Origin of the sequence: Chryseobacterium sp. SORGH_AS_0447 (assembly GCF_030818695.1) — a bacterium.
GTDB lineage: Bacteria > Bacteroidota > Bacteroidia > Flavobacteriales > Weeksellaceae > Chryseobacterium.
In genome coordinates, this window is record NZ_JAUTAR010000001.1 from 1035515 (window position 1) to 1266200 (window position 230686).

At 38.1% G+C, this 230686-nt stretch carries 201 protein-coding genes, 9 tRNA genes, 1 other RNA gene and 1 pseudogene (1 of these 212 only partly in view); 107 read left to right on the forward strand and 105 right to left on the reverse strand.

All coding sequences use genetic code 11. From position 1 onward, the window contains the following. Positions 1-34: 34 nt before the first annotated feature. Entirely contained in the window at positions 35-445 is a 411-nt protein-coding gene (locus tag QE422_RS04880; RefSeq protein ID WP_307455560.1) for a hypothetical protein, read from the reverse strand. Positions 446-951: 506 nt separating this feature from the next. On the opposite strand from QE422_RS04880, the gene QE422_RS04885 reads away from it, so the two are divergent. The 3 genes from QE422_RS04885 to QE422_RS04895 all read left to right on the forward strand — a co-directional run bounded on the left by QE422_RS04885 (position 952) and on the right by QE422_RS04895 (position 3521). Next, positions 952-1341, forward strand: a complete 390-nt coding sequence (locus QE422_RS04885) for a recombinase family protein (protein ID WP_373463434.1) — start codon at positions 952-954, stop codon at positions 1339-1341. Between the two features lie 136 nt (positions 1342-1477). After that, on the forward strand, positions 1478-2047 hold the full coding sequence (locus QE422_RS04890) for a hypothetical protein (RefSeq protein WP_307455561.1): 570 nt from the start codon (positions 1478-1480) through the stop codon (positions 2045-2047). A gap of 1177 nt (positions 2048-3224) precedes the next feature. After that, complete coding sequence (locus QE422_RS04895; RefSeq protein ID WP_307455562.1) at positions 3225-3521, forward strand: hypothetical protein; 297 nt, start codon at positions 3225-3227, stop codon at positions 3519-3521. A gap of 139 nt (positions 3522-3660) precedes the next feature. On the opposite strand, the gene QE422_RS04900 is transcribed toward QE422_RS04895, so the two are convergent. Both QE422_RS04900 and QE422_RS04905 read right to left on the reverse strand, forming a co-directional pair. After that, positions 3661-4692: a DUF4932 domain-containing protein gene (locus QE422_RS04900; RefSeq protein ID WP_307455563.1), complete on the reverse strand. Its 1032-nt coding sequence runs from the start codon at positions 4690-4692 to the stop codon at positions 3661-3663. Positions 4693-5116: 424 nt separating this feature from the next. Beyond that, on the reverse strand, positions 5117-5860 hold the full coding sequence (locus QE422_RS04905) for an SDR family oxidoreductase (RefSeq protein ID WP_307455564.1): 744 nt from the start codon (positions 5858-5860) through the stop codon (positions 5117-5119). 98 nt (positions 5861-5958) lie between these two features. Here QE422_RS04905 and QE422_RS04910 point away from each other — a divergent pair, with 98 nt between their 5' ends. The 7 genes from QE422_RS04910 (at position 5959) to QE422_RS04940 (ending at position 9558) form a co-directional block, all read left to right on the forward strand. Continuing rightward, a complete protein-coding gene (locus tag QE422_RS04910; RefSeq protein WP_149247699.1) occupies positions 5959-6330 on the forward strand; it encodes a helix-turn-helix domain-containing protein in 372 nt (123 codons plus the stop codon). A 219-nt stretch (positions 6331-6549) separates the two neighbouring features. Then, a complete protein-coding gene (locus QE422_RS04915; protein ID WP_307455566.1) occupies positions 6550-6882 on the forward strand; it encodes a hypothetical protein in 333 nt (110 codons plus the stop codon). A 53-nt stretch (positions 6883-6935) separates the two neighbouring features. Next, positions 6936-7628, forward strand: a complete 693-nt coding sequence (locus tag QE422_RS04920) for a YafY family protein (protein ID WP_307462286.1) — start codon at positions 6936-6938, stop codon at positions 7626-7628. 79 nt (positions 7629-7707) lie between these two features. Further along, positions 7708-8100, forward strand: a complete 393-nt coding sequence (locus QE422_RS04925; protein WP_307455569.1) for a RidA family protein — start codon at positions 7708-7710, stop codon at positions 8098-8100. Between the two features lie 175 nt (positions 8101-8275). After that, the gene (locus tag QE422_RS04930; RefSeq protein WP_307455570.1) at positions 8276-8584 is read left to right on the forward strand and encodes an antibiotic biosynthesis monooxygenase; all 309 of its coding nucleotides are present in this window, start codon (positions 8276-8278) and stop codon (positions 8582-8584) included. 364 nt (positions 8585-8948) lie between these two features. Further along, a complete protein-coding gene (locus tag QE422_RS04935) occupies positions 8949-9152 on the forward strand; it encodes a hypothetical protein (protein WP_307455572.1) in 204 nt (67 codons plus the stop codon). Positions 9153-9297: 145 nt separating this feature from the next. Then, entirely contained in the window at positions 9298-9558 is a 261-nt protein-coding gene (locus QE422_RS04940; RefSeq protein WP_307455574.1) for a hypothetical protein, read from the forward strand. 170 nt (positions 9559-9728) lie between these two features. Here the strand turns inward: QE422_RS04940 and QE422_RS04945 are convergent, their stop codons facing one another. The 9 genes from QE422_RS04945 to QE422_RS04985 form a co-directional block, all read right to left on the reverse strand. Beyond that, positions 9729-10403: a DJ-1/PfpI family protein gene (locus tag QE422_RS04945; protein WP_307455575.1), complete on the reverse strand. Its 675-nt coding sequence runs from the start codon at positions 10401-10403 to the stop codon at positions 9729-9731. A gap of 215 nt (positions 10404-10618) precedes the next feature. Further along, on the reverse strand, positions 10619-11461 hold the full coding sequence (locus QE422_RS04950) for a helix-turn-helix domain-containing protein (RefSeq protein ID WP_307455576.1): 843 nt from the start codon (positions 11459-11461) through the stop codon (positions 10619-10621). Between the two features lie 1125 nt (positions 11462-12586). Further along, positions 12587-17719: a DEAD/DEAH box helicase gene (locus QE422_RS04955; protein ID WP_307455577.1), complete on the reverse strand. Its 5133-nt coding sequence runs from the start codon at positions 17717-17719 to the stop codon at positions 12587-12589. Then, a complete protein-coding gene (locus tag QE422_RS04960; RefSeq protein WP_307455578.1) occupies positions 17716-18576 on the reverse strand; it encodes a hypothetical protein in 861 nt (286 codons plus the stop codon). The genes QE422_RS04955 and QE422_RS04960 overlap by 4 nt, the downstream gene beginning before the upstream one ends. Positions 18577-18579: 3 nt before the next feature. Then, entirely contained in the window at positions 18580-20310 is a 1731-nt protein-coding gene (locus QE422_RS04965) for a hypothetical protein (protein ID WP_307455579.1), read from the reverse strand. Continuing rightward, the gene (locus tag QE422_RS04970; RefSeq protein WP_307455581.1) at positions 20294-21838 is read right to left on the reverse strand and encodes a hypothetical protein; all 1545 of its coding nucleotides are present in this window, start codon (positions 21836-21838) and stop codon (positions 20294-20296) included. The genes QE422_RS04965 and QE422_RS04970 overlap by 17 nt, the downstream gene beginning before the upstream one ends. A 283-nt stretch (positions 21839-22121) precedes the next feature. After that, positions 22122-23414: an AbiH family protein gene (locus QE422_RS04975; RefSeq protein WP_307455583.1), complete on the reverse strand. Its 1293-nt coding sequence runs from the start codon at positions 23412-23414 to the stop codon at positions 22122-22124. A gap of 300 nt (positions 23415-23714) precedes the next feature. Then, entirely contained in the window at positions 23715-25556 is a 1842-nt protein-coding gene (locus QE422_RS04980; RefSeq protein WP_307455585.1) for an ATP-binding protein, read from the reverse strand. A gap of 94 nt (positions 25557-25650) precedes the next feature. Continuing rightward, positions 25651-26427, reverse strand: coding sequence for a LexA family transcriptional regulator (locus QE422_RS04985; RefSeq protein ID WP_307455586.1), 777 nt, complete (start codon positions 26425-26427; stop codon positions 25651-25653). A 61-nt stretch (positions 26428-26488) separates the two neighbouring features. Between QE422_RS04985 and dinB (QE422_RS04990) the strand changes: the two genes are divergently transcribed. The 4 genes from dinB (QE422_RS04990) (at position 26489) to QE422_RS05005 (ending at position 32440) form a co-directional block, all read left to right on the forward strand. Beyond that, complete coding sequence (gene dinB, locus QE422_RS04990) at positions 26489-27643, forward strand: DNA polymerase IV (protein WP_307455587.1); 1155 nt, start codon at positions 26489-26491, stop codon at positions 27641-27643. 13 nt (positions 27644-27656) lie between these two features. Continuing rightward, positions 27657-30713: a DNA polymerase III subunit alpha gene (locus tag QE422_RS04995; protein WP_307455589.1), complete on the forward strand. Its 3057-nt coding sequence runs from the start codon at positions 27657-27659 to the stop codon at positions 30711-30713. Between the two features lie 246 nt (positions 30714-30959). Next, positions 30960-31364, forward strand: a complete 405-nt coding sequence (locus QE422_RS05000; RefSeq protein WP_307455590.1) for a hypothetical protein — start codon at positions 30960-30962, stop codon at positions 31362-31364. A gap of 2 nt (positions 31365-31366) precedes the next feature. Continuing rightward, the gene (locus QE422_RS05005; protein ID WP_307455592.1) at positions 31367-32440 is read left to right on the forward strand and encodes an ImmA/IrrE family metallo-endopeptidase; all 1074 of its coding nucleotides are present in this window, start codon (positions 31367-31369) and stop codon (positions 32438-32440) included. Between the two features lie 106 nt (positions 32441-32546). Here the strand turns inward: QE422_RS05005 and QE422_RS05010 are convergent, their stop codons facing one another. From QE422_RS05010 to QE422_RS05025, 4 genes are all read right to left on the reverse strand, one after another. Further along, positions 32547-32855 carry a hypothetical protein gene (locus QE422_RS05010; protein ID WP_307455595.1) on the reverse strand — a complete coding sequence of 103 codons (309 nt, stop codon included), beginning with the start codon at positions 32853-32855 and terminating at the stop codon, positions 32547-32549. Next, positions 32821-33423 (reverse strand): hypothetical protein, encoded by a 603-nt coding sequence (locus QE422_RS05015; protein WP_307455596.1) that lies wholly within the window; start codon positions 33421-33423, stop codon positions 32821-32823. Before QE422_RS05015 ends, QE422_RS05010 begins: the two co-directional genes overlap by 35 nt. A 169-nt stretch (positions 33424-33592) precedes the next feature. Further along, positions 33593-34054, reverse strand: a complete 462-nt coding sequence (locus QE422_RS05020; RefSeq protein ID WP_307455597.1) for a hypothetical protein — start codon at positions 34052-34054, stop codon at positions 33593-33595. A gap of 627 nt (positions 34055-34681) precedes the next feature. Further along, the gene (locus QE422_RS05025) at positions 34682-35293 is read right to left on the reverse strand and encodes a recombinase family protein (RefSeq protein ID WP_307455598.1); all 612 of its coding nucleotides are present in this window, start codon (positions 35291-35293) and stop codon (positions 34682-34684) included. An 852-nt stretch (positions 35294-36145) separates the two neighbouring features. On the opposite strand from QE422_RS05025, the gene QE422_RS05030 reads away from it, so the two are divergent. From QE422_RS05030 to QE422_RS05045, 4 genes are all read left to right on the forward strand, one after another. Further along, on the forward strand, positions 36146-37708 hold the full coding sequence (locus tag QE422_RS05030; protein ID WP_307455600.1) for a hypothetical protein: 1563 nt from the start codon (positions 36146-36148) through the stop codon (positions 37706-37708). Between the two features lie 59 nt (positions 37709-37767). Beyond that, positions 37768-38841 carry a hypothetical protein gene (locus tag QE422_RS05035; RefSeq protein ID WP_307455602.1) on the forward strand — a complete coding sequence of 358 codons (1074 nt, stop codon included), beginning with the start codon at positions 37768-37770 and terminating at the stop codon, positions 38839-38841. Between the two features lie 80 nt (positions 38842-38921). After that, positions 38922-40646 (forward strand): DNA methyltransferase, encoded by a 1725-nt coding sequence (locus tag QE422_RS05040; RefSeq protein WP_307455604.1) that lies wholly within the window; start codon positions 38922-38924, stop codon positions 40644-40646. Positions 40647-40807: 161 nt separating this feature from the next. After that, positions 40808-41074, forward strand: a complete 267-nt coding sequence (locus QE422_RS05045; protein ID WP_307455606.1) for a helix-turn-helix domain-containing protein — start codon at positions 40808-40810, stop codon at positions 41072-41074. A gap of 31 nt (positions 41075-41105) precedes the next feature. Here QE422_RS05045 and QE422_RS05050 read toward each other — a convergent pair whose 3' ends face one another. Then, on the reverse strand, positions 41106-42404 hold the full coding sequence (locus QE422_RS05050) for a phage integrase SAM-like domain-containing protein (RefSeq protein WP_307455607.1): 1299 nt from the start codon (positions 42402-42404) through the stop codon (positions 41106-41108). A 291-nt stretch (positions 42405-42695) separates the two neighbouring features. Then, positions 42696-43097, reverse strand: a transfer-messenger RNA (tmRNA) gene (ssrA, locus tag QE422_RS05055). Between the two features lie 293 nt (positions 43098-43390). Here ssrA and rpsU point away from each other — a divergent pair. The 15 genes from rpsU to QE422_RS05130 all read left to right on the forward strand — a co-directional run bounded on the left by rpsU (position 43391) and on the right by QE422_RS05130 (position 54555). Continuing rightward, positions 43391-43588, forward strand: a complete 198-nt coding sequence (gene rpsU, locus QE422_RS05060) for a 30S ribosomal protein S21 (protein WP_062697349.1) — start codon at positions 43391-43393, stop codon at positions 43586-43588. Between the two features lie 82 nt (positions 43589-43670). Continuing rightward, positions 43671-44558 carry a tyrosine-type recombinase/integrase gene (locus tag QE422_RS05065; protein WP_307455612.1) on the forward strand — a complete coding sequence of 296 codons (888 nt, stop codon included), beginning with the start codon at positions 43671-43673 and terminating at the stop codon, positions 44556-44558. Further along, complete coding sequence (locus tag QE422_RS05070) at positions 44555-44845, forward strand: HPF/RaiA family ribosome-associated protein (protein ID WP_307455614.1); 291 nt, start codon at positions 44555-44557, stop codon at positions 44843-44845. Before QE422_RS05065 ends, QE422_RS05070 begins: the two co-directional genes overlap by 4 nt. 108 nt (positions 44846-44953) lie before the next feature. Further along, positions 44954-45030: transfer RNA gene (locus tag QE422_RS05075), tRNA-Thr, on the forward strand. Positions 45031-45046: 16 nt separating this feature from the next. After that, positions 45047-45127: transfer RNA gene (locus tag QE422_RS05080), tRNA-Tyr, on the forward strand. Between the two features lie 85 nt (positions 45128-45212). After that, positions 45213-45285 (forward strand) — tRNA-Gly (locus tag QE422_RS05085). 96 nt (positions 45286-45381) lie between these two features. Next, positions 45382-45455 (forward strand) — tRNA-Thr (locus tag QE422_RS05090). Positions 45456-45475: 20 nt separating this feature from the next. Then, positions 45476-45556 (forward strand) — tRNA-Tyr (locus tag QE422_RS05095). 85 nt (positions 45557-45641) lie between these two features. Continuing rightward, positions 45642-45714, forward strand: a tRNA-Gly gene (locus QE422_RS05100). Between the two features lie 41 nt (positions 45715-45755). Then, positions 45756-45827: transfer RNA gene (locus QE422_RS05105), tRNA-Thr, on the forward strand. 750 nt (positions 45828-46577) lie between these two features. After that, positions 46578-47258 (forward strand): response regulator transcription factor, encoded by a 681-nt coding sequence (locus QE422_RS05110; RefSeq protein WP_307455615.1) that lies wholly within the window; start codon positions 46578-46580, stop codon positions 47256-47258. A 6-nt stretch (positions 47259-47264) separates the two neighbouring features. Further along, a complete protein-coding gene (locus QE422_RS05115; RefSeq protein ID WP_307455617.1) occupies positions 47265-48629 on the forward strand; it encodes an ATP-binding protein in 1365 nt (454 codons plus the stop codon). A gap of 290 nt (positions 48630-48919) precedes the next feature. Further along, a complete protein-coding gene (locus QE422_RS05120; RefSeq protein ID WP_307455619.1) occupies positions 48920-50161 on the forward strand; it encodes a TolC family protein in 1242 nt (413 codons plus the stop codon). Positions 50162-50168: 7 nt separating this feature from the next. Further along, entirely contained in the window at positions 50169-51254 is a 1086-nt protein-coding gene (locus QE422_RS05125) for an efflux RND transporter periplasmic adaptor subunit (RefSeq protein WP_307455621.1), read from the forward strand. Positions 51255-51456: 202 nt separating this feature from the next. Beyond that, positions 51457-54555 (forward strand): efflux RND transporter permease subunit, encoded by a 3099-nt coding sequence (locus QE422_RS05130; protein ID WP_307455622.1) that lies wholly within the window; start codon positions 51457-51459, stop codon positions 54553-54555. A gap of 349 nt (positions 54556-54904) precedes the next feature. Here QE422_RS05130 and QE422_RS05135 read toward each other — a convergent pair whose 3' ends face one another. After that, positions 54905-56404, reverse strand: a complete 1500-nt coding sequence (locus tag QE422_RS05135) for a DUF4394 domain-containing protein (protein ID WP_307455624.1) — start codon at positions 56402-56404, stop codon at positions 54905-54907. Positions 56405-56936: 532 nt separating this feature from the next. Between QE422_RS05135 and tuf the strand changes: the two genes are divergently transcribed. From tuf to QE422_RS05245, 22 genes are all read left to right on the forward strand, one after another. Beyond that, entirely contained in the window at positions 56937-58142 is a 1206-nt protein-coding gene (tuf, locus tag QE422_RS05140) for an elongation factor Tu (protein WP_149247730.1), read from the forward strand. A gap of 63 nt (positions 58143-58205) precedes the next feature. Then, a tRNA-Trp gene (locus QE422_RS05145) sits at positions 58206-58276 on the forward strand. Between the two features lie 12 nt (positions 58277-58288). Continuing rightward, positions 58289-58495: a preprotein translocase subunit SecE gene (gene secE / locus QE422_RS05150; RefSeq protein ID WP_146944460.1), complete on the forward strand. Its 207-nt coding sequence runs from the start codon at positions 58289-58291 to the stop codon at positions 58493-58495. A gap of 21 nt (positions 58496-58516) precedes the next feature. Next, positions 58517-59059 carry a transcription termination/antitermination protein NusG gene (gene nusG / locus QE422_RS05155; protein WP_047435411.1) on the forward strand — a complete coding sequence of 181 codons (543 nt, stop codon included), beginning with the start codon at positions 58517-58519 and terminating at the stop codon, positions 59057-59059. A gap of 217 nt (positions 59060-59276) precedes the next feature. Continuing rightward, entirely contained in the window at positions 59277-59720 is a 444-nt protein-coding gene (gene rplK, locus QE422_RS05160; protein WP_149247733.1) for a 50S ribosomal protein L11, read from the forward strand. Positions 59721-59731: 11 nt separating this feature from the next. Beyond that, positions 59732-60424, forward strand: a complete 693-nt coding sequence (gene rplA, locus QE422_RS05165; RefSeq protein ID WP_100075647.1) for a 50S ribosomal protein L1 — start codon at positions 59732-59734, stop codon at positions 60422-60424. Between the two features lie 17 nt (positions 60425-60441). Next, on the forward strand, positions 60442-61029 hold the full coding sequence (gene rplJ / locus QE422_RS05170) for a 50S ribosomal protein L10 (RefSeq protein ID WP_307455630.1): 588 nt from the start codon (positions 60442-60444) through the stop codon (positions 61027-61029). A gap of 45 nt (positions 61030-61074) precedes the next feature. After that, the gene (rplL, locus tag QE422_RS05175; RefSeq protein WP_027380919.1) at positions 61075-61443 is read left to right on the forward strand and encodes a 50S ribosomal protein L7/L12; all 369 of its coding nucleotides are present in this window, start codon (positions 61075-61077) and stop codon (positions 61441-61443) included. Between the two features lie 262 nt (positions 61444-61705). Continuing rightward, on the forward strand, positions 61706-62353 hold the full coding sequence (locus tag QE422_RS05180; protein ID WP_307455631.1) for a hypothetical protein: 648 nt from the start codon (positions 61706-61708) through the stop codon (positions 62351-62353). Positions 62354-62468: 115 nt separating this feature from the next. Further along, positions 62469-64493 carry an L-type lectin-domain containing protein gene (locus tag QE422_RS05185; protein WP_307455632.1) on the forward strand — a complete coding sequence of 675 codons (2025 nt, stop codon included), beginning with the start codon at positions 62469-62471 and terminating at the stop codon, positions 64491-64493. 36 nt (positions 64494-64529) lie between these two features. Continuing rightward, entirely contained in the window at positions 64530-65051 is a 522-nt protein-coding gene (locus tag QE422_RS05190) for a hypothetical protein (protein ID WP_307455634.1), read from the forward strand. 287 nt (positions 65052-65338) lie between these two features. Then, positions 65339-65968 (forward strand): hypothetical protein, encoded by a 630-nt coding sequence (locus QE422_RS05195; protein WP_307455635.1) that lies wholly within the window; start codon positions 65339-65341, stop codon positions 65966-65968. Between the two features lie 480 nt (positions 65969-66448). Next, positions 66449-70270: a DNA-directed RNA polymerase subunit beta gene (gene rpoB / locus QE422_RS05200; protein WP_307455637.1), complete on the forward strand. Its 3822-nt coding sequence runs from the start codon at positions 66449-66451 to the stop codon at positions 70268-70270. An 84-nt stretch (positions 70271-70354) separates the two neighbouring features. Then, on the forward strand, positions 70355-74620 hold the full coding sequence (gene rpoC / locus QE422_RS05205; RefSeq protein WP_307455639.1) for a DNA-directed RNA polymerase subunit beta': 4266 nt from the start codon (positions 70355-70357) through the stop codon (positions 74618-74620). A gap of 86 nt (positions 74621-74706) precedes the next feature. Then, positions 74707-75012 carry a DUF3467 domain-containing protein gene (locus tag QE422_RS05210; protein ID WP_027375539.1) on the forward strand — a complete coding sequence of 102 codons (306 nt, stop codon included), beginning with the start codon at positions 74707-74709 and terminating at the stop codon, positions 75010-75012. A 242-nt stretch (positions 75013-75254) separates the two neighbouring features. Further along, positions 75255-75866 carry a Crp/Fnr family transcriptional regulator gene (locus tag QE422_RS05215; protein WP_307455641.1) on the forward strand — a complete coding sequence of 204 codons (612 nt, stop codon included), beginning with the start codon at positions 75255-75257 and terminating at the stop codon, positions 75864-75866. A 122-nt stretch (positions 75867-75988) separates the two neighbouring features. After that, positions 75989-76834 carry a DUF5777 family beta-barrel protein gene (locus QE422_RS05220; RefSeq protein ID WP_307455643.1) on the forward strand — a complete coding sequence of 282 codons (846 nt, stop codon included), beginning with the start codon at positions 75989-75991 and terminating at the stop codon, positions 76832-76834. 2 nt (positions 76835-76836) lie between these two features. Beyond that, complete coding sequence (locus QE422_RS05225; protein ID WP_307455644.1) at positions 76837-77175, forward strand: hypothetical protein; 339 nt, start codon at positions 76837-76839, stop codon at positions 77173-77175. Between the two features lie 10 nt (positions 77176-77185). Beyond that, positions 77186-77731 (forward strand): YceI family protein, encoded by a 546-nt coding sequence (locus QE422_RS05230; protein ID WP_307455646.1) that lies wholly within the window; start codon positions 77186-77188, stop codon positions 77729-77731. After that, entirely contained in the window at positions 77728-78255 is a 528-nt protein-coding gene (locus tag QE422_RS05235) for an ankyrin repeat domain-containing protein (RefSeq protein WP_307455648.1), read from the forward strand. The genes QE422_RS05230 and QE422_RS05235 overlap by 4 nt, the downstream gene beginning before the upstream one ends. Positions 78256-78258: 3 nt before the next feature. Continuing rightward, a complete protein-coding gene (locus tag QE422_RS05240; protein WP_307455649.1) occupies positions 78259-79005 on the forward strand; it encodes a T9SS type A sorting domain-containing protein in 747 nt (248 codons plus the stop codon). Positions 79006-79257: 252 nt separating this feature from the next. After that, entirely contained in the window at positions 79258-80541 is a 1284-nt protein-coding gene (locus QE422_RS05245) for an ectonucleotide pyrophosphatase/phosphodiesterase (protein ID WP_307455651.1), read from the forward strand. A 47-nt stretch (positions 80542-80588) separates the two neighbouring features. On the opposite strand, the gene QE422_RS05250 is transcribed toward QE422_RS05245, so the two are convergent. Next, positions 80589-81467, reverse strand: a complete 879-nt coding sequence (locus QE422_RS05250) for an NAD(P)H-binding protein (RefSeq protein WP_307462288.1) — start codon at positions 81465-81467, stop codon at positions 80589-80591. 106 nt (positions 81468-81573) lie between these two features. Between QE422_RS05250 and QE422_RS05255 the strand changes: the two genes are divergently transcribed. Beyond that, positions 81574-81948 (forward strand): helix-turn-helix domain-containing protein, encoded by a 375-nt coding sequence (locus tag QE422_RS05255; protein ID WP_307455653.1) that lies wholly within the window; start codon positions 81574-81576, stop codon positions 81946-81948. A gap of 175 nt (positions 81949-82123) precedes the next feature. Here the strand turns inward: QE422_RS05255 and QE422_RS05260 are convergent, their stop codons facing one another. Beyond that, positions 82124-83179 (reverse strand): NAD(P)-dependent alcohol dehydrogenase, encoded by a 1056-nt coding sequence (locus QE422_RS05260; protein ID WP_307455655.1) that lies wholly within the window; start codon positions 83177-83179, stop codon positions 82124-82126. 220 nt (positions 83180-83399) lie between these two features. Here QE422_RS05260 and QE422_RS05265 point away from each other — a divergent pair, with 220 nt between their 5' ends. Next, positions 83400-84302 carry an AraC family transcriptional regulator gene (locus QE422_RS05265; protein WP_307455656.1) on the forward strand — a complete coding sequence of 301 codons (903 nt, stop codon included), beginning with the start codon at positions 83400-83402 and terminating at the stop codon, positions 84300-84302. Between the two features lie 586 nt (positions 84303-84888). Then, complete coding sequence (locus QE422_RS05270; RefSeq protein ID WP_307455657.1) at positions 84889-86217, forward strand: carboxylesterase family protein; 1329 nt, start codon at positions 84889-84891, stop codon at positions 86215-86217. A gap of 296 nt (positions 86218-86513) precedes the next feature. Here the strand turns inward: QE422_RS05270 and QE422_RS05275 are convergent, their stop codons facing one another. The 5 genes from QE422_RS05275 to lpxK all read right to left on the reverse strand — a co-directional run bounded on the left by QE422_RS05275 (position 86514) and on the right by lpxK (position 91657). Then, positions 86514-87989, reverse strand: coding sequence for an alpha-amylase (locus QE422_RS05275; RefSeq protein WP_307455659.1), 1476 nt, complete (start codon positions 87987-87989; stop codon positions 86514-86516). Between the two features lie 44 nt (positions 87990-88033). Further along, a complete protein-coding gene (gene dinB, locus QE422_RS05280) occupies positions 88034-89131 on the reverse strand; it encodes a DNA polymerase IV (protein WP_307455661.1) in 1098 nt (365 codons plus the stop codon). A 92-nt stretch (positions 89132-89223) separates the two neighbouring features. Continuing rightward, positions 89224-89739 (reverse strand): thioredoxin family protein, encoded by a 516-nt coding sequence (locus tag QE422_RS05285; protein ID WP_307455663.1) that lies wholly within the window; start codon positions 89737-89739, stop codon positions 89224-89226. Positions 89740-89832: 93 nt separating this feature from the next. Continuing rightward, the gene (locus QE422_RS05290) at positions 89833-90648 is read right to left on the reverse strand and encodes a purine-nucleoside phosphorylase (RefSeq protein ID WP_307455665.1); all 816 of its coding nucleotides are present in this window, start codon (positions 90646-90648) and stop codon (positions 89833-89835) included. Next, the gene (gene lpxK / locus QE422_RS05295) at positions 90632-91657 is read right to left on the reverse strand and encodes a tetraacyldisaccharide 4'-kinase (RefSeq protein ID WP_307455667.1); all 1026 of its coding nucleotides are present in this window, start codon (positions 91655-91657) and stop codon (positions 90632-90634) included. Before lpxK ends, QE422_RS05290 begins: the two co-directional genes overlap by 17 nt. Before the next feature lie 130 nt (positions 91658-91787). Between lpxK and truA the strand changes: the two genes are divergently transcribed. The 3 genes from truA to QE422_RS05310 all read left to right on the forward strand — a co-directional run bounded on the left by truA (position 91788) and on the right by QE422_RS05310 (position 94970). Beyond that, positions 91788-92522 (forward strand): tRNA pseudouridine(38-40) synthase TruA, encoded by a 735-nt coding sequence (gene truA / locus QE422_RS05300; protein ID WP_307455669.1) that lies wholly within the window; start codon positions 91788-91790, stop codon positions 92520-92522. Positions 92523-92624: 102 nt separating this feature from the next. Continuing rightward, positions 92625-92966, forward strand: coding sequence for a hypothetical protein (locus tag QE422_RS05305; RefSeq protein ID WP_307455671.1), 342 nt, complete (start codon positions 92625-92627; stop codon positions 92964-92966). 243 nt (positions 92967-93209) lie between these two features. Next, the gene (locus QE422_RS05310) at positions 93210-94970 is read left to right on the forward strand and encodes an ABC transporter ATP-binding protein (protein ID WP_307455672.1); all 1761 of its coding nucleotides are present in this window, start codon (positions 93210-93212) and stop codon (positions 94968-94970) included. A 51-nt stretch (positions 94971-95021) separates the two neighbouring features. On the opposite strand, the gene QE422_RS05315 is transcribed toward QE422_RS05310, so the two are convergent. Beyond that, positions 95022-95720 carry a CPBP family intramembrane glutamic endopeptidase gene (locus QE422_RS05315; RefSeq protein WP_307455674.1) on the reverse strand — a complete coding sequence of 233 codons (699 nt, stop codon included), beginning with the start codon at positions 95718-95720 and terminating at the stop codon, positions 95022-95024. A gap of 615 nt (positions 95721-96335) precedes the next feature. Between QE422_RS05315 and QE422_RS05320 the strand changes: the two genes are divergently transcribed. Further along, on the forward strand, positions 96336-96548 hold the full coding sequence (locus QE422_RS05320; RefSeq protein WP_072955399.1) for a hypothetical protein: 213 nt from the start codon (positions 96336-96338) through the stop codon (positions 96546-96548). 57 nt (positions 96549-96605) lie between these two features. On the opposite strand, the gene QE422_RS05325 is transcribed toward QE422_RS05320, so the two are convergent. Continuing rightward, positions 96606-97898: an MFS transporter gene (locus tag QE422_RS05325; RefSeq protein WP_307455677.1), complete on the reverse strand. Its 1293-nt coding sequence runs from the start codon at positions 97896-97898 to the stop codon at positions 96606-96608. Positions 97899-97988: 90 nt separating this feature from the next. Then, complete coding sequence (locus tag QE422_RS05330) at positions 97989-98741, reverse strand: DUF3575 domain-containing protein (RefSeq protein WP_307455679.1); 753 nt, start codon at positions 98739-98741, stop codon at positions 97989-97991. 191 nt (positions 98742-98932) lie between these two features. Here QE422_RS05330 and QE422_RS05335 point away from each other — a divergent pair, with 191 nt between their 5' ends. Beyond that, complete coding sequence (locus QE422_RS05335) at positions 98933-101017, forward strand: TonB-dependent receptor domain-containing protein (protein WP_307455680.1); 2085 nt, start codon at positions 98933-98935, stop codon at positions 101015-101017. 94 nt (positions 101018-101111) lie between these two features. On the opposite strand, the gene QE422_RS05340 is transcribed toward QE422_RS05335, so the two are convergent. Together QE422_RS05340 and QE422_RS05345 are read right to left on the reverse strand one after the other, a co-directional pair. Continuing rightward, on the reverse strand, positions 101112-102119 hold the full coding sequence (locus QE422_RS05340; protein ID WP_307455682.1) for a T9SS type A sorting domain-containing protein: 1008 nt from the start codon (positions 102117-102119) through the stop codon (positions 101112-101114). 134 nt (positions 102120-102253) lie between these two features. After that, positions 102254-102694, reverse strand: a complete 441-nt coding sequence (locus tag QE422_RS05345; RefSeq protein ID WP_307455684.1) for a carboxymuconolactone decarboxylase family protein — start codon at positions 102692-102694, stop codon at positions 102254-102256. Between the two features lie 121 nt (positions 102695-102815). Between QE422_RS05345 and QE422_RS05350 the strand changes: the two genes are divergently transcribed. After that, a complete protein-coding gene (locus QE422_RS05350) occupies positions 102816-103268 on the forward strand; it encodes an Lrp/AsnC family transcriptional regulator (RefSeq protein ID WP_307455686.1) in 453 nt (150 codons plus the stop codon). Positions 103269-103302: 34 nt separating this feature from the next. Here QE422_RS05350 and QE422_RS05355 read toward each other — a convergent pair whose 3' ends face one another. The 18 genes from QE422_RS05355 to QE422_RS05440 all read right to left on the reverse strand — a co-directional run bounded on the left by QE422_RS05355 (position 103303) and on the right by QE422_RS05440 (position 116711). Beyond that, positions 103303-103902: a DUF6624 domain-containing protein gene (locus QE422_RS05355; RefSeq protein WP_307455688.1), complete on the reverse strand. Its 600-nt coding sequence runs from the start codon at positions 103900-103902 to the stop codon at positions 103303-103305. 21 nt (positions 103903-103923) lie between these two features. Next, entirely contained in the window at positions 103924-104442 is a 519-nt protein-coding gene (locus tag QE422_RS05360) for a GNAT family N-acetyltransferase (RefSeq protein ID WP_307455690.1), read from the reverse strand. Positions 104443-104646: 204 nt separating this feature from the next. Beyond that, on the reverse strand, positions 104647-105003 hold the full coding sequence (locus QE422_RS05365) for a hypothetical protein (RefSeq protein WP_307455691.1): 357 nt from the start codon (positions 105001-105003) through the stop codon (positions 104647-104649). A gap of 88 nt (positions 105004-105091) precedes the next feature. Then, a complete protein-coding gene (locus QE422_RS05370) occupies positions 105092-106876 on the reverse strand; it encodes a UvrD-helicase domain-containing protein (protein ID WP_307455693.1) in 1785 nt (594 codons plus the stop codon). Between the two features lie 21 nt (positions 106877-106897). Next, on the reverse strand, positions 106898-107503 hold the full coding sequence (locus tag QE422_RS05375) for an SMI1/KNR4 family protein (protein ID WP_307455695.1): 606 nt from the start codon (positions 107501-107503) through the stop codon (positions 106898-106900). A 294-nt stretch (positions 107504-107797) separates the two neighbouring features. Beyond that, positions 107798-108388 (reverse strand): hypothetical protein, encoded by a 591-nt coding sequence (locus QE422_RS05380; RefSeq protein ID WP_307455696.1) that lies wholly within the window; start codon positions 108386-108388, stop codon positions 107798-107800. Positions 108389-108602: 214 nt separating this feature from the next. Then, positions 108603-109034: a hypothetical protein gene (locus QE422_RS05385; protein ID WP_307455698.1), complete on the reverse strand. Its 432-nt coding sequence runs from the start codon at positions 109032-109034 to the stop codon at positions 108603-108605. A 159-nt stretch (positions 109035-109193) separates the two neighbouring features. Continuing rightward, positions 109194-109838, reverse strand: coding sequence for a suppressor of fused domain protein (locus QE422_RS05390; RefSeq protein WP_307455700.1), 645 nt, complete (start codon positions 109836-109838; stop codon positions 109194-109196). 87 nt (positions 109839-109925) lie between these two features. Further along, positions 109926-110168: a hypothetical protein gene (locus tag QE422_RS05395; RefSeq protein WP_307455702.1), complete on the reverse strand. Its 243-nt coding sequence runs from the start codon at positions 110166-110168 to the stop codon at positions 109926-109928. A gap of 315 nt (positions 110169-110483) precedes the next feature. After that, positions 110484-111032: a hypothetical protein gene (locus tag QE422_RS05400; protein WP_307455703.1), complete on the reverse strand. Its 549-nt coding sequence runs from the start codon at positions 111030-111032 to the stop codon at positions 110484-110486. 59 nt (positions 111033-111091) lie between these two features. Next, on the reverse strand, positions 111092-111616 hold the full coding sequence (locus tag QE422_RS05405; protein WP_307455705.1) for a hypothetical protein: 525 nt from the start codon (positions 111614-111616) through the stop codon (positions 111092-111094). Positions 111617-111652: 36 nt separating this feature from the next. Next, positions 111653-112315, reverse strand: a complete 663-nt coding sequence (locus QE422_RS05410) for a hypothetical protein (RefSeq protein ID WP_294308279.1) — start codon at positions 112313-112315, stop codon at positions 111653-111655. Between the two features lie 44 nt (positions 112316-112359). After that, complete coding sequence (locus QE422_RS05415) at positions 112360-113019, reverse strand: DUF2461 domain-containing protein (RefSeq protein ID WP_307455707.1); 660 nt, start codon at positions 113017-113019, stop codon at positions 112360-112362. Positions 113020-113049: 30 nt separating this feature from the next. Further along, on the reverse strand, positions 113050-113508 hold the full coding sequence (locus tag QE422_RS05420; RefSeq protein ID WP_307455709.1) for a hypothetical protein: 459 nt from the start codon (positions 113506-113508) through the stop codon (positions 113050-113052). Positions 113509-113630: 122 nt separating this feature from the next. After that, positions 113631-114353: a hypothetical protein gene (locus QE422_RS05425; protein ID WP_307455711.1), complete on the reverse strand. Its 723-nt coding sequence runs from the start codon at positions 114351-114353 to the stop codon at positions 113631-113633. A gap of 138 nt (positions 114354-114491) precedes the next feature. Continuing rightward, a complete protein-coding gene (locus QE422_RS05430; protein ID WP_307455712.1) occupies positions 114492-114950 on the reverse strand; it encodes a hypothetical protein in 459 nt (152 codons plus the stop codon). Between the two features lie 94 nt (positions 114951-115044). Further along, positions 115045-115980: a kelch repeat-containing protein gene (locus QE422_RS05435; protein ID WP_307455713.1), complete on the reverse strand. Its 936-nt coding sequence runs from the start codon at positions 115978-115980 to the stop codon at positions 115045-115047. Between the two features lie 509 nt (positions 115981-116489). Next, a complete protein-coding gene (locus tag QE422_RS05440) occupies positions 116490-116711 on the reverse strand; it encodes a SymE family type I addiction module toxin (RefSeq protein WP_307455715.1) in 222 nt (73 codons plus the stop codon). A gap of 148 nt (positions 116712-116859) precedes the next feature. On the opposite strand from QE422_RS05440, the gene QE422_RS05445 reads away from it, so the two are divergent. Together QE422_RS05445 and QE422_RS05450 are read left to right on the forward strand one after the other, a co-directional pair. Next, positions 116860-117069: a helix-turn-helix transcriptional regulator gene (locus QE422_RS05445; RefSeq protein ID WP_294197665.1), complete on the forward strand. Its 210-nt coding sequence runs from the start codon at positions 116860-116862 to the stop codon at positions 117067-117069. Further along, entirely contained in the window at positions 117066-117284 is a 219-nt protein-coding gene (locus tag QE422_RS05450) for a helix-turn-helix domain-containing protein (RefSeq protein ID WP_307455717.1), read from the forward strand. Before QE422_RS05445 ends, QE422_RS05450 begins: the two co-directional genes overlap by 4 nt. An 89-nt stretch (positions 117285-117373) precedes the next feature. On the opposite strand, the gene QE422_RS05455 is transcribed toward QE422_RS05450, so the two are convergent. The 10 genes from QE422_RS05455 to QE422_RS05500 form a co-directional block, all read right to left on the reverse strand. Further along, positions 117374-118306 carry a hypothetical protein gene (locus tag QE422_RS05455; protein ID WP_307455719.1) on the reverse strand — a complete coding sequence of 311 codons (933 nt, stop codon included), beginning with the start codon at positions 118304-118306 and terminating at the stop codon, positions 117374-117376. Positions 118307-118416: 110 nt separating this feature from the next. Beyond that, positions 118417-119166: an HNH endonuclease gene (locus tag QE422_RS05460; protein ID WP_307455721.1), complete on the reverse strand. Its 750-nt coding sequence runs from the start codon at positions 119164-119166 to the stop codon at positions 118417-118419. A 176-nt stretch (positions 119167-119342) separates the two neighbouring features. Next, positions 119343-119504 (reverse strand): hypothetical protein, encoded by a 162-nt coding sequence (locus tag QE422_RS05465; RefSeq protein WP_307462407.1) that lies wholly within the window; start codon positions 119502-119504, stop codon positions 119343-119345. Further along, positions 119471-120352, reverse strand: a complete 882-nt coding sequence (locus tag QE422_RS05470; protein ID WP_307455723.1) for an alpha/beta hydrolase — start codon at positions 120350-120352, stop codon at positions 119471-119473. Before QE422_RS05470 ends, QE422_RS05465 begins: the two co-directional genes overlap by 34 nt. A gap of 87 nt (positions 120353-120439) precedes the next feature. Then, on the reverse strand, positions 120440-122065 hold the full coding sequence (gene groL / locus QE422_RS05475; protein ID WP_307455725.1) for a chaperonin GroEL: 1626 nt from the start codon (positions 122063-122065) through the stop codon (positions 120440-120442). Between the two features lie 74 nt (positions 122066-122139). Beyond that, a complete protein-coding gene (locus tag QE422_RS05480; RefSeq protein WP_307455727.1) occupies positions 122140-122496 on the reverse strand; it encodes a four helix bundle protein in 357 nt (118 codons plus the stop codon). Between the two features lie 52 nt (positions 122497-122548). Next, positions 122549-122827, reverse strand: a complete 279-nt coding sequence (gene groES, locus QE422_RS05485; RefSeq protein WP_066755045.1) for a co-chaperone GroES — start codon at positions 122825-122827, stop codon at positions 122549-122551. 149 nt (positions 122828-122976) lie between these two features. Further along, a complete protein-coding gene (locus tag QE422_RS05490; protein WP_307455731.1) occupies positions 122977-123864 on the reverse strand; it encodes a hypothetical protein in 888 nt (295 codons plus the stop codon). A gap of 74 nt (positions 123865-123938) precedes the next feature. Further along, positions 123939-126326, reverse strand: coding sequence for a M1 family metallopeptidase (locus QE422_RS05495; protein WP_307455732.1), 2388 nt, complete (start codon positions 126324-126326; stop codon positions 123939-123941). 68 nt (positions 126327-126394) lie between these two features. Next, positions 126395-126973: a HupE/UreJ family protein gene (locus QE422_RS05500; protein ID WP_307455734.1), complete on the reverse strand. Its 579-nt coding sequence runs from the start codon at positions 126971-126973 to the stop codon at positions 126395-126397. Positions 126974-127040: 67 nt separating this feature from the next. On the opposite strand from QE422_RS05500, the gene QE422_RS05505 reads away from it, so the two are divergent. The 3 genes from QE422_RS05505 to QE422_RS05515 are packed head-to-tail and all read left to right on the forward strand — an operon-like array spanning position 127041 to position 128067. Beyond that, entirely contained in the window at positions 127041-127292 is a 252-nt protein-coding gene (locus QE422_RS05505; RefSeq protein WP_307455736.1) for a hypothetical protein, read from the forward strand. After that, the gene (locus tag QE422_RS05510; RefSeq protein WP_307455738.1) at positions 127268-127570 is read left to right on the forward strand and encodes a type II toxin-antitoxin system RelE/ParE family toxin; all 303 of its coding nucleotides are present in this window, start codon (positions 127268-127270) and stop codon (positions 127568-127570) included. The genes QE422_RS05505 and QE422_RS05510 overlap by 25 nt, the downstream gene beginning before the upstream one ends. Further along, positions 127567-128067 carry a DUF6702 family protein gene (locus QE422_RS05515; protein ID WP_307455740.1) on the forward strand — a complete coding sequence of 167 codons (501 nt, stop codon included), beginning with the start codon at positions 127567-127569 and terminating at the stop codon, positions 128065-128067. The genes QE422_RS05510 and QE422_RS05515 overlap by 4 nt, the downstream gene beginning before the upstream one ends. Here the strand turns inward: QE422_RS05515 and QE422_RS05520 are convergent, their stop codons facing one another. From QE422_RS05520 to radA, 4 genes are read right to left on the reverse strand one after another with little or no spacing between them, the layout of a single operon-like run. After that, positions 128068-128661, reverse strand: coding sequence for an ACP phosphodiesterase (locus QE422_RS05520; protein WP_307455742.1), 594 nt, complete (start codon positions 128659-128661; stop codon positions 128068-128070). After that, positions 128658-129365: a VanW family protein gene (locus tag QE422_RS05525; protein ID WP_307455744.1), complete on the reverse strand. Its 708-nt coding sequence runs from the start codon at positions 129363-129365 to the stop codon at positions 128658-128660. The genes QE422_RS05520 and QE422_RS05525 overlap by 4 nt, the downstream gene beginning before the upstream one ends. Then, positions 129362-130033, reverse strand: coding sequence for a class I SAM-dependent methyltransferase (locus QE422_RS05530; protein WP_307455746.1), 672 nt, complete (start codon positions 130031-130033; stop codon positions 129362-129364). The genes QE422_RS05525 and QE422_RS05530 overlap by 4 nt, the downstream gene beginning before the upstream one ends. A gap of 12 nt (positions 130034-130045) precedes the next feature. Next, complete coding sequence (gene radA / locus QE422_RS05535) at positions 130046-131398, reverse strand: DNA repair protein RadA (protein ID WP_307455749.1); 1353 nt, start codon at positions 131396-131398, stop codon at positions 130046-130048. 535 nt (positions 131399-131933) lie between these two features. Here radA and QE422_RS05540 point away from each other — a divergent pair. After that, positions 131934-132503, forward strand: coding sequence for a YceI family protein (locus tag QE422_RS05540; protein ID WP_307455750.1), 570 nt, complete (start codon positions 131934-131936; stop codon positions 132501-132503). Between the two features lie 93 nt (positions 132504-132596). Here QE422_RS05540 and QE422_RS05545 read toward each other — a convergent pair whose 3' ends face one another. Both QE422_RS05545 and QE422_RS05550 read right to left on the reverse strand, forming a co-directional pair. Then, a complete protein-coding gene (locus QE422_RS05545; protein WP_307455753.1) occupies positions 132597-132875 on the reverse strand; it encodes a hypothetical protein in 279 nt (92 codons plus the stop codon). A 46-nt stretch (positions 132876-132921) separates the two neighbouring features. Further along, positions 132922-133113 (reverse strand): hypothetical protein, encoded by a 192-nt coding sequence (locus QE422_RS05550; RefSeq protein ID WP_307455754.1) that lies wholly within the window; start codon positions 133111-133113, stop codon positions 132922-132924. Between the two features lie 52 nt (positions 133114-133165). Here QE422_RS05550 and QE422_RS05555 point away from each other — a divergent pair, with 52 nt between their 5' ends. Continuing rightward, positions 133166-133297, forward strand: a complete 132-nt coding sequence (locus QE422_RS05555) for a hypothetical protein (protein WP_307455756.1) — start codon at positions 133166-133168, stop codon at positions 133295-133297. Positions 133298-133812: 515 nt separating this feature from the next. Beyond that, positions 133813-135420, forward strand: coding sequence for a CTP synthase (locus tag QE422_RS05560; RefSeq protein ID WP_307455758.1), 1608 nt, complete (start codon positions 133813-133815; stop codon positions 135418-135420). A gap of 57 nt (positions 135421-135477) precedes the next feature. Here QE422_RS05560 and QE422_RS05565 read toward each other — a convergent pair whose 3' ends face one another. Further along, a complete protein-coding gene (locus QE422_RS05565; RefSeq protein WP_307455760.1) occupies positions 135478-136482 on the reverse strand; it encodes a hypothetical protein in 1005 nt (334 codons plus the stop codon). A gap of 282 nt (positions 136483-136764) precedes the next feature. On the opposite strand from QE422_RS05565, the gene yidC reads away from it, so the two are divergent. Further along, positions 136765-138588 carry a membrane protein insertase YidC gene (gene yidC, locus QE422_RS05570; RefSeq protein WP_307455762.1) on the forward strand — a complete coding sequence of 608 codons (1824 nt, stop codon included), beginning with the start codon at positions 136765-136767 and terminating at the stop codon, positions 138586-138588. 77 nt (positions 138589-138665) lie between these two features. Here yidC and QE422_RS05575 read toward each other — a convergent pair whose 3' ends face one another. Next, positions 138666-139250, reverse strand: a complete 585-nt coding sequence (locus QE422_RS05575; protein ID WP_307455764.1) for a ribonuclease HII — start codon at positions 139248-139250, stop codon at positions 138666-138668. Positions 139251-139368: 118 nt separating this feature from the next. On the opposite strand from QE422_RS05575, the gene QE422_RS05580 reads away from it, so the two are divergent. The 3 genes and pseudogenes from QE422_RS05580 (at position 139369) to argS (ending at position 145918) form a co-directional block, all read left to right on the forward strand. After that, a complete protein-coding gene (locus QE422_RS05580) occupies positions 139369-142335 on the forward strand; it encodes a SusC/RagA family TonB-linked outer membrane protein (RefSeq protein ID WP_307455766.1) in 2967 nt (988 codons plus the stop codon). Positions 142336-142346: 11 nt separating this feature from the next. Continuing rightward, on the forward strand, positions 142347-144047 hold the full coding sequence (locus tag QE422_RS05585; protein ID WP_307455767.1) for a SusD/RagB family nutrient-binding outer membrane lipoprotein: 1701 nt from the start codon (positions 142347-142349) through the stop codon (positions 144045-144047). A gap of 109 nt (positions 144048-144156) precedes the next feature. Beyond that, positions 144157-145918 (forward strand): annotated as a pseudogene (gene argS / locus QE422_RS05590) (arginine--tRNA ligase). 49 nt (positions 145919-145967) lie between these two features. Here argS and QE422_RS05595 read toward each other — a convergent pair. The 5 genes from QE422_RS05595 to ccoN form a co-directional block, all read right to left on the reverse strand. Continuing rightward, positions 145968-146903, reverse strand: coding sequence for a YihY/virulence factor BrkB family protein (locus QE422_RS05595; protein WP_307455768.1), 936 nt, complete (start codon positions 146901-146903; stop codon positions 145968-145970). Between the two features lie 16 nt (positions 146904-146919). Further along, the gene (locus QE422_RS05600; RefSeq protein WP_307455770.1) at positions 146920-149247 is read right to left on the reverse strand and encodes an autotransporter assembly complex family protein; all 2328 of its coding nucleotides are present in this window, start codon (positions 149245-149247) and stop codon (positions 146920-146922) included. Beyond that, positions 149247-154283, reverse strand: a complete 5037-nt coding sequence (locus QE422_RS05605) for a translocation/assembly module TamB (RefSeq protein ID WP_307455772.1) — start codon at positions 154281-154283, stop codon at positions 149247-149249. Before QE422_RS05605 ends, QE422_RS05600 begins: the two co-directional genes overlap by 1 nt. 287 nt (positions 154284-154570) lie before the next feature. Next, on the reverse strand, positions 154571-155458 hold the full coding sequence (locus QE422_RS05610) for a cytochrome c (protein WP_307455775.1): 888 nt from the start codon (positions 155456-155458) through the stop codon (positions 154571-154573). A gap of 15 nt (positions 155459-155473) precedes the next feature. Beyond that, positions 155474-157753: a cytochrome-c oxidase, cbb3-type subunit I gene (gene ccoN / locus QE422_RS05615; RefSeq protein WP_307455777.1), complete on the reverse strand. Its 2280-nt coding sequence runs from the start codon at positions 157751-157753 to the stop codon at positions 155474-155476. A 185-nt stretch (positions 157754-157938) separates the two neighbouring features. Here ccoN and QE422_RS05620 point away from each other — a divergent pair, with 185 nt between their 5' ends. Beyond that, entirely contained in the window at positions 157939-158238 is a 300-nt protein-coding gene (locus QE422_RS05620) for a helix-turn-helix domain-containing protein (protein WP_307455779.1), read from the forward strand. An 87-nt stretch (positions 158239-158325) separates the two neighbouring features. Here the strand turns inward: QE422_RS05620 and QE422_RS05625 are convergent. Next, positions 158326-158396, reverse strand: a tRNA-Gln gene (locus QE422_RS05625). Between the two features lie 99 nt (positions 158397-158495). Here QE422_RS05625 and QE422_RS05630 point away from each other — a divergent pair. From QE422_RS05630 to QE422_RS05650, 5 genes are all read left to right on the forward strand, one after another. Continuing rightward, complete coding sequence (locus QE422_RS05630; RefSeq protein ID WP_307455780.1) at positions 158496-159530, forward strand: AMP-binding protein; 1035 nt, start codon at positions 158496-158498, stop codon at positions 159528-159530. A 7-nt stretch (positions 159531-159537) separates the two neighbouring features. Continuing rightward, a complete protein-coding gene (gene arfB / locus QE422_RS05635) occupies positions 159538-159930 on the forward strand; it encodes an alternative ribosome rescue aminoacyl-tRNA hydrolase ArfB (protein WP_307455782.1) in 393 nt (130 codons plus the stop codon). Positions 159931-160080: 150 nt separating this feature from the next. Further along, complete coding sequence (locus QE422_RS05640) at positions 160081-160725, forward strand: hypothetical protein (protein WP_307455784.1); 645 nt, start codon at positions 160081-160083, stop codon at positions 160723-160725. Between the two features lie 27 nt (positions 160726-160752). Continuing rightward, on the forward strand, positions 160753-161727 hold the full coding sequence (locus QE422_RS05645) for a deoxyhypusine synthase family protein (protein ID WP_307455786.1): 975 nt from the start codon (positions 160753-160755) through the stop codon (positions 161725-161727). Positions 161728-161788: 61 nt separating this feature from the next. Continuing rightward, positions 161789-162880, forward strand: coding sequence for an acyltransferase (locus QE422_RS05650; RefSeq protein WP_307455788.1), 1092 nt, complete (start codon positions 161789-161791; stop codon positions 162878-162880). Positions 162881-162884: 4 nt separating this feature from the next. On the opposite strand, the gene QE422_RS05655 is transcribed toward QE422_RS05650, so the two are convergent. Together QE422_RS05655 and QE422_RS05660 are read right to left on the reverse strand one after the other, a co-directional pair. Continuing rightward, entirely contained in the window at positions 162885-163031 is a 147-nt protein-coding gene (locus tag QE422_RS05655; RefSeq protein ID WP_307455790.1) for a hypothetical protein, read from the reverse strand. Positions 163032-163191: 160 nt separating this feature from the next. After that, a complete protein-coding gene (locus QE422_RS05660) occupies positions 163192-163983 on the reverse strand; it encodes a glucose 1-dehydrogenase (protein ID WP_307455792.1) in 792 nt (263 codons plus the stop codon). Positions 163984-164149: 166 nt separating this feature from the next. Between QE422_RS05660 and QE422_RS05665 the strand changes: the two genes are divergently transcribed. Both QE422_RS05665 and QE422_RS05670 read left to right on the forward strand, forming a co-directional pair. After that, positions 164150-164446: an MGMT family protein gene (locus QE422_RS05665; protein ID WP_307455793.1), complete on the forward strand. Its 297-nt coding sequence runs from the start codon at positions 164150-164152 to the stop codon at positions 164444-164446. A gap of 98 nt (positions 164447-164544) precedes the next feature. After that, positions 164545-165342, forward strand: coding sequence for a S9 family peptidase (locus tag QE422_RS05670; RefSeq protein WP_307455797.1), 798 nt, complete (start codon positions 164545-164547; stop codon positions 165340-165342). A 171-nt stretch (positions 165343-165513) separates the two neighbouring features. Here the strand turns inward: QE422_RS05670 and htpG are convergent, their stop codons facing one another. Then, positions 165514-167406 (reverse strand): molecular chaperone HtpG, encoded by a 1893-nt coding sequence (gene htpG, locus QE422_RS05675; RefSeq protein WP_307455799.1) that lies wholly within the window; start codon positions 167404-167406, stop codon positions 165514-165516. A gap of 154 nt (positions 167407-167560) precedes the next feature. On the opposite strand from htpG, the gene QE422_RS05680 reads away from it, so the two are divergent. After that, positions 167561-170452, forward strand: a complete 2892-nt coding sequence (locus tag QE422_RS05680) for a prolyl oligopeptidase family serine peptidase (protein ID WP_307455801.1) — start codon at positions 167561-167563, stop codon at positions 170450-170452. A gap of 71 nt (positions 170453-170523) precedes the next feature. Here QE422_RS05680 and recA read toward each other — a convergent pair whose 3' ends face one another. From recA to QE422_RS05695, 3 genes are all read right to left on the reverse strand, one after another. Next, complete coding sequence (gene recA / locus QE422_RS05685; protein WP_307455803.1) at positions 170524-171531, reverse strand: recombinase RecA; 1008 nt, start codon at positions 171529-171531, stop codon at positions 170524-170526. Positions 171532-172196: 665 nt separating this feature from the next. Then, positions 172197-173393 (reverse strand): oxygenase MpaB family protein, encoded by a 1197-nt coding sequence (locus QE422_RS05690; RefSeq protein ID WP_307455805.1) that lies wholly within the window; start codon positions 173391-173393, stop codon positions 172197-172199. A 301-nt stretch (positions 173394-173694) separates the two neighbouring features. Further along, positions 173695-174468, reverse strand: coding sequence for a response regulator transcription factor (locus QE422_RS05695; RefSeq protein WP_307455807.1), 774 nt, complete (start codon positions 174466-174468; stop codon positions 173695-173697). A gap of 387 nt (positions 174469-174855) precedes the next feature. On the opposite strand from QE422_RS05695, the gene QE422_RS05700 reads away from it, so the two are divergent. Next, positions 174856-175419: a hypothetical protein gene (locus QE422_RS05700; RefSeq protein WP_307455809.1), complete on the forward strand. Its 564-nt coding sequence runs from the start codon at positions 174856-174858 to the stop codon at positions 175417-175419. A 62-nt stretch (positions 175420-175481) separates the two neighbouring features. On the opposite strand, the gene gap is transcribed toward QE422_RS05700, so the two are convergent. The 6 genes from gap to QE422_RS05730 form a co-directional block, all read right to left on the reverse strand. Then, positions 175482-176486: a type I glyceraldehyde-3-phosphate dehydrogenase gene (gene gap / locus QE422_RS05705; RefSeq protein ID WP_307455811.1), complete on the reverse strand. Its 1005-nt coding sequence runs from the start codon at positions 176484-176486 to the stop codon at positions 175482-175484. A 30-nt stretch (positions 176487-176516) separates the two neighbouring features. Then, positions 176517-177503 carry a 6-phosphofructokinase gene (gene pfkA, locus QE422_RS05710; RefSeq protein ID WP_307455813.1) on the reverse strand — a complete coding sequence of 329 codons (987 nt, stop codon included), beginning with the start codon at positions 177501-177503 and terminating at the stop codon, positions 176517-176519. A gap of 196 nt (positions 177504-177699) precedes the next feature. Beyond that, complete coding sequence (locus QE422_RS05715) at positions 177700-178458, reverse strand: TIGR03915 family putative DNA repair protein (protein ID WP_307455815.1); 759 nt, start codon at positions 178456-178458, stop codon at positions 177700-177702. 95 nt (positions 178459-178553) lie between these two features. Continuing rightward, positions 178554-178850 carry a type II toxin-antitoxin system RelE/ParE family toxin gene (locus QE422_RS05720; RefSeq protein ID WP_307455817.1) on the reverse strand — a complete coding sequence of 99 codons (297 nt, stop codon included), beginning with the start codon at positions 178848-178850 and terminating at the stop codon, positions 178554-178556. After that, complete coding sequence (locus QE422_RS05725; RefSeq protein WP_307455819.1) at positions 178850-179083, reverse strand: type II toxin-antitoxin system ParD family antitoxin; 234 nt, start codon at positions 179081-179083, stop codon at positions 178850-178852. The genes QE422_RS05720 and QE422_RS05725 overlap by 1 nt, the downstream gene beginning before the upstream one ends. A gap of 78 nt (positions 179084-179161) precedes the next feature. Continuing rightward, entirely contained in the window at positions 179162-180421 is a 1260-nt protein-coding gene (locus tag QE422_RS05730; RefSeq protein WP_307455820.1) for a putative DNA modification/repair radical SAM protein, read from the reverse strand. Positions 180422-180619: 198 nt separating this feature from the next. Here QE422_RS05730 and QE422_RS05735 point away from each other — a divergent pair, with 198 nt between their 5' ends. From QE422_RS05735 to QE422_RS05745, 3 genes are all read left to right on the forward strand, one after another. Then, the gene (locus QE422_RS05735; protein ID WP_307455822.1) at positions 180620-181948 is read left to right on the forward strand and encodes a hydroxymethylglutaryl-CoA reductase, degradative; all 1329 of its coding nucleotides are present in this window, start codon (positions 180620-180622) and stop codon (positions 181946-181948) included. A 151-nt stretch (positions 181949-182099) separates the two neighbouring features. Further along, entirely contained in the window at positions 182100-183245 is a 1146-nt protein-coding gene (locus tag QE422_RS05740) for a hypothetical protein (RefSeq protein WP_307455824.1), read from the forward strand. A 1-nt stretch (position 183246) separates the two neighbouring features. After that, positions 183247-183633: a DUF423 domain-containing protein gene (locus QE422_RS05745; RefSeq protein ID WP_307455825.1), complete on the forward strand. Its 387-nt coding sequence runs from the start codon at positions 183247-183249 to the stop codon at positions 183631-183633. A gap of 80 nt (positions 183634-183713) precedes the next feature. Here the strand turns inward: QE422_RS05745 and QE422_RS05750 are convergent, their stop codons facing one another. Genes QE422_RS05750 through QE422_RS05760 form a run of 3 tightly spaced genes read right to left on the reverse strand, consistent with a single transcriptional unit; the run spans position 183714 to position 188089 of the window. Further along, positions 183714-185117, reverse strand: coding sequence for a TolC family protein (locus QE422_RS05750; RefSeq protein ID WP_307455828.1), 1404 nt, complete (start codon positions 185115-185117; stop codon positions 183714-183716). Then, positions 185101-186414, reverse strand: coding sequence for an HlyD family secretion protein (locus tag QE422_RS05755; protein ID WP_307455829.1), 1314 nt, complete (start codon positions 186412-186414; stop codon positions 185101-185103). Before QE422_RS05755 ends, QE422_RS05750 begins: the two co-directional genes overlap by 17 nt. Positions 186415-186424: 10 nt before the next feature. Beyond that, complete coding sequence (locus QE422_RS05760; protein WP_307455831.1) at positions 186425-188089, reverse strand: peptidase domain-containing ABC transporter; 1665 nt, start codon at positions 188087-188089, stop codon at positions 186425-186427. 386 nt (positions 188090-188475) lie between these two features. On the opposite strand from QE422_RS05760, the gene sucC reads away from it, so the two are divergent. The 4 genes from sucC (at position 188476) to QE422_RS05780 (ending at position 193082) form a co-directional block, all read left to right on the forward strand. Then, positions 188476-189666 (forward strand): ADP-forming succinate--CoA ligase subunit beta, encoded by a 1191-nt coding sequence (gene sucC, locus QE422_RS05765; protein ID WP_307455834.1) that lies wholly within the window; start codon positions 188476-188478, stop codon positions 189664-189666. 295 nt (positions 189667-189961) lie between these two features. Beyond that, positions 189962-190336, forward strand: coding sequence for a hypothetical protein (locus QE422_RS05770; protein WP_307455836.1), 375 nt, complete (start codon positions 189962-189964; stop codon positions 190334-190336). A 144-nt stretch (positions 190337-190480) separates the two neighbouring features. Beyond that, positions 190481-190858, forward strand: a complete 378-nt coding sequence (locus QE422_RS05775; protein ID WP_307455838.1) for a hypothetical protein — start codon at positions 190481-190483, stop codon at positions 190856-190858. A 19-nt stretch (positions 190859-190877) separates the two neighbouring features. Next, positions 190878-193082 (forward strand): reprolysin-like metallopeptidase, encoded by a 2205-nt coding sequence (locus QE422_RS05780; RefSeq protein ID WP_307455840.1) that lies wholly within the window; start codon positions 190878-190880, stop codon positions 193080-193082. 184 nt (positions 193083-193266) lie between these two features. On the opposite strand, the gene QE422_RS05785 is transcribed toward QE422_RS05780, so the two are convergent. Next, positions 193267-194154 (reverse strand): mechanosensitive ion channel family protein, encoded by an 888-nt coding sequence (locus QE422_RS05785; protein ID WP_307455841.1) that lies wholly within the window; start codon positions 194152-194154, stop codon positions 193267-193269. Positions 194155-194253: 99 nt separating this feature from the next. On the opposite strand from QE422_RS05785, the gene QE422_RS05790 reads away from it, so the two are divergent. Next, the gene (locus tag QE422_RS05790; protein ID WP_307455843.1) at positions 194254-194889 is read left to right on the forward strand and encodes a peroxiredoxin; all 636 of its coding nucleotides are present in this window, start codon (positions 194254-194256) and stop codon (positions 194887-194889) included. A 113-nt stretch (positions 194890-195002) separates the two neighbouring features. On the opposite strand, the gene QE422_RS05795 is transcribed toward QE422_RS05790, so the two are convergent. The 3 genes from QE422_RS05795 to QE422_RS05805 all read right to left on the reverse strand — a co-directional run bounded on the left by QE422_RS05795 (position 195003) and on the right by QE422_RS05805 (position 198623). Beyond that, on the reverse strand, positions 195003-195593 hold the full coding sequence (locus QE422_RS05795) for a hypothetical protein (protein ID WP_294284466.1): 591 nt from the start codon (positions 195591-195593) through the stop codon (positions 195003-195005). 140 nt (positions 195594-195733) lie between these two features. Then, positions 195734-196249, reverse strand: coding sequence for a hypothetical protein (locus tag QE422_RS05800; protein ID WP_307455844.1), 516 nt, complete (start codon positions 196247-196249; stop codon positions 195734-195736). A gap of 88 nt (positions 196250-196337) precedes the next feature. Further along, positions 196338-198623 (reverse strand): TonB-dependent siderophore receptor, encoded by a 2286-nt coding sequence (locus QE422_RS05805; RefSeq protein WP_307455846.1) that lies wholly within the window; start codon positions 198621-198623, stop codon positions 196338-196340. Positions 198624-198798: 175 nt separating this feature from the next. Between QE422_RS05805 and QE422_RS05810 the strand changes: the two genes are divergently transcribed. Further along, a complete protein-coding gene (locus tag QE422_RS05810) occupies positions 198799-199854 on the forward strand; it encodes a Gfo/Idh/MocA family oxidoreductase (RefSeq protein WP_307455848.1) in 1056 nt (351 codons plus the stop codon). Positions 199855-200070: 216 nt separating this feature from the next. Here the strand turns inward: QE422_RS05810 and QE422_RS05815 are convergent, their stop codons facing one another. Beyond that, positions 200071-201969 carry an ABC-F family ATP-binding cassette domain-containing protein gene (locus QE422_RS05815; RefSeq protein ID WP_307455850.1) on the reverse strand — a complete coding sequence of 633 codons (1899 nt, stop codon included), beginning with the start codon at positions 201967-201969 and terminating at the stop codon, positions 200071-200073. Positions 201970-202248: 279 nt separating this feature from the next. Between QE422_RS05815 and QE422_RS05820 the strand changes: the two genes are divergently transcribed. Beyond that, positions 202249-202752: a DUF1761 domain-containing protein gene (locus QE422_RS05820; RefSeq protein WP_307455852.1), complete on the forward strand. Its 504-nt coding sequence runs from the start codon at positions 202249-202251 to the stop codon at positions 202750-202752. Positions 202753-202808: 56 nt separating this feature from the next. After that, positions 202809-203960 carry a GNAT family N-acetyltransferase gene (locus QE422_RS05825; protein WP_307455854.1) on the forward strand — a complete coding sequence of 384 codons (1152 nt, stop codon included), beginning with the start codon at positions 202809-202811 and terminating at the stop codon, positions 203958-203960. Between the two features lie 14 nt (positions 203961-203974). Here QE422_RS05825 and QE422_RS05830 read toward each other — a convergent pair whose 3' ends face one another. Continuing rightward, positions 203975-204838, reverse strand: coding sequence for a glycoside hydrolase family 25 protein (locus QE422_RS05830; RefSeq protein WP_307455856.1), 864 nt, complete (start codon positions 204836-204838; stop codon positions 203975-203977). 66 nt (positions 204839-204904) lie between these two features. Between QE422_RS05830 and QE422_RS05835 the strand changes: the two genes are divergently transcribed. The 5 genes from QE422_RS05835 (at position 204905) to deoC (ending at position 209301) form a co-directional block, all read left to right on the forward strand. Further along, positions 204905-206167 carry an NAD(P)/FAD-dependent oxidoreductase gene (locus QE422_RS05835; protein WP_307455858.1) on the forward strand — a complete coding sequence of 421 codons (1263 nt, stop codon included), beginning with the start codon at positions 204905-204907 and terminating at the stop codon, positions 206165-206167. Further along, the gene (gene trmD / locus QE422_RS05840; protein ID WP_307455860.1) at positions 206164-206835 is read left to right on the forward strand and encodes a tRNA (guanosine(37)-N1)-methyltransferase TrmD; all 672 of its coding nucleotides are present in this window, start codon (positions 206164-206166) and stop codon (positions 206833-206835) included. Before QE422_RS05835 ends, trmD begins: the two co-directional genes overlap by 4 nt. Before the next feature lie 284 nt (positions 206836-207119). Then, a complete protein-coding gene (locus tag QE422_RS05845) occupies positions 207120-208058 on the forward strand; it encodes an endonuclease/exonuclease/phosphatase family protein (protein WP_307455862.1) in 939 nt (312 codons plus the stop codon). 25 nt (positions 208059-208083) lie between these two features. Beyond that, on the forward strand, positions 208084-208554 hold the full coding sequence (locus tag QE422_RS05850) for an Lrp/AsnC ligand binding domain-containing protein (protein WP_146940877.1): 471 nt from the start codon (positions 208084-208086) through the stop codon (positions 208552-208554). Between the two features lie 3 nt (positions 208555-208557). Beyond that, complete coding sequence (deoC, locus tag QE422_RS05855; protein ID WP_307462291.1) at positions 208558-209301, forward strand: deoxyribose-phosphate aldolase; 744 nt, start codon at positions 208558-208560, stop codon at positions 209299-209301. A 42-nt stretch (positions 209302-209343) separates the two neighbouring features. Here deoC and dusB read toward each other — a convergent pair whose 3' ends face one another. Together dusB and QE422_RS05865 are read right to left on the reverse strand one after the other, a co-directional pair. Continuing rightward, entirely contained in the window at positions 209344-210342 is a 999-nt protein-coding gene (gene dusB, locus QE422_RS05860) for a tRNA dihydrouridine synthase DusB (RefSeq protein ID WP_307455865.1), read from the reverse strand. 80 nt (positions 210343-210422) lie between these two features. Continuing rightward, positions 210423-213635: a hypothetical protein gene (locus QE422_RS05865; RefSeq protein WP_307455867.1), complete on the reverse strand. Its 3213-nt coding sequence runs from the start codon at positions 213633-213635 to the stop codon at positions 210423-210425. A gap of 186 nt (positions 213636-213821) precedes the next feature. Here QE422_RS05865 and QE422_RS05870 point away from each other — a divergent pair, with 186 nt between their 5' ends. Both QE422_RS05870 and QE422_RS05875 read left to right on the forward strand, forming a co-directional pair. Further along, positions 213822-214823 carry a T9SS type A sorting domain-containing protein gene (locus QE422_RS05870; protein ID WP_307455869.1) on the forward strand — a complete coding sequence of 334 codons (1002 nt, stop codon included), beginning with the start codon at positions 213822-213824 and terminating at the stop codon, positions 214821-214823. A 154-nt stretch (positions 214824-214977) separates the two neighbouring features. Further along, a complete protein-coding gene (locus QE422_RS05875; protein WP_307455871.1) occupies positions 214978-215835 on the forward strand; it encodes a lamin tail domain-containing protein in 858 nt (285 codons plus the stop codon). Between the two features lie 140 nt (positions 215836-215975). On the opposite strand, the gene QE422_RS05880 is transcribed toward QE422_RS05875, so the two are convergent. The 8 genes from QE422_RS05880 to QE422_RS05915 form a co-directional block, all read right to left on the reverse strand. After that, positions 215976-218792, reverse strand: coding sequence for an aminopeptidase (locus QE422_RS05880; RefSeq protein ID WP_307455873.1), 2817 nt, complete (start codon positions 218790-218792; stop codon positions 215976-215978). A gap of 54 nt (positions 218793-218846) precedes the next feature. After that, a complete protein-coding gene (gene pyrF / locus QE422_RS05885) occupies positions 218847-220226 on the reverse strand; it encodes an orotidine-5'-phosphate decarboxylase (protein WP_307455875.1) in 1380 nt (459 codons plus the stop codon). A 135-nt stretch (positions 220227-220361) separates the two neighbouring features. Then, positions 220362-220709 (reverse strand): YkvA family protein, encoded by a 348-nt coding sequence (locus QE422_RS05890; protein ID WP_307455877.1) that lies wholly within the window; start codon positions 220707-220709, stop codon positions 220362-220364. Between the two features lie 81 nt (positions 220710-220790). Then, complete coding sequence (locus tag QE422_RS05895; protein WP_307455879.1) at positions 220791-221330, reverse strand: TlpA disulfide reductase family protein; 540 nt, start codon at positions 221328-221330, stop codon at positions 220791-220793. Between the two features lie 96 nt (positions 221331-221426). Further along, complete coding sequence (locus QE422_RS05900) at positions 221427-221990, reverse strand: thioredoxin family protein (protein WP_307455881.1); 564 nt, start codon at positions 221988-221990, stop codon at positions 221427-221429. 18 nt (positions 221991-222008) lie between these two features. Further along, complete coding sequence (gene aroC / locus QE422_RS05905; RefSeq protein ID WP_307455882.1) at positions 222009-223079, reverse strand: chorismate synthase; 1071 nt, start codon at positions 223077-223079, stop codon at positions 222009-222011. Positions 223080-223124: 45 nt separating this feature from the next. Beyond that, positions 223125-224765: a hypothetical protein gene (locus QE422_RS05910; protein WP_307455884.1), complete on the reverse strand. Its 1641-nt coding sequence runs from the start codon at positions 224763-224765 to the stop codon at positions 223125-223127. Between the two features lie 54 nt (positions 224766-224819). Then, complete coding sequence (locus QE422_RS05915; protein ID WP_307455886.1) at positions 224820-225362, reverse strand: YMGG-like glycine zipper-containing protein; 543 nt, start codon at positions 225360-225362, stop codon at positions 224820-224822. Positions 225363-225638: 276 nt separating this feature from the next. Between QE422_RS05915 and QE422_RS05920 the strand changes: the two genes are divergently transcribed. Beyond that, entirely contained in the window at positions 225639-226073 is a 435-nt protein-coding gene (locus QE422_RS05920) for a hypothetical protein (RefSeq protein ID WP_307455887.1), read from the forward strand. 600 nt (positions 226074-226673) lie between these two features. Continuing rightward, on the forward strand, positions 226674-226967 hold the full coding sequence (locus tag QE422_RS05925; RefSeq protein WP_307455889.1) for a hypothetical protein: 294 nt from the start codon (positions 226674-226676) through the stop codon (positions 226965-226967). A gap of 152 nt (positions 226968-227119) precedes the next feature. Here the strand turns inward: QE422_RS05925 and QE422_RS05930 are convergent, their stop codons facing one another. Then, positions 227120-227953, reverse strand: a complete 834-nt coding sequence (locus QE422_RS05930; protein WP_307455891.1) for a glycosyltransferase — start codon at positions 227951-227953, stop codon at positions 227120-227122. Positions 227954-228623: 670 nt separating this feature from the next. Here QE422_RS05930 and QE422_RS05935 point away from each other — a divergent pair. After that, positions 228624-230686 carry the 5' portion of a fibronectin type III domain-containing protein gene (locus QE422_RS05935; protein ID WP_307455893.1) on the forward strand. The gene runs 1705 nt beyond the window's last position, so 2063 of the gene's 3768 nt are visible here — the first part of the coding sequence; the start codon lies at positions 228624-228626; the stop codon falls past the right edge of the window.

Genomic DNA, 230686 nt, shown 5'->3' on the forward strand with positions numbered 1-230686 from the left:
AATACAGTGCGGAATAGAATGCTTAATTTTCAGCTTATGATCTGCACATGGCATCCCACGTGGTCCAGAAGTGCGCATTGATGGCTCCCGGTGCCGGGCTGGTGCTGTCTGCAACGATTCCTACCATGGAGGCACAGTTGGAGTTGCATCCGATCTGGTTTTTGCTTCCCTGCTGGGCCGGAATCTCTCTCCATGTTCCTGTAGAACCGCTTAACAGTTCCACTTTGATGTCAAAAATCCCTGAAAGATTTGGTGTCTGAAGCTGTCTGGTAGGATTGTCACTCGAAACCGTATCTTGCCAGTTTTCTTGCGAAAACGTTACCCTCCATTTTCCGATCATTTTAGCGGTGTCATTTTGGGGTGAAAGATATACCCAGAACTGGGCGCCTCCTCCTAATTTTAATTCTCCTGTTGAATTTGCATTGTAGCTTGTGTTTGCTTCCATGATGTCTGTTTTTAGTTGTTTGGTTATGCCAAAGTAACGCAGAAAAAAACATCCGGAACAGCGTGTAAATGACCAATTGTAAGATTAGGTGTTTGTACGGTAATACATCCGATTGATAAGTTGGTAGAAGTTTATGAAGAAAATCAGAAGCTGTATGAGCGGTTGCTGGAAATGTAGAAGGGTGGTGTGATTGAGGAGCTGGTGAGGAAAATATTAGAATTGACTTTTTATAATTGATGGTTGTTTTGTTGGACAGCTTTTATTTTGAGTAGATGGTGGTTTTTATGAGATTTTTAAACTGATCGGATTTAATAACTTTATTTTTTTTCAATATATTTTCTCAAAATGTCATATCGCTAAACAAAGTTTCATAAATTTAAAAAGTATGAGTTTAATGTATAAATTATGAAAATAGGATATGCCTGGGTCTCAACCCAAAACCAAACTTAGATTTACAAATTGCAGCTCTTGAAAAAGCAGGCTGCGAAAAAATTTACCAGGAGAAAATTTCTGGGACAACAAAAAATCGTCCGGAGCTTGATAAGATGATCGAACAATTCCGGAAAGGTGATGAACTTTATGTTTGGCGACTTGACCGATTAGGAAAAAACCTGAAAAATATTATTGATCTGGTTTTAAATTTAAGTGATAAAGGTATTATTATAAAAGGTATAACCGACGAAATAGATACATCTACTGCAAATGGCCGACTCTTCTTAAATCTGATGGCATCGCTTGCTGAATATGAACGGGAATTGATCCGGGAGAGAACCAATGCCGGTTTACAATCTGCCAGGGCAAGAGGTAGATTAGGAGGAAGACCGAAAGGGTATACTCAAGAAACAATTTCAAAACTTTTGCTTTTACGTAATATATACAAGGATGTCACGAAATGACCGGAAGAAATTTATAAGCCGTTTGGATGACAAGGGCGACATTTTACAGGTATGCTATAATCATCCGGATGAAGAAATAAAAAAATGACAGTAAAAAATAATAATTAAATTAGATAAAAATTAATACCCTACATAAATGAATTACGGCATAATTGATAATCTACCAATTGATTACCAGTTTAGTACAAAATCAAAAAAAGAGCTTGAACTTTACGGTGAGTGGTTTTATGAAAATAAAGATAAAAGAATTTATGAGTTATTTAGAGCAGTTAGTTCAACAGTGGGATTTGAAGGTTGGATTTCAGACTTTACATCTAATTCTTTAAAGGAACTTGGAACTTGGTTAAAACAAAACGTGGAAATCGAAAAAATTCCTGATGATGATTATAAGAAAAAAAGAGCCGAAATTCCCGATTATATGGAACTGAAAGATTGGGATCTAACTAATAAAACTAGGTCTTTATTAGTAGATATTGGAATATATTTTGGAGAAGTGTTTATTCATACATACTCTCAATTGAACTGGGAGCAATATTTTTCTACAAGAAAAAAAGACAATGACCAAGGGCATATGGTTATTAAAATGTCAAATAATATTCTTAACCCAATATGGATAACATATATTATTGGATTAGGTCTCGCAGATAATATAAAAGATAGATTTTGTCTGATCAATTCCTTTGAAACTTGGAAAAAGTATATTTAATCCGCATTAAAATTGATGCGGATTCATGAGAACGCAATTAATTAGAATATAAATCAAAATTTATCACTTTGGTCTCCAATGAGATATCATTTCAATATCTACTTCTGTAACAATCACTATTCTTCTGAGTAATAAATCATTATAGCTAAACATTCAAGCAATGATTTTGTAAACATTTAACCATAATAAATTAATTAGCTAGAAGTTCTGGAAGATTGAATCCAAGAATATCCCGGAAAGGTAACCATGATTATGATCAATTCCGGAGTTGCTCAAAAAACTTATTTGCAGAAAATAAAAATTAAAAGCTAGTCTTACAAAACGATTAATAAGTACTATTGTAATTTTGAATAAATTGCTGAATGTTTGATGGATTCCATAAACTTGAAAATTAAATAATGAGAAATAATATTTGTCTGAAAACCTGCTATTTTAGTGCCTTTATAATTGTTTTTTCGGGGATCATTTTTTCTTGTTCGACAGCAAGATTTTCACAGAATAAAATTCCGTATAAGACAGACTCTCTATATGTTGAAATTGAGAAATTAGGACAAGAACTTACTTTAAAGAATAAAGTTCCCGGAGTAGCAGTAGCCGTGATCCGTGATGGAAAAATCGCCTGGATAGTTGTGAATACACGATAGCAAGTATGATACATTTTTTACCATTTATAGTTGGCCTATTATTGTGTTTGAAAATAACTAATTAAGGATAAATTTACATTTACATAAAAAATCCCTAGTAACAATCAGACATTAAATGCTATACTAAAATCTTATTTTAGGATAATTTACAAATTTGAAAGAAAATGACTTTCTGTGATCTTTAGGATTTATTAAAAGATATATATATATGAAAAATATTCGAACGCTAATTTAGCGTCGACATTTTTTCATCATTTGTGTTTTTTAGTCTCTCAATCGAGAGACTTTTATTTTATCTCAGTTTGTTATTTTAATAGATTAGTTTTCCGTTGATGTAAAATTAAAAACCAAAATAAATTTCATAAAACGATTATCTTGTCAAAATTAGCTGTGATTAAAAATAATCAGCTGGCGAGTTTCAGGAGACTGGATCCGTAAATATCCGAAATAATGATAATTACTTATCTTCTACTTTTTAAAAAATTTTTAATGACTACACTATTGATTCTTTATTAAAATCTAAGTAACCAGTTATGATGCAGAAGGATAAATATTTATTAGAATTTATCAAAATAAAAAGTTCAAAATGTGGTGACACGTATATATGCAAAGGAAATTCAATTCCTGGTTCATATATATTAGGTCATTTTTTAACCATTTTATCTGATAGAGAACCACATTACTTGCTAGAGGAAATACAATTAGCAATGAATAATAGGCAATATGAGGAGTATTACTCTCCAGATGGAGCTATACACATCACAATTAAAATAATTCCACCAAATATAGAGATTGATGATTTTAAAATGAAACTCTCAGAAATGAAATAATTACTGGATGAATGGATCTATTTTGTTAAGAGTTAATCTATCAATTATAGATCTCACAAAACGATTGCTTATATATCTCTTAAACGATATTTTTTAAAATTCGATTTTTATCTTAATAAATACTGAACTAACAACTTAATTAATTTAATGTTTCCAGATAATCAATCATTTCGGGATAAAAATCTGATATACTTTTGTATTTGCTTTTGTTTTGACTGTATTTATTGAAAAACAAATTAATTTTTTTAAAGTATTTAAAATGTTTTGACTGATTTTCGACTTCCTTTAATTCTGCTGCTGGACCATATTTTTCACCCATTATTTTCGATACGCAGACCCTGACGATTAATTCGTCAAGTTCATTTTCCCATTCTCTTTCTTTAAGCTGTTCCCCTTGTGCTGTAACTAAAAAAATGTTCTTTATCTTACTCAATCTTTCCTTATATAACGGAATAAAATCACGAAGATATAAATGAGAGACTTCGTGAATTACTACATTAGATAATGGTATGAAGGTTACCTTCGAATCATTAGTCTGAACAATATTTTTATCTTTCAGATAGGCGAGCTTAAATAATTTTTTTCCTCGGAAGCTTTTATCATCAATTGAAATGGCATTATTGCCCAAGTTGTTTAAAATATCTATAAAAATGATGATTTCTCCTTTGGTGGGTTTATTATAATATTTCTCAACATCATCTAACAGGTCGCTTGCAATAATTTTATCTCTAGCAAATTCTATAATTTCGGCGTAATCTGTCTTATGAGCTTTTAAGAATTCATCTACTTTACAATCTCTATAAAAAGCATTAAATTTTTCTAAAAAAATATTAATTTCTGAGCTGCGCAATTGATTATCTGAGTATGGGATTTTTAATTTGAATGGATATTTATCAGATAGATACAAACCTATACTCGAAAGATCATAGCCGTCCCATACTTTAAGATTTCTGTACCAATCTATTGCTTTATGATTTTTACAATCTGCAAAGTACTGATTGAACTGTTTGTAATAAATTGATGGAGTAGGCTTGGTATCTAGAGTATCCATTGTTGCCAAAGTATAGAAAATACTTATTGCTTCAATTCTATGATCAATTTTTACACTAATGTTTTTTTGACCAAACGAATTGATGTGGATCAGTAAAAAGAGGATTAATATCTTTTTCATGGCTATTTCCTGTAATAGATTATATTTTTAATTTATTTTCATCAGATGTTTTTAAATCATAAAATTTTAAAGCAGCTCCTACTATAAGACATTTTAGATAACTCTTTTATTACATAAGGTAGATTATATTTAATAAAAATCTGACAAAACATTAGTTCAGATATTTCTAATAATATCACCTTGTAAAAAACTCACCTTGATAAAAATAATAATCTAATAAGCTCCAGGGGTCTTGGATCGGATATATCCAGGATAGCACATAAAAATGGTTACCGGTTCCGGAGCTCTTAAAGATATATGGCTACAGGCATAAAAATTAAACACGAATCTCACAAAACAATGTTTAAAACAAGTAGGCTGTCTTTTATGAACAGCCTTCTTTTCGATTATAACTTAAATAACTACTTTTCGAGATCTATAAACTCTATTTTTTTGCATAATTAATAAACCCACCATCGACAACGAGTTCTGTCCCCGTAATAAAACTTGCATGGTCTGAAGCTAAAAATAATATTGCTTTTGCGATCTCGTCTGGTTCAGCCAATCTTTGCAATGCGGTTGAAGATGCAAAATGATCAAGTAATTGTTCGGACGCAGCTGATAATACTAATTCTGTAGCGACTGGACCTGGACTGACAATGTTAACACGAATTTTTCTACCTGCTAATTCGTTTGCGGCAACCTGAGCTATCTTATTTATCGCTGCTTTTGAGCCTGAGTATACGCTTGTATTAAGGGTAGCAAGACTTGCTGAACCTGAAGAAGTGAATATAACCGAAGAGCCATCAGCCAAATAGGGCAGCAACTTTTGCAAAGTAAAATAATGGCCTTTAACATTGGTGTTGAATTGCTGATCAAATTCTTCTTCAGTAGTTTCGGTAATTGGTTTAAGTGTTATTATGGCAGAATTTAATAAAAGTACATCTATACTGATGCCCGCTTCTGCGATGGCTTTTTCCAACGAAGCAACACCTGCCAGAGCGGAAGCATCAGCAACAATAGTTTTTAGATGAGGATTGTCAATCCGTTCAGCAGCTGCCTTCAAATTTTTTTCGTTTCTGCCGGTTATCCAGACATTTGCCCCAGCACTAATAAATTTTTTTGCAGTAGCAAATCCGATCCCGGTAGTGCCACCACAAATTACTACATTCTTTTTTGTAAAGTTCATTTTTTGAAATTTAATAGGTCAAAGGTATTTAAATGAAGTTATTTTAAGTTACTTTGTAATTAATAATAATGGTAACAAAAAAATAACTAAGTAATGTTATGATGCAATCAGAAGAAGACCAGGTATATGTACGTAAGCAAATATTGAGATCAATCCAAGACTCCATGTATGTGTTGGAAGGCAAATGGAAAGTTTCAATTATCTCTTCTCTCTGTTGTTTTAATAAAAGACGATTTACTGATATTTCAAATGATATCACAGGAATTTCAAATAGGATGTTAAGTAAGGAACTCAAAGAACTTGAGACGAATAATATAGTAAAGAGAAGTATCCTGGATACGCGACCAGTAACAGTGCAGTATGAGCTTACAGAACATGGCAGAACCCTTCAACCGATCATGAAAAATCTTGCAGAATGGGGATTGCTGCATCGCAATGAAATTATTGGTAATAGGCCAAGCAACCTATAAATATAATAAGATTTGTAGTGTAAATCGTATTAAAACACAGATACTTAAACTTAAAAAAGTAAGTATAGATGAATTAAAGCTAATTAATATATAATAGGAACTAATGGATCTGATCAATTAGTCTCAAAAAACGATAATCACTTATCTTCTACATTATTAAAAATTTTTAATTTTAATGACTATACAATTGATTCTTTATTAAAGTCTAAATAACCAGTTATGATGCAGAAGGATAAATATTTATTAGAATTTATCAAAATAAAAAGTTCAAAATATAGCGACACATATATATGCAAAGGAAATTCAATTCCTGGTTCATATATATTAGGTAATCTTTTTACCACTTTATCTGATAGAGAACCACATTACTTGTTAGAGGAAATACACTTAGCAATGAATAATGGGCAATATGGGGAGTATTACTCTCCAGATGGAGCTATACACATCACAATTAAAATAATTCCACCAAATATAGAGATTGATTATTTTAAAATAAAACTCTCAGAAATGAAACAATTACTACATGAATGGATTTATTTTGTTAAGAGTTAATCTATCAATTATAGATCTCACAAAACGATAATAAAATCAGTAGAATACTTATGGTGAATGATAATGATACCAAGCGTCTTTCAAGACTTACCGCAATCATAACACAGCTTCAGACAACAAGACTTGTTACAGCGACAAATTTAGCTGAAAAGTTTAGCGTAAGTGTAAGAACAATATACCGAGACATCAGAGCATTAGAGCAGGCAGGTGTTCCGATTTTGACGGAAGGTGGCAAAGGTTATTATATGATGGATGGCTATCGATTACCACCTCTCATGTTCACAGAAAAACAAGCAAATGCATTAATTCTTGCTGAACAATTGGTTTTGAAAAATAAAGATCAATCTTTTGTTAATGATTATTGCGATGCAATTGACAAAATAAAGGCAATATTAAAAGAATCTGCAAAAAGCAAGGCTAATTTATTGGGAGATCGAACCCGTTTTGATCAAAATATAAATAGGGAGCGGAGTAGTAATTTTATATCTGAATTACAATATGCGCTGACTAACTTTTTACTCATCAGTATCGACTACGTAAACAAAGATAATTTATCATCAAAACGTACTGTTGAGCCGTTTTCTTTAATCAGTACAACAGAAAACTGGTTACTTATTGCTTGGTGTCGGTCGAGAAAAGAATTTAGATATTTTCGATTAGACAGAATATCAAAAATGGAAGTGCTGGCAGAGAAATTTGAACCTCATAAAATGACTTTACAAGAATATTTTGATAAATTTTATTAGCTCACTTTAACCCCTGACATTAGGCTGTCACAACCCTACTTTATCTTTGCTCCAAGTTAATACGTAATAAATTTTCAAAATGGAAAAAAGAACAATTGACCCTTGGGTATGGGGTAAAAACACGAACTCAGCACAAGCTGTAGAAGTAAAGAATGCAGAAGGAACGCTTTACTGTTCAGGACAGGTTGCATTAGATGAAAATGGTGTTCCCAGTAGTGCGGATATGAGAAGCCAACTTATACAAACTATTGCTAATTTAGAACAACTCATCAGTGAATCTGGTTATGAATGTAAAAATATTGTTAGATTAAATGTGTACACAACCAACACTAATGATTTTTTCAACACTTGTATGGATGTTTATGTGCCATTTCTTATGAAATATGGAATACAACAAGCTACAACTTTACTGGAAGTGAAAGGACTTTTTGCAACTTTGACAGTTGAGCTTGAAGCAACGGTTGTAAAGTAGTTGCTTTAAGTTTAGATTGAGAAAATCATAGAAATCAAATGTCATTCAACTATTTAAAGTTAAGTGACTTTTTTATGAAAGAATAATTTGATTCGACTAAAGTTTGAGACTTAAAATGTGGAATTTATCTTTTAGGAGTAATATTTGTTTTAATAAACCCTAAAACTAAAAAATAATGAAAAGTAAATACTATGTTATTGTACGTTTTGAAATAGAAAGTAAGGATTTCGAAATCCTTTACTCGCTTATTAAAAGCTTTTTTAAAAAAGAAGTAAGTATAACTCCAGGCTTTCTATCTTCTCGTATTCTTAGCAACGAAGATAAATCCAAGATCGTTAACTACGCAATCTGGGAGTCGAAAGAGGCATTTGAAAAGTTTGCTGAAGAAACTGTCTCACAACCCGAAATTTCAAAAAAAATTGCATTGTTTAATCCGAGTAGAGAAACTTTTTTTGAAGTGGATTATTTTAACAATCCATATTAAATAATCACAAACGATTATATTTTAAATTCTTTTTCTGAAAACAAATATCAAATATATTGATTATGTAATGTATATAATTTAATTTTTAAGAGATATAATATTGAAGAAAAAAAATTGTTTAGATTACAGATAATATTTAAGTCTCACAAAACTATTCGATGAAAAATAAAAAGCTACTCTATATAACATCTTTTCTATTCTTAATAGTGTTTCTTTTGTGTTTTATTTTAATACAGATAGAAGTGAGAAATGTATATATTGATATTATTTACTCAGCGGTTATCTTATCAACTATGGTTACTATTGTAGCTTTATTTTTTAATCTAATACTAAATCTAATAGATAAATCTAAAAAAATGATCAAATGCAAGAAAAGCAAATACTTATAGATTATTTATCTCAAATTGGATTTTCAAATGAAAGTGCAACACTTTATGTAAATAGTTTATTAAAGAATCCGGAAGAATCTACAGGGCTTAAAATTGCAGCAATTCTAAATATTATAAAGTTTACTCTAAAGCTAAATACACCTGAACTCAAAACTTTAGAGTTAACGATTATCTTGTAAAAATTAACCGGGATAAAATTAATCAGCTGATTCGCCAGCAAAATAAAATTTAATTTTAGCCGTATAAATGACTTTACGAATATCATATTGTTTTGATTGACGCAATATGTAAATGTGGCAATCACTAGCAATATAATAAGACCATATGCAAATTAGAAAAGACACACCAGTTAAACTAAAAACTTTTTTAGGTACGGTGAAATCTTCAAAGAAAGTTGAAGAACGAGAAAATTATTGGAAATTAATCGGAGAACGAGGAAAAGTTATAGACGATACCGAAATTAATGATGGAAGAGTTCTAGTCTTATTTAGTAAAAATCTCAATGAATTCAAGGTTGAAAATCATAATCCTATCAAAAATTCTTTGTGGATTAAAAAGTCAGATTTGGAATTAGATCATTATTAAATATATGTTGCTGAAATAGAATTTACTGTACATTTATAAGGCATATTTGTCGCTAATTCGAGATCGTCTCACAAAACGATTGCTATTAATAGTAATACAGGCTGAGTAAATCAGCCTGCTTATTTATTCATTAAAAATTCTTGGAGAAAATAGCTATTTCATCTGCTTTATTACTTCTGCAAAAATACCATGTCGCCGTTTCGATTATAGACCATTATTTTAGCGATAAAATCTGCCCGCTCTTTTCCCTGAATCATTTCTATGATCTGAAGCGCAACATCAATTCCGGAAGTGATACCTGATCCGGTAATATATTTTCCATCATTTACGAACCTTACATTCTCTTTTACTTCTATCCCTTTAATCCCCTTCAGAGCAGAAATAGCGGCCGGATGCGTGGTGGCCTGCCTATTGTTGAGAAGACCCACATCAGCTAAGTATAAACTTCCTGTACATATGGATCCTGTCATTTTGGTATTTTTATTCTGAGTAATCATCCATTTATTTAAGGATGAATTGGTAATTGCAAGGTTACGTACAATATCCGGAGCGGCTCCCGGTACAAGCAAAATGTCTGTCTGCGGTGCGTCTTCGATGGAATATTGTGCTTTTATCTGCAAAATCTCTGATTCAGTCTTGATATTTCTGTCCGGTGTAGCAGAGATCAGGAAGATTTCAAAATTTCCACCCATCCGGTTCGCTTTGACGAAAACATCCAGGGGGCCACTGAGATCCTGTGCTTCTACTCCCTCATAGGCCAGGAATCCTACTTTTATTTTTTTCCCTTCTTCGAAATTCAGTTCTGTCTTTCCGGAACCCTGGGCACTGATATGGATTGATATCATCAGAGATGACAATAATAAGACGATTGTTTTAATTTCTAGTAATTTGTTCAGACTTTTTAAAAACATGATAAAGATTTATTAATACTTCCACAAATTTAGAAGCCTGGGCAAAAATTCACATTATACTTTTGCCGCGTTTTATTGTACTTTTAAAGCAGTGAACTTAGAAAAAATAATAAGGAAAGAAGTGATCAGACGTGCTTCAAATTTTATTTTTAAAGCATTTCTATTCGGAATGCCTGCGGTGTTTTACCGGTAAATTTTTTAAAGAATCTGTTAAAATAGCTATCGGTTTCAAAACCCAGCTCCCATGCTACTTCCTTCACAGTAACATCAGACCAGTACAGAAGTCTTTTTGCTTCTATTAACAATCTTTGATCAATCATTTCTTTCGGAGTATTACAGCCTGCCTTTTTTACGGTCTGTGTAAGAACTGCCGGTGTAATATTCAATGCATCGGCATAAAATTTCACCTGATGATTATCTCTATAATGCTTTTTTAAAAGCTTTTGAAAATCTTTAAAAACATCTTTATTCCCGGCATCTTTTAAATCAGAATTTTCAATCAATTTTGCACATTTGATAAGCAGTATATCCAACAGGCATTTAATGACTTCCGGATCCTTATCAGGCATTTTATAGTTTTGAATGATTAACTTTATATACTGGTCAAGATCATCCATATTACCGTCAGAAAGCTTTAAAGAAGTTTGGGTAAAAACAGTTTCCGTATGTAATCTTAATTTTTTATCCTGTCCATATAAAAATTCAGGAGAGAAAGCCATTGAAACGATCTTGCAATCTTTGAGATCGGTATGGATATGTATTTGTTCTACATTTAGGATTAAGATTGCCGGTGCGTGGATAAGATCATAGGTTACATCTACAAAATCAGGAACCTGGCCTTCGTAAAGAAAGCTAAGGCAATAATAATTGTGCCTGTGAGGACTGGTACTAGCTGGACGCGAAGGCTCTTTAAGGTCTTTACAATATAGAAAGAAATGATCCTGACCTTCTTTTGTAAAGTCAATATCGTATTGAGGAATTTTTATATTCATGGAAAATTAATTGGTCATAATACAGTTGTATTTTCTTCAGTGATGGATAGAATATTAATTTCAAATATTCCAAAGTGATTTGCAATTTTAGTATAGTCTCCTAAGTTAAGATAATTTTAATGAGATTTACGATCTGATGTCTGCCTTTCGATTAATAAATATCTGTGATCTATTTGTTTATAACCATAGAAAATAATTTCAGGTAATACCTATATGTTATCGGTTGCCTGATTTAATATATATATATATATATATATATATTATTTTCTGATTTAAGTTTGTTTTATCAATATTCTTACAAAATTTCTCCAAACTTTTACTATTTCTTTAAAATCTGCTGTAGGTATTGTGCCACCTGGTACAATATTAGGGTTTGCATTATATTTATCGACATCATGATAAAATTTAGTATCAGAATAACCTATTCGTATCATTTGTAATCCTTGTGTAGGAATAAAAAATCGTGTGATTGTGGGGTGGCAGCAAGTCTAAGATCAATTGCTGTTAATAGATCGTCACAGCTAGTTATACTTCTAAATTCAAAAAGAATAGCATTTAAAGATGGTCTAATCGAAGATATGAATTTAAATCCGTATTATGAATTTTTTTAATTCCAAAGCTTATTTGATAGTCTGTTATAATACTCATAATTTTTATATAATTTTTGGCCAACATGTTACTATTGCATTATGATAATCTAGATTTGCACCACCATTTCCTTCTCTAATACAACTAACCACCTCTTGATTATCACTCGTAATTCCTTTGTATTTATTAGCTTCCCAATATAAAAAATTATTAGGTAGAAAATAATCTCAAAAATGAATGCTTTTTCTACAATCGAAGTGGCAATTAATTGGCATCTAAAAATAAAAAACCTGTAAATTATCAATTTACAGGTTTTTATGTGGAGTTGGAGGATGTCGAATGATTTCTGATTATCAATTTGTTGTGTTTAAATTTAAACTTTGCTACCACCTTTGCTACCACCAAATAAGTGAAAAAATATTGAAAGACCAGCAAATCTTGAATTCAATTTTTCGTAGTGCCAATCTTGTAGAACACGTATAGTTTAAATTTAAATGATTGATTAAAAAATCATAAAGTTTTTAATGAAAAGTTATTTTAAATATCCATCAAATGAATAGTTTCATTATAGTTAGTTCTCAATAAAGATTCAACATACATTTTACTCCAAAATGGATGTATTATTAAAGTAGATTTTCCTTCAGCTGACTCTATACTGTATAAATTGTTTCTTCTAACCAATCTACTTGAATATTTATTCGCAATTAATTTTCCGAGATAATCATCAAAAAAATGGTGCCAATAATTTTGACTGTAATTAAGGTTTACTAAATTATTATTACTTAATTGAGCTAGATCTAATGCGAATCTCCAATTCAACATAAAATGGTGATTCTGATTATAATATTCTCTTAAACAATCGTAACATGACGTGAAGCAATCATTACTATGTGATTCTTTTAGAAGGCTATTGAAAATATTACCGTCTGGAAGTAGGTTATTTATAAAAACCTTTTGTGATATTTCGGGATCTGATTTTCCATTCAGATAATTTGTATAACCAGCTCCGTTGTCTGCTGTTTCTACAATAAATATTTCATGAGAATTTGTATCAGGAGAAATTCTGTAGCCAAGATTAAATTCGGAATTTTCAATATCTAACTCCTCGCAAATGGATTTTCGAACCAAATATCCCCATGAAAGAAAGATTGCCTTTTGATAAATATCCTTTGGATTTAGATCAAGCTCGGAAGGAATTTCTATAAGTTGTAAAGCTAAAACTCCTGTTTTTTGGGTTGCTAATAAGGCATAGTTATCTTCATTATCAACTTGAGTTTTTATATCCGCTAATAGATCTTTTACAACCCACCTTTGTGTATTTCTGATATTACCCAACTTAAATAGATCTCCATTGTTATCATTTATTTGATGGACAATACCTTCATCAGGAATAATGTTCGAAGAAATTAAAATATTATTTATTGATTCTTTACAATTGAGATTAGAATTTGGATCTAAGCATACTTCACCAGCTCTCGAATTGAATTCAAATCTACCATCAAAATCTTTGAAGGGGACAGTTTCATCTACACAATATCCTTTTGGAGAAATAACTTTTAGATCTTCTAATACATTTTTACATTGAATACACTTACCATTTATTGGTTTCTCAGAATAAATTGTTTTACAATCAATACATCGACTAACTCCAATTCTTATACTATGTGATAAATCATCTTCAACAACCGAATTAAACTTTGTCTTATATGACACTATCCCTACACTTTTTAAGATACGCTTGTCTTTAACAATCTCACTACCTGGTGCAAATTCGGAAATTGATAAACTTAGATTTCTAGAGACTGTATTTTCCGCAGGTAATTTATTTGGCTTTTTTTCATATAGGGATCTAACCTGTGTTGGGAAACCAAACATTGGTAAAATCCCTGCATTTGCTAGTTTTTCACTTAAATCTTCTTGAGGAAAATCGATCTCATTACTACAAATATTATCTATTTTTTCCGGAAGTGTTTTGATAAAGTTTTCATAAATTTCTTTTGAAGTATACGGAATTTTTGACCCCTCTATAAAAAAAGTAATGACTTCTAGAATGCTATTTTCATTTTTCGATATATACTCTGTTATTTTTGTGTTGTTATTCTTCCAATCCCAATCTTTACCGAAATTACCGTGAACATTGCTGGATCTTACATCCAACTCTTTAAACGCACGATGTAAAACTTCTTTATTAATAAATCTCAAAAGGATTTGTTCTCTACTCATCTCTAAATACGGATCTGATGGGGTAGACGAAACCATTCTGTGTGACTCGTTGTAGTGTGTCTGATCATGAGAATTTCCTTTTGCGATTGTCAATGCGATTGAAACAGGACTACCCCGACGCCCAGCTCTTCCTACTCGTTGTTGATAATTGAATCTTTGAGGTGGAACATTTCCCATCATAACTGCGGTTAACGATCCAATATCTACACCAGCTTCCATAGTAGTTGTTACACTTAGTAAATCGATTTCTTCAACTAATTTATTTTCAGATTTTAAAAATCTGCCTTGAAATAGTCTTTGTCGCCGTCTTCCTTCATTTGAGTCAGTTTGTCCAGATAGTTCTTCACAATGAAGTCTCCTGTAATCATAATCAATGTCACTTACTAAATGTAAGTAGTAGTTCCTGTCTAAAATATTTTTTATTTCAAATGATTCAGCTTTAATTAATGTATTATTACAACAGTTAGTACAAACATTTTCAAAATTAATAAGTTGGATGTTATTACAAGTAGTACATCTAAATGTAACTGTAGATTCATTATTTAGGACAAAATTCAAGTTTTGCCCGGTTAAAACAAAATTATCTAATCTATTCAATTTGTTATCCTTTAGTAATTCTAAAAAATCAGATTTAAACGGATTTTTATAACCATTGAATTTTAAACAAGCTCTCGCATATTTCCAAACTTTTTGTGGTAAGGATGTAAAGTTAGAAGAAGTACTTGTTTCAATACGATATGCTTCACCAAGTAATTTAATACAATTGATAATAAACTCATCAGAATACTTTGGATGGGATTTGAATATTGGTTTGACAAAACCTATGTTTAGCGATTCAAAAGATCTTCTGTTTCCAGAGAGCAAACTAATTATAATTTCATCACCTAATGACTTTTTAATGTTTGCGAATAAACTCTTATCTACAAACTCTTTAAAAAAATTCACTGAGAAATCTGCTTCATTGTACCAAGGAATTTCGTTGGAAGTGCGAGTTAACGAATCTTTTGGACCACCAGGATTAACACCTTTTTGAAGTAATTCGTAAGCAAGTTTTTCTACCAAAGTTGCTATTGATGTACCACTTTTTTGCTCAATAGAAATGTCATTTTTAATTTTCTTTTCTTGTTCTATATTAGTTTCGTCATCTAAGTAATCTGAAATCCTGTCGAATATTTTACCGATATTTGAATATTCACGAGAAATTTTACGCAGATTTTTTTTATCATCTTTATCTATTGTGCCATTTAAGTACTCATATAGTAAATCGTAAATTGAAGTGTCATCACCAATTTTTTTAAGTAATAATGATCTGACTAAATCTTTATAATGATCTAACTCTATTCCAGCAGATAATTTTGCGGCAGATTGTCTACTATCTGAAAACAGTACTAATTTCGCATTATCTGGGTTTTTTTTTACTAATCCCCGCATTAAACTATCTGCCATTAATTGATTAATTTTCTGAACACCAGTATAATGTCTGTGAATTGGAGTTAATGAGTTTTCATCAACCTTATCTTGTCTCACATTTGCACCACAACAAACACATGTGTTGGGATATTTTCCTTTATAAGTGGAATCTACCTTAAAAACCAGAGCATTTGAGTCTAATCTAGAGTAATCCCATTCATTCTTATCATAATAGATTTTGCCTAATTTCCAATTCTCAATTTCATTTATATCGTCTTCCTTAATCTTATTATGGACATTATTGTATATAACTCTATTAACAAAATTTTCTTTTTCGATAGATGTATCTTGAAGTAATTTATATTTTTTATCAATTTTAATATCCGTTTTATTCAACCAAGAATTTAAAAATATTTCACCGCATTGGCGACAGTTTAATAATTCGAGTATTGCAGAACCACAAGCACACTTAGATTGAGGTCTCTTATATAATTTTCCAATATTACGATCAAGAAACCTAAATTCACTACTGACTTCTGAACAGTTTGGATTTGAACAAGCCCATAGACCATCAATATTTCTAAAAAATAAGTGTGCTCTAATTGGTTGTAAAGTATTGTTATTTCCATCTTTCAAAATTGTTAATGATTCTAGAATGTTTTCTAAAGCAAATAGGGAATCTTGTAAATTGTCATTAGGAAACAGTTTTTGAGCAATTTTATCGGCTTCTGTTGGTGTTTTCAAAATAAACCGTAACCTCTTTAATAATTTATACTTTTCGAAAATTACATTCAAACTATCAACGTTCAAGTTTTGTAATTCGTGAAAATCTTTTGCAATAATTTCAGGTAAAATCTCTTCATCGAAATCTTTCTTTCCATCTTTAACGATTGTAAATCTGTCATCTACCTCATTTTCTTCTATGCCGAAAAATCCGGAAATAAATTTTTTTACTCTAGGTGTATCCTGCATAGATGCACTCGAACATAAAAACTGTATTTGTTTTGAATTAGGGCTTAATCCTAAACGATTCAACAATAATCTTAATAAATAGGCTACTTCAGTTCCACTAGTTCCCCTATAAGAATGGAGTTCGTCAACTACTAAATGAAACACATTCTCTTCTGATTGTTGTAACCATTTTTTTGTTTCATTAAAGATATTTTCCTCATCTTTTCTCATGAGAATTATATTCAACATACTATAATTAGTTATGAAAATATCTGGTGGGCTGTCTTGAATTGACCATCTATCGCATAACTCAATTTCAGGTTTGTCTCTGTTTGGAATATCAAGTAAGTAATCGGAAGAAATATTTTCATCTTCAGCCATTAATTCCTTTAATGAATTCCATTCCTTATCTAGCTCTTTTAGATTTTTCTTATTTTTTTCAATAGTTTTAGAATTTGTTCGATCTCCAGATGTTGGGGTTGATCCTGTATATCTTGCAAAGGTTATATAATCCTTATCCAAATTACTGTCAAACCATGATATCACTTCTGTAGTAGATAGTGATCGGCGTAATCTTCTCATTTGGTCTTCAGCCAGCGCATTTAGAGGATATAAAATAAGTCCTCTTATTGCATTTGATGAATTGTGGTTCGAATTTTTATTTTTTATTTTTTCCTCTAGGATATCATACAATAGAGGAAACAAAAAACATTCAGTTTTTCCAGATCCTGTTCCTGTTGTAACAATTAGATTTTTCCTATCCACAACAGCAGTTTTCAGTGATTCGTATTGATGAGAATACAACTTACTTTTAATACCATTGTAATTAGGGAAAAGACCTTGTTCAGCAAAATCGGCAAATGTAGCGTCTATTTTGAGTTCGTGACAGATATTCAGAATAGTATCATATTCATTGTATTTGGGAGTAAATTCAATTATTGGATGTTTGGTAATTGTATCGTCAATACTAAACAACAAATTCCTTTCATCTTCTATCTTTTTATTGCTGAAAAACAAGCTTGTATCAATATATTTTTGATAGGCTTCCCTTAAATCCGTCCAAACATTAAATAAATTTTCTCTCATACTAATTCATAATTTAGTTTTAGTCTCTTTATGATGTGCACAAATTGTTTTTTGTGAATTTTAAATTTTCTCTTTTCAGGAAATTTTCCTGTGTTAAGAATATGTATTAATAAAACCGTTTTGAAAAAAAAGTTTGGATAATTAAAATAAGGGTCTAAAATTAATTCGCCATTGTTTTCAACATACTTTAAGTAAACTTTGTTTGAGTTTGATAAAATGATCATTCTGACTTTTTCCTGTTCTTCTAAATTGATTTTGTAATACTTAATTCCCCATTTAAAAATATACTTGTAATAATTATCATTGAAAGGATATATTTTGTACAGAGAGTAACCGTCACTGTAGGTGTTAGATTTACACCATTGGTTTTTTATAAAATCGTATTCTTCTAATGATCTAAAATTATGAGCCTGATCTTCGGACATATTTTCCCAATATGATGTCATCTTTTTTAGGTCCGTAAATCTATTGGTATATAGATTAAAATTAAACTGATGCATCTCAATTCCTTCACTAAATAAAACTAAATTGTCTAGTTTAAAAATAGTTAATCCTAGTCTCTCACTTAGTAAATTTTCTTTATGTTTTAAGATATATGTATCTGGCAAATTGACTCCTAGTCCAATGTTTGTAACTGGATTTATAAATAATGTTGAAGCTGTTAAGGAATACTTATTCTCACCTACAGAATCTATAAGTCCATAATTCAAAAGATTATAAAGTGCATCCATCTTATTCTTATCCTCTGCAAAATCTGTTAAGTTAACCGATAAGATTCTTTTAATGGTATTGTATGATAAGACAGGGTTTCCTGTTTGATTCTGAAATATAAATGTATAGTATAGAACTTCTGTCATCTATCAAAAATAAAATTGTGAGTAATCCTTAACAGCACTTGTAATATCAATTTTTTCAAGATTGATACCATCAGAATTTTGAAAATCTATTTTTGAAATATCTGAAATTATGGGTAAAAATCTCCAATTCTTAAAGCTTGATTTATTAATTGGAAATCCAAAATCATCGATTTCTTCATCAGCCCTTACTAAAATAATATGTAAATTACTCGGGTATGGAATTCCAGTGCCAGGAAATACATTTCTTATTTTGTTTGAGAAATCTAAAATAGGTTTTCCATAACATTCAAAACTTGCAACATTAAAATCTTGTAGTATATAAAAATAATTTATATCAGGGTTTTTTGCAGATTTTTCAACAATTAGATCTAACCCATTTTCTTTCCAATATTTAAATTTCAACCAATCAGGCTCTGCATTTTGTAGTAGAGTTTCAGTTTTTCCTAAATGCGAAATCAGATTCAAAACAAAAATTGTGTTATTTGCGATGATAAATTTATTTTCCTTCAAAAGAAAAAGTGATTCTTGATATTCAAATTGATTTGGAATTTTAACTTTCCATTGATCATTTAAATCCTCATAAAAATCATCTAAATCATTATAAGCTGAAGCCCTCGAATTTGAAAATATCTCAAATGAATATTGATTAACCTGTTTGGAAATCTCAATATTATTTAAACCCGCTAATAGTTTTATATTTAAAATTAAATCCTCTTTTTTTTCTACAATTGACGAAAATTCATCACTCAATTCTTTTAGCTTTTTTTCTTTATCATCAACTAATTTAGTAACCTTTATAATATCTTGTTTTTTTAATTCTAATAAATCATCTTGCTGTTTTAGCTCTTGATTTATATTTTGTAAAGCTAAATTTTTGAAATCTTTTTTATACTCCTCTGTGATATCATTTATTACCTTATTCCATTGATCTTTTTTATTTAGTAGATTTTGAAGTTCTACTAGAGATAATTTGAGACGATCAATATAATTTGAAGCTCTGTTCAATCTAATAGCATCCAAATCTAAAGCTCCCTCATTCTTATCTTGAATTTCCTTACTAATTTTAATTAAGAGATTGAGATCTACTCGATCAATTTGTATTCGGTCTTTTAAAAAATCAACTAGTTGTTGAGTTGTACTACAATCAATTGCTTTAATTTTACTTTTGGGTTCAGTAATTAAATAACAAAATTCTAAATCCGTATCTTCAATCAATTCATCAATATTGTATTCAAATGAATAGGTATGTGTTCCTTTTGTTGGAATTAAACTGTTATTAGCAATTCTGAATGGTCCAAAAATATTCCTCTCGTCACATAGGTAAATTTGTGAAATATTGTATTTTAATAGAACTATTTCTGTAAGGAAATTCCATACTTGCTCCAAATCTATATATTCGTTTGAGATATATTCAGAAGGTATATCAATTACTGGTGTACCAACTTTTTTTACTGTAGAATGTGAAACATAAAAATTTCTTCCTTTATCTACATTAGGATTGATTTTTGGTTGGCTAATCTCAATAAGATCACCAATATCAGGGCTTGGAGTAGATTCATATATTTTATTAGAAAAAATCTTACAATCAGTTTCAATGTATTTAATAATATCTTCTTCCTTATTAATATTTACTCCGTTTCTAATCAAAGAAACTACTTTACAATTCCCACCACTACCATAACCTTTTTCGGACCTATCCAAAGTTATTGCATAAATTTTACTTATTTTTTCCATATGCGCCTTGGTTAATAGCTTTTAAAATAATATTATTTGATTTATTCTTTTTACCTGTATTAGCCTCTATCCAGTTCTTTATTGATAAGTCATCTGTAATTTCTATGTCCCTATTAATTACAAAAAATCCAGACATATCACCAAAATTGTTATCTCTTAGCTCTAGATTTTGTAGACTAAGTTTATTGTCTAAAATCGGTAAAGAGAATTTTATATCTGGTGTATCAATTATTTCAAATGAATAATTACTGAAACCTTTTACTTTTATTAAATAAGATCCTATTTCTAAAGGTTGGTTGTTTATAACCCGATTTGAATTGTGATATAGAGAATATGACTCATTATTTTGAGAAAATATAATTGGTGGTGCAATAACTAAATACTGTCTTTTTCTACTCACTTTAGTACCAACAATTTTTATAGGATAATTATTACCCTCAAATTGTTTTAAAAATTCTGGAACTTCATCCTTAAAATTTAAAAGGTAGGATGTAATATTGAAGTTTTCATCTCCGATTTTAATGCATAAATTATTCTCTTCAAATCTTTTTTTTAAATATTCGTTTTCAGTAATATTTTTCAGTAATATTATATATCGTGATCCCTTAGAAATTTTTTTAACTGATTTGAATTCATTTCTATAAATTTCATCCTCTTGAAAAAAAACAATTTTTTTGTTGTTGAAAACAATATTAATATTATATGTATTTTCAAGTTCTTCATTATAAACATCAAAAACTTCTTTATTCAGTTTTAAAAAGAATACCTGAGAAGAACTGTTTCTTTGTCTTTTTTCTAGCTCACCATCATTTTGAATCCATTGTTGTCCTATGTAATAATCAAAAATTTGCTTGAATTTAATATTTTGTTCCGATTCACTAAGTGATTTCTTATTATTAACACGGTGAAAGTAAAATTCAAATCGAGAAATATTATGATAATATTCTATTAGAAAGTCATCATAATGTATAACATCATATTCTTTAGAAATATATTCATAGAAAGGCTTATATTCTTTTAAGTCTTCATAATTTAACACCGATTGTGATAATGGATACTGAGTATTACGTCCAGTGTGAGTTTTTTTGAGGGGAAGAGCTATTTTTATGTTCTTTTCGTTAAAAAATGAATTTACTCGATTCCATATCACTTCTTGAACATTCATTTTATTGGTAAATTCTTCACTGAAAAATGAATTCAGTTTAATATCTGATTTTATACCAGTTAGTTTTATAAAACGATCACGAAAATTGGCCGCAGTAGTGATATGATCATTTTGCATAATAAATGCTGCGTGACATTGCAGTGCAATAAGACCTAAAAATTTAGGTATTCCTTTACTATTTCTACCCAAAAGATAAGACCAACTTTCACTATTTATTTCTCGAAAACAATTTACCTTAAGATTTTTAGATTGAATAAGAAAATCAATTTCACTTTTTGGGATTGTCAATGAATTGACTTGATTCGGAATTAAATATTCTAGATAATAATTGTAAACCCAATTATTGAATTCAGTGTAATTCATTAATTTATAATTTTTTACATTTAATTGACATAAAAATTAAATATACTATGTGTTTTAAAAAGAAAAAAATGGATAACCGTAATTTTTTTTACCAAAATACAAGTATAGAAAAGATTTTATCTTCATAAAAATCGAAAATGATTGAAAAATGATACGAAAAATTATCAATTGACATAGTTTCTTGTTGAAAACTGCAACTAAATAAATTCAGCACTATTTTAAGATTATTTATTTTCTGATTCTTAATTATATCCGTATGAGATATTATTTATGAATAGAGTATTTAATTAGGAGATGGATCTATTTTATTAAATCTTATATTTTGTGGTAGTGGTATTGAGTTGCTTTTATCCACCACTTTCGATCTCATTAAAGCTTTTTTATTAAAATGTCTAGATATGTTTTGAGATAAATCTTTAAAGTTATCTTGACCATTTTCTTTTTTATGGTAAAATATTTTAATTGATTTGCAGTTATTATGTTCAAAAACTGTATTTAAAAGTGTTCGATCTGATAAACCGCAAGAATGTCCCATAATGAATACTTGATATTCATTACTTTCAATCCAATTTAACAGTTTTTTATAGTTAGAATTATTTAGGTACATAAAAGATTTAATGTTTTCCAAATAATTATTATCATTCGCCTTTTCTAAAATTTTATAGTTATCGTCCATTTCATCTCCAAAACCAAAGTTTATTGAATTATTTTCATCGCCTAGTTTACCATGTATCTGCAATTGTGTTGAAATACCATATCTTAAACTTGGCATATTATTAAGTATTGATAGGTAGGAAAAAATTGTTGGTGTATAATTAAAATTTAAAAATAAATTTTCGTAAAGAATAGATGATTTTTGAGACTTTACACTAAACAGGGAATCGAACTCAATGAGTTTTTTTCTACAATCAGGTGGAAATTCAAAAAAATATGGATTATCTATGTTATCAATTTCATGAAGAGCTTTATATTTATATTCAAACAAATTGACAATTTCAGAATAGTTAGAAGGTTGGTTTTCGAAATCATAAAAATTTTGTACAGCTCCGGTTAAATAAAATTCAAGAAGTTTTCTTATTTCTTCAAATTCATTATTAAGCTTTTTAATATTCCCAATATACTTATACTTACTTTCGCCTTTGAGCATTGAAATTAGAACCTGATAGTATGTATTCTCAATATCTACCCAATTATCAGCATTCTGCACCGTAATTAATTCAAAAAATTGATTTTTATAGTCAAAATATACTTGATAAGTTGTATCATCAGGGTCGTAGGGATTAATTTCAATAATTTGAAAAGATTTACTTCCGTGGAATGTTTCTCTATAAGTATAATTTGCTGTGTTAAATTTATTTTTAACTTGATTACAGAAATCATTATAATCATTGAACTGCATTTTCAATCCTGTGTAAATATCAAACATAGGATTTTCCAATGTAAATAAATTTTTAATCATTGGAATTTTATCTAAATTATGAAAATTTCTCCAAATAAAATTTATAAAGGAACTGTATGAGGTTGGTAGAGAATGAGCTAAATCGAAGCCATTCCCTATAATTATGAGTCTATTCACGGTGAAGTTTTTTCAAAGATAATTTTTTTTCTAAATAAAAACCCGACTTACTAATTCTCAGTCGGGTGTTATTTTGTTTTCAACAAATAAATTTCATGATTTTTGTAACTCACACAATGATTTTTTTATTTTCAGACATATACAAAGCTCGATACTTTCTATTTTATTGATAAAAATTAATGTCACAAAGAATTGATGATTTTTAATCTAGTTGGAGTTAATTATATCAAATCGATTTCGATTTCGATTTCTGAGTTTTAAGTTTAAATTTAAACCTTGTTATCTCAAATAAATTTATATCTACTGTGTTGAAAACTTACTTTTAATAAAGTTAAGAAAAGTACTATTTCTTGCATCTGCATCTCTTACAACTGCATCTATATCCCACATAAAAATACCTATCGGTATTGTGACTTTAGGTCTTAATGAGATGGCAACTTCAGTTTCTTTATAATATAGTTTACCACTTGAATACAATTCTGTAAATGTTCCGGATAGTGCAAGCTCAATTTCATCATTAAATTCAATAATTCCATAGTACCAAATACGTTGCACTTTATTATTGTAGTATTTCATTAAGTTTCTTGCACGAGTTTCTAACTGATTTATGGTTTTTTGGTTCTCATACTGATCAACACCACGTTTTTTCAATTCTACAATTACAACGTCAAAGGGTTTATCTTCATTAGGATTATTTGAGAAAATGAAAGCGAAATCTGGTCGGTCAATATCCCTCAATACCTCTTCACCTTCCACCAGATAAGTTACTAATTCAGACATTTCTCTATCACTTAAAGTGACTTCATAGGTCATATATTTATCGTCCAATAACCAAGAATTATTTTTATAAATATCATTTATTAAATTCTCTTTAAGAAACTTTCCATCTTTACCTTTTGTCGCAATTATTTTATGAAGGTAAGATTCAGAATCTTCTTTAGTGGAATCTCTAAGTTTTTCTATTGTTAATTGTCGAAATAAAATATATTCAGTTAATGCTCTATCTGAAATTTCTAAAGATTTCTTGAACTGTTCATCTGTTAATGAGTGAGCATCCAATAGTTCTTTTTGAGCTTTAAAAAACTCTTCTTGAGCATCTTTTAATATGTCATTTCTTTTTAAATATCCAATATTATCAACATCAAAATATCCATTTAAATGAGGATATCGGTTAACCAAGCTTTCTCGAATGGCGGTATTTGTTTTCTTTACTCTTGGTATTCTTTCCTCGATTAATCTTGTAGCTTCCTTTCTAAATACTTTTTGAATTTCACGTAATTCTACTTTAGTTAAAGTCAAGTTTTGTCTTGAAGCATCTACTTTTCCTGTGAAAAAATCTGAGAGTAGTAGAAATACCATTTTATAACTTGTAGGTATATTTTCTTCGGCAATAATGTCAACTTTGACAGTTCTGTTATCAACTGATATTGCAGATGTAAGTGACGTGTCATTCGGTTCAACTTCTTGAATTGAATAATATAGTTGAAATTTATCGTAAAGATTCAAAGATGAATCAATTTCCACTAAATCCATTTTTGGAATATCATCAGTTGAAAGTATATCGTTATATTCTTTATCACCAATTTTCGTATTAATATTTATGAAAATACTTTTTCCAATTATTTTTAACTGGAAAAGTCTAGAATAAAATTCATCTAAAATTTTTGATTTCAGATTTTTAGGAAGAAGAAAGTCATATGTTGCAACTTTTTGGAGTAAGCAATTTTGCATAAATAAAACTGTTCCGGAATTTGAATTTTCAACATTATTTATTTTAAAATCTTTTTCATCAAAACCTTCTGAGAATGTAAATACTCGTTGTTTATTTTTTTCAAAAATGCTTTGAACTAAAACCTTTTCAAAATAGCATAGATAAACTAATCTTCCTAATCCTTTATGAGAACTTTCTTCAACATCAAATAAATTTGAAAATTTTTTGTAACGCCAATCGTCAAAGCCCAGACCATTATCTGAAATACTAATATTCAACGTTTCAGCCCTGTTGATAGCATCAATAGAAATATTTATATTGATTTCATTTGCTTCTGCATCTAATGCATTACTGATAGCCTCGAAATAAACCATTTCCAAAGATGAACTACCAAAAAACATTTTAACCGCTTGATCTAATTTTACTTTCATGATAAATAATTTCCAATGTAAAAATATAAAAATTTATTACTTAAAATTTTAGAATAAATAAGAGTTCTCAATCTAAAATTGTAATTTGCAAATATTAAAATTTAGAAACTTTATCATCTAATTTTTTAATGTCACTTCTCAATTCTAAAAACATATCCTTCAAATTATAATTTTCGAAATTATCCGGTTCAAAATCCTCTGGAAATATACCTGATGCATACTGCCAAATTTCAACAATTTCTCTCAAAGGAATATCATAAGGGTGATAAAATGAATTGTCAGAAGTCACCGTTACAGATTTTTCATTTCTACTTTTAAATCTTTTATAAGAGATACCATCATTAAGCGTTACAAAAACATAACTCTTGTTTGGTTTCAATTCCTCCATATTTTCAATATACTTTCCAATAATAAAAGAACCGTCTTTAAAAGGAGGCATTGAATCTCCTTTTGCCGGAAATGCCCGGTGTTTTCCATTAGTGAGAAAGGGTAATGAAATCCTTTGTAAACTTTCAATATATTCTGGATCACTATAACCAGACAAATATCCCATAGATGCCTTCTGAGGAACAATTTCAATACTGTTGTTTCCTAATTTATCAACCACAACGGGCAAAACAATCCTATTATCAGGGAGTTTCAAAACATCTTCTAATGGATATTTTCTGATATCGACGGTAAGAAGTAAATCGATACTTACATTGAAATACTTTGAAATTTTGATTAAAACTTCATACGGTGCTTCTGAACGACCGTTTTCATATTTAGAATAACGGTCCCGACTGATGATAAGAATTTCATCGGCAAAACTCTGTTGAGATAATCCTTTCTTACCTCTCAAAAACCTTATGTTATCTGCAAAAATTGACATTGGGACAAATTGTACCGACAAATATAATAATTTTGGGACAAATGGTCTCTAATTTTGTAACGTGAATCGAAGTATTGTACATATGGACATGGATACTTTTTTTGTATCCTGCGAGAGGCTTAACAACTCTCAACTTCACGGTATTCCTCTAATTATCGGAGGTGGAGACCGTGGAGTTGTTGCATCCTGTTCCTATGAAGCAAGGAAATTTGGTGTGCGTTCAGCCATGCCAATAAGGATGGCACTTCGACTATGTCCGGATGCAAAGGTAATTCGTGGTGATTATGAAATGTATTCTAACTTATCCCATACCGTAACAGAAATTATCCAACAGAAAGTTCCAGTGATGGAAAAGGCAAGTATAGATGAATTTTATCTGGATCTGTCAGGAATGGATAAGTTTTTCGGATGTTATCAGTGGACAAAAGAAATTGCATCGGCTGTCACTAAAGAAACCGGACTTCCAATAAGTTTTGCTTTATCGACCAATAAAACAGTTTCAAAGATAGGTACAGGCGAAGCAAAACCGGTTGGAAGATTAGAAATTCAAGAAACGGAAATAAAACCTTTTCTAAATCCATTATCCATTAAGAAGATTCCAATGGTTGGCGATAAAACATTTCAGTTATTGTCAAGGATTGGAATTCGTACTATTCATACATTATCTGAAATGCCGGTACTGGTTCTTCAACAAATGATTGGTGTAAACGGGAAAGAACTTTGGAAGAAGGCGAACGGTATTGATGAAAATCCCGTTGTACCTTATTCCGAAAGAAGATCAATCTCAACAGAGGCCACATTTACTAATGATACAATGGATATTATCGAATTAAAAAGACTCATATCCGGGATGGTCGAAAAATTAGCCTATCAATTAAGACAGGAAAAATGGCTGACTTCAACAGTAACAGTTAAAATACGGTATGCCAATTTCGATACTGAAACTAAACAGTGCAAAGTACCTTATACATCCGCTGATCATACTTTGTCAAGAGTTGCCCTTGAACTTTTCAATAAGGTTTACACTAGAAGAATGAGACTTAGATTGATAGGAATCAGATTTACAGGACTTGTGCATGGTAATCATCAAATGAATTTGTTTGAAGATACCGAAGAGCAAATGAGTTTATATCAAACAATGGATTATCTAAAAAACCGATTCGGAATTGATGCGGTTGGTCGTGCTTCGGGTTTTGATTTGGAAAATAAACGCTAAAAATCTTTCAATTATGTTTTTGAATTGTCATTCCTACCATAGTCTACGTTACGGTACTTTATCAATCGAAGAATTGGTAAAACAGGCAGATGAATTAGAGATCAAACAATTGGTATTAACCGATATTAATACGGTTACCGGAATTTATGATTTCAAGAAAGGATGTGAAGCAGTAGGAATTAAACCTATTGTAGGAATGGAAGTAAGAAAAGATGGTAAACTTCTTTATATAACCATCTCAAAAGAGTTTTCAGGCATCGGTGAAGTGAATAAAATGATCACAGAGTATAATTGTAAAAATAAAGAACTTTCAGAGGTTGCGCCGGAATTTAGAAATGTTTTTGTGATCTATCCTATGAGTAATATTCCACCTATATTGAAGGAAGATGAATTTATAGGTGTACGGATCGATGAATTGAATTTTTTAATCAGACCTGAATATAAAAAACATATTTCTAAAATGGTGGTTCTTCATTCTGTAACTTTCGGGACTGATGAAGAATATGAATTACATAAAATTTTACGGGCAATTGATAATAATACATTACTTTCAAAATTAACAAAGAAAGAAATTTGTAGGCAATCTGAATATTTTATTTCTGAAAAAGAACTTCTTAAAATCTTTGAAAGATATCCTGAGATTATCAGCAATACGAAAAACATTCTTGATGCATGCCGTTTTGAGTTTAATTTTAAACAAGTTAAAAATAAAAAGTTTTATACCAAATCTAAAGAAGAAGATTTGAAACTTCTCAGCCGATTAGCATATTCGGGTCTGGAAAAAAGATATGGATTAAATCATGAGATCGCAAAGAAAAGAATTGAAAAGGAATTAAAAGTAATAGATGAACTTAATTTCTGTTCTTACTTTTTAATTACGTGGGATATCATCTGTTACAGTAATAGTATGGGATTTATGCATGTGGGTAGAGGAAGTGGTGCGAATTCTATTGTAAGTTACTGTTTAGGAATTACTGACATTTGTCCTTTGGAACTGGATCTTTATTTTGAGAGATTTCTCAATCTTAACCGAAAAACACCACCGGATTTTGATATCGATTGGTCTTGGCAGAACAGGGATACAATATTGGAATATATTTTTGATCGATATGGAAGAGATCATGTTGCATTTTGTGGAACTAATGTTGAGTTTAAATACAAATCAATTTTTAGAGAAGTAGGAAAAGTATTCGGTTTGCCCAAGGAAGAATTGGATGACCTGGCTACAAAACCGATGAAAATTCATGACCGAAATTCGGTTGTGCAAATGGTTCAGAAATATGGTAGATTATTAGAAAAGTACCCTAATCAAAGGAGTATGCATTCCTGTGGGATCTTAATCTCCGAAGAACCAATTACCCATTATACAGCACTTGAAATGCCACCGAAAGGATTCCCGATTGTTCAGTTTGATATGAATGTGGCAGAAGATATCGGACTTGAAAAATTTGACATTCTTTCCCAAAGAGGTTTAGGAACTATTAATGATACCGTTAATCTCATTAAAAAAACAAGAGGAATTAAGGTTGATATTCGTGATACAGCATTGTCAAAAGATGAAGTAAAGTGCAATGAGTATTTAGCAATAGGAAGAACGATCGGCTGTTTTTATATTGAATCTCCAGCAATGCGCGGATTGTTAAGACGATTGAAATGTGATAATTACCGTACGCTTGTTGCTGCTTCATCCATTATCAGACCGGGAGTTGCCCAAAGCGGAATGATGAGAGAATACATTTTCAGACACAACAATCCGGATAAATTTGAATATTTCCATTCCGTATTCGAGGAAAATTTAAATGAGACTTACGGGATTATGGTTTACCAAGAGGATGTAATTAAGATTGCACAGTATTTTGGGGGATTATCATTAGCTGATGGTGATATCTTGAGACGGGCAATGAGTGGAAAGGGAAGATCACTAAAAAAACTTCAACAGGTGAAAGATAATTTTTTCAATTCCTGTAAGAGAAAAGGACATTCGGAACAATTAACTACCGAAGCGTTCAGACAGATCGAGTCTTTTGCCGGATATTCTTTCTGTAAAGCCCATTCAGCATCTTATGCTGTAGAAAGTTATCAAAGTCTTTATTTAAAAGTATATTATCCTTTAGAATTTATGGTTTCGGTGATTAATAATCAAGGCGGTTTTTACCGTACCGAAGTTTATATTCATGAGGCGAAAATGTCAGGAGGAAATATTCAGGTTCCATGTGTTAATTTAAGTGACTTTCAAACAACATTAAAAGGAACAGATATCTATTTGGGATTGATGTTATTAGAAGGATTGGAAACAAAAGTAGCACATGATATTGTAAAGGAACGTGAAATTAACGGAGATTATAAATCATTAGAAGACTTTATAAGACGAATTAATATTGGGATTGAAACGATACAGATTCTAATTTTTATTGGAGCATTCCGGTTTACTTGTAAACCAAAAAATGAATTGCTTGTTGAAGCAAGATTACTATTAATAAATTTTAAACCTGAGAATAGAGGGTTAATGTTAATTGAAGAACCTGTTCAGGAATTTAAACTTCCACAACTTAAAAGAGAAAATTTCGAGGATGCATTTGATGAAATTGAGTTAATTGGATTTCCGGTTTCATGTAGTCCTTTTGATTTATTAAAGACCAAATACAGAGGATCAGTATTTGTAAAAGACTTGTTGAAATTTCATAAAAGACAGGTAAAGATGTTAGCATATCTTATTTCCAGAAAACACGTTCCCACTAAAAAAGGAACGATGTATTTTGGGACTTGGATCGATATCAACGGTGATTATTTTGATACCGCACATTTTCCCAATAGTTTAAAGGAATATGATTTTCAGGGAGGTGGTTGTTATTTATTACTCGGGACGGTTGAAGTTGATTTTTACTTTCCTACCATTACTATTCATAAAATGGCAAAGATGCCGATGATCCCCGATCCCCGGTATTCTTATGATAGAGAAAAACAATATGATATTCACCGTCAAATTAAAGAGGATGTGAGTATGACTTTTAGGAAACCGTATCCTCAGGAACATGAAATTGGACTACCAAGGAATAATTACTTTAGATAAAATTGCTCAGGTATGAATATTACTTAAAGTTTTTGATTTATATCTTGATATCTTTTCTACCTATTTTTGTTTAACTAATTGTATCTATCTGAGAATTACGGGAAACCGTATTATCTTATTATTTATTTTTTGTTATTTTGCAAAAATATTACGACGTGTTTTGTCGTCAGCTATAAATATATTTGATTGTTAGATATAATTATCGCTCGAAGTCAATTCATTAGTATTAAAAACTAATACCGTAACATGAAATTGAATTTTAGCAAGAATAAAGATTGCTTAGCTATTGAAAATATAAGTAAAAACTCTACAGATAGAAGTTTTGTGAAAAATTTTAATAAAAGGTATAATGCTAATTTATTGAAACCAACTATTAAAATATGTAAAAAATTAACGTTGGCAGAAAATGCTTATACTTATAATATGGTTTCTTCCGCTGATAACAAAATTGAATTATTATCTGGAGTAAAGAAAAGTGAACCAACTGTTTTAAAACTTAGAGTTCAAGATGGATACAGAAAGTTTTTTCATTTTTTTTGTAAAAATAGTGAGGAGGATTTTTCTTTGAATAAAGATTGGGTGGGACAATTTAATGATGTGTGTAATATTTATATCTACGAGATGAATAATCATGATTACTCAAAAGCTTAAAGATGAATACATTCGAAACCAAAATAGAAATATTTAACCCTATTGATTTGCACAATACAATAGGTGAAGAATTGTTGGAAATGTTCAATGAGAACAAATATTCTTTTGATATTTTAAATTCGTTAAATATCTCAATTGAGAAGCCGAAGGAAGTATTAAAAATTAGTAAAAATAATATAAGTAAAATAGCAAAGTTTACTAATAACGATTTTCTTTATGATTATTTAATTAATTTTCAGGAAGACTATAAAATATCAAAGGATAATTCTGAATCGGAATACAAAACATTAAAAAAAGTTTATTCAAAAGTAAAACATCTCGAGAATTTTATTTGCGATGAGAATTTTGATGGAATGGATAAGTTGGAAGATATTGCATTATTTTTAGAAATTGATGATGAAAAAAATATTTTTCAAGAAGTAAACGATAATATTGCATTATATAAAATCTCTAATTTTCAGCCAGATAATTTAAACTTATATGCATGGCTTAAAAAAGGTGAGAGGGATTTTAGAAAAAATACTTTTCCAAAATATAATAGTCAAGAATTAAAATTGTGGATTACAGGTAACGAATGGAAAAATAATATAAACAATCTTAAATATTTTCTGCAGCTTCCAAAAATTTTATCGGAATTTGGTGTTGCATTGATCTTAACACCGTATCTAAAAAAAACAGTTTTTGGATGTGTTCGTTGGTTTGAAGGTAGACCTGTGATTCAAATATCTGATAAAGGTAAGAATTTAGCTAATCTTTGGTATGTGTTATTTCATGAACTTGGTCATGTAATTAAGCACGAAAATGATGAAATATTTGAAGGTAATGATATAAGCAAAAATCAAGTAACAAAAAAAGAAAAAGAAGCGAATGAATTTGCAAGTTTTCATTTATTTAACGGTGATTCACTGAGAAAATTTATATTTTCTAAAAAAGGACAAACATTAGATGATTCATTTATCGAGAGTACTGCAGAAAAATATAATGTTAATATTTTATTTTCAGCTTTATGGGCACAGAAGGCCCAGATAAAAGGTATAAGTTATTATAAATATATCAAGGAAGCATCTTTTAAATAGTTTACCTATAAGAAATATTAAGAATGTAAAAAAAAATGGGCTGTCTCAAAAAAGAGACAGCCTTTTACTTGTATTAATTTTTTATCAATTATTGGGGATGGAAATTTTATAAGGTTTTAGAACGATAAACTTTAATACATATATATAGGTGGAATACAAAAAGTCCCATTAGCGCAAAACAGATGATTCTACCGGAATCTAATATAGATGTCATTGAGAAAACTTCGTGTTTAATTTCTTTGTGGTTTAAATTTAAATAGCCAACAAGTTTACTACCATATTCTACATAATTGTCAATAATTCCAAAACATAGGATTATACCTAAAATACTTACTAAGATTCCGACAAGTGATAATATTTTCATAAGTTCGTTTTTAATTTTAATATCCTCTGTTATTTTTAAATTCTTTTTCACATTTTAAGGAACAGAATTCTTTCTTTTCGGTAATACATTGAAACTTGATACCTTTATGATAGTCTTTTATGTAATGATAAATTTCCGGTGTATTCCATCCACTTTCCATGATTGTCATTCTAAAACCCAAAACTTCGCCCATAGCCAAATAGGTAGGTTTGAGTAATTTTTCTTGAGAAAAAATATTTCCGCACCATTTACATTTTCCATCTTCATGTCCACAAACCTCAAAAGAGGTAACTTCACTCAGGTCTTTTATGTTTTTAAGATCGTTTACTAACTGTTCAAACGTTTGAAGATATTCCGGATCTTTCTCCAATCTTAAGAGTTCTTCTTGAGTTGGAATATTTGATGTCTCACTATTAGAAGTGGAATTGGTTGAAAAATTATTTTCGAAATTATTATTTTCTTCATCTTTATTTTCTATAAATAAAGCTTTATCATCATCTAATTTTCCAAGATTGGAAAATCTAAAGTTTTGAATATCTTTTCGATCTTCATGGTCATAGATTGTAATGATAGAGAAAGATATGATTAAATAAAAAAATATATTTGAAAATATCGTCACCTTATTATCATCATCTTCAGATTTTCCAATAGAAAAAAGTAAAAGTGATAAAATCTTTAAGATAACTATTATACCCTATAAAAGGTAGTATAAAAGATGTTTTATAAAGGATATCAAAATCGAAGTCTTTTAAATAATTTATGTAGCTCATGGTTTAGTTATTTCTCAATTATTTCTTATAATAATTCAATCTCTTATCTTTTGTACCATCACCATTTTGATCGTAATAATCATAATCTTGAAGAATTAACTCTTTTGAATCAACATGCTTAATATAATAACGCTCACCATCTATATCTAAAATATTAGTAGCGGTCATATATGAATATGGATATGTTTCAACATTTCCTATTTGTTGACATTGTTGAGTGGAAGAATTTAAGACATAATTTGTCAATAGGTATTTACTGTTTGTTGTGAACTCATGTATTGCTTCTATTTCACATTTAGCATGATCGTAAGAATTTAGGGGAGTGTCGGTTTTACCGTTGAGAATTACCGTTTTGTACCGGTGCCATTTACCGACAAATTGTTGTGATTGATTTTTGTTTTCTTCTGTATTTTCAGAATCATTGTTTGAACATGAACCTAATAAGATTACTGTTAATAGAGATAAATAAACTTTTTTCATAGTTAAAGTTTTATTTCCTTTCAGTCCCGAAAAAGAGTTGTTAATTAATAAAGAAAGCGTGAGGACTACTAAACTTATTCTATCAGGTAGGTTCTGGTAAACCGTTAGGGTCAAATAAGTAGCAGACCCCCACGCCATATAGATATGACATGAGAGTTGCTAACATATTCCCCCTAATTAAATGTACCAGATTTACCTGAGGAATGTCGTTAGACAAGCGTTCTATGTGTTCGAAATGTATTCAATAGGATTATTTAATCCTATCAACAGCAAATATAATTAGTCTATCATTAAGGTGAAAATTTATTTATATAAATATTGTAATAGAATCTACAAAACTTAAAATTAAGTAGTTTAAAGTGTACTTTATGTTAAGTTATTAAGACTTTATATGTACTTTTTGGTACATTTAAGGTACATTTTTGCCGTAAATCATAAAAGATTAAAATTTAAACTGGAAGATCAAAATCTTTATCTGGCAACGTGTAACAGTGGTTATTGAATTGTATTATGAAATACAATATTATTTTGCACCGAAAAATACCGTACCTATAAACAAACAAGTGCTAGTTTTTTTGAAAAATTCAAAATTTAAGGGTAAATGGATTGGATTAACCTTACTTACATTTACATCATATCAAGTTTTATAGCAACTTTTTTTACTTTCTGTACTGTTTTTGTTGACATTTCAAGAAGTTTCCCAATCTCTCTCAAAGTTCTTCCTTTTCTCAGATATTCCAATGCCTTCTTATTTTTTGATTTATTGATAAAGATCGCTTCACTTTCATTAGATCCAGTGGGGCGGCCAAATCGCACATTTCGCTGACGGGCGATTAATTTTCCGGCGGCGATCCTTTCCCTGAGGTTATTTAGCTCCTGCTCATATAAACTGGCGATTATAGTGATGATGACTTTCCATATGGGGTTAGTCTCGCCATTAGGTCGGGATTGTAGTCCCATGTTTCTTACCACCACATTAATCCCATGCTCGTGAAAGAACTCGATCGTCTCGAGTACGTTTCTTGTATTACGACCCAGACGGGAAATTTCTTCGACAACTATTTCAGTTATTTGACTCTTACCCGCAAGATCAATTAAGATCCGTCCGTTCTCTCGGTCTCTAAAATTTACTGTGCCTGAAACTTTGTCTAATAATACCAAATCATATTTATCCGTATCTGCTTCAAAACGATTTCCTGTCTGACCTAAAGTAGAAACTCTATTATATTTAACCCTCATTTTTGTTGTAATTTTAATTTCAGATTAAATTTACGGCGAAATTGACGTTCTGCCTACGCTTTTAGCACTATTTAGCGTTTAAAACAGATGTACTTTTTGTTTTAAATTTTATGACCGCAGAAATATGCAAAATAATAATCACATGCTGTTGATCAGGAACGGAGTCTGGTTTTTATAGTTGGAGAGCAAAATAAAATTAGCTCTCAAGGTCCCCAAGTCAATGCAGTAAAGTGAAGAGCAAAATAATCTTTAGCGCAGGTCCTGTAGAGATCTGGAACTGGAATTGCGTCTGGAACGGTCGATCTCCGGATGTTGAATTTACTTTGCTCGTTTGGGCAAAATATTTCTTTTTTCAGGATATATCAAATTACTATAGCCCCCGGGAGCCCGGGGTATCAAATCCCCCCTTGCCTCTGTGGGTGTATAGAACCTTGAAAAACCAAGCTCGAATGTGTACAAGTAGTCTTAGGTTTATTACTTTGAGATTTTTTTAAAACCCATTTTTAAAAATAAAAATTTTCTGGTTTTTGAATCAGAAATTTGTCTTTCCATGATTTAAATTTAAACCGGAAAAAACTTTATTAAAAGATATAGATCCAAAAATAAAATAAAATTTTTTTCATTTTTTTGTCTGGAAAATAGACTTTTAATGATTACGTGATTTTTTCAATCTTGAATTTTCCTCTTGAAGATCATAGATAATTTTGAAAGTTACTTTAAAAGATCACATAGCTAGATTTACGGCTAATTACAACAATAATTTCTATTATATTACTCATTTGGAAAAGTCATAAAAATTCCTTATATTATAATAACCTGAAAAACGGTATAAAAGAATAATTTCCAATACTAATGAGCAAATACCTAGATGTAAGCCTCATTATCCCAAACAATATTAATTACGAAAAAATTTGGGATAAAATTAAAAATAACGCTGACCTAAGTGAAAGGAATAAATCCAAATTAAAAGATTCAATATTACTATTTCTTCACTATCTGTATCCGTCTTCCAAATATATGACTTATACTAAGAATAATGGTTTTCACAAGAAAATAAAGAGTACGGACTTCAATGAAATTACTAGAAATCTTTTTAAAAAAACTGTTACCCTCTTAGAACATTCCGATTATCCGGTAATAGAAAGTAGAACTTATAAAGTTGGAAGGTATTCAAAATCCTACAAACTTAAAAATGATTTTTTCCTATTCTGCAAAGCTGAAAAAATTACGATGAACTCTATAGTTGGAGATAATTATTTAAAAATGATGGAGTCTGTCACCGGTACGGATAAAACTAAATCCAAATTAGAAGATAATTCTCAATTTCAACATTTATTCCCACAATTAAAAAGTGAAATTATCACCATTGATAGTTCTGTTGACCTATATATAGAGCAAATGGAAATTTTTTTAGAATCAAAACTAAAGAAGAAGGAAAATAAAATCTATTATCATAATCTTAAAAAAAGTGTTGAGGATAAAATTCTAGCAATGAAAAGAAGTGTTAATCAAATTAAAAACGGAGAATTTGATCCAACTCTAAATAATAATAATTTAAGACTTTACTCAACTTTAACCTCTTGTAAAAAGGAGATAAGACAATTTCTTAGGATTAATGGAAAAAAAATTAACGAGATAGATATCAGTAATAGTCATTTATACCTATTATCAAATATTCTATATCCATCTTTCTATATTAATAGTAATCAAAATTCCTTAATAAAAATAGATAAAAAAATTTATAAAATAATAAAATCAGAATTCTATAAATCTAAGTACTATTTAAAAGAACAAATTAAAAATAAATTTAAATATAAAAATAAATCATATATACCCTATATGTGCGGCACTTTTCTGAATCAGAAAGATGTTGAACAATTCAACGACCTACCGTTTGATAATAATTTGTATCAGTATTTAAACAACATCCTTTTTAATGGAGAAAAAACAAGGGAGTATATAAAGAGAAACGTAATGAGTTATCTTAACTTAAAAAAGTACCGGGAGAATAATACGTTCATTAGAAAGATGAATGAAATCTTCCCAAACGTAGGTCAGGTTATCGAATTGATTAATGGATTAGATAACTGTAAAGGTTGCCTTGCTATCCTTCTTCAAAGGTTTGAATCAACTCTTTTGTTGGATATTGGAATTAAGAAACTATTGGAAGAAATTCCCAACCTAAACTTTTTCACGATTCACGATTCGATTGCAGTTGAAGAGGAAATGGCAGAAAAGATTAAAAATATACTTTCATCCGCAATATTTAAAACTACCGGAAAACAAATTGGACTATCAATAAAAGAACGTGAAGATCCTTTTAAAACAATTGAAAAGACAGCTTTAGAAATATTGAATAAATCATATAAAAAAGTTATTTCTAAAAGAAGAAAAGAAAAATTTAATAAAAGATAAAGTAGAGAAGGGTTCTTGCGAGAACCTTTTTTTGTTGCTAATTTTCGAAAAAAATAAAGATGGAGGTTTTATTATTCGGATTAGATAACAGTTCCGAAATCCATATCAAAAATGTGATCAATTTATTTAGCCCAATAAAAGGTATTATTAATTTTAAGAGTATTAATGTTGAAAGGGATATAAAGTATAGATTTGAAGATGTTAAACGAATAAATCAGTCTGAAATCATTAGTTTATGCAATGAAGTTAGAGATAAATTCGACATTACTGATTATGTGGTGATGGTTACCAATAAAGGATTGGATATTCCGGTTCACAACTTCCCCAAAGAAAAAGATTGGAATAGTGTCTTTATTCACAAAAATATCGCTGTGAATTGTTCTTCAAGATGGAATTCAATAACCAATGGTAATATTTATTTGGCAGTTGCACATCAGATCGTTGAAAATATTTTTCAAGCAATCTCCCATATGGAACTCAACTCTCAGAAACAGTTGGAAAATGTCCACCAGGAAACTGAAATTTGTATTAATGATTATTGTGCAGATATTCAAGAAACTAAAGGGAAAATTAGATCGGGCTACATATGCCAGAAATGTAAGGACAATGCTATTAGGTTAAATGATTTCAGGTATATTGAGCATATTGAAAATTTACTGACCGAAATAAGTAATAAGCTCCGGTATAATAGTAATCACTCTCCAACAAAAGAACAGATGACTGTTACTTTTGATGATGAGCTGAATATAAAGATCGGAGACAATGTAGTTGATTTTAAAAAAAGTAAGATCTCAAAAGTCAATTATTTTTTCCATCTTATAAATCATGATATTCCGTTAACCGGTAAACTCATGAAGGATGATCGAGTTAAGGAGAAATTTTTAGAATTAGCTTCATTATTAGACCATGATATGACAGATGCTAATTATAATAGCCACTTAAAAAATTTAAGATGCAACCATAACAGATCAAACGATGTCATAGTTGAACATTGCAAGAGTGATGTTCTTGCTTCATTGTTTAAAATTAAATCATCAGTAGAAGAACAAGACCTTTATTCATACAAAATATCATCGTTAAATAACAATATCGACTTACATAAACAATTCCAAAGGTTTAGGTTAGATCAATAATTGCAGCGTCGCAGAATCGGAAAGTGCGTTTCGAATTTCCTCAATTTTGACATATAAATAACAAATAAAAAATCTCAGTTATGAAAAAGTCAGTATTGAATTCTAGCGCGGTGTTACCTTTACTAAATGTTGTAACAAAATTAAAGTTATCTCAACTTGAAATTCCGGAAGAATGGGATGAACTTTTTGAAAGAAAAGAAAAAAAACAATTTATTCAAAATCTTAAAAAACAGATAGAGAAATCCGGTTACTGCAATCCAATTGTTGTTTTTAAATTTGAAGATAAGTATGTTATCGTTGATGGAGTATTGCGATTCTTAGCGGTACAGGATTTAAATTTAAACGAGGTCGATTGTATTATCCTTGATATTTGTCCCAACTCTAGAGATGAAGTTAAAGACTGGATTATTGAATTTAACTTAAAGTCTGTTCCAAGTCTGGAAGAACGCAAAAGACTTCTTTCTCATTATTTAAGAGTTATTGATACCGAATCAGAACTTGATGAAAGTACTTATAATGAAAAGTACAAGTTTATATCTGAACAGTACGGGAGAGGTTGGGGACGTAATAATGTAATTACTTTTAAAAAATCTCTCGTTTTTGAAAAAGAGAATCCTGAAAACAGCCTAAACCTATCCAATAAACTTTTGGAAAACGAAGTATCTTTTGATCGGGTAAAATGTGTCTTGGATATTTTGGATGATGAAAGAAACAACTATGATTTAGAAAAAGAGAAGGAAGCAAAGGTTATTGATGGATTTTTAAATAAAAAATACGATTTAAGAAAAACAGAATCTCTTGTTCGTCAGTATAACCATAAAAAAGAAACTGGAACAACAGATATCAACATTGTTAGAGAGGTTTCATCTGAAAAATATATGATTTTACCGGGAAATTCTCTTGACACAAAATTCCCTAAAGGCACTATTATAAATGGTATTATAACATCAATACCGTATTATAATCAGATTGAATATTCTGAAAAAGATTCCAAGAACAGCGAGTTTGAAATTGGAAGAGAAAAGAAACCAGAATTATTTGTAAGAAACATAGTTGACGTTATGAAAATCGGCGCGGACAACATGACTGAAGACGGCGTTATCATTATTAATCTCCATGACTCATATCAAGATGGTATTTGTTTGGGCGTGGTTCATTTATTAGCCACAGAAATGCAAAAAGCAGGATTTTTTTATATTGACCAAGTAATTTGGCAGAAATCAAATAATAAACCACAAGGAAATAAAACAAAAAGATTTGTTAATGGTTATGAATCTGTCCTTCTCTTTTCAAAATCGAGGAATTACTATTACAACCAATTAAAAATTTATGATCCCTCCAAGTCAGCAACCGTGAAAAAGGGATGTTCTGAACAGGGAAATAAAGGAGCGGATGGTAAATATTCTTTCCATATTTCCAATCAATACAGAACGGTAAGAAATTTTCTTTGTGACAATGATATTGAACAGATTTTAAAGTTAAATATCTCAAAGGAAAGATCACAGCAGAATGGTTTACAGACCGGGTTTTTCGGTTCTTTTCCAACTTTGCTTCCAATTCCATTCCTTCTATCTTTTTTTCCAGAAGACGGGACGGTTTGGGACCCGTTTGGTGGAACAGGAACCACTGGAAGAGCCGCACTTATGTTAAATCGTAAAGTGATTATAAGTGAGCTTTACGACAAAAATATTCCAAAAATCAAGGAGGTTCTTGAAAAAGGTATCTCTGAATTCAATGAAGAAGATTACATTAATTTAAAAAATGATTTTCTCTCTTCTAATGATCATAACGATCTAGCTGCCTAAAAATCTTTAATAGATAAATGGTAATTTCTTTACCATCTCTTACAGTTTAAATTAAATTTTATCACCTTTTGTAATTCACATACATTGTGGACAGGATGATATATGTCTAAAATTAGAAACGGAATTAATTAATAATAGATTATTTTAAAAATAAATAAAATATGAATAATATAATATTACAGCAGATTTCCTCCTCCGAATTGGTGGAAGAAATAAAAGAATCCATTTTAAAAGAATTAAAAGAAATTTTGAAATTGTCAAACAGCAATTCCAATCAAAAGGATGAACTTTTATCTAAAAAAGAAGTTTGTGAATATTTTCATATTCATCAGTCTACTCTCCATCGTTGGGTTAATGATGGTAAGATCAGCTGTCATTATTTGGGGAACAAAGTCTATTTCAAAAGATCAGAACTACCATTACTTTAGTAAAGTGGAACTCAATATCTGAGTTCCATTTTTATTTTTCCATCTCCTCTGATAATTCCATTTTCTTAATTAAAATATCCTTTATCTTCTTAGCCTTATCAATAGATGTATTTTGATCATATAAATCAACCATTGATTGAGATTTATGCCCGGTGTTAATCATCACTCCTTCATCACCCAAAATATGTCTAAAATTTGTTACAAATGACCTTCTACAGATATGTGACGTAACCAATTCCCATTTGCTATATTCACCAACGACTTTCCGTTTGTTAACTAACTTTCCACCAATCATTAATTCTGTGATTTCGGCGGATTTACATACAGTTTTAATATAATCATTAAACCTTTGATCGGAAATTTTACGAGGAAATTGCCCATTTCTTTTCTGTAAAATAGATTTTACTTTTGGAGGTAAAAAGATGGTGATATTTTCTTTAGTTTTCTTTTGTGTAAAACTTAGAAAATCTTCTTCAAATATATCCTTATGATTAAAATTTAAAAGGTCTGAGACTCTCTGACCGGTATAACATCCTATCAACAACCAATCTCTAGCGTTATCCAAGTAATCAGAATCCAAATCAATAGATTCTATTTTCTGTAACTCAGAAAAACTTAAAGTAGGATGTTTATATTCTTTTGGATTTATGTAAAAACTCCAGTTAAATACATCATCGTTAACCTTATATTTTTTCGATTTGGCGAATTTGATAAAAGTTTTGATGATTTTTAACTCCTTTACAATGGTCGTTTCTGAATATCTATTTTTAATACACCATTGAGTAAAAGTATCCCGGAAATTATCATCGATATTTTGAATAGATAATTTTGAATTGATTTTTTCAAGTTTGTTTTTGATTACCCGGAATTTCTTAATTGATGCTAAAGTCAATGGCTTATGTTTACCTAAAGAATGGACACTTTTTTCGGTAATATATTCTTCTATCAATTGAGACATCGAATTTAGTGCAACTATCTTTTTTACAGATTTAATTTTTTCTTTTCCTCCAAAATTTTTATTGATAAAATGTTTAAGTTTTGTACTACTAACATCAAAGTTGTTACTCAATATAAAACAGTATAGTGAGGTCTTAAATTCGCTAAGTTTAAAATTAAATTCATCAATAAAAATATTTTGCTTTTTATCAATTTCATTAGTTGGTTTTTTCTTTTTAAAAGATTCACTGTAAATTTCCTTTTTGGAATCCCACTTTTCAGCTTCAATAGTAAATGGGGTTGAAACCACAATATTTGTTTGTCTATTTGGTCTGTATCGAAGACTAATTTTTACATTTCCGCTGTTTTTTCTTAGATATAATTTTACACTCATAATGTATTGATTTAGGCTAAGATAAGGCGCATAAAGTGGAGATAAAAGGCGGCATTTTAGAAATATTTCACTAGCCACACACATGAAATATTAGATATTTTGTACAATGAAATTGATGAGAAATGATTTCGAAAATTAATTTGGTGGTTACAAAATATGTTGCGACCACTATTGCTACCACAGAAGTGATATTTAAAGATAATCAATGAGTGAAGATGAGAAATTAAAAACCCTCTATATCTTTGATATAAAGGGTTTTTAGTTGTCAAAAGGTTTTATAACCTTCCATTTCGGTGGAGTTGGAGGGATTCGAACCCTCGTCCAAACAAGCAATACATAAGCTTTCTACATGCTTATTCTGCTATTGGTTTTCGACTGGAGGCAGAGAGCAGACACCCAACTTCCAGCTTATCTTCTGAGATTTTCGAACTTTAGCCGAAGCGTCTAAAGCCTTATTCCTGCATTCCTATATCCCAGGATCAAACGCCGCAGAACAGGGCATTTGTGGGACATCTTGCTTCCCTACTGAAATCTTCGGGAAAACGCTTGATCTACTATACTTCGATATTAAGCTGCAAGAGCGAACTCTTCGTTGCCAGTTAAAATTTTGTAGCAAGGGATTATAGAGATCGCGCTACGGTTCTCTGCATGCTTACTTACCCATTGACCTTGCTGTCGAAACCAGTCAACCCCATAAATAAAGTGAAAGCAAAGATACGAAAATTGTTCCAATATTCCTGAAATGGGTATTGCTTTTTTAAATACTCATTATCATGTTTAGGTTGTGATTATAGTCAATATTTAAAATTTTTGAAATATTTTACACTTAAGAGATTATTTATTTCAGCCTCGTAACAGCTGTAGATAAAGAATATCTTTAACTTAATCTTTACCTTAGCCTCTATCTCTCTTAAAGCATTTTTTAATAAAGTTTTGCGGTTTCATAAATAATGTTTATTTTTGCAATCCAAAATGAGATGTAATATATGTTAATAATTCCAGTAAAAGATGGTGAATCCATCGACAGAGCATTAAAAAAATATAAAAGAAAATTTGATAAAACAGGAACTGTGCGTCAGTTAAGAGCTAGACAACAGTTTATCAAGCCTTCTGTAACTTTAAGACAAGCGAGATTAAAGGCTGCTCACAAGCAAAGAAATCTTAGCAAAGAAGAACAGGCTTAAGAAATTTTCTTACCCACATACTAGATTCACTCTTTAAATGATTATATTTGAAGAGTGAATTTTTGTTTTTATATATTTCATAATGCTGGACAAATTCCTGGACTATTTACAGCTGGAGAAACGCTATTCTCCGCACACCATTACAAGTTACCGGAAAGATCTTGAAGATTTTTCCCAGTTCTACCTGAGAACGGAAGCCTCCGAAGATCTTCTCAAAGCCGATAAAAAAATCATTCGCAACTTTATTGTTAATCTCAGTGAAAAGGATATTTCCAAGAGAAGCATCAACCGGAAATTATCCTCGCTCCGCAGCTTTTACCTTTTTCTTTTGAAAATAGGGGAGATCAGCGTCTCACCGGTGGAAAATATTTCGTCATTAAAATTCTACCCTGAAAAGCAGATTCCGATGTCGGAGGAAGAAATGCAAAATCTTAACGACCAGGTTTTTGAGGAAACTCATGAGGTACTCGGCCAATGTGTGATCGAAGTGCTCTACCAGACGGGAATCCGGAAAGCCGAGCTTTGTGGTATGACTTTTGAAAATGTAAATCTAAGCGGAAACGAACTGAAGATTATCGGAAAAGGGAACAAAGAACGATACATCCCGATCTCCGGAGAACTCTCGGATCTGCTCAAAAGGTATACAATAACCAGAAGCCCGCAGGCAGAGTACCAATCATACTTTTTTGTCAACAAGAAGGGCAAAAAACTCACGGAAAAATTTGTGTATCTACTGGTGAATAAGTACCTTAGTCTTGTAACAACAAAAGAAAAAAGAAGTCCCCACATCCTCCGGCACAGCTTTGCAACGCACGTTCTGGACAATGGGGCAGAGATATCCAAAGTAAAAAAGATATTGGGCCATTCCAGCCTTGCCAGCACGCAGGTCTATACGAATGCCAATATCGAACAATTGAAAAAAGTGTTTAATCGGGCTCATCCAAGAGCTTCAAAAAATGACGACTTATGAAGATCACCGTACAATCAATTGGTTTAACTCCACACGAACCACTAGAATCGCACATTGAAAAAAAAGTAAGCAAGCTGGAAACTTTTTATGATAAGATCCAGGATTGCAAAGTAATTTTAAAAGTAGAAAACAACTCGGATAAAGCGAATAAAACGGCCGAGCTTATTCTGGCAGTTCCGGGAGACGATATCGTAGTAAAAAAGACCACCACCTCATTTGAAGAAAGTTTGGATTTATGCGTGGATGCGGCTAAAAAGCTCTTAATCAAGAAAAAAGAAATGGCTTAACGAAAAAAGTTAAAAAAAGTTATTAAAAAATTTGAGAATTCAAAAAAACCGTTCTATATTTGCACTCGCAAAAAGGGAATAGCGTTCTTTTGAATTCTTTTTAATTATGCCTCCATAGCTCAGTTGGCCAGAGCACGTGATTTGTAATCTCGGGGTCGTGGGTTCGAATCCCTCTGGAGGCTCCATTAATATAAAATATCTGGGGAGATTCCAGAGTGGCTAAATGGGACTGACTGTAACTCAGTTGCTTCGGCTTCGTAGGTTCGAATCCTGCTCTCCCCACATTTTATATTAGTAAAAAAGTTGCATGGTTAGAGGATTTTCCTTAAGTTTGCACAGCGTTACCAATAGTTTTGGAAACAAAATTGCGGAAGTAGCTCAGTTGGTAGAGCGTCAGCCTTCCAAGCTGAATGTCGCGGGTTCGACCCCCGTCTTCCGCTCAGAAAATTCACACTTTTCAAAGAGGGTGAATTTTTTTTAACTCCTGAAAGAAATGCCGAGTAGATTTTCTCGCAGTTTCAGTCGGACATTAAAATGCCTTCATAGCTCAGTTGGCCAGAGCACGTGATTTGTAATCTCGGGGTCGTGGGTTCGAATCCCTCTGAAGGCTCATTTTAATATAAAATATCTGGGGAGATTCCAGAGTGGCTAAATGGGACTGACTGTAACTCAGTTGCTTCGGCTTCGTAGGTTCGAATCCTGCTCTCCCCACATTTTATATTAGTAAAAAAGTTGCATGGTTAGAGGATTTTCCTTAAGTTTGCACAGCGTTACCAATAGTTTTGGAAACAAAATTGCGGAAGTAGCTCAGTTGGTAGAGCGTCAGCCTTCCAAGCTGAATGTCGCGGGTTCGACCCCCGTCTTCCGCTCAAAAAAAATCACGCTTTTCTGGTGTGATTTTTTGGTTTAGGCCGACTTAGCTCAGCGGTAGAGTGCTTCCTTGGTAAGGAAGAGGTCACGGGTTCAAGTCCCGTAGTTGGCTCACAGTAAAACACATTGAAAATCAATGTGTTTTTTTGTTTTTAAGCTTGTAAGGGAGATCTTCCGCGATGTTAAATCTGTTTCAATCGTTATAAAATATCCACAAAATCATCTATTTATTCAGACATTGTTCTGATATTTTTTAATAACAATCTTACGGTCATTCAAAACATCTTAACAAGAAGCTTTATCGTACCACTATTTCCAATACAAGTAACCGTCATAGGTTTCAGGAAGCATTGAAATATCAAGTATAAGTTTTACAGCCAATCTGTAATTTTTTCAGGAGCTATTTCCGGCTCTCCGCTCATACTCCTCGCGCCAGTAGGTTCCAATGCGTACCGCCACCAAACCCAATCCTACCCACATCTTTTCCGCCTCGCTGTGGGGTAACCGCTGCGATCCGGGCTAGGGCTGCAGTCTTTACATCAACAAAAACCTTTAAGATTGGTATATGGTCATTCACAGTCATGTTAAAATTGCCAACTACGCGGCAGATTCAAAATGCAAATGTTCATAAGGAATTTCCACTGCTATCATTTGCTGAACATAAACTGAAAGTGTACGAACGTAGTTCAGGATTTGCAACCGAAAAATAAGCGTATGATTACCTAAAAACTTTGCGATCATCACATTAATCAAAATGCCTTTTGGATTTTTATTCTTAAAATTCAATTAAAAGTTGGATCCCGATCTAAACACACTTTACCATCCTGAAAAATTTTGTTACATTCGTATAAAATAATTGTCGATGAATATTCTTTTATTGGAAGACGACTTAATTCTTTCAGCAGAGCTCTGTAAGTTTTTAGAATCAAACCATTTTACCTGCGATAAAATTTATGACGGCGAAACATTTCTGCGCCAGATCAGGAACAATTCTTACGATCTGTACCTCCTGGACATCAATGTTCCGAAGATCAACGGGCTCGATGTCTGCCAGACGATCCGTTCTTTCGATAAAAATACCCCGATCATTATTATCTCCGCTTACGGCGACCTGTCGGATAAAAAAGATGCGTTTACCAGGATGGCCGATGATTACTTGGTGAAGCCTTTCCAGTTTGAGGAATTGCTGTTGCGGATGAATTCTTTATTGCGCAGAAAAACACCTTCTGAAACCAATGACCAGGAATTGATCAGGGTGGATGATTTAATTGTAAACAAAACCGAGCAGAAAGTGTACCGAGGTGGTAATGAGATCAGCCTGACCTTGAAAGAATTCCAGCTGCTGGTTTACCTGGCCGAAGCGCAGGGACGCACCGTTTCCAAACAGCAGATTACCGAACATGTCTGGGAACACAATTTTAATACGAACACCAATACGGTAGAAGTTTACATTAATTTCTTGAGAAAGAAGATCGATAAGGATTTTAAAGTGAAGCTGATCCACACCCGTTCCGGTTTCGGGTATTATTTAAGTCCGTTATAGAAAACCATGTCGTTAAAAAGGAAGATCGCACTCAACCTCAGTATCGCCTTCTCATTGCTTTTCGGTATTGTGATGGTGGTGATCTATATGTCCTTTAATGATTTCCGACGGGATGAATTCAAGGAACGCTTTAGGCAAAGGTTGGAATTTACTTCGCATTTCATTGCCAAATCCAAAGACTTTGAAGAAGAGGCGCCGGTTTTTTTTAATGAAAATTCGGATAATATCCTTTTAAATGAGACCATTCTGATATTCAATTCCCAAAAAGAGCTCATTTACAGTACCATCAAAGACCGGAATGTTACCTGGGACAATGCCCTGCTGAAAGAACTGGATGATAAGAAGGTGATCTATTCCGAAAAAACGGTTCCCGAGATCTATGCTGCCCTCAGAACCATCAACGGAGAAAACTATTACATCCTTACCAGTGCTTACGATACTAACGGAAATTCCAAATTAGCCTATCTGAAATACCTGTTGATCACGGCATACGTAATGAGTGCGCTGCTTATCGGTTTTTTCAGCTATTATTTTATGGGGCAGTTCCTAAAACCGCTGGAAGACCTCAACCAGGAAATTTCTGAAGTCACCGCCCATAAGCTGACCACGCAGATTCCCGTCCGCGATTCCAACGATGAAATTAATGTACTGGCGAAATCCTTCAATACGATGATCGGAAGGCTGGACGATGTATTTCAGTCACAAAAAGATTTTACGGCCAGCGCCTCCCATGAAATCCGCACCCCAATTACCCGGATGGCATTTCAGCTTGAAAATCTTATCAAATTTGGGGATCATGCTCCGGAAACGCTGTCGTCCTTACGGCAGATTCAGCGGGATGTTTACCAGCTTTCGGATCTTACGAACTCACTGCTGCTTTTAACGAAATTCGACAGAGAAAATATCCAGAGCATCTACGAAGAAGTACGGATCGATGAGGTGATCTTCGAATCTTTTGAAGCGGTGGAAAAAAGCTATCCGAAGCTTAAAATGGATTTCCAGATTTCCGAAGATACTTCTGAAGACGCACTTTTAACCATAAAAGGGGTGCAGTCTTTACTGGATATTGTATTCATCAACCTTTTCAAGAATGCCGCCATCTATTCCGACAATATGGAAGTCGATGTCCTGATTACGGAAAACGAGCAGCATTTCCTGGTAGATGTAATTTCCCACGGCAATACCATCCCGGAAGAAGAGCAGGTGAAATTATTCGAAGCTTTCAAAAGGGGAAAAAATTCCCAGAACATCTCCGGTTCAGGACTGGGGCTGAGAATCGTCAAACGAATCTTGGAATATCACGGTGCCGAAATCCGATACACCTCACCGGAAGATCTCCTTAATAAATTTACGGTTATTTTTAATAAATAAGTCACCGGGTTCCCGGAATAACATCCTACACGAAATTTTCTTTATTCTTTGATAGGTTGCTATCGAAGGCATTCTATATTGATATGTTTCCAGATTCTCTTATTTTTTACAAAGTCTTAACGAGCGTTAAGTGATTTAAAATCAATTGGTTTTGAATGCTTTTTGAATGCGATTCATAAAGTTACAAATCTTCAAATAAACTGTGAAAACCAAATTTAATTTTTTTTTAAGGATTCTTTAAGAGCATTTTAATTCCGTAAAGACACCTTTGTATGATAAAAATAACCGACATGAATAAATTCGCAGGGCTGTTGATCGTCATTTCCTCATTCTTGGCGGCACAGCAGAAAATGTCGCTTGTAGAATGCGAAGAGGCATTTCAGAAGAATAATTTACAGCTGCTTGCCGAACAGTACAACATCAATATGGCCGATGCCGATATTCTTCAGGCTAAAATATGGGAACTTCCTCAGCTGAGCGGGCAGATCAACGCTTACAATCCGGAGGGCAGAAAAATCTTTGATGCAGGACATGCCAAGGGCGCACAGGTAACGCAGCTGATCTATATGGGAGGTAAAAAGAAAAATGAAATTGCCTTTGCAAAATCCAATAAAGAACTGGCCCAGCTCCAGTTTTCGCAGCTTCTGGTAGATTTAAGGTCCCAGCTTCGGTCTGCGTATTTTGATCTCTATTACGAACAGCTGAAACTGGAAAATACCGAGAAGCAGCTGGGGTATATGAATGATCTTCTGGCAGCTTACCGTGTGCAGTCCGCCAAAGGCAATGTATCCCTGAAAGACCAGGTACGGTTGCAGAGCATCGTTATCCAGCTGAATAACGACAAAATAGAAATCAATAAAAATATTCTGGGATTTGAACAAACTCTGAAAGTGCTTACAGGAATTGCAGAAGATATCGATCCCCAGCTCTCAGATGCTGAAGCCAAAGATCTTCTTGCTGCCCAGCCTTTCGGCGATGAAACGGAACTGCAGAAAAAAGCGCTGGAGAACAATGCGGATTATCAGTACAACCTGAAACTGATCGACAACAGCAGGCTGTATGCCGAATGGCAGAAATCACTGAACGTTCCGGATCTTAACTTAGGAGCGGGATGGGACCAGAACGGAGGAACCTTCAAAAATGAAATCAATCTGATGGTAGGTATCCCTTTGCCCTTATGGAAATCCAATAAAGGAAACGTGGAAAAAGCCAATTTCGCAATCCAGCAGAACCAGAAAAATGCAGACTTTCAGAAATTAACCCTTGAAACAAAAGTGCAGGCAGCCTACAAAACATGGAAAACGCAGTATGACCAGCTGACAGAAATAAAGCCTGCGGATCTCAACAATATGGAAATGGTCTACAACGGCATGTTGAGCAATTTCAGGAAAGGAAACATCAGCCTCATCGAATTTACGGATTTTATGGACAGCTACCGGGAAACCGCGCTCCAGATCTATGATATGAAAAACCAGATCATACAGTCCGCGGAACAATTGAATCAACTGGTACAAACGAAAATCTTCTATTAATACGCATATGAAAAAATATATAATCCCGTTCATGGTGGCCCTGTCCGTGTTATCCTGCTCTAAAAAGGAAGCAGACCCGAAGCCACAGGCAAAAAAAGGTTTTGAGCTGAGCAATACGATGCTTAAATCAATCGATCTGGCTAAGGTTGAAAAGAAATACATTGAAGACAGCTACAATTTCTACGGAAAGATTTCAGCGGATAAGAATAGCTATATCGATGTTTATCCCCTGGTTGGCGGAAATGTGTTAAGTGTGAACGTCGAGCTTGGAGATCATGTGACGAAAGGGCAGGTACTCGCAACCATCCGGAGTACGGAGCTGGCGGAGGTTCAGAAAGATGTGAGCGATGCCCGGACCGATCTGGTGGTGGCCCAGAACAACCTTCGGGTAGCCAAAGAAATGTACGAAGGAAAGCTTAATACCGAAAGGGATGTGCTGGAAGCCAAAAGCCAGCTTCAGAAAGCCCAGGACCAGATGCAGCGCGCCAGCGCGGTAAGTACCGTTTACAATGTGAAAAAAGGAAATATTTACAGTGTGGTGGCTCCCATCAGCGGGTATATCGTCCAGAAAAACATCAATAAGGACATGCAGCTGAGAAGCGACCGCAGCGATAATATTTTTGATGTGGCCAATACCTCGAATGTTTGGGCCATTATGAATGTGAATGAATCTGACATCGATAAAATCAGCCTTGGCATGAAAGCCCAGGTTTCCACGCTGTCGTACCCGGATAAAGTGTTTGACGGGAAAATTGATAAGATCTTTAAGATTATCGATCCTGAAACCAACGCCATGCAGGCAAGAGTAGTGCTAGACAATCAGAACGGACTGCTGATCCCGGAGAGCAAAGCCACCATCAAAGTAATCAACTCTGAAAATACCATGGCCCTTGCCGTCCCGTCAAAAGCTGTGATTTTTGATGACAACAGAAGTTTCGTGGTGGTTTATAAATCCAGAACGGATGTAAAAGTAAAAGAGATAAAGGTCTTGAAGCAGGTCGACGATATTACCTACGTTTCCGAAGGACTTTCCGAAGGGGAACAGGTGATCACGAACAATCAATTGCTGATTTACCGTTCTCTGAACAGTTAATATTTTAATTAAACTTAAATTAAGATAAACATCACTTATATAAGTAGTTCAGTCCTAATTTCCTTTGCTGAGTGAAACGTGTTATGCTGAGCCGGTCGAAGTACCTTCGATCCTAAAAAAACACATAGTTTGTCAAAGAAATATTTGCACCCTTCGCGTTTAAAACAAATTCAATGACTTTTCCAGGTAAAAAAAATCCATCATGAACAAATTCATTAAAAATATAATTGCTTTCTCGCTTAAAAATAAAGCATTTACCTTTATCTGGGTAGCGATTCTGGCCGTTTCGGGATTCATCAGTTTCAAAAACATGCCCATTGAAGCTTTCCCGGACGTTACCAATACCCAGATCGTCATCATTACCCAATGGAACGGTCGGAGCGCGGAAGAAGTCGAGCGTTTCGTAACCACGCCGATTGAGCTGGCAATGAGCCCGGTACAGAAAAAGACCAGTGTGCGGAGTACCACCATGTTTGGGCTTTCCATTGTGAAAATCCTTTTCGACGATGGGGTAGACGATACGTTTGCCCGAAACCAGGTGAACAATCAGCTTCGGACCGTGAATCTTCCCGATGAGGTGGATCCTGAGGTGCAGCCGCCATACGGGCCGACCGGGGAAATTTTCAGATACACTTTACAAAGCAAAAAGAAAGATTCCCGTGAGCTGCTAACCCTGCAAAACTGGGTAATCGACAGGGCTTTAAGAGGCGTTCCCGGTGTGGCAGACATTAACGTGTTCGGCGGGCAGGACAAAGTTTTTGAATTGAGCATCGATCCGAGAGCTTTGGATAAATACAACCTTACACCGCTTCAGGTCTACGATGCGGTCACGAAGAGCAACCTGAACGTAGGAGGAGACGTCATCGAGAAAAACGGACAGGCGTATGTGGTGCGTGGGATCGGATTGGTAAAATCGGTAGCCGATATCGGAAATATCACGATACAGAATGACAGCGGAAACCCGGTGCTGGTAAAAAATGTGGCGGATGTACACGAAAGCTCGATGCCGAGAGTGGGGCAGGCCGGACTCAACAACCAGGAAGATACCGTAGAGGGAATCGTTGTGATGAGGAAAGGGGAAAATCCCCGTGAAGTGTTGGTTGGCGTGAAAGCTAAAATTAAAGAGCTGAATGAAAAAATCCTTCCGAAAGATGTAAAAATGGTGACGTTCTACGACCGGGACAACCTGATGGATTTCACCACCCATACCGTAATGCACAACCTGATCGAAGGAATCGTGCTGGTAACGGTGATCGTTCTGATCTTTATGGCTGACTGGAGAACAACATTGATTGTTTCCATCATCATTCCTCTATCCCTATTATTTGCCTTTTTATGTTTAAAGATGGCGGGGATGAGTGCCAATCTACTGTCGCTCGGAGCGGTTGATTTCGGGATTATCATCGACGGGGCCGTCGTCATGGTGGAGGGGCTCTTTGTGATGCTCGATCATAAAGCCCACAAATACGGGGATGAAAAATTCAATAAAATGGCCAAAGCCGGCTGGATCAAGCAGACAGGGACCGGCCTTGGAAAAGCGATTTTCTTTTCAAAATTAATTATCATCACCTCGCTGATCCCGATTTTCTCTTTCCAGAAGGTAGAAGGGAAAATGTTCTCGCCCCTGGCCTTTACTTTGGGATTTGCTTTAATGGGCGCTTTGATTTTTACTTTAACCCTGGTGCCGGTGCTTTCCCATATTCTCTTAAATAAGAATGTAAAGGAAAAGAACAATCCTTTTGTGAATTTCTGGGACCGGAGCGTTCTTAAAGGGTTTAATTATACTTTTAAGCATAAAAAATTAAGCCTGATCGTTGCCATTTCATTCCTCGCAGCTACTTTATTCTCGGCAAAATTTCTGGGAACGGAATTTTTACCTCAGCTAAATGAAGGATCATTGTGGATCACCGCGGAAATGCCGATGAGCTCCTCTCTGAAGGAGTCCTTAAAGACCGCAGACCTTTTGAAAAAAGACATCATGAGCTTTCCGGAAGTTACGGATGTACTCGCACAGACCGGAAGGAGCAACGACGGGACCGACCCGAACGGATTCGGATTCGTACAGTTCGCCGTCAACCTGAAACCGAAAGAAGACTGGAAACGGAAGATCACTTATGAAGAGCTGATCGAAGAAATCGATAAAAAGCTCAGGAACTACCAGGGAATTACGTTCAACTATTCCCAGCCTATTTCCGATAACGTGGCCGAAGCAGTAGCCGGTTTCAAGGCAGAGAACGGCATCAAGATTTATGGGGATAGCCTCCAGACCCTTGACCGGCTTGCTGAAGAAGTATTGAAGCAGGTAAAGGACATCAAAGGGGTAAAGGATGCCGGGATTATTAAAAACATCGGACAGCCCGAGGTAAGTGTTGTGCTTGACCGTGATAAGATGGCGGCTTACGGCGTTATGCCTGATGATGCGCAGTCGGTGCTGGAAATGGCCTTCGGTGGGAAAACCGCTTCTGAAATGTTCGACGGGGAGAGAAAATTCCCGATCCGTCTCCGCTATTCCCAGGAATACAGGAAAGACGAAAATGATATTGCAGCACTGATGGTGCCTACGCAGGACGGCGCTAAGATTCCTTTAAAAGAGATCAGCACGATTATAAAAGATAACGGAGCCGCATTTATTTACCGGGATGATATCAAAAGATATATCGGGATTAAATTTTCTATCCGAGACCGCGATCTGGGAAGTACCATCGCTGATGCACAGAAAGCGGTTTCCAAAATTGAACTTCCGGACGGCTACTCTGTCGGTTGGACCGGACAGTTTGAAAACCAGCAGCGGGCTTCCAAAAGACTTACGCAGGTAGTGCCGATCAGTATTCTGGGGATTTTCTTCCTGTTATTTGTCCTGTTTGGAAATATGAAAGACTCTTTACTGGTACTGGCGAATGTACCTTTCGCATTGATCGGGGGAATTATTGCCCTGCATGTGACGGGAATCAACTTTGGAATTTCAGCCGGGGTAGGGATGATTGCCCTGTTGGGAATCTGTATCCAGAACGGAGTGATTCTTATTACGGAATTCCACCAGAATGTCAAGAACGGGTTGAACCTGGATGATGCCATCCTGAGCGGCGTAAAATCAAGAACACGTCCGGTGATCATGACAGCCCTGATGGCGTCGATCGGGTTAATGCCTGCCGCGCTATCTACAGGAATCGGCTCAGAATCGCAGAAGCCTTTGGCTATTGTGATCATCGGAGGGCTAATTACGGCCACCGTTCTTACCTTGCTGATATTCCCGATCATCTTCTGGATTTTCAACAGGACCAGAAAGTCGCAGCAGATTTAGGTTCAACATGGGCGTGCTGTTAAAATGCGGGAAGAGGGAAGCTGGAGGTTTTTCCTTGCCGTATTATTAATATCAAATAGTTAGCTTAATTAAATTTAACTTGAATTTGATAATATTTAATTTGTTTTTAGCTATTTAAAGCAAGTGATCAGGGATTTTAAATACAATTTACACTTAACAGAATTCGAAGAAGATCATTCAGTATTTAAAGATTACTGGTTGTATTTTGGAAAAAAAATTCCAACCTCCAGCTTCCTTCTTCCAGCCAAATTAAAACACATCTCCAAATAAAGAACCGCGGAAAACTCAGTTTTCCGCGGTTCTTGCTATTGAAATAATTATTATGAGTCTAGAATCCTAATCCCACGGCAAATCCTTTTACTGCATTCGGGAAATCTGAAACAGAAGTCGCAGCTCCGGTAGTCGTGTTAATGCTGTAAAGCTTGGTAGTAGAACCTACAGTGGCCATCAGATAAGCTTTTTGGCTCATGCTTCCGATATCGAAGCCATTGCTGCTGGTGATATTGATGCCTAGAGATCCGGTTTCTACCAATACCCCGTTATTCGGAGGATTTTGCTGATAGAGCTTATCGGTATTATGGTCGATCACAAATAGAGTAGTGGAAGTAGCTCCTGCCACATTATTGGTGTATGCTGCTGCCCCGATCATCGGACTTCCCGGATTCAGGGTAAGGTCAACAAACGAAATGGCGCCGGTAACCGGATCCAGACGTAAATTTTGTCCGGTATTGCTCACTACCCGTATTTTATCAACGGTCGGATTAAAATCGAATCCGAAATCCGTACCTGCCAGTACAGTAGTAAATGGAGAGGATCCTACAGCTGTTGCTGCACCGGTTCCGAGATTGATCGTATACATTCTGCTGGTGCTTCCCAGAGCATACAATTGCCCGTTGGCCGGTCTGAAATCGATTCCTAAAATAGTTTCACCGCTCTGAAGCCCTGTTACTGCTTTTGAAACCGGCATCGGATTATTCGGGTTAAAGATCTGAAGGTTGTTCGAGCTGTCTACTGAATACGCCACTGCTTCGGTAGGAATGGCAATATCGATCACCTGCTGCTGAAGCGTTCCGATATTCGTTGCTTTTCCGCTGTTGAGGTCTAATAAATGAAGATTCGTATTCACAGCCAACAGAGCAGTAGCATTGTCGTATTTGATATCAAAAGCAGCCTGCCCAGTGAAAGTGGTTCCCAGGCTTCCTACTTCTACCAGAGCACCATTGTTAGGAGGATCCTGCTTGTACAGTTTCCCGGTAGTTACATCAATATCATACAAAACCGTGCTCGAAGCACCGGATTTGCTATTCGTATAAGCAATTCCCATAATGGAAGGAGTGCTTCCGCCATTGATGCTGATGTCTGTTGCGGCCACCAAACCTGTTTCCGGATTCAGCCTAAGGTTTTGCCCGCTGCTGCTTACCAGACGGATCCGGTCTACCACCGGATTAAAGTCTATAGAAACGGTGCTTCCTGAAATGGCAGGCGTAAAAGCAGTGCTGCTTACCACTCTTGCCGAAGCGTTGGACTGGTTGATGACATACAGTTTGCTGGCACTGGATAAAGCATACAGCTCGCCGGTAGCCGGCCTGAAATCGATGCTCATCAGTTTTTCTCCGGAAGCAACGCCTGAAACGGTGGTTTTGGAAGTAAAACTTTTGGGATTATTGGCATTGAAAGCCACCAATTCGTTATTTGAGGTAATTCCGTATACCAAAAGATCCGGTCCCTGCAGGGCAATTTCGGAAGACATTATGTTTTCTGAATCGTCACACGAAAATAAAATGGCTGTGCCAAAGACTGCCATGCATAAATGTAATAGTTTTCTCATAATATTATTATTTAGTAGTTCGTATTTCTATCTACGATAAAATATAAATAGCGGTTTTGGAGGTCGAAAATTTTTTTGTGTCCGATTTGAGTAAATTCGATACTAATCAATTATTTTCAGTGCATTACGAAAATGAAAAGAATCGGTAGATGTGTAAAAATTAAATAAATTCTTCTTTAAAGGCTGACAAAACATGTGATATTCAGTACGATGATTAGAGAGTTAGAAATAAACTTCAAGTCTCCAGCTGCTGTCTTCCAACTTTTAACCTGATTGCTATTTTGTATGAACATTAATTTATCGTATTCAGAATTAAACAGATAGTTTATAATTTAGGCAAAACGTCGATGAAGGATTTTCACAATTGAGAAAAATGTGTAAATTTGCAATCTCAATACATTGAAATATAAGGTTTGTACTTCATTGGATTTGAATATTGAAACTTTTTTTAAGAAAAAGGTTTTGGTATTTAAAAATTCATTATATTTGCACACCGAAAATTTGAAAAACAATAAATAAATAATTTTAAATCATGGCAAAGGAAACGTTTAATCGTAACAAACCACACTTGAACATTGGTACTATTGGTCACGTTGACCATGGTAAAACTACTCTTACAGCTGCTATTTCTGCTGTATTAGCTAGCAAAGGTCTTGCTGAGAAAAAAGACTTCTCTGCAATTGACTCTGCTCCAGAAGAAAAAGAAAGAGGTATTACTATCAATACTGCTCACATCGAATACGAAACTGAAAAAAGACACTATGCTCACGTTGACTGTCCAGGTCACGCGGATTACGTAAAGAACATGGTAACAGGTGCTGCTCAGATGGACGGAGCTATCGTGGTATGTGCTGCGACTGACGGACCAATGCCTCAAACAAGAGAACACATCCTACTTTGCCGTCAGGTAAACGTACCTAGAATTGTTGTTTTCATGAATAAAGTTGACATGGTGGATGATGCTGAGTTGTTAGAGCTTGTTGAAATGGAGCTTAGAGACTTATTATCTACTTATGAATTCGACGGAGATAACTCTCCAGTAATCCAAGGTTCTGCTCTTGGGGCTCTTACTGCTGCTACAGAAGGTAATTCTGATGACAAGTGGTTCAAGTCTGTAGAAGAATTGATGGATGCTGTTGACGAGTGGATCGAAGAGCCAACAAGAGATACAGATAAGCCATTCTTGATGCCAATTGAAGACGTATTCTCTATTACAGGTAGAGGTACTGTAGCAACTGGTAGAATCGAGGCTGGTATCATCAATACTGGTGATCCTGTAGATATCGTAGGTATGGGTGATGAAAAATTAACTTCTACAATTACAGGGGTTGAGATGTTCAGAAAAATCCTAGACAGAGGTGAAGCTGGTGACAACGTAGGTCTATTGTTGAGAGGTATTGAAAAAACCGACATCAAGAGAGGTATGGTTATCGCTAAGAAAGACTCTGTGAAGCCACACAAAAAATTCAAAGCATCTGTTTATATCCTTTCTAAAGAAGAAGGTGGACGTCACACTCCATTCCACAACAAATACCGTCCTCAGTTCTACGTAAGAACTACTGACGTTACAGGTGAAATCTTCTTACCAGAAGGTGTAGAAATGGTAATGCCTGGTGATAACTTAGAGATCACTGTAGAATTGTTACAACCAATCGCTCTTAACGAGGGTCTTAGATTCGCGATCAGAGAAGGAGGTAGAACAGTTGGTTCAGGTCAGGTAACTGAAATCTTAGACTAATCATCTATTAAACAATACAAAAAAGCTTCCGTAAGGAATTTCTTTACGGAGCTTTTTTAAACTACGGGCATCGTCCAATGGTAGGATACCGGTCTCCAAAACCGTTGATCAGGGTTCGAATCCTTGTGCCCGTGCAAAATACAATTATGAGTTCATTTGTCGATTTTTTAAAAGGTTCTTATAACGAATTCAGACACAAAGTTGAATGGCCAAAATGGTCTGACCTGCAGTCTTCTACGATCGTAGTAACTGTAGCAACGGTGATCCTGGCGTTATTTACTTTCGGGGTTGATGAATTGTTTTCAAAAGCAATCAGCAACATTATAGGAATGCTCATCAACGTGTTCAATTAATTATAAAAGTATTTTCCCAAAATGAGCGAATTGAAATGGTATGTGCTGAAAGCAATCAGCGGACAGGAAAATAAAGTGAAGAACTACATTGAGACGGAAATCAAGCGTTTAGGGTTTGAACAGTACGTTACTCAGGTAGTCATTCCTATGGAAAAGGTTATTCAGATCAGAAACGGTAAAAAAGTTCCTAAAGAAAGACCTTACTATCCTGGATACTTAATGATTGAAGCTGATTTGATGGGAGAAATTCCGCACGTTATCAAAAATATTCCCGGCGTTATTTCTTTCTTAAGTTTAACCAAAGGAGGAGATCCTGTTCCAATGAGAAAATCGGAGGTTAACAGAATGCTTGGAAGAATGGATGAACTTTCAGAATTTGCAAGCGATGTTGAAATCCCTTATATCGTGGGTGAGAACGTTAAAGTAATTGACGGACCATTCAACGGATTTAACGGAACCGTAGAGAAAATTCTTGAAGATAAAAAGAAAATTGAAGTTTCTGTTTTGATCTTCGGTAGAAAGACGCCAATGGAACTTAGCTACATGCAGGTTGAAAAAGTATAATAATTACTTAAAAATATATGATCCCGCTAATTGAGAAATAAGCGGGATTTTTTATTTATGTATTATTTTATAAAAATAAAGCCCATCCATTTGCTATTTCAAAAATAATTCATAATTTTGCAGTCCGAAAAGTAGGATTATTTAAGGTGAGAATGGATAACCTACTGAATAATAATGCTTCCAAACTCATTAATTATTCAAATTTAAAAAACAAACAATGGCTAAAAAAGTCTTTAAAATGGTAAAGCTTCAGGTGAAAGGTGGCGCAGCTAACCCTTCTCCACCAGTAGGTCCAGCATTGGGTTCTGCAGGTGTGAACATCATGGAGTTTTGTAAGCAATTTAACGGAAGAACGCAAGATAAGCCAGGACAAGTTTTACCTGTAGTTATTACAGTATACGAAGACAAATCTTTTGAATTCGTAATTAAAACTCCTCCTGCAGCAATCCAGTTGATGGATGCGGCTAAGATCAAGGGTGGTTCCGGAGAACCGAACAGAAACAAAGTAGGTTCTGTATCTTGGGATCAGGTGAAAAAAATCGCTGAAGATAAAATGGGAGACCTGAACTGCTTTACGATGGATTCAGCTATTTCTATGGTTGCAGGTACTGCAAGATCGATGGGATTAAGAGTAACAGGAACTAAACCAACTAACGCTTAAAACTTAAAGAAATGGCAAAATTGACAAAAAAGCAAAAAGAAGCTTTAAGCAAAGTAGAAAAAGGAAGAATCTATAACCTTGAAGAAGGTTCAGCACTGGTAAAAGAAGTAAACACTGCAAAGTTTGATGCTTCTGTAGACATCGCTGTAAGATTAGGAGTAGATCCAAGAAAAGCAAACCAAATGGTAAGAGGTGTTGTATCTCTTCCTCACGGAACCGGTAAAGATGTTAAAGTTTTGGCTTTGGTAACACCGGATAAAGAAGCAGAAGCTAAAGAAGCGGGTGCTGACTATGTAGGTCTTGATGAATATTTACAAAAAATCAAAGAAGGTTGGACTGATGTTGACGTTATCGTTACCATGCCGGCTGTAATGGGTAAATTAGGACCATTGGGTAGAGTATTAGGACCAAGAGGTTTGATGCCTAACCCTAAATCAGGAACTGTAACGATGGAAATCGGTAAAGCGGTAACTGAAGTAAAAGCAGGTAAAATTGATTTCAAAGTAGACAAATACGGTATTATCCATGCTGGTATCGGTAAAGTATCTTTCGATGCTGCCAAAATCAAGGAAAATGCTCAGGAATTGATTTCTACATTGATCAAAATGAAACCAACTGCTGCTAAAGGTACTTATGTGAAGTCGATTTATTTGTCTTCTACTATGAGTCCGGGTATTGCAATCGATACTAAATCTGTTAACTAATTTTAATCCTTAAGACAATGACAAAAGACCAAAAAGTTGTAGCAATACAAGAGATCAAAGATTTGCTTCAGGATGCAAAAGTAGTTTATGTAGCAGATCTGGAAGGTTTGAACGCTGCTAAATCTTCTGATTTCAGAAGACAGGCTTTCAAGCAAAATATCAAAGTAAAAGTAGTAAAGAATACACTTTTACAAAAAGCAATGGAGCAAATGGAAGGAGTAGATTACTCTGAAATGTTCCAGTCGTTCAAAGGAAACTCAGCATTGATGATTTCTGAAACGGCTAACGCTCCTGCAAAATTAATCCAAGGGTTCAGAAAGAAAGAAGAGAAGCCGGCTTTGAAGTCTGCTTTTGTTCAGGAAACTTTCTATGTTGGTGACAATAACCTAGACATGTTGGCAAACATCAAGTCTAGAGAAGAAATGATCGGTGAAATCATCGGATTACTTCAGTCTCCAATCCAAAGAGTTGTTTCTGCTCTTCAAAACAAGCCTGAGACAGTAGAAGCTAAAGCTGAAGAGGCTGCACCTGCAGCAGAAGAAGCTCCTGCTACTGAAACTCCGGAAACTCCAGCTGCTGAAGGAGAAGCTCCAGCTGCTGAATAATTTACACTCAAAAAATAATCAATAATCAACAAAAACATTACAACAATGTCAGATTTAAAAAATTTAGCTGAAACGCTAGTAAACTTAACAGTAAAAGACGTAAACGAATTAGCTGCTATCCTTAAGGATGAGTACGGAATCGAGCCAGCTGCTGCTGCAGTAGTAATGGCTGGTCCTGGTGCTGGTGAAGCTGCTGAAGAAAAGACTGAATTCGACGTAATTCTTAAGTCTGCAGGTGCTTCTAAATTAGCAATCGTTAAATTAGTAAAAGATTTAACTGGTGCTGGTCTTAAAGAAGCTAAAGATATCGTAGATGGTGCTCCTGCTCCAATCAAAACGGGTATCTCTAAAGACGAAGCTGAAGCTCTTAAGAAGCAATTAGAAGAAGCTGGTGCTGAAGTAGAATTGAAGTAATCATTTACTTTATAAAATACAGAGCCGCTCCACATATGGAGTGGCTTTTTTCATTTACGTGGTTAGACCCACATACTTACGATTGCTGGTAATAAAAAGTATTCTTTATTATCTAATCCTTACGATATTTATAATTCATCCTATATAGAATTATAGATATGATAAAGTTTTGAAAGGTTTATTGTAATTTATTGCAAAGTTAATACTGATTTTTATTGCAAGATTGAAATTAATAATTATATTTGCAAAAAAATTGCACAAATTGGGAAAAAGAATACAAAGTATTTCAGGCACTTGCCCCTATACGATCCTTTCTATAGGATTCGGGAAAGCTGCTTTCTGCATACTATTTCTTCTTCTTAATTTTCTTTATTCCCAGGAAGGGTTAAGTACCGCTCCTACCATCAGCCTCATTGGCGGTGCAAAAATCTATTCTGTCGATTCCGATTTCAACAGCCAGTTTATGGCTCAAAAAAATACAGATTACGAAATCAGCAGTTCAGGAGAAGCATATGTATTCAAATCGAAAGCAGATCCTTCTGTAAAGAAAATTGCTAAAAGAAAAGCAAAGACTTCAGTTCAGAATATTGACCAGGCAAGCCTAAAGAGAATAAAAAAGAATATATCGGATTTCGAGCAGCGAAAGAAATTATTTGCTTTCCGTAATATTCATGGTACTCCTTTTTCCCGGGAACTGCCATACTCTTCTGATTCCAGCCGAAACTATATTGTTCCTTCTACCGATTCTAACGATTTTTCAAAAGCATATATAATTTATTACAGTTTTTTGATTAGGTTGGTATTGGAACATTGCTACATTTGGAATTATCATTATTTTAATAACCGGTCTTTGGATTGCTATTTCTCCAAAACCTTTTCTGTGAGGCCTCCGCCATTATTTTTAGTCTAAATACAAATTCTTATAAAAATTTATTAAATGCTTTCCTTTTGGAAGGCATGCCTACATAATTAATTACTTTATGACTAAAAAATCCCATTTAACACAAATAAAAAAGACAGCATTATTGCTGGTATCACTTGCAAGCTGTTTAGGCTTTGCACAATCCTGTCCTACCACAGCAGAAGGAAAACCCATATTCAGCAATAATTTCGGCACGGGAACCAGCAACAGCAATACCACTACTACGGATCCGTATGTAATTGGGCATACTTATCAAGCAGTTAGTCCTCAGGATGGATATTACAGTGTAACTACCTCTTCCGCACAAACTGTAGGATATACGCAAACCGATCTTACAGGGGGTAAGGATGCGGGTTATAACAACATTGCAGACGGATCTACGACCGGAAGATATCTGGCGATCAATATTAATTCCGGTGCAACAGTGAATTCGGTTATTTACCGTGTCAATAATTTAAATGTAGTATCTGGACAGCTTTACCGGTTCAGGATTGATATGGCCGGATTATGTAACGGTTGCCAGGACGTTCCTAATTTGCAGCTGAGTATTAAAGATAACAATGATAACATCTTGGCTACTGCCAACTCAGGGAATTTGGGCGTAGCGAATGACGATGTCTGGAGAAGGCTTAATCTTTCCTTTACCCCTTCTACTTCTGTTGTTAAACTCGAAATTGTTAATTTACAGCAAAATGGTAATAGTGGAAACGATGTTGGGATCGATAATATTGTTTTTACCCCTGTGGAATGTGATTCAGACGGCGACGGAATTGCCAATTCCCTAGATCTTGATGACGATAACGACGGAATTGAAGATTGTATCGAAAAAGGACTGGATTCCAATTCAACGGTAAGCACCATTTTCAAGCTGAATGGAAATGCTGCACAGATAAGCAGCAAGGAGGTTCGTTTAACGCCGGCATTAACTAACCAGGCAGGTCAGATGTGGTCTTATGGAAAAGTGGATTTCAGTAAGAGTTTTGTTCTGAGCTATGAGGCCAATTTCGGCAGTAGTGATGGAGGAGCTGACGGAATTGCCACCGTATTCCATAATTCTCCGGTAGGAGTAAATGCTGTTGGAGCTGCAGGCGGAGGTATCGGAGCATTGGGAATACAAAACGGGATTGTGCTTGAAGTAGATACTTATGATAACGGGACTGCTGTAGGAGATATTCCTAACGATCATGGCCAGATTTGGGCTTCGGCCAGCCAAAGCGGGGCTAACCTTTTGACAACAGCCGTTGATCTGGGAAATGTAGAGGATAACGTGTGGAGAGCGGTACAGATTACATGGGATTTCCCAACCAAGAAATTATCATATACCATTGGCGGAATTCTGGCCGGAACTTACACGTTTCCGCCATCCAATCCTATTGTCAACTATTTCGGCGGAGCCAGTAGGGTTTATTTCGGATATACCGCTTCTACGGGAGCAGCTGTTAACGAGCAGAGTGTAAGGTATGCCGACTTCTGTTCTCAGCTTCCGTTGGAACTGGATACTGATGGAGATGGCATTCCAAACGAACTGGATTTGGATTCCGATAACGACGGATGCCTGGATGCGATCGAAGGGGATGAGAATGTAGCTTTAAACCAGCTGGTGTTTGCCGGCGGAAATGTGACGTCAGGAACGGGATCCACGGCGCCGAACAAAAATCTTTGTGCTTCTTCTTCATGTGTTAATGCTTCCGGCGTACCGAATCTGGTAAATTCTGGAGGGGCTGCTGACATTGGTGGTGATGAAGGACAGGGCATCGGGACTTCGCAGAACAATGCCGTGCAGCCTCCGGGATGTACTGCCTGTTATAAGCCTTCCATAACATCCGGAACCACATTGAATACCAATGTAGGGATTTCCGCATTAGGCAGAGCAGGAGTAAATGCAGACAACTGGCCAATGGTAAGAAAAGGTGCCTGGACCGCGCTTGAATCCAAAACAAAAGGATTGGTGATCAACAGAGTGGCATTTAATAATGCAGGCAATCCGGTAGGGATCTCTTCGTCTAACTTTGTAGAAGGAATGATGGTTTATGATACAACCAACAACTGCCTTAAAGTATATACGACTAAAGATAACGGTACTACCTACGGATGGTACTGTATGGAAAACCAAACCTGCCCTGATTAATTTTAAGTTACAACATCTAAAATTAAATTTTATAAAATGAAAAAAGCAATCAATATATTTTCTTTACTTCTATTTACCTCGGGTTTTTCTCAGGTAGCCATCGGTAAAAGTTCGGTAAGCAACGCGTCGGTTTCTCTGGAATTCGGCAGCGGAAACAAAGGGATTATTTTACCTTGGGTCACCTCTGCCGCTTCGGTAACCGGAGCAGTAGACGGAACATTGGTGTATGACATTGCCGATAAAAAAGTAAAATACCGTAAATCCGGTTCCTGGATTGATTTGTCGGTAAATACCAGTGGGATCGTAGATACGGTACTTCAGGCTTCTCAAACGGAGCTTTCCGGTGCGAAAGTAGTAATCGGTACAGGAGGATCTTCTGATACCACCCCGGGAATTCTTGTGTTAAAAGATACGGATAAAGCGATGATCCTTCCGAAAGTAGCCAGCCCTCACCTGAACATTATCAACCCTGCAGCGGGAATGATGGTGTATGATACGGATAAACATCAGCTTGCTGTCTTTAACGGAGCAGTGTGGTCCTTCTGGAAACCCTTGTAAGATCAGGAGAATTTTTCAGTAATTGTGTTAGCTTCATTTTGAAAAAGAAAATGTAAAAACAGATCTGGAAAAAATGCGGATGCTGAAAGTTTCTGCAAAATGACAATAATTGACATCAGACTAAAGTGAAGGAAAAATCCGGAGCTTTAGTCTTTTTTGTGTAAATTCATCGGATTAATTTAACTTTTACCTTAATTTGCAGTTCTAAAGCTAGGGATAGGTCGGTTACTGAGCCAAACAAATATAACATTACATACAGCAGATATATGAAAAAATTCCGCTTAGTCTTGATACTTTTTATTTCGGTAATGTATTACGGGCAGGACAGTTTGAAAATAACCAACTGCGGCAAACAGCTGAAATCGTTTTATCTCGGTATGGATGTCCTGCACAAATGGCAGGCCGGACAGCATATTAACTGGCAGACCGGTGAACCGGATGATCCTGATGCGGTCTCCGGAATAAGAACCCACTGCAGTGCATTTGTGGCAGCCGCCTGCGAGCGCCGGGGAATTTACCTGTTAAGACCTCCTGAACACAGACAGGAATTGCTTGCCAATGCACAGGTCAGATGGCTGAACTCAGATCAGGCGAAAGATTTCGGATGGCATCCTATAACAAAGAATATTTTATCTGAAGCCCAGAGAATGTCGGATGAAGGATATATAGTCGTTGTTTGTGCACAAAATCCAGACCCGCATAAACCCGGACATATCGCTTTGGTGATGCCGGCAGCGCTTTCTTCATCACAGCTTCAGCAAAACGGGCCTTTGCTCATTCAGTCTTCTACCAAAAACAGTGTAGATGCTTTATTTCGAAACGCTTTTCACCGCCATATTGCAGACTGGAATTTCGCAACGGATGAGGTATTCTTTTATTATAACGATAAATTATCGTGTTCCGCAGATAATAAATAATTAATGGCCTGCATTATAATTTTAATGCTCTTATCCATTCGCGTTAGAAATAGAAATTAAATTGGCAGCCATTCCACATGAATTAAGAACTAACCTTTGAATTTAAAGAAATTGTTGAGAATAAGACATTTATATTTGTAAAAGTGAAAAGTTTTTTCTATCTTTGCAGTCTCTTTTGGCGCGAATAATTGTATACATATCTATAAAATATTGAATATCACCTCTTTCATGATTGTGAAGGAGATTTCTTGCATTATAGATACAGTGGCGGTTCTGCCTCAAAAGTAATAAAAATATTTTGCATTACGCTGTGAAAAGATATACCAGTGTTGCAGTTAGAAAAAAATAAAGTACAACGTAAAATGTCAAGGTCTTTCGTGAGCGCCAAAACACTTTACCTTACAGTTTTAGCTTGTTTCTTGTTCTTTTCTGATATTTTTTAATGAATCAAAATATTTTTTAACCTTTCTTAAAAGTTTTATGAGTAAAACAACACCTACAACTAGGGGAAATCAGAGAGTAAATTTCTCTTCAGCGAAAGGAAAAATCATTACGCCGGACTTCCTGGATATCCAGATCGAGTCTTTTGCAGAGTTTTTCCAGCTTGATACGCTTCCTGAAGACAGAAGAGACGAAGGCCTATACAAGACCTTCCAGGAAAATTTCCCGATTACGGATTCCAGAAACCAATTTGTATTGGAATTCCTGGATTATCTGGTAGATTCTCCACGTTATTCAATCGATGAGTGTGTGGAAAGAGGATTAACGTATTCCGTGCCTCTTAAAGCGAGACTTAAATTGTATTGTACAGACCCTGAGCACGAGGATTTCCAGACCGTGGTTCAGGATGTATATTTAGGGCCGGTTCCTTACATGACGCCTAGCGGATCTTTCATCATCAACGGTGCTGAAAGGGTTATCGTTACACAGTTGCACCGTTCACCTGGTGTATTCTTCGGACAGACCTACCACGCAAACGGAACCAAACTTTACTATTCAAGAATCATTCCTTTCAAAGGATCTTGGATGGAATTTACAACCGATATCAACAGCGTAATGTACGCGTATATCGACCGTAAGAAAAAATTACCATTAACCACTTTATTAAGAGCGATCGGTTACGAGTCTGATAAGGACATCCTTCAGATCTTCGACCTTGCGGAGGAAGTGAAAGTTTCTAAAGCTGCCCTTAAAAAAGTAGAAGGAAGAACATTGGCTGCGAGAGTTTTGAACACCTGGTTCGAAGACTTCGTAGATGAGGATACAGGTGAAGTAGTTTCTATCGAAAGAAACGAGATCATCCTGGATAGAGAAACTATTCTTGAAAAAGAGCATTTGGATCTGATCCTTGATGCTGGAGTGAAATCTATTTTGATTCACAAAGAAAATAGCAACGAGTTCTCTATTATTCAGAATACATTACAGAAAGACCCTACCAACTCTGAAAAAGAAGCGGTAGAATACATCTATCGTCAGTTAAGAAATGCAGATCCGCCAGATGAGGAAACGGCAAGAGGAATCATTGAAAAATTATTCTTCTCCGAGCAAAGATATTCATTAGGTGAAGTAGGACGTTACAGACTAAACAAAAAGTTAAGCCTAAATATTCCTACAACGACTGAAGTTCTTACCAAAGAAGATATCATCGCGATCGTAAGACACTTGATCGAGCTGGTAAACTCAAAAACGGATGTTGATGATATCGACCACTTATCAAACAGAAGAATTAAAACCGTTGGTGAGCAGTTGGCAGGACAATTCGGCGTAGGTCTTTCAAGAATTGCAAGAACCATCAAGGAGAGAATGAACGTTAGAGATAACGAAATCTTTACTCCGCTTGATCTTGTAAATGCTAAGACGTTAACGTCGGTGATCAATTCATTCTTTGGTACCAACCAGCTTTCTCAGTTCATGGACCAGACCAACCCATTATCAGAGATTACTCACAAGAGAAGATTATCTGCACTAGGGCCTGGAGGTCTATCAAGAGAAAGAGCAGGTTTCGAGGTTCGAGACGTTCACCATACCCACTACGGAAGAATTTGTCCGATTGAAACTCCGGAAGGACCAAACATCGGTTTGATCTCTTCATTAGGGATTTATGCTAAAATCAACAGACTTGGTTTCATTGAAACCCCATATAGAAAAGTAGAAAACGGTAAAATCAAGCTTTCGGCAGATCCAATCTACTTAAATGCTGAAGATGAAGAATCTAAAGTAATTGCTCAGGCCAACGTTGAATTGAGCGATAGCGGTGAATTCGAAACCGACAGGATTATTGCAAGATTGGATGGTGACTATCCGGTAGTAGAACCTAACCAGGTTGACCTTATCGACGTAGCGCCAAACCAGATTTCCGGTATTTCCGCTTCATTAATTCCATTCCTGGAGCATGATGATGCGAACCGTGCATTGATGGGATCCAACATGATGCGTCAGGCCGTTCCTCTATTGAAGCCACAGGCTCCGATCGTTGGTACAGGGCTTGAGCAGCAGGTTGCAAGAGATTCAAGAATTTTGATTAACGCTGAAGGTACCGGTACAGTAGAGTATGTGGATGCTGACAGAATCGTGATTAAATACGAAAGAAGCGAAGACGAAGATTTGGTACAATTCGAGTCTGCTACAAAAACATATAACTTAACCAAGTTCAGAAAAACCAACCAGAGTACAACCATTACCCTAAGACCAAACGTAAGAGTTGGGGATGTAGTGGAAAAAGGACAGGTACTTTGCGACGGGTATGCTACCGAAAAAGGAGAATTGGCTCTTGGTAGAAACCTTGTAGTTGCGTTCATGCCTTGGAAAGGGTATAACTTCGAGGATGCGATTGTAATCAATGAAAAAGTAGTTCGTGAAGACTGGTTTACTTCGATCCACGTAGATGAATATTCTCTTGAAGTTCGTGATACCAAATTGGGTATGGAAGAGCTTACGGCAGATATTCCGAACGTTTCAGAAGAAGCTACCAAAGATCTTGACGAGAACGGGATGATCAGAATCGGTGCTGAAGTGAAGCCTGGAGATATCATGATCGGTAAAATCACTCCAAAAGGTGAATCTGATCCGACTCCGGAAGAAAAACTTCTTAGAGCGATCTTCGGTGATAAAGCCGGTGACGTGAAAGATGCTTCATTGAAAGCAGACTCTTCATTAAGAGGAGTTGTGATCGATAAGAAATTGTTCTCCAGAAACATCAAAGACAAAAAGAAAAGAACAGAAGAAAAACTTAAGCTTGAGGAAATTGAAAACACTTACAAAGCTAAGTTTGATGAGTTGAGAAACACTTTAATTGAAAAATTAAATACACTCGTAAGCGGTAAAACTTCTCAGGGGGTTAAAAATGACCTTGATGAAGAGATCATCGGTAAAGGGGTGAAGTTCACTCACAAATTATTGACTTCTGTTGAAGACTATGTAAACGTTAGCGGTTCAGACTGGACGGTTGACGCTGATAAAAATGAATTGATCAAGCAGTTGATCCACAACTACAAAATCAAGTACAACGATATCCAGGGGGTTAAAAACCGTGAGAAATTTGCAATTTCCATCGGAGACGAACTACCGGCAGGAATCATGAAGCTTGCTAAAGTTTACATCGCTAAGAAACGTAAACTGAACGTAGGGGATAAAATGGCAGGACGTCACGGTAACAAAGGGATCGTTTCGAGAATCGTTCGTGAAGAAGATATGCCGTTCCTTGAAGATGGAACACCGGTAGATATCGTATTGAACCCGCTTGGGGTACCTTCCCGTATGAACATCGGTCAGATCTATGAAACCGTTCTTGGATGGGCTGGTCAGAAATTAGGATTGAAATTTGCCACGCCGATCTTCGACGGAGCAAGCCTTGATCAGATTACTGAATATACTGAAAAAGCAGGTCTTCCTAAATTCGGTCATACCTATCTTTATGACGGTGGTACCGGAGAAAGATTTACACAGGCAGCTACAGTAGGGGTAATCTACATGCTGAAACTGGGTCACATGGTTGATGACAAAATGCACGCACGTTCTATCGGTCCTTATTCATTAATTACGCAGCAGCCGTTAGGAGGTAAAGCGCAATTCGGAGGTCAGAGATTCGGAGAGATGGAGGTTTGGGCTCTTGAAGCATTCGGAGCATCCAATATCCTGAGAGAGATCCTGACTGTGAAGTCGGATGACGTGATTGGTAGAGCAAAAACTTACGAAGCCATTGCAAAAGGTGAATCGATGCCTGAACCGGGTATTCCTGAATCATTCAACGTATTGCTTCATGAGTTACAGGGTCTTGGATTAGACGTAAGACTAGAGGAATAATTTTAAATTTTAAATTATCAATGCCGGATGGAAACATTCGGAAATTAATCTAAAATCTAAAATCTAAAATTTAAAATCTAACAAATGTCAAATAAAAATAAATCAAGTAGATTTAATAAAATAACCATCGGTTTAGCTTCTCCGGAATCGATTCTTCAGGAATCGAGAGGGGAGGTTCTTAAGCCGGAAACCATTAACTACAGAACGCACAAGCCTGAAAGAGACGGGTTGTTCTGTGAAAAAATCTTCGGTCCTGTAAAGGATTACGAATGTGCTTGTGGTAAATACAAGAGAATTCGTTACAAAGGGATCGTTTGTGACCGTTGTGGAGTAGAAGTTACGGAGAAAAAAGTACGTAGAGAAAGAATCGGACATATCAACCTGGTAGTTCCAATCGCTCACATCTGGTATTTCCGTTCTTTACCGAACAAAATCGGTTACCTTTTAGGAATTCCTTCCAAAAAATTGGATATGATCATCTACTACGAAAGATATGTGGTGATCCAACAGGGTATTGCTAAAAAACTGGACGGTTCCGATTTCGAAAATATGGAGTTCCTGACAGAAGAAGAGTACCTGGATATCATGGAAACTCTTCCGATCGAGAACCAATATCTTGATGATTCCGATCCGAACAAATTCATCGCCAAAATGGGTGCTGAAGCGGTTGAGGAATTATTAAAAAGAATCGATCTTGATGCTTTATCTTTCGACCTGAGACACAAAGCTCACAACGAAGGTTCAAAACAGAGAAGAACCGAAGCACTTAAAAGATTGAACGTTGTAGAAGCATTGAGAGGTGCCAATACAAGAATGATCAATAAGCCTGAGTGGATGATCATGCGTGTGCTTCCAGTTATCCCGCCGGAATTGAGACCATTGGTTCCGTTGGATGGTGGACGTTTCGCAACTTCCGATTTGAATGACCTTTACAGAAGGGTGATCATCAGAAACAACCGTTTGAAAAGACTATTGGAGATCAAAGCTCCGGAAGTAATCTTGAGAAACGAGAAGCGTATGCTTCAGGAATCTGTAGATTCCCTATTCGATAACACAAGAAAATCTTCTGCGGTAAAATCTGAATCCAACAGACCATTGAAATCCCTTTCCGATTCATTGAAAGGTAAGCAGGGTCGTTTCCGTCAGAACCTATTGGGGAAAAGGGTAGATTACTCGGCGCGTTCGGTAATTGTTGTAGGTCCTAACTTACAGCTTCACGAGTGTGGTATCCCTAAAGATATGGCAGCGGAACTTTACAAACCGTTCATCATCAGAAAACTGATTGAAAGAGGAATTGTAAAAACCGTAAAGTCAGCAAAAAGAATCATCGACAGGAAAGAACCTGTAGTATATGATATCCTTGAAAACGTGATGAAAGGTCACCCGGTTCTTCTGAACAGGGCACCTACGCTTCACAGACTGGGGATCCAGGCATTCCAGCCTAAAATGATCGAAGGGAAAGCAATCCAACTTCACCCGTTAGTAACAACGGCCTTCAACGCGGATTTCGATGGTGACCAGATGGCGGTACACTTACCGTTAGGCCCTGAAGCAATTCTTGAAGCGCAGTTACTGATGTTGGGTTCTCAGAATATCTTGAACCCGGCTAACGGTTCTCCGATCACCGTACCTTCTCAGGACATGGTTCTTGGTCTTTATTTCATGACTAAAGAATTGAGCTCTACCGAAGAGATGAAAGTGAAAGGGGAGGGTCTTGCCTTCTATTCTCCTGAAGAAGCGGAAATCGCTTATGCGGAAGGAAGAGTATCTTTAAATGCTAAAGTAAGATGTAGACTTCCGGTTAAAGAAAACGGAGAGATCGTAACCAGACTGATCGAAACTTCTGTAGGTAGAATCTTATTTAACCAGATTGTACCGAAGCAGGTAGGATATATCAATGAGCTTTTAACGAAGAAATCATTGAGAAACGTTATCGGTAAGATCCTTGCAGATACGGATTTCCCTACAACTGTGAAGTTCCTTGATGCGATGAAGGACTTAGGATATTCAAACGCATTCAAAGGAGGTCTATCTTTCTCATTAGGAGACATCGTGGTTCCTGTTGAGAAAAAGCAGATGATTGCTCAATCTATTGAAACAGTAGACGAAATCAGAGCCAACTATAACATGGGTCTTATTACCGATACTGAACGTTATAACCAGGTAATCGACGTTTGGACGAACACCAACGCAGGATTAACGGAGATGATCATGAGCAGAATGAAAACCGACCAAGGTGGTTTCAACTCTGTATACATGATGCTTGATTCCGGGGCGAGGGGTTCCAAAGAACAGATCCGTCAGTTATCCGGGATGAGAGGTTTGATGGCCAAGCCGCAGAAAGCCGGTTCTACCGGAGCGGAGATCATCGAAAACCCGATCCTTGCAAACTTTAAGGAAGGTCTTTCGATCTTGGAATACTTTATCTCTACCCACGGTGCCCGTAAAGGTCTTGCGGATACCGCTCTTAAGACAGCCGATGCCGGTTACTTAACGAGAAGATTGGTAGACGTTGCACAGGACGTTATCGTTACAGAGGACGACTGTGGAACTTTAAGAGGTACAGAAGTTACCGCGCTTAAGAAAAATGACGAGATCGTTGAAAGAATCTCCGAAAGAATCTTAGGTAGGGTATCACTACACAATATTTATGATCCTGAAAGCGATGAATTAATCATCAATGCCGATGAAGTGATCAACGAAGTATTTGCCAGAAGAATTGAAGAAGCTGGACTGGAAGCGGTAGAAGTACGTTCGCCGTTAACTTGTGAAGCGAAGAAAGGAATCTGTGCAAAATGCTACGGTAGAAACCTGGCTACAGGTAAAACCATCCACATGGGTGAAGCAGTAGGGGTAATTGCAGCACAGTCCATTGGGGAACCGGGTACTCAGCTTACGTTGAGAACCTTCCACCAAGGGGGTACTGCAGGAAACGTTTCCGAAAATCCATCTATCGTGGCAAGAAGAGACGGTATCGTTGAAATGGACGAGATCAGAACCATTACTTCTGAAGACGAAAACGGTAACACGGCTGAGGTTGTGGTTTCCCGTTCTACGGAATTCAGATTGGTGGCGGATAACGAATCCAGAACACCATTAATGGTTGCCAACGTACCTTACGGATCTATATTAGCTGTGAAACCGGGTGATAAAGTGAAGAAAGGGGATGTGATCTGTAAGTGGGATGCCTACAACGCGGTAATCATTGCTGAAACTTCAGGTAAAGTAGAATACGAGGATATCATCCAGGGGGTTTCATTCCAGTTGGAAATCGACGAAGCTACAGGTTTCGAAGAAAAAGTAATCTCCGAATCCAGAAATAAGAAAGCCGTACCTACCTTGAAGGTGGTAGACTCTAAAGGGGTTGAGCAGAAAGCATACAACTTACCGGTAGGAGCCCACTTAATGGTAAACGATGGTGAAAAGATCAAGGCTGGTAAAGTCTTAATCAAGATCCCGAGAAAATCTGCAAAAGCAGGGGATATCACCGGAGGTCTTCCGAGAGTTACCGAATTATTCGAAGCAAGAAACCCATCCAACCCAGCGGTGGTTACAGAAATCGACGGGGTAGTTTCTTACGGAAAAATCAAGAGAGGTAACAGAGAACTTATCGTTGAGGCTAAGACCGGTGAAAGAAAAATTTATTTAGTTAAATTATCCAACCAGATCTTGGTACAGGAGAATGACTTCGTGAGAGCAGGTTCGCCACTTTCCGACGGTTCTATTACTCCGGACGATATCTTAAGAATCAAAGGCCCAACAGCGGTTCAGGAATATTTAGTAAATGAAATTCAGGAAGTTTACCGTCTTCAGGGGGTAAAAATCGACGATAAGCACTTCGAAATCATCGTAAGACAGATGATGACGAAAGTATCAATCGTAGATGGAGGGGATACCCAATTCCTTGAAGGAGCTCTTGAGCACAAATATGACTTCTTGGAAGAAAACAACAGAGTATTCGGTCTTAAAGTAGTTGTAGATGCAGGAGATTCTAAAGTATTCCTGCCGGGTCAGATGATTACGGCGAGAGAACTGAGAGATGAAAACTCCAAGCTGAAACGTGAAGATCAGGCTTTGGTTCAGGTGAGAGAAGCTTTACCGGCTACAGCAACACCTGTATTGCAGGGTATCACAAGAGCAGCTCTTCAGACCAAATCTTTCATGTCTGCCGCATCGTTCCAGGAAACTACAAAAGTACTGAACGAAGCTGCCGTAGCAGGGAAAGTAGATGATCTGAACGGTCTTAAGGAAAATGTAATTGTAGGACACAGAATTCCTGCAGGTACAGGTCTTAAAGAATATCAGAATGTGATCGTAGGTTCTAAAAAAGAATTCGAAGATCTTAACTAAAATTAATGATTCGGAAATTTGAGGTTTGGATTTATTTTTATATTTTCACAACCTCAAAATTTCGAATTAAAAAATATTTATAACAAATGGACAACAATCAAAATCCACAAGACGGAAACATCAACATCGAATTAAACGAAATGGTAGCGGCGGGTATCTATGCTAACTTAGCTTTGGTAAACCACTCTCCATCTGAATTCGTAGTAGATTTCATCCAGTTAATGCCAGGTGTACAACAAGCTAAAGTAAGATCAAGAGTTATTCTTGCTCCACTTCACGCTAAGAGAGTACTTTCTGCTCTTCAGCAAAACATTGCGAACTATGAGCAGCAATTCGGAGAAATCAAAGAAGTTGAGCCTTTCGTATTAGGAGGAAACAACGTACAAGCTTAAGATTTATTCTTACATAAAATAAGATGCCCTGGTGAAAGCCGGGGCATTTTTTATTAAGGCTTACACTGTTTTTATTAAAATATCCTTATTAATAAAATCGGAAAATCTATTTAAACTTATTATAAAATAACTCAAATAGATAAAAAAATAGGATACAAACTTTACAATTTTATATCTTTGCCGTTAGATAGGGTACAAAGGATATGGTAAATAATCAATTTATTCTCAATAAATTCGGCTTTATGGGTGAAGATTTCTTAAATGAACTTGATCGGCATGCCGTGATGACTCAGGTAAAGGCCAAGACCGAGATTGTAAGGGAAGGGCAGAAGAATAAATTTGTTCCGTTTCTTATCAGCGGATCCATCCGGGTTTTCACTTTAAATGATGGCCGGGAACTTATTTACTATTACATCCGCAGAAATGATAGCTGTATGATGACGTTTTCATCCATTTTCACTGATTATACAAGCCGGGTCTATGCCGTTGCCGAAGAAGATTCCGAGATGATGCTGGTACCGGTTTCGGTTATTCACGAATGGCTGATCCGTTTCCCGGAAATCAATAAAGTGTTTTATCACGAATACGACAAACGCTTTTCCGATGTCATGAGCATGGTAAATGATGCCGTATTCCACAGACTGGATAAAAGGGTTTTAAACTACATCCGGCAGCAGGTTTCAATAACCGGGAACAATCCAATACGGCTCACCCACCGGGAAATTGCAGGAAACTTAGGGACTTCACGTGAAGTCATCAGCCGAGTGATGAAAAAAATGGAAAACGAAGGCGAGCTTGTGCAGACCAAAGAAGGAATAAAAATCCCTGTAAATGAAAATGTTAGACAGGACTAATTGTCTCTTTTAAATAATATTAACATTCTTATTGATAAAAACAATCTGGTCGGTGACTTTTATCACACGATTTTAACCCTCTAAGTTTCTAAGTTTGTCATACTAATTTTTTAATAATGTGTATGACAAAAACTCTCTTATTTTTGTCGATGTTCATCACAGGTTTCGCCTTTGCACAGGACGATCTGCTGAAAGATATTGACACCATCCAAGCCAAAACTCCCGACACCGAACAGCCCGCATTCAAGGCACTCCAGATCGTAACCGGACAGTCTACCAAACTGCCTGCAAAGAATGAATGGTATATTGTGGTAGCCCACCGTTTCGGAGATGTAAGCAAAGGATTCAAGGACTTTTTCGGATTGGATGATGCCTCTACAAAGCTGGGGGTTATTTATGGGATTACCGACGGTATTTCAGTAAGCCTTTCCAGGGAAACAAATCTTAAAACTTTTGAAGGCGCCGTAAAATACAAGCTGATAAAGCAAAGCGAGAATTTTCCGGTAGATATTGCAGGATACAATGTAATGGCAGTAAATACGGACCTGAGCAAAGACAATTATCCGCACCTCCAGTTTGGCGACAGGCTGTCTTATCTTACCCAAGCCTTGATCTCACGTAGATTCAGTGATAAATTCTCTTTACAGCTTACACCGTCATACGTTCATAAAAACCTGTATGAGCCTCTGATTGAAGATAAAAACCAGTTTCTGACAGGATTGGGCGGCCGCTACAAAATCTCGAAAAGAATTTCAATCAATGCCGAGTATTTTGTGAATTTCGACAATCACAGCTTCTACAAAAATCCGCTTTCCCTGGGGATGGATATAGAAACCGGAGGACACGTGTTTCAGCTTTTATTCACCAATTCCCAGCTTAATTCCGATATCGGTTATCTTACCAATGCCGCCGGAAAATGGGAAAAGGGCCAGATTTTCTTCGGGTTTAATCTTTACAGAGTATTTTAAGTATGAAAAAGTTAATATCTACCCTTGCCATAGCGGTTTTAATCACAGCGTGTGAAAGCAGAACCTACGAAGAAATCTCGGATAATACACCCATTACCCAGGTGGTAACCTACAACAAAGATGTAAAAGCCATCATTGATGCCAATTGTGTAAGCTGCCATTCGCCGGGACCGCAGGCCCTTACCAATTACACCCAGGTGAAAAGCAACATCAACAGTATCATCGACAGGATAAGCCGTGCCAACGGAGATCCGCTGAAAATGCCGCAGGGCGGAAGTCTTTCTCCTGCACAAATAAACATCATCAACAAATGGAAAGCCGACGGGCTTCTCGAAAATTAAATCCATTCCTATGAAAAAGCTCATTTTACTTATAGCCGCCGTGCTTTTTGCTAACGTTACGTTTGCACAGAAATATGTGGCGAAGACAGGAAAAGTAACGTTCGAAGCATCGGTACCTTTATTTGAAGATGTTTTCGCACAGGATGATTACAATGTAGCGGTAATCAATGCGGATACCGGTGAGTTTGCTTCGGTTTCCAACGTTAAGAATTTCCATTTCAAAACAAAATTAATGGAAGAGCATTTCAACGAAAGCTATGCGGAAACGGCAAAATTCCCCAAGACAACCTTCAAAGGAAAAATTGTCAATTTCGACAAATCCAAACTTTCTTCATCACCACAGAAATATACGGTCCAGGGAACGCTGAATTTTCACGGTGTAGACAAAGCATACAATTCAACGGCATCTATTTATGCCAAAGACGGAAAGATTTACATGTCCGGAGGATTTGTAGTACGGCCGGCAGATCATAAGGTGACCATCCCGAAAATGGTGACTAAAAAAATTGCCGAAAGCGTAAATGTTCAGTATAACTATATCCTTTCAAAACAATGAAAAAGATCATTTTACTCTTAGGCATATTTCTGAACATCGCCCTGTTATCCGCTCAGGAAAAAGCAAAATCGATCTATGATATTGCAAGAAGCGGGACGGTAGCAGAAGTAAAAGAACTGATGAAACAAAACCCTGACATCATCAACCAGACCAATGAGGGCGGATTTTCACCGCTTATCCTTGCCTGTTACAGAGGAAATGTTGAGGTTGCTAAATTTTTGATGGACCATGTAAAGGATATCAATTACAAAAGCCAGGAGGGCACAGCCTTATCCGGGCTTTCTGTGAAATACAACAGAGAGCTGGCAGAATATCTCCTCAGCAAAAACGCAAACCCCAATATCGCAGATGCTTCCGGATCCACTCCTTTATTCTGGGCAGTGAAATTCGGCAATAAAGAAATGACGGAACTGCTGCTGAAACACAAAGCCGATAAAACCCTCAAGGACGCTCAGGGAATGACGCCTTTTGAATACGCATTACAAACAAACAATAAAGAAATTATTAATCTGCTTAAAAATTAACGAATGAAAAAACTTTTACTTACTTTATCATTGGCTGCTGCTTCCTCATTCAGCGCGCAGTATTCCTCAGGGGTTGTAAATCTACCCACTGCTGGAATGACGGTGAAATTGGACACCAATGCCACAACGGTTACCATTACCTTAACCGGTGACAGCAATTCAATGCTGGGTATCGGTTTCGGAAGTTCCGGAATGGCGTCGGGATCAGACGGATTTATTTATAATTCCTCTGCAAACAGGGATTATACATTTGCCGGATATACCACTCCTTCGGCTGATGCATCCCAGGACTGGACTCAGACTTCAAATACCGTTTCGGGAAGTACCAGAACGGTTGTGGCAACACGTTCACTTAACGGAGGGTCCGGAGATTTCCCGATTCCGAATTCACCGGGAAATATCAATATTTTCTATGCCAGAACTGGCGGTGGGCAGGCTATCGCCTATCACAGTGGAGGCTTGAGAGGTTACGCAACGCTTACTATGGGAGCTGTCCTGGCAACAGGCGAAGTTACTGCTGAAAGCAAAAAAGTGGTGCTTTATCCAAATCCTGCCAAAGAAACATTTACCTTTAAAAATGTGGATAAAATTAAAAGTGTAGCTATTTATGAGTCTACAGGAAGGAAAGTGAGGTCCGTAAAAACAGATGGAAAAGAGGTAAATATCTCCGAATTGAAATCAGGAAATTATTACCTGGAAATTACCTTAAAAGACGGCTCGACCGTTTTTGAACAATTGATTAAAGAATAAAACGAAGGCCACTGCAAAGTGGCTTTTTTATTTACAGCTGGTAAGAAAAAGCATCAGTATTAAAATTTTGAACTGAGCAGAAAGCTTAATTAATTGGAATTGGATATAATGAATATTGTTCTGCCACAACCATTCCTGCGAAAGATATCTTCTGACTATAATAGCAGCCAGTTTCCCAGCTTTAATGTTTTTTTAACCTGCTAAACTTTCCTGTCAGAAATACGAAAAGTAACTTTGCAGAAAATTTAAACAATGAAGCGAGGATTATCATTTATGATGCTGATTTTTTCACTGGCAGCTTTTGCACAGAAAGCGGATGTCGACACGGCTCAGGTTATTGTTTCGAATCGTTTTAATAGTGTTGAAGTACAAAATAAGCCATATGTCATCATGATTTCTACCGACGGTTTCCGGTATGACTATGCTAAAAAATATCATGCTGAAAACCTTTTGAAATATTCCGGAGAAGGGGTTCAGGCAAAAGCGATGCTTCCCAGCTATCCGAGCATTACCTTTCCGAATCACTGGAGTCTTATTACGGGATTGTATCCGTCTCATCATGGATTGATCGACAATTTTTTTTACGATTATAAAAGGAAGGATGGATATGCGATGAGCAGCCGAAAGAATGCAGAAGATGGCAGCTGGTACGGCGGAACTCCGCTTTGGGCATTGGCTGAAAAGCAGGGAATGGTCTCCGCTTCGATGATGTGGGTGGGATCTGCAAGTGATGCCGGAGGGAAAAGACCTTCTTATTACTATCCTTATCAGGAAAAATTTTCACCTTCGGAAAAAGTGGATAAAGTCATCAACTGGCTGAAACTGCCTGCGGAAAAAAGGCCGCATTTTATTTCCCTGTATTTTCCGGAAGTGGACGCTGCCGGCCATCATTTTGGTCCGGAAGCTAAAGAAACAGAAGATGCTGTACATTTAGTTGATAAAGCCATTGGAGATCTGGTACAGAAAGTAAATAATCTCGGACTGAAAAATGTAAATTTTGTCTTCGTATCAGATCACGGGATGATCAAAGTAGATGGAGGGAACCCTTTGGAAATTCCGGCGATGCTGCTGAATAAAGAAAAGTTCGACTATTACAATTCCCAGACCCTGTTGAGGGTTTACGTCAAAAATCCTGACGATGTCAAAAGTGCCTATAAAGAATTAAAAGCGGAGAAGACAATGGATTATGAAGTGTATCTGGATAAAAGACTTCCGAAATACCTCCATTTTGCAACGAGAGATGACCGGTACAACCGGATCGGACAAATTCTGCTAATCCCGAAAGCTCCGAAAATATTTCTGGAAAAAGGTAAGAAAACTTCAGTCGGGAAACACGGGTACAACCCCCGAATCGTTCCTGAAATGAAAGCTACCTTCTTCGCCTGGGGCCCGGAACTTAAAAATAATCTGATCATTGACGAATTTCAGAATGTCAACATCTATCCGTTGGTTGCTGAGGTATTAGGACTGAAAATCGATCACCCTATCGATGGAAAGCTAAAGGTGTTGAAAAAAATATTAAAAGAAAACAGATAGACAACTCCGGCGGGCACAGACCACCGGAGTTGTTTAATATCGATCCATTACCCATGGAATACTTCTTTGAATTCTTTTGAGAAACCTTCTAAAGTAGTTTCTCCTTTCACTACAGCACCATTTTCTATAAAATCCTTTTGTACAATTCCGGTTCGGAGCCCTCGTCCCATTTCAACATATAATTCCGCCATCTCCAGAGGAAGCCCGGCCTGCAGCATTCCGTTCAGCGCCTCTTCATCTTTAAATTCTACCCATGGGAGTTCCGGTTTTTCAACTGCGTTCCCAAGAACTTTTGCAAAATCGGATGCAGGTCGTACATCACTTACGATATATTTTATCGTATGGACTTTGGTATCTTCCAACAGTTCTTCCGCAGCAGCCTTGGCAATATCTTTCGGATGAGCCAAGGGAATGTTTATATTTCCGGGATAATTTGCTCCGATAATTCCGGCATTTTTGATCAGTGGAATGTCATTGAAGAAATTCAGATAAAAATATCCTGCTCTTAAAAATACGACAGAAGTATTTACCAATTCGCTGTAAAATTTTTCGATATGATGAAGACCTTTTATAGGACCGTTTTCTACAGGAGAATCTGCACCGATACTGCTTAGCATGACAATCTTTTTGATCCCGGTCTGCCGGGCGGCCTCGGTATAATTTTTCCCTGCATTAACGGTGTTGGTAACAATATTTTCAAGACCCATATTAGGTGGAGTCATTAAGAAAGCCGCATCATTCCCTCTAAAAGTTTCGATCAAAAAATCAGGATCGGTAATGGATCCGATGGCTGCACGTGCCCCGAGATTTTCAATTTCGCCTCTTCTGGATTCGTTACTGCTGATGATGGTAAGTTCATGTCCTTTTGAAATAAGTTCTTCCGCTAAAGGTTTGGCTACATTTCCCAATGAACCGGTGATTAAAATTTTCCATAATAATTTTTATTTTTTGTTAATAATATTTTTTTATTCCCCGATACAAAGGTATATTTGTACTTACTTTTATACAAGTACTTACCCTAAAGTATGTATCATGACAGCTATTAAAGAATCATCAACCATTCAGCAAAATAAAAAATATGCGCTGGATTCCTGCCCCGTAACCTATGTGATGGAAAAGATCGGCGGATTTTGGAAACCGATAATTGTTTATCATCTCTCGAACGGAGCGAAAAGATACAGCGAACTAAAAAGGGCCATTCCTGCGGTAACGGAGAAAATGCTTATTCAGCACCTGAAACAGCTTGAAAATGACGGATTGGTTATAAGGGTCGCAAAACCTATTGTTCCGCCCCATGTAACGTATGAATTGAGCGAAGCGGGAAAAGGGTTAATTCCGATTATCAGTTCCATGGCCGATTGGGCTTTTAAAGACATGGATGGAAAATACGGTTCCTCAAAGAAATAATAATGGATTGTGGCTTTGGAATGAACAGCCAAAAGAGGAATGGTCTCCAATTAACATGACGCGGAGAAAAGATCAGATTAATGCATTAAAAAGAAGATCTTTTTTTTACCTCTTTGATCTTAAAACAAAAAGCTCCCCGGAACCGAAGAGCTTTTGTTTAAAAAATAGACGAAGGTTATAAAGATTTCATATCGATCACGAATCGGTATTTCACGTCGCTTTTCAGCATTCTTTCATACGCTTCGTTGATTTCGTTCATTTTGATAAGTTCAATATCTGAAACAATATTGTGCTCGCCGCAGAAATCCAGCATTTCCTGTGTTTCGGCAATTCCTCCGATCAGGGAACCGGCTACTGAACGTCTCTGGAAGATCATCGGTACCGTGCTTGGCTTGGTTTCTTCAAACTGTCCTACGAATCCTACCAGTACTAGTGTTCCGTTTAACGCGACCGTTTGCAGATAAGGATTAATATCGTGCTCATAAGGAACCGTATCGATAATTAAATCGAATTTTCCCTGCACGGAATCCATGTGTTCTTTTTCTGTTGAAATTACGACGTGGTCCGCACCCAGTTTTTTAGCATCTTCGGTTTTACCCGGCGTTCTTGAGAATAGAGTAACTTCAGCACCGAGGCCTTTTGCCAGTTTGATTGCCATATGTCCCAAACCTCCCAGACCGACAACGGCTACTTTGGAGTCCGGTCCTACATTCCAATGTCTTAGCGGCGACCATGTAGTGATTCCGGCGCATAAAAGAGGTGCGACGGCTGCTAAATCCAGGTTTTCAGGAACGCTTAAAACAAAATCTTCATCCACTACGACTTTTTGGGAATATCCTCCGAAAGTATGGCCGCCCAGATGCTTGTCTTTTCCGTTATATGTTCCGGTAAATCCGTTCTGGCAATATTGTTCAAGATCATGCTTGCAGCTTTCACATTCACCGCACGAATCCACCATACAGCCAACAGCTGCCAGGTCGCCTACTTTAAATTTGGAAACTTCGCTTCCGATATTGGTAATTCTTCCTACGATCTCGTGTCCGGGAACCACAGGATACATCGATCCGCCCCAATCGTTTCTGGCCGTATGAAGGTCGGAGTGGCATACACCGCAATACAGAATATCAATTTCGATGTCTTTTGCGGTAACTTCTCTTCTTTCGATGTTTAATTCCTGGAGATCGGCAGTTTTGGATTCTGCTCCGTAAGCTTTTACTGTGAATGTGCTCATTTGTTTAGTATTATTTGATTTGTTATTTTTAGATCATACATAATCAGGGCAAGCTTACCTATCAGCATACCTGAATCGATTTTTCTCAAATCTATCGTTGCAAAAGTCGAACCTTTTACAATAAATCTGCTTATATAAATTACGGAAAGAATTACCAATTTTACCGGCTATGCAGAATGTTTCAGAGAAAATGGTAATTTTGAATTCATAAAATAAAGTCATGGAAAATCAGGGCGTTGAAATTTTCAATACCGTATCGGACTATAACAAAATGCTGAATCATGAAACCCTGCATCCGCTGGTGAGTGTGGTGGATTTTTCCAAAGCCGATCCGATCTGCCAGTTCATCAGGAAGTTTGGGTTTTATACCGTATTTCTGAAAGATGTGATGTGCGGCGATATGCAGTACGGAAAGCACAGCTACGATTATCAGGAAGGTACTTTGGTATTCATTGCGCCCGGCCAGACCTATGGAATCTATAATGCGGATACCTACATTCAACCTGCCGGTTTTGCGCTGGTATTTCATCCTGACCTGCTGAAAGGAACCAACCTCGGAAAGAACATCAAAGATTATAATTTCTTTTCGTACGATGTGCATGAAGCATTGCACCTTTCGGAAAAAGAGCGGGAAACCGTCTTAGAATGTCTTAAAAATATAAAGCACGAAATTGCGCAGCCGATCGACAAGCACAGCAAATCGTTAATTATTAACAATATCGAACTGTTCCTGAATTACTGCATGCGTTTCTATGACCGCCAGTTCATTACCCGGGATCATGTCAACCAGGGTGTTATCGGTAAATTTGATGGATTGCTGAACGATTACCTTCGATCTGAAAAACCTAAGAATATCGGTCTGCCGATGGTCAATTATTTTGCCGAGCAGCTGAATCTTTCGGCGAATTATTTCGGTGACCTCATCAAAAAAGAGACCGGCGTCTCCGCGCAGGAATATATTCATAACCGACTGATTGACGTTGCCAAAGACCAGATTTTCGATCCTGCCAAATCCATCAGTGAAATTTCCTATGACTTGGGCTTCAAATACCCGCAGCATTTTACCCGATTATTCAAAAGCAAAGTCGGCGTTTCTCCCAGTGAGTATAAGTCATTGAACTGATTTTTCGTATTTTTTTACCACAATCCACACAAATTCACAAATAAGTATGGGTTAAATAATATTTTTATTATAAGCCTTATGATTTAACGTCCTATTGTCATCCCATAGGGATCTAAACACGGCACTAGCGATAAGCATGAAAGCTTTACCTTAATTTGTATGAAGTAAGAAAGAATCTCCCACGGATGGCACAGATTTTCACAGATGATAGCGCATAATTTGTACCGTATCTGGATTATCTGGCTTTTAAATTTAAACATCCTATTTGTCATTCCGGAGGAATCTAAACATAGTATTAGAAAATAGGATGGAAAGATTCGCGTTTAGGTTCTTTCAGAAAGACAAAGGAATAGAAAGTCTGAATAATTCAACGCAAATCTTTGATTCTACCTTCGCTATTTTTTACATAGAGCGAATGAATCAGCGAATCTTTTCGAAGGTTTCCTCTTTATATGCTCTAAAATATTTTCAAAGCCTCTTCATTTTATATGATTTATGTATTAAATCGTTCAGCCCATTTTTAAGCCAAATAAAAATCCATTAGCAAAAAATCATTATATTTAAAATGCTATAATTTTTTTTCGGAATGACCACACACCAGCATAAAACAATTCATACTTTTCATACGCCCTCAGGAAAGATCTCTGCAATACACGACAATGGAGTTCTCAGAGCAAAAAGCATCCGCTATGCTCGTTCCGAAAGATATAAAATGCCCACAGCTGTGGATGCCGGAGAATTGCATGAAATTCCGTCCAAGACACCGGTCTGTCCGCAGCACATCAGCCCGCTGCTGGAAAGACTAATCCAGAAAACGGAGGTGGAACAGTTTCAGCCTAATGAATCGCCGCAGTTCCTGACCATTACCCGTCCGGAAAATTTTACTGAAAACGAAAAGCTGCCCGTTATTGTCTGGATCCACGGCGGATCTTATGAAATAGGCTGCGGAGATCTGCCGACTTCCGATCCTGCAGTTTGGGTTAAGGAACAGCAGATGATTGTCGTTTCCGTTTCGTACCGTCTTGGGCTGTTTGGTTTCCTGGGCGGGAGTGAAGAACGGCCTGCCAATTTAGGTTTGTTTGATATCATTGAATCTTTGCGTTGGATCGGAAAAAACATCCTGAGTTTTGGAGGAGATCCTGAAAATGTTACCCTGTTCGGGCAGTCTTCGGGAGGTGATGCGATTGCCCATCTGATGATCTCCGAAGGTGTGGACCGATTGTTCCGGAGAGCCATTATTCACAGCGCACCGCTCGGTTTCAGACTCAAAAGACAGAAAATGTCGCTGGAGTTTTTTCGCAGGACCGAATTTTTAAAAAATTGGGAAGATCCTTTAAAAATGGTGGATCAATATGTGAATTTCCTGCCTTCATTCCGGAAGTACGGTTTAAAAACCGCTATGCCTTTCTGTACGCAATATGGTTTTGCCCCGTTATGTACGGAAGAGGAAAGCCTTTCCCAATGGAAGAAAAATGCAAAAAAATATGATGTGCTGATCGGATCCAATCAGGATGAAACTGCTTTTTATGTGAAGACCGCGCAGGAAGGACTGTATACTTATCTCCATAACAGAATTCTCAACAGCATCGTCCGCAAAACCACGGAATCCATTTATAAAAAACCTGCTGACATTTTTGCCAGGAATTACGCGGATGGCGGAGGAAATGTCTATCGGTTTACCATTAAATCCACTTTAAAAAGAAATTATATCGGCGCGTCGCATTGTGTCGATCTTCCGTTGATTTTTGAAAATGAAGAAGCTTGGAAAGATTCGGAATTGCTCAAAGAAGTTCCTTGGAAGTATATTCAGGAAAACGGGAGAAAGCTCCGGGCTCTTTGGGCTGAGTTTGCTGCAACCGGGAAAATATCCGGTCATTCAGAACGGCCGGAAATCCTTGAACTCCGAAAAGTTTAGTCTAAAAAATCCGCAAGCGGTTTAAAAAAGATCGCTCCGCAGGAAATCAGATCTAACTTGCTGAAATGCAAATCGAAACTGAAAATCCTCCGGAGCGACAATAGAGTCAAGTTATAAATAAATTCGACTATATTTAATTTTATTTCAATGAGTTAATACGAAAAAACGATTTTTAATAATTCTAGATTTTAAAAGATTCGTTTTACCCATTAACAGAGAATATTGATTGAGACTTTAAGGCGCTCGGCAGGAAAAACTCCCAGCTTCCGACATCCTTCTTCCAGCCTATTAATCTTTTATTGTTCTTCCAGCCATACGCTGACGTTACCGGCAGGCACAGGGAAATTTCCCCAGCCGTTTTCATCGATGGTTACTTTATCTTCGGATCTTCCCAATGCGTCGTAGAAAGTTTTTCCGATGTATCTTTCGCCCATTTCCATCGGCTTTTCATAAGCATCTTTATTACTCAGCACCACCGCACAGCCGGAATGTTCTTCATCACCTAAGCGCACCCATCCTAAGCAATTAGCATCCTCAAAATAATCCCTCTGTTCACCGTAAGCATGGTCTTTTCTGGCTTTCAGCAGTTCTTCGATGCCATCTACTTTATTCAGGAATATTTCCTGGTCGTTGCCTTCTTTATCTTTGTCTACGTAATGAGCGCCGTACAGGTCAGGATAAAAAATACACGGATAGCCATCTATTCTTAAAAGAATTAAAGCGTAAGCCAACGGCTTGAACCATTCTTCCACCGGGGCTTCCAGATCCTGCAATGGCTGGGTGTCGTGATTATCCACCAGGGTTACCGAATGCAAAGGATCTTCCTGTGTTAAGGTTTCATCAAAAATCCTGCGGAGATCATAAGAACCGCCTTCTTTTGAGGCGTTATGGAAATTATGGTGGAGCGAGCTGTCGAATAAGCTCATGCAGCCTTCGGTCGCCGCAATATATTTTCGCAGCAGTGGCAGACGGCCCGGCGCCCAGTATTCTCCAACCGCAAAAATATTCTGTCCGGTATTGGAACGGAGCATTGTAAGCCACTCTTTATAGAATGTATAAGAAATGTGTTTTACGGCATCCAATCGTACACCGTAGAAATCGGTCTGGTCAAAGTACCATTTTCCCCATTTATTCAGTTCTTCGCGAACAAAAGGGTTCCGGTGCTCGATATCGTTGAACATCAGGTAATCGTAGTTTCCCTTTTCATCATCGATCATTTCTTCCCAGTCGTCGCCGTACTCGGATTTGATCTTATAGATGTGCGAATCCATTCCTTCGGCATAATCTACGCCGGTGAAGCAGGTAAAGTTCCATTCAAAATCAGAATATTTTTTGTTTCTTCCGGGAAAAGTGAATTTGGTGTACGACTGGATCTCGAATTCGTCGGAAATAATTTTTTCACGGTCGTTTTCGTCAACTTTTACGACTTTAAAAGTCTCCAGTTCATCGCCGCCGCCTTTGTGGTTCAGGACGATATCGACAATCGTTTTGATGTTGTGTTCCTTTAAGGTGTTGATCGCACTGATGTATTCATCCTTGGTGCCGTATTTGGTGGCTACAGTGCCTTTCTGGTCAAATTCTCCGAGGTCGAAGAGGTCATAGGTGTCGTACCCGATAGAATCTTTTCCGCCTGCCGCTTTGTATGCCGGTGGAAACCAGACTGATGTGATGCCGAGGTCGGCTAAATATTTTGCGTTTTCCTGTGCCTGTTTCCACAGTTTTCCATCTCCTTCCGAATACCAATGGAAGTACTGAATCATCGTTTCATTCATAAAATTGTAAATTTGGTTACTACAATTTAGTGAAAAAAAACGGATTATCGGTTGCCAAATTCTTCAAAAGGAATTTTAAGCTGTACAGAAACCTGCTTTTTTTCTTCCGTATTCAGATGGGAAAGAGACAACCCCAACAGCCGTACAGGCTTATCGAAAGGCCGCAGCTCCCATAATTTTTTACCGGTTTTCAGGTATTGTTCCGGGAGTGAAAAATAATCTTCCTGAGTAATGCTCCGGGTGTATAAGGAAAAATCTTTGTATTTAATTTTCAGCGTTAATGTTCTGCCCAGGATGTTGTTCTTCTGTAACCGGCTGTGCAGCTCTTCACTCAGGCTTTCGAGCTTCTCGTTCACCTGCTGTTCTTCAAAAAGGTCTTCGGAAAATGTCCTTTCTACCGCCACGCTCTTCTGGATGCGGTGCGGCTTCACCTCTGAAGTGTGGATCCCGCGGACCACATGGTAATAATGCGATCCCGATTTTCCGAATAGTCTCGTTAAATCTTCAATGGATCTCTTTTTTAAATCTTTTCCTTTGTAAATCCCCAGACTGAACATTTTATTGGCCGTTACTTTTCCGACCCCATAAAATTTTTCAACGGGCAGTTCTTCCAGGAAACTTTCGATATGGTCCGGATGAATGGTTTTCTGCCCGTTCGGCTTATTAATGTCCGAGGCGACTTTTGCTAGAAATTTATTTACGGAAATCCCGGCAGAAGCGGTAAGTCCGGTTTTCTCAAAAATTTTCCGGCGGATTTCTTTGGCAATTAAATTGGCAGATTCCATTCCTTTTTTGTTCTCCGTAACGTCAAGGTACGCTTCATCCAGCGACAGCGGTTCTACCAAATCGGTATATTCATAGAAAATTTCCCTGATCTGCCTGGATACCTCTTTATACCGCGGAAAGCGTGGCGGCACAAAAATAAGATCGGGACATTTCTGCTTGGCCGTCTTACTGGGCATAGCAGAACGTACCCCGAATTTTCTTGCTTCATAGCTGGCTGCTGCAACCACACCGCGGTGCTGACCACCGACAGCGATAGCTTTTCCTTTCAGTGCAGGATTGTCATGCTGCTCTACGGAAGCATAAAATGCGTCCATGTCAACATGAATTATTTTGCGGAGGGGAAAAGGAAAATCCATACCGCAAAGATATGGATTCCTGTTAGAGTTTAAAGTTCAAGGTTTTTTAATTCAAGCTTAAATATACCTTAGCTTTATTTTTTATCGTGACTTTATTTCAAAAGCCTGTTGATGGTTGCCTGAATTTCCGGGTCATCCGGAGTGATGGCGTAATACTTGGCAATAGCGGATTTCTGGTCGATCACCATATATCTTGGAATCCAGTTGAGGTCCACATAATTGTTGAAATCGTTTTTCCAGCCGGAAGAAAACCAGTAATTTTCCTTGCCTTTCATATCAAATCTTTCCAGGCTTCTTTCAAAACCTTCTTTCGAACGGTCTAATGAAAGAAATACAAAATCTATATTTTTATTGTTCTCTTCCAATTCTTTAGCCTTCGGGAGTGCATTCAGGCAGTCTCTGCACCACCCGGCCCAGAAATCGATTACCAGGATTTTTCCTTTATGCTGATCCAGGATCTGTTGGACGGTTACTGTTTTTCCTTCTTCATTTTCCAGTTTCTGAGCGAGTGCTTCTTTGGAAAAGCCTGTTTTCAGGACCTTCGGAGTCTGCTGGGAACAGCTTAGTCCGAAAATTCCCATCATCACTACTAATAACAGCTTTTTCATATTTAAAAAAATTAATTGTACAAATCTAGACAATGCAACGAAATCCGGAAACGGATTTTCCAACATAGTAAGCATGGGTAAGATTGAGGATTTCTATTGATAGTTTTTAAGTAAGCCCTTCACCACGGTAATCACATTTGGCATGGCTTTGTTGGCCGCATTCAACACTTCTTCATGGGAAACGGAAAAAGAAATATCCGGTCCGCCAAGATCAGTGATCACGGAAATACAGAAAACATCCATTCCCATGTGTTTGGCGACAATGACTTCCGGAACGGTACTCATGCCCACCATATCACCACCGATGGCTTTGATCATGCCGTATTCTGCCGGGGTTTCGAAGGTAGGACCCTGCAGGGCAACATAAACGCCTTTATGGATCCGGATGGAATTTTCAGCGGCAGCCTGTTCCGCCACAGAAATCATTTTTTTGCTGTAAGGTTCGCTCATATCGACGAAACGGGGTCCGAAAGCATCGATATTTTTGCCCCGAAGCGGATGTTCTGGCATCATGTTGATATGGTCTTTCACAATCGCGATGTCGCCGACTTTAAAATTTGGGTTAACGCCGCCGGAAGCATTGGAAAGAATCATATTTTGAATTCCAAGTAAATGAAAGACCCTGACAGGAAAAACCACTGCTTCGATGGAATGGCCTTCGTAATAATGGAAACGGCCGCTCATCATCAGGACCTTCTTACCTTCCAGCATTCCGAAAATTAGTTTGCCGCCGTGGCCGGCCACGGTGGTCTGCGGAAAATTCGGAATCTCGGGATATTCCAGCACGTCGATGGCTTCCACTTCATCCTGTAGTTTTCCCAATCCTGAACCGAGAACGATGGCAAAATCAGGCGTATCTTTAATCCTGCTTTTGATAAACTCGGCGGTCTGCTTAATTTTTTCTAACATAATCTAAGATGATTTGGTTGAATTCTTCCTTTTTATCAATAATGACATTGATCGGCCAGTAGTAAACAATATCTCGAAGATAGTCAAAACTTTTAAGACGCACGTAGTCTTTTTCAGTGGTTAAGATTAATTTATATTCACCCAGCTTTTTATATTCGGCAACGATATTTTTAATGTCCGCCTCCGTAAAATTATGGTGGTCCCGGAACTTCAGGTGCTTTACCCGCTGCGAAAATTTAGCCAGATGGGTAAGCAGAGGTTTCGGGTTGGCAATTCCTGTGATTAAAAGGATATCGTAATAATTCAGGTTGTTATCGGGAAGCATTTTCTCTTTTCCGTAGACGTTTTCGTCGTATCCAATGGATGAGAAGAATACTTTCTGGGTGCGGTCCGGCCGGATCCTGGAAATGTAGTACTGCTTGGTTTCCTCCGTAAGCTCGTCCGGACACTTGCTTACCATGATGATGTCTGCCCTTTTGGAACCGGCTCTCGATTCCCTCAGATCACCGCCGGGAAGAAGGTGGTCTTTAAAATACGGATCATTAAAATCCGTCATCAGGATGTTGAAGCCGGGTTTGATGGCGCGGTGCTGCATCGCATCGTCCAGTACCAGGACATCAAGGTCCATATCATCGATCACTTTTTTCGCTCCGGGAACCCTTTCTTCTGAAACAGCGATCACAAAACGGTTTTTGAACCGCTCAAACAGCTGCATAGCTTCGTCGCCTACCGTTTTATAGTTGCTTTCGTAGTTGGTCACCGCATAGCCTTTCGTCAGCCGGCCATAACCGCGGGAAAGCACGCCCGTCCGGTAGTGTTTGGATAAAAACTGGGCAAGGTACATCACCATCGGCGATTTTCCGCTTCCGCCCACGGAAAGGTTTCCGACACAGATGATCGGCGTTTTGAATTTCGTAGATTTAAAAATTCCCAGATCATACATTGTGTTTCGGACACCCGTCACCAAATGATAACCTAAGGAAAAAGGATAGAGGTACCATCTTTTCATACCTTGCAAAAATAGGAAATTTCGCATGGATTCGGATGAATATGGTAGTGACTTTTCAATATTTATTTTAAAAAATCCGGTCTTGATTATCATTAAATTAGACTACTTTTGTAGAGTTATTTTTATTACATTGAGGTATTTTATTGAATTTTCCTACAACGGCAAGAAGTATTTCGGTTACCAGATCCAGCCGAATGCCATTTCCGTTCAGGAAGAACTGGAAAAGGCACTTTCCACCATTTTAAGGGAAAAAATCAAAACAACAGGAGCAGGGAGAACCGATACCGGCGTTCACGCTAAAAAGATTTTCGCCCATTTCGATACGGAAAAAACATTGGATCAGGATCTTACGAGGAAGCTGAACAGTTTCCTTCCGGCTGATATTTCCATCAAAAGGATTTTTCAGGTACGGGATGATTTCCATGCCCGGTTCGATGCCACTTTCAGGACGTATGAATATTATATTTCGCTGGAAAAAAATCCGTTTACCGAGGAAGCGGCGTGGCAGCACTGGAGAAAACCGCTGGATATTGATAAAATGAATGAGGCCTGTAAAATTTTATTCGAGTATGAAGATTTCACCAGCTTTGCCAAACTCCATACCGATAACAAAACCAATCTCTGTAAAATCTATAAAGCGGAATGGGAGCAGAACGGAAGCGAGCTGAAATTTACCGTTTCTGCCAACCGCTTTTTACGGAATATGGTAAGGGCTATTGTAGGAACCATGGTAGAAGTGGGTGCCGGAAGGCTGAAGCCCGAAGACATGCGGAAAGTCATTGAAGATAAACACCGGAATTCGGCAGGAACTTCTGCGCCGGCGCATGGGCTGTACTTGGTGGATGTAGGATACGAATTTGAGTAAAATTAACCTGAACCCTGGTCCGTTAAAATCTGCCTTGACTTTCTCGGAGGAACGTGAAAATCACTATCTTTGAAGTCCTTATTTAACACAAAAACTAATACCATGATCGGAATTTTAATTATTATTGCCGCTTACCGTTACTACGCAGGTCTTGCAGGACGATTCGGAAAAACAAAATGGCATTACGGCCTTCTGGCTTTGGGAATTTACCTGGGAACCCAGTTTGTTTTCGCATTTTCTTACGGCATCTACAAAGGCATTACAGATCCAGCTTCTCTGGATGACAACAACTATATGGGATTTTCCGCGTTAAACCTGGTGGGCTGGCTTATTTCCTTAGTCGCAGTCTGGGGGTTTTATAAAATCCTGGAAGATAAATTCCGGAAGGAAAGTCTGAAAAAGCCGGCATTGGAAATCGAAGAAATCGGAAAAAAAGAACTGTAAGATACTTTTGGATCCGGTGACTTTAGTACTTCTATGAAGTATTGGTCCCCGATTCTGATAGGGATGAAGAACTTCCAGCTTCCAGCCTCCCTCTTCCAGCCTATTTATCTGATGGTTATCTATTCCTTAAATAATACTCATCACAAATTTTCATCACGAATTCATAAGGATGTAAAGCCTGACAATTTAGAAAGTCTTATTTTTGCATAGAATTTTATTTGATTCTTTTCTTCAATTCGTACAATGAAAAAACAAGATACCTGGGGGATCGTAAAGCGGCTGTTCTTTATCGGAATGAAGTTCCGCTCATGGTTCATCCTTACTTTAATCATCTCCGTTATACTTGCCATGGTCTCTACGTACCGGCCTTACCTTACCATGGAAGTGGTGGATAACGACATCACCAGGCTGAAAGACAAAGCCCTGATGATGAAGCATATCTATCTTTTGGTAGGTCTTGTATGTGCAGAAACGGTGCTCAACTTTTTCCTCGTTTATTTCTCCAATTTTATTTCGCAGAATGTAATCCGGGATATCAGGGAAAGGCTGTACAATAAGCTGATTTATTTTAAAACTTCATTTTTTGATAAAACCCCCATCGGGCAGCTGGTAACAAGAGCGGTGGGAGATGTGGAAACCATAGCCACGGTCTACACCGACGGATTCCTGATGGTTTTCGGAGATGTCCTCAGAATCGTATTCGTTCTGGTGATGATGTTCAGCACGAATGTTCACCTGAGCTATATTACATTGGCTATTCTGCCTTTGATGGTCGTCATCACAAGATTTTTTCAGAAGCGGCTGAAAAAGGCTTTCGGGGACGAAAGAAACTGGACTTCCAACCAAAACTCGTTTGTACAGGAAAGGCTGGCAGGGATGCCGATCATTCAGGTATTCAACCGGCAGGAAGCCGAATTCAAAAAGTTTGATGACATCAACATTACACTCAAAAGCGCTTTGCTGAGAACGGTTTTTATCTTCTCATTGTTTTTCCCGGTAGTAGAATTGATTTCCTCGTTGTTTATCGGATTTATTCTTTTTTACGGAGGGTATATTACGATCAGTGCGGGAGTCGTGATCGCTTTTATTCAGTATATTTCTATGCTGATCCGTCCATTACGCCAGATTGCCGACCGTTTCAACAACATCCAGCGGGGTATCGTAGGTGCAGAAAGGGTATTGGGCTTAATGGATGAAGATAATGCCATGCCAAATGAAGGGAAAGTTCAGAAAGATCATTTTGACGGGAAAATTGAATTTAAAAATGTTCATTTTGCCTATGACGAAAAGCAGGAGGTATTGAAGGGAATCGATTTCAAGGTAAATCCCGGGGAAACCGTTGCTATTGTAGGGGCTACCGGAGCCGGAAAATCGACGATCATCAGCCTGATTACAAGATTGTATGATATCAATTCGGGAAATATCCTTATTGACGATGTGGATCTGAAGGATTATGAACTTTATAACCTGAGAAGCCATATCGGAGTTGTATTGCAGGATGTATTCCTGTTCCACGGGAGTATTTTCGAAAACCTGTCATTCGGTGACGAGAGCATAACGCTGGATAAAATAAAAGCGGGAGCCAGGGAAATTGAAGTCGATCAGTTTATCGATCAGCTTCCCGGCGGATACGATTATGTGGTTAGCGAGAGAGGTTCGTCGATTTCCTTAGGCCAGAGGCAGCTGCTGTCATTCTTGAGAGCCTATTTGTCTGATCCTAAAATTCTAATCCTGGATGAAGCAACATCGTCCATTGACCATGAAAGTGAAAAATTAATCCAGCGGGCTACAGAGAAAATTACGAAAAACAGGACCTCCATTATTATTGCCCACCGTCTTTCCACCATCGAAAAAGCAGATAAAATTATTGTGATGGAACACGGAAAGATCGTAGAAGAAGGAAAACACCTTGAGCTTCTGGATAAAAACGGATATTACGCCACCTTATATAAAGCCCAGCTGAGACATGAAATCGAGCTGGAGGAAGAGGAAAGCGGTAAATAATTGTTATGAATAAAAAGGGTTAAAATCAGCATAGATTTTAACCCTCATTTTTTATTTAATGTTATAATTTTTTTTGAGGATGTCTAAAAATTCATCTTTAGAAATTCCTTTTCTTGAAGAGAAGCGGATATTTACCACACCTTCATCCGTAATCCGCTGATCTGTGCCATAAAGGTAATCCAGCAGATACTGAAGCCGGTAATGATCCGCTTTTAAGCTGTAAATTGTATCATTTTGAATATTTGCTTCAAGACTTACTGCATCGCCGGGAAGAAGGAAAGCTTTCTGCTCGGTACGGATGCTATAACGAGAAGTATGAGCGGTAAAAGGTGGGGTACAAAAAAGGATAACAGATGGAACAATTATGGCAAACAGCAGATTCCACACAGCATGATACAGCAAGCTGTATAGAATATTCAGTCGTATACGGATATAACTTAGAATAAATCCGCCCGATAATTGAGAAATGATGATCAACGGGGATAAAGCATAGAATTTCCATGAATCATTTACATAATTATCCAGATGAACAAAGCCGAAAGCCACCGTGGAAATATATACCAGGTACGGAAAAATTCTGTTCCATTTTTCCCGACTGATAAAACGGTAAAACAGCTGGTGATACCTCAGCGAATACCTGAAAAGAAGTTCCTCTAGCAACGGTGCTGCAACGACTGCCAGCAAAAACAGATTTAATAAAGTAAGACTGTCTAAAGGATAGGCTTCCTGAACGGTTATAAAATTCTCCACTAGGTAATTGCAGGGGAATACAATAATAAAGTGTAATAAAATTTCAATGATCAAAAGGTTAAAAATCAGAAAAAATCTGTTTTTAGAATTAATACGGATTTGGACATCGTCCGGCTTCTTTATAAAATGCCACAGACCGGCAGCATCTTTTTTCAATCGAAGAAAGTAATTCACGGAAATTTTTACCAATAGGTTTTAAAGAAAAGCAAATTGTTACAATCTTTTTTCTAATTGAAGAAATAATCTTTTACCTCTCTCTGGAAAACATTTTAAAGTAACCAGTATTGACGTTTCTAGAACATTCCGGAATACGATACCGATGTTGTCAGTAGCTATAAAAAAATTAAACACTACCGCAAAAGTAACAGACAACGGGCATCTGAAAAGCACTGTTATCAGTAATACAGTATAATTTTGAGCTATGAAATATATTTAAAACGCATGGATTTTACAAAATCATTTTATTTGTTGTAATTAAAATGAATAATTTTTATCAAAATATTGGGTTTATATTAAAATAATTGATAACTTTATTTAAAATTTAAACGGTACCCCTAAACTTTGGTAGGGTGTTTGATGTAAATAAGTACTTTTTAATTAAAATATCCAAAATAGATGAAAAATATCCAAGACGAATTTCAGGTTTTTAAAGACGAATTGAGAAAGTTGAATATCGAAGTACAGAAAGTGGTGAAGGTTGGAAATGGCAGTATGGATTTCCACGAAGTCTTTTACAAGTCGCCACGGTATGAAGATGTGAAGAGCGTGTATGTTCAGCGACATAATCTGGACAATATTCTGGCAAAATTTAAGCAAGCCTACCATTAAAATAGAATCGCGGCCCGGGAAACCGGGCCGCGAATTTTTTTATCTCCGCAGATCCTTCTAATCTTTATCCAGAGCAGATGTTTTTTTCGTATCCTTCATCCTGATGTAAACGATGAAAGAAAAGAAGATACAGGCTGTAATGTACCAATAGAAATAATGTTCTGTATTTTCTTTCTTAAACCATAAAGCGATATACTCTGCCGTTCCTCCGAAAATGGCAACCGTCAGGGCATACGGAAGACCTACTCCCAGCGCTCTTACTTCGGAAGGAAAAAGCTCTGCCTTTACGACGGCATTGATCGAGGTATAACCGCTCACAATAATTAATGCCGACATAATCAGGAAAAAAGCAGCCCACATGGAGGTTGTATGGCTTAATGCATTCAGCAGCGGGTAAGTGAAAACCGTTCCCAGAATGCCGAAAGACATCAGCAACGGCCTTCTGCCAATCTTATCAGACAAAGCACCGAAAACAGGCTGCAGACAGGCAAAAATAAAAAGCGAGATAAAAGAGATTAAAGTTGATTCTTCTTTGGTAAGATGAACGGTGTTTACCAGGAATTTCTGCATATAGGTAGTATAGGTGTAAAACGCCAGTGTTCCGCCCAGTGTTAGCCCGACTACCGTGATCAGTGCTTTTGGGTGCTTCAGCAGTTCTGTGATCGTCCCTTTTTTCTTTTCGCCCAAATCCTTTTTGTTTTCAAAAGCTTCGGTTTCATGAAGATTACTCCGCAAATACAGGGCGATAACAGAAAGGAGTGCGCCGATTACAAACGGAATTCTCCAGCCCCAGCTTTCAAGCTGGTTTTCAGTAAGCAAAAATTTCTGCAAAATCAATTGAATTCCCAAGGCAATCAGCTGTCCGCCGATCAGCGTTACATACTGGAAGCTTGAATAAAATCCCCGGCGGTCCGAAGTGGCCATCTCGCTGAGGTACGTTGCCGATACCCCATATTCTCCGCCGACGCTTAATCCCTGCAGCAGTCTCGCGAGCAGCAGGAGGAGAGGAGCCAGGACACCAATTGTTTGGTAAGTAGGAGTAAGCGCAATTAATAAAGATCCGAAAGACATCAGCAAAACCGAAAGCGTCATGGCTTTTTTTCTCCCGATCCTGTCGGCAATACTTCCGAAAAGCCATCCTCCCACGGGCCGCATCAGGAAACCGACCGCAAAGATCCCTGCCGTATTGAGCAGCTGGGCGGTCATATCCGAATCGGGAAAAAAAGAATGTGAAAAATAAATGGCAAAGGCAGCATAAGCATACCAGTCATACCATTCTACGAGATTCCCGATCGATCCGCCAACAATGGCTTTGATTCTTTGGGCGGTGGTGATTTGTACAGTATTCATGAATTTTACCGAATAAGCAGCCAAGATACAACTTTCAGAAAAAAACCGTTCCTGAAAAAGAACGGTTTGAAATATTTAAACAAAAAGATTTTAAAATCGATACCCTAAAGACAGTCCGGTCCGGAATCCTGCCCAAGGGCCATCTACATTTACCTTGGCTCCGCTGGAATTGGTTTCTACCGTATAATTAACGTAAGGAATATCCAGGTCTTCGATTTCTTTTTTCAGCCTTGCCTGCATATCGGGAGTTAAAACCACATCGCTGGTCAGGATAAAATCGCCCTGTCCTTTTCCGTAGTGCGCCCCGGCAATCCAGAAATCCAGCACCAGATTCCGGCTTCTCGTAAGGAAAAACTGTGCACCGACCATCAGTCCGCCGCTGTTTCCGTGGGCGCTGCCGTTTCCTTTTAACGGAATTTCATAGGTTACCCCATTGAAGGTGTAATCATAATAAAAGTCAAATGTATTGGAAGTCACTTTGGAATAGCGGTAATACGGGGCAATATAAAATCCTTTTCCGTATCCTGCGCCGAGATAAAAACGCGGCTCGATGGTGAAATTAAAGGATTTTACTTCCAGATTCTGAAGCCTTTTTTCATCTTCATCATTCAAAAAAGAATTGATAAAAGGAACTTTACCTTCAGGCATCACCCCAAATCCCATATTTACTGAAAACCACTGGGTGAAAGCCCGTTCGTAGGAAAGGTTAATATTTCTGAATGCATAAGCCGTAACGTTGGTCTTAACGATGTTCATCTTATCCGAGGTTTCAGAAGCGGAACTTTCCTGCGCGGATATTCCCGAGAACATAAAGCATGGGAACAAAAGAAGATATTTTTTCATAATTGCATATTTAAAGTATTATTGAGTTGAAAGCAAAAAACGGGCAAAAATAGTGAAGTATGTGCATTCATATTGTAAAATTAATATTCTCTCTACAAACTATTTGAAGCATCTATCTGGATTCAGTGAGTTGAAGATGTAATATTTAATCAGTTACAGATGTCTTATTCCATATTATTCAACATTCAGAAATGAAAAAAGTTTTATGTTCGGTACTTCTTCTTGGTGGGATTTTAGTCTTTGCCCAGGAAAATACAAAAAATGACACTTTGAATTCATCCAAGACGGCCGAAATTCAGGAAGTTATTTTAAAAGCCCAGCGCAAAAAGCAATTTACAGACAGGGCGGTCTATACTTTTGATAAAGAGGCTATGGAAAAAGCCCGTTATGCGAAAGACTTAATACAAACTTTACCGGAATTGCAGCTGGATCCTATAACCAATACGTTGAAAAGCACGAAAGGCGGAACCACATTGTTTTTAATCAACGGAATTGAAGCCACGGACATGCAGATCAGGAGCGTGGCCCCGGCTGAAGTGGTAAAAGTGGAATACTATGATATTCCTCCCGCGAGATGGGCTACAAGAGCCGATGTGGTGGTCAATTTAATTACTCGTTCTACGGAGACAGGATATGTATTCGGGACGGATGTAAGCTCGGCACTGAATACTGGTTTCATGAACGGTTCGGCATATGCTAACTTTACGAAAGGAAAAAATAACATCGGGCTGGAATACTCTATTAACCTCAGGGATTATAACAACCGGAAGGTGCATAGTATTTACGACTATCAGCTGGAAGGCAGCCATTACCGCACCGACGAAAATAAAGTCGACCATTTTGGATATACTTCGCAGAATGTGGCATTGCGATACACCCGGATGGTTCCTGATCATTATGCTTTCCAAGCTAAAATGGATGTGGATATTTTTACCAGCTTTATCAAAGGAAACGGCGGCAGTATTTTTACCAAAGACAGCTTTACGGAAGAGCATGCCATGCTGAAAAACGGATCATCTAATTATACTACTCCGACATTAGACCTTTATTTTTCGAAGAATATCGGTAAGAAAGATGAAATGAGTATAAATGTCGTAGGATCAACCTTCACAACCAATACTTCCGAATTTGCAAGAGAATGGATCGTTTCTTCAGGAGCTTCCGTTTTCGATAATGACATGAACCTCCGGACAAAACAGACCGGAATTGTCGGGGAGTTGGCTCACGTCCATACTTTTGAAGCAGGGAAGCTTTCTTCGGGATACCGGATTTCCAATACGGCGATCTCCAATGATCTTCAGAACCTTGCCGGATTTTCAGAATACAGCGTCAATTACCTGGAGCAGTATTTTTATACCGAGTTTTCAGGAAAGGTAAAAAAATTCAGCTACCGGATCGGTGCCGGACTGACGAATATTCATAATAAAAGTGCTGAAAATACTTTCGCTCAGTGGGCCTTCACGCCAAAGGTCATTTTGGGGTATCAGCTGAAAGATAACCAGAGTCTCCGTTTCACCAGCAGCTATAAACCGGTGAGTCCGTGGAGCAGTGCTTTAAGCAGCAATATCGTACAGATGGCACCGAATATCGTGCAGAAAGGAAATCCGTTCCTGAAATCCCAGCAGGTATTTGCCAATAATTTTATTTATTCATTTAATAATAAATATTTTGATTTTAATGCCAATCTGTTTTACCAATATACAGACCGGATCATTAACCAGTATTATGTAGCAGATGAAAATTTCGGCTATGCGCTGACCTATGAAAATGCAAAAAATGCACAACGTTTCGGGGTTCAGCTGTCGGGATCGTACAAGCCTTTCGGGAACAGTTTTTTGGTAGCAAAGTTAAATCTGACTCCTGCAACCGAAACCATCCGGACCAGTAACGGCGCCCTGATTAAGAATAATTATCTCGCTAACAATCTCGTGTTGTCTTCCGAATATAAATCGTTCAGCCTGCAATACCAGCTAAATATTCCTGTTTATACGCTGAACGGGGCTTTCTTAAGCACCAACGAAAATCAAAACCATTTTTTTGCGAGCTATAAAAAGAAGGAATGGGCGTTGACGGCCGGAATGTACTGGATCGGGATGCCTTCGGAGTATAAAACCAAAAGCCTTCCGGAGAGCCTTGTCAATTATAGCCGGGTCAACCGTATCATGAACAACAGATCCATGTTCATACTTGGCTTCAGCTATGACTTTTCCAAAGGTAAAAAAACGGAACTGAATAAGAAGCTGAACAATTATACGGCACCGGCCGCTACTTTTTAAGACGGTTCCTACCATTTATTTCCTTTAATATTTAAATAGAAACAATCCGCCCGGAATTTCCAGGCGGATTGTTCTTATCTGCAGCAATAAAATTTTATTTCTTGATGAATTTTGACTTTTCCGGCTTCTGGTTGTTTTTCCCGGATACTTCGATAAAATAAGAAGCGGAAGGAAGGTCGGAAACCTGTACTTTTCCTGACTGGATATCGGAAGTTTTAATAAGTTTTCCGTCCACGCTGTAAATTTTTGCCGTTGAATATTCACCGGTCTGTCCTTTAAACCCGATAAAATCCTGAGCCGGATTCGGATAGATCTGCAGCCCTGCTTTTTTAGCGTTTATTTCTCCGGTTGCAAGAACAGCTGCGCTCAGAACCTGTGCCCCGTCGGTTGTCTGGTTGTTGATGTTGGCAACAGGTACATTAATAATAGTCTGAATGGTGGTCAGCAACGGGAATTTTCTGGAGCTGCTGTAGTAGGAATAAGACGTATTGGTAATACTTCCGATCGGCAAAAGGAAATTGGTATCATTCGGTAAATAGAGGTTGAATGCCTGAACGGATTTTACCCTTAATACGTTCGTAAAAGTAGAAGCGCCCAGTATCAGTGTCCCTGAAGCATTAGGATTGATGGTGATGGTTCCCCTGCAAAGCCCGCTAATGGTGGTTGATGAAAATGTTCCCTGTGCCTGATCTGTTTCCGTTGTGGTGGTATATTGAGTAGGGTAGCTGATAAACGTCCCGTTGTTAGCCGATAAATTCAGGGTGGCATCCGGAGTTGTCAATCCTGTAATTTCAAGCTTGGAAGCACTTTGTTTATAAAATACGATATTTCCGGTACCCGTCATTTTCAAGGTAGATCCAGGAAATGTGGTAACCTCACTGGCAGAAGGAGTGGAATACACCGTCGTTGCCGATCCGGCAAATGTAAGCGAGCCATTGTTGAATGTTGTATTGGCTCCCGTAGCAGAATTATCCGGTGTTCCGATGACGCCAAGATAAGCTACCGTTTCACCGGCAACAGGATCATTAAATGCTTTAGTAATCGTGGTCTGAGCCGATAAAATACCTGCTGATGCAAGCAGAAAAAGTAAAGACTGTTTCATATATTTTTTTGTTTTAAAGATAAGCAAAAAAGGCACCGTCATACTCAGATATTTTAGGAATTTTTAGCGGTAAGCTAGTGATTTATAATATAATGAATTGCTTTGTTTAAAGTTTCCGCTGTATGACTAGGCTTTTAGAGCCTGATGGCAGGATTCGGCTGTTCATTTTCAGAAAGATTAAATATTTTACCTAATTTTTGGGAAGCCTGCACGAAGGCAATGAAAGCACAGAGTTCTGAAATCTGGTAATCGGTAAAATTTTCGCGAAGCATATCAAAATGAGCGGGGAAAACGGATGTATGGTTTTTGCAAAAAAGCTCGGCAAATGCCACGGCTATGGAAATTTTTACCTGTGAGGCATCGAAGTCGGGCCGGCCTGCTTTTACCATACAGTATTCGCAGCCGTTTTCAAAAGCCATGGCCCTGCGGATCTGTTCGAGCATATTCTTGTCTAATGTTGTTTCTGTAAATAAGGTTTCTTCCAGGTTATTCCAGTGGATAAGGATTGCCGGATTGTGACCGAGCAGTTTTTCAAAAGGGGTGGTTCCGTTTGCAGAAAAAGGTATTGTTGTCATATCTGTTGTTTTAATGAGACAAAATTCAGGAATATTCTTCCGGATCAAAAACGGTTTTAACGGATAAAGTGATAGATTTGCATTAAATTAATTCTTTTATTAATAGATTTCAGTGAAAATAATGTTAGACGATTTTGATTACCGGATTTTACAGATCCTGAGTGAAAATTCCCGGTTAAGCTACGCGGAAATCGGCCGTAAAATTTCCCTGTCCCAATCGGCTACCAAAGAACGGGTTCAGAACCTTGTCGAGAATGGGATTATAAAGCAATTTACGGTTGAGGTGGATTATGAAAAACTGGGGTATCCGCTGAAGGTAGTCATTAGCCTTAAATTTAAGAATGACGAATTCCGCAGGTTTATTGATGATGTGCATAAATTCCCGGAAATCCTCAGCTGTAAAAGAGTAACGGGAGAATTCTGTCTTATTGCAGAATGTGTGCTGAAAGACAGCCGCCATCTGGAGGAGCTGATCGACCGGCTAATTTCCTATGGAATTCCGACGACGGCAATTGAGCTTTCCGAAATTAAAACAAAGACTTTTTTAGGTAAAGTTGAGGTAAAGTCGAATTAGCGGCTGGAAGAGGGAAGAGGGATGCTGGAAGTTTTCAAATGATCCATCCTACGGATCTTTTCCAGGTTTCCATTTCTTCGTTTCTCTTTTTCAGATCTTCCGGAGGATGCTGGCTCTCTTTTTGGGCACGGTCTCTGATGATCGCAGTTTGCTCTTCCAGTGAATTCAGGCCGAGCGATTTTCGTCTTTCGTTCACTTTATTCAGATCATCATAACAATTCGGGCTCAGCTGCCCGTTTTCATCCCAGTCGAACTGGGTTCCGTATAGCTGTGGCTTTCCTTCGAAAACCGCAATCCTGTCGGCCAGATACGCGATATTGATTCTCTCAGCATTTTCTTCGGGAGTGGAATCTTCCAATAGTTTCAGGCATTTTCTCATGAAATCCGGTTTGGCGATGGCATGCTGTATAACCAGCCATGCGGCTTCAGCCGCTTCTTTACCCACTTTCTCTATCGTAGGGTATCCGATACGACCCATGATTTCATCTAATTGTTCCGCATTTTTATAGTGAAGATTCTGCATTTCCTGGTTGTATCCTGCTCCCAGTTCTCCGTTTCGGAGCAGCTGGTTACGGAGTTCGAGATCGGCATTTTTCAACCGGATGATTTCTTGGGCTATGTTTTTAATATCCATGCGGTAAGGATAATGTATTAATTAATAGAAGTTTTCTCTGCGTAGAGCATAGATCAGCTCATCCTGTAATTCACCGTTTTTAATCAGTGTTTTTTCAAACCGTGCTTCCAGGGCAAATCCGTTCTTTTCCAATACTTTCTGCGATGCCGTATTGCTTCCGAACGGGCGGGCAAAAATCCGGTCGATTTCATCATAATTCCGAAAGGCAAAGTCTACGGCCTGTTGAATGGACCGGCTGATGATTCCCATTCCCCAGAAAGGTTCCCCCAGCCAGTAGCCGAGCTCCGCATTTTTACGGTGAATATCGTGTTGGGGATGAATGCCGATCCCGCCTGCCGCTTCGCCGTCAACTTCAATAGCAAAAATATGAGCAGGAGCAGACTGGGCCGCAAATTCAATAAAAGCTAATCCGTCAGCCTCCGAATAAGGATGCGGAAACATATCGGTCATGTTTTGGGCAATGCTTCGGTTGTCTGCATATTTTACTAGGCTGCTGAGGTCTTCCTTTTTCCAGGGTCTCAGTCTGAATTCTTTTTCCATAGGTTTCTCTAAAACAAATGTAGGAAATCTCAGTGTCTTGCTATTTAACGATAAACTAAATTTCTGCCGGATCTTTTTTCAAGGTTTTCTCTTTTTATTATCTGGCTTCAAGCAAATATTGAAAACAGCATCGGTCAAATCCTTAGGATTCAGCGTTTTTTACGATAATTCTTCAACTAGATTTATCGTTTAGATGAATTGATTCTATTCAATAATTAATTTAACATAAATTTTACCGTCTTCTCCTTCGACCTCTTTATTGTACACCCGTTTACCAATAACGGATTTCAAAAAATCACGAAGATCTTCCGGATTGCCAGTAAATTCTAGGCTAAGATGTTGTGATTCGATTACGTCAGGATGTATAAAACCTGAAATATACAGGTTGAACTGATCCAGCAGATCTTCCAAAGGATACTGTGAATCTTCGTCCGCTTCCAGCTCAAAGCTGAGGGCAGTGACAGAGATATTTTCTTCTGTATTTCTGTAAATATGATGGTCTAAGGATTCGTAAACCGGAGTATTGTATTTATCGAGGATAATTGATTTGATGTTTTTCATTGCGGAATATTTGGTGTTATATTGAAAGAAAGAACTTCCGGCATCCAGCTTTCTCTTCAACCCTTTAAGTGGTTACTTTAAGTTTAATTTAATAAAAGTTTTCGAGTTCCAGTTTTTTAATCCGGGCAACAATGGCTCCTCTGGTTCTTCCCAAATGATCGGCGATTTCTTTAATCGGGCAGCCGTCGCCGAACATTCCGGCCAGTTCTTCGTCCTCGTCCTGGGTCCACGGCTTGTAGGCTCCTTTGTGGGTCGTACGGATCTGCTCTACGGAATAAGTTTTCTCTGTTTTATTGCTGGTTTTGGTACCGGGAGAAGAAGTTTTCTTCGGTAGCGCGTCATCTTCATTTTTCACTTTTACAACATGAATATGTTTTGATTCCGAATTAAAAGTATCCGGCAGCAAAGTTTCAGGAATAAAAAGATCGGTTTTGGTCCTTGTTACCGCAACGTACAACAGATTGATCTCTTCGTTGAGCTTCGGAATGTTCAGTTCAAAATTCTGGCGGTCTTCCTTAAGTTTATCCAGTCTTTTTTCGGAGATAAAATCATTTACCAATTCAACGGAGTCGTATTCCATGCCTTTGCAGCGGTGAACGGTAGAGAAAATCATGTCTGCTTCCTCTTTGCTGTTGTTACCGACATGCCTTTTCTTGATGGTGTTGATGATTTCCGGAACTTCGCTTTCATATTCTTTAATGATCTCTACCATAAGGGAAAGCTGCACATCTTCTGTTTTTTCAATGTAATCTTCCAGCTCGGCTAAGTCTTTCATGGAACGGATCAATTCATCCTTGATGAGATGGCGTTTGTTGCTGTACAGATTCAATACATCATAAAGCGATGCACCGTCATCGGCGTAGGTATAGGAACTGATATTCCCTTCAAAATAAATCTGTCTGGATCTTTTGTTTTCCGTTACGTATTCGATGGCTTTGAGCAGCAGCCCGAGATTGGTTCTCGCCAGGGTTGCTCTTGTTTTTATTTCTTTGCTGAGGCCTGCTCCGGTTATGGAAACTGAGGCTTTAAAGTTTTCATCAAGATGACTTTTCAGTTCCAGGACCTCCGAAGCCAGCCCGGCAATATCCTGTCCGAACCGGAAGCTGGTGGAAAGATGATGGGTGGTAAAGTCTGCTTTCTCCAGGGAATTTACGGCATACCTCCAGCTGTAGATCTGCTGATGGGTATCTCCGACGATTACTTTTACCGCTTTCTGCTTAAAGAAGAGATCGAGCATCGCCGGGGAAGCATCCTGTCCTTCATCAAAGAGAATATAGTCGTAGCCAAGCTCCGGGTTCAGCAGCTGGAATTTCTTCAGATAAAAATCATGGGTTACCTCAATTTCGCCTTTGTCCATTTTACTCAGCAGCAGCCTGGTCTGGGCGATGATATAATCGTAAAACATTGAAACGAATGACTTGGCTTTCGGATCGGTAACCGTGTCGAGGTAATTCAGGTCCCGGACTTTTCGTTTATCGCTGTTGCAGAAATAGGCGATGCACTTGTTGATATGATTGGCCACAATATATTCGGCATGTTTCTCACCGTTGCCCTGCAGGTTGAGTAACGCGGCGATCTCATGGGTTTTGTAGCCCTGTGCGCGTACTTTGTAATTGTGCCCGAAAACAATATACCGGAACGCTAGCGAATGAGCGGTTTCCACTCTTACATTATGAAGTCCTTTATCGGCAAATTTTTTAGCCGCTTCCATCCGCACCGCTTTATTGAACACGAGATAGAGGATTTTGCTTTCGGCGGAACGTGTCGCTGCGTATTCGATAACGGTGGTGGTTTTTCCCGATCCGGCTACGGCGTTGATTTTAATGTTGCCGGACGAGTTGATAATGTCCTGCTGTTCCTGTGTTAATTTCATCGGTTTTGTGTTTTTTATTGTTTACTCCATAAATTCTTCGTTGATAAAATCGTATCCGTTAGCCATTAGCATCTTCAAGTAGTCTTCAAAGCTATCGGCGATGACCGTAAATTCATCGGGATCGTGAACAAACATTACGATCTGTCCTCTCTTTCCATTTTCCGACGGGCTGAAATCGATAAACAGCTGCGAAGTGCCGCCATTGTTCATGCAGTCCGAAAAATGGAGCCAATTCAGGTTCTTGGCAGTAACCGTAATTTTTTCGTCGATATCTACTCCTTCATATTTTCCTTCAATATAATCGGCGTAATATCTGAATGCCAGATCATGGTTTTCAATAATTTCACCGGAAGACAGCAGATAATAAGGATACTCTTCCATATCGGAGCCGAGAAAGTAGAATGCTATTTTCTCTCCCTCATATTCCCGCCAGTAGGTACCATCTACGTATTTCAGAAGATCAATCAGCGCTTCAGGAATTTCCGGATAAAGTGTTTTCAGCTTCTGAGTGTTTTCTTCGGCAAGACCATGCTTTATTTTTTCAAAGTGGTCCCAGCTTTCTTTCCCCTGATTTTCGTCATACGCTTTTTTCAGTCCGGCAATATACTGTTCTGCGGTAGGATTCATTTTTTTATTTTAAATGTACGGAATTCCGTTGTTTTTTATGATGTAACGAGTTTAAACTTTAGGTAAAATATCTGCGTCATCTTCCAAATCAGCGTGATTTTTCTTTAACCTAAGGTTTTTTTTAACCTGCCTATTTTAAGTGGCAAAGAGTGAATCGGCAGGACTGATTGATGAAGCTGGCGGTTTAGCTTTGCGCAGCAATTTATTGCCTTTGCTATCTTGAAGTAAATAAATCTTTACGGTTAATAACTGCTATTTCTAATTGCAAAAGGCTTTTCCAACTAGTCCAAATGATTAATTTTCCTTCTCAAAACGGAAGCCCTGAGCCTGCAGATACTCATCCAGGTCTACCTCGAAAGGGAGATCGTAGCCGTTGTCCAGATCATAGACCAGACTGCTTGAGTCGGAAGCTTCCAGAAATCCGAGGATTTTTGAGCGGGTTTGTTCCTTTGCCTTTTTCCAGCACTGCCTCAGGAATTCATGTTCCAGTCCAGACTGGTTTTCCCAGTAGCTGGAAAGGTCGGGAAGACTGTTTCTATTCATGCGGGAGTCATAGGAGAAATCATGTGCATCCAACACGTTTTTGCAAAGCTCCTGAAGGTCTATGTAATTGTAATCCTCAAATCCATGCTCTTTTAAATGGAGTTCTGCGATATGTACGGTTTTGTCAGGGGCATAATACGCGTAGTTGGGCATGGCAAAAAGGAAGCTTAAAGGGCTGGCGGCGTAATAATACAGGCCGATCACTTCAATCTTCCGGCCATCTCCCCTGAATTTTTCAGGATTATTTAAAACGGATACCAAGAAATCGATGACGGTCTGCTCCCTCGGAAAGAGAATGTTTTCCTGAAATGCCTCATCCATTTTCTCCTCTAAATTCTTCATAAGTGATGGTTTTGTTCTGTTTAGGAAATTAAACTTAGCAACTAAGATAAAAATTTATTTTGGCATGATGCAACATCCTTTACACCTATCTAACAACAATAAACATCTTCTTATTTTAGCTTCATATTTGTAAAGCAAAAAATAGATAGTCTAAAAACAAAAAGCACTAAGGTAACTCCATTAGCGCTTTAGTTACAGAAGCTTTAGTTTGAAACTAATTACAATTGCCATTACAAGGCTGTGTAAGACTGGCATCCTGCATAGTGAAAACAAACTGATATTCATTGTAATTCTCTTTTTCAGCTATTTTGGTATAGTTATTAGATCGCAGGATAATATTTCTTGTATTTTCGTCTGTTGATTTCCAAGTTTTATATTTTGAATTTCCGTATACGATCTTAACACTATCTGCATAAAAAATAATATCATCAATAGATCCGAAATTATTATCTAACTGCTGACTATAGGTTTTGTCTTTAAAAATGTCATACTTTATTTTTTTTCCATGATGATAGGATAATATATTTATATCAACATTGCTGTTATTTACATAGTTAAATCTATCAATCATTTGAGAATCTACAATTTCCCTACCACAGCTCGCAATTATAAATAGGGCAAATACGGATGAAATTATTTTTTTCATTTTAAAATATTAAAGTGTGTTCCAGTAATTAAAGCCTTGCTGAACATTCTGGCTGGTAGGATTGGAGTATAATAAAAATTTGTTTTTCAAAAATTAGTAAGCTATCAAAATAAGCTCGCAGATTTTGTTAGAAGGTGACTAATTATGAAAGGTAAAATATTATCTCTGCAAATCTGTAATCAAAAGCCCATTATTATATTTCAGCGTTTCAAGCATTTTTTCGGTTTCGGAAGGGCCCGGATTCTGTTCCAATTGTTTGAATTCGTCGGTGGTGAGACCTACAATCTGCAAAAAGGAAACTTCTCCGTGTGGCGTGTTTATTTTTCCGAGTTCGGGATCGAGTGCAAAAGCAAGTGCGGTCATATCGGTATCGTATCCGCTCCGGATCGGGCCGTTGGCGGGAATCAGATGATATTCTTCAAACCACTTCCCGGACTGGAAAACGTACCGCGCTAAATTCTGAAGGAGGTTGCACACCCAATGGATGTTGTCGTCTTCCTGTTCCATCTTCAGTCTGAAAGTGAGTTCAAATCCGAATTTGCTGAATTCCCCGCCTACACTTTTTTCATTGTAGTACAGTTCCGAAAATCCATACGTTACAAAATGAAAGTGCTTTTCCTGTTTCTCACTACGGTAAACGCTGATGCCGTCCAGCGGGTCATTGCCTCCTGCCACGTAATGGAGTGGTGGTGCAAAATGTAGCGGTTCCTGTCCGGGATAAATTTTTTCAAGTTCTTTATTAATGTATTCCCATCCGACCGCATCGTCTTCCGTAAATTGTTTTCTGTATTCTTCTGTGTTCATTGGTGGATTTTTGAGGAATTAAGGTACGGAAAAATAGGGAATAGTTATCGGGCTATACTAAAGATTAATCTTCACCGATCGTATGTTTTACTTCATTCTATTGATTTCGGTGGCACTGTAGAGTCCTCCGATTGCTTCGAAAACCTCATCCTGATCTTTTTTATTGGACCATCCTTTTCCGGCAAGTTCTTTTCTTATTTCCTCTTCCGATTTATTTTTAACAGCATGGTAACAGGCAAAATCCACGACTTCGGCAGGTATTCTTTCAAGGACATATTTGGTAAGAACCGTTACTATTTTCAGATAAGTGAAAAGGCCGGTTAGTCCCAACTGAATAATCCAACTGAATAATCCAGCTGATGATCCAGCCGATCCAGCCCAGATTGATCTTATTTACCGTAAAGCCCTGGGAAAACCGGATTTTTAAAAAGTTTAGGAATCCGATTCTCTCCAGATTATTTTCGTGAAGGATTATTTCATACTGAAAATACTGATTTGAGGCATAAATCAATAGGATCATAACCGCTAGCAAATATTTAAGTTTTCTAAAATCGGTATAATTTGAAAGTTTGATGAAATATTTCATGACAAAAACAAGGGCTGTTGCTACAAGAAATTCAAACAAGATAATCAAATACAGTCCTTTTATGAAAGGAATGCTACGGTAAATCCTAGAATCAGTGAAGCGAGTAAACCGCCGATTAAGGGAATTGTAAGATTGGGAGTTTTTGTCTGTATCGGTTTTGGCAGGGTATCCGGAATGATATAGTCGTCCCAGTTGTTTTTTCTCTCCGCTTCTTTTTCTAATTCCTGCAGTGCTTCCTGATCGAATGTTTTTAGGGTTTCCTGATAAGCGTAGATGAACAGCTTTACTCTTTTAGAGTTTTTGCCGGCATCCCAGATTTCGTTGCCCAAAGATTCGCTTTTTACAGCAATGTTTTCTTCTTTGTATGTTGCGGTAATGATTTCCGTCCAACGTTCATTCATCCAGCCGGCTCCCTTGCGTTTTGCTTCGATATTGAAATCGTCTTTATAAACGAGGTCCCAACCAAGTTTTTCAATTGCCTTTTCTGCAACTGCAATAAAGATGACCTCATTAACCGGAGTCTTAAATTCTTCCTTATATTTTGGAGAAAAGCTGATGCTGTGCTTTTTGGCAATCGTTTCCTCGTAAGCTCTGAAATTTTTTTCCATTGATGATCTGAATGGTTGATTAGTTTACTTTTTGCTGCAAAGTTATAAGATAGATTTTTTTAAGTAACATTATACTTGACTTTATCCGAATACTTCTTTCTCATAAGCTCAATGATCGGTATAAATAGATCGATTTCTTCCGTTGCGGCCCTCCAGGCATATTCAATATTTTTATCTGCCAGGATGATTCCAAATTTCCATTCAGAACCATCCAGAATAATTGATTTTTCATTTTGTATGCTTTCAGGCAATCTGATATTTTCTAATTTTAACATTTCTTCTTTTAAAATTGTTGTATCTGCTTCAGAAAAGGTTTTTTCTACAGTGATGATCCTGAGTCTGTCAAGGTTGTAAATTCCGGAAGTCCATTGTTTGACATTGTACGCCGTATCCCATTGCCTGAACCTTGAACAGATTGTTCCGTCAGAATTTTGAACTAAAATAATTTTATACGGAAACCCGCTGATTGAAGGTAATTCGGATAAATAAGCAATGATTATTTCTCCGTCTTTTAAATCAAAGTTTCCTATTTCAATTTCAGCTTCATGAATCACAGCTTCGATACGGTTTGAAAATCTTTCCATTTTATTTCAATTACATTTAGGTGATTTTGGTTAAAGCTACCTGGATGCATCTTTTCTTTTCCCAAACATCAAAGAAATTCCCAACACTAAAATTCCGAGAATAATACATAGAAGAATCGTTAGGTTTCTATGCTCAGCCTTCAGTGCTTCGTATCTGGACTCGGCCAGATCGGTTTTTCTTTTTAGTTTTTTAATATAAATATCCGGCTTATTTGTTTCCAGTTCAAAGTCTTCTGTGAAAGGCTTTACAACTGCATATTCATCCTGATTCAGGTATTCTTTCTCCAACTCCTGTAAGATTTTCAGCTCGTCTTTCGTGACGTTTTTCAGAGGTCTGGTATAGGTGCAGAATTCGGAGTAGAGCAAGCCGGTATCGGGTTCGATATAGCCGAAAATCAGATATTCGGTATTTTTTTCATAAGACAGATCGCATGACCTGAGCCGGGATGAAAAGAGGACGGCCTCTTTTTTGTAAAATTCTCCGTAAGTTTCTGACTTGTAAATTGTATTGATCTGTATTTTGCTGAGGTAATTATTTAAGGTTTTGAATCCTGAAGGGATCTCAACAATGTCATACACTTTTCCTGTAAACACAAAATCTGCATATTTAAACGATTCCTGAATGCTCATGTTCTCGCATTTGCATCCGAATGATTTTACTGAAATCAGAAATGATAAGATAAGAAACTTTATGTTCATGGTTATTTTATAAGAGGCTACTATTTTTAAATTATCCTTTACATTCAAATCAAAGACGCTCCGTTCAAATCTGTCGTCAGCACTTCGCTCATGTAATTGAAGAAAGGGCGCATGGCAAGAAAGGTGAGGACTGCTTCTTTCGCAAAATCACCTGATAGAACTTCCTGGTCGGTAAATGGCCGCATGACCACGTACTGCTTTTTCCGGATGAGATTAATGGCGGGATGGTTTTTATCAAAACCTCTCGGTGCGGTTTTCACGGCGTCGCCTTTTATTTCTTGAAAATAGTTGATGAAGGTATCGTCTGAAGTGATCTTTTCAATTTCCGCGTTGCTGATTTCAAATTCTTTACGGATGCGGAGCAGATCTTTGGCATCCGGTCCCCAGAATCCGCCGCCCACAAAACTGTTGCCGGGTTCAAGATGAATGTAATAGCCTCCTCTCAACATCGGTTTCAGGCGGGAATATCCGGCTCCGAAATGGGTTTTGTACGGCGTCTGGTCTTTTGAAAACCGGACATCCCTGTAAATCCGGTATATATGGATGCCATTCACACAGTCATGCTGCTGAAGTTCAGCGTAGATCTGGTTAAAAAGAGCCTTGTTTTCTTTTACTATAGCCTCGTATTCTGCTTTGTGTGCGGCAAACCATTCGCGGGTGTTGTTTTTCTCGAGCTGCTTAAGGAATTTAAAGGCTTTTTTCATCTTGACGATTTTTAACAAAAATAAGGTAATTTACTTGGTGTAGTCTCCTGAAACAATGAATTTTTCCATTACGTTTACAATCTCGGAAACGGGGATGGAAAAGACGCCGGCATTTCCTTTATCAAATTCTTTTTTCCAGTAAGAATATTCATCTGTTTCAATAGAGTCGGGCATTTGTCGGGTATCATTTTTAATGCTGATGACACTTTGATCCAATGCTTCTTCAGTTATCGGAAGATGGCTTATTTTATCGGCAGTCCCTTTTGGATGCTGAGGATCTTTCACCTTTAATCCGTTAATTGAAATATGAATTACTTTTCCATTAGCCGGATATTCTTCAATCTTTAAAATTTTCAGGATTGAGTTTTCTTCCCCCGGTCTGGTTTTATACTTCCATTCTTGGCCCACATTGTATTCCATGTTGTCTTTTTTTGTGCAGCCGAGGAAAAATAAAAGGAGTGCAGCTGCTAAAGGGTATAGTTTAATCATCCGATGGTTCATTTAATTTTTTAAAATATTAATCAGTTATGCAATGAGTAGTTTACCAATTGCAAATCTTAGATATACTGAAGAAAAATATTTAAAACCAGCACAATTTATCTTGAAATTATTCAATTATAAATACTTGGGTTCAAAACCTTTTCTAAATCGCCAATCTTTAGTAAATCTGCAATAGCCTTTTCAATACATTCTCTTGTGATTTCTTTCACAAATAAATCCGGCGGCTTTTGGTAAAGTGCATCTAAGTTTTTGCCCGTTTTCTTGTCTTCTTCAATGGCCGTTTCTAAAAACGTATAAGTCCAGACATTTAGGCCATAATGTCGCCCGTCTTCCATATCAACATGAATATTGCAAAAGTCATTTTCTTTGTCCCAGTTTGCCGGTTCAACTTCTTCAAATTCCAACCACAAGGTAAATTTTTTGCCTTCCGGTTTTCTACCTTTTAATTGGTCATAAAGTTTTTTTAATTCTTTATTGTTTACCCAGCCTTTACTCTCAGTCATGGCAATAATGAGGAAATCTTTTGCTTCGTCCATTGTGTTAGCTTCTCCTTTAACGACTGCATAGTTCCAAGGACTCTGTTCTTCGGGCATCCGGTATTCGAACTGGAATCTTTTGTCTCCTATACTATTGACTGTCACTAACCAATCATCTTCCCAATTATCTGTCGCCTGAATGACAAGTGAATAATGAGAAGTCACTCCATATAATGTGGTTTTTGTAAAAGTTTGGTTTACCATTGAAATAAATTCGAGCATTGATTTTCCTGTTTCATTTTCAATGCCAGTTGACTCGCTATTCATTAATTCACGGTAGAATTCTTCGAGTGCCATACTCTTTTGTCCTGAATATCTAATTATGGGCATATGGAACTTTAAAATTATGATTAAATGTATTAATATCTTAAAAAAAATTGGAGACTGCAGGAAATTGTTAGCCCGGTTAACTTCATTTTTACAATATTAATCAGTTCAGGCTTCCAGAATTACATTCACCTGATCGACAATTTCTTTTTTCTCTAAAATTTTTTCATCATACTTTACCTCAAGCTTTGTTTTTTTCCAGAAGGGGAAAAAGATCAGGCCTGAACTTCCGATGTTGACAAGCGTAGCATCGGGATATTCAATTTCTACCGTTGTCTTAAATACCGTGTTTCCTTTAATGTATTTAGTTGTTTTGATCCTGTTGGTTAATAAATCGAAAGCCTGAATGATTCCGTCGTCTACATTTTCGAATTCTTCGCTGAAATGCGTATGATATAAACCGTAACCCACCACCCATTCTCCAAAAGTTGTTGAAAGCCAGAAATCTGAATTTTTAACAGCCAGATATTCGGTTCCGTCTTCGTCTTTTGAATACTCAACTTCATCTCCTAATTTTTCAATGAGGACCTTTTTGATTTCTTCAAATTTCTTTTGGTTACAGTTCATGTATTAATCGGGGTTGAGGTTCAGGTTAAAATTTAAAGAGATCTGCAAATTTCAAAATGAGCACAAGCCTGGAAACTCGTGCCGGCAGAAGCCATTAACGGGTACTTTCAGCAGAAAGTGCTCCCTCGCTGATATCCGCAGCCTGAAGGCTTTTAAGGGCCGATTTGGTGGAAGATGTCGTACTTCCGCCGATGATGTAGAGTTTATCGTTATAGATTTCTGCAGCGGTATGTCTTCTGGGAATCATATTGGAGGATAATTGGTGCAGTGTATTGGTTTCCGTATCGAAATAGGCTAAAAACGTCTGATTATTGCTCCCTCCTGCAATAAAGATCTTATGACCGGATACCGCCAATGAATGACCGGATATTGCCAAAGGCATTTTATATTGCTCAGTCCAGAGATTTTTGTTGAGATCGTAAACATTGACCAGCCGGGAAGGCGTACCGTTGAAACCACCGATGACATACAGTTTATCATTTACAATTTTGCCTTTTGCTTCTCGGGCTGTCGGCATATCGGGTAAGGGATGCCAGGTATCGGAAGCAATATCATAGTATTGGAATCTGTTGGAAAACAAAGTGGTTGAAGCATTGTTTAGCCCACTGCCTCCAAACACATATATTTTTCCGTTATGGATGGCAGAACCTGCATTTCCCGTGTAGGCACGGTTAACAGCTCCCTTTGTGATCTTATTTGTTTCGAGGTCCAGAATTTCAAGATGGCTGTTTCCCCAGCCGTTAAAAATATAAATTTTATGACCATCCGTCTCCGAATTACCGAATCTTCTGGGAAGCAACTTAGCGTTGACGACGCTCCAGCGGTTATCTTTAATGCTGTATTTCTCAATAAAAGTGGCACTGCCATCATTGTCTCTGTACCCGTTACTCACATAGATATGATCACCTGAAATTGTACTGCTTATCCCTCCTCTGCGAACAGACATGTCCGCAAGATGCTTAAAATTAAGGGTTTGCGCATTCGCCAGGAATAAGCCGAAAATGAAAAGGAGAAATACTGTTTTTTTCAATGGCGGTGAGGTTATGTTGAATTGATTTTTAAAGATAGGGAAAAAATAAGGAGTGTAAATCGCTGATGTTGAGTTTTGTGAAATGAAAAGCGCTCTTCCTTTGCCAGCGCGAGCGTCTCGTGCTTTAAGCAAATAGTCTTTCTGTTGAGGGATGGTTGAGATGTCGGTGCAAGTATGGGGACACGAGCTTGGAAGTTCGTGCCGACAGAGGAGTACCGAAAGATAAATGCTTAACTTTCAAGAAACCTGACGGGTTTTCAAAACCCGTCAGGTTTTGCCGCGTTCCCATACCATTGCAGGAAATTAGAAACAGGTGTGTTTGCGATTAAATACAATTGCAGGAGATTACAAACAGGGTTGTTCGTGACTAAAGAAGTTTTGAAATAATTTAAAATGACCGGGAACCTCAGGAAATTCTCCTAAAATCTGATTACAGATCAAATGCTTTTCGATAATACTCTTGGACTTTGCCCATAACAAAATCATTTTGCTTTGATCAAATGCAGAGGTTAATTTTTTGCCTGCGGATCCAGCGTAATGGTTATTTTATTTTTTCTCTGCTGCACTTTGATGGTATTGCCTTGCTCAAAGCCGATTTCCTGCAGCCATTTGCCACATAGACGGATTTCAGGAAGGATATTAGGTCGCCAGGGATTGGAATTGCCGGTGTATTTTCCATATACTTTCAAATAACGATCCTTTTTATGGTTAAATTTTTTTTCTTGCTTCATTATGCGAATTTATTATTGTAAAAGTATAATTAATTATAATTTAAAACAAACAAAACCGCATGAAATTATAATTATTGTTGTTTTAGAGATGATTTTCAGGTCTTTAGAATTTTACGATATTTGCAGGAGAAGTTAATCATCGAGCACTGTGTCGAAAATAAATTTAAATAGAATAAAGTCTGTCTTAGCAGAAAAAAATAAGACCAGCAAGGATCTCGCCGGTCATTTAGGAAAGACAGAATCCACCGTTTCACGCTGGTGTACCAATGAAGTCCAGCCTTCCATTGAAACACTTTACGAAATATCTAAGTTTCTGGAAGTAGATATCCGGGAATTATTGGTATCGACGGGTTCATGACCAGAGATCAGTTAAAAAAAGAATTTGGTAAAAGAATTATCATGCTTCGTGAACAGAAGGGCTGGAGCCAATCTGATCTCGCTCGTGCGTGCAGTAAAGACCGACAAGCGATTGAAAAGCTTGAAAATGGAAAAGTGAATCCTACGCTTTATACTTTGTTGGAACTGGCGAATGCTTTGGAAATTTCTTTGGGGGAGTTGGTGGATTTAAAGTGATTTTTGCTTTGAGAGTGAAATGACAAGTTTAGAAACTTATGCCAAGAGGTATTTACATTAGTTTCACAATGCATTATGCCAATGTAATGCTAGCTACATTTTATTTTTCTGATTAAATATTTATCAATTTCTGCGTATATTTTTTTAAAATCTTTGTTCAATCCTTTCTTTTTAGAATTCCAAATGATTTGATTACTAGCTGAAAATGAATATAAATATTGTTTTCCATTAATTACCATATGTTTTCTATATATAAGATAACCTTCTCCGTTTTCATAATCACCTTTTTTGTAGTTTTCTATATCATCTTCAAATATTTGTAGTTTCTCTTTAATTTCTTCAAGTGTGTTTTTTATATTCTGCTTAAAAAAACCTTCATCCAATGTAAATATATACGATTCATAAATTTTCAAGAATATTTTTAAACAACACAATATGATTAAATAAGAATTTTGAAATGCTTTATACTCAAATCCATATGTTCCCATAATATCAAATTTATGAATAGAATAAATATTTAAATTTAATTTGTGTGAATGAGTTGATCGATTTAATAGATTGTAAAATTTATCTATTTCTAATAAAGTACTTTTCATATCGGAATTGACCTGATTTTTTAATTTTCCAGTCATTTTGAATATTTTTTCTATACCTCTTTTCCCATATTTCCAGTTAGAAGTCTCTTCAATGTTATGAGTAAAATAAAGTTGCATTGTGCATAATTCCAATATATTTCGAACTACTTGTAAGGATTGTTTAAAATATGCTGTTTTTAGCAAATCAAGTGAACAAAAAAAATCTTCAAGAATTTCATTGAAAATAATTTTAACATTATAGTGATTAGAATCTGAAAGATTTATTTTTAAAATTCCATCTTCCATTATACCTTCAGATTTTGTCAGTGAGATTGAAGACATTTCTAAATCAAATTCAATTTTTGCGAAAGTCTCTAAGATTTTATAAATGAAATCAATTCTATCTTGATAAAAATAACTAATCTTTTCTATGACATTGTTTCTCATAACTTACATTTCGTATCTAAATTTACATATTTATTAATCATTAAATAATATACTATTTTCGTACTACCTTACAAATCTTTTTATGTAGTTACTTATAAATTAAACAATAGCTACAGTTTTTTCTTTATTCTTTCAATTCCTAATTTGATGTTATTTTTTATTCTTTGTATATATTCATCTTGATATGTATAATCTGAAAACATACCAACATCAATCAATGAATATAGTGAATAATCTAAATGTGGTTCAAGTCCTTTATGACATGTATGACATAATGTTATAAGATTCTTTTCTTCTGTTAAACCACAGTGAGAATGGGGAGTTATATGATGTAGATGTAATTCTACGTGCTCATTATTTTGAGGAGAAGCTCCACAAACTTTACATCTTAAGTTATCTCTCTTAAGAATTCTCATCCTTAATTTGGGGTTGGCTGCTCTGTTGAATTTAGTTTTTGGAATCGACTCTATGTTGTGATAACCTCCATAATAGGTCTTTATATTTTTTTTGGGTTTAATTAATTCTGATAGATATAATTCACATAGTTCTTTTGTAATTAGTCCATTACCTCCAAATAAATTCATAAAATATCCCAAATCAGTTTTGTTATTAATAACTAACAATGGTTTTTTAACATCTTTAAAAAGTTGAATTGCAATATCTGGGATAATTAGAGAGGGCTCTCTTATTTCAATCAATGGATTATTTTCATCATTTCCACACCAATTTGTCATAATGGTGTAATTGAATTTGTTATTTTCCTCAGAATATACTAAAAGTTGATAATAATCAGTGTTTTCTAAAGGTTTTTGAGAAATCAGTCTCTTTAATTCTATACATAAATTTTTCTTTTTTTCCATAGTATTGTTGTGAAATTGCAAAGAATATATAAATTTACATATTACTCTAATATATAATTGCTATAGTATTTTTTTTGTTTTAGCTATTTCCTTTGCAAAATAATAATTTAAACAAAAAAACCGCTCTGAAAATCCAGAACGGTTAGTATATTAAATTGCCTCGGTCGCTTACCGCATTACATCATTCCCGGCATTCCGCCACCCATTGGCATGGCTGGTTCGTCTTTTTTCACTTCAGTGATAACACATTCAGTGGTTAAAAGCATTCCTGATATGGAAGCAGCGTTTTCAAGGACTGTTCTTATTACTTTCGTAATGAAGCTTTCTGCTTTATCCATTGAACAGCAATGTCAAACGGTTCTGTATCACTGCGGGAAGAGGTGCTGTGTCCCAGCTTACTGAAAAGAGCATACTCAAAAGGTTTGCCCTGCGCTTTGAATGTATTCAGGTGTTCGATGCACAGCTTTACCGGAATCTGGATGTCTTTTTCACCATAAAGCCAGAGTCCCGGAATGGAAAGGGTATTCAGGGATATTTTGGGGTCAGTTGCTGTAAACTGATACCGGTCCGGATCGTTTTTAGTATGCTCAACGGCGTCATCCTGGGTATGGTTTTCCCAGAAATTGGGGTTTCCATTGGTATAGAACTGAAAGCGGAGCTGCTCCAGTGTGGTGATGGTAGGGCAACTGAACAAAACCATAAATTTAATTTGCGGATTTTTACTGGCAGCCATGGGAATGATCCATCCTGCCTGACTAAAACCTACGAGTCCGATGGGTATTTTTTGGTCTTTCAAATAGGTCCGGAATATTTTTACGGCAGCGTCTGCATCCTGAGCCAATAGATTGAAATTAGCAGGGTCGATGTTATTGGTACCAACGGACGGTCCTACATATATACCGCCGGATTCTCCTACGCCGCGTTTGTCATAGGTAAGTACGGCAATGCCTTCTTTAGCGAGCCGTTTTGCAAACTCCATTTCTCTTTTTACCGGGTCGGACCCATGAACGATGACCACTGCTGCCCATGGCTTTTCAGATTTTACTATTGATCCTGCAAGAGTGATCCTCTGACTTTCAAATTTTACATCCCGAATGGTAAAGTCTGCTGACTGTGAAAATACAAATCCTGGCAGCACTATTAGTGACAGCCTTATAAATAAGTTAGAAAAAATGTTGATATTCATAAATAATGGTTAGTAGTCAAATATAATATAAAAAAACCGCCCTATAAATAGAGCGGTTAATATATAAATGGTCTCAGCGATACGCCATTACATCATTCCCGGCATTCCGCCACCCATTGGCATGGCTGGTTCGTCTTTTTTCACTTCAGTGATCACACATTCAGTGGTTAATAACATTCCGGATACGGAAGCAGCGTTTTCAAGGGCTACTCTCGTTACTTTCGTAGGGTCGATGATTCCTGCTTCAAGCATGTTGACATATTCGTCGGTTTTCGCGTTGTATCCGAAGTCGGCAGTGCCTTCTGCTACTTTGGCTACGATTACAGAACCTTCACCTCCGGCGTTGGCAACGATTTGTCTTAACGGTTCTTCAATCGCTCTTTTTACGATTTTGATACCGGTAGTTTCATCAGAATTGATTCCTGTAAGATTGTCTAAAGCAGAGATTGCTCTTACCAAAGCAACACCACCACCAGCTACGATACCTTCTTCTACGGCAGCTCTTGTTGCGTGAAGGGCATCATCCACTCGGTCTTTTTTCTCTTTCATTTCCACTTCAGAAGCAGCCCCTACGTAAAGTACGGCAACCCCACCGGCTAATTTAGCCAGTCTTTCCTGAAGCTTTTCTCTGTCGTAGTCGGAAGTTGTGGTTTCCATCTGCGCTTTGATCTGGTTTACTCTTCCTTTGATCTTGCTTTCTTCACCACCACCGTTTACTACAGTTGTGTTGTCTTTGTCGATGGTTACTTTTTCAGCAGTTCCCAACATATCCAAAGAGATGTTTTCCATAGTAAAACCTTGCTCTTCAGAAATTACCTGTCCGCCAGTAAGGATTGCGATATCTTCCAACATGGCTTTTCTACGGTCTCCGAATCCAGGTGCTTTTACAGCAGCAATTTTAAGAGAACCTCTTAATTTGTTTACCACCAAAGTAGCCAAAGCTTCACCTTCCACTTCTTCAGAAATAATCAATAAAGATTTACCTCCCTGAGCGATCGGCTCAAGAACCGGAAGCAATTCTTTCATGGAAGAAATTTTCTTCTCTACCAAAAGGATGTATGGGTTTTCAAGTTCAGCCACCATTTTCTCAGGATTGGTTACGAAGTACGGAGACTGGTATCCTCTGTCGAACTGCATCCCTTCTACAACGTCTACGGTTGTATCGATTCCTTTTGCTTCTTCTACGGTGATTACTCCTTCTTTACCCACTTTTCCGAAAGCTTCAGCGATCAAAGCACCGATGGTTTCGTCGTTGTTAGCAGATACGGAAGCCACTTGCTTCACTTTATCGGTAGAATCACCTACTTCCTGAGATTGTGTTTTTAAGTTTTCAACAACAGCTGCTACGGCTTTGTCGATCCCTCTTTTAAGATCCATCGGGTTAGCACCTGCTGCTACGTTCTTAAGACCTTCTCTTACGATAGCCTGAGCTAAAACGGTAGCGGTAGTAGTACCGTCACCTGCGATGTCATTGGTTTTGGAAGCTACTTCTTTTACCATTTGTGCTCCCATGTTTTCTACTCTATCTTCCAGTTCGATTTCTTTCGCTACAGAAACCCCGTCCTTGGTTACGTGAGGCGCACCGAAAGATTTTTCAATCACTACGTTTCTCCCTTTAGGACCTAAAGTTACCTTTACTGCATTTGCCAATGCATCAACCCCTCTTTTTAAAGCGTCTCTAGACTCGATATCGAATTTTATTTCTTTTGCCATTGTTTTAAGCTTTTGGCGAATAGCTGTTGGCTGTTGGCCTTGGCGATTCGCGGTTTTGATTTTATAATTTGATTTTAATTTCCATTCAGCCTGTTCCAAAGGGCGACAAGCTTCTTTTTTAATGTTGTTAATTCTTCTAAAAGATTATGATAATCATCTTTGTTGATGTAGTTTAAATCTTTGGCAAGAATCAATTGGTTTTCGGCTTCATTGGACGATCCCAGTGCGATGTTGATGAAATTAGCGAATTCTTTGTCAGAATTTCTTCCGCTGCCTTCCGAAATATTATATCCAATGGAAGCGAATGATCTCCTGATCTGGGAAGTTAATCCAAAAATCTCTTCTTTAGGAAAATTTTTGGTTGAGGTATATATCTTTAAAGTTAACTGATTGCTCAATTGCCACACCTCAAACTTTTTAAAATCCCTCATACGCTATTTTCAACGCTGGAAAGCCATTTGCAAGAAGCCGGTAGCTATTCGCTTACCCGATTACTCCCAGAAGATCTCCTTCCTTTACAATTAAATAATCTTTTCCATCCAGTTTCAACTCAGAACCGGAGTATTTTCCGTAAAGCACTTTGTCGCCCACCTGTACGGTAGTCGGTTCGTCTTTTTTACCTGGACCTACTGCCACTACGGTACCTTCCTGTGGCTTTTCTTTAGCGGTGTCCGGAATAATAATCCCTGAAGCGGTTTTCGTTTCTGCAGCGATCGGCTCGATCAAAACTCTGTCTGCTAATGGTTTAAAGTTTACTGACATAATATATTTAATTTTTTAATTATTTCTGACTTGTATTTCCCTAATAGTATGCCATCGGCGGTCTGTGACTGAAATGGCAGAATTTTTTCGGATGAAGTGAAATTTTGGCAGAAAAAAAGTCCACCGGAGTGAACTTTCAATATTGTTGTTTACTTGCACGAAGTTTCATAATCATCAAGCAGCTTTTTGTACATGCCGGTGAATAGTTCCGTCCTATATTTCATGTTGATCCTTGAAGCCTCACCGCCTCTTTTTCCTTTCAACAGGGCTTTACGCTCGGCATCAGTAGCTTTTTTATTTTCCCTGAATGTCTTGTTGGAGAAGTAGTCATTCTTCCGGGCTTCATCTACTTTAGCCAGGAATTCCGGGCAGTCGGCGCCTACTTCCTCATAAGCTCTGTAAAACTTTTTATACAGTTTTTTCATATTGAATAAATCAAGCGGGGTCAGCGAGCTGTAATCTACGGGCGCAATGGCAAACGTTTCGTTGGGCTTACTCAGATAAATCATCACATAGGTAAGTTGGCACTGGTCTTCATTTCCATCGAATCCGGCGGAAACACGATCTCCGAAATCGGCCTTGCATAGCATGCTGCGGTAACCGTACATATTGATTTTCCCTTTTTCCATCAGCGGAAGCATCAGCACTTTTCCTTCCGATTCCACCTCCAGATTATTATTGATTTCCTTCACCAGTCGTTTATCGAGCTGGAATGTTTCCTGCGTGTTTTCATTGGTATAGATCAGGCTTTTGATTTCAGAAATGGGAATCAGCTGAACCTGTGCGTCGCTTTTGGCAGATTTGAATTTCACTTCCTTCCGATCCAGATTGGCATATTTTGGACCTCTTCCCATCATGGTGAATGTAGCTACATCCGGAAGCATGAAATCCTGGGCAAATCCTTTTTTGGTACTGCCGTCTTCCATGAGGATTTCGATAGGGATAAAATCCCGCTTTCCGGTATAAAACTGTAAAGACTGGGCAAAGAGCTGCTGTACCGAGAGCAGCAATAAAATCAGGAAGCTGAATTTTTTCATGGTTTTTAATTTTTATAATCTGCGCAAAGCTAAAAAAAAAGTACTCATATTCTGAGTACTTTTTAGTGATAAATTTATTTTTTCTTTCCTGCCGCCTGCATCGGGTTTACTTTCCCGTTGGAAGCACCTCTTGTGGCGCCGGCTTCTTTCTGCTTAAACAGATCGAATTTGGAAACCTGGGCATTTCCGCCATCGTAGCTCCAGAAATTATTGGAAGTATCGATGTCGGCCGTTTCCCTCATCGGGTCCAGCTGGATGGATTTTAATTTCTTGTCGAAATAATACGTCTTGGAAACTTTCTGCTCGTTCAGTCTCCAGATCTGGGCCGAAGATTTATCCTTCAGTTTCGTTCCGTCTTCAAAGGTGAATTCAAGAATAATTGGCATTACAAGACCGCCTTTGTTGGTGAAGTCGATCTGATAAGCGGTCATGTTTTTAAACTTGTCTTTTTCTTTTTGGGTTAAAGGTTCCGTTCCGTCGAATTTGAAGGTATACTCTTTATCGTTGTCCACTTTTTCCTGGCCTCTGTCATAGCGATAATAGAAATCCTGCGCTTCTTTGTCCTTATCTACATAGAAGGTAATATTTTTATCTTCCCTGTTTCTGATTTTTGAAATGTCTTCAAATTCATTCTGAGCAGGCTTGTCAACTTTGTACTTCGTTTCTTTGGCCTCTCTTGGCTGCGTATTCAGATCCGGTGTGGCGATGGTTACTTTATCGATCGCAATATCCACAGGATCCGTTCCGTAGAACCAGCCTCTCCAGAACCAGTCGAGGTCTTCGCCGCTCGCGTCTTCCATTGTTCTGAAGAAATCCGCAGGTTCAGGATGTCTGAAGGCCCATCTTTTCGCATAGGTTTTAAATGCTTTGTCGAAAAGTTCTCTTCCCATAATGGTTTCACGAAGAATATTCAGCCCTGTTGCCGGTTTTGAGTAAGCATTCGGACCGAACTGGATGATGTTTTCCGAATTGGACATAATAGGTTCCAACTGATCTTTCGGAAGCTTCATGTAATCCGTGATCGTCCATGCCGGACCTCTTTTGGACGGGAATTTATTGTCCCATCTTTCTTCGGTAAGGTATTCCACAAAAGTGTTCAGTCCTTCGTCCATCCAGCTCCATTGTCTTTCGTCGGAATTGATGATCATCGGGAAGAAGTTGTGTCCTACCTCATGAATGACTACCCCGAGCATACCGTTCTTGATCCCTTCGGAATAGGTTCCGTCTTTTTCCGTTCTTCCGTAGTTGAAACAGATCATCGGGTATTCCATTCCGTTGGCGGCTTCCACCGACTGGGCTACCGGATAAGGGTAAGGAATCGTAAACTCCGAATATGTTTTGATCGTATGGGCTACCGCTTTCGTTGAATATTTACGGTATAAATTGTAGGCTTCTTTCGGGTAAAAGCTCATGGCCATTACCTTGTTGTTGTTTTCAGGAATAGTAACGCCCATTCCGTCCCAAACGAATTTTCTTGAAGACGTCCAGGCAAAATCCCTTACGTCATTCGCCTCAAAGCTCCAGGTTTTTCTCTGCTTGGAATGGTTTTTCTCCGCTCTTTTCGCTTCATCCAGGGTTACGATTTCTACCGGTTCCGTTGAAGTTTTAGACTTATTATATCGAGCCAGCTGTTCAGACGTTAAAACCTGGTCGTAGTTTTTACATTCTCCCGTTCCGCCGACTACATGGTCTGCCGGAACGTTCATGTTTACTTTAAAGTTCCCGAAAACAAGGGCAAATTCGCCTCTCCCGGTAAACTGGTGGTTCTGCCATCCGTGGAAATCGCTGTATACACACATTCTCGGATACCATTGCGTCATGGTATACAGGTCGTTTCCGTCTTCGGCAAAGTTTTCATAACCGCCGCGGCCGCCCATTTTGATCCGGTTCGGAATGTTGTAGTTCCAGTCGATTTTGAAGACCAGCTTTTCTCCTTTTTTCAGCACCTTTGGCAGGTCGATGCGCATCATGGTTTTATTGACCGTATATTTCAGCGGTGTTCCGGAAGCATCGGTTACTTTTTCAAGATTTACCCCGTATCCGTTATCGGAAGCCGGTAATTCGGAAGCTTTCAGCTGCTGGTCCGTGGCTGCTTTCGGCAGGGTAGAGGAGGAAGGGAAATCGGCCTTCTTCACCGTCGACTGCTGGTTTTCGTCCAATTGCAGCCAGATGTAATCCAGATCGTCCGGAGAATTGTTGTAATACGTAATGGTTTCCGAACCTTTTAGATTCCTCTTATCTTCGTCAAGGTAAGCATTGATGGTGTAATCCGCCCTGTTCTGCCAGTAGCCGTGGCCCGGTGCTCCAGAGGCCGTTCTGTAGATGTTGGGCGTGGGAAGGATGGTTCCCAACTGTTCGAACCTGTTTCCGTGGTTGCTTCCCGGATTGTTCTGAATATTTTGTGCGGTGAAACCTGTATACGCAAATACAGAAAGGGAAAGTATGGCAACTTTTAGTTTCATAACCGAAATTGTTTTAAGAATTTTCAAATATAATGATAAGTAGCTGAAAAACCGGAAATGTTTCAGCGTTAAAAAGGAATTCTTTCCAATGTCATTTTCAGGGACAGTGCAAAAACTCCGGAAGAGACAAAAAGTACCCAGTCTTTCTGGTTTACCTTGAATATTTTAAGCAGGATCAACAGGAAGATCAGGATCCCGAAAACGATGGCTATCTGGCCCAGTTCCAGTCCGATATTAAAACCCAACAGCGGAACCGCAATGCTCTGGCTTTTGGCAATCATCACCCTTGCTGTATTGGCAAACCCCATTCCGTGAATCAGCCCGAAAATCAGAGCTAAATAATAATTGGCCTTCATCAGCGTCTGCTTTTTATTCTTCATCAGGATATTGTCCAGCGATGTTATAACAATAGTCAGCGGAATCAGGAACTCTACCCATGCGGAATTGATTCTGATAATATCAAAAGTACTCAAAGCCAAGGTAATCGAATGGCCGATGGTAAAAGCCGTGATCAGGATTAAGATCTGTTTTAAATCATTAAAAGAATAAACGGCAATCAATGCTAAGACAAAAAGCTGATGATCAAGGGCATCGAGTGAAATAATGTGCTCCCAGCCCAGGTTGAGGTAAAATAAAAAATCCTGCATGTTCTAAATCATTTATCGAACTGCGATGATACAAAATTTATTTTAACTTTGTGTAAAATTAAACGGTATGATTGTCAATATAGAATTAGAAAATACGGCAGATTTCGCGTTTATAAAACAGCTTCTGGAAAATATCAAAGGCATCAAGTCGGTTTCTATAGAGCAGAATAACGAAATATATGAAGACGGCACACCAAAATGGTTTATCGAAAAGCTGTCTGAATATGCTGATAGTCTTGAAGAGAAAGACATGATTTCCGAGGAAGAGTTTTTTGCAAACGCCAGAAAAAAAGTATGCGAATTATATTCTCGGAAATAGCGAGCCGAAGTTATGAAGATATCATTGAATTTCTTTCCAGAAATTGGACTGAGAAAGAAATCAGCCTGTTTATCGATGAAGCAGAAAAGGTAGCCGGTAAATTAAAAAAAGGTAAATTTAATTTATATCAAAAATATTCTCATGATGTCCGTTCTGCGTTGATCGGTAAAAAACACGTACGGATGTTCTTCAGAAAAGAAAATGATGATCTGATCAAAGTTCTTCTTTTTTTCGATATGCGGCAGGATCCGCAAAAACTATTAGATTTGTTGTCATGAAAAAGCTTCTTCTCTTTTTTTCGGTCCTATTTGTATTTTTCTCTTTTACACGGGCAAAGCATCCTTATCATGTAGGCTCGGTGGAAATCAATTATAATCAGAAATCAAAAACTTTTGAAGTCACCGGACGTTTTTTTCTGGATGACCTGGAGAACGGATTGAATACGAAATACGGAAAATCCCTTCACTTTAATGATCCGAAATTTAAAACCCAGCTCAACGAATCCCTGAAAAATTACACCGCTGAATATTTTAAGCTTAAAGCCAACAACAAATTCCTGAATGTGAATTATGTGGGTTATGAAGAAGATCATGAGTCGATCAATGTTTATCTTGAATCTGAAAAGGTAGATACTCCTAAAAAAGTAGAAGCTGCCGTAAGTTTTCTTTATAATTTATTTGACGATCAGATCAATATCGTTCATATCATCGTGAACGGGGAGAGAAAAAGTGAAAAACTGACCTATCCAAACCGGTATCTGTTTCAGCAGTTTTGATTAGTTTTCCATCTGCAGCAGGGCATTGATTCCTCGGGCATGCTCCAGCAAATCAGGGAAGAAATTATTATAACATTCTTGAAGAAAATTTTTATTTTTCAGGAAAGCTTCATGAACGGGAATATCCTTGTCTAAATATTTAGCTTTATTAAGAACGTTCCGCATGCTGTAACCGATGTTTTTATCATACCGGTAATTGTAAAGCCAGTCGCCTTCTTCCATTTTTGCCAGCATTCTCCTAAAATTTTCGGGCAGGTATTCGTAATTTTCATTTAGAACACGATAGACTTTTACAGAATGGTTTTTCCAGCCCTGTACAGAATGTAAATTCAGATCGTTGGCTAAAAAATAATCCATTGAAACATCCACAAAAGCCCCGGCATACAATCTTACTAATGGCGCAAACACCTTTTTTGCTTCATGAATGGCAGGGTGGGCGTCCGTAAAAGTGTCAATGGCGCGGTGCAGCGTAATTCCGTCCTGAATATCTTTCGGGAACGAAAAACGGTCCCTGTTCCGGATAAAATCCTCCAGGAACTGGCCGACGATCTGCCCGTCGGTAAAGGTAAGGAAGGAATGAGCCAAATAATTCATAAACGAATATAGAAATTTTTAGTCAGAATCCTGTTGTTGCTAAATGTTTCTACCCACACTCCTTTTTCGATTTCGGAATATTTAAAATTAATGGGAATTTTAGAGATTTCTTTTGAAGAAATCAAGCTTATCAAAAGTTCATCAGTACTGACCACACATTTTATCTGAATAGGAAATGAAAATGGATTTTGTATTTGCAGGTCTTTGTAGCCATAGACCACCGTGCAGTCTGAACCTAAAGGAGTGAAACGCTCATTCTCTTTATAAATATCAATGGAATGGTGAAATCTCTCAATAATTTTTAAACCGGATTGTAAAGCAAGAAAATATATAATAGAAGAAAACTGACAGATTCCACCTCCGAAATCGCTTGAAATATTTTTTTTGATTAAATTTCGACCTTCTTTGAAGCCATTTTTTTTACTGGGCTTTCCAATCAATTTCCAGAAAGAAAAAACTTCGTTGGGTTTAATGATCAAATTGTTAATTTTTTCTTCTACAATTTTTAAATTATGGATCTTATTCTCATGAAATTCACTTTTTTTAATAGTCTGATGCAGCTCAATTTCATATTTTCCAATTTTATCCGGGCTGTAATTCTTCGAATAACAATATTGTGTTTTTCGTTCATCAAAATATCTTTGCAATAATTTTAACTGCATTTTCCAATGATGTGGAATCCATTCTCTTAATTGTTGTTTCATATCTTTTCCAGAATAGCAATATGATAAGAAGCCCAGTTTTTCAGGAAAGTTTTACACAATAAAATATCAAGAGACAAAAAATATTTTCTTAAACCTTTAGGAATTCTGTGGATGGGAAACAGTAAAATTCCAGTTGTAGTTTTTATTTTCCATCGTTTCTCTGATAATTCAGCAATTTCTTTTGGTGCAAAACGGTTTCCGGCATGCCAATCCTCCTGTGGCGAAATAACCTTTCGTCTTCTTTTAGTTGGATAATCGAAAATTAAAGTGCCATTTTTATTTAATTTTGAATAGCATTCATTTAAAAAAGCTTCCGTTTCCTTTTTGTTTTGGTGCATGATTACGTGAAAGCAAAAAATGCAATCAAATTCATTGTTAAATGGTATTTGAGAAATCTCTCCTTTTGCCAGAATTTTTTCAGGATACTTTTGTCGGGCAGCATTAAGCATTTCTTCACTAAAATCTGTCCCGTGAGTCGCAAAATTCAGTAATCTTCCAGTTCCGCAGCCTAAGTCTAAAACTTTTGAATAATTTTTGTCTTTAAAAAAATAATTCAGAAAAGATCTTTCCTGCTGATCAATATATTTACCGTAGGAATTTCCGAAACGGTTTTCATCATAGTTAGCAGCAAGATTGTCGTAATACTTGAGAATGCTGGTTTTCATCATTGAATTTGTGTGTTAAAATAATCTTTCGTGAAAATCTTCGATTTTACTCACCTCTTCGATCTTGATCCCGAATTTCTTCTTGGGAAGCTTATTTAAGTTCGAAATAAAAATTTTCTCGTAACCTAATTTCTCAGCTTCGGTAATCCTCTGCTCAGCTTGGGCGATTGGACGTATTTCTCCACTCAGACCTATTTCTCCGGCAAAACAGTAATGTTCGGAAATGGCGACATCATCATTAGAAGATAGGATTGATGCGACGACCGCTAAATCCAGCGCGGGATCATCTGTCTTGATTCCCCCAGTGATGTTGAGAAAAACGTCTTTGGCTCCCAATTGAAATCCAGCCCTTTTTTCAAGGACAGCAAGAAGCATGTTCAGTCTTTTGGCATCAAAACCGGTGGAGCTCCTTTGGGGTGTCCCATATACTGCGGTACTCACCAACGCCTGGATTTCCAGAAGCATCGGCCGGTTTCCTTCCAACGTTACGGCTACCGAGTTTCCGGAAAGTTCCTCAAATTTTTTGGTAATGAGAATTTCGGAAGGGTTTTTAATTTCCTTTAATCCCTGAGAAACCATTTCATAAATCCCGATTTCGGAAGTAGAACCGAAACGGTTTTTATTGGCTCTCAGCAATCGGAATAAGTGATTCCGGTCGCCGTCGAAGTTTAAGACAACATCCACCATATGTTCCAGTACTTTCGGTCCGGCAATCTGTCCGTCTTTTGTAATGTGCCCGACTAAGAAAACCGGAACATTGTTTTCTTTGGCGTATTTAATAATTTCATTGGAACATTCCCTGATCTGGGAGACCGTTCCCGGTGAACTTTCGATCAGCTGGGACTGTAACGTCTGAATGGAATCGATAATCACAAAATCAGGCTCCAGTTTGTTGGCTTCATGAAGAATTTTCTCCAGATTGGTTTCTGTGAAAAGAAAGCAGTTCGGATTCTGGACATCGGTAAGACGGTCTGCTCTCATTTTAATCTGAGAGGCACTTTCCTCTCCTGAAACATAGAAGATTTTCTTTTTCATTTTAAGCGCCAACTGGAGGAGCAGGGTTGATTTTCCGATTCCGGGTTCACCTCCGATCAGCGTCACCGATCCTAAGACAATTCCGCCTCCAAGTACCCGATTCAGTTCTTCGGAAGGGGTTTTAATTCTCGGTTCTTCATTGGTTTCAACTTCAACGATGTTGATAACATGCTGTTTTGATTTTGAAAAAGGCGGAGTTTTATGGGATGAGGTTTTTTCCACAACTTCTTCCACCAAAGTATTCCATTGCCCGCAGTTCTTGCATTGCCCCATCCACTGGGAATACTGGGCACCGCAGTTCTGACAGAAATATGCCGTTCTTAATTTTGCCATACTGCGAAGTTCAAAATTTTTTTTGGATTTTGGTTTCGATTTTTAGTTAATTTTCGGCCATGAAAAATATTTTTTGAGCTTACTGGTATTTGTGGTCATGTCATTGTTACATGCGCAATTGGCAGATTGGGAAGTAAGTTTTCTGAAATTACCAGGCGGAAGTTATGGAATGTTGTCTGTATTTATGCTTATTCTCTGCTCCATAATTACCGGAATCGGTTTGCTTACGGTGATTATCTTTAGAAAAACGTATTATTCCATTCTGAGAACTGCTGTTTTATTTGAAATTATTTATCTTTTGTTTCTGATCATCTCAGGAAATACCCCTTTTTTATATTTTTATGAAACGACCAATGAAAACCTTTTAATGATAATGACATACGGAAATGCAATTGTGGTGTTTCTTATCATGTTTATAGCTCATTTATTATATTTAAAGATAATTCGTTGGGGCAGTAAAAAATAACATAGATCAACGTCTTATGATAATCACTTGTCTACCTTTGTCTAAGAAATTAATTAATAATATTATAATATGAAAAAAGTATTTTTAACTTTTGTACTGGCACTATTCAGTGTTGTAAGTTTTGCACAGACGGCGTGGAGTGTAGATCCAATGCATTCCTCAGTTAATTTTAACATCAAGCATATGGGGATCAGCTTTGTACAGGGAAGATTTGATAAGTTTGACGGAAAAGTAGTGACTGCTGGGGATAATTTGAACAATGCAGAGTTTTCTTTCTTTGTTGAGGTGAACTCCATCAACACCGGTGTTGAAATGAGAGACAAGCACCTGAAAAGTGCAGACTTCTTCGATACCGAAAAATTTCCGAGAATGACTTTTGAATCCGGCTCTATCACCAAAGATAAAAACAATACCTACGTGTTGAAAGGAAAACTGACGATTAAAGATGTTACCAAAGAAATCACTGTACCGGTAACTTTCGGAGGGGTAACAAAAAACCAACAGGGAAAAGAAGTAATGGGATTCCAGACCACATTTAAGGTAAACCGTCTGGATTATAATATCAAATATGATCCTACAGGAGCCGGTGTGGCAAAAGATGTTGACGTTAACTTATATTTTGAGTTGGTTAAGCAATAATTTTATATATAATTTGGTTTAAGAAAAGGTTTTCAAGATATTGAGAACCTTTTTTTATTTAAAGGCTGATAACGAAATACGAATCGATGGAGTTTATCCAGTATTTTTCTGATAACGATAACCGATAATCATCGTTACAACTGCCGGTAATAAAAGTATTAATCCTTCATTTTCTATGTATTTATAAAGAATTAAAGCCGCTAAAATGAGAATCCATCCCGATAGAAAATAATAATTTGCAACGCGGGAATTTCGGTATTGATGATCATTTTTGCGATAAGGGATGATGATAAAGCTGATGTGGGCGAGAATGGCTCCGTTTACAATATCAATTAAATGATGCTGATAGGTTGTTAAGGTTGAAATTCCCAAAAGGATTAGCCAGATCATCAGGAAAATCCGCCACTTTGAGAGTTCTTTAAACACTGACCAGAATAATAAAAGCAAAAGCAATATGCAGCGATGGCGACTGGTTGAAGGGGGAATCGAAAGTTTTTAAGAAGGAAAAAGGCAGTCCTAAAATATTCTGAGAAACTTCAGGTTTTGTAAATGAAAATCGTAAAGGCACCGTAATGAAAAATATTCCTGCAGTAATCGTTACAAAAAGCATTCTCCACGTTAATATTTTTAATTGCTGTCTACTTGTACATGAAAAAAATACCATGCAGAAGAAAATCCCGCTTGCCATGTACGGAATAATCGACAGAGGCATGAACGGGATTGATTTTTCAAAATCAAAAGTGAATGACGGCACGTCATCTAAGGAAGATGCGTACCAGGTACAAAAATTATAGACGGTCATAAAAACGATCGTACAGACCGTTAATGCAAATATCTGCTGCCAGATTTTCAATTGCTTTTCAGTCATTCGCTTTTTCAACATCATAGGATTTAGCAATAAAGAGGGAAGATCCGGTCGTAATTTCATTATCTGATTTGTCTTTAAAGGAAAATAATCATTTTTGTTCTTCAATTTCTTTGAAGATGACTTTTATTTGGGTTAAATAGATTTATAATTAAATAAAGTGATCGTATGGGAAATGCCAAAAGTTCAAGATTTCAAACGGATGAACTTTACCTTTATTTTCTTGTGTAAAGCAATGATGCAGGACGGAACAGTTGTCGCTGCCTTGGCATGAATTAGATATAGAAATCATTATCTCTATTGGTTTTTTGCGTTTTGATAAGATCAAATATAAATAAAAAGTTTCGTTAAGCTTTAGAAAATAGTTTGCCATTTCTCAAATTGATAATTCTAAAAAATTGCTTTGTATTTCTTTTTCCCATAACTTTGCACAAACCTAATCTAATGAGTAAAAAGAATACTAAGTACATCTTTGTGACAGGAGGTGTGACTTCATCTTTGGGAAAGGGAATCGTTTCAGCTTCTCTTGGACTTCTACTAAAATCACGTGGCTTCAATGTAACCATTCAAAAGCTTGATCCTTATATCAACATCGATCCGGGAACTTTGAATCCTTATGAACATGGAGAATGTTATGTAACCGAAGATGGTGCGGAGACGGATCTGGATTTAGGTCACTACGAGCGTTACCTTGATGCTCCTACTTCCCAAAACAACAACGTTACGACAGGGAAAATCTACCAGACGGTAATCGAAAAAGAGAGAAAAGGAGATTTTCTTGGGAAAACCGTTCAGGTAATTCCTCATATCACAAACGAAATCAAGCGAAGGATCAAAATTTTATCCAAACAGAACTACGATATCATTATTACGGAGATCGGTGGAACGGTAGGGGATATCGAATCTCTGCCTTACATCGAGACTGTTCGTCAGTTAAAATGGGAACTGGGTGAGAAGAATTCAATGGTTATTCACCTTACTTTGCTGCCCTACCTGGCTTCGAGTGGAGAATTAAAGACAAAACCTTCCCAGCACTCTGTTCGTCAATTGATGGAAAGCGGAATTATGGCCGACGTTCTGGTTTGCCGTACAGAGCATAAAATCCCGAAAGACCAAAGAGCAAAATTGGCTCAGTTCTGTAACGTGCCGTTAGACAATGTTATTGAATGTAAAGATCTAGATACCATCTATGAAGTGCCGATGTATCTTCAGAAGCAGGACTTTGATGATGTAGTTCTTAAAGAGCTGGATCTGAAAAGCGATAAAGATGCAGACCTTAAAGAGTGGAAAACTTTCTTAAAGAAATTCCAGAATCCTAAGAAATCGGTTGAAATTGCTCTGGTTGGAAAATATGTTTCTCTACAGGATTCCTATATCTCTATTGCCGAAGCTTTCAAGCATGCCGGTGCAGATTTGGAAACTGAAGTGAAAATCAGATGGGTGTACAGTGGAGATCTTACAAAAGAAAATATAAAAGAAACTTTAGCCGGAGTAGACGGTATTCTGGTAGCACCAGGATTCGGAGACCGGGGAATTGAAGGAAAAGTGCTTACTGCGCAGTACGCAAGAGAAAATAAAGTTCCGATGCTGGGAATCTGTCTGGGGATGCAGATCATGACAGTCGAATTTGCAAGAAATGTCTTGGGATATTCCAAAGCCAACTCTATGGAGTTCGATACTTCAACAGAGCATCCTGTAATTTCCCTGATGGAAGAACAGAAAAATGTAGTAGAGAAAGGAGGAACGATGCGTTTAGGAGCCTGGAAATGTTCTTTGAAGAATGGTTCTAAGCTTAACGATATCTACGGTTCTAAAAATATTACGGAAAGACACCGTCACCGATATGAATTCAACAGCGATTATATTGGGGAATTCGAGAAAAACGGTTTCCTGGCTACCGGTACCAACCCGGAAACAGGATTGGTAGAAGCGCTGGAAATGCCGGATCATCCGTTCTATGTTGGGGTTCAGTATCACCCGGAATACAAGAGTACAGTGTACACTCCGCATCCTTTATTTATTGCTTTTGTAAAAGCATGTACTCAGAAATAAAGTAATTGAAAAAGTACAGACGTCATAAAACTCAGGCTAAGAATAATCAGCCTGAGTTTATTTTTTAAGCCATGTTAGAGTTTCTTCAAATACCTGTTGCCAATGGTTTTCATTTTCATTATTTACAGTAATAAGTTTCTCGAAATTGTGACTCAGAAGAGGATAAACTTTAAAGTTGATATTTTTTTTGTCAGTTAATCTGAATCTGATCGTATCATTGCTGAAGGCAACACCGATATCGTTGCTGCCATAAGCGATTAGAATTGGGATTCTTATCTTTTCTAATGCAGTAAAACTTCCAGGAATTGTGAAGGTTTTATATGATCTTAGTGACAGATCATCCAGCGTATTGCTAAATAGGCTTCTGCGTATAAGCTGGTTGTACGAGATATACTCCTGTTCTATTTTCTTTTCTAAGGTACTGTCTTGTCGTGAGATTTCTTCATATCGCATTCTATTTATACTTTCTTCATATCTGCCAAAAAGATTCACTGATAAAACGGCAATTTTCCTGATCTTTTTATGGCTGATATGCAATGCGACGCGTCCTCCCTGCGAATATCCGATCACGTAAATATTTCTGATTCTTTTGTCTTTTGCATAAATTTTTGTCAGCAGATTTACTTCATCGGATAAATGTTCCAATGTATTATACTTGAAATACGACGTTAAAATTTTCGGATCATCAACCTTAAAGTTATCGTCTAAATCTTTAAAATGCTGGTAAACGGGAATTTTCGGTTTTGAAATAATGACAAAAATATTTTCCCGGGATAATTGTTTAATATCGAATGGTAATAAAAGAAACTTACCGTTATCGTCTTCTGAAATTAAAGGGGATGGATCAGAGCCTTGCAAAAAGAAGATCAGATCTTTTTTTCTGCCGGACTCAGGATCTTTCGTTATTTCCAAAAAGTTAATAAAATCATTTTTGATCAGGATTCTTTTATGAAGAAGGGTTAAAGAATCGATGGTATATTTTTCAACCTGCTGCTGCGCATAGATGTTGACAGCAGATAAGATGCATGAAAAAATAAAAAATTTACAAATGTCCGCTTTCATGGTATTTCCATATTTATCATTGAGTGAGCCATATTGATTCTGCTAAATTAAATCTTTTTAAATAAAAGTCTACGGACTCTTATGTTCACAGGAATTGCTGTAAAAAGTAAATTTAAATTTCGCACGTCTCATCATATATCTTTACTGATTATTCTCACCCTGAGTTTATTATATTGTAATAGAGTAGAGTATAGAGTTTTGATAAAAAAACAGTATTTTTGTCGACTTAAATCAGGTACATGAAATTATGTACAGAAAAAGATAAAATTTAATTAAAATAAAATGCAACAGAACAACGGACTCGATAAAAGTCAGATTATCAGTTTTGCGGTTTTATGTGTGGTTCTTATCGTATTTATGTTCTATTTCCAGAACAAGCAGTCGAAAGAGGATCAGATAAAAGCTGAGCAACAGAAAACCGAACAGGTAAAAAATGCCGTAAAACCCACTCAGGCAAATAATATCAATCCTAATGTAACGCCTAATGCCATTCAGACTGCCAGTCTTGCGAATAATGCATTGAGACTTGAATTCAATAGCTTAGGAGGACAGGTTTCCAAGGTGGAACTTGTAAAATACAAAGCGTACGATCATAAAACAGACCAGGCAGATCTTCCGCTTTATCTGATCACGAAAAACAACTCGAATTACGGTTTCCAGTTTAAAGATAAAACCGGAAAAATAATCAATACGAAAGATTTGGTTTTTGCTCCGGCTATAAACGGGAATGTGGCTACTTTAACCGCTGATTACAATGGGGCGACCATTCAGTTCGTATATACGCTGAACAATAATCCTAAAGCAGAACTGAAAGATCAATATGCTTTAGATTTTAAAGTAAGAACACAGGGGCTTGCAAAAATCACATCAGATAACAAGGCCGATTTTATCTGGGATTACAGTGTGAGAAATCTTGAAAAAGGTAGAGCACAGGAACAGTCCCACTCAGAGTTCTCTTATGCATTCAATAATTATAAAGATTATGAATATGACGGAAGAACCACGATGGATGAAGAAAAAGAAACGCTTAACTGGATAGGTGTTAAACAACAGTTTTTTGCTTCTGTCATCGAATCCAAGACAGGATTTACTCAGAGTAAAGGAAACCAGGAAGCTGTAGAAGAAGGGGAGTATCTGAAAAAATTAAACTATGAAGGTTTTGTTCAGATGACGGGCAGCGAACTGAATCAGGATTTCACCTGGTACTTTATGCCATTGGATTTACCGTTGTTAAAATCGTACGATAAAAATTTCGATGAGATCCTTCCATTGGGTTGGGCTTTCATCGGATGGATGAACAGAGGATTCTTTATTCCTATTTATAATTTCATTGCCTCTTGGGGATTAACTGCAGGTTGGGCCATTTTCGTATTAACCATTTTGGTTAAACTGATCTTATCGCCTATTATGTATAAGCAACATAAGCTAAGTGCCATGATGCGAGTAATCCGTCCGGAAATTGATGAGGTAAACGCCAAGTTCAAAGATGCTGATCCTATGAAGAAACAGCAGGCAACGATGGAAGTCTACCGAAAGGCTGGGGTGAATCAAATGGCAGGCTGTCTTCCGGCGCTGGTTCAGATTCCGATCTTTTATGCGCTATTCCGATTCTTTCCGAATTTTATTGATTTAAGAGGTAAAGGATTCTGGTTTGCTAAAGATTTAACAGCTTATGATGATCTGATTAAACTGCCTTTTAAAGTTCCTTTCCTTGGAGATCACCTAAGTATTTTTGCTTTGGCGTGTACGGTGGTAATTTTAATTTATACGGTAATGACTTCAGGAAATATGCAACAGCCACAACAGGAAGGAATGCCAAACATGAAAGTGTTGATGTATATCTTCCCGATCACATTCCTGTTCTTTTTAAATACTTCTGCATCCGGTCTTTCCTGGTATTATTTCGTATCAAATGCCATCAACATTTTGATTATACTCGTTATCAAATATGTGATTCTGGATGAAAAGAAAATTCATGCTCAGATCCAGGCTAACAAAGAAAAGCCGAAAACTGAAGGGAAATTCCAGAAAAGAATGCGCGAGATGATGGAAAAAGCTCAACAGCAGCAAGCCTATCAGGAACAACAGAAAAATAAAAAGAAATAATTTTATTTCAGTATAAAAAAAGAGAAGCACATTGCTTCTCTTTTTTGTACATATAATAAGGTATATAATTTATCAATTCAATCATACTTCAGTCTAAATGACTGTCTGTGGTATTTGGTTGGTCCAAACTTTATCAGGGCTTCCTGATGTTTCTTGGTCGCATATCCGAAATTGGTATCCCATCCGTACTCGGGATGCTCGTCATGAAGCTGAATCATCAGTTTGTCCCTGTAATTTTTTGCCAGAATAGAAGCCGCAGCAATAGACAATACTTTTGAATCACCTTTAATAATACACTCATGGGGAATAAAATTATACGGATGAAATCTGTTGCCATCAACCAAAATTAATTCCGGCCTGATGATCAATTTGTCAAGTGCCTGATGCATCGCGTGAATGCTGGCATTCAAAATATTATGTTGATCTATGAATACTGGGGGAAGTTCGGCAATTGCATAATCCTTAACATGATCTTTTATATAACCATCAAGATCCATCCTTGTCTTAAAATTCAGTTTTTTTGAATCATTAACTAAATTTTGGTTAAAATTTTCATCCAAGATAACCGCCGCCGCAACCACAGGACCACATAAACAGCCTCTACCTACCTCATCACAACCCGCTTCAACATAAAAAACTGACCATTTTTTTATTAAATCCATAATTATCTTAAAATATGAAACATTTAACTATGCAATATTAAATATTTTTAACAAAACATTTGGTTACTTTAAGAAAGTTTTACATATTTGCAAATAATAAAAAATAATCAATTTAAATATGAAGAAATTAACAGCAAGTGTTTTACTGGTGGTTATATCATCTTCTTTCGCAGTAGTTAATGCACAGCAAAGAAAAAATGATACTATCAGAGAAGGTAACATTGGTGAAGTAGTTATTACTGGAGCTTTAGGTCTTAAGAAAAAAGCAGATGCTCAAACTGCTGCCGTACAGGTTGTTAGTAGTGATCAAATTACAGCAGCATCAAACCCGAATGCAGTATTGGCTCTTCAGGGTAAAGTTTCTGGGGTAACAATTACAAATACTAATAGCAGTGTAACAGGTACACCAAAAATTCAGATCAGAGGTATGAGATCTCTTACTGGAAATAATAATGCTCTAGTAGTGATTGATAATGTAATTTCTTCTGCTGCTGCATTAAATCAATTAGCACCAGAATTAATTGAATCCATGAATATTCTTAAAGGTTCTCAAGCAGCTGCGCTTTATGGTTCTGATGGGGTAAATGGGGTTGTTTTAGTGACTACAAAAAGAGGAACTAAGGGAAGGATGAGAGTTACTTACAATGGGTCTATCGATTTCGAATCAGTTTTAAATACACCTGAAAGACAGAGAAACTATGGCCAAGGATGGTATGGAGGAAAAATCAATGTGGAGAATGGTTCTTGGGGAGCACCTTTTAATGGGCCTTTAGGTGGACAGACTGTTGGTTATGGTATCCCTTTGTATGATTATAACGGAGATGGTCATATCGATGTGAACCCTAATGATGATACTGCTACTCCTGATGATCCTGCAATGATTCAATCAAGGTATGCACCATATGGAAAAGATAACGTTAGAGATTTCTTTAAGACAGGTACTGTCTTTCAAAATGGTATTACAGCAAATGTCGGTGATGAAAACAGTTACTTAGTAATGTCTTTGGATCATCTTCAAAGAGAATTTATCGTTCCAGATGATAAGCTAAAAAGAATTTCTGCATTTTTAAAAGCAGGGACTAAGTTTGGAAAATGGAGCTTTGATGCTATTGTAAACTATACTCGACAAACGACAAATACAACAGATTCTAATCTTTATGAAGATTTATTAATGTCTTCAACGGATATTCCTATTACGAAATGGAAGGATTATCCGGATAATGCATATGCATGGAATATTTATTATCAAAATCCATACTGGAGCATTAAACATGTAAGATTTAATTCAACAACAGATCGATTGAATTTAATTGGTTCCGTAGGATATAAAATCAATAAAAATATTGATGTATTGTATAGATCGAACTTACAATATGTAGGAAGTTACAATAATCAATGGAATGATGGTTGGAGTAGTACTTTGGTTACTGATGCAGCAGCAATTACTTCTTCATATGCACAATCAAATGCAAGCCAGAATAAATATTACGGTGATTTATTAGTTAACTTCAATTATGATCTTACGGATAACTTAAATATGAAGCTTAACTTAGGTCATAATTTCCAAAACTTTAGCTATAATACTACAAGTGCAGGAGGTTCAGGACTAATCATTCCAGGATTATATCAGGTTTGGAACTTGTCAAATCCAACCAATCCATATAGCTTAGATAATACAAGAGGATCATATAATTCCCAAGCAGTATTCGCTAACTTAGATTTAGCATTTAAAGATTATCTATTCCTTACAGCTACCGCAAGAAATGAGTGGAATTCTGTTCTTCCTGAAGGTGAAAGAAGCTATTTCTTCCCTTCTGTTGGGGTGAGTTTTGTTCCTACAAAAATTACTGATATTGGTGGAGATGTATTAAATTACATGAAAATTTACGGAAATATCAGTGGTACAGCAAATGCTTCTTCTGTGGGTGCATACAGTGTTAGAAATTACTTTGGTTTAGGATCTGGATTTCCATTTAGTGCTAGTGGTGGCTTAAGTTTCCTTTCGCCTACATCTCAAACGGATAGAACTATCAGACCTGAGAAGGTTTCTAAGAAAGAAGTAGGGCTTTCATTAGGATTCTTTAATAACAGAATTTTATTAAATGGATCTGTTTATCAGGATGATACAACAGATATGATTACGAATAGAAGTACCTCTGTAGCTTCTGGTATTTCTAGCTTATTGACAAATGTCGGTAAATTAAGAAATAGAGGTATTGATGCAGATATCAATGTAACAGCACTAAAAAGTGAAAATTTCAGATGGGATATCGGCGCAAACTTCACAACTTATGCTACAGAAGTACTTGAAGTAGCTCCTGATACAGATAGAGTTGCTATCGGAGGAACATCATTGGTGGGTATCTATGCAATCAAAGGCATGAAAGGTCTTCAATTGATGGGAACTGATTTCGTAAGAGATGACCAAGGTAGAGTAATAGTAGATGCCACTAATGGTAGACCAACAGTAACTTCTACATTACAGAATTTAGGATCGGTAAATCCTAGATATTTGTGGGGATTCAATACAAGCGTAAACTATAAAGGATTTAAGCTTACTGCTACAGCAGACTGGAGAATTGGTGGAAAGATTACCACAGAACTTCTTCAAAATATGGCATTTAGTGGTAGTTTACCAGCAAGTGGAGACTTTGATAGAGAGAAAGGCTTTATAATGCCTAATTCTTCTTATCTTTCTGGAGGTCAGTATGTTGCTAATAATAGTGTATATTATCAATATGCTAGTGGTGGTACAGGGAATACATTATATGATGGTGTAGAATACTATTATCAAAGTCAATTTGGTACGGTAGGAGCTAATCAAGTTGTATCAGCGTCTTACTTTAAATTGAGAGAAGTTGCTCTTTCTTATACATTCTCTTCAGACGTACTAAGAAATAGTGGCTTATCAGGCCTAACAATTGGAGTACATGCAAGAAATCCATTTGCGAAATACTCTGATAACAACAGAAACTTTGTAGATCCTGAATCAGCTTATACTACAGGAAATGCTCAAGGATACGCAACAGTTGGACAGTATCCTTCAATAAAATCTTATGGTTTTAGTGTAAATGTTAATTTTTAATTAGAAAAAAAATGAAAAAAGTATTCTTATATTCATCAATTGTACTTACAGCTTTTCTCTCATCGTGTAGAGAAATGGATGATAATATTTCTCCGAATAATGTCGATCCGGCACTTATTTCGCCAAGACAAACCTTAACAGCGTCTGAAAATCTAGTTTTCACTGCTCAGGCAGGAACAATGAATTCCCTTTCCAATGTTTGGACAAATACTTGGGCTGGTAATAACTTTTACTTCGGTAACCCATTAACAAGAGAATATTCTCTTGATATTTCTAATACCTTTGGTACAGGAATTTGGACAAGCAGCTACGTAGCGGCCAATAATTTACAGGGGATAATCAACAATGGTGCATCGCTTCCATTACATTCTGCAATTGCAAGAATTTTGAAAGCTTATACTATGCAATATGTTGTTGATTTTTATGGAGATGCTCCTTATTCAGAAGCCTTTAAGGGACAACAAAACCTTGCCCCAAAATATGATGATGATTCCAGCATTTATAGAGAACTTGTTTTAGAAATTAATAAAGCTATTGCTGATATTAAAGCAACCAAGGCCAGTGGTATTAATGGAGGTAATAATGTTTTGCCCACAGAAGATGTAATATTTCAAGGGGATATAGATAAATGGATATTATTTGCCAATAATATAAAGCTTAAAATTCTTTTAAGACAGTCTAAAGTTACTGATACATCTGTAAGATCCTTTGTAGATGCACAGTTACAGACATTTGCTGGATCTACTATTAATACATTTTATACTGGTGATGTAGCTATAAATCCTGGATACAGCAATTTAAATGCATCAACTCCTAACCCGTGGTTTACCAATTATGGAGCAGTTAACTATCAAGGGACATCTCTTAACACTAACGGATGGAGACTCTATAAAGCAGCTCAATATTATGCTAATTCAGTTAACGGGACTACATATGGAACAGCATCAAGAGACCTTCGTGGTAGCCAAATGTTCAGAAGACTTTCTAATAGTAATGCACAACAATCCGCTGCTTCTGTAGTAGGGATTAGACAAGGTGCTGCAAAATTGAGTGGTAGTGAATGGCAGGTTTCTTTCCTTGGATGGAAATTTATAGGCAGCCAGTGGAACGGAAATTTACCATCTCCTAACCCTCCAACAGATTCTCCGGTAAACGGACAAAATCCGGATGAAAGTAATCAATTAATATATCGTATGTTAAATGGTGATACTTCAGGAGGTGTTGAAATAGCTAAAATTGGTTCATCTATGGATGGATATTTAGCTTTAGGCGCTGAGAATAAGTTATTACTTGCTGAGGCTGCAACGTTATATCCGACAATTTTCACATTCAGTGCTCAGTCAATGTACCAGTCTGCAATTGAGGATTCATTTGCATTTTATGGTCTTACTTCTGCGCAAGCATTAACATATATAAGCGCTATAAACACTACTACAGTAGGTTGGACAGGGGCTCCAAACAAAATTGCTGCCATTCAGTACCAAAGATTTGCTTCTTTTGCTAACTTAAGACAGGTTGAAACTTACATCAATTTCCTTAAAACTGGATATCCTAATATTCCTGTTGCAGATAATGCAATCTATCCTAACAAGCCTTATAGATTGATTTACCCTTCGTCTGAATATACAGGGAACTCTAGTAATGTTCCAAATGTAACTCAGGCACAGGCCTTTACTAAAAATCAATTTACTCCATTCTGGAATCAAAACTAATATTTGCCTAGCAAATTTTAATACAAAACCGCCTTCGGGCGGTTTTTTTATTTCCGTATATTTGCAGTTCAAATTGATGGACGAGTAGGTTCTTTAAAAATGACAGATAATGAATATTAAAAATATAATAGAAGAAAAACTTTCGGAGGTTATTTTGAATGTCTACCAATTGAAAGATATTCAGCTGGAAGTTCAGGAAAATAAAACGGAATTTGAAGGAGATTTTACAGTTGTAACTTTTCCACTGGTGAAGCAATTGAAGAAGAATCCTGAGAGCATTGGGGTTGAGCTGGGAGAAGCATTGGCGGAACAGACCGATCTTTTGGAAAGCTTCAACGTGGTAAAAGGCTTCCTTAATGTTAAAGTTAAGAACGAACTTTTTGTAAATAATTTTACAGGTATTGCCGGAGATTTTGATACTATAGAAAAGAAAAATTCTACGGTGATGATCGAATATTCTTCTCCGAATACCAATAAGCCGCTGCACTTGGGGCACATTAGAAATAATTTATTAGGATTTTCTGTTGCTGCAATTTTAAAAGAAGCAGGATATGACGTTATTAAGACACAGATCATTAATGACCGGGGAATCCACATCTGCAAATCAATGCTGGCTTGGGAAAAGTTCGGCAGAGGCGAAACTCCTGATGCAACGGAAACGAAAGGGGACAAATTCGTCGGGAACTATTATGTGAAGTTTGATCAGGATTACAAGCAGCAAATTGCTGAATTGGTGGCTCAGGGTATTTCCGAAGAGCAGGCCAAGAAAGAAGCTCCATTAATCAGAGAAGCTCAGAAAATGTTGCTGGACTGGGAGAACGGTGACGAAAAAGTAAGAGATCTTTGGACTGAAATGAATTCCTGGGTTTATAAAGGATTTAACGAAACTTATAAAAGGCTGGGCGTTGATTTCGATCAGGTGCAGTATGAAAGCAATACTTATATTTTAGGAAAAGATCTTATTCAGGAAGGTCTGGAAAAAGGCGTGCTGTATCAGAAAGAAGATGGCTCGGTTTGGTGTGATCTTACGGATGAGGGCTTGGATCAGAAATTGTTGCTGCGTTCCGACGGAACTTCGGTGTACATGACTCAGGATTTAGGAACTGCTGTTGAGCGTTTCAAACAGAATGATATTCAGAAATTAATTTATACGGTTGGAAACGAACAGGACTACCATTTCCAGGTATTGTTTAAAATATTGGGAAAATTGGGATATTCCTGGGCAGATCAGCTGTTCCACTTGTCTTACGGAATGGTTGAGCTTCCGAATGGTAAAATGAAATCCCGTGAAGGAACGGTGGTGGATGCTGACGATCTGATGCAGGAAATGCACAACATCGCGAAATCCGCAGCCGAAGAATTGGGTAAACTGGAACATTTAACAGAAGAAGAGAAAAGAGGAAAACTACGAAAGTGTAGGAATGGGTGCTCTGAAGTACTTTATGTTGAAAGTGGATCCTAAGAAAAAAATGCTTTTCAATCCTGAAGAGAGTATTGATTTCAACGGAAATACCGGACCATTCATTCAGTATACCTATGCGCGGATCCAGTCCTTACTGGCAAAAGCGAATTTTGAATATAAAGAAGTTAAAGATGTTCAGCTAAATCAGTATGAAAAGTCTTTAATCATGCAGTTGGCCAATTACAAGATCGTTGTTGAAAGAGCGGCCGAATCATTAAGTCCGGCTTTGGTTGCCAACTATCTGTATGATCTTGTAAAATCTTACAATTCATTCTACCAGAGCAATCCGATTATGATTCAGGAAGATGAAAATATCAAGCAGATGCGATTGAATTTATCATACCTTACGGCAAAAACGATACAAAAATCATTAGGTTTACTCGGCATAAAAACAGTAAACAGAATGTAAAATAAAACCTTCAGATTGTCTGAAGGTTTTTTTATTAACTGATCCGTAATTATATTTTTTGTTTTTCCGCCTTTTCCTTTAGGCTGTCCTCATACATTTTCGCATCGTTCCATTTGGCATGCTGAGAGGGGATAACCTTAAATCCTTTACGTTGTGCATAGACTCTGGTATATTCGGCACCGAAAAACACCAGCATACAGGAATAATTAATCCACATCATGATCAGAATAACCGTTCCTGCAGCACCGAACGCAGATGTTGGCTGTGCTTTGCTGAAGTACAGGCTTAAAAGGAACTTTCCCAAAGTAAATAAAACCGCAGTCAGAAATGCTCCGTTCCACACAGGCTTCCACCGGATCCGGATATCCGGAAAAAATTTAAACATCAAAGCAAACAACAGCATGGTAATTAAAAAGCCTACGCTAAAATTGATGAGCTGCGCCAAAATATACGTTTCCAAACCAAAATAAGCTGTGATCCAGTCATTCAGAATGCTGATGACTGAAGAAAGCAGCATGGTAATCATCAGTAAAAATCCGATAATCAGAATCAGTCCCAATGAATTTGCCCGGTCGACGAGAAATTTAACAAAAGCTTTTTTGGGAGCAGCTTTCACTTCCCAAAGGTTATTAAGCGAGTGCTGAAGCTGGAAGAATAGGGTAGTCGAACCAAATACCAGGGAACCGACGCCGATCACTTTCATAATGATATTTTCTTTATCAATTAAGGCTCCGGCGATCATATCCTGAATACTTTTCGCCACATCTTTTCCCATAATCCCACTGATCTGGCTGCTGATTTCTCCGCGGATGGCTTCTTCCCCGAAAAAATGTCCGGCAATCCAGATAATAATAATCAATAATCCCGGAATGGAAAAAATCGCATAATATGCCAGGCTTGCCGAATCGTTGGATGCGGAAGAATTATTCCATTGGGTAAATGTTTCTTTTAAAGTTTCCCAGAAAAATTTAATACGCTTCATCATTTTGCAATCATTGGTATTAGAAAGGATATCCGATAGCGATATTCAAAATCAGGTTATCTCTGCGCCAGCTCGAATCTCCGAAATTAATCCTGTCAAAAGCCCACCGGTCACCTTTTTCATAATAAGGAACCCGCAGAGGCATCGCGAGATCCAGTCTTAAAATCAGAATAGAAAAATCAAGTCTCAGACCAACTCCGGCTCCTACGGCAATCTCACTTAAAAAGTCTTTAGAGAATTTTGCGCCCGGTCTCGTTGGGTCATCATTGATCAGCCAGACGTTCCCTGCATCTGCAAAGACAGCAGCGTTTAAAAATTTATATAGATTAGCTCGGTATTCGGCATTCAGTTCGAGTTTTACATCACCCGACTGATCGAAGTAATATCCTTCTTTAATGGTTCTCGGATCAAAGCTTCCTGGTCCCAAAGTCCTTGCGCGGAAAGCTCTTACACTGTTGCTCCCTCCGGAAAAGAATTGTCTGGAGAACGGAATATATTCCGAATTTCCGTAAGGATAGGCAATACCGGCAATAGCCCTTGTGGCCAATGATGTTTTTTCGCCGAATTTATGGTAAAAACGGAAGTCATTTTCTATTTTGGCAAACTGACTGAATGGAACGCCGAAAATACTTTTCTCCTTACCTTCTTTTGCGTTAGCACCGGTTAATAATCCCGTTAAATTACCTGCCAGATCCAACGTTCCTTTATAGTAGAAGGTGTTGGCTTTAGGAAGCATCGTGTTAGTATAAGTATAAGAATAGATCGGACCAAAAATTAACTGCGGTTTTACAACCCTCCGCATTGCATCATTGGTAGCTGAAATTGAATCATACAACGGAGTAATATTTGCTGGAGAAACATAGGTAATGTCCAGGATCTTAAGATCATGTTCCTTCCTAGCATTTTCCTTCCAGATATATCCGAATGAGCCGGTAAAGGTATTCAGAGAATAGTATTCCGTCCGGTTCTGGAATTCGTAGCCTAAGGAAATATTGGTTCTCGGTACAAAAGCACTCGAAGAATTAAACCTGAAAGGCGCTACAATCCTCGGGATGGAAAGTTGAGCAGTTGCACCGGTTCTGAAAATATTCTTTGCATTTTCCGGACCTCCGATCTGGAAATCAAAAGCACCGTATATAGAAGCTTTAAACTGTTCGGCACCGCGGAAAAAGTTCCGGTGGGTCCAGTTGAGATTCACTTCACTACCCGCATAGTTGGCAGAGTTTGTCCTTCCTAATGTTTCAAGGCGTAACGACTGAAGCTGCCTTGGCGTTAGTAGATAATAGGCATCAAATTTATGCTGTAAAGAATCCGAAACGATAAATTCATTTTTTACAAATTTAAAAACCCCTAAGCTGATCAGCCGGTTCAACGTCAGGTTATGATTGGTCCTGTTGTAAAGATCTCCTGTTTTAAAATACAAAGCCCGGTCAAAAATTTTTGGTTTGAATTTGTGTTCAGGATCGATAACGTAAATATCATTGTGCTGATATTTCTGAAGAGAATCCGGATTCATCGGTACATCGTACTTCCCGTTTTTCACATCCTGAATGTTGTAATTCGGGAAAACGATTACTTTGTCAATGCTGAACTGCTCGGTAGAAATATCCGGGGTATTGTCTTTCAGTTTTACGTTCAGTTCAACTTTATGGTTTTTGCTTACGGTACTGTCGGCCTGAACGATAATATTGTCCGGATGGAAGTAGTAGAATCCTCTTTCTTTTAACCGGTTGTCAATCCGTTCCCTTTCAGACTTAATGACATCAAGATCAAAAGGATTTCCTTTTTTCAGTAAGGTCCGGTCTGAAGTATCTCGGATTTCCCGGTTCACCAAAGAAGAATCTTTCTGAAATTTCACATCGCTGATCAGGTATCTTGCTCCCGGTTTTACCGTGTAGATAACCTTTGCTTTTTTATTTTTAGAAACCGTATCATAGGTTGCTCTTGCATTGAAATATCCTTGGTTTTCAGAATAATTTTCAATAATATCTTTATTGAATTCCCGGTCTACATCACCCAGCAAAACAGGTTTTTCCCCTATTTTATATTTCAGCCAGTAATTGAAGCCTTTTTCCTTTTTCGGTTCCTTGGCGATATTGTAGAAATAAAGCTTAGGTCTCAACCCCAGAAATGATGAATTGGGTTTTGGAGTAAGATTGGCTTCAATAGCACTTTGCAGCTCTTTCTTTTCTTTTTTGGGAAGGGTATCGTTTTCAATATTTACTTCCGCTCCGGTATACAGCATCTGTCCTTCTTTCAGAAACCGCGTATTGCTGCAGGAAAGTGCAACCGAAGCCATTCCGAAAGTGAGTAAATATCTGAAATAGGTCTGATAATTTTTTTCCATTATTTAAATTCTACAACCTGGTTTTGCTTATTTTTTCTTTGTTCTCTCTGCCTGTTATTTTTTGATCTCTGGAAGATCTCACGGAATTTGTCGTAATCCAGCGTGATGATGAAGCCCAGTCCGGTTTCAACAATCTGTCCCTGTAAAGCTACCTGATATTCATTTTTACGGTAGGCCCGGAGCATATATCTCTCGTCACGGGAAAGGCTGTAATCTACTGTTACGTCACCGGCAATATTTGTTGTATTTTCATTCTGTCGGGCTTCTCCCTCGAGGGCAAAATTACTTCCTACGGAAACTTTCAGACGGTCATTCAGCAATTTTTTGCTAAGCCCTACATTCAGGTCAGTTCTTGTATTTTTATTTCCTGTGGAATAGTCCTCGGAAGATTCAAGATCAAAGTTTAGATCAACACCTTTGATTAGATCGGAGGCAAGATTATTAAGCTGTTGCGATAGAATCTTGCTCACACTCTGCCGGGCCAGCATTTCTCCGGAGGTTCCGGCTCCTGATTGGAACGGGTTTTCTCCGATAAACCGGTTCAGAAGCAGCAGGGCAAAGACCTGTTTGTTCATTTCGGATTCCTGGGTTCTCAGCTGCGAAAGCTTTTGATCGACAATATCCGTCACATTGGAAGAAACTGCGTTGTTTTTCTCATCGGTGGTAATATCAAAAGTGATGACAGGCTTCAGCAGTTCTCCTTTCATGATCAGCAATGTATTGAAAGGAATTTTTTGTTTAAACTGATTTAAAGTGGAAGCGGCTTCCCCACTGATCTGCTGTTCAACAAGGTCGATCGGTGCGGTCTCGGTTTTATAGACAGCGGTAATATCCAGATTTGCGGTAGTCGGTTCACCGGTCCAAGTAATCGTACTTCCTTTCTGGATGTCAAACTTACGTTTCAAAACGCTTACCGTCATTTCATAGCTTCCGGATTCTACTTCATAAACGCCGACTAATGTGGTTTTCCCTGAAGGATCCACACCACCGGTTAATTCCGCTTCTCCCTGAAGTTTTACAAAATCGCCGTTGGCTTTATCAATCAATAACGAAAGCTTGGCTTCTTTGTTGAGCTCGATATTTACACTCACATCCATTCCTTTAATTCGGGTTTGTGAATTGAGGGAATCTGCTTTGATGGTTTTATTTAAAGCTACCTGATCCTGATCGATGAATTCTACAATACCTTCTCTCTCCTGTAGTGTAGGGGAAGATTGTGGGAGTACAAAAGTAAAATCCGTATCATCCGTAACCGACAGCCTTCCGTCCACTTTCGGCAAATCCAGGTTTCCTCTGATTCTTAAACCGGCATCGATGGCCAGTACACCATACATAAGCGCCTCATTGGATTTCTCAGAATTTACCACCTTGAAGTCTTTGGCATTCAGATCCAGATTAAAGGCAAAATCTCTATAGGTTTGCGTTAAAACCTGTCCGTCGATATTCAGTGAATTTCCGTCTTTGTCGTTGATCTTGAAATCATTGAATTCAATTCCACGGCTGGTAAAATCAATTTCATCATTCAATTTTCTGAAATCGCTTCCTGTTTTGGCAATTTCAAGCCCTGCATCATTGAATTTCACTTTCCCTAAAATATTCGGTTTGGCAGTGGTTCCCGTAATTTTTAAATTTCCGGAAATATAGCCTTCGGTGTTGGTAATCGCATTCATGGAGAATCCCTGTACCGACTTCATCTGAAGCTGGTTGATCGCCATATTCATATCAAAAGTACTCGTTGAAGTATTATAGTCTCCCAGAATTTTGACATCATTATTATTGCCTGAAAGCGCAATGTTGGCATTCAGGAGATTCGGTGTGGTATTGTTTACTTTTACCGCAAGATTTCCGACCGGGCTTCCATAGACAATCAGATCCGAAATATTCAAGTCGGAAGTAAATGTCATCTTTTTGGTCAGATCTCTCAGCTTTGCTGTTCCATTAATCGTTCCCCGGGCAAGTACCGTATCTTTTTTAATCAGCTCCGTAATGGTTTCAATCTTGAAATCTTTCAGTGAAACATTCAAAGGAGCATTCGGGGTCTGACTTTCAGACTGCAACAAAATTTCGCTTCCTGCATTGGAGAGCCTGAAGTTATCTGCCAGAATTCCGTTTTTACCGATCTGGATTCTGTTGTTTTCCGCTACAGTCCAGTCGGTGTAATTTAACTTTAGTCCGTTTGGATTTAATGAAATTTCGGTAATGTCATTCAGCGATTTTGCATTTCCGGCAATCAGGAACTGGGTCATATCTTTTTCATCTTTTGTGGTAATATTATAATTGATGATGTTATTCGCTACATCCCCGGCAATTCCGATTTTATTCAGAGCAAAGCTTGAGCTTTTCAGGCCGCCTACATATAGGTTATACTGTAAAGCCTGATTCTGATTGGTCACTTTAATGGTTGCATTTTCAACGGAATTTTCACCATAAAGCACCTGTGGGATCTGTCCGTCGATCTCTATCTTCTGAGAATCGGCATCATAATTTCCGGTAAGATTGATGGTTTCAAAGCTTTTCAGCTCCGGAACAAACTTTCTGATCAGGTCGTCATTCTTAATTTTCGCATTAAAGGTAAAGAACTGTCCGGCCTCTATTTTCTGTGATTTAGCCGGCTTCTGGAATTGATAATACTGATTGATCGTATTGGATAAAGCTCCGAAAATCTGGGTCAGCTTATATTTACCTCTTAATTCTACATCGGCGATCTGAGAATTGAAAACAATATTGGTGGAGTCGTTGGTAGAGGTTGCTTTTAGATTCACTTCCTGGATCGGATAAATTTCTTTAGTGTCTGAAAACGCGAAATCCTTTAAATTAAGATAACCGTTCAGATGATCCGGATCTAAATTCTGAAAATCTGCATCGATTTTCCCGGCAAGGATCATCGGATCTTTGTAAAATCCTAATTTATTTAAATCTAATTTATTGACGTTTCCATTTACCTTTACAATAGGATTTTTTTCATTGTAAATCCCGGAAGCCGTTAAAAACAGATTGACATTCGGGTCTTTTGAATTTAAAACCACATTATACACCCCACGTCTGATCTTACCGGTAAGGTTCATATTTTGATAACGATACCCTTTGTAAACAGCAGAAGCTACATTTCCTCTAACATCAGCATTGGCATTTTTAAAATCAAAGCTTTCTCCTTTGGCGTAAATCTGGGCAGAGATCGGCCCGATGTCTTTATTCTGAATGATTTTTCCGATTTGTAATCCCTGAAGGTTGGCTTTTACATCATAAAGTTCCCTGTTTTTTCTACGCATGTCTACTTTGGCAGTTACTGAAGCATTTCCCAGCGTAGAGTAGAGGTTCAGGTTGGCGTCCACCAATTTCGTCGTCCCTTTTGCAGTCCCTTTAATACTCATCTGGGAAGGCAGGGAAATAGTAGAAGGAATAGTGTTTTTAGGAACCAGATTAAAGATTGTTCTTGCGGATGAAGACAGTTCTGCAATTCGTAAATCGTAATACAGATTGTTAGGATTCATCGCATTCTTTACCCTTCCAGAGGCAGCAACCCGCAATTGGTCAAGCCCGGAAACTTTAAGGTTGTTAATCAGTAAATCGTTTACACTTCCTTTTACATTGGCATCAATGTTTACAACAGCATTTGGATATTTATTGAAAGGAGCGGTAGTTCTAAGCGTCGGAACAAGATTCAGAATATCGGAGAACCCTATTTTAGAGTCTTCAATATTGGCGGAAACCTGTACTGCTCCCAGATTTGAGCTCAATTGCTCTATCGAATTATAGTTTAAAACAATTTCATCCTGCAACACGGTTTTAGGAGTCTGAAGATAAAGGTCTTTTAAATAAGCTTCTTTCTGGTTGTAAACAAAATCCGTATTGAATTTCTGAATATCCAGACCTCTGGCTTCCTGTATTTCCGCTGAATTCACACTTCCGGCAAAGGTATTGTCCTGCATTTTGAAATCCCTCACTTCTATATTCAGCTTGGAAAAATTCAGGTGATTGAAATCCATTCCCTGTCTTGTCGGGGCAATGGCGGTATTGTTATAGGCTACTTTTACGTCATTCAACACCAGTTTTCCAAGCAGTAAAGCTAAAGCTTTCTCTTTGTCTGTCGTTTTTGATGTTTCAGGCTCTTTTGTCTCTTTCGGATTTGCATTCTGAGCCGGAAGATAAAGGTTGGCATGGACATCTGCACCTGATAAAAAGACATTCCCTACATCGTAGGCATTGTTTTCAAGATCCAGTTTGTTGATTTTCGTACTGAGTTCTTTAAATAAGACTTTTGCAAAGGTTTTGGTATTGTCGTCACCATAATCAATGTTGAAATTGGTAAGCTTGATCCCTCTCAACCCAAGCTGCATCGGCTTTTTATTGTTCAGGGAGTCGACCTTTTTTTCGACCTTTTTAGAAACCTCTTCGATCAGGTCCTGTTTCAGCTTCAGTTTTAAGCCGTCCAGATTGATGTCGTTGACGGCATATTTATTATTCTGAAGATCGAAAGTTTTAACCCTTGTATCAAAAGATTTGAAATATAATTGGATGTCGTTCCGGGATTGCTGATCGTTAAACGTAATCCCGATATCTTTTAAATTAATTTTATCCAGAGAAATAATGAAAGGTTTTGATGGGCTTTCTTCTTTATCGCTTGTCGCAAAGGCTTTCAGTATATAATCGAAATTAAATGTGCCATCCGGTTTTCTCACGACATTGGCTCTTGCCCCTTCCAGATCCACCGAGGTAATATCTGCTGTGGATTTGATGAGCTTCATCATATTCAGTCCCACGTCCAGCTTTCTTACCGCCAGAAGGGTATCGATGTTCTGGCCTTTTAAATACAGATTTTCCATGACGAGACTGTTTGGAAATCCGATGTAAACCCTTTCCAGGCTTACTTTTGTTTTGATTTTTTTCTCTAAATAAACGACCAGTTTGTCCTTTATAAAATTCTGAACTACCGGAAGCCGTAAGCTAAGGATAAGTAACGTAAAAAATACCAATATAGATATAATGGTAATTGCAAAACGCCTTAAGAGTTTTCTTTTGTTGATTTTCAGTTTCAAATGTGATCGGGTTTAAAACAAATATAATAATACTAATTGTACTGTCGACATATTGTAGTACCCTTTGTGTATACAAAAATCCTGCCTTGACTGCCTGCTAATGGAATTTAGTTTAGTTAATTGTCAAGTGAATTAGTTGATGGAGGCAGCCAAAGCATGGATTTGATTTTTAAAAAGCCCTCTTTTTTAATCATTTTTTCTGTTGAAAAGTTTTGGTAAAATGAAATTAAGTTTAAGTTAATTCAAAAAGAGGGCATGGCATGGTTTATATGTTGAGATAAAAATGTTTATTCGTTTCCGTTTTCCCATTTCACTTCCTCTCCCTGAGGAGCGGCCCCGCCTTGGGCTACCGTAATGGGAGACGTTTCCTGGTTGATATGATAAATGTAAGCCGCAATCTTTTCGGCATCCCTTCCGGTGATGGTTCCTTCTTTAATCAGGGGGCGCATAGTAGGATTATTCGGCGAGCCGTTTTCCAGCATCCAGATCACGTTTTTGAACAGGCTTTTCTGTTTCACATTGATCCAGTGGGTATCTGTTAAGTTAGGCCCGATACCGCCTTTCCCGTTTTCGCCGTGGCAGGTAACGCAGTTAGTTTTAAAGAGTTCTTTGCCTTCCGAAATATTATCTGCACTGTATTTTGCATTTTCCAGTGTAACCTGCGGAGCTGTTTTTTCAAATTCTGCAATGGAAGCCAGCATCGTTTTGGTATCACTATTCAGTTCAGCCTCCGGATGGGCATAGTCGGTTAATGCAAAAGCGGTAAGATAGACGGCACAGAAAATAAAACCGAAGTAAAACAGCCCGACCCACCATTTCGGAAGCGAATTGTCGAGCTCCGTAATGCCATCGAATCCGTGGTCGATCAGGATATCTTTTTCTTCTGTAGCCGACTGCTTTTTGAATGCGGAATTCCAGAGCTTCTGAAAGTAAGGGGTGTTTTTACTTTTTATAAAAGCTGCTTTTTCTTCATCCGACAGTCTTTTGAAATTTTCATTCTCGATCAGATCCCCGATGGAATTCATAATGAGCAGGAGAATTATTGCCACCAGCATCAGTCCCCAGAAAAACGGTGATGATAAATAGCGTGAATCCGGGGCGAACATTTCAAAAGCCATGATCGCCAGACCTGCCGTAACGAGTATATAGATGGAAATGGGTGTTCTTGTTTTCATGTTGATTCATTTAAATTATTCAGCACTGGCCGTTTGGATCTGTGTGGTTTTGATATCGGTACCCAGTCTTTGCAGATAGGCGATCATCGCTACGATTTCTCTTTTTTCCAGCGGAACAAAAGAGGTTCCTTTGGCAGCTTTATCTTTTTCGATCTGGTCTTTGACGTCTTTCGCTTCGGAATAAATTCGTTTCACGATACCGCCGGCCTGATTATCTGCCCATTGGTCAGCCGAATCGATTTCCGCTTTCGTATAAGGGACATCAAAGTAATTTTTCATCAGCTTCATTTTATTTACTGTCTGGGTCCGGTCCAGCGTATTGCTGATCAGCCAAGGGAAACGCGGCATAATGGAACCGGCTGAGGTAATTCTCGGGTTATACATGTGTTTGAAGTGCCAGGAATCCGGGTTTCTTCCGCCTTCCCGCTGCAGGTCCGGGCCGGTTCTTTTGGAACCCCAAAGGAAAGGCCGGTCGTAAACAAATTCTCCTGCTTTGGAATATTGTCCGTTCTTTCCTTCAAACCGGACGATCTCATCACGGAACGGACGGATCATCTGCGAGTGGCAGGCGTTGCAGCCTTCCCGGATGTACAGGTCTCTTCCTTCCAGCTCCAGCGGTGAATAGGGTTTAACGGCTGTAATCGTCGGAACACTCTGTTTTAAAGTCAGGGTTGGGATAATTTCCACCAGACCTCCGATCGCTACGGTAATAAAAGCAAGGATGGCCATAATTCTCGGGGTTCTTTCGATCCATAAGTGAAGCCCTTCGCCCTCTTTTCTTCCTGAACCAATTTTCGCCAGCGCCGGAGCTTCTGCCGGAACCTCTTTCTGGAATGAACCTGCTTTAATGGTTTTAAAAACATTCACTGTCATTAAGATCGCCCCTGAAAGATAGAACAGGCCTCCTAAAAACCGCAGTTTGTAATAGGGGATAATTGCAGTCACGGTATCCAGCCAGTTTTTCCAAACCAAAGTTCCGTCCGGGTTGAACTGCTTCCACATCAGCCCCTGGGTGAATCCTGAAATGTACATCGGTACGGCGTAGAAAATGATTCCTAATGTTCCGAGCCAGAAATGCCAGTTGGCTAATTTTTTAGACCAGATTTCCGTTCTCCACATCACCGGAACAAGATAATAAACAATACCGAAGGCCATAAATCCGTTCCATCCCAAAGCACCGATATGTACGTGGCCGATGACCCAGTCTGTATAATGTCCGATTTTATTTAAAGATTTGGTGGCTAAAAGAGGACCTTCGAAGGTAGCCATCCCGTAACAGGTAACAGCTACGACGAAGAATTTCAGAATCGGGTTTTCCCTTACTTTATCCCAGGCTCCCCGTAAGGTCAGAAGCCCGTTCAGCATTCCGCCCCAGGATGGTGCGATCAGCATGATGGAAAATCCGGTTCCCACCGCCTGGGCCCAGGCCGGAAGCGCAGTATACTGCAAATGATGTGGCCCTGCCCAAAGGTAAACGAAGATCAGCGACCAGAAGTGAATGATGGAAAGTTTATAGGAAAACACGGGTCTGTCGGCGGCTTTTGGTAAAAAATAATACATTAAGCCTAAAACCGGCGTCGTCAATACAAAAGCTACTGCATTATGGCCGTACCACCACTGCACCAAAGCATCTTTTGCCCCCGCATAAATGGAATAGGATTTCCAGGTGGTAAACGACAACGGAACTTCAAGATTATTAAAGATATGAAGCATCGCCACCGCCAGCCAGGTTCCCATATAAAACCAGATGGCAACATATAAATGGCGTACTCTTCTTTTCGCAATCGTTCCGAACATATTGATCCCGAAGATCACCCATGAAACGGTAATTAAGATATCGATCGGCCATTCGTGTTCCGCATATTCTTTGGACGTATTGATTCCCATCAAAAAAGTAATCACTACCGAAACAATCATAATCTGCCAGGTCCAGAAGTGGATCCAGGATAAGGTATCGCTGTACATTCTTGTTTTCAGCAACCGCTGCATGCTGTAATAAGCCCCACAGAAAAACGAGTTGCAGACAAAGGCAAAAATCACGGCGCTGGTATGCAGCATTCTGATTCTCCCAAAGCCTAAAGCTCCCTGGGTATTGATCAGTCCCTGGATATTTCCTGAGGTTAAACTTTTGATGGTGGTATCATCGGTTCCGAACAGAAATTCCGGCAGCTCGGGATAAAAAAGCATCAGGGCGGCGGTAAGTCCGAGTAAAAATCCTACCAGACCGAATGCGATGGTCGCATAGAGGAATGCTCTGACAATATGATTGTCATACTTGAATTGTTGCGTCTCCATAATTCCTATGTATTGTACTGAGGTGATATTTTTTTCTTTGAAACAGAAATTGTACTGTAAATTTTTAGCCTGAACTGTCAGAAAAAATAAATATCATGCAGTGTCGTAATGTTTTGACAAAGGTATTCACTAACTTTGTGTGAGTCTAATAGATATCCTTCTAAAATATACCGAAAACTACTAAAATGAAAGAGCTGAATATATGCGGACAGAACATTAGGAAAATCCGGCGGAGCAGGGACCTTACGCAGGAATACATGGCTTTCGAGATGGGCATTTCTCAGAAAGCCTACTCGGATATCGAGAATTCCAAAGTAAAGATCAACCTGGAAATCCTGACTAAAATTTCTGATATCTTAGAGATCAAACCCTCCGATATCTGCAGCATTTCCCACAAATGTGGCAACGATTTTGAAGACAAGTACCACGACCTGATAGCTTATATGAAGAAGAACGGGATTGAGGTTCCGAAGGATTTGTTATGATATCAATTATCGAAATATCCAAATTGATCGGAAAGCTTTTTAATTAGCTTAAAAACAAAAAAACCACCTTCAAAAGGTGGTTTTTCGTAGACTCACAGGGATTCGAACCCCAGATGACTGAACCAAAATCAGTAGTGTTACCGCTACACCATGAGTCTCTGTTTGTTTTAGTGGTGCAAATTTACAGCTTTTTTCATTACATGCAAGTACTTTTTAAAGTTTTTTTTAAATTTACTGTACTTTTAGACATGGTAACTATGCAGATCAATTTTAATAATCTCAATATGAATCAATTATCCTTCAACTCGGAATTTGAAGTCAAAATCAGACACTTTCTGGAGGAGTGGTTCTCTAGTTCGGAGACGGTACAAGTACAAACTTCCGGCTCTACGGGAACGCCGAAGATTTTTGAGATCGAGAAAAAGAAAATGGTGAACTCTGCAGAAATGACGTGCAATTTCCTGGGATTGAAAGAAGGAGATACAGCTCTGATCTGTCTTCCTATCGAATACATTTCCGGGAAAATGATGGTAGTACGGTCGGTGGTAAGAAAATTAAAACTCATTATAGCTGATCCTTCCGTAAAACCGATTGAGCATCTGAATAATGAAATTGATTTCTGTGCCATGACACCGTTACAGGTAGAAAACTCTTTGGATCAATTACACCTTATTAAAAATCTGATTATTGGCGGAGCAGCAGTTTCCGAAAGTCTTAAAGATAAAATCCTTCATGCTCTTGCCGCATCTCATGTACAAACCAGGATATTCGAAACTTACGGAATGTCCGAAACCCTTTCCCATATTGCTTTAAAGCAGATTGCTCCACAGGCAGAAGACTATTTCAAAGTATTTGAAAATGTTGAAATTTCTACAGACGCAAGGGGATGTTTAAAAATATTCGCGCCGAACGTTAACTCAGAAATATTGCAGACGAATGATTTAGTTGATATTAAAAATGAAAATCAGTTCAGGTTTCTCGGAAGAGTTGATAACGTAATTAATTCCGGAGGGGCAAAAATCTTTCCGGAGCAATTGGAAGCTTTGGTAAAGAAAGAAATTCCAAATGAAGCGGTTTTCTTAGGCATCGACAATGAAAGTTTGGGGCAGAAATTGATATTGGTTATTGAAGGTCATCCATCGGAAGAGTTACATCAAAAATTATCCGCTGTGGATTACCGGGAAAAGTTTCACAAACCAAAAGAAATTGTTTTTGTGGAAAAAATACCGAGAACTCAGAATGGAAAAGTAAACAGGATTGAATTAAAAAAAAACTTACACTACAAAAATTAAAATTCCAATGAAAGATTTCACCAGAGAACTAAGCTTCAAAACTTCCCGCAGCAGTGGTGCAGGCGGACAGAATGTGAACAAGGTTGAAACTTCGGTAACGGTTCTCTGGAATGTTTTGGAATCAGGGTTTTTTAATGATTACCAGAAAGATTTAATTCAAAACAAATTAAAAAATAGGATTAATGCGGAAGGACTGTTGTTCTTAACGGTTTCCGAAAGCAGGACACAGCTTGCCAATAAAAATAAAGCCATCGAAAAAGTCCTTGATATTGTAAACCAGGCTTTAATAATTCCAAAAAAACGTTTGGCCACGAAACCTTCCAGAAACCAAAAACAAAAAAGACTGGATACCAAAAAGAAACTTTCCGAGAAAAAAGAAAATAGGAAATTTAAATATTAATCAATAAGAAAACTTCCAGCATCAAGCTTCCCTCTTCCAGTCTATTAACCTGATTTCTACTTCGGGTCCATCTAATTTTACTGTTAAATTTCATTTGCATACGACGAAATTCATCAATTCGTGTTATTTTTACGGCAAATTTTTAAACTAATGATCAGAAAACTTATTACATTAGGAGTATTCTCCATTTCATTTTTTTCTTTTGCCCAAAAAATCTCTATTTCTCCGTCCGTAGGGTATGCCTGGAGGCTTGCCAAAACATCGCCGGGCCTTTCCAGAGACCAGAAAGAATACGTAAAAGGCTTAAAAAGCGGAGTAAACTTTGACATTGCCTTACGTTACGAAGTAAAAACCGGACTTTTAATCGGGTTTAAATATTCCAATTACAGTGCCTCTACGAGCGGTAGGTTCAGCGTTATGGATAATATGGGGAATGTTGTTTCTGCCAACATCAGTACCAAAGATCACATCAATTTTTACGGTCCGGAGGTTACCTTAACCAACGATGCCCAGGAAACAAGACACAAACTTTTCATGTCGGCGGCTTTAGGAGCTATGACCTATACTTCCAAAACGGAAAACGTAAAAGGTAAAGGAACGACTTTCGGTGCCGAGCTGGATTTTGCGTACCAGTATCAGATCAATAAAAATATTTTAATCGGGCCTAAAATAGGGCTCTCCGGAGGAACATTAAGCAAAATCAGCTACAATGGCCAGACGGTAGAGCTGGGCGACGACCAAAAAGAAAGCTTAACGAGACTTTCTTTAGGTGCAGCCGCTACATTCCGTTTTTAAGTTTTATCTTTGCACAAATTTAAAAAAATGAGCAAACCGATAACTGAATTCATAGAAAAGTATTACCTGCATTTCAACGCAGCGGCTTTGGTGGATGCTTCAAAAGGATATGTTGCCCACCTTAAGGATGGCGGGAAGATGATGATTACACTGGCAGGAGCAATGTCTACTGCAGAGCTGGGAAAAATCCTTGCCGAGATGATCCGTCAGGACAAAGTGGATTTCATTTCCTGTACAGGGGCAAATCTTGAAGAAGATCTGATGAACCTTGTGGCGCATTCTCATTATGAAAGAGTTCCTCACTACAGGGATCTGACGCCTCAGGAAGAATGGGATCTTTTGGAAAGAGGATTAAACCGTGTTACCGATACCTGTATTCCTGAAGAAGAAGCATTCAGAAGACTGCAGAAGCATATCTATGAGCTTTGGAAAGATGCGGACGACAAAGGAGAGAGATATTTTCCACATGAATACATGTATAAAATGATCCTTTCCGGAGTTTTGGAACAGTACTATGAAATCCCGAGAGAAAATTCGTGGATGATCGCAGCGGCAGAGAAAAACCTTCCGATCGTTGTTCCGGGCTGGGAAGATTCTACAATGGGTAACATCTTCGCTTCTTACTGCATCAAAGGGGAGCTTAAATTCTCTACCATGAAATCAGGAATCGAATATATGGCGTACTTAGCCGACTGGTACACGAAAAATTCAGCTGGAAAAGGAGTTGGTTTCTTCCAGATCGGAGGAGGGATTGCAGGGGATTTCCCAATCTGCGTAGTTCCGATGCTGTATCAGGATATGGAAATGCATGATATTCCGTTTTGGTCATATTTCTGCCAGATTTCAGATTCTACAACTTCATACGGTTCTTATTCTGGAGCGGTTCCAAATGAGAAAATTACCTGGGGTAAATTGGACATCACGACACCGAAATTTATCGTTGAAAGTGATGCTACCATCTGTGCACCATTGATGTTCTCTTATATTTTAGAAAATTCTTAAGACAAAATCTTATAAAATTTACATAAAAGGCTTATCCGTAAGCCTTTTATTTTTTTAGCTATTGGATACAACCGGAAAAAACAAATTTGATGCGCTGACGGGAATGCGTGCTGTTGCGGCGATTATGGTATTCGTTTACCATAACCGGAAATACTGGCGCAACGACCTGCCGTTTGAAATCATGCGCTTCATCAGCGAGTGGCATATCGGGGTGACGGTTTTCTTTGTGCTGAGCGGGTTTTTACTGGCTTACCGTTATGAAGATTCGCCTTTGCAATCCGGGAAGTCCTACCTGAAATACCTGTTGCTGCGTATCGCAAGGATTTTTCCGCTGTACTGGATCCTGCTGACTGCCTTTTTTCTGGATACGAAGTATTCCAAAGACGTGGATACTTATTTTCTGCAATATTCCCTGTTGTATTCCCTGTTTGAGAAATATTCGGTGTCTGGGATCGTCCAGGCGTGGTCGCTTACCGTAGAGTTTTGCTTTTACCTGCTGGCTCCGATTTTATTTCTTTTGCTTAAAAAAAACTGGAAGTACGTTCTTTTGTTTTTAGCCGGGTTTTTCCTGCTGGGTTGGGGAATAGGATATGGGCTTTATGTATACAACGGGAATCCTGAAGGATTTTTATATCCTCTGAAATTCATGACCGGAAGTACATTTTTCGGCAGAAGCACCGAATTCTTTTTCGGAATGTTGCTGGCTTATCTGATGAAAAAAGAAAAGGGAATTGAGTTTCTGAAAAGGCTGAAAAAACCAACTCTTACCGGCGGAATTATGATGACGGTTTTAACCATCGGTATTGCCTGTTTTGCCCGCAATAATTTCATTCACGGCGTCGAACGGTGGGAGGGAAGGCTGATTCATGAACTTCTTTTACCGGTAGCTATTGCTTTATTTTTCTGGGGACTAATGACTGAAAAGACGTGGGTCTCCAAAATCCTGTCCACGAAAACAGCAATTCTGTTAGGAAATGCTTCGTTTGTTTTTTACCTGATCCATCTCAGTTATTTTAATATGAAGCTGAAATCTTATATTTATCTGCCGGACCGCAACTTTGTGCTGTTATGGATTTGCTCCATTATTATTTATCTTCTGATTGAAAAACCCTTATACGAATGGTGCAGAAATTTAATTGGTAAAATTAAATAGATTTTTAATCCAGGGAATTTACCAGGACAAAATAGCGGTATGCTAAAATGCCTTTCTGAACTTTTGTCAGTTTATTTGGATCTTTATTGCTGAGCTTTGGGAGGACCGCTTTGTTGATCTTATTCAAAAAACGGAAAAATGATTTTTTCATGATGCAGTATTTAAGGAAGAGTATTCAAAAATTGTGCGATTTAGGTTAAAGTATAATTTCGGATTTATTGAGAAGGTCAGAATAAAAAAATTGCCTGCAAAATAACAGGCAATCTCAGAACTAACAATATTAAATTAATTATATCATTTCTCAATCACATTTACGGATTTCCGTACATATTGGATTCTCCTCCGTCGATCGCGATGACCTGTCCGGAAACATACCCGTTTTCATCACTTAATAAATAGGCTACCAGATGCCCGACATCCATCGGATCTCCCAATCTTCTCGTAGGATTTCTTGATGCATATTCTTTTTCTGCTGCTTTCGGATCATCAGGATTTACCTGTTTAAAAGCTTCTGCAACCATCGGTGTTAAAATAGCGCCAGGCGCAATCGCGTTGGTTAAAATATTATCTTTCCCGTATTCCAAAGCTGCATTTTTTGTCATCCCGGCTACGGCATGTTTTGTTGCTACATAAGCGGTCTGGTTCAGGACCCCTCTTATTCCTCCTACAGAAGCTACGTTTACAATTCTTCCGCCTCCGTTTTTCTGCATTTCAGGAATCACGTATTTCATTCCGTAATAAACGCCTAAAAGATTAATGTCGATTACTTTTTTGAAAACGTTAATGTCATAATCGATCAAAGGGGCCTGCTTTCCTTCAATTCCGGCATTGTTGTATAATCCATCCACTTTTCCGAATGTTTTTACGGTCTCATCAACATAATTCTTTACATTTTCCTCAACGGAAACATCGGCGGCAACCGTTAAAAATTTGTTTTCCTGATACTTCGACTGTAAATCTGCCTGTGTTTTTTCTAAAGCTTCAGCGTTGTAATCTACGAGGGTAAGGTCGGCGCCTTGAGAAGCCAATACCTCTGCAGCAGCTAATCCAAGTCCCATAGCGGCTCCTGTTACAATAATTACTTTTCCTTTTAAATTTGCCATACTATTTTTGTTTTGGTGTCATTGCTTCAATTTACAACAATAATAGCCTACACTGCCTTGATCTATGATAAGTTTTAAAAAATTCAGTCAATTATCATTAAATAATTTCCAGCGCTCTACGTTTACACACTGAATTATTTAGTATTTTTAATTGATAAAATATAAAATGAACGAAATTTTCAAACAGCAGGTCTGGGAAATTACCAGGCTGGTTCCTAAAGGCCGGGTGACCAGCTATGGTACTATTGCTAAAGCGGTCGGTTTTCCGAATCATTCCCGACATGTCGGCAAGGCCATGGGCGGATGTCCCCAAGATGTTCCTGCCCACCGCGTCATTTCAAGCTCGGGCGCTCTGTCAGTCCCGGAATTTCAGAAAAGGCTGGAAGCAGAAGGTATTATTGTGGAAAACGGCAGGATTAAGAATTTTAAAACCCTGTTCTGGAATCCGTTGGAGGAATTATAAGGAATTATTACGGTTCAGTGTATGGAAATTACGGCTGGGTCTGTTTTTTTAGCGGGAAATATTTTTATGCTCTAGTTTTGGGGTATAAATAATACGCTATGAAAACAAAACTTTTATTTTCCGCATTTTTTTTACTGACGATCTGCTTTTTTAAAGCACAGGATGACAATTTTTACAAACCAAGTAAAGTATTTCGTCCTATAGAAAATGTTACGTATGAAGATTTCTCCCTTCCTGTACAAAATGATACCATTACAGGAATTATTCTAAAACCGCAGTCAAAAGTAAAAGCTACTGTTTTGTTTTTTCACGGCGCCGGAGGTAACGTTTCTTCCTACATGTTTATGACAAAGCCTTTGGTAGATAAAGATTACCAGGTGGTAATGGTTGATTTCCGCGGTTATGGAAAGTCAACAGGAAAACCTACCCATCTTAATGTCGCATCAGATGGGCAGGCTTTTTTCGATGCGATGATCAAGAGACCTGATATTGTAGGGACTAAAATAATCCTTTACGGAGCTTCCCTGGGTTCGCAGGTGGCTGCCCATCTGGCCCGGAATAATAAAGATAAAATTGCCGGATTGGTCATGGACGGAAGCCTTTCTTCCTTCACCGATATTGCCATGTATTATAAGCCGGAATATAAAGAAATGATTTCCAAGTATGTGATTTCGCCTTATGCAGCCAAAGAAGATCTCCAGGATACAGAAGGACTGCCTAAACTTTTTATTCACAGCAAAGAAGATAAAGATGTACCGTATGAAGAGGGTTTTGAAAATTATTCCAAAGCTTCCCTACCCAAAGAATTTATAGCGTATGCCGGAAAGCATCTGGAGGCGATGAAGACGGATTCTGAAAAGATCATCATGTCTATTGAAAAGATGATAATGAAATGAATATCAGATTCTCGATGAGCTGACCATAAGACTAAAAACCCCGGCGGAGTAAAGCTCCGCCGGGGTTCTATTAAAATACATGAATTAGATATTCAACAGGCTTAAAAGGATCTTAGCTGAGGTACTTCCAGCATCCGGCTTCCTCTTAAGCCTTTCATAAAAATCGTCAATTTACTTTTCCAGTTGCTTATAACTTCTCTGGATGAAGTCGGTAAGCTCTTTTCCTTTCAGTAAATTCTGGGAAAGTTTGGCGAGATCCAAAGCATGCTTGATTAATCCTGCTTTTTCATCGGCATTTTCCGTTTTCAGGATCTGTCCTGCGAATTCACTGTTGGAATTTACTACCAGGTTGTACATTTCCGGGAAGCCGCCCATGCCGAACATACCGCCACCGCCGGTCGCCTGCATGTCTTTCATTCTTCTCATAAACTCGGGCTGGGTAATCGTAAATGGTGCATCGCTGCTGTCCAGATCTTCAAGCTGTACAGTAAATTTGCTGTCATTGATCGATTCTTCTACATTTTTCTTCAGCGATTCTTTTTCCGTTTCGTTCAATTTGGAAATTACAGGCTCGTCCTTTTTAATCAGGTTGTTGATGTGATCCGCATCCACTCTGGCGAAAGTAATTTTGTCTTTTGACGTTTCCAGTTTCTGAATTACATGAGGGATAATCGGCGAATCCAGTAAAAGAACCTCATAGCCTTTGTCTTTTGCAGCCTGGATGTAAGAATGCTGTTCGTCCGCATTGGAAGCATAAAGCACTACCAGCTTTCCGTCTTTATCCGTCTGGTTTGCCTTGATTTTCTCTTCCAGTTCATTCCAAAGGAAATATTTTCCATCAGTCGTTGGGTATAAGGTGAACTTGTCGGCTTTCTCAGCGAATTTTTCTTCCGTTACGATTCCGTATTCGATCACCACTTTAATATCGTTCCACTTTTTCTCGTAATCTTCACGGTTTTCGTTGATCAGGGAAGCCATTTTATCGGCTACTTTTTTCGTGATGTAAGATGAAATTTTCTTTACGGCACCGTCAGCCTGCAGATAAGAACGCGACACGTTCAATGGAATATCCGGAGAATCAATTACCCCGCGAAGGAGCATCAGGAAGTCCGGAACAATACCTTTTACTTCATCCGTTACGAAAACTTGGTTTTGGTAAAGCTGGATCTTATCTTTTTCAATATTTAAATTGTTGCTCAGTTTCGGGAAAAATAAAACCCCGGTTAAGTTAAATGGATAGTCAACATTTAAATGAATATTGAATAAAGGCTCCTCAAACTGCATCGGATACAGCTCGTGATAGAACTTCATGTAATCTTCATTCGTCAGTTCGCTTGGAGCGATCGTCCATGCCGGAGTAGGGTTGTTGATAATGTTATCCACTTCTTCCGTTTCAGCCACTGCATCTTCAGGTGCGTCTTCCGGTAAAGGCAACGTATGCGTCTTCGTTCCGAATTTAATCGGCACAGGCATGAATTTATTGTATTTCAGCAACAGTTCACGGATTTTGCTTTCTTCAAGAAATTCTGTAGAATCTTCTGCGATATAAAGGATGATTTCAGTTCCTCTTTCAGACTTATCCGCTGTTTCTTCCAAAGTGAATTCCGGACTTCCGTCACAGATCCATCGTACCGCCGGTTCATCTTTGTAGGATTTCGTTACGATTTCCACTTTTTCTGCTACCATAAAAGCAGAATAGAACCCAAGACCGAAATGTCCGATGATTCCTGAATCTTTCGCCGTATCCTTATATTTTTCTAAAAATTCTTCAGCTCCTGAGAAAGCAACTTGGTTGATGTATTTTTCAACTTCTTCACCGGTCATCCCGATTCCCTGGTCGATAATTGTAAGGGTTTTGTTTTCTTTATCAATTTTCACTTCAATCTTAGGATTTCCGTACTCAACTTTAGCCTCGCCGATGCTGGTTAAATGCTTTAATTTTAAAGTAGCATCCGTTGCGTTGGAAATTAATTCTCTCAAAAAGATTTCGTGGTCGCTGTAAAGAAATTTTTTAATTAGCGGAAAAATGTTTTCCACCGATACATTAATATTTCCTTTAGTCATAATAATTTTTGTTTTTTAATTTCCTTTGGTTTCTCAAAAAAAATACCGTTTAGAATAAACTGACATTTTGTCATTGTTTCTTATGAGGCAATAAAGCTCTATAGATTTATCATGGAAATAGCTTATTTTTAATTTTTAAAAATTTTATATCATAATGAATTTGAAATATTCAGTTTTTATGCTGTTCCTTATGGGCTGTTTCATGTACGGACAGAAAAAGCCGCTGGATCATTCCGTATATGACGGCTGGCAGAACATCGGGGCGAGAAAGATCTCCCATGACGGGAAATGGGTTGCCTATTCCGTAGATGTTCAAGAAGGAAATTCCGATCTCTTTTTGCATTCGGTAAAAGACAGAAGCACAAAAAAATTCCCCAGAGGAGTTAGACCTGAATTTACAGGCGATTCAAGATTTGCCGTTTTTCAGATCCGTCCGTTTTATAAGGACATCAAAGCTGTAAAAGATAAAAAGCTGAAGCAAAGTAAGCTCACCAAAGATACTTTGGCAATTGTTGATTTTTCAACCGGTAAAACTGAGAAAATTCCTAATGTAAAAGGATTTAAAATTACTGAGAAAGGAGGGTCTCATATTGCCTATTTGTTGGAAAACATGAAAGATAAATCTTCGGATGATTCTGAAAAGGATGGTGACGATAAAAATGAAGAGGATAAAAATACCAAGCCGCTGCAACTGACAGTTCGGAATCTGGTCGACGGAAAAACAGTTGTTTATAATGATGTAGTTCGTTATGAATTCAGCAAAAACGGAAATCAGCTGGTGTTTGTCACCAAAAAGCAGGAAGAAAAAATCAGTAAAAACAAAGAAGAGAAAAAAGATTCTGCCGATGTAAAGGTTGCTGAAAAAAAGAGCACCGACAAATCCAAGCCGAAGAAATATCCTTTGGAAACCGTACAGATCGTTGATCTCCAGACAGGATCCGTAAATAAAATTTCAGAAATGGAAGGTGATTTCTCTCAACTGGCTTTCGATGAAGAGGGGAGCCAGCTGGCATTTGTGGGAACTTCTTCAGCACAGAACGATCTGGTAAAACTTTATCAGCTGTATTACTTTAATGTTAAACAGAAGAAAAAGGAAGCCGTGACCAATGATCATTCCCAGATGAAAAAGAACTGGGTAATTTCCGAAAACCGTTTGCCTATGTTTAGCAGAAACGGCAGGCAGCTGTATTTTGGGGTTGCGCCGAAACCTGTGGCAAAAGATACGGCCATGATTGCCAACGATCATGCGGTGGTGGATATCTGGAATTATAAAGATGATTATCTTCAGACCGTACAGCTGAAAGAACTGAAAAATGATCTCAAAAAATCCTATGCAGCCGTTATGCAGCCGGAAAAACCGGATTTCTTTGTCAATATCGATGGAGAAGACCTGGATACCCTTCGGTTGGTAAATGAAGGAAATGCAGAGTTTGTGTTGGGCATTACCAGCGTAAACAACCGGATTGCTTCACAATGGGAAGGAGGTACAAAGAAGACCTATTTCATTATCGATAATAAAACAGGAGAAAGAACGGAAATTATAAGAAATCTGAACGGCTCGGTGGCCGTATCACCACTTGGCCGCTTCGCTGTAATTTTTGACCGGGAAAAAGGGCAGTGGCTGAGCTATAATGTGAAAACAAAGCAGACAACTACGCTTAACAGTGAATTACCGGTTTCTTTTGTGGATGAAGAGTTTGATATGCCTGACTTTCCGGTAGCTTACGGGATTGCAACCTGGACGGAGAATGATGAATCGGTGATTATCAGGGACCGCTATGATATTTGGGAGTTTTTCCTTAACAGTTCAAAGAAACCGAGAAATATAACCAACGGGTTTGGCCGCAAAAATAAAATCACGTTTGAAACCTACGATTTAGACAAAGATATCAAAAGCCTGAACCGAAAATCACCCATCTATTTATCGGCATTTGATAATACAACGAAGGCAAACGGGATTTTTAAAACTTCAATACGGTCGAATGGGGATCCTGTAAAAGTGAAAATGGAAGATGTGTGGGGGTATCGCAGTCTACAGAAGGCTAAATATGCAGATGAATACATCTTGGTAAAAGAATCCTACATCCAATCACCCGATATTTTTGTAACCTCTGATTTCTCGGTACAGCAGAAGCTGAGCAGTACCAATCCGCAGCAGAGCCTTTATAATTGGGGAACAGGCGAACTGGTTCACTGGACGACACCGAAAGGAAATACTTCTTCAGGGCTTCTGTATAAACCTGAAAATTTCGATCCTGCTAAAAAGTATCCGATGATCGTCTATTTCTATGAAAAACTTTCGGACAACCTGAACCGTTATGTAGCTCCGGCTCCGACACCTTCCAGGTTAAATATTTCGTATTTCGTAAGTAACGGCTATTTGGTGTTCACTCCGGATATTTCATATACCGACGGCCAGCCGGGAGAATCTGCTATGGAATACATCAATTCCGGGGTGGAAACGCTAAAGCAGAATCCGTGGGTAGACGGTACGAAAATCGGAATCCAGGGCCAAAGCTGGGGCGGCTACCAGGTCGCCTACCTGATCGCCCATACGGATATGTACACGGCGGCATGGACGGGTGCTCCCGTAGTCAACATGACTTCTGCTTACGGCGGAATCCGTTGGTCTTCCGGAATGAACCGGCAGTTCCAATACGAAAAATCACAAAGCCGACTGGGGAAAAACCTGTGGGAAGCACCGGATCTTTACATTAAAAATTCACCGCTGTTTGCCCTGGATCAGGTGAAGACACCGGTAGTTATTATGAGCAACGATAAGGATGGCGCTGTGCCGTGGTATCAGGGAATTGAAATGTTTACCGCTCTGCGCCGTCTCGGAAAGCCGGCCTGGCTTCTCAATTATAATGAGGACGACCATAATCTGGTAAAACGCCAGAACCGGAAAGATATCCAGATCCGTGAACAGCAGTTCTTCGATTATTATCTGAAGGGGGCTAAAGCTCCGGTATGGATGACCAAAGGAGTGCCGGCAACCCAGAAAGGAAAAGATTGGGGATTTGAATTAACGGACGAAAAACCGTAAAGAAAATACACACAAAAACAAACCCGGCGGAGCAAAGCTCCGCCGGGTTTGTTTTTCATAAAGATCAGAAATTACTGCTTTTTATTGGCAATCTCTTCTTTGATTTTATTTTCCAGTTCTTCTGAAAGTTCAGGATTGTCTTTTAAGACGTCTTTCACCGCATCACGGCCCTGTCCAAGCTTCGTTTCTTCATAACTGAACCATGAACCGCTTTTCTTTACGATTCCCTGTTCTACCGCCTGATCCAGGATTTCTCCGGTTTTGGAAACTCCTTCACCATACATGATGTCGAATTCAGCCTGCTTGAAAGGGGGCGCTACTTTATTTTTCACGATCTTCACTTTCACACGGCTTCCGATCGCTTCGTCACCGTTTTTAATAGGCGCACTTGCCTTTCTGATGTCTACTCTTACCGAAGCGTAGAATTTTAAAGCATTACCACCGGTTGTTGTTTCCGGGTTTCCGAACATTACCCCGATTTTCTCTCTCAGCTGGTTGATGAAGATCACCGTACATTTCGTTCTGTTGATGGTAGCGGTAAGCTTTCTCAATGCCTGAGACATTAATCTTGCGTGAAGACCCATTTTGGAATCTCCCATTTCCCCTTCGATCTCCGCTTTTGGTGTAAGCGCCGCCACCGAGTCAATTACCACGATGTCGATTGCACCTGAACGGATCAGGTTATCGGCAATTTCCAAAGCCTGTTCCCCATTATCTGGCTGTGAGATGATCAGGTTTTCCAGATCGATTCCCAGTTTCCCGGCATATCCTCTGTCAAAAGCGTGCTCTGCATCGATGAAGGCTGCGATTCCGCCTGCTTTCTGAGCTTCGGCAATAGCATGAAGCGTTAAGGTTGTTTTACCGGAAGATTCAGGTCCGTAGATCTCAATAATCCTTCCTCTCGGATAACCACCTACTCCAAGAGCAATGTCTAGTCCTAAAGATCCTGAAGGGATCACCTCGATGTTTGTATCCACAGCACTGTCGCCCAACGTCATTACAGTACCTTTTCCGTATGTTTTATCTAATTTGTCCAGCACCAGTGCTAGTGCTTTTTTCTTGTCGTCTGTATTACTCATCTGTTGTTTAAATAATTGATCAAAAATACAAAATTTTAACGTGAAAAACTAATAATATCTACCACGCGGACTTGTTTTTATAGTTAAAAAAAATATAAAATTTCACCATTGTTAGAGACCGTTTCTAATGCATTTTTTCAGGAGCTTTTTCGCGCTTTCCGCTGCAATCTTTTTCTTCAAAAAAGGATTTCCGCTGCAATCCCGGCTAGGGTATTGGCGGGTAGATTTTACCGGAGCATATCATTTCGGTAATGGGGCCTTTCAGATGGGTTATGAAGTTTAAGAATGCCGTAAAATGCTCTAGTAATATTGTTAATAGTCCAACAGCACGCTTGTCATCCCCGCAGGGAATCTAAGCATAGTATTAGAGAGTCGCCTGAAAGATTCATGTTTAGATTCTTTCAGAAATCGAAGATTCGACGTAGTCAATGACAAAATGTCGATAACTGTTGTTTAGTAATTTAAACACCCAGCTTGTCATTCCGGGAGGGAATATAAATATAGTATTAGAAATCGTTTAGCAATATTCACATTTAAATCCTTACAAAATGTCAAAAGCTGGCGTTAAAAACAAATGAAAATCCTTGATTTTCTTCTTCTGTGATCTAAAATATACACAATAAAAGCCACTAAAAAATCTAATGTGGCTAACTTGTCAGATTAAACTAATGAAAATTCGAGTTCTGTACAATAGCATGATAATCGCTCAGCACCTTCAGCTGTGATGTATTTCCTTTTCTGATCCTGGCTTCTCTGCTAACCAGCCTGTCGTATATTTTGTTAAGCGTACGCTTTATCAGCGGAAAGGCTTTTTTGTTTGAGACTTCAGGAATCTGAAGCCGGTGGCAAACCTCATCATCCAGCAGAAACCAGGTGCAGCAAATGTGCAGGTAGCGGAGATTTCTTCTCTGGAATTGGTATTTAAGAGCAGGATTGATCAGAGATTCATTAAGCAGAGAATGGGCCAGCAAAACCGAATCTTCATCCGCAGGAGGCTGAATGGAAGTCCACAGGTAAAAATACTGCGTTGCCTCTTGCTTATCGTTGGGCAAGAGATTTTCAGGAATTCCCAGAAGATATCCGACGTATTTCCAAAGGTGGAACAGGCCTTTTTCCTCTTCTGCTGAAATCGTGTTGCCTAATTTATGAAGACTGTGCATAAAAACCAGGCTGAAGCCAATGTAGGTGGCCATCATATCCCAGGAATTGATGGGTTCGCCCCAGTTCTCCGTATCCCAGTTATGGTAATGTTTTCTGATAGAGAGCCTGGCGTAGGAATGGATCAGTCGTGTTTTAATAGCGAATTCGTAGCCTTTCTGGTGAATGTCCAGGGCATTATACCGTGTCACGTTTATCCAGAAGTCCAGCGTTTCAGAAAGACGTTTTACTGCTCCTTTTTTCAGGGCTTCAGTAGCAATAAGCGGTTTGTTGAGGTAGGCATAATCGTAGCCTCCCATTAGGCAGTAATCGCGTAGTGAAATCAGGGAGTCGAGGTTGCTTCGCATGCAGAGTTCAGCTCCTCTTTTAATTAATTCACGATCCAGCCAGTCAGGAATGTTCTGTGTTTGCAGAAAAAGCTGTTTAATGCTTTCAGGAACATCGTCCTGCGCGGAGATGCCGTTTCGGATATAGCCTTCAATTTCTTTTGAAGCTTCATAAAACGTCTTTTTGAAATAAACATCTTTTACGACCTGATCGCCAACTTCATCGGTATGATAGAAATAAGGAGCAAACTTATCAAAATCTGTAAAGCTGACCTCCGCACCGGAAAATTCCAACAGTTGTTTTCCGTTGCCTTTTGTCCAGAAATTGATGAAATGTTCCGAATCTTTGAAACGTGGCTGTAAAATTGTCCTTTTCATTGAAATAAAGGTACAAGTTTTACGCCGGACTTCCCGGGTGAAATTTGTCAGGGGTAATTCTCGGTTGGTGGCAATTAGTGAATGGTGAATTTGCTGTGCAGTGAATGGTGAATTTTTCAGTAGAGATTTAAATGAATCTTTCCCTCAATAGTTAGCAAACAGTATCAAGACAATCAGCAGTATTTTAACCAAAAAACTTCCGGCGTCCAGCTTCTCTACCAGCCTATTAATCTGATTTCTAATTCGGTTTAAGCATAATAAAATTCACTATTCACTGCACAGCAAATTCACCATTGATCCGCTAAATCAGCCCGCATTCAAAAGCTTTCCGTAGCAGCTCCTTGCTGTTTCGGGATTCGGTTTTGGCTAAAATATTTTTGCGGTGCGTACGGACAGTATGTTCCGAAAGAATCAGCATTTTTGAAATTTCCGGACCGGAGTATCCTTTGGCGATCAATGCCAGAACCTCAGTTTCCCTCTTGGTTAAATGAATTTCCGGAATATTTTTCGAAGGGTCTTCGATTTTGATCTGGTAAAAATCGTCCCGCGGACTAATCCCGGTTATCAGTACCGTATTTGGATTTTTTTGGGTAATATGATGAATATTGGTGTGTATGTTAACGGTTTGGATAATGGTTTTGTTTTCATCTTCCATTGTCAGGATGGCCTGATGATGGAACAGCTCATAGTTTCCCTTTGCTGTTTTCATTCTGAAACAATAGCTCGATTTAAGATAAAGCTGGCTTTCTCTCCCGACTTCAATGATCTTTTTGACGACCTGTTCTTCCGCTTTCATGATGAAAGGAATGTCATCGGGATGAGTAAGATCGATAACCTCTTTTAAGTTTTCAGGATACTCTGTCAAACCGTGAAGTTTCAGAAGGTTAGGGTGATGGTGGGAAAGGGTACTGTTGGTAAGATTCAACACGTAATAATAAAATTCGCCGATGGCAAACATCTCACCGATAATACGTTCGATCGGAGGGATACTAGCGAGATTTTTTCTTTCTTTTCTTACCCCTGTATAAGAATTCCAGACTTCGACCAAAGGGTGTTTTTTCTCTGAATTATCCATAAAAAATTATCATAATTAAAAATAGTTAAATTTTTCTTAAAAAATACCACAAAAGGGGGATTTTTTTGTAAGGATAAAATGTTAACATTTGTATACGCCAATAACCATGGAAGCTTGAATTAAAAATACCCCAAATCCGGGATGGTTTACTTATCACAAAACACACTTTTATATAGACATATTAATTGTATGTCGGAAAAGAGTTTAGAATTTTCTGTTAGCTGTTGAAAAGGACAAACTGGGATCCTCTGCAATTTGTAGGGGATTCATTATTTACCTTCAAATTTTCTGTATTTAAAAAGTACACAAAAGGGTAATGTTTTACTATTTCTGAATTGCTAATATTTGCATAGATCCTAATCAAATATTAATCTTAAAATTATCATCATGAAAAAATTATTACTGGCTGCTTTTGTGATAGCATCATTGTGGGGTAATGCCCAGGAGATTCAGAAAGAATATGAAGTAAAGCCTTATACGGCTTATCTTTCAGAATACAAACCGTATTATGAAATGGTATATTCCCAGATCGAATCCAATCCGGATCTTTCTTTACCAGAAAAACTTAAACGGCTGAATGAAGAAATTTCCAGGCTTAAAGACAAGTTCAGAAAGGTGAGAAAAACAGAATTCGAGAGTAAATCCACAAAGCTTTCCGTTTCGCATTCCTGCACGAAGGGAAATTCCGGAGGCGTAAAGAATTGCGGGTATAAATATGTTTCAGCACCATCTCCTGCATTCTATACGACAAAAGAATGGATCAGTGTAGAAGGAGATAATAAAGGAACAGTGGTTTCCAATGATGGCAGCTCTGCAGGCCTGAAAATGACAAGAGCGGGAAGAGGGCGGAACGCCGGTGTTTTATATGCCGTATATAAATACAGGCCCGATTATATCGCTGTAACCGTAGAAGAGGATACGGATAAATTATTTAATAAAGTTATACAATAGAATTGAAATAAAAAGCCAACTTCCGATCCGAAAGTTGGCTTTTTTTATGTATTGTTTAACAATTACAAAGAAGCAGCATGAATCAACATATCTACCAATTTGTTGGAATAACCCATTTCGTTATCGTACCAAGAAACAAGCTTTACAAAGTTTGGAGAAAGCATGATCCCTGCATCTTTATCGAAGATTGAAGTTCTCTTATCTCCTACGAAGTCCTGAGAAACCACTGCATCTTCAGTATATCCTAAAATTCCTTTCAGTTCACCTTCAGAAGCTGCTTTGATTGCTGCACAGATCTCATCGTAAGAAGTTGCTTTTTCCAATCTTACCGTTAAATCCACAACGGAAACGTCAACAGTCGGTACTCTGAAAGACATACCTGTTAATTTTCCGTTCAGAGAAGGGATTACTTTTCCTACTGCTTTTGCAGCACCGGTAGAAGAAGGAATAATATTGTTTAATGCAGCTCTACCACCTCTCCAGTCTTTCATTGAAGGACCGTCTACTGTTTTCTGGGTTGCAGTTGTAGCGTGTACGGTTGTCATCAAACCTTCTACGATCCCGAAGTTATCGTGGATTACTTTAGCCAAAGGTGCCAGACAGTTGGTAGTACAAGAAGCATTGGATAAAATTTTGATATCGTCTGTAAGTTCAGTGTGGTTTACCCCCATTACGAACATTGGCGTATCATCTTTAGAAGGTGCAGAAAGGATTACTTTTTTAGCTCCTGCGTTGATGTGCTTTGCAGCATTGTCTTTATCTAAGAATAAACCTGTAGATTCAACGATATAGTCAGCCCCGATTTCGTTCCATTTCAGGTTGTTCGGATCTTTCTCGGCAGTTACTCTGATTTTTTTCCCGTTTACTACAAGGTCGTTTCCTTCTACAGAAACTTCACCCGGGAAAATACCGTGTACAGAATCATATTTAAGCATATAAGCCATGTACTCTGCATTGATCAGGTCATTGATTCCTACTACTTCGATGTTATCTCTTTCAGTCATTGCTCTGAAAACAAGACGTCCGATTCTACCAAACCCGTTGATACCTACTTTAATTGTTGACATAATAGTTTGTTTTAAATTATATAAAAAATATTAAATTGCTAAAATTTCCGAAATCAATAAAAGATCCTGATTGATTTCATTATGTTTTTTGATGGCTTCTTCGATAGGCGTGTACACCAGCTCATTGGAGCGCATTCCCGCCATAACATTGGTTTGCCCTTCCATCAGGCCGGTTACGGCACCATAGCCCAGCCTGCTTGCCAATACCCGGTCGGCACAGCTTGGAGAACCGCCCCTCTGCATGTGCCCTAACACGGCAACACGGATGTCGTAATCCGGGAATTCATGTTTGGTTTTTTCTGCGAGTTCATACACATTGGCTAACTTTTCTCCTTCCGCTACCACCACGATGCTGGACGCTTTTCCGGTTTTCTCCGCAATTCTGAAGTTGTTGAAAAGCTCATCAATGCTGTCTTTGGTTTCAGGAATCAAAATATCGAGAGCTCCGGTAGCCAGACCACTATTCAAGGCAATAAAACCTGCATCACGGCCCATAACCTCTACAAAGAAAACCCTGTTGTGGGAAGTGGCCGTATCACGGATTTTATCAATGGCTTCCATTGCCGTATTCAGTGCGGTATCATAACCGATGGTATTATCGGTACCGAAAATATCATTATCGATCGTTCCCGGTATACCGATGACGCGGATGCCGAATTCTTCGTTAAAGATTTTTGCCCCGGTAAATGTTCCGTCCCCGCCGATACACACCAGCCCTTCAATTCCGTGTTTTACACAGTTGTCATAAGCTTTCTGGCGTCCTTCCGGGGTTCTGAATTCCTGGGATCTGGCGGATTTAAGAATAGTCCCGCCCTGGTTGATTATATTTTTTACGGAACGAGGACCCATTTTTAGGAAATCGTTATTGATCAGGCCATTATAGCCTTCTCTTACTCCGTAACATTCTATGTTATAGTAATTTGCGGTTCTTACCACCGCCCGTAACGCTGCATTCATCCCCGGAGAATCTCCTCCTGAGGTAAGAACTGCAATTTTTTTTACAGCACTCTCTTTCATCTGGTAAAAAATTTCGAACACAAATCTACAAAAACAAGTTCAGATAAACGCAGTAAGTTTATAGGAGATTTGAATATAAAGAATTAAAAACTTCTAAAATTTATCATTTTAAAAATTATTGCAAAAGGTTTTTGGTACTTAATCAACCTGTACCAGAAAAATTCTTTTCCAAACATTTAGAAATAGAAGTTAGAGTCTACCATTTTTCCGTAAGGTATTTCCAATACCTCCTAGGGACATGCTGAATATGCAGTTTCAGATTTTTCCTTTCTACGATATTCGTTCTCGTAAAATACCGCTGCCAGAGTGTCTGGTAGCTTTTTTCCTCATCATGGAATTTCTGATGATACTGGTTGAGATCTATCTTCTCATCAGGATAAAAGAAATCGCAGGTTTCCAGATCGTAGAGGATGCCGTAATGCCTGCGCAGATCGTAGATCATCCATTTCTGGTCCTGGTACCGGTCCTTGAAATGTTTCCGTATTAATGGAAGTACATTAAAATCGGGATCGATCTTGGAAAAGAAAACACCATCCTGCATTTTTTCGAAACGTACGAAAGCCGTCATCCGATGCCTTTCCCGGTTTACGGATTTGCAGAGCTTGGAGATTTTCAGAATATCGTCGTCTGCATAATTCTGAAGGATATTTTCATCCGGATGCCTGACCGATTGCCTGATGGCCGATAAGATCAGCTGTTCCTGTTCCGGATCTTCCGAAAGATACACTTTTAACAGCTCATGAATTCCCTGCTTCCCGATCTGCTGCTCCAGCTTAAGCAAAACCCTTTCTGCCTTGTCGTTTTGAGTAATTACTTCATGGATTTCCGCAAAAATATTTTCCTGATGGAATCTTTCGCGGCTTGCGATCTCCACATCTTTATATTTATATTCGAAAACCTCAAATACCGCCGTTAAAAGTCCGTCGAAACTGCCGTCGTAGAGTAGGGTGGTCATGAATTAATGTAACAATTTATAAAGTGTAGCTATGTAGCAAATCAGTAATTTTGAAATGAAGCGGTCTGAACGTTATACTACATTTAAAAATAAAATTAAAAATAATTTGGAAGATCTTTGCTTCCGTGAAGAATTCTTACAATCCGAATTTGTTTATCTAAAATCCGGTAGAAAATAACATGATTGTCTTTTGGAAAACTATATAAACCTTGTTTTATCTCATCACGTTTTTTTCCGGAATACGGATTGAGAACCAAACTTTGAAAAATGTTTTCAATTTCCAATAGATATTTCTCGGCCTGGTCAAACCCGAATTTATTTATAGAATAATCGAAAATATCTTCAAGATCTTTATCTGCAATTTCTGATAAAAGATAAAATCTTTCAGCCATTATTTGCCGTTTGTTTTTTTTCTGGATGTAATAATATCCTTTACCGAGCGAGGGCTTGTATTGCCGCTCCAACCTTTTTCAATTTCAGTTTTTAAATCCTGAATGATGCGGTGCCGGTAGAATTCATGAAGGCGAAGTGCATCCCGTACAACTTCACTGGCATTTTGAAAATCCCCAGATTCAATCTGATTGGAAATATATTGTTCCTGCTTTTTTGTAAAACTTACATTCATTACAAATTGTTTTCTCTAAGTTACAAATATATCCAGATTTAGCAAATATGGACATGTTTATTTAAATATAAATATTTTTTAAAACAAAGTAAGCTGCTGTGAAAACTGATTATGAAACTTAGAAGAGCTTCCGCCGATCAGCAGTTTCTTTAAATTTTTATCGGTCAAATATCTTAAGAAAGCATTTCCTGCATTAAAATCAATAAAATATTTAGCCCGATTTACGGCAGCACCTAATTTTTTCAGGTGGTCTATATTCAATACCTGAAACCGTCTGGCACTTACAATTTTCTGGGCTGTTTTCACCCCGATGCCCGGAATTCTCAGGATCATCTGATAATCCGCGGTCTGTAAATTTACCGGGAACTGGTCGAGATGTCTCAGAGCCCAGCTCAGTTTCGGATCTACTTCCAGATCCAGGAACGGCATATTCGGATCGAGGATTTCTTCTGCTTTGAAACCGTAAAAACGCATCAGCCAATCCGACTGGTACAGACGGTTCTCACGGAGCATCGGAACTTCCGTTGTTAAAGAAGGCAACCTTTTGTCTTCCAGGACCGGAACATAACCTGAATAATAAACCCGTTTCAAACTGAAATTTTTATAAAAATGATCGGCTACTTTAATAATCTGTAAATCATTCTCATTGGTAGCACCTACAATCATCTGGGTCGACTGGCCGGCCGGAGCAAACTTCGGCGTTTTCCTGAAGATTTTCTTTTCGTCTTTGTACTGGGCAATACCGTTTTGGATATATTTCATCGGGTTGAGCATATCCTGGCGGTTTTTTTCAGGAGCCAGTAGTTTTAGTCCGCTTTCGGTTGGGATTTCAAGATTAATGGATAAACGGTCGGCATATAAGGCCGCTTCCTGCATCAGTTCATCACTTGCTCCCGGAATCGATTTCAAATGAATATATCCGTTGAAATTTTCTTCCAGGCGCAGCTTTTTGGCAACACGCACCAGACGTTCCATCGTGGTATCCGCATTTTTAAAAATCCCTGAGCTTAAAAACAGCCCTTCGATATAGTTTCTTCGGTAAAAATTAATGGTTAAATCTACGACTTCCTCTACCGTGAAGGCAGCTCTTTTAATATCATTCGAGCTTCTGGAAACACAATAGGCACAATCGTAAATACAGTGATTGGTCAAAAGAATTTTTAGAAGGGAAACGCAACGTCCGTCTTCGGTATACGTGTGGCAGATTCCGCTTGCAGAGCTGTCTCCCAAAGCGCCTTTTTTGTTTTTCCGCGATCCTCCGCTGGACGAGCACGAAACATCATACTTCGCCGCATCGGCAAGTATTTCAAGTTTTTCTTTCAGGCGGTCAAAATTCATATATAGTGTTGGAAATAATTATTTTAGATCTTATTTACTTCTCAAAGATAGTTCCAAATTTGATAAAAGTCAACCTTTTTTCATTGATGTTATCAACAGTTTAAAGTGACAAAATTAGTATCTTTACGCTCATCAAATAATAATGAAATCAGCAGGGTCTGATTTCACCTGTGATAGCAGAGAAATAAACACACCACTATGAATCATACACCCGTTGAAGGTTTTTCCAAATTAACAAAACAGGGGAAAATCGATTGGCTCGTTAACGAATATCTTGAAGGAAATGAAGAATACCAGAATATATTGCAGCAGTACTGGAATGAAAACCCGGATTTGCAGAAGCTCCACGATGAGTTCTCCGAAAATACGATTTCCAATTTCTATATGCCTTATGGGATTGCCCCGAATTTTTTAATCGACGGGAAACTGTTTGCCCTTCCGATGGCGGTTGAAGAAAGCTCTGTAGTGGCGGCTGCTTCAAAGGCAGCAAAGTTCTGGCTGGATAAGGGCGGGTTTAAGACAACCATCATCAACAATGAAAAACTAGGGCATACCCATTTCATTTTTAAAGTTGAATCTCACAAGCTGCAGCATTTTTTCAATTTTAATGTAAAGAAAAAATTACTCGAAGCTACGGAAGACATAACGGCAAATATGAGGAAGCGAGGCGGTGGGATCTTAGACATCAAACTGATCGATAAAACAGCCGAAATGCCCGACTACTATCAGCTTAAAGCGAGCTTCGATACGGTGGATTCGATGGGTGCGAACTTCATCAATTCCTGCCTGGAGCAGTTTGGAAAGACGTTAAAAGCAGAAGTGGCGGTAAGTGAAGATTTCAGCCAGGAAGAAAAGAATTCGTTGCAGATCGTGATGAATATTCTTTCCAACTTTACACCGGATTGCCTGGTAAGAGCTGAGGTTTCCTGCAAAATAGAAGATCTGAAGGACGACAGCGGAATTTCCAATGAAGAATTTGCCTGGAAGTTCAAGCAGGCCGTTACCATTGCCGAGATCGAACCTTTCCGTGCGACCACTCACAATAAAGGAATCATGAACGGGGTAGATGCGGTAGTTATCGCTACCGGAAACGATTTCAGGGCCACTGAAGCCTGTGCCCATGCCTATGCTGCAAGAAACGGGAAGTATTCTTCTTTAACCCATTGCACTACCGATAACGGAATTTTCAGGTTCTGGATTGATCTTCCGATTTCCGTAGGCGTTGTCGGAGGATTAACGAATCTCCATCCTTTGGTTAAATTTTCTTTAGCCCTTTTAGGAAAACCGTCGGCGCAGGAACTGATGAGTATCTTGGCGGTTTCAGGGCTGGCCCAGAATTTCGGGGCATTGCGCTCCCTGGTAACCACCGGAATCCAGAAAGGACACATGAAAATGCATTTGCTGAACATCTTAAACCAGATGGGCGCGACCGAAGAGGAAAAACAGCATTTCGTGACGTATTTCAAAGACAAGACGGTGAGCCATCACGAGGTCATCCATGAGTTTAACCGAATGAGAGGACAGTAATGTTTGGAATTATTGTATCCGCTTTGATGCTGGCTTTTGGGATCTTTCTCGCACTGTCTAAAGATCCTGGGTTTGCCCGGAATAGAAAATTTGCATGGATGTTCATTGCCATTGGGCTTATCGCATTGGTGTTTAAAATTGTAAATTATAAATGAAAGCAATTCAGTTAATTTTTGAAGCCTTACGAAACATGTTATCCGTAAAACCGGATGCCTCCGGACTTGCTGTTTCAAAAATGACGGTCTTGTTTTTATGGGCTTCAGGACTGTGCTTTGGCCAGCAGAATACCATTAAAATTACAGATTTGCCGCCAACATCTGAAAATTTTGTGTTTCCGGTGATTTCTTATTCAAAGAATTCGAAGGTGGCAGAGAAAATCAATACCTATCTACAGGTAGATCAGCTAGAATATATTCCCGGAACGGCGGGTGATCCGTCTAAGCGGGTTACGTCGGGTAAGAATTCATCCTCCAATTACGTGTATTTTTACAGTTGGAAGAAGATGAAAACACCTGGAAATATCCTGAGCATCATCATGGATGGCGAAGCTTCAGGAGCGTATCCGGAAGGTTTTACTATTTGGAAGAATTTTGATCTCAGGACCGGAAATTTTATCAGTGCCGAAGATCTTTTCCGTCCTGACGCCGTTAAGCTTATGGAGAGCCTGATCCGGAAAAAAGTCCGTAAAGAAATCAGCGATTTCCTCACGGATTTAAAATCACGGAAAAATCCTTCAGAGGAAGTACAGGATCAGATTGCCATGTATGAAGAATGTTCTACGGACTACACCATAGGAAGCATCGGATATTATTTTGCAGAAGACAGCATCCGGTTTGTTGCAGAACGATGCTCCAATCATGCCATGCTGGCGTTGGACGATTTAGGCAGCCATCAGGTCGGTTTTTCCTATCAAGAATTAGAAAAATACTGGAGCCCGTATGCAAAGAATTTGTTATCCGGCTCTCAGCAGGCGGACCAGACGGGTTTCAGCAATAAAATATACAAAGGAAAAATAGACGGGAAGTATCCAATTACGGTTCTGATAGGGGAGGTATATGCCGACGGCTCTTTTTCTGCAAAATACTGGTATGATAAAAACAGGAAACTGATCGAGTGGCACGGGACTGTAAAAGGCAATCACATTTCCCTTGTTGAAAGCAGTGAGTACAATGAAGAAGCCCGGCAGTGGATGGTTACAGCATTGATAGAAGCAGATCTACGAGGCAGGAAGATGACCGGAACCTGGCAGAATCAAAAGACAAAAAAATATTTAACATTAGAATTAGAAGAATTTTAGCATGAAAACAATTACTTTAGTTTTTGGAGCCGCTTACGGAATGCTTTCCGTGATTTTGGGTGCATTCGGCGCGCACGCTTTAAAGAAAATTTTATCGGTAGAAAGGCTGGAAAGCTTTGAAACCGGGGTAAGATATCAGATGTATGCCGCATTTTTCTTGCTGATCGTCGGCTATATTTTGAAATTCGACACGTCTTCCCAAAAATGGATCTCCATTCTGATGATTGCAGGAACCATGCTGTTTTCATTCAGCATTTACGCCTTAAGCATGCAGGATTATTGGGGGATGAACCTGAAATTTTTAGGGCCGATCACCCCGCTGGGCGGATTGCTGATGATCATCAGTTGGGCAATGCTGATTTTTTACTTTGCTAAAAACAGGATTTAATATAAACAGATCTTCCTGGCTAATAAATGACGGGAATAATAAGCATAAAAAAAGTTCAGGGAGACCTGAACTTTTTCATTTTATAAAGAAAAATTTTCCCTCATCCATTTCAGCTTATTGAAGCTTTTCAGGAATTTCGTCCGGATGGAAATGAATTTCTCCTGCGCTTCAATTACTTTATTTTCCCGAGAATTGATCAGGAAAAGCGAACTTTCTCCGTTGCTGTATCTCGTTTCTTCGGCATTGAGAAGCCTGCGGTAGTTTTGCAGGTTGTTTTCGGAAAGTCCGATCTGGGTATAATAATTCAGGATTTCGTTCTTGTAGGTTTCGATCTTTACATCCAGCTCCCTTCTTTTAATATCTGTATCCAGTTCGTTCTGAGCCAACTTAATCTTTGCCATCTGGTAATTGGCACGTGCCTCCCGTTGGAAAACCGGGATTTCCAATTTCAGGCCGTACTGAAAATTATTATCAAACAACGGCAGATAATCGGCCCTGTAATTTTCCTTGTTAAAAAAATTATAGGTGAAATCGATCTTTGGCAGGAAGCTTTGCCATTTCAGGCGTCTCTCGCTTTCCAGGATATTCTGTTTCTGCTGATAATATAAAACGGAAAAATGAGCATTGATCTGTCTGGAATCAACGTCATTGATCAGGAATTCAAATTCCGTATAGGCGGGGTTTTTCGACAAATCGTCAGCGGGGTAGATCATCTCCGGGAGCTCATAAAACTGTTGGTTGTCTTTCCACAGAAACAGCTGGAGCTGCTGGGTACTTTTTACAAAGCTTAAAAAAGCGTCCCGTTGCTGAAGTTCAAAATTCTGCAGTTGGGAAAGGGCTTCTATCGTGTCGATGGCCGGTTTTTCCCCGTATTCAAAAGTTTTCTTGGTCAGCTTTAAACGTTCTCTGTTAATGTCTACAATTTCTGTTTTCAACTTATAAATCTCGTAATTCTGTACCCATTCCCAATAGGTGTTTTCAGCTTCCAGCAGCAGATCGTTGGTTAGGACCGCCTGTTCTGCTTCCGTCATTTTCAAAGCAAATTTTGCCTGGTCGAGCATGGCTCTTCTTTTGTCGTAAAGCAAATTTTTCGCTAAAGGAACGGTGACGCCGAACTGATACAATCCGCCTTTGGTATCACTTGGATTCAGCTTTTCGCCGTCTAAATAATTGTAGCTTCCGGTAACTTCAACTCCATACCAGGTGGGAATTTCCAGGGCCAAGTTTTTCTGCTCGTAATATTGGGTTCCGTCGATATTTTTTTCTCCGAGCTTGCCGGCCAGGACCGGATCAAAATTTCCTCTTGCCCTCAGGATTTCAGCTTCCGCCATTTTATTCTGAAGGCGGTATTTTAAGGCTAAAGGATGGTAGTTCTTCACGACCGAAATAAATTCGTTCACGGATATTTTAAGAGAATCCTGTGCAAAACCCGACTGGAAAAGTAAAAAGATTAAAACAAAGAGTACTTTATTTGCCTTTTTCATCTTTTGCTGATTTTGTATTCGTTACTTCATAATAATCCGGTGGGAAGCCGTTGATGTTCCGCCATAATTCGTACCAGATCGGGACATCGTTTAAAATCGCAATTCCCTGCACACCGGTTCCCATTTTTATTTTCGGAGGCCATCTTTTTTCATTTTTATCTTCAATTACCAATGCTTTGAAGAGTCCGTTCGGACTGATATTACTTTCTACGGCAACCACTTTTCCGGCAAAAGTTCCGTAGCTGGAATCGGGCCATCCGGAAAATACGATGGCCGGGAATCCGTCGAAAATGCACATCACACGCTGTCCTTCTTTTACCAGCGGAAGATCCACCGGCTTGATATAGATTTCCACAGCATAATCTACTGTTGTCGGAACAATGGTCCCGATGTTTTCCCCGTCTTTCAGCACTTCCCCGATACCGGCTTTGTTCAGCTGGACAATCTGCCCGTCCTGAGAGGCGATGATGAAATATAAACCCTGTCTTGCCTTGTAGTTTGCCACTTGATTCTGAAGTTTGGCAATATCACCGTCGCTTCCTTCGATCTGTCCCATACTCTGGAAACGTTCGCCTTCAATTTTGCTCAGTTTTTCGGTATAGTCCTGGATCACGGAATTCTGCTCGATCTGTGTGTTGACAATTTCCTGCCGCGTCTGGGCTACTTTGTTTTCGGAAGCGGTTTTCTTGGCAACGGAATTCTGATAGGAAATGCTCCGCTGCTGAAACTGCGTTAAGGAAACCAGCCCTTCGTCATACATCTTTTTCTGTCTGGCAAACTGGTCTTCCGAAAGCTTTAGTTCGTTTTTTGCCGCCTCAAGCTCGGCCTCTTCACCGGTAAGCTTGTTGTTGAGCTGGCTTATCTTTATTTTCAGCTGATTCAGCTTCAGTTCTCGTGCAGCATTTAAAGCCTGTAACTGGTTCTTTGTTGTACCTACTTTGGCTTCGTAATAATCTCTTACTCCCTTTTTTGCCTGCACCTGTTCTTCTGTACGCTGTACCAAAAGCGGATCCAGATAATCATCTTTAATCTCAGATAGCTGTAGTAGGGTATCGCCTTTTTTTACGTAATCTCCATTTTTCACATTCCATTTGATGATTCTTCCGGGGATGGGCGAGTTTAGCTGTTGGGGACGCTGTTCCTGATAAAGGGAACTTACGTTTCCTTTAATTTTAATGTTCTGCGTCCACGGTAGGAAGAGCGTGACGATACCAGCGAAAAGGATGAAGAAAAACCATCTTTTTACCCTGGATTTTTTATGGATGCGGTATATTTTATCGAAGGATTGTAGTTTCATTTTCTGTTTTTTAGAAGATAATTCTTAATGTTCCGTTGTCAAGATGAAGGTGTTGGTCTGCGCCTGCAATAAGGTTTTGATCGGAAGACACAATAACGATGGTCGCTCTCTCCTTAATCTCATGAAGGTACTGAAGCAGCTTTTTCTGAAATTCTTCCGGCATTCCGGCCAGCGGGTTTTCCAGTAGGATAAGCCTTTTTTCGCCTAAAAGGGTGCGGAGCATTAAGATCTTTTTCCGGGAACTGAACGTGATTTCCGAATCCGTTTCACTGATGTCGGTGTAAAAACCGTTGCTGAAAAGATGGGAAATGTTTTCAATTCCTATTTTCTCGGAGATCTGAAGAACACTTTCGGTATCACTGCTTGAATTTCCGAGTAAGATGTTTTCCAGTACGGTTCCCTGGATCACTTTCATGTTTTCGAGATATAGCCCGACCTCTGATCTCAAGAGCTGTTTATTTAAATTTTTCAGCGGGATCTTATCAAAAAGAATGGCTCCTGATGCAGGCTCATAGAAACCTGCCATCATATTCAGGAGAAGCGATTTTCCGGTTCCTGTATTTCCGGTAATGACATTAAGGCTGTTGGATTTTATTTTAAAATTTAAATCACCCAGTATCGGATTGGCATCCTGAAATGCAAAATTGACATCTTTAAATTCTACTTCGGTCCCATTTGATTTCTGGGATAGCTGGATATCTCCGTCGGTTTCTTCTTTCAGTTCGGTAACTTTCGTCAGCTTTGCGTACGAAGCAATCACGTCATAATAGCTTTCCAGGCTTATAATCAGCTTCTCTACAGCGGCCATAATGCTGAGCACTACAATTTCCGTGGCAATGAACGCTCCGATATTCAGCTGCTGATCAAGCATCAGGTACGTCCCGATAACGAGCATAACCAGCGTAATGATGACTTTGAAGGCGATAATGGTTTTATACTGAAACATCAGAACCTTAAAGTGGGAAGTCCTGTGATCAAGGTATTCCGTTACCCGTTCATCGGTTCCCTGGAGATGAGTCTCATTTTCAGAATGCATTTTGAACGTTTTTACCGAGCCGGCAATATCTTCGATCCATGCCGCGGTATCATATTTTTTATCGCTTTCTTCAATACTGGATTTAATACCGCTCTCCATGGTATACCTAAAGATAACCGCTACGGAAAGTACAACCAGACCTCCGAATGCCAGGAACCATACATGGTAAAAGGAAAGCAGAAGGATCCCGAAAACAATCTGGATTAAAGCGGTCGGAATTTCCAGGAGGATTTTCGATATCCCTTTCTGAAGATTCTGCACATCAAAAAAACGATTAACCAACTCCGGCAGGTAATATTTTCTTGCTGAAGAAAGGTCTACTTTGGGCAGCTTTTCGGTAAAAGCTATGGAAAATTCAACAAAAATCTTCTGCTGGATTTTTTCAATGATCTGGAGTACCTTCAGCCGGAAATGCCCGACAAAAAAAGTCCCGAGGACCACAAAAAAGATCAGCAGGTAAATGGATGTCACCATCGTTGCCCCCATTACAAAACTGATAATGGACTGGATTCCCAGAGGAATGCTCAGGGATACCAATCCGTTCAGAATTGCATAAAAATAAATATTGGTAACATCTTTTTTTTCTTTTGTGATGTACTTCAGGAGTTTTATCCCGTATTCATTTGCTGTTGCCGCCATTTTTATTTATAAGTAAGATGATTTTACATACTTTTTTCAGGACATTTTTTAACGCCCTGATTATATTATTAATAATCTGTACTGTAATTTGGTGTGATGCAGATCCGAAGCGGAAATGCGGTTTTGTCATTTTACAGATACAAAGATAATGATGAGGTGCGTTACTACCACATAATGAAATTAGAATGCCATTAAAATCTGATTAGAATAATTAGACTTATTTTACTGAAAAGCTTTTTATTAAGCCCTGAACCGAGGAAAATCCGGATCAGATAATACTGAAGCTTTCCCATTCCGTTAAAAGTTCCACAAATTTCTTTTTAACCTTGTTCATTTTTATTAAATTTGTCAACCATTAACTATTAAAATAAAATAATAAAAATAATATGAATCTTCACGAGTATCAATCAAAAGAGATTTTATCAAAGTACGGAGTAGCTATCCAACGCGGTTTCGTTGCAAACAACGTAGATGAAGCAGTAGCTGCTGCTGAAAAACTAACTGCCGATACCGGCGCTCAGGGATGGGTTGTAAAAGCTCAGATCCACGCAGGTGGCCGTGGTAAAGGAGGCGGTGTAAAGTTCTCTCCGAACATGGATAAACTTAAAGAGAACGCTCAGAACATCATCGGAATGCAGTTGATTACTCCACAAACTTCTGCTGAAGGTAAAAAAGTAAATTCTGTTTTGGTTGCAGAGGATGTATATTATCCGGGAGAATCTGAAACAAAAGAATTTTATGTTTCTATTCTTTTAGACAGAGCTGAAGGTAAAAATACCATCGTATATTCTACTGAAGGAGGGATGGACATCGAGCACGTTGCAGAAGTAACGCCTCACCTGATCCACAAAGAAATCATTGATCCTGCTTTGGGCCTTCAGGGATTCCAGGCAAGAAAAATTGCTTTCAATTTAGGTCTTGAAGGAAATGCTTTCAAAGAATTCGTAAAATTCATCGGTTCCCTTTACAATGCTTATACGGGAATTGATGCTTCTCTTTTCGAAATCAACCCGGTATTGAAAACTTCCGACAACAAAATTATCGCAGTAGATGCTAAAGTAACTTTGGATGACAACTCATTGTTCCGTCACAAAGATTTAGCTGAGCTTAGAGATACGAGAGAAGAGGATCCAATGGACGTTGAAGCTGGTGAAGCCGGTCTTAACTTCGTAAAACTGGATGGTAACGTAGCTTGTATGGTAAACGGAGCTGGTCTTGCGATGGCAACTATGGATATTATCAAGTTATCAGGTGGTAACCCGGCTAACTTCCTTGACGTAGGTGGAACTGCTGATGCACAAAGAGTACAGACCGCTTTCGGAATCATCTTAAGAGATCCGAACGTAAAAGCAATTCTGATCAACATCTTCGGTGGTATCGTAAGATGTGACAGAGTAGCTCAGGGGGTTGTTGATGCTTACAAAGCTATGGGAAGCCTTCCTGTTCCTTTGATCGTAAGACTTCAGGGAACCAATGCAGTTGAAGCGAAAAAGTTAATTGATGAATCAGGTCTTCCTGTACATTCAGCAATTACTTTGGAAGAAGCTGCCAACAAAGTAAAAGAAGTTTTAGCATAAGGCTGAAATTTTCATATACCTAAAAAACCGTTTCATTTTTGGAACGGTTTTTTTATTTAGTTACTGCTGTACATTAATGAGGCGTAGCCAATTTAAAATCAGCTTCATTCAATTTGATTTTGAAGGATAAATTAAATCATCCCTAAGCTTAGATTTTTGTACTTTTAAAAAAACTTCTATCATGGGAAAAAATAAACGTTCCTAATCCCTGTTCAGAAGACTGGGAACTTATGTCTAATCAGGAAAAGGGAGATTCTGTTCTGTCTGCAACAAATGTGTAGTCGATTTCACACAAATGCAACTGCAAGAAATCCGGCGGATCGTAGAAGAGCAGCAGGGCGAAAGGATTTGTGGAAGACTCTATAATCATCAGATAAACTCAGTAGGTAAATACGATACATTAAAAAATAGATTTTTTAATTACATCCCTTCAAGTTTTCGGCATAATAAAATGATCCTTTCCGTTCTCTCGATGCTCTTGTTCTTAGCAGGCTGTTCAAAACAGAAAGCAACTTATGGAAGAACGACTGGAATTGTAGTTTCGGATACACAAACGGATACTCTAAATCATAAGGATTATGTAATCGGAGAAGCTAAAATTCCTGAAGAAAGCAGATCTGCTAAAATTAATAAACAGGACCGTTCCGCAAAAAATAAAAAAGGTCATTAATTTTCAATAACATTTTCTTTTAAAATATAATTTATCCATTTTAAAATTATTATATTTACAAGAAAGGACTCTTAAATGAGATTATATCTGTACTTTTTTCTCCTTTTATTTCTTAATTGTCAATCGCAGGTTGCCGGCAATATTGTGGTGCCCAAAGGAAAACCGATTCCTTTTGAAGACAAAAACCATTATGCTTTTTCTTTAACGTCAAAAGACTTTTTCATCATTCAGTCGCAGGAACAAATGGATGAGATTTTCAGCATTATTCATCAGCATAACTCCGGAAACAGATTTTCACCGATTCCTGCCGTCATCGAAAACGAGACTTATCTTATCATAAAGCCCCGATTGAAAAATACGAATGACGTTGCCATTGAGTCTGTCATAGTGGATAAAGATATCCTCTATATTACAGTTACCCCTTTTGATAATCCCAACTTCAGTAAGAAGAGCAGGCTTTCACCGAATATCCTGTTGAAATTAACAGGCAACGTCTCATTTAAAAAAGTTACCATAAAATAATAATATATACATCATTCACATGAAATCCAAAACATTTATTCTCTCATGCCTGCTGATGGCTATGCAGGGTTTTGGCCAGCAGAATTATTGGTCCAAAATACAGGACAACAAAGTAAACAGGGAAAACCTCAGTCCGCGGTGGACCAATCCAACGGCTTTTTCCCTCTATCATCTGGATCTTGAAAAAATTAAAGGAGACCTTAAAAAAGCGCCTCAGCGTTTTTCGGGTAATGAGAACCTGGTCGTTAAATTTCCGGATGCCGATGGAAATATAAGAGATTACATCGTGCAGGAAGCTTCTGTTATGGAGCCTAAGCTGCAGGCCGAGTTTCCGGATATGCGTTCCTACACCGGATGGCAGAAAAATCATCCTGAAAATACCATCCGTTTCAGTGTAACGCCTTACACCGGAATCAGCGTGATGTATTTTGATAATTGGGAAGTAAGTTATCTCGACAGTTACACTAAGGATCTTTCGTCTTTCATTATTTATAAGAGAAAAGATTTACCGAAAAATGACAGGTTGTTTGAATGCCATGTTGAAAGTGAACTGGATGAGTTGAAAAACAACGGATCTGCAAACAAAGCACCGTTGGTTTCTGACGGACAGTTCAGAACCTACAGATTGGCTTTGTCGGCTACCGGAGAATATACCACTTTTCATGGAGGGACCGTTTCCCAAGCGATGGCCGCGATGGTAACCACGATGAACAGGGTGAACGGAATTTATGAAAAAACCATTTCATCCACCATGGTGATGGTCGCCAACAACAGCCAGCTTATTTATACCAATGCCTCTACCGATCCTTTTTCGAATGGGAATCCCAGTGCGATGATTAATGAAAACCAAACCAATACGAATAATGTAATCGTATCAGCCAATTACGATATCGGCCATGTTTTCGGGACCAACAGCGGCGGTCTTGCCGGCTTGGGCGTTGTCTGTGTTGCCAATAACAAAGCAAGAGGGGTTACAGGATCTGGCGCTCCGGTAGGCGATCCGTTTGATATTGATTATGTAGCACACGAAATAGGGCACCAGTTCGGGGCCAACCATACCTTCCGGGCAGCAACAAGCTCATGTGCAGGAAATTTCAATAACAGTACGGCTTACGAACCTGGAAGCGGAAGCACCATTATGGCGTATGCAGGAATCTGCGGGTCCAATAATAACGTGCAGAATAACAGTGATGCCTATTTCCATGCCGCCAGTGTGATCGAAATGTATAATGTTCTGCAGCGATCCTCCGACTGTTCATCTAAAACTTTGAATAACAACAGCGTTCCTACAGCAGATGCAGGTGCCGATTATGTGATACCGAACGGAACGGCTTTTGTGCTGACGGGAACAGGTACTGATCCTAATGGAGATCCACTAACCTATCTGTGGGAACAATATGATAATACCAACAATACCCAACCTCCGGTATCCACAGCTACGGTAGGTCCGGTTTACCGTTCGAGAACTCCGCTGAGCTCTCCTTCAAGATATCTTCCGTTGCTGAGCTCTGTAGTCGCCAATAATTTGGTTCCTAAATGGGAAGTAACGCCAAGTGTTGCCAGAACTCTTAACTTTTCATTGCTCGTGAATGACAATAAAGCCAGCGGAAACCAGGCAGCAAGAGATATGATGGTCGTAACGGTAACCGGTGACGGGCCTTTCACCGTGACTTCACAGGGAACAACCGGAACAAATTATACGGGAAACACTAGTATTCCGGTCACTTGGAATGTAGCAGGAACAAATACAGGATCTATCAATACACAGAATGTGAGCATCATTTTATCGAAAGATGGCGGACTGACTTTCAATACGGTACTGGCGGCCAGTGTTCCCAACAACGGTTCTGCCAATGTAACGCTTCCTAATGAAAACGTTTCTTCGGCAAGGATCATGGTGAAGGCAGTAGGCAATATTTATTATGCTCTTAACTCATCTGCTTTTTCCATTACCCAAAATACACTGTCCACTTCGGAAGCTTCGGTAAAAAGTTTTTCAATATACCCGAATCCATCGCATGATGTCGTTAACATCCTGCTGAAAAATGCTTCACAAAAAGCAGATTACAAATTGTTTGACGCTTCCGGAAGACTGGTAAAAGAGGGAAGCTTCAAAGGTGAAACGAAAGTAAAGGTAAATGATCTGATCAATGGAAATTACCTGATCACGATTATCCTTGAGAATGGAGAGAAGATTACTGAAAAGCTGATTGTTAAAAAATAAGTTTCAGTACATATAAAATTAAAGCAGCCATAATTGGCTGCTTTTTTTATCTAAATTTATTAACACTTGATTGTTATCAGTGATTTAAATGTTGAATTTTAAATACAGTTTTCACTTGAAGGAAACAACAATCATGTGATGGCTAAGGGTTATTTAAAAGAACTTCTGGCATCCAGCTTCCCTCTTATTTATCGGAATTTCCTGTAAGACTGCCCGGATCTCCGCCAGTGATGTTGATGCTGGTTGGAGTAACGAGATGAATCCCGTCTTTATCCAGCCGTTGTTTTATCAGCAGGTAAGCTTCACTTTTCAGCTGTACCATATTGGCTCCTACCTTCATCCAGAATTTAGCCTGAAGATTGAAAATACCCTGCTTCAGATCGGTGAAGATTACTTCCGCACCATCTAACCGGTCTGCATTTTCCAGGCTTTGGATTACCTCCATAATGCCTTGCTGCGCTTTATTAATATCTTCATCTGCCGGAATTTCAAAATTTAAAATAATTCTCCGTTGAGGTGAAGCGGTAAAATTGGAAAACGGCGCATTGAAAATAACCTGGTTGGGAATGTAAACCTTTTTGCCGTCATCCGTTATAATTTTCGTTGTCAGGAAACCGATTTCAGAAACAGTGCCCGAATTGTTTCCGATATTAATGTAATCCCCGATTTTAAATGCTTTATCAATTCCGATCAGCATTCCGGAAAATATGCTGGATACGAGATCCTTCAGGGCAACCCCGGCAATCACCCCGGCTACTCCCAAACTTCCGATGAACTTCCAAAGGAAACCGCTGAATCCCATAATTTCCAGCGCGATAAACGTTCCCATAATCATAATCAGGAACCGGAATACACTGATTGTGGTAACCAGCGAACTTTCTTTTTTGCTTTTAGGGAATAATTTATGGAAAAGTTTTACGGCAGCCTTGCTCAGATATTTGCTGGTGATGAGAAATAAAGAAAACACCAGGATGCCGACCACGAGTTTAGGGGTAAGTTCCGCAAATTTCAAATACCAATTTTCCAAAACCCGGTATACAACGTCAATATATCCAAGAGTGCCTTTCTCCATACCAAAAAAAATATTTAATTAAAGATACAATTTTTCAACAAAAATTTTGCCAGTTTCAAAAACTCTACTAAATTTGTAGACTAATAAGAACAAAATATTATGTCAATCAAACTAGGAGACACCGCACCCGATTTTCAGGCAGAAACTTCTGCAGGAGATCTTAATTTTTACGAATATCTGGGAGATTCCTGGGGGATTTTATTTTCACATCCCGCAGATTACACACCGGTCTGCACTACAGAGTTGGGTTATACATCAAAGCTGAAGGAAGAATTTGATAAAAGAGGAACGAAGGTGATTGCTTTGAGTGTAGATGGAGTAGAAGACCATCAGAACTGGATCCGGGATATCAACGAAACACAGGAAACGGAAGTACAGTTTCCGATTATAGCGGATAAGGAGAGAAAGATTTCCGAACTGTATGATTTTATCCATCCGAATGCTTCTGCAACAGCGACGGTACGCTCTTTACTGATTATCGATCCTGACAAGAAAGTACGATTGATCATTACTTATCCTGCTTCAACAGGAAGGAATTTTAATGAAATCCTTAGGGTTCTAGATTCTTTGCAGTTGGTTGACTCCCACAAAATTGCTACGCCAGTAAACTGGCAGGATGGAGACGATGTAATTGTTCCGCCTTCAGTTTCCACGGAAGATGCCAGAAAAATCTTCCCAAAAGGCGTAACCGAAGTAAAGCCGTATCTGAGATATACGCCTCAACCGAATACATGATTTATTTGATTTTTTATAGTTTAGTTTTAATTTGTACGAAAATCGTCCCGGAAATTTCTTCCCGGGACGATTTCATTGTTAAGTATATAGTGAGTGTGAAGTGATTGCTTCTTTTATTTTACATCGTTGATAACGTCTCTTCCTTTTGAAGTAGGAATAAAGATGCTGAAACCAACGTTGAAAGTAATGTTTGAGTTAAGGCCTTCGCTTCCGAATCCTGCCTGTCCCTGATATTTTACCAATCCTTCAACCCCGATGTTCGGTGTAATGAAGTAAGAATATCCTGGACCAACACCGAAGTCAAGTCCGCTGGTAGAAATTCCGTTTTCTACAGAAGCTCCTCCAACTCCTAAGTTTCCTTCGAAGAACCAACGTCCGTGGTTCAATAGGTTATCTACTCCTTTTTCTCCCGGAGATAAATAATAACGTCCTAAACCTCCTACTGCGTAATCAAATCTTGTAGGGCTTCCGTTTGTTACTTTGCTGAATCCTAGATTTACATATCCACCGACAGCTACGTTATCTTCAATGAAGTATGCTGCTTTTGGTTGTAATGCGATGTTATAACCGCCTCCTGTATTTAATCCGAAATTACTCGATAAAATGCTACTTCCTACCATCCAGTTTCCTCTTTGGATCTGTGCATTTGCAGTTGTAGCTAAACCTGCTACTGCTAGTATTCCTGATAAAATTAGCTTTTTCATAATTTATTATTTTAATGTTTAATGCTTATCATTTGTGCTATCAGAAAAACAATAAATGTGCCATACTACTCATTTGTTTATGAATTAAGGCTAATTAAAACTAATTTAAACCGCGCTGCTAAAGGGATAGCGCGATATATTTACACCAATAAGAGAATTATGGCGACCACCAATCCGGCAACGGTAAAAATCATTCCCCTCTTGAACGCTTTTGTTTTGGGATTAAACATCCAGAAACTGGAGATCACAAAAAAGAATAACGAGATCCCGAAAAAAGTATTTAACGGCGAAAGCGTTTCTTTAGACTGCGATTTGTGAAGCTTTGTCATTTTATCCAGAACGAACGGCAGCTCTTTTTTAGAATATTTTGCCTGCCCTGTTGCCTGGTCATATGTTCCCTGCTTAAATTTCAAGACGGTACCTTCCGTGTTCTGTACTTCCAAGTTTTTGATTTTCAATTCTTTGCCCAGTGCTTTTTCATCCAGGTTTTTTTCAATCACCTTATCGTATTTCTTTTCCTTTTTCAGAAAATCGGTGTCCCGGTAGACCAGTAGTACGCCGCTTACTGCATATACCGCCATAATTCCGGCAAGGAAATATCCCAGGTAGCGGTGGGTAACTCTCATGAAACTTCGTGTGCCTTTAATCTTATCCATATCTTATTGTTTGTTTATAAATTTCAAAAGTGGAAACTGCAAAAATGCAATTCCCACTTTAATTAAAGAAATTATTCTTCTGTTATTTTTACAGCTTATAGGTTAGGGTGAAATAATAATTTCTCGGAGTAATCGGGTTTACGGAATAATTCTCGTGAACATTGTAGTTAACCACATCGAAAAGATTTCCGACTCTTGCCTGAACAGAAAATTTACTCCACTCATATCCGGCAGAAAGAGAAACGGTCGTGTAATCTTTTAATTCAAATATTCTGCTAATTCCATTTCTCTGTTGTAAACTGTTTGAACCTGTCTTCGTATCGTTCCAACCCGCTAATCTGTTGCCTATATAATAAGCTCCTGCTCCGATTTTTAATCCAGGAATATACTGGGTGAATTTATAAAATATTGAAGCATTAGCTGTAGTAGCCGGTGTTCTTACAAGTCTTTGATTTTCAACGTATCCAAATACTTCAGGAGTATCAAGATAAACTGAATTATTATAAGAGAATCCTCCAATAATGGATAAGTTATCTGTTGGGTTTCCTGTGATATCAAGCTCAACCCCGCGACTTCTCATTTTTCCTGCGAAATCTTTTGTAAGGCCTGTTGGATCTATAGGATTACCTTTGTCGTCCAGCGCATTCTGATAATAATTTCTGTATAGAATCTGATATACTGTAAGGTTTATCGCTAATGCATTATTCCAGATATTCTTTTTAGCACCGATTTCATACTGGTCAATGTTAGTTGGAGTTAAAGCTTCTCCATCTCTAAGTTTACCTACATTGGCAACAAAGGAATTGGTATAAGTGGCAAATGCTGAAAAATTATCATTCGGCATATACACAAATCCGAATTTTGGAGAAATTGCCTGATCCGATGAAGAAGAATTATTTACCAAGCCTTTACCTGTTGTTGAATTTAGATTAACTAAACCATTAGTACTGGTTTTAAATTTCGTATTGATGGTCGGCATATTTTCAATATATGACCACCGTAATCCTGCAATTACTTTAAACTCTTGGGTAAGACTGATAAAATCCTGAGCATATACACCAATTCTTCGAGTATTGATTCTGTTTTTTTCAAGTTTTTCGGCATCAGGAATAGCTCCGCTCGCCCAAGATGAAGGGTCATTAAGATAAAGTATGCCATTACTATTTCCGTTCGTTCCATACAAATAGCTGTTTCCGTAAGGCAGTCTGTTGGTTGGATTATAGAAAGAATAAGAATCAGCCACACCATAATCTGCATCGGTTCCGAACAGAACTTTATGGTTTATTTTTCCGGTATTGAATTCTCCGTTAAGATTTATTTGAGCCGAAGTGTAATTTTGTTCATTATAAGTTCTGTTCAAAGGACGTTTCCAGAAAAGCCTGTCTGTAGATTTTTCATATCCCCACTGTACCCTTTCCGAAGAAAAATAATCTTTTGTATAGTTTTGATAAGAAGCCGTCGCATTCAAGGACCATCTTTCAGTGAACTGATGATTGAAGGTTACATTCGTGGAGGCCTGCTGCACATTCTGGTATTGCCAGTTTGTTCCGAAGAAGACGTTTCTGGAAACCATGTCGTTCAGTCGGTAACTCTGGTCTTTGTTGGTAATCGAACCGATTCCGAAATCAGGGGTAAAATTATTTTTAAGATAGTCCCCTTCAACGATCAACTGTGACCGGTCACTTAAATTAAATAAAAACGAAGGATTAAAATAATATTTCTCAGATTGTACGACGTCTCTGAAACTTTCTGCATATTCATAAGCTCCGTTTACCCGGAATGCGATGTTTTTGGATAAAGGCCCGTAAAGATCAACCACCGGTTTATAGGAATTCCAGCTTCCGGCATTCATGCCAACGCTTCCACCGAAATTGAACTTGGGTTTTTTCGTGATCATATTGATGATTCCACCAGCTGCCGTATTTCCGTAAAGCATGGCATTGGCTCCTTTCAGAACCTCAACTCTTTCCAGTCCGGTCACTTCAGGGAAAACACCGCTGTTGATTCTTGAACCATTCTTGAACATATTATCATTCCCTAAAATGAAACCGCGTCCGCCGAAACTGTCCTGAGAATTTCCACGGGAAGAAGTTACATAAATACCGTTTACATTCTGAAGAACGTCGCTCAGCTGTTTGGCCTGTTGCTGTTCGATGATTTCATGCGTTACGATGGCGATCGGCTGAGGGGTTTCCATCACCGTAAGGTTGGATTTGGTAGATAGAGGCCTGGCTTTGTTCGGGTTTCCTGTCTTGTGAAGATTAACGTCTTCGATCGTTTGGATTCTTACCGTATCTGCTTCGGTATTTTTCATTTGTGCACTTAAGGATAGGGCTGTGAATAATAATCCTAAAGTTACCAGCTGCTTATTCATTTTTAGTTTATTATTTAGAGTGGTTTTAAATAAGGCGCAAATGTATTGTTTATTTATATTTATTCAAAATAAAAATAATGATTTTTATCAGCATGTCTTGTAATCTGTTATTGTCTCATTATGAGGTTGATAAGAAATGAAAAATTTTATAAATATATTTGTTAAAAATAATCATATGCAATTAGTAAAAGTTGGGCTTTGTGCATTCGGGATGAGCGGAAAAGTTTTTCATGCACCATTCCTTAAAGAACATCCCGGATTTTTTTTATCATCCATAGTCGAACGGAGTAAGGAAGATTCTAAAGAGAAATATCCTCAGACCACCATTTACCGTTCGGTAGAAGAGATGCTGCAGAATGCGGATATTGAATTGGTGGTTGTAAATACTCCCGTACAGACGCATTTCGAATATGTAAAAAAAGCTCTGGAAGCCGGGAAAAATGTAGTGGTAGAAAAACCTTTTACCGTAAATGTTGCAGAAGCCGAACAATTGGTGCGGCTGGCCGAAGAAAAAGGGCTTTTCCTGAGCGTGTACCAGAACCGCAGATTCGACCGCGACTACCTGCAGGTACAGAAAGTTATGAGTGAAGGCAAGCTTGGTGAGATTAAAGAAGCAGAGATCCGTTTCGACAGGTTCCGTACCGATCCGAGTGGGAAAGCACATAAAGAAAACCCTGAAGCAACAGGTTCCGGTTCGTTGCACGATCTGGGATCCCATCTGGTAGATCAGGCGGTACAATATTTCGGTTTTCCCGAAAAGCTTTTTGCCGATGTGTTTTCAATGAAAGGAAAAGCATTCGCCAATGATTATTTTGAAATTATTCTGTTCTATCAAAATGATCTTCGAGTAAGGCTGAAATCTTCCGTATTTACAAAAGAAGCGCATTATGCGTATGCCATCCATGGTGAAAAAGGAAGCTTCTTACAGGAAAGATCCGACAATCAGGAGAATGAACTGGTGGCAGGAACCATTCCTGCATACGGTAAAGACTGGACTCAGCCATTGAAACAGGCAGACGGCATCCTGAATTTTTTAAATGACCATAAAGAAACCGAAAGAATCCTTACTTCCAGTGAACCCGGAAATTACATGAATTACTATCAGCAGATCTATGAATTTATTGTTTTCGGATATGCACTGCCTTCACCGGCCGAAGAAATCATCAGAAATATGAAGATCATCGATGCAGCATTGGAAAGCGCCGCAGGTGAACGGGTGGTTTATTTGTAAGAGATAGGGGTTTGAGAGTGGTAGAGTTTTAGGGTAATAGGGTTTGAGGGTGATAGAGTTTAGGGTAAGCGTAAGTGAGCGCTTTTTTTGAATATAAAATTCAAAATAGATATTGTATTCCCAACCTCATTACTCTCCAACCCTAAGACACTCCAACTCTCAGACGCTCCAACTCTCTAACTCTCCAACTCTCAGACCATCAAACACTCCAACCCACTACGCTTCTCCCAGCATTTCCTGAAGTTCCAGCCAGCGCATTTCATGATCTTCAAGTTTACCGGAAATATTTTCCAAATCTGCAGAAAGCTTTGAAATCTTTTCATAATCGCTTTCATTATTAAGCTGATCCAGAATTTTTGCCCGTTGCTCCTCCAGTTCGGGCATTTCTTTTTCGATGGTTTCCAGTTCCCTTTGTTCCTTGAAGGAAAGCCTTTTCTTTTTGGAAGGGTTCGGTATGTTGGCAGTCGGCGTAGCTTCTTTTACAGGTTCCGGTTTTGATGCAACCGATTTTTCCAATGCTTCTTCCTTGCTTTTCGCTTCACGGTACTCCGAGAAATTACCGGTAAAATCCCGGATTTTTCCTTCGCCTTCAAAAGCTAAAATATGATCCACGATCCTGTCCATAAAATAACGGTCGTGGGAAACGATGATCAGAGAGCCCTGAAACTGCTGTAAAAAGTTTTCCAGTACCGTCAGTGTCGGAAGGTCCAGGTCATTCGTAGGTTCATCGAAGATCAGAAAGTTTGGATTCTGATATAAAATATACATTAAGTGCAACCTCCTTTTTTCTCCGCCGGAAAGTTTGGAAATAGGGGAGTACTGCGTCTGGTCGTCAAATAAGAACAGCCGTAAAAACTGCGATGCCGAAAGGCTTTTCCCATTGGCTAAAGGATAATATTCAGCGACTTCCTTAATGAAGTCGATTACCCTCTCGTCCTCTTTATAGGTAAGCCCTTTTTGCGAAAAATAACCAAAATGGATGGTTTCCCCGGTTTCGATTTCCCCTTTGTCGGCTTTTTCCAATCCCTGAATAATATTCAGCAGAGTCGATTTACCAGCTCCGTTTTTTCCGACGATTCCTACTTTTTCGCCGCGCTGAAACTGGTAGCTGAAGTCTTTCAGCAACACTTTGTTTCCAAAGCTTTTATCGATATGGTGAAGCTCAAGAATTTTGCTTCCAAGTCTTTTCATTTCGAAATCCAGCTCCAGGCCTTGCTTGCGGGTGTCGGTTTTGGCTACTTTTTCCGTTTCGTAAAAAGCATCGATTCTCGATTTGGATTTTGTAGTTCTTGCTTTCGGCTGTCTCCTCATCCATTCCAGCTCCTTCCGGTAAAGGTTGTTGGCTTTATCGATGGTCGCATTCATGTTATCCTCACGGATCATCTTGTTTTCCAGGTAGGTGGCATAAGATCCATTGTGGGTGTACAGGTTTCCGTCTTCCATTTCCCAGATCGTATCACATACACTGTCCAGGAAATACCGGTCGTGGGTCACAAGCAGTAACGTGATTTTTGCTTTGCTTAAATAATTTTCCAGCCATTCCACCATTTCTACGTCCAGGTGGTTGGTCGGCTCATCCATGATCAGCAAAGTATGCCGATGCTCCGCCCGCGTTTCCGTAAGCAGCTTGGCCAGTGCAACCCTTTTGATCTGTCCACCGGAAAGTGTTCCCATCCTGGCTTCAAGATCCGTGATTTTAAGCTGGGAAAGGATTTGCTTCATCTCATTTTCCAGATCCCAGGCTTTATGGGCTTCCATATCCAGAAGCGCCTTTTCAATAAAATCGTGATCGGTAGAATGAAGGGACTTATGATAATTCTTCAGGGCCATGATCGGTGCCGAATCTAGGGTCATCATAAATTCGTCGATGGTAAGATCAGGATTGAAATCGATCTCCTGATCGAACAGAACGACCTGGATATCTTTGTTGATGTTTACTGTTCCGCTGTCCGCAATCTCTTTACCCATAAGGATTTTAAGCAGGGTAGATTTTCCGCTTCCGTTTTTGGCAACAATAGCAATTTTATCACCTTCATTGACGTGGCAGGTAATATTTTCAAATAAAACTTTGATGCCGTAAGATTTGGTGAGGTTTTCAACGGAAACGTAATTCATGGGAAATTAAAGGTTTGGTTTTTAAAACTTAAACGAGCCGCAAAAGTACGAAAATGTAACAAGAAAAAGAGGTTTGGCGCAGCCATGATATGATTTAAATTTCTTAAAATAATCGAATTGGGATTTATTTAATTAAAAGTATTAAATGTGTATTTATCGATGGTTAAATAGTGTTTTAATTATGATATGTTATATTAATTGGTAATATTTTAAGTAATATGTATTTTGTATAGCTTTTTGATGTACATTTAGGGACAACATTATTTAAAAATTAAACATATGATGCATATCAACTATTGGGCTGTTTTTACGGCTGCGCTTATTCCCCTGATGCTGGGTTTTTTATGGTATCATCCGAAAGTTTTCGGAAAAATATGGATGCAGGAAGTCGGATTAACAGATGCTCAGATGAAGGGTGCTATGGCCGGAGTCTTTGTTTTTACGGTAATCCTGTCCTTTTTAATGGGATTTTTCCTTCAGTACGTTACCATTCATCAGTTCGGCGCGGTCGGAATGATCGGCGGTGATGAAATGAATGCCAACCCGTCTTATCATGCTTTCATGAAAGATTACGGTACGGCTTACCGGTCTTTGGGCCATGGTGCGCTGCATTCATTGATGGCCGGAGTGCTTTTTGTGTTTCCCATAATGGCGATCAATGCCATGTTCGAAAGAAAATCCTGGAAGTACACCATGATCAACACCGGATACTGGACTTTGTGTATTACCATTATGGGCGGAATTATCTGCGGGTGGCACGATGTGAAACATTTTTACTGGTAACTTAAAAATAATTTTAACGGTTTAAAAGATAAGGCTACTTTTGCGTAGCCTTTTATATGTCATATCATTTAGAAATTTATACTTCAGCTTACGGGCTTCCCGAATGCTGGGACGCGGTCGTCGGAAATCATAACATCATGCTTTCCGCAGCCTATTTTCACGTTCTCGAAACTTCAAAGCCGGACAACATGAGCTGTTACTTCGTAGGATTTTTTAAGGATCATGATTTAATCGGAGGTGCCCTGTTCCAGTATCTGGATTTTATACGGCACAGAACTTTTCAGAGGAATGAGATCTGGTGCAGCATCAGGAATTTTGCAGCCAGAAAGTTCAGCAGGGATCTGATGATCCTGGGAAACAATATGCTTACGGGGCAGAACGGATTTTATTTCGATCCTTCAAAGATCAATCCGGAAAAAATGATTTCGCTGTTGGATGTCGCGGTACAGAAAATGCAGAAAGAGGTAAGGAAAACCTCGCTTGTTATGTATAAAGATTACCAGGCGGATTTTTATTCGTATTTCCGGGACCGCCAATACCGGGACTATTTTAAGTTTTCCGTCCAGCCGACGATGATGCTCAACATCAGAAAGACATGGAAATCTTTTGAAGATTATACCAACGACTTTTCGACAAAGTACCGAAGCCGGACAAAAACAGCCCGGAAAAAGCTTTCCGGTATGATGAAACGCGAATTGCAGGCTGAGGATATTACCCAATACCGCAAGATGATGCATATGCTGTATCAGAATGTAGCTGAGAACGCTCCCTTCAATACTTTTTTCCTGGAAGAAAAACATTTTGAGAGCATGAAGGAAAATTTAGGGAGGAATTTTAAAATGTTCGGGTACTTTCTCGGAGAGGAAATGATTGGATTTTATACCTTAATCCTCAACAATAAGGACATTGATACCTATTTCTTAGGTTATGATAAAGAGCTTCAGAAAGAAAAACAGATCTACCTGAATATGCTTTTGGACATGGTTGAATTTGCTATTGATCATCAGTTTAAAAGAATTATTTTCGGAAGGACCGCCCTGGAGATTAAGTCCACCATCGGAGCGGAACCGGTTGAAATTTTCGGGCTCATCAGACATACTTATCCTGTAATCAATCCATTCATGAAAAATATTTTTCTCTCACTTTCTCCCAAAACGGAATGGATTCAGAGAAATCCTTTTAAAATAAGTTCAGATCATCATTCGTAAACGGGAGAAGCAGATTAATCCAGTGTCAGTCTCTTTAAAGACCACGAGCTTCCATTGTAAATATCCAGATCCACTTTGGTGTTGATCCCATGTACGATCCCATTTTCCGTAAACTGCCAGAAATCCCAATGGCCGTTGGGAGAGGGTGCTGGAACATCATTGTAATTGGCCAGCCAGAGCGGATAGTCGTCAAATTCACCTTTTAGGAAATCCTTATAATAATGGTAATAAGTGTAGATAATGGGTTTTTCACCATAGGTTTCCTCAACGATTCTGCACCACACTTTCAGGTCTTCAATTAGCTTTTTATTGGTTTTCCGTTTCGAGATTTTCTCAATATCAAGGATCGGCGGCAGGTCTCCGCTTTCAAGCTTTACATTTTCCAGGAAATTATTGGCCTGAATCACCGGGTCTTCGTCGGCCCTGTAAAAATGATAAGCTCCGCGGATCATCTTCTGCTTTTTGGCCTGTTCCCAGAAATCATCAAAATGTTTATCGGCATTCCGGTTTCCCATGGTTGCCCGCATCACCACAAATTCTAGCGGAATCGTTTTGTTTCCAATGGTAAGGCTGTCCCATTTGATGTCTTCTTTATTCTGATAATGCGAAATATCAAATCCATAAGTTTTGTCGAGGTTATCGGAAAGGATTTTCTGGATTCTCAGGGTCTCGGTTTCGCTGTTGTGAAGCTTTTTATGGATGAATTTATTGAAGTACAGGGCATAGTAGTAACTTACGGACTGTTTCAGGTACAAACCTGTGCCTATCAGGGCGATGATCAGTATGGCCAGCAGGATCCTGCGGCGGAAAAAGTAATTCTTCCGTCTGTTGCGGTGGATCTTTTTGGCGGTTTTTTTGCTGTACTTACCGGGTGACATAAAGTTATTGCAAAACTAACTTTTTTCACTTCTAAATGCTAAATAAAATCAGTAAATTTGTGTACTATGGAAACACGCGAAAAGATCATCATCATCGGGGGTGGTTTTGCGGGGCTGCAACTTGCAAAAACATTAAACAATAAAAACAAAAAAGTCATTGTTTTAGACCGGGTAAACCATCACATGTTCCAGCCTCTTTTTTATCAGGTAGCGTGCGGAAGGATCGAGCCTTCTAATATTTCCTTTCCCTTCAGAAAAATTTTCCAGCGTTCCAGAAATACACAGTTCCGCCTCACGGAAGTAAAAGAAATCGATACGGCCAACAACCGGGTGATTACCGATGAAGCGGATTTCAGCTATGACAAGCTGATTATTGCTACAGGCTGTAAAACGAATTTTTTCGGAAACAAAGATCTTGAAGGCAGAGCTTTCGGAATGAAAAATACCCAGGAGGCCATTGGCATCAGAAATAACATCCTGCTGACCTTTGAGAAGCTGATTCTGGAGAAAAGCCGCAGCGACGATGGAAACTGGAATATTGTAATCGTCGGAAGCGGGCCTACCGGGGTAGAGCTGGCCGGAGCATTTGCCGAAATGAAGAAAGAAATTCTCCCAAGAGATTATCCTTACATGAATTTCGACCACCTTAAGATTATTCTGGTAAGTTCCACGGAAAAGCCCCTTGCAGTAATGAGTACAGAAGCTCAGGACAAATCCGAAGAATATTTAAAGGATCTCGGTGTAACCTTCCTCAGCCAGGAATATGTAACGGACTATGACGGCGATAAAGTATACATGAAAAGTGGAAAAACCATTCCTTCCAATAACGTGATCTGGGCAGCCGGAGTAACGGGGAATGTAATAAGCGGTTTCCCGGCAGAAAATCTGATTAAAAACCGGTATATTACCGACCGGTATAATAAAATAAAAGGCTACGATAATGTTTTCGCCATTGGCGATATTGCTTACATGGAAACGCCCAAATATCCTCAGGGACACCCTCAGCTAGCCAACGTAGCCATCAATCAGGCAAAAAATTTAGGAAAGAATCTTTTAAAGAAGAATAAAAACCAGTGGGTAGAGTATGAGTATGAAGACAAAGGCTCTTTGGCAACCATTGGAAAACACAGAGCGGTGGTTGATCTGCCTTTTATAAAATTCCAGGGTTTTTTAGCCTGGTTTTTCTGGATGTTTTTACATTTGATGCTGATTCTGAGTGTAAGAAACAAGCTTGCTGTATTTTTTAACTGGATGTGGAGCTATTTTAACAAAGATTCTTCTTTAAGATTAATAATTTTGCCGAATAAGAAAAACGGAACATTACAATGAGAATTGATATTATAAGCGTACTTCCGGAACTGATGGAAAGTCCGTTTCAAACTTCTATTTTAAGAAGAGCAATGGATAAAGGACTGGCGGAAGTACATTTTCATCATCTGAGAGACTGGGCGATCAACAAGCACCGCCAGATCGATGATGAGCCTTACGGGGGCGGAGCCGGGATGGTGATGATGGTGGAGCCTCTGGATAAGTGCATTTCGGAGCTGAAATCCCAGAGAACCTATGATGAGGTAATTTACCTGACACCTGATGGCATTACCTTAAACCAGAAAATTGCCAATACGTTATCGATTAAACAAAACCTGATTTTTCTTTGCGGTCATTACAAAGGGATTGATCAGCGGGTGAGGGATCTGCATATTACCAAAGAAATTTCTATCGGCGATTATGTCCTTACCGGCGGCGAGCTGGCAGCCTGCGTGTTGGCGGATTCAGTAATCCGTCTGCTTCCCGGTGTACTAAATGACGAGCAGAGTGCCCTGACAGACAGCTTCCAGGATGATTTGCTTGCACCTCCGATCTACACCCGGCCCGAAGTATACAAAGGGCTTGAAGTTCCTAAAATTCTTCTGAGCGGAAATTTTGCCAAAATCGAAGAATGGCGTCATGATGAAGCGGTAAGAATTACCAGGGAAAAACGTCCTGATCTTTTGTAAAGAATAAATTTCAAAGATTTTCACGAAACTAAGTTAATCTAATGAGTTTTTCGCAGCTTAAGAAATTAAGGCTGTTGTTTTTTAATTTTAACATCTATTTTCCCATTAATTTTTAATAATTCCAATTAAAATAATTGGATTGCTTTTAAATTCATATAATTTGCTATATTTATAAGGTAAATTGATGTAAGATTTTAAGCAAATTCTTTATTATATATAAATAAAATAATAAATTTACACTTTCTTTTAAATGTCAGTGAAATGTATTCCAGAAAAACGTCCTGATGGAGCTGTTCAGTTTTTATAATGTTGAAAATTTATTTCTGCCTGATCCAAAGCCTGTACACAAGCTGGATTCTACGGTATCGGGGCTGAGAAACTGGGACGACAGGAAATACAGGAATAAGCTTTTTAAAATAGCTCATGTATTTCAGCTTATCAAGGAAGAAAACGGAATATTGCCTTTTATGATCGGTCTTTCTGAGGTTTCGGGAAAAAAAGTGCTTGAAGATCTTGTACAGATGCAGCCTTTCAGTGCCGAATACGGAATTGTACACTACAATTCCATGGATGAAAGGAAAGTAGATGTGGCATTACTGTATAATAAAAAGAAAATAGAGGTGATGGATTCTGAAGCCATTACATTCTTTTTTGAAATAACTAATAAAAACCAGGGAAACTACGACACAACTAGAGATGTACTATATTCAAAAGTAAAGTATAGAGGACAATTTGTACATGTTTTTATCGCCCATTTGCCTTCAAAGCGTGAAAAAGATATCAACAAGCCAAAAAGAGACTTTATCATGAACGAGATCCGTACGCGGATTCTGAATATAGTAAATGAAGATAAAGAAAATATAATTTTGTGTGGTGATTTTAATGAAAACCCGGATGATGAAAATTTAAAGAACATTCTGTACAACGATGCACAGGAAAAGGTGATGGAAAATCCTTTTGTGCCTCTGTTTTCTGCAGGAAATTATTCTACTTTTCATTATAAATCAGGATTGCTTTTCGATCAGATTATATTATCCAAATCATTATTTTCGGAAGATAATATGCTTATATTTCGGAATGCTGAAATATTCAGACCCGGACAAATCAGGAGCCGCGACAGAAAACAGGAAGGACGACCCTTCAGAACGTATGCGGGTACAAGATATCTGGGAGGCTATAGTGATCATTTTCCGGTTTTTGTAAGATTTGAAATTAATAAATAAACGTAAAAACATAAATAAAGAAAGAATGAAAAATTCAAAGAATACCAGCTACCAGTTAGATTCTATCGACAAAGAAATTATTTACATGTTGATGGACAATGCCAAATCCTCCTTAGCGAATATCTCGAAAAGTGTCGGGATTTCGACTACGGCGGTTCATCAGCGAATCAAAAAACTTGAACAGGCAGGGGTTATTGAAACTTCAATTTCTTTTTTAAACCCTAAGAAAATAGGGTACAAGGTGATTTCCTATATCGGTGTATTTCTGGATCTGCCAAGCCACTATCCGGATATGGTAAAATCTCTGAAAGATATTAATGAAGTAGTGGAGGCCCACTATACCACCGGGAATTATACCATATTCCTGAAAGTAATCTGTAAGGACAATGACCACCTGATGCAGATTCTCAGCAAGCTTCAGCAACTGAAAGGGGTAATAAGAACGGAAACTTTCATATCTTTGGAACAGGGTATTTACAGACAATTGAAAGTATAACAGATTATGAACATTGCGCAATATTTAGATTCAACCTATCTGAAAACTCCTGCACAGTCGGGGCTTTCGGAAGAGGAAACTTTGCAGAAAGACATAGAACTGGCTCAGGAAGCGATAGATAACGGAATTTTTGCCGTGATGATCCGTCCGGATTATGTATCGGCGGTTAAAAAATATATCACAGATAAGAATTCGGATGTCGTGGTAGGAACGGTTATCGGTTTTCATGAAGGAACCTACTCCGTTGAGGAGAAATTGGCAGAAGCTGAAAAAGCGATTGCCGATGGAGCAGATGAACTGGATTTTGTAGTGAATTATACTGCTTATCTTAAAGGAGAACTGGATCTGGTAAGAGAAGAATTTGTCAAATGTACGGCTCTATGCCTGCAGCATCATAAAATTGCAAAATGGATTATTGAAATTGCGGCACTGACGGATGACCAGATCGCCGATATTACCAAACATATTTCCGAATGGGCCGGAGAAAATTTCAGCGAAAACGAACTGTCCGGAATCTTTGTGAAATCTTCAACCGGATTTTATGAGACGGAAAATGGAAAACCCAACGGCGCTACCTTTGAAGGAATACAGATCATGCTTGAAAATGCGGGTAAGCTTCCAATAAAAGCGGCGGGAGGAGTAAGGACTCCCGAAGATGCCGAAAAGATGATTAACCTGGGGGTAAAAAGAATCGGAACTTCTTCTGCGCTAGCCTTAATAAAAAATCAATCTTCAGAAGGATATTAAACAACATAAAAAAACCATCAGATTTGCCTGATGGTTTTTCTTTTATGCCTGTTGCGCTAAATATTGTGTGTAAAACTCCTGTGTTTCCTTTATCAGAGCATCCATTTCTTCTAACGTGAATACTTCAAGGAATTTTTTCCTGAAATCTTTAAAATGAGGAACTCCGCGGAAATAATTGCTGTAGTGCTGTCTCATTTCTACCAGTCCCAGTCTTTCGCCTTTCCATTCTGCGCTCCATTCTGCGTGCTGACGAACAGCTAACAGTCGGTCTTCAATAGTAGGCGCCGGCAAATGTTCCCCGGTTTTGAAGAAATGTTTGATTTCATTAAAAATCCATGGGTATCCGATAGCGGCGCGGCCGATCATAATTCCGTCACAGGCATATTTCTGCTTATATTCCAAAGCTTTCTCCGGTGAATCGACGTCGCCATTCCCGAAAATAGGAATTTCGATGTTGGGATTTTGCTTAATTCTTGAAATATGTTCCCAATCCGCTTCTCCTTTATACATCTGCGCACGTGTTCTTGCATGGATCGTCAGTGCCTTGATCCCTGTTTCCTGAAGACGCTCCGCCACCTCATCGATATTGATGGAAGTGCTGTCCCAGCCAAGACGTGTTTTTACCGTCACAGGCAGGCTGGTGGAACGTACGACTGCTTTGGTAAGGCGTACCATTAAGTCGATGTCTTTAAGAACACCTGCACCGGCTCCTTTGCAGACTACCTTCTTTACTGGGCATCCGAAATTAATATCCACCAGATCCGGGTTTACTGTTTCCACAATCCTTGCCGACATGGCCATTGCTTCTTCATCCCCTCCAAAAATTTGGATTCCCACAGGTCTCTCATAGTCAAAAATGTCCAGCTTCTTTCTGCTTTTTATCGCATCACGGATAAGCCCTTCAGATGAGATGAATTCAGAATACATCAGGTCTGCACCGTGCATTTTGCATAATCTTCTGAATGGCGGATCACTTACATCTTCCATAGGTGCAAGCAAAAGCGGAAATTCCGGCAGTTCTATGTTGCCAATTTTTATCATGGTGCAAATTTACAAAATTATAATGATTGCGTAGAATGCGTTTTAAAGAGGTTCTGATCCGGTTATTTTAGGCTGATATTTTAGAAACTCGCTTTCACCTGCATGCTTCCGATATGAATGGTACGGTCGCCTGAATTTCTGCCTTCATAATTTAAATTGAGCTGAAGGAAGGAATTGATGGCCTGCTGGATAAATACACTCCACACCTGGTTTTTTCCGGGCTTTAAACCATCCAGCATCTGGTTGCCGACAATACTGAAATTATTTCCTGTAAAATCGTTATTGATAAATGAAAAGTTCCCTCGGATGGACGTTTTCCGGCGTTCCCACTGGATCGTCCCCGTAACATCAAATGCTTTCAGGAATTCTTCACCGTCCACACGCTGCTTTTGGCGGAATGCGGAAGAAAACTCTGCCTGGATGGCATCAGTGAATTTATAAGTGGCTTTCGGTTTTGTTTCAAAATTATTTAAGCGGTAATCCCTCGTAGCAAATAATTGGGAAGAATTCTGAATGTCGTGAACGGAATTTTCCCAGTCGATCCGGAATTCTTTGTTGAACCAGTATCCGATATTCAGGAAATGAGACGTCTGTTCCCGTTCTTCATTACTGAAATTGGCATTGATGAGGTTGTCATTCGAGATAAAGCGGTAGTTCCCGTTCCAGCCGGATTTATCGGTCGGGCTGAACTGTACGGATGCCAGGATATTCTGGTTTTTAAGGATCTGGTCTTCATTTTTTTCAAATGGGTTTAGCACCAGGACTTTATCTTTTTTATAGAATGAATTTTGGGAATTCAGGGAAATGTTAAAATTCCAGCGTTTTAAAAATTTATTTTCGGAATTAAAAACAATCGACGGATTCACAAACAAAGCCAGCTGAATTTTATTTTTGTTGGAGGGGATATACCGTACGGAATTGGTGTAAATCCTGATGTACTGCGCCAGATCCGAATATTCGGCAATCTCGAACTCGTCAAGCTGCTGAACACCGTCACCGTTATAATCTGTCCATTTGTAGATTCCCTGCCCGTCCGTAACTTTAATATACTGGAACTCTCTTTGAGCTTCCTGCCCATTGCCGAGTTCATAGAAGGCCTGCAGGCGCATTCCGTTTCTGAAAAGCTGCTGGTTATACAGGATGTTCCCCACTACAAAATCGTTATTTCTCGACATGTCCACATCCTGATTCTGGTAAAAGAACTTTCTGTAATGAAGCAGGGCGTTCAACGTTGTCTTTTCTGTCTTGATGATCTGGCTTTCTGCCATAAAACCTAAGATGTTGTTCATGCTTTGCAGCCTGTTGTCACGAACCGAGTCGTTGTCGCGCATATAGACTTTAGCCAGCAATTTCGTTCTTGTACTGTCTCCGACTTTCTTCTGTACGAAAATTTCTTTCCAGCTGAAGCTGGTAACATCCATCAGGCCGGTATCATTATACTTTTTCTCATTGTGCTCCATGCTGCCGCCCATTGCCCAGCTTCCTTTTTTCCCGGTATACTCCGTGGAAACTCCGCCTCTGATGAATTTGGTATCCTGAAGAACGGCATCGGTGCTCAGATAAGAAAGATTTCCTTTGGTAAAAAACTTCCCTTTGATCCATCCAAAGTCCAGATCGTTTTTAATCCCTTTATAAGTGTCCTGCTCATCAAGGTAATTGATTCTGTAGTTCAGGGTGGATTTATTGTTCCATTTATTTAGAAAGCTGAAAATAAAGCGGTTTTGGGTTCTTCCACTGAATTCCTGGGCAAGGTTGAAATCCCTGGAGAATTCCACATCGTTGATCCGATCGAGGATATGGAACTGCCGGTCGATATACTGATATTCGAAATTCGGCGTTCCCTTCCAGCTGTTTTTGGTAAACGTTTTATTTCCGAAAACCCTCCAGGCATACCCGATATTCTGTTCGGAATCTCTGGAAGAAAATAAATTCACATCGTAATTGCTTAAGGAAATATCGGCGCCTATTTTTCCGTCCTTCAACAGATATTCGGAATTGAAAGAGTAAACCTGTGATTTTTGTGGAGAAGGCAGTTTTCTTACCGCCCGATAATCGCCCATGTTTGGACCGACATATTGAAATACCCGGCCGTTATTGGTAGTCTGGGTTACCTTATACTCACCGAGATTGGCTCCGAAATACGTAAAAGAAACAGTGTAAAGCGTCTGCGTGGCATCGGTGGAGAATTCGTAGTGATTTCCGGCAGGATCCTGGACCAACCGGTATAAAATCTTATTCACATCATATTCTGCCACGACTCCCGAAGGTGCATACATCAGGTTCGGATCATTTCCTGCTGCTGCGAGAATCTGCTGGTCTTCCTGTGAAAGGTTCAAAGACAATGGTGCATTTTTATTGTCATTTTCCATAAACCAATTCAATCCTAACCTTAATTTTTCTCTTTTATGCTCCAGTTTTCCGGTAAAAAGGTATCGTGAATAATTTCTGTTGGCGTAATTATACGAAATGGTAATAAAGTTCTGCTGGAAAATCGGACGGAAACTGGTAAAAGTCACTTCCCCGGTATTGTAATTAATGATATAATCCTGGTTTTCCCCTCTTTTCATCAATATTCCATCGATAAAAACCTGTTCGGAACCGGAGATCAGGGTAATGAATTGCTCGCCGTTCTTTCCTGTCAAACGGTAAGGCCCCTGGTTTCCTTCGACCCCCTGGAAACGGATCCTGTGGAATTCACTTCGTGCCACACCCATCGAAACATCGACAAATGTTTTATTTTCCTTTCCGAATTCCGTCTGGAACTCAAGGCCCATGCTTCGCCGCTGGTATTTGGCAAAATAGTTTTTAGCTTCCACTAAATCGAGATGCCCTGCTCTCAGGATGGATTTATCCTTGATATTAAGCTGCATGTAGATTTTGTCGAATTCTTCCAATGTCTGGGTATAACCGTCTGCCTGGATCGGTAAATTATGATCGGAAATACTGGCGAGAATGGTTACATCTTTAGAAAGCCTTCCCGAAATCTGCAAGTCCATTGAACTTTGTACAGACTGGCCCTGGTTGTTACCGAATGTAATCCCCCGGATAATTGATCCTTTTGAATTGAGTTCTCCCAGAAATCTTTTTTTATCGTTTCTGGCAAGCACTCCTTCATCAACAATAATACGGTTGTTGGTTTTTACAAAATCCAGGGTATCTTTTGCGAAAATATCCTGCTCAAATCTGGCGGCAAGAATACTGTCCTGATGAATGCTGTCCCTTTTAAGACTATCCTGCGGAAGGTTTGGATTCTTCCACGTGAATATCTGGGCATTACCGGAGAATAAGCCCATAAATAACAACACGAATATCAGAATGTAATTTCGCAACCCTTTGAAAATAATTCGTAAAAATACTTAAAAATACCTTACCGAAAAGGCATTACTACTATTAACAAAAAATTAACCTGATTATTGTCTTATTTTGAAAATTTGATTTATTTTTGTCGTGTAAATTATTAATAATTAAATTTTTAAATCATGAAGAAAATTTATCTTTTATCAGGAATGTTGGGTTTTGCTGTTGCATTTGGCCAGGCTGCATTACCGTATTATGATGGTTTTGCATATAGTGGTACTGCTTTGCAAACTCAAACAGGTTGGTCAGCTCTTAACTCTGGTGATGATATAGCCTTGGTTTCAGGTAATCTTTCCTATACAGGTTTACAGGCTCCCACTGGAAATAAGATTAGTTTTGCAGGTTCTGGTATTGATGCAGCTTTATCAGTAGCAGCACAAAATTCAGGAACTGTATATTATTCAATGTTAGTTAATCCTGTTTCGATGGCTGGTGTTACAGATGCAAATGGAGGTTATTTTGCAGGGCTTATTCAGGGAAGTCCTTCAGGAAATGTTTTTGGAGGTACATTATGGACAAAAAGAGTGGATGATAATAACCTGCAGTTTGGTATTGAAGTTAGATCAAATACAGGTGTATCAACGACATGGACAAGTGCTACGTACGCTACAGGACAAACATATCTTCTTGTTGTTGGATATACATTTAATACCGGAGGTACGGCAGACGATATAGTAAGTCTTTGGGTAAATCCTGTTCCAGGTACTACAACGCCTCCAGCTCCAACTATTACAGATACTAATTCTACTACTGATTTAACAAGTGTAAATAATTTTCTATTACGACAGGATAGCTCTACCGAAACACCTAGTTTAGAAATAGATGAACTTAGAATTGGAACAACTTGGGCAAGTGTTACTCCTGCTTCAGCAACTCTAGCCGTGTCAGATGTAGCTACAACCAAAGGAAATTTTGTAAGAAACTCTTTCGTAAAAAACAACGAAATCACTTTCGGAGCTGAAGCAAAAGATGTAAAAGTATACACGATGAGCGGACAGCTTGTAAAAACAGTTTCTGTAAAAGAAAACGAATCGGTAAGCGTTGCTGAACTCGCAAAAGGAAACTATATCGTAACGGGTACGGTAAACAACAAGCCGGTTTCCCAGAAAATTTTAAAAGACTAAGAAATTAGTTGTGAATAAAATATTGATCTCCGTTTCATTGGAAACGGAGATTTTTTATTTCTGATTAATAAGTATTTAAGCAAATTTTAATGTGTCATTTTTATTTCGGTGGTATCGTTTTTGTAGTTTTCACAGCAACCACAAATAAATCATCATGAAAAAAGTTTTTACTCTTATCGGGATTGTTTCCTTAATCTTTACTCAAGCTCAGATTGTAATCAGCGAAATATATGGCGGCGGCGGAAGCCCGAGTCTGGCATTAAGCCATGATTATATCATGCTTAAAAATATAGGCACTGAAACGGCTTCTTTAAATGGAGCAACCATACAGTATGGTTCCGCAGAAGGAAATTTTTCACAGTATCATATGCTTCCCAACATTGTCCTGAATCCGGGACAAAGCTATTTGATTCAGGAAGGACCCAACGTTTCCGGAAAGGTAGATCTGCCTGCTCCGGATTTTATTGCCGATGAAGTGGTAAATTTTAATGGTTCACAAAATTCTTACGGAGGGCTGGATCTTGATAACAGGGCCGGAAAGATCGCTTTAGTAAACGGACCGGTACAAGTTGAAGATTTCAAAAGCAACAATATCATTGATTTTGCCGCTTATGGAACAACGAATGCCATTCCAGTCTTCGCTTCTGCAGCCAATACCGCATTTAAGAGAATATTTGAAAACACAGGCAGCAATACTATAGAATTTGTTACCGCACCTGCATATCCTATCAATTCCTCTGTTGGAAATACTACTGTTGCTGTTGCAGTGGTAGATCCGGACTATTCCAAATTCAATTTTATTGTCAATCCTTTCCTTAAAGAAAATACAGAAGTGGTTTTCAGCAGTGAAATAGAGAATGTGAAAATTTATGATGAATTCGGTCAGGTTGTAATGCAATCGCCTATAAAGACTTCTTATGGAATGAATCTGATTGAACTGCCCAAAGGAAAATATACAGTAACCGGAATGATCAACAATTCACCGGTATCCCAGCAGATCGTTAAGGATTAAATAATATGAACTTAACAAGCTGGAAAAGAGGAGTTAGAAGTTATCATCGCTACATCATAACCAAGAGCTTTGAGTATGAAATGAGTATAATTTAGACTAAAAAGATTTATACTTAAATCCTATTATTCACGCTGTTTAAGTTAGTACCATCCTCGTCGGGCCGCATTAATAATTGAACTCAGATTAAGAATCAGCGTATATCGTATTCTTTTTCCGTAATCCTTAAATGCCGGCTCAAATCCTAAGGAAGACTGTACCGGAAGATACACTTCGAGGAAATCAGGAATAATCCTCACTTTCACGCCGCTGTCCCAGATAAATTTCGTCGATTGGTTTTTATTATCGTAAACCCCTGCATCCGCATATACATGGAAAATTTTCCATACACTGGTATCTACGTTTACGGAAGTGATCCATTTGTTGACGGTTCCGGGAATAAATGATTTAAAACCTCCGTCCGCAAGGATGAACTGCTGCGATAAAATTCCGCCGGTGGCACTTTGTCCCAATAGGTTATAGGAAAAGGAATAATCCGAAACTCTCGAGATTCCGTAGTTGAACGTATTGTTTCGGGTATTGTTCTTAATGAAATATCCAGCAAATAAACGGACGCTCAGTTTCTGCCTTGGTGCAAATTCCCACCGATAAAATCCTTCTGCCGTTACTTTATGAAAATCTTCCATCCACTGTGTACTTACACCCAGACTTTTCTCATGAATACTCTGGCTGTCGTTGTATCCATAACCTGCACTCCACAGATTATACCGGTCATAATCGTTGTTTGCAATCATTAACGGACTTAAATCCCTTTCAAAATAATTATATGAGACCCCCAGACTGCTGCTTACCGTGCTGCGAGGATTTTTCATAAAATTTAAATTGGAATAAATGGAAGCCTTCCGGTAGGCCAGATCATAATCATAGTGGAAATAAGATCCTGAAACGCCGAATGTCAGGCTTCTGATAATGCTTTCCGCAGGTAAAAACGAGTAGGCGATAGCTCCAGAACCTGTCAGTTTCCCTGTTCCCGTACTGTAAGTAGGAGTCAGGGAGTATAGAAACTTCTGATCAAAAAAAGATTGGTTTTTAAAATTAAGACCAATCAGGAATTTGTCATACGTATTGCTGAATTTAACGCGTGGATTGATATAAATCTCGTTAAATTCAGGATTCGGAATATCTTTAATCAGCTTAAGCTTGATCTTTTTGGTATTGGAAAACAAGCCTTTGGTGTAAAGATAATTGTCCCGGTAGTTGGATTCCGGGAAAATGTACTCATCATTCAGAGTTATTTTGTAAATATCAAGAGCAGGAATCGAAACGGTTTTTATTTTTTGATTCTCTTCCGTTTCAACCCAATAATCGTTTATCTGGCCATCTTTTGAAGTGGTCTGAAGTTTTACCGGAATATTGGCAGAGGTATTTTTCTGGATCTTAATCTCCAGCGAATCACCTTCTTTTCTAAACCTTTTCAGATTAAAATTTACTCTGTTTTTATGTTGGATAAATTCAGACAAATAAGAAGTTCTTTTATCTTTTTCTGCCAGTTCCTTTAAAAAATCTCTCGGATCGACTTTCTTATCCGTATTTCTCGCAATAAAATCCTGGACTAGATTTTCAAAATTCTGATACCCCATTTTATCCGCAGAATAATTGAATAAGGTACCGGTTTCAAAGCTGCTGATAGCCATATCATTAAAATTGCTCAATGCGGAAAACTTTTCATCAATTTTTTGATCCAGATTTTGAGACATGATATACTGATAGGCGAGGCCGTATCTTTCAATCAGCTTTACATCCGAAGCATGAAAAAGTTTCAGGGGCTTGATTCCGAAAATTTTTGTGTCATTTAGCATTCCCAGCAATTTGGTATAAGGATAAAACTTCTTTAAATACTGAATTTCAAGATAAGATTTCAATCCGTTTTTGAACCAGTGGAAATTCTGTTTATCTGTAATGATGCTTTCATCCAGGATTTTTTTGGAAATAATCCCAAAATAATCCATATCCGTATTTTCCGCCTGGGTAAACAGCCGGAACCTGTATTTCCAGAATGCAATATCGTTATTACCGAAAAAATCTTCCTTATTCCTGAACTTCTCGGAAATAAAAATCTTTTCAGGAAGGATACTTATTCTTTCTTTGATAAATTTTAATTGTAAAGGAAGATAAAATTCCAGGTTCTGTTTTTGTTCAGGAGTTAAATTATACCCAAATTTTACTTCTGTACGGATATCTCCGGTATTGACGGTAATGGAAGGGTATTCGTTTAGGGAAACTATAAATTCAGGATCAGCATCCAGGTAGCCATTAAACGAATTGATCTGGGTTTGTTTTAAGTTGCTTTCTACAAAGTAATTTGCCGGAATATCAAAGTTTACCGTCCAGAATGTATTGAAGCTCACCGATTCTTCGATGTCCTGGTATTCGCGGGGAGAATTATTGTCCGGATCAAAACGATCCGGAACAATAAAGAAATATTTCAAGGCAGCACCGGTAGCAGAAGTTCCGTATCCTGTAAATCGGCTATCCGGAAGCTGTATCTGATATTGCAGCTGCAGTTTTATTTTTTCTCCGGGTTTCAGGATTTCTTTTAACGGGAGAAAAAGGTTTTCTTCGGAAGTGTTGCTAACGGGAATTTCCTGGTCCGAACTTTTCACCTGCAATTGCAGAACCTTACCCAGCTGCTCCTGTTTGGCAAAATGAAGATCGGTATTCCGATCCTCCAGTTTCCGGTATACCAAAGATGTGCTGCGCCTGTTGTAAGCCGATACCCAATTTAAAAGTTTAATGGAATCCAGGTCTTTTGCAGAATGGTTGTAATAAACGATTTCTTCGTTCACATTCAGCATTTTGCTGTCTTGCGACAGTTTGGCTTCTATATAAATGCTGTCCTTCTGTGCAGAAACCTCTGCAGCACCCAAAAACAAAATAAGACAAATACTAATCCTTTTCAATTACTGTGATAAAGTATCAAATATAACTTATTTTGTATAAATTCCGTAAAGATTTTACTCCTGAATTGCTTTTTTTTCCAAAGAATTTAAATAAGCGTTCCAGCCTTCATTTTTATAGAGCATTGCTGCTGCTTCCGGGTTTTCAGCTTTGTAAATCCCTCTTCCGACAATAATAAAATCGCTATGAAGTGTTTTGAAAACATGTTCAGGCGTATTGTACTGCTGTCCTTTTCCGTCGCCGGAATCTGCCAGATTTACTCCAGGCGTAAACAACAGCATTTCGTCAGGAAGCGGATTCTGGGAAACACCTCCAATCACATTTGGATGTGAGGATGCTACTTTCAATGCTTCTTCTCTGTAAGCATTGGTTGTTAAAGCACCTTTAGAAGACATTCCGATAATCGCTACCACGCCTACATTTCGGAAGCAGTCCAGAGATTCGAACCCTCCGATTACCTGAGAGGTTACGAAATCGGCCCAATCCGTAATTTTGAATACCCCGCTAGTGAACTGAAGTTCCTGTGTATTCCCGATGTCTGCAAATTTTCGGTCTTCCATCAAAAGGAAATTATGTTTTGCAGCCAGCGCTTTTAAAGGGGTAATTGTCTTTTCATATTCAAAGTCGGAAATAATATCGATATGCGTTTTTAAAGCGATTACATGCGGACCTACTTTTTCGGCAAGATCCAACAATTCCTGAGTTGTTGTAACGTCTGCAGAAGCAATGAGATTAGATTCTTTAGCCAATGCCGTTTCCAACAGCTTTTTTGAAACGGAATGCTGGGCGTGTTCAAATTTTTCCTGATAAGAAAGTCTGGTTTTTTCTTCAAACTGGATATGGTTTCCTTTCAGGAAATCCTGGATTCTTGCTACTTCATCATCCGACAGTTCGCCGTTTTCCTTAAGGATTGAGCAGACTTCGGAAATATTAAAGAGGGTATGAACACGGTATCCTCTGCTTTCAAGAAGTTCTTTTCCACCTTGTTCCCGATCCAGAACCACGACAATATCAGCTACTTTGATATCCTCCTGCTCAACTTCAGCAATCGTTTCGATCAGAGATTTTCCGGAAGTAATCACGTCTTCTACCAACAGGCAGTTCTGTCCCTTCTGGTAAATTCCTTCGATCAGTTTTTTGGTGCCGTAATTTTTGGCTTCTTTTCTTTTAATAATTAACGGAATATAGCTTTGTAAAGACATCGCTGTAGCCATCGGAAGCGCAGCATAAGGAACTCCGCAGATCAGGTCGAAATTATCCAGCGGAAGCATATCCAGCAGGTAATTGGCAAGATTTTTCAAAATCTTAGGATCTGATGCGAGTGGTCTTAAGTCTACATAAAAAGGGCTTTCAATACCGCTTTTTAAAGTGAATCTTCCGAATTTGATGATGCCTAGTTTATAGCATTCTAAAAAGAATTCTTTTTTACTTTCCATTATTTTTTATTAGATGTTTGCAAATTTAAGGATTTGAGATGAAAAGGGGAAGAAGGTCGATGGTCAATTTTGCTTCGTCTCTGAATGGTCAATTCTATTGTACGAAAAAACCATCCCTGAAAGATGGTTTATTACTTATTCAACAATTTCGGCGTCGATAATCTTCGCACCGCCTGAATTATATTTTCGATCGGCTTCCCAAAGCAGGAATTTATCTACTTCCCGGATCAGTTTCGGGATGGCCAGCGATAATACGGCAAGATCATCCAACACCCCGATTACAGGAACTGCCACTTCCGGCAGCAGGTCAATAGGGGAGATGATGTACAAAAGTCCCAGCAAAGGCAGGATGATATCAAGCGAGCGCATCGGATATTCTCCTCTTCTCCACATCTTCACCATTCTGAAAATATCGGGGATCTTCTGTACGAAACCTTTATGGCTGATGGCTTCTTTTGCCAGGTTTAATTTAGAATACTTCATTCTGTGTTTGGCTTTAAATAATTTTTTAACCCTGAAGATTTCGCAAATTCTGTACCAACGAATTGCAAATTTTAGTTAAAATTATTTAATAATATTATCGATAAACTGGTGCGTAGATTCTGTATTCCAGTCTCTTGAAGCATCTTCCTTGATGAGGATTCTGCCGTCTTTGTCGAGCAGATACGTTGTAGGAAAGACTTTCGGGAGAATCTTTTCGGAGATCGGGCTCTGGGCAATATAAACGGGAACGTTGTAATTGTTTTCCTTTAAAAATTTTCTTACAGCCTCTTCCTGATCATTCATGGCGATCAGCACAAAGCTTACGTGATCTTTTCGGGTGTCGTACAGCTTCTGGATAGAAGGCCATTCTTTACGGCACGGCGGGCACCAAGTTCCCCAGAAGTTCAGAAAAACTGCTTTCCCTTTAAATGTTTTAAGGTTGGTGCTTGGAACATTGATTCCCTGAAGCTCGATATCGTAATCCTCGTCTCCGATATGAACGGCATTTTCAATAGCTGCGATCGGGAAAAAAGTGTCCTGAAGCTTTTCCTTCACTCCCGGTACAAAAGCTATCACCGCGATTAGGGCAATAAGTATGATATAAATGATATTTTTTTTCATTTTTTACGCTTGATGATATTTTTAAATATAACCTTATTGATTTTCAGTATAACTTCTGTTGAAAATGCAAAGGTAATTCAGGACAAGGTACTGAAATTATAGCAGTTCCAGGATTTCCTGAACGGCATCTTTTCCTCTGTTCTTAGCATAATATAGCTGCAGGTCATTGTAAAACTGATCTCTCGGATAGTTTTCGGGGTCTGCTTTAAATTTTGCCAGCAGCTCTCTTCCATATTTCGGACGTGGCCCCCAGGAATTTTTCACACTGAAATCATTGTTCAGGATTACCACTTTCGGAATCGATTCGGTACCGTTGGTGAGAAATTGGCTGATCAGGCTTTTATCGCTGTCTCTTAGGAAAATTCTGACTTCATTTCTCCCTTCAAAAAATTTAACCAGGGCCGGAACGGTCGAGCTTGCATCACCACACCAAACCTCGGAAATAATGAGGATTTTTCCATCAAAGTTTTTACCTTCCAGCTCTTTCAGTTGTTCTTCATCGGCAACATACTTTTTTAAAGTCCTATCGATCCGCTGAAGGCCAAGCTCGTAATAATGCTTATAATCGATTTCCTGCTGATCGGCAGGATTTTCCAGTCTCTGTTTTCCTATCTGCACATACTCTTCGAAAGAGACTGCTTTATCCCAGTAATTTTCCATTACTAACAATATTTATGTTTAAAAATTATTGATATTTCTTGTTTTATTGATCAAAAATAAATCGGCCAGCACAAAAGCCGCTAAGCTTTCCACTACCGGAACGGCTCTTGGAAGAACACAAGGATCATGACGGCCTTTTCCCTCTACAATTACACGGTTTCCTTCTTTGTCAATACTTTCCTGAGGTCTTAAAATGGTGGCCACCGGTTTGAAAGCGACCCGGAAATAAATATCCATCCCGTTGGAAATTCCTCCCTGAATTCCCCCGGAAAGATTGGATTTTGTAGTGAAATCTTCATTGAATAGATCGTTGTGTTCCTTGCCGGTCATTTTTGCCCCACAGAACCCGCTCCCGTATTCGAAGCCTTTTGCCGCGTTGATGTTGAGCATAGCCTTGCCGAGTTCTGCCTGGAGCTTTGAAAAAACCGGTTCGCCAATTCCCACCGGAACATTTTTAATAACACAAGTGATCGTTCCGCCAATCGTATTGCCTTCTTTTTTGATCTCTTTGATCCGTTCAATCATTTTTTCGGCCGTTTCCGCATCCGGGCAACGGACTTCATTGCTTTCCGTTTGCGAGAAATCCAATGCCTGGTAAGGTTTTTCACAGAAAATGTCGCCTACCGAAGAAACGTAGGCATTGATTTCGATATCTGAAAGCAGCTGTTTGGCCAGAGCTCCTGCAACGACCCAGTTTATTGTCTCCCGGGCAGAAGATTTTCCACCGCCGCGATAATCTCTCAGTCCGAATTTCTGGTCATAGGTAAAATCGGCATGGCTGGGACGGTACGAATTAGCGATATGATCATAATCTTTCGATTTCTGATTTTCATTTTCAATGATAAAGCCAATTGGGGTTCCCGTTGTTTTTCCGTCGAAAATCCCCGACAGGAATTTTACCGTATCGCTTTCTTTTCTTTGGGTAACAATAGCAGACTGCCCCGGCTTTCTGCGATCCAGTTCATATTGGATTTTATCGAGATCAACCGTTAAACCTGCCGGAAAATTATTAATGATTCCACCGTAAGCCAGACCATGGCTTTCTCCGAATGTTGTAAGGCTGAGAAGATTACCTAGAGTATTTAACATGATACAAATTTAAGGCTTTTTATCCAGATGGAAATAGGATAAAATTCAGTTCTGTTGATAAGAACAGTTGATAGAATTGATGATATGCAGCGCGGATTTTCTTTCTTCAGGATTTAATTTTTTCCAGATAAATCCTTTCTTCACATTTTGCGGGTCGCGCATCTGTGGAAAAATTCCGGCTTTTACATCATCGGAAATATAGCTTTCGGAAATAGCAGGCAGCTCCGTATCAAAGTTGAAAGGATATTTTTTAGAAACATTAAATTTTAAATTCCCCAGTCTGTAAGAAGCGTAATTATTATAATGATAAGTTGAAGGTCGATACAGTTGTTCCACTTCAAATTTACCCATAAAACTTCCTGGCCTGAAGCTTGGCAGATACATCTGAAGAATGCCTGGTAAAGTGATACTGCCAATGAACATCAGACTTAAGACAGAAAATACAGCGATCGATTTTTTCCGGTTAAAATAATCCATAAAAATCACAAAAAAGATTACAAAGAATACATCAATGAAAAACCTATATTGAGCAGAGAAAAGAAGGACAAGAATACTTTTAACCACTACTGAAATACAGATCAGGCTGATAATTCTGTTTTTTTTAATGATACTGAAAATGACAAAAATTAGAATGCTAAAGATAAAAAGAAGGTGTATCTTTGATTTTATGCCTTCTAAAAAAAGCCAGTTTTTAACATAGTCAAATAACGAAAACCTTTGAATCTCTTCATACGAATACTGCATATCATAAGTTTTCTGAATGGCAAAACGGGAGGATATTTTCAGGACTTCCGGATTGGGTTTCCAGCTTACATTCAAATCTCCGAGAGCCAGCGGAAAAACCGGATAGCCGAAGGTCCAGATATTTTTTATAAAGAATAAAAGCGCAATAAAGATACCGGGAATAAAGTTTGTCAATCTTGATTTAATGATAAGAATCGAGTAGAGGAAGCTCAGCAACGGCAGCCAGATCATTGTTGGTTTTATGGCAAAAACAAACACCGAAAAGGCGAATAGGATCATTGTATTTCCGTTTCTTTTCAAGATCTGATGTAAAATAATTAATGAAAAAACAATTACTGGCAGATCAGGACTCGGGGATTGCGAAAACAAAAATAAAACCGGAACAAAGCACAACTGCAGCCAGTTTTTATTTTCCACAATGTACAAAGCGTAAACAACCAGTAAAATGGCATTGATTCTTAAAAACGGATCGGAAAAATTTGAAAACCCTGCCTGAAAGATATGCCATACCGACATTTGCCCCAAGGTCAGATCCAAGTTAGAAATCCCTTTTACCAAACCAAACTCAGTAAGCCATTTTATTGTAGGAACATAATATCCAAAATGGTCTAAGATATAAGGGTAAAAAGATCCGCAGAATAGAATCATCCCGGTAATTATACCGATCAGCAGCACTTCTTTTTTCGGAAAGGCTGAAAACGCTCTGTATAACCTGTTCCGGAAAAAATAAGCTAGTCCAACCGCAATTGTAGGTAGTTCTACATAAATAGTTAAAGGAATAAAGAAAGACAATACCGTCCACAATACACTGATTCCTAAAATTCCGGATAAAATTTTTCCGGAAATTCCATTGGCTATTTTTCCGGAAAAGCTTTCCATCATTTTTCCTGCTCCCATGAAGACAGGAAGCAGAAGGATTGTGGAAAGGAGGAGTAAGATCATAAAAAAAGATTGCCTAAAAATAAGCAATCTTTCTATTATATTGTTGTAAAAATATTATCTAGGCTGAACCCTTCCGCTTTTTCTATCCTGCGCTCTACCCAGTGTATAACCGGTTGCACCACCGATTACCCCACCGATTGCAGCACCTGCTCCCGGGCTTTTCTTGTTAACGATAGCCCCTAAAGCGGCACCCCCTACAGCACCAATAATAGTACCTTTAGCAGCTTCACTCATCCCTTTCTTTTTAGCAGTTGTCTGGGAAGAAGTTCCGTTGCTGGCATAGCTACCATTGCTGGAACTACTGCTGGATCGGTCTCTGTATATCGTACGGGTTTCTCTGATTACCTGAGGTCTGGCACTAGCTGCAGCAGCGGCTTTTGCCTGTTGCATTTCAGCAATACTATCTGCTTTCTTCTGTGCTTCATAAGCCATTTTCTCTTTTTCAATGGCTAACTTTTGCTTCTCTATTTCCAACTGTCTCATCTGAAACTCCATTTTCTGTTGTTCCAACGATTGTTGTTCAGCGATCTGGTCATCTTTTTTACAGGCGGTCAGTAAAAAAACCGACATCAGACCTGTTAACACTATATTTCTCATAATTCAAATTTTTATAAGGTAAGGATGTTAAGCCAACCTGACTTTGATCTTATACTGTTTTCAATTATGAAGCCAAAGTTCGTTAAGCAATGTTAAAAGTGTTGAAAGTGCGGAAAAATTCTCTGGAATTTTAAAAGCTTGATTTGTATAAACCCTTTATTTGATAAAGTTTAAAAAAGATAGACATGAAATTAAAAATATAAACATTTATTAATTTTCCCTGTGTATTGAATTAATATGAATTGGTTATTTTTGTAGTACCTAAATTACAGTATTATGAAAAATTCATTTGTAAAAGTCTTTCTAATAGCAGGGGTGATGATTGTCGGAAGTTCTTTTTCCGCCGGTGAAAACGATCCTCAGAGAAAAGATGAAGTTTCGAAAGAGGTTTCAAAAGCGAAAACGTACAAAATCCGTTACGGTCTTTTGGGACAAAACGGAACCAAAACGTTGTCCGGCAGTTATGATGTGGGAAGCTTTATTGCTACCAATACGGTAACCGGACAAAGTTATGATACGTACTATGGCGGCGGTTTTCAGACCCTGCCCGCTTATTTTGATGATCTTCCTGCCGGAAATTACACGTTTAGTGCAATGCAGGGCCAGGGCGGCTGGGCAGGATACGGTTCTGTAACTTCAGAAGTTTCGGATGCCCAAGTGGATTCGGATGGCTATGTCACGATTTATATCCCGGTTTCCTGGGAAGAATAAAAGAAAATCTCACTGGAAACAGTGAGATTTTTTTATACCTAATTTGTATATACATGAAATCATAGAAATCAAAAGTTATCTATGAGTAACATTATTGATTTTAGGATTCTAAGCTCTACATCAATATTGTTGTTGACTCTGTATAATAGTAACGGTTCATAACTAGTATGTTATTATCTTTTATTAATTCCTTCTTTTAATATTAATTTATAGTTAAAAAACTGAAATTCTGAGGGATATGTAAAATTTTGATTTTTATTTAATTTTAATGCTTACTATTTTGCTTATCTCATTAATGCTTGTTATCTTTGGCCTTTCTGTCATCTTGCAGAGAAGAAGTTACAGAACTGGTTTTTATATTACAGTAATCATCCATAATGGAAGAAATATTGTAAGACCAAAATATAGTAGCATATGTTACTGACAAGCTCTGTTCAGTGCACTCTGAATAGATTTTTTTCATCATTTGTGTTTTTACGGCCTCCTGAAAGGGAGGCTATTTTATTTAAAATCTTTTTATACGGAATATGACTCCGCTCATAGAATCCCTGTTTTTTTAAGCATAATTTTGATTTAATATTAAACATCAAAAATTATTATATGAAAAAAGTAATGCTATTAATGCTGGGATTAAGTCTTTTTGCGGTAAGCTGTAAAAAGCAGGAAACACAGAATGAAAACAATGCGGTTACGGATTCTGTAGGTACATCGGGAACAACATCCGATACTTCAGGTACGGGAACTATGTCTACGGATTCTACAGGCACCGCTGGTGACAGCGCAATGAATCAGGGGAACACTCAGAATAACCAGAGAAGTACTACTACAAACCAGACGAACGGATCAAACGGTACACAGTCTAACGGAGGAACCAGAACTGATTCTGCCAGATAAGGATAAGATACTTTTTCCAACCCATATACCTTTTAAAAAAGAGGCGGTCTTCATAGACTGCCTCTTTGTTTTATATAAAATGTGTAGGTTTTAAATAGTGGTTCTTATCCTGTAAGGCGCATTTGAAACTCCAGTAACTTAATTTAACACGCTTAATAATACTGGAAAGCTGTTTTTATTTTGTTCATTAACCTGTAAGGTATTTTTGTCTGGTAGTTGAGAAGACTGTAAATATCCTGTGCATTAGTATAAGCTACCGGAACAGGCTTTCCATCAATTACGGTAATTTTTCTCCGTTGCATGGTCTCATGAATAACCCGCGCAAAAGACTCTTTTGCGCTCTGCTTGGCACTGTGCTGAGAAATTCCGTTGGAATGAAGCCGGTATTTATAAAAAACTTCATCTACAAATTTCGCATCACCAAACTCCAGAAGCTTCAGGTACAGATCCTGGTCGACAGCATTTTTGAGGGTAGGATTAATTCCGGAGGTCTTCAGGTAAGTCTCTCTTTTAAAAACAAAAAATGCATGAATTTGAATGGGAATATTGAAAAAATATTTATTGTTATGAATCTGCTTTATTTTCGAAAAAACCTCTTTCGGATTAAGATTTTCATCACAGAAAATTAGTTTGGAGTACGTCGCAATGATTTTACTGCTTTTCTTGAACTCGTCAAGCAAGCATTCAACAGCATAGCTGAAAATTGCATCATCGGGATCCAGAAAAGCACAGAATTCTCCGGTTGCCAGATCCAGGCACTTTCTTTTGGTATATCCGCATCCTTTGTTTTGTGTATTTTGATAAAATTTAAAGCGCTCATCGCCATCGATAAACTTTTTAATGAGCTCTACCGAATTGTCAGTTGAGCAGTCATCTACAATAATTACTTCCCAGTTGTCGTAGCTCTGTGAAATAATAGAATCATAACAATCCTTGAAATATCTTCCATTGTTATAATTGGCAATAAGTATAGATATTTTATTCACCTTAATTGGATTTATCATTGGAAGCAAAAGTACTTAACATAATATTTAAAGAAGATGATCTAAATCAATCTTTTTATATGAAATAAAATGTATCTTATAAAAATACTTCTATGGGTTTAATTTTAGATATTTATTGGAAATAAAAAATTATGAAGTTTAAATACAGGATTTTGTGAAAGTCTATTTACGATCTGTATTATTGAAATTCCATTTATAAATTAGAAGAAATTCTAAATATTTTAATAAAAATTTTACGTTATGATCTCAATCATAAGCATATAGTAAACGAGCTTATTACTTTTACGACATGGATTAATAATAATTGATTCAATAAAATTTTTTTCATCATTTGTGTTTTTTTTGGTCTCCTTTGCAAAAAGGAGACCTTATTTTTTGTCTTGAATTAATTGATTATTTCAACTGCAATTAAAAAAGAGGAGTATCGGCGATCAAATAAAGAAATAGATAATAATCGGTTTTATATAAATTGTAAAGAAAGCAATAAAACAGCTGAATCAACGTTTTGTTTTACACATGCACTTATATATTTGTTTTTCAATAGATGCACTATTGGATTTAATATAATTTCTTTAAAAAATTATAGCGATTTATGCTATAAAATATCAAAAAACGAATTAGATTTGCAAGGATTAATATTAAATGATAACTTATGAAGAAACTTTCTACTTATTTAGTACTTCTTCTGTGTTTGTTAAATCTGGGCGCCATTCCTGACGCCTATGGGCAGACACCTGCTCCGTTACCTTATTCGCAGAACTTTAATACGGCAAATGACTTGACGTTACTCAACGGAAGTCAGACGAATAAATGGTTCTACGGTGCTGTAACGGGAAATACGGGCAGCTCCCTTTACATTTCAAACACAAACGGAACCACGAATGCTTATTCAACCAGTACAACCAGTGTTGTGCAGGCATACCGGGATCTGGCCATTCCTACGGGAGCTTCCGTAGCCAACTTTTCATTCGACTGGAAAGGGGTAGGGGAATCCGGATGGGATTACCTGAGGGTATGGATGGTTCCTGCAACCTTTACTCCTACACCGGGAACGCAGATTACTGCAGGCAGTGGAAGAATTCAGGTGGGAACCGAATTTACAAACCAGGCAAGCTGGCAAACGTACAGCACCATCAGCTTAAACATCAGCTCTTTTGCAGGAACTACTATGCGTCTTGTATTTGAGTGGAGAAATGATGATCTTTTCGGGACACAGCCACCGATTGCTATTGATAACATCAACGTAAGCGTACCAAGCTGTTTCCCTCCATCTGCCCCTACAACAGGCAGCATTACGACCAACAGTGCAGTTTTATCGTGGACTGCTCCCGGGACTGCTCCCGCTAACGGATATGAGTATTATATAAGTACCAATCCTACAGCACCTACCGCAGCCACCACGGGTGTAGCCAATGCCGGAACAAGTGTTACCGTTGCATTAGCTTCAAGCACTACCTATTATTGGTGGGTACGTTCCATTTGTGGAGCAGCCAATAAAAGTGTCTGGATCGCGGCATCAAGTTTTTCAACACTTCAGGTACCTACTACTATTCCTTATACACAAAGCTTCTCAACTGGAAATGACCTTCAGCTGACGAGTTCCGGACAGCCAAACATTTGGTTCTACGGTTCTGTAACAGGAAATCCGGCCAACTCATTGTATATTACAAATGACAATGGGGTTTCTAATGCATATAACACTTCAGCTACCAGCGTAGTACATGCCTTTAGAGATCTTATTGTTCCTGCAGGAACTACTAATGCTACTTTATCATTCGACTGGAGGGGCATGGGAGAATCCAGCTTTGACTATATAAGAGTATGGCTTGTTCCAATGTCTTATACGCCGGTTGCCGGAACACAGATTACAACAGGAGGAGGAAGAATCCAGATCGGATCCGACTTTAATCAACAAAGCACCTGGCAGAACTATTTCAATACCCTGGTAAACCTGAGCACTTTTGCCGGTCAGCAGGTACGTTTGGTTTTCGAATGGAGAAATGACAGTATTATCGGAACACAGCCTGCCGGAGCGATTGACAATATCAATTTAAGCATCCCGACGTGCCAGGTTCCTACCAATATCGCAATCAACACTGTAGGAAGCACTACGGCAACAGTTACATGGACTGCTGCGGTACCGACTCCGGTGGGTGGATATCAGTATTACCTGTCTACAACTAACGTAGCACCAACTTCAGCTACAACGCCAACAGGTTCATCCGCAGGAACAACGCTTAACTTAACTTCTCTGACGCCTAATACAACTTATTATATCTGGATCCGTTCCGTATGTGTAGGGTCAGACAGAAGCTTCTGGGCAGCGGGTCCTAGTTTTACGACCACTCAGATTCCTGCTACTATTCCTTATATCCAGCCTTTCACTACAGGAAGTGATTTAGGATATACCAACGGTACCCAGGTAAACAAATGGACTTACGGAAGTGCTACCGGAAATACCGGAAATTCACTTTATATTTCCAATACCAACGGAACAACCAATGCCTACAGCATTACCTCATCAAGTGTTGTGCATGCTTACAGAGACATTATTGTACCGGCAGGAACTACTACGGCTATTTTCTCTTTTGACTGGAAAGGAGTTGGAGAATCGAGCTGGGATTATTTGAGAGTATGGCTGGTACCAACAACCTTTATGCCTGTTTCCGGAACGCAGATCACTGCAGGTACAGGAAGAATTCAGGTGGGTGCAAA

Bases quoted from the DNA above. Each gene is read 5' to 3' on its own strand.
- QE422_RS05220 (WP_307455643.1), top strand. From the start codon at position 75,989: ATGACAAAAACTCTCTTATTTTTGTCGATGTTCATCACAGGTTTCGCC.
- QE422_RS05790 (WP_307455843.1), top strand. From the start codon at position 194,254: ATGTCAATCAAACTAGGAGACACCGCACCCGATTTTCAGGCAGAAACT.
- QE422_RS05260 (WP_307455655.1), bottom strand. From the start codon at position 83,179: ATGAGCACATTCACAGTAAAAGCTTACGGAGCAGAATCCAAAACTGCC.
- QE422_RS05275 (WP_307455659.1), bottom strand. From the start codon at position 87,989: ATGAATGAAACGATGATTCAGTACTTCCATTGGTATTCGGAAGGAGAT.
- QE422_RS05290 (WP_307455665.1), bottom strand. From the start codon at position 90,648: ATGTTAGAAAAAATTAAGCAGACCGCCGAGTTTATCAAAAGCAGGATT.
- QE422_RS05125 (WP_307455621.1), top strand. From the start codon at position 50,169: ATGAAAAAATATATAATCCCGTTCATGGTGGCCCTGTCCGTGTTATCC.
- QE422_RS04970 (WP_307455581.1), bottom strand. From the start codon at position 21,838: ATGAATTACACTGAATTCAATAATTGGGTTTACAATTATTATCTAGAA.
- QE422_RS05020 (WP_307455597.1), bottom strand. From the start codon at position 34,054: ATGAAAAAAGTTTATTTATCTCTATTAACAGTAATCTTATTAGGTTCA.
- QE422_RS05875 (WP_307455871.1), top strand. From the start codon at position 214,978: ATGAAAAAAGTTTTTACTCTTATCGGGATTGTTTCCTTAATCTTTACT.
- QE422_RS05585 (WP_307455767.1), top strand. From the start codon at position 142,347: ATGAAAAAAGTATTCTTATATTCATCAATTGTACTTACAGCTTTTCTC.
- QE422_RS05365 (WP_307455691.1), bottom strand. From the start codon at position 105,003: ATGAAAAACATCAAATCAATTATCCTCGATAAATACAATACTCCGGTT.
- QE422_RS05815 (WP_307455850.1), bottom strand. From the start codon at position 201,969: ATGAATTACGTTTCCGTTGAAAACCTCACCAAATCTTACGGCATCAAA.
- QE422_RS05800 (WP_307455844.1), bottom strand. From the start codon at position 196,249: ATGGATAAGATTAAAGGCACACGAAGTTTCATGAGAGTTACCCACCGC.
- QE422_RS05265 (WP_307455656.1), top strand. From the start codon at position 83,400: ATGGAAAATCAGGGCGTTGAAATTTTCAATACCGTATCGGACTATAAC.
- rpoC (WP_307455639.1), top strand. From the start codon at position 70,355: ATGTCAAATAAAAATAAATCAAGTAGATTTAATAAAATAACCATCGGT.
- QE422_RS05700 (WP_307455809.1), top strand. From the start codon at position 174,856: ATGAAAAAATTATTACTGGCTGCTTTTGTGATAGCATCATTGTGGGGT.
- QE422_RS05495 (WP_307455732.1), bottom strand. From the start codon at position 126,326: ATGAAACTAAAAGTTGCCATACTTTCCCTTTCTGTATTTGCGTATACA.
- QE422_RS05850 (WP_146940877.1), top strand. From the start codon at position 208,084: ATGAAAAATTCAAAGAATACCAGCTACCAGTTAGATTCTATCGACAAA.
- secE (WP_146944460.1), top strand. From the start codon at position 58,289: ATGAGTTCATTTGTCGATTTTTTAAAAGGTTCTTATAACGAATTCAGA.
- QE422_RS04935 (WP_307455572.1), top strand. From the start codon at position 8,949: ATGCAAGAAAAGCAAATACTTATAGATTATTTATCTCAAATTGGATTT.
- QE422_RS05595 (WP_307455768.1), bottom strand. From the start codon at position 146,903: ATGATGAAGCGTATTAAATTTTTCTGGGAAACTTTAAAAGAAACATTT.
- pfkA (WP_307455813.1), bottom strand. From the start codon at position 177,503: ATGAAAGAGAGTGCTGTAAAAAAAATTGCAGTTCTTACCTCAGGAGGA.
- QE422_RS05025 (WP_307455598.1), bottom strand. From the start codon at position 35,293: ATGAGGGTTAAATATAATAGAGTTTCTACTTTAGGTCAGACAGGAAAT.
- QE422_RS05900 (WP_307455881.1), bottom strand. From the start codon at position 221,990: ATGGAAAATTACTGGGATAAAGCAGTCTCTTTCGAAGAGTATGTGCAG.
- QE422_RS05895 (WP_307455879.1), bottom strand. From the start codon at position 221,330: ATGAAAAAAAATATCATTTATATCATACTTATTGCCCTAATCGCGGTG.
- QE422_RS04960 (WP_307455578.1), bottom strand. From the start codon at position 18,576: ATGACAGAAGTTCTATACTATACATTTATATTTCAGAATCAAACAGGA.
- QE422_RS05330 (WP_307455679.1), bottom strand. From the start codon at position 98,741: ATGAAAAAATATCTTCTTTTGTTCCCATGCTTTATGTTCTCGGGAATA.
- QE422_RS05405 (WP_307455705.1), bottom strand. From the start codon at position 111,616: ATGGAAAGATTTTCAAACCGTATCGAAGCTGTGATTCATGAAGCTGAA.
- QE422_RS05110 (WP_307455615.1), top strand. From the start codon at position 46,578: ATGAATATTCTTTTATTGGAAGACGACTTAATTCTTTCAGCAGAGCTC.
- pyrF (WP_307455875.1), bottom strand. From the start codon at position 220,226: ATGGAAAGTAAAAAAGAATTCTTTTTAGAATGCTATAAACTAGGCATC.
- QE422_RS05115 (WP_307455617.1), top strand. From the start codon at position 47,265: ATGTCGTTAAAAAGGAAGATCGCACTCAACCTCAGTATCGCCTTCTCA.
- QE422_RS05270 (WP_307455657.1), top strand. From the start codon at position 84,889: ATGACCACACACCAGCATAAAACAATTCATACTTTTCATACGCCCTCA.
- QE422_RS05360 (WP_307455690.1), bottom strand. From the start codon at position 104,442: ATGGAAAAAGAATTCAGACTGAGACCCTGGAAAAAGGAAGACCTCAGC.
- QE422_RS05690 (WP_307455805.1), bottom strand. From the start codon at position 173,393: ATGAAAAGGACAATTTTACAGCCACGTTTCAAAGATTCGGAACATTTC.
- QE422_RS05130 (WP_307455622.1), top strand. From the start codon at position 51,457: ATGAACAAATTCATTAAAAATATAATTGCTTTCTCGCTTAAAAATAAA.
- QE422_RS05305 (WP_307455671.1), top strand. From the start codon at position 92,625: ATGATCGGAATTTTAATTATTATTGCCGCTTACCGTTACTACGCAGGT.
- QE422_RS04905 (WP_307455564.1), bottom strand. From the start codon at position 5,860: ATGAACTTTACAAAAAAGAATGTAGTAATTTGTGGTGGCACTACCGGG.
- QE422_RS05805 (WP_307455846.1), bottom strand. From the start codon at position 198,623: ATGAATAAGCAGCTGGTAACTTTAGGATTATTATTCACAGCCCTATCC.
- QE422_RS05465 (WP_307462407.1), bottom strand. From the start codon at position 119,504: ATGGATAAAGCAGAAAGCTTCATTACGAAAGTAATAAGAACAGTCCTT.
- QE422_RS05215 (WP_307455641.1), top strand. From the start codon at position 75,255: ATGGGTGAAGATTTCTTAAATGAACTTGATCGGCATGCCGTGATGACT.
- QE422_RS05770 (WP_307455836.1), top strand. From the start codon at position 189,962: ATGCAACTGCAAGAAATCCGGCGGATCGTAGAAGAGCAGCAGGGCGAA.
- QE422_RS05235 (WP_307455648.1), top strand. From the start codon at position 77,728: ATGAAAAAGATCATTTTACTCTTAGGCATATTTCTGAACATCGCCCTG.
- QE422_RS05035 (WP_307455602.1), top strand. From the start codon at position 37,768: ATGGAGGTTTTATTATTCGGATTAGATAACAGTTCCGAAATCCATATC.
- QE422_RS04950 (WP_307455576.1), bottom strand. From the start codon at position 11,461: ATGAATATAAAAATTCCTCAATACGATATTGACTTTACAAAAGAAGGT.
- QE422_RS05325 (WP_307455677.1), bottom strand. From the start codon at position 97,898: ATGAATACTGTACAAATCACCACCGCCCAAAGAATCAAAGCCATTGTT.
- QE422_RS05865 (WP_307455867.1), bottom strand. From the start codon at position 213,635: ATGGGCTTATTCTCCGGTAATGCCCAGATATTCACGTGGAAGAATCCA.
- nusG (WP_047435411.1), top strand. From the start codon at position 58,517: ATGAGCGAATTGAAATGGTATGTGCTGAAAGCAATCAGCGGACAGGAA.
- QE422_RS05335 (WP_307455680.1), top strand. From the start codon at position 98,933: ATGAAAAAAGTTTTATGTTCGGTACTTCTTCTTGGTGGGATTTTAGTC.
- QE422_RS05735 (WP_307455822.1), top strand. From the start codon at position 180,620: ATGAATCATACACCCGTTGAAGGTTTTTCCAAATTAACAAAACAGGGG.
- QE422_RS05245 (WP_307455651.1), top strand. From the start codon at position 79,258: ATGAAGCGAGGATTATCATTTATGATGCTGATTTTTTCACTGGCAGCT.
- QE422_RS05540 (WP_307455750.1), top strand. From the start codon at position 131,934: ATGAAAAAAGTATTTTTAACTTTTGTACTGGCACTATTCAGTGTTGTA.
- QE422_RS05565 (WP_307455760.1), bottom strand. From the start codon at position 136,482: ATGAAAGCGGACATTTGTAAATTTTTTATTTTTTCATGCATCTTATCT.
- QE422_RS05135 (WP_307455624.1), bottom strand. From the start codon at position 56,404: ATGAGAAAACTATTACATTTATGCATGGCAGTCTTTGGCACAGCCATT.
- rpoB (WP_307455637.1), top strand. From the start codon at position 66,449: ATGAGTAAAACAACACCTACAACTAGGGGAAATCAGAGAGTAAATTTC.
- QE422_RS05425 (WP_307455711.1), bottom strand. From the start codon at position 114,353: ATGGCACTCGAAGAATTCTACCGTGAATTAATGAATAGCGAGTCAACT.
- QE422_RS05910 (WP_307455884.1), bottom strand. From the start codon at position 224,765: ATGATCTTACTCCTCCTTTCCACAATCCTTCTGCTTCCTGTCTTCATG.
- QE422_RS05380 (WP_307455696.1), bottom strand. From the start codon at position 108,388: ATGAAGAATTTAGAGGAGAAAATGGATGAGGCATTTCAGGAAAACATT.
- QE422_RS05410 (WP_294308279.1), bottom strand. From the start codon at position 112,315: ATGAACATAAAGTTTCTTATCTTATCATTTCTGATTTCAGTAAAATCA.
- groL (WP_307455725.1), bottom strand. From the start codon at position 122,065: ATGGCAAAAGAAATAAAATTCGATATCGAGTCTAGAGACGCTTTAAAA.
- QE422_RS05795 (WP_294284466.1), bottom strand. From the start codon at position 195,593: ATGAAAAAGCTAATTTTATCAGGAATACTAGCAGTAGCAGGTTTAGCT.
- QE422_RS05655 (WP_307455790.1), bottom strand. From the start codon at position 163,031: ATGAAAAAATCATTTTTCCGTTTTTTGAATAAGATCAACAAAGCGGTC.
- QE422_RS05620 (WP_307455779.1), top strand. From the start codon at position 157,939: ATGAAAGAGCTGAATATATGCGGACAGAACATTAGGAAAATCCGGCGG.
- QE422_RS05750 (WP_307455828.1), bottom strand. From the start codon at position 185,117: ATGAAAAAGGCAAATAAAGTACTCTTTGTTTTAATCTTTTTACTTTTC.
- QE422_RS05480 (WP_307455727.1), bottom strand. From the start codon at position 122,496: ATGAGGGATTTTAAAAAGTTTGAGGTGTGGCAATTGAGCAATCAGTTA.
- QE422_RS04995 (WP_307455589.1), top strand. From the start codon at position 27,657: ATGTTTTTGAATTGTCATTCCTACCATAGTCTACGTTACGGTACTTTA.
- QE422_RS04900 (WP_307455563.1), bottom strand. From the start codon at position 4,692: ATGAAAAAGATATTAATCCTCTTTTTACTGATCCACATCAATTCGTTT.
- QE422_RS05915 (WP_307455886.1), bottom strand. From the start codon at position 225,362: ATGAGAAATATAGTGTTAACAGGTCTGATGTCGGTTTTTTTACTGACC.
- QE422_RS05825 (WP_307455854.1), top strand. From the start codon at position 202,809: ATGTCATATCATTTAGAAATTTATACTTCAGCTTACGGGCTTCCCGAA.
- QE422_RS05310 (WP_307455672.1), top strand. From the start codon at position 93,210: ATGAAAAAACAAGATACCTGGGGGATCGTAAAGCGGCTGTTCTTTATC.
- QE422_RS05600 (WP_307455770.1), bottom strand. From the start codon at position 149,247: ATGGAAAAAAATTATCAGACCTATTTCAGATATTTACTCACTTTCGGA.
- QE422_RS05845 (WP_307455862.1), top strand. From the start codon at position 207,120: ATGGAGCTGTTCAGTTTTTATAATGTTGAAAATTTATTTCTGCCTGAT.
- radA (WP_307455749.1), bottom strand. From the start codon at position 131,398: ATGGCAAAATTAAGAACGGCATATTTCTGTCAGAACTGCGGTGCCCAG.
- groES (WP_066755045.1), bottom strand. From the start codon at position 122,827: ATGTCAGTAAACTTTAAACCATTAGCAGACAGAGTTTTGATCGAGCCG.
- QE422_RS05630 (WP_307455780.1), top strand. From the start codon at position 158,496: ATGCAGATCAATTTTAATAATCTCAATATGAATCAATTATCCTTCAAC.
- QE422_RS05390 (WP_307455700.1), bottom strand. From the start codon at position 109,838: ATGAACACAGAAGAATACAGAAAACAATTTACGGAAGACGATGCGGTC.
- QE422_RS05320 (WP_072955399.1), top strand. From the start codon at position 96,336: ATGAAAAATATCCAAGACGAATTTCAGGTTTTTAAAGACGAATTGAGA.
- QE422_RS05470 (WP_307455723.1), bottom strand. From the start codon at position 120,352: ATGAATATCAACATTTTTTCTAACTTATTTATAAGGCTGTCACTAATA.
- QE422_RS05530 (WP_307455746.1), bottom strand. From the start codon at position 130,033: ATGATGAAAACCAGCATTCTCAAGTATTACGACAATCTTGCTGCTAAC.
- yidC (WP_307455762.1), top strand. From the start codon at position 136,765: ATGCAACAGAACAACGGACTCGATAAAAGTCAGATTATCAGTTTTGCG.
- QE422_RS05045 (WP_307455606.1), top strand. From the start codon at position 40,808: ATGAATAATATAATATTACAGCAGATTTCCTCCTCCGAATTGGTGGAA.
- QE422_RS04985 (WP_307455586.1), bottom strand. From the start codon at position 26,427: ATGTCAATTTTTGCAGATAACATAAGGTTTTTGAGAGGTAAGAAAGGA.
- rplK (WP_149247733.1), top strand. From the start codon at position 59,277: ATGGCTAAAAAAGTCTTTAAAATGGTAAAGCTTCAGGTGAAAGGTGGC.
- lpxK (WP_307455667.1), bottom strand. From the start codon at position 91,657: ATGAAAAGATGGTACCTCTATCCTTTTTCCTTAGGTTATCATTTGGTG.
- QE422_RS05890 (WP_307455877.1), bottom strand. From the start codon at position 220,709: ATGAAGTATTCTAAATTAAACCTGGCAAAAGAAGCCATCAGCCATAAA.
- QE422_RS05255 (WP_307455653.1), top strand. From the start codon at position 81,574: ATGACAGCTATTAAAGAATCATCAACCATTCAGCAAAATAAAAAATAT.
- QE422_RS04955 (WP_307455577.1), bottom strand. From the start codon at position 17,719: ATGAGAGAAAATTTATTTAATGTTTGGACGGATTTAAGGGAAGCCTAT.
- ccoN (WP_307455777.1), bottom strand. From the start codon at position 157,753: ATGGAGACGCAACAATTCAAGTATGACAATCATATTGTCAGAGCATTC.
- QE422_RS05225 (WP_307455644.1), top strand. From the start codon at position 76,837: ATGAAAAAGTTAATATCTACCCTTGCCATAGCGGTTTTAATCACAGCG.
- QE422_RS04925 (WP_307455569.1), top strand. From the start codon at position 7,708: ATGGAAAAAAGAACAATTGACCCTTGGGTATGGGGTAAAAACACGAAC.
- QE422_RS05810 (WP_307455848.1), top strand. From the start codon at position 198,799: ATGCAATTAGTAAAAGTTGGGCTTTGTGCATTCGGGATGAGCGGAAAA.
- QE422_RS05820 (WP_307455852.1), top strand. From the start codon at position 202,249: ATGATGCATATCAACTATTGGGCTGTTTTTACGGCTGCGCTTATTCCC.
- QE422_RS05230 (WP_307455646.1), top strand. From the start codon at position 77,186: ATGAAAAAGCTCATTTTACTTATAGCCGCCGTGCTTTTTGCTAACGTT.
- QE422_RS05350 (WP_307455686.1), top strand. From the start codon at position 102,816: ATGTTAGACGATTTTGATTACCGGATTTTACAGATCCTGAGTGAAAAT.
- QE422_RS05760 (WP_307455831.1), bottom strand. From the start codon at position 188,089: ATGGCGGCAACAGCAAATGAATACGGGATAAAACTCCTGAAGTACATC.
- QE422_RS05560 (WP_307455758.1), top strand. From the start codon at position 133,813: ATGAGTAAAAAGAATACTAAGTACATCTTTGTGACAGGAGGTGTGACT.
- QE422_RS05580 (WP_307455766.1), top strand. From the start codon at position 139,369: ATGAAGAAATTAACAGCAAGTGTTTTACTGGTGGTTATATCATCTTCT.
- QE422_RS05785 (WP_307455841.1), bottom strand. From the start codon at position 194,154: ATGGAGAAAGGCACTCTTGGATATATTGACGTTGTATACCGGGTTTTG.
- QE422_RS05065 (WP_307455612.1), top strand. From the start codon at position 43,671: ATGCTGGACAAATTCCTGGACTATTTACAGCTGGAGAAACGCTATTCT.
- recA (WP_307455803.1), bottom strand. From the start codon at position 171,531: ATGAGTAATACAGACGACAAGAAAAAAGCACTAGCACTGGTGCTGGAC.
- QE422_RS05780 (WP_307455840.1), top strand. From the start codon at position 190,878: ATGAAATCCAAAACATTTATTCTCTCATGCCTGCTGATGGCTATGCAG.
- QE422_RS05660 (WP_307455792.1), bottom strand. From the start codon at position 163,983: ATGGCAAATTTAAAAGGAAAAGTAATTATTGTAACAGGAGCCGCTATG.
- QE422_RS05830 (WP_307455856.1), bottom strand. From the start codon at position 204,838: ATGTCACCCGGTAAGTACAGCAAAAAAACCGCCAAAAAGATCCACCGC.
- QE422_RS04880 (WP_307455560.1), bottom strand. From the start codon at position 445: ATGGAAGCAAACACAAGCTACAATGCAAATTCAACAGGAGAATTAAAA.
- QE422_RS05490 (WP_307455731.1), bottom strand. From the start codon at position 123,864: ATGAAAAAATTCAGCTTCCTGATTTTATTGCTGCTCTCGGTACAGCAG.
- QE422_RS05555 (WP_307455756.1), top strand. From the start codon at position 133,166: ATGCAGAAGAAAATCCCGCTTGCCATGTACGGAATAATCGACAGAGGC.
- QE422_RS05500 (WP_307455734.1), bottom strand. From the start codon at position 126,973: ATGCAGGATTTTTTATTTTACCTCAACCTGGGCTGGGAGCACATTATT.
- QE422_RS05645 (WP_307455786.1), top strand. From the start codon at position 160,753: ATGAGCAAACCGATAACTGAATTCATAGAAAAGTATTACCTGCATTTC.
- QE422_RS05505 (WP_307455736.1), top strand. From the start codon at position 127,041: ATGATTGTCAATATAGAATTAGAAAATACGGCAGATTTCGCGTTTATA.
- QE422_RS05870 (WP_307455869.1), top strand. From the start codon at position 213,822: ATGAAGAAAATTTATCTTTTATCAGGAATGTTGGGTTTTGCTGTTGCA.
- QE422_RS05525 (WP_307455744.1), bottom strand. From the start codon at position 129,365: ATGAAACAACAATTAAGAGAATGGATTCCACATCATTGGAAAATGCAG.
- arfB (WP_307455782.1), top strand. From the start codon at position 159,538: ATGAAAGATTTCACCAGAGAACTAAGCTTCAAAACTTCCCGCAGCAGT.
- QE422_RS05520 (WP_307455742.1), bottom strand. From the start codon at position 128,661: ATGAATTATTTGGCTCATTCCTTCCTTACCTTTACCGACGGGCAGATC.
- QE422_RS05400 (WP_307455703.1), bottom strand. From the start codon at position 111,032: ATGGAAAAAAATTTCAGAGCTTACGAGGAAACGATTGCCAAAAAGCAC.
- QE422_RS05450 (WP_307455717.1), top strand. From the start codon at position 117,066: ATGACCAGAGATCAGTTAAAAAAAGAATTTGGTAAAAGAATTATCATG.
- gap (WP_307455811.1), bottom strand. From the start codon at position 176,486: ATGTCAACAATTAAAGTAGGTATCAACGGGTTTGGTAGAATCGGACGT.
- QE422_RS05415 (WP_307455707.1), bottom strand. From the start codon at position 113,019: ATGAAAAAAGCCTTTAAATTCCTTAAGCAGCTCGAGAAAAACAACACC.
- QE422_RS05715 (WP_307455815.1), bottom strand. From the start codon at position 178,458: ATGACCACCCTACTCTACGACGGCAGTTTCGACGGACTTTTAACGGCG.
- QE422_RS05740 (WP_307455824.1), top strand. From the start codon at position 182,100: ATGAAAGCAATTCAGTTAATTTTTGAAGCCTTACGAAACATGTTATCC.
- QE422_RS05040 (WP_307455604.1), top strand. From the start codon at position 38,922: ATGAAAAAGTCAGTATTGAATTCTAGCGCGGTGTTACCTTTACTAAAT.
- sucC (WP_307455834.1), top strand. From the start codon at position 188,476: ATGAATCTTCACGAGTATCAATCAAAAGAGATTTTATCAAAGTACGGA.
- rplL (WP_027380919.1), top strand. From the start codon at position 61,075: ATGTCAGATTTAAAAAATTTAGCTGAAACGCTAGTAAACTTAACAGTA.
- QE422_RS05640 (WP_307455784.1), top strand. From the start codon at position 160,081: ATGATCAGAAAACTTATTACATTAGGAGTATTCTCCATTTCATTTTTT.
- QE422_RS04895 (WP_307455562.1), top strand. From the start codon at position 3,225: ATGATGCAGAAGGATAAATATTTATTAGAATTTATCAAAATAAAAAGT.
- QE422_RS05725 (WP_307455819.1), bottom strand. From the start codon at position 179,083: ATGAATGTAAGTTTTACAAAAAAGCAGGAACAATATATTTCCAATCAG.
- QE422_RS05345 (WP_307455684.1), bottom strand. From the start codon at position 102,694: ATGACAACAATACCTTTTTCTGCAAACGGAACCACCCCTTTTGAAAAA.
- QE422_RS05120 (WP_307455619.1), top strand. From the start codon at position 48,920: ATGAATAAATTCGCAGGGCTGTTGATCGTCATTTCCTCATTCTTGGCG.
- QE422_RS04945 (WP_307455575.1), bottom strand. From the start codon at position 10,403: ATGATATCAATCCATATCAGTGCCCAGGGTTCCGGAAAGACAGAACTG.
- QE422_RS05695 (WP_307455807.1), bottom strand. From the start codon at position 174,468: ATGGATAATTCAGAGAAAAAACACCCTTTGGTCGAAGTCTGGAATTCT.
- dinB (WP_307455661.1), bottom strand. From the start codon at position 89,131: ATGGATTTTCCTTTTCCCCTCCGCAAAATAATTCATGTTGACATGGAC.
- QE422_RS05925 (WP_307455889.1), top strand. From the start codon at position 226,674: ATGAAAAAAGTAATGCTATTAATGCTGGGATTAAGTCTTTTTGCGGTA.
- QE422_RS05720 (WP_307455817.1), bottom strand. From the start codon at position 178,850: ATGGCTGAAAGATTTTATCTTTTATCAGAAATTGCAGATAAAGATCTT.
- QE422_RS05920 (WP_307455887.1), top strand. From the start codon at position 225,639: ATGAAAAATTCATTTGTAAAAGTCTTTCTAATAGCAGGGGTGATGATT.
- QE422_RS05515 (WP_307455740.1), top strand. From the start codon at position 127,567: ATGAAAAAGCTTCTTCTCTTTTTTTCGGTCCTATTTGTATTTTTCTCT.
- QE422_RS05575 (WP_307455764.1), bottom strand. From the start codon at position 139,250: ATGGATTTAATAAAAAAATGGTCAGTTTTTTATGTTGAAGCGGGTTGT.
- QE422_RS05665 (WP_307455793.1), top strand. From the start codon at position 164,150: ATGAACGAAATTTTCAAACAGCAGGTCTGGGAAATTACCAGGCTGGTT.
- QE422_RS04890 (WP_307455561.1), top strand. From the start codon at position 1,478: ATGAATTACGGCATAATTGATAATCTACCAATTGATTACCAGTTTAGT.
- QE422_RS05030 (WP_307455600.1), top strand. From the start codon at position 36,146: ATGAGCAAATACCTAGATGTAAGCCTCATTATCCCAAACAATATTAAT.
- htpG (WP_307455799.1), bottom strand. From the start codon at position 167,406: ATGACTAAAGGAAATATTAATGTATCGGTGGAAAACATTTTTCCGCTA.
- QE422_RS04910 (WP_149247699.1), top strand. From the start codon at position 5,959: ATGATGCAATCAGAAGAAGACCAGGTATATGTACGTAAGCAAATATTG.
- QE422_RS05340 (WP_307455682.1), bottom strand. From the start codon at position 102,119: ATGAAACAGTCTTTACTTTTTCTGCTTGCATCAGCAGGTATTTTATCG.
- QE422_RS05285 (WP_307455663.1), bottom strand. From the start codon at position 89,739: ATGAAAAAGCTGTTATTAGTAGTGATGATGGGAATTTTCGGACTAAGC.
- QE422_RS04940 (WP_307455574.1), top strand. From the start codon at position 9,298: ATGCAAATTAGAAAAGACACACCAGTTAAACTAAAAACTTTTTTAGGT.
- trmD (WP_307455860.1), top strand. From the start codon at position 206,164: ATGAGAATTGATATTATAAGCGTACTTCCGGAACTGATGGAAAGTCCG.
- dusB (WP_307455865.1), bottom strand. From the start codon at position 210,342: ATGATAAAAATTGGCAACATAGAACTGCCGGAATTTCCGCTTTTGCTT.
- QE422_RS05000 (WP_307455590.1), top strand. From the start codon at position 30,960: ATGAAATTGAATTTTAGCAAGAATAAAGATTGCTTAGCTATTGAAAAT.
- QE422_RS05440 (WP_307455715.1), bottom strand. From the start codon at position 116,711: ATGAAGCAAGAAAAAAAATTTAACCATAAAAAGGATCGTTATTTGAAA.
- QE422_RS05430 (WP_307455712.1), bottom strand. From the start codon at position 114,950: ATGAACTGTAACCAAAAGAAATTTGAAGAAATCAAAAAGGTCCTCATT.
- QE422_RS05680 (WP_307455801.1), top strand. From the start codon at position 167,561: ATGAATTTGAAATATTCAGTTTTTATGCTGTTCCTTATGGGCTGTTTC.
- QE422_RS05670 (WP_307455797.1), top strand. From the start codon at position 164,545: ATGAAAACAAAACTTTTATTTTCCGCATTTTTTTTACTGACGATCTGC.
- tuf (WP_149247730.1), top strand. From the start codon at position 56,937: ATGGCAAAGGAAACGTTTAATCGTAACAAACCACACTTGAACATTGGT.
- QE422_RS05460 (WP_307455721.1), bottom strand. From the start codon at position 119,166: ATGGAAAAAAAGAAAAATTTATGTATAGAATTAAAGAGACTGATTTCT.
- QE422_RS05050 (WP_307455607.1), bottom strand. From the start codon at position 42,404: ATGAGTGTAAAATTATATCTAAGAAAAAACAGCGGAAATGTAAAAATT.
- QE422_RS04980 (WP_307455585.1), bottom strand. From the start codon at position 25,556: ATGAAAGTAAAATTAGATCAAGCGGTTAAAATGTTTTTTGGTAGTTCA.
- QE422_RS04915 (WP_307455566.1), top strand. From the start codon at position 6,550: ATGATGCAGAAGGATAAATATTTATTAGAATTTATCAAAATAAAAAGT.
- QE422_RS05190 (WP_307455634.1), top strand. From the start codon at position 64,530: ATGAAAAAAGCAATCAATATATTTTCTTTACTTCTATTTACCTCGGGT.
- QE422_RS04930 (WP_307455570.1), top strand. From the start codon at position 8,276: ATGAAAAGTAAATACTATGTTATTGTACGTTTTGAAATAGAAAGTAAG.
- QE422_RS05745 (WP_307455825.1), top strand. From the start codon at position 183,247: ATGAAAACAATTACTTTAGTTTTTGGAGCCGCTTACGGAATGCTTTCC.
- QE422_RS05550 (WP_307455754.1), bottom strand. From the start codon at position 133,113: ATGCTTTTTGTAACGATTACTGCAGGAATATTTTTCATTACGGTGCCT.
- QE422_RS05070 (WP_307455614.1), top strand. From the start codon at position 44,555: ATGAAGATCACCGTACAATCAATTGGTTTAACTCCACACGAACCACTA.
- QE422_RS05240 (WP_307455649.1), top strand. From the start codon at position 78,259: ATGAAAAAACTTTTACTTACTTTATCATTGGCTGCTGCTTCCTCATTC.
- QE422_RS05730 (WP_307455820.1), bottom strand. From the start codon at position 180,421: ATGAATTTTGACCGCCTGAAAGAAAAACTTGAAATACTTGCCGATGCG.
- QE422_RS05375 (WP_307455695.1), bottom strand. From the start codon at position 107,503: ATGAATCCTACCGCAGAACAGTATATTGCCGGACTGAAAAAAGCGTAT.
- QE422_RS05420 (WP_307455709.1), bottom strand. From the start codon at position 113,508: ATGATTAAACTATACCCTTTAGCAGCTGCACTCCTTTTATTTTTCCTC.
- QE422_RS05455 (WP_307455719.1), bottom strand. From the start codon at position 118,306: ATGAGAAACAATGTCATAGAAAAGATTAGTTATTTTTATCAAGATAGA.
- QE422_RS05370 (WP_307455693.1), bottom strand. From the start codon at position 106,876: ATGAAATTAACACAGGAACAGCAGGACATTATCAACTCGTCCGGCAAC.
- aroC (WP_307455882.1), bottom strand. From the start codon at position 223,079: ATGTTAAATACTCTAGGTAATCTTCTCAGCCTTACAACATTCGGAGAA.
- QE422_RS05385 (WP_307455698.1), bottom strand. From the start codon at position 109,034: ATGAAAAAAATAATTTCATCCGTATTTGCCCTATTTATAATTGCGAGC.
- QE422_RS05355 (WP_307455688.1), bottom strand. From the start codon at position 103,902: ATGGATATTAAAAACATAGCCCAAGAAATCATCCGGTTGAAAAATGCC.
- QE422_RS05210 (WP_027375539.1), top strand. From the start codon at position 74,707: ATGGACAACAATCAAAATCCACAAGACGGAAACATCAACATCGAATTA.
- QE422_RS05835 (WP_307455858.1), top strand. From the start codon at position 204,905: ATGGAAACACGCGAAAAGATCATCATCATCGGGGGTGGTTTTGCGGGG.
- rpsU (WP_062697349.1), top strand. From the start codon at position 43,391: ATGTTAATAATTCCAGTAAAAGATGGTGAATCCATCGACAGAGCATTA.
- QE422_RS05610 (WP_307455775.1), bottom strand. From the start codon at position 155,458: ATGAAAACAAGAACACCCATTTCCATCTATATACTCGTTACGGCAGGT.
- QE422_RS05755 (WP_307455829.1), bottom strand. From the start codon at position 186,414: ATGAAACTACAATCCTTCGATAAAATATACCGCATCCATAAAAAATCC.
- rplJ (WP_307455630.1), top strand. From the start codon at position 60,442: ATGACAAAAGACCAAAAAGTTGTAGCAATACAAGAGATCAAAGATTTG.
- QE422_RS05510 (WP_307455738.1), top strand. From the start codon at position 127,268: ATGCGAATTATATTCTCGGAAATAGCGAGCCGAAGTTATGAAGATATC.
- QE422_RS04965 (WP_307455579.1), bottom strand. From the start codon at position 20,310: ATGGAAAAAATAAGTAAAATTTATGCAATAACTTTGGATAGGTCCGAA.
- rplA (WP_100075647.1), top strand. From the start codon at position 59,732: ATGGCAAAATTGACAAAAAAGCAAAAAGAAGCTTTAAGCAAAGTAGAA.
- QE422_RS05005 (WP_307455592.1), top strand. From the start codon at position 31,367: ATGAATACATTCGAAACCAAAATAGAAATATTTAACCCTATTGATTTG.